We start from the raw sequence: 230,686 nt of genomic DNA on the forward strand, positions 1-230,686 counted from the left end.
CATAGACTCCTTCAAATTGCTTGAGCTCAGATGAAGTATATACTGTTTTTTGGGGTTTAACAGGAAGGATCTGCTGATCCGCAAGAAAGAAATCAACAAGTTGGTAAGCGATCAATAAGCCTTGAAAATCTTGTTGATTGATTAGCGTAACAACAGAAAAATTTTTAGAAGGAACATGTAGAATATAAGTACGATAACCAACGGTACCCCCACCATGAAATACAATATCCAAGCCTTTATATTTTTCAGTTTGCAACCCCAAGCCATATTCTATGCTTCTGCCTGAACTTAGCACAGTATTCTTTTGCATCTTATTATAAAGCTCATGGCTTCCCTGTATTGGATTTTGGAAATTGCAGGCCCATTTGCACAGATCATCCAACGTAGTATATATATTGGATGAACCAACCACCATTTGCCCGATAGGAAACTTTAAAAAATGGTTATCTTTTTGTTGATAGGATTCTGCTTTATTTGGAATAATTTTATCCGGATTGTCTATTGCCATAGTATTTTTCATTTGCAAAGGGTCAAAAATGTATTCCTTTACTATTTGACTGAAATCTTTTTTATAAATTCTATGAAGAATTTCTGCGAGCAATGTAAAGCCTGTATTATTATACTGATATTGCTCTCCGGGTGGAAAGTTTATACTTTTAATTCCTAGAAGGGTATGTACTCCTTCATTATTGGTCACTTTAAATTCATCTCCAAAACCCTGTAATTTTTTAATTTCAGTAAAATTGGGTAATCCATGGGTATGATTTGCCAACTGCCGAACGGTGATTTTATAGGGTAAATGACTTAGTTCCGGCAGATAAATTCTAATATCATCCTCTAATGATAACTTTCCCTCTTGCTCTGCTAAAAGAGTCATAAATCCTGTAAACTGCTTAGAAACCGATGCTATATTAAAAGCCGTAGAATCTGTTATTGGCGTTTTATCCTCGAGATTAGCTAACCCATGGGTTTTCTTATAGATTACTTTTCCGTCTTTTATGATGGCAACAGCCATGCCTGGAGCATTTTCCTGTTTATAAACATTCAATAATGAATCTGTTCTCCTGATTGGTTTTTTTTGATTGAATTGACCGGAACATACCTCAAAACTCAATACGAAAAAAAGGAATAATGCCCATTTGATTTGTAGCTTCATTTGTTTTAATTTTTAAATGATGAAACAAATCTGGAACTTTGTACTTGCATAAACGTCCGAGTTTCAAAAATCGGACTGATTTTGAATAATAAAAACAGTTCGACTTTAAATCGGACACCGCCTAATCGACTGATTAGGTGTAATATATTAACATTACATTGGTTTCCTTTTTAAATGTAGTATAACATGAAGATTTTGAGTTGAAGCCCACTTTGTACACTACTTCTAGTACTGTTAATTGAGCCTGCTCCTTTAGAGGAGTTTTAGCATTATTAATTCTAAACTCATTAATAAAGTCGAAAAAATGTTTTCCAGTGTATTGATTGTCAAGAGGATGATTACTGGAATAATTTTCTAAAATTCCTTAACACAATAAATACAACAATGATGTAATAGTAAAGCGTCGTGTGTAACAGACGCTGGCCGACTTCCCTGTAAGAATATATCTTTATTGGTGAGAAAGTATATTAATCAGTTTACCGAAAGAATCTTTTACAAAAAAATTGACTTTTGAGAGATCATCGGTTTTTATATTGGCTACGATTCTCTTTACCATTTTGATCTTTATTAATAAAAAAGCCCCATGAAAATACTTAAATTTTCCCAGAGCTTTATCAATCTTGATTGTTAATTTATATTTTAAAGTGATGAAGCAGCTTCTAAAATCAATTGTGTAACTTCATCAGGATGAGAAGCTAAAGAAGCATGCCCTGCCTCCAATGTAATTATTTTTTTAGGCTGAAGACGCTCTGCCATTTCTTTTTCTGTTTCAGCCGGAATCATACGGTCGTTGGATGAAATCTGGTACCAGCTTGGTTTTGTTTTCCATGCCGGTTCTCCTGCAACATCTCCAAAACACTGCCCATGGATAGCTTTTTGAGACAATGACATTACCAATGCTTTTTCATCATCCAGATCCTGACAGAATGCAGATTGAAATTCATCATATTTAATCCATAAAAAGCCTTTATTATCTGGATAAATGCTCGCTCCGCCCGGAGATTCTCTTCTTCCTAAAAGAGACCCCAAACTATCGCCGGCATCCGGTGCAAAGGCCGCAATATAGACCAATCCAACCACTTTATCATGGTTTCCAGCTCCTGAAATTACAGCTCCACCATAAGAGTGTCCTACTAAAAGAACTTTCCCTTCCTGAGCATCAATAAGATCTTTTGTTTTGTCAATATCGTTCTGTAATGAAGTAAGAGGGTTCTGAACACTTCTCACTTTATATCCTGCTTTTACCAGAGAAGGAATAATGTATTGCCAGTGAGATCCGTCTCCCCAAGCTCCGTGTACCAAAATAATGGTTAAATCTTTTTGTTCCATAATGATAAGTATTAAAATTTGATAATGGTAAATCTATCAACTAAAATATCATCAGACGTTAACTTAAGTTAATTTACGATCCTGCTCCGGATTCTACTCAATGACTGCTCTGTCACTCCCAGATAACTGGCAATGTGTTTCTGTGCTATTTTCTGAAAAAGAAGAGGTTGTTTTTTTAAAAGGTTCAAATACCTGTTTTCCGGGGAAAGGCATAACAAGTCATCAATTCTTTTTTTGGCATCCAGATAAATTTTCTCACTCATTACCCTTCCAAATTTCTGCCAATACGCTTCTTTCTGATAGAGTGCCTGCAGATGTTCTTTACTTAATAATAAGATCTCACAATTTTCCAGTGCCTGAATATTCATATTGGATACGGTATCACAAAGTATGCTTTCGTAATCGGTAAAAAATTCATTTTCAAAATAGAATCCAAAGTTGATCTCCCTCCCTTGATCATTAATATAAAAGCATCTGATTGTCCCTTTTTTGATAAACCCCAGATACCTGCATTTGTCACCCTGCTTCAAAAAGAAATCTGATTTTAAAAGCTGCGTATCATTAAGAAGGGCATAAAATTCCTCAAAATGCGCCTCATCTACCTGAAAGAGTTCACCATATTTTTCATAAAGTTTTGTCATCATATATTGTGTATTTTGGATTAAAAAAAGCCTTGCAAATCAATTTCACAAGGCTTTTTTACAAAAATTATTTCTACTAATTGTTTAATGCTGCAAGGGCTGCATCGTAATTAGGCTCGTCAGCAATTTCTGAAACCTGCTCAGTGTAAATCACTTTATTGTTTTCATCTGTAACAATTACAGCACGGCTTAACAGGCCTTTCAATGGAGAATCTGTAATGGTTACTTCATAATCGTCTCCAAAGCTGCTTCTGAAATCTGAAAGGGTTTCAACATTATTCAATCCTTCTGCTGCACAGAATCTTCCTAATGCAAAAGGAAGGTCTTTAGAAACGTTGATCACAACAGTGTTTTCAAGTTTTGAAGCTTCTTCATTAAATTTTCTGCTTGAAGCAGCACAAGTAGGAGTATCAATACTTGGGAAAATATTAAATACTTTTTTCTTTCCTTCAAAAGTTTCAAGAGTTTTTACATTTAACCCGGAATCAACCAGTGCAAAATCTTTAACTGATGTTCCTACTGATGGTAATGTTCCTATTGTGTGTACTTCGTTTCCTTTTAAAGTGATTGTCGTTGACATAATATTTATTTTTTTAGTTTTTCAAATTTAATCAAAAAAGAATTTTTCTTTGTGCAATCTAAGGTTAAATTAATCTTAAAGTGAAAATAAAAATATTTTAGTCTGTCCATCAGTTTTTTAAGCAATTTCCAACCTGACATGAACTCCAAAAAACTTTAAAATTGAGTTTAATGTCAATTTTAACGAACTTGAGAATATACAATTGTTCAGATATAAAAAATGAAAAGAAGCTTTTTGCTTCTTTTTTTATTTAAAATCCCCTAAAAAAACAATCATATTTAGTAAATTTGTGGGACTTTAATTTCAAATAATAAATAACAGTATAATGTCAGAAAAATCAAAAATTTACTACACCTTAACGGATGAAGCACCAATGCTGGCTACTCACTCGTTTTTACCTATTGTAAAAGCTTTCACTAAATCAGCAAATATAGAGATTGCTGTTCCGGATATTTCCCTGGCAGGCAGAATCTTAGCTAACTTTCCTGAATTTTTAAAGGATGACCAGAAAATTGGTGATGCTTTGGCGGAATTAGGAGAATTAGCTACTCAACCGGATGCAAACATTATCAAATTACCTAATATTTCTGCTTCTGTTCCTCAATTAGACTCAGCTATTGCTGAATTACAAGGAAAAGGTTTCGCAGTACCAAACTATCCTGCAGAGCCTAAAAATGATGATGAAAAAGCAATTAAGGCTAAATATGCAAAGGTTTTAGGAAGTGCTGTAAACCCTGTATTAAGAGAAGGAAACTCTGACAGACGTGCTCCAAAAGCTGTTAAAAACTATGCAAAAGCTAATCCTCACAGAATGGGTGACTGGGCTTCTGACAGCAAAACTGACGTAGCTCACATGAACAATGGTGATTTCTACGGAACAGAAAATTCTACAACCTTAGAAAACGCTACAAAATATAGAATCGTATTCAAAGGAAATGAAGGGGAAACAGTATTGAAAGACTTCGCAGGTCTTCAGGCTGGTGAAGTGATTGATTCTTCTGTAATGAACGTTAATGCTTTGAAAGTGTTCGTGCAGGAAGCTATTGAAGAGGCTAAGAAAAGAAATGTACTTCTTTCGGCTCACCTTAAGGCTACGATGATGAAAATCTCTGACCCTATTATTTTCGGGGCTATCGTAGAAACTTTCTTCAAAGAGGTATTCTCTAAATATGCTGAGACTTTCAAGTCTTTAGATATTAACCCAAATAACGGTCTTGCTGATCTTTTTGAAAAAATCAAAGGAAATGCTCAGGAAGCTGATATCAGAGCTGACATTGAAAAAGCTTTGGCTGAAGGACCAAGAGTGGCAATGGTAAATTCTGATAAAGGAATTACGAACTTCCACGTACCTTCTGATATTATTGTTGATGCATCTATGGCTGCTCTTGTAAGAGGCGGAGGTAAAATGTGGAACAAAGAAGGAAACGAAGAAGATACTGTTTGTATCATTCCGGACCGTTCTTATGCAGGTTTTTATCAGTCTGTAATTGATGATATGAAAGCGCATGGAAAATTAGACCCTACAACGATGGGATCTGTTCCAAATGTTGGTTTAATGGCTCAGAAAGCTGAAGAATATGGTTCTCACGATAAAACTTTCCAATTGTCTGCTGACGGAACTGTAGAAGTTCAGGATGAGGCTGGAAATGTTCTTCTTTCTCAGAAGGTAGAAAATGGTGATATCTTCAGAATGTGCCAGACTAAAGATGCTCCTATCCAGGATTGGGTAAAACTAGCTGTAAACAGAGCAAGACTTTCCGATACTCCAGCTATTTTCTGGTTAGACAAAGGAAGAGCTCACGACAGAGAAATCATCAAAAAAGTAGAAAAATATCTTGCTGATCACGATACAACAGGGCTTGACATCAGAATTCTTGATGTAAAAGATGCCATGACTGAAACGCTTAAGAGAGCTAGAGAAGGAAAAGATACTATTTCTGTTTCAGGAAACGTATTAAGAGATTACTTAACTGACCTTTTCCCAATTCTTGAACTGGGTACTTCTGCAAAAATGCTTTCTATTGTTCCATTAATGAATGGTGGTGGTTTATTTGAAACAGGTGCCGGCGGTTCTGCTCCAAAACACATTGAGCAGTTCCTTGAAGAAGGATACTTAAGATGGGATTCTCTAGGTGAATTCTTAGCACTACAAGCTTCTTTAGAGCATTTAGCACAAACTCAGGGGAATACAAAATCTCAGGTGTTGGCAGATGCATTGGATGAAGCTAACGCTAAATTCTTAGCTACAGATAAGTCTCCTGCAAGAAAAGTAGGTCAGATTGACAACAGAGGTTCTCACTTCTATTTAGCAATGTATTGGGCTGAAGCTTTAGCTAACCAAACTGCAGATGCTGAATTGGCGGCAAAGTTTGCTCCAATTGCTGATGCAATGAAAGAAAATGAAGAAGTAATTAATGCTGAATTAATCGGTGCTCAAGGTAAGCCTCAAAACATTGACGGTTATTACAAAACGGATACGTATAAAACTTACGCAGCCATGAGACCAAGCACTGTTTTAAATGAAATTATTGACGCAATCTAATTTTTAAAGATTCAGTTAATCATACAAAAACCTCGCAAATTGCGAGGTTTTTGATTTCAGCAGTATATCTCCTTCTTTTTTGTGATTTTTCCTATATTTACTAAAATCAAACTTAATTATTATGAAAAACTCACTTCTTCTTTTATTAACTGCCCTATTCCTTGTATCCTGTAAACAAAATACAAATAAGAACCAAGGTGGAATAACAGAAACCACCCCAGAAAAAGAAAATACTGTCAATTTTGATTGGTTAACCGGAAAGTGGAAAAGATCAAACGAAAAAGCCGGAAAAGAAACTTTTGAAAACTGGAACAAAATAAGTCCGACAGAATATTTGGGAATTGGATTTACCCTACAAAAAGGAGACACCATCAGCAAGGAAAACATGAAGCTTGTTAATACCAGTGGACAATGGAGTCTATTGGTTAAAACCCCGAAAGAAAAACAGTTCATTAAATTCAAAGTAACTGAATTAAAAAATAATGAATTTGTATGCGTCAATGATTCTTTGGATTTTCCAAAACGAATTCAATATTCATCAGAAGGTAAAAAATTAAAAGCTATGATTTCTAATGAAAAAATGAAGATTCCTTTTGAATTTGAAAAAGCTGAATAACATTAATAAAAGCTCCTTTTAAGGGGCTTTTTTGTTGAATAAAACGTCAGCTAACAGGTTATTTAAATACAATTCATCAATACACAGATCACATTATCAATATCCCATATAAATATTAAAAATAAAACAATATTCATTTCGATTTCCCTGTTTTTTCAATATGTTTGTAAAAAACATACTGTCTTAATGAAAAAAATCTACATCCTTATCCTTTCTCTATCAACCATCGCTTTTACCAATGCTCAGGAAAATGAAAATCATATTGATGAAGTGAACATCCATGCAAGATCAAAAGTTATTAAAGAGCGGGAAGAGTTTAAAAAACACGCACAATCCACAGAAATTGTTTCCGAGTATGAAATCAACCGTAATAATCCTGCCTTTATAGAACAAAGCCTTAATACCATGGCTGGTGTTCAGGTAGAAAAAAGAACACAGCTGGGCGGTCAGAGAATTATTGTACGAGGCTATGGCAATGATCAAAAATTCAATAACTGGGGCATCAAAATGTACCTCAATAATATTCCGCTTACCGGTGCCGATGGTGTTACCGTTCTGGATGATGTCAATTTCGGACTAGTGAACCGTATAGAAGTAATAAAAGGCCCAGCGGCAACCTTATATGGCGGAGGTTCCGGAGGAGCAGTAAGATTGTATATACTGCCGGAAAGCAAAAAAGGAAATTCTGTTTCGGAACAGTTTATGACCGGTTCTTTCGGATTATTTCAAAGTTCCACTTCTGCTACAAGCGTGGGAGATAATCATTCCATTACAGCCAATTATGGGCATATAGGAAGTGATGGCTATCGTCCTCATGGGAAAAGCATTAAAAATTTTTATAATATTAATGGTGAGTTCAAGCTTAATGCCAATCAGAAAATAACGATGTTGGCTTCTCATGGCAATTCACTGGAGCAGGTTTCCGGCCAGATTTCCTACGACGACTATTATAATGGAATTGATAACGGGAATTTTGCCTACATCAGACGTGGTGCAAAAACAAAATTCGTTACTTCAAGGGTGGGAATCGGTCATATATGGAAGATTACACCTAATTTCAAGAATAATACAACCGTTTTCTATACCGGTACAACAGGTGAAAGAATTGCTGCCGGAGCGAATGAGACGTCCTCATTTTCTAATTATGGATTAAGATCCGTATTTGAATTGAATAAAGATTGGGAACATTTTAAAAGCCAGACAGAATTTGGAATTGAAGTTCAGCAATCTCAGTCTACTATTACCAATTATCGTTATAAAAGTGTGAAAATTACAGAAGAGCCTGTATTGAGGCCTCTTTACGATGGTTCATACTTTAACAATACAAACAATCAGTCCAACTATTTTGCCGTTGAAAAAATCACTTATAAGCCTTGGGATTTAATGTTTCTTGCAGGAGTCAGTATCAACCAGCTCAGTTATAAAAGGAAGGATCTCTTAGCATTTCCGGGCTTGTTTATTGTTAATGGTAAAGATCTTTACAATAAAGATTTGTCGTTTGATAAAAAATTCAATGCAGTGGCAAGTCCTCATTTTGCTTTACAGAAAACATGGAACAACCAGATTTTCAATCTTAGTTATAGCGAAGGCTACAACGCTCCTACTTCTGTTACAGCTTTTATCACCGGTCTGAATGTGACGAACGATAATCTTGTTGCAGAAAAAGCCAGAATGTGGGATTTCAGTATCCAGGGATTGATAGATGATACTTCCATAGATTATCAATTCTCATTATTCAGCATCAATATTAAAGATAAGCTTACTCAGCTAGGCGGAAGAATGCCTAATACAGAACAAACTCCTTATACCTACTGGGCGAATACCGGGGAGCAAAAAAACAAAGGACTGGAAATGAGCATAGGCTACTCTTATCAACCTAAAAACCTGTTTATTTCCAGAATTCAGCCTTTTGTAAGCTATACCTATAATGACTTTAAATATTCTACTTATTTTAAAGAAAATGGCGATAAAGCCAATGTAGTGGGGATTCCTAAAACCAAAGTATCGGTAGGACTGGATTTCGATACTAAAATCGGATTGTACTGGCAGAATACCTATAATTATATGGGAAGTGTTTATACTGATTTCGCCAATACTAATAAGGTGAAAAGTTTTGGGCTTTTAAATTCCAAAATTGGGTATAAACACAGCTTCAACCATTGGGATCTAGATGTATTTGTGGCAGGGAATAATCTTACCAGCCAGATCAATTATACTTTCCTTTTTTACGGAAACAGTATTAATGATTCTGATAAGGATAACCAATATAATAATGCAGCCATTTATACGGATGTGAATCCGGGGTCGAATAAAGCTTATTTCTTTACAGGATTTAATCTGAAGTATAATTTTTAGATTCTTGGATAAGCTGTTTTAACACCTACTTCCTCTGTCTCTTTTTATATACTTTTACAATAGGTTTTGGCTAAAGCCAGATGAATGATTTTTTATAATGAGAGCGGGCTAAAACCCGCTCCTATTGAATATTTTAACACCGTATGGTACTTCAACGAAGCATAAGAAGACAAAGTATATGCGAATAAATAGAGGTCCGGTACAGGCATTATTACTCTCTAATTTCTGCAATACTTTCCCTGATCCCTAAACAATATATTACCTGCTACCTGTCTTCCACAATCACTCTCCTGTGTTCCCGCCCCCAATTGATCATTTCCTGAATGATATTGCCAAAGGTCCGGCAATATTCGGTGGGCACATATTCTATCAAAACAGGGGTTTCCGGATAAACATTTCTTTTTACGAGTTTATTCAGTTCCATATCCTTCAGTTCCTTTGAAAGCATTCTTGTGGTAATTCCGGGAATACTTCTTTCAATTTCTCTAAAGCGTCTGTTTCCGTTACAAATAGAATTGATAACCGGAATCCGCCACTTCCCGCCTATAAAATAGAGGGTATCCTGTAAGGCTCTTAGTTCTTCTGTCTGATCTCTTTCCATATGGCAAAGTTAAGTGATATCACTGATGATACCGATATACTCTGTGATACTGGTTACAAAAGTATATCAATTTGAAATAACTTTGTCAAAAATTTAAAAGAAATGAAAAAATTCAGTAACAAATTAGCTATCGTAACGGGTGGAAACAGCGGAATCGGGTATGCTGCCGCCAAAGAACTTATTAAAGAAGGAGCTACCGTAATCATCACAGGAAGAAGAAAGGAAGCTGTTGAAAAGGCTGCTCAGGAATTGGGTGCTATTCCTTTCATCGCAGACCAGTCTAACATTGATGACATTGACCTTCTAAAGGCTGAAGTGGAAGACAAATTCGGGAAAGCAGATATCCTGTTCATTAACGCAGGTATTACAGGCAGTCTGACTCTTATTGAAAATATGGATGCTGAAAACTTTGACCAGGTCATGAACACTAATTTCAGAGGTGCTTATTTTACCTTAAGCAAATTCATTCCGGTTTTGAATGATGGAGCTTCTGTGATTATTCTTTCTTCTATTGTTGCTTCTACCTACAAACCTAACAGTTCCGTATACCAAGCCAGTAAAGCAGCTTTGAATTCAATTGCGAAAACAGCAGCCGCTGAATTGGCACCAAGAAAAATCAGGGTGAATATGATAAGCCCCGGCCCTATACAAACAGAAATCATGAGCAAGGCCGGATTGGATGAAGAAACACTAAAAGGTCTCAACAGTCATCTTATCAATCAGATTCCACTGAAGAAAATGGGTACCGCTGAAGAGGTAGCACAATTGGTAACCTACCTATCTGACAATAGTGCTTCCGGATTTATCACAGGTACTGAAATCATTATAGACGGCGGCATTACTTTATAAACGTTACCTAATACATCCCGGAAAGATAATTTTCGGGATTTTTTAAAACTTTCACCTCGTAAAATTCATTATTTACCCGTTCTTTTGTCCGGTTCAGCCTTTTTCTAATTTCAGAGCCACTTCTGCTCACTTACTTTTGGATCATAAAACAGAAAATAATACTCATTATGAATACCGTAAAGAAAAAAAGAAATCCTATTGCGATTGCATTTCTAGTGATTTTAGGAATATTCGGAGGATTACAGCTATTCAGCCAGCCTCTCGAAGGAAAACCGGTTACAGGAAAAATTGAAGCTCCCAAAGAAGTCATTTCCATTCTTGAAAACTCATGCTTTAGCTGCCATTCTAATCAACAGGACCTTAATTGGTATGATAAAATAGCTCCTATTTCATGGGCTGTCAATAAAGATGTGAAAAGAGCAAGAGAAGTCCTTAATTTTTCAGAATGGGAGAAACTTTCTCCAGCCGAGCACAAAGGAAAAATGTATGCTATTCTGAATATGATGCAAAGCGGAAAAATGCCTCTCCATGAATATACGCTCCTGCATCCTTCTGCTAAGATTACCAAAAAGGATATTGAAACCATAAAAAAATATACCCTTTCTCTATCTGCAGCCAGTATTCCTGTAAAAAATAAGGAAATAAATCCCATAATACCTCAAACAATCATCACTTCTGACAATAAAACGCCTGTCTCACCTAACGGAGTTCAATATACTGATGATTTCAAAAACTGGAAAGTTATCAGCATGAGTACTCTTTTCGACAACTCTATCCGGGTTATTTATGGAAACGACATTGCTGTGAAAGCCATTGAAACAGAAAATTTTCATCCATGGCCGGATGGCAGTATTGTAGTAAAATCTGTATGGAAGCAACAGGAACTTCCTAATGGAGAAATCAGAGCAGGAGAATTCATCAATGCACAGTTTATGGTAAAAGATGCCGGAAAATATACAGATACTGAAGGCTGGGGATTTGCAAAATTTTCAGGGAAGGACCTTCACCCTACCGGCAAGAGTGAATCATTTGCTAAAGAATCCTGCATTGCGTGCCACAGACAATTGGCAGAAAAAACGGGCTATCTTTTTGATGTTCCGATGAAAGTAAACACCCAAAGACTTATTCAAAATTTACAGAAAAAATGAGAAATACAATATTGATCCTACTGGTAAGTTTTATATCACTTACTTCGTGCAACAAAAAAAATGACGAAACCAATAACGATTTGATAAGAGTAGTTTTTGATCCGGGACATCTTCAGTTTATTTCTACATCTTTAAACCCTAAGAACAAAACCATGTCTGCATTATACGGCAATGAAAAAGCTCTAGAATCTTTATCAAAAGAAAGTAATACACCGGATGCAGGATCTTTAATGAAGCTGGTTACATGGCGTTATCATGATAATCCACAATATATTGGAGGGACAATTACAGGTGAATTGGTAAGTATTGAAACCGTTCAAACGGCTACTACAGGAAATATTTCTTATGGAATACAAAATACTTCGGCAAAGAGCATTCCTTTCAATAAAGAAGAAAGAATACATTATTTTATGAGCTATCGCCCGGTAAGCAGACCTTAATACAAAAGACATATAATCATTTTGCCAATAAAAAACATTAATTTAACCTTTTCAAATCTACTGTCCTGATGCAGCAGCAAAAAATAAGAATCTCACCAGCCATTATCTGGATAAGTTCCATTTTTCTTGGGATTTTATCATCTATACCTCAACTCGCTTCCCATGAGTTCAACTGGAAAGAAGCTATCGTGAACTCAGCTATCACCGCTGCATTCTCAGTGATTATGTGGTATATCAATATCTATATGTTGAATCGAACAGGTAAACGGAGACAGCATATTTCCTATTCAAGACTATTGACTGTTCTGGCATTTGGAATGGTTATTATGTTTGGATTAGCATGGGTTCAGCAGCTAATCCTTTCGCATATCAATTTTGGTCCTGTGATGCTGATGATAGAGGTACGCGGAATTCTTATCAATCTGGTTTGTTATATGTTTTTAACGCTTCTACAGAATAATTATACCGGCCAGCAGGTAGAATTGGAACTGGAAAAAGTAAAAAGCGACAATCTTGGTGCTCAATACGAATTGCTGAAACAACAAATCAACCCACATTTCCTTTTCAACAGCCTGAATACGTTGAAATCTATGGCTGAAACCCATGACGAGGAAACTGTTGATTTCATTGTAAAGCTTTCTGATTTTTACCGCTTCACTCTTGAAAGCAGGAAATTGGACCTCATCAGCACCCAGGAAGAAATGAAAATAGTAGATGCCTATCTTTTCCTCCAAAAAGCACGTTTTGGCAATGGCATAGCATTTACTCAAGAACTTGATAAAGAAATACTTCAAACTTTAGTTCCACCATTTACCCTTCAGCTTTTGGTTGAAAACTGCATCAAACATAATATCGTTTCACAAAGTAAACCTCTTCACATTACAATATATAATACTGAAAGTCATATTATTATTGAAAACCCTGTTCAACGTAAACTTAGCAGAGAAGATTCCCTGGGAGTAGGTCTTGACAACATTAAAATGCGTTACAGGCACCTACTGGAGCAGGATATTATTATTTATTCAGACGAAAAAACATTTCAGATAAAACTACCATTGATCCATGAATATCATCATCATTGAAGACGAGTTCAGGGCGGCAAAGTCCCTGCAGAATTTAATATCAGACCTCAAACCGGACTCAAAGATACTGGGGGTTTATGACAGTATTGAGGGCAGTGTGGAAGTATTATCAAACGGCATAAAGCCAGACCTTATCTTTATGGATATCCAACTTTCAGATGGGCTTTCCTTTGAAATCTTCAATGCTGTGGAAATTACATGCCCTGTGATTTTCTGTACAGCCTTTGACCAATACATGCTGGATGCTTTTAAAAGTAAAGGGGTTGATTATATATTGAAACCATTTTCCAGAGAAGATATTGCAGAAGCATTGAAAAAGGTTGATGATTTAAAGAATTTCTTTCAGAAAAATGAACTTCCTGACCTAAACGCACTTTTACAGAGAATCAACCAGCCACAAGGAAAAACCAGCTTCCTGGTATTCAAAAATCAGAAATATACTACTGTACTTACTGAAGATATCGCCTACTTTTATATTCATAATGAGATTACGCACCTTGTAACATTTTCTAAAGAACAGTTTCCGCTTACCCAGCCACTTGGACAGATTGCAGAGCAGGTATTTGACAAGCAATTCTTCAGGGTTAACAGGCAATACCTTGTCAATTTTAAAGCAATTAAGGAAATGGAACATTATTTCCAGCGTAAAATTCTGGTAAAACTTACTGTTGAAACTCCTGAAAAGCTTTTAATCAATAAAGAAAAAACGCATAGCTTTTTCACCTGGCTGGAGGATAGATAATCCCTTTTCATTATTAAAAATCAATCATTGCAACTTTTACAACAAGGTTGCAATTTTTATTTTCCAGCTTATACACAAATATTCTTCTTTTCATTTTCCGGGTTCACCCCTCAATTTGTCTGATTCGGCTATTTTGATATTTCTTTGAGCCTCAGCAGTATCTACTTTTGAATCAAATTAAAAGATATGATACTAAAAAATGTAATTACAACCGGGGTTTTAACCTTATCATTATTTTCTGCTTTTGCCTTCGTACAAAAAGATGGGAAAGAAGAGGTAAAACAGAATCCAGCAACAGAGGGTAATGGCTTCGCCGTTTTAGAACTTTTTACATCAGAGGGCTGCTCAAGCTGTCCACCTGCCGATGAACTGATGGGAAAGATTGAAAAAGAGTATAAAAATAAAAACGTTTATATCTTATCCTATCACGTTGACTATTGGAACCGCTTAGGATGGAAAGACCGATTCAGTTCTGCAGAAAATTCTCAACGCCAGCAGCTATACAGCCGTCTTCTTAATTCTCAGGTTTATACTCCCCAATTAGTTGTTAATGGTAAAACTGAGTTTGTGGGATCTGATGAAAATACACTCAGTAAAGCGCTTCAAACAGCATTATCAGGTTCTCAAAATACAAACATCAGTCTTTCTGCAAAGGTGACTCAACATGAAATTCACGTACAGTATGATGCTACTGCCATAACTGCTAAAGACAGGCTTTTGGTAAGCTTGGTTGAGAAACAATCCTCTACGCATGTGGGTAAGGGTGAAAATGAAGGCCGTCATTTACAACATTGGCAAATCGTGCATCAACAGAACTCAATAGCCTTAAATACACAACAAAAAGGAGTGACTGCATTTCAAGTTCCTCAGTTATTTTCTGCGGAAAACTGGGAAGTGATAGCATTCATCCAGAATTCAAAAACAGGAGAGATTTCCGGGACAGCAAAAATTCAATTTTAATTCAGTGCAATAATATTTAAAACAATACAACAATGAAAACAAGAACAACAAAAATCATTTATTGGTCAGGAGTCATTTTTATGTCATTATGGTTTGGGGCCAGTGGCTTCTTTGAACTTACTAAAAACCCAATAGTATGGGATATTACCCGCCAATTAGGCTATCCGCCACATTTCATTTATATTTTAGGTGTATTTAAACTATCAGGTGTTGTAGTTCTTCTGCTTCCCAATAAGTTATTAAAGCTTAAAGAATGGGTTTTCGCAGGAATGTTCTTTGACATCATCTTTGCCTTTTTCTCCAAAATTGCAGTGCTTGGTTTTCCTGCAACAATAGATGCTATCATAGCTTTCTCTGTTCTTACCGTCACGTATCTCATGTTCAAAAAATTATATTCTTCAGAACAGATAGTGGATAGGCTTTAAGCTTTGGCTAAAACCGGATACATGAATTATAATAATAAGAGCGGGCACCCATCAGGATAACCGCCCGCTCCTACTCAATATCTTAAATGTTTTTCTAATTGGTAAAACTCTCAGGAATCCATTCAAATCCCGGAGCCTTTATTTTGGTAAAGCCCAGTCCTGGCCATGGCAAATGAGAAGCAAATGCTCTGATTCCTGTATCTGCCAACTGCCTAAGAAATTTCTTTCTTGAAGCGGTTGCAATATCCAGATCTGTATCTCCTGAAAAGCCCCAATCAGGATGGGGGAAAAGAATTATATCTGAGTGAATAAGGTCAGCCACATACATCAGTTTTTCATTCCCTGATAATATTGTAGTAACAGTTAAACCGGGCGTATGTCCGGGAGCTATTTGAAAATTGAAATGATTATACAACGTCTTGTTTAAATCATAAAATTTCAACTTTGGCTGGATCACTTTCAATATATTCTGAAGAGCCGGAATGATCTGGTTTAGCATTTCCGGATGTTCTTTCAAAGCACTGTTATTAAAATCTTTAATAGAGGCATTCATCCAAAAATCGTGTTCTATTTTTGAAATAAAAATGGCAGCATTGGGGAAAACAAGCTTATTCTGTTTATCTACTACTCCACCCATATGATCGGGATGAGCATGAGAAAGGAAAATATCAGTAACATCGTTAGCTGAGAATCCTGTTTTCTGAAGACTTTTTAATAAAAACCCAGTTCTTTCATCAGCAAATATTCCCATCCCTGTATCCATCAGGATCAGTTTTTCTTTTGTTTTAACAAGCAGGATATTAACTGCCATATCAATATAGTTATCAGCCCTGAAGTTGTCTTTAAGGATTGTTTTCAATTCAGAAATATTTCCTCTTGGCGAAAATGAATTCAGGTTTTCTTCATGGATGTATCCGTCTGTCAAGATAAACAGCTCTAATTCTCCAAGTTTAATCTTTTTAAAACCGGAAAGATCATCTCCTGCTTTTTCCGGGATGATCTTTGTCCCTGCCCATACACTTGAAAAAGGAACAAGACTTAATGTTCCTGCCAGCAATCCGCTTTTCAATAATTCTCTTCTATTCATAATTTATGATGGTGTTTCTGCATGTATTATAACTAAAATAACATCTCCTGAGATGGAAATGTTTTAGACTCATAATTGCAATATATTTTATAGAAAAAACTGAGCTTCTGAAATTCAGAAACCCAGTTTAAGATAGTGTTTAGTTGTTAACAAGCTTCATTGAGCCTTCATTGTATCTTTCTCCTACATTCGGATATTTTTTTAGAATAGCATCAATGGTATCCAGATCTGATTGAGACAACTCAATATTGGCTGCAGCCACATTTTCTTCCAGATATTTAATACGTTTGGTTCCCGGAATTGGGATGATATCGTCACCTTGGTTCAAAACCCATGCTAAGGCCAATTGAGTTCCTTTTACTCCTTTGGAAGCAGCAAACTCATTGATTTCATTGGCTAATTTCGTATTATTTTCAAGGTATTCCTGCTGATAACGCGGCAATGATTTTCTGAAATCGTCATCCCCCAGATTCTGAACCTCATTAATGTTAGCAAAAAGACCTCTTGCCAGAGGTGAATAAGGAACTAACGAAATCCCTAATTCTCTGATCGTAGGCAGGATCTCATTTTCAACATCTTTGGTCAGGATAGAGTATTCTGACTGTAAAGCAGCTATCGGATGGATTTTATTCGCTTTTCTGATAGATTCTGCCGAAGCTTCAGACAATCCGATATATTTTACTTTACCGGCTTTAACCAATTCTGCCATAGCTCCCACGGTTTCTTCTACAGGAACGTTGGGGTCTACCCTGTGTGCATAATACAAATCTATGGTATCAATTTTTAACCTTTGAAGACTTAAATCTACAGCCTTTCTGATCCATTCTGGAGAACCATCGAAATAAGTTCCGGGAGCCCCACTATGACTTGCTTTTCCACCTTCAAATCTGAAACCGAACTTAGTTGCAATGAAAATTTTATCCCTGTTGGGTACTAAAACTTTAGAGATTAGTTTCTCATTTGCTCCGTCAGCATACATATCTGCTGTATCCCAGAAGTTAACGCCTAAATCTAATGCTTTGTGCAAAGTATTGATGCTTTCCTGCTCATCTGACGGCCCATAAGCAAAACTCATTCCCATGCAGCCTAATCCAATAGCAGAAAGCTGTTCACCGGTGTTTCCTAATTTTTTAAATTTCATGATGGTATTTATTTTAATTTTCTACAGGACAAAATTAGAGCATGAAACAGCCACCGTTGATATAGAATTCAAACTAAGAATTATAAAAATCAAACAAGGCTCAATCTTAAGGCATTCGGGGTTATTCCAGTCTGTTTTTTAAAATAGTTGGTAAAATAAGCAGGTTCTTCAAAACCCAATCCATAGGCAATTTCAGAAACATTCCAATCTGTATGGGTCAGCAAAGCATTCGCTTCCTGTATCACTCTTGCTGTAATCTGCTGGCTCGTCGTTTTCCCTGTAATTTCTTTTACAGAACGGTTTAAAGAATTAACATGAATAGAAAGACTCTGTGCATAATCATTAGGAGACTTCAGCTTCAAAAAAGCTTCAGGGCTATCAATCGGAAACTGTCTTTCCAGCAGTTCCATAAATAAGGACGCTACTTTTTGGGATGCATTCTGATAAGGTTCAAAGGTTTCTGCCGGATGCATTCTCATGGTTTCATGGATCATCAGATGGAGATAAGCTCTCAGTATATCATATTTGTGAACATAATCTGATTCAATTTCCTTCATCATTTTGGTATACAAATCAGAAAGTACCTCCTGTTGCTTCTCTTCCACAAAGAAAACCGGGGTTCCACCAATTTTAAACAATGGTGAATCCTGAAGATTCCCCAAACGGCTTCCATTCTGTAAAAAGGATTCTGTGAACAGACAGAACCACCCCTTCTGATCATCATCATCAGCTTCCCAGGAATAAGGAACAATAGGATTGGAAAACAATAATGCAGGACGATCTACATAGATCCATTTATCAGCATAATGAAGCTTTCCTTTTCCTATAATCAGTGAAATTTTATAATAATCTCTTCTGCTATATGGCGATAACAAAGAACAGTGATCTCGTGAAAACACATTAAAATGACCCATTTTGTTGGGTCCTAAACATAGAGATCCCAATCCGGGAGCATTTCGTTCGTAAAAACCTTCTATTGATTCATTGGATTCCATAGATCAAAGTTATAAAATTCAAACAGATTAATGGATATAATTTTGAAGGTAATTAATAAGCTGGAAGTGGGAAGCTGGAGGTGGGAAGTACTTTTCTCCTGCTGATGCTATTGAAGTTTTATACGATTCTTAGCAGAATGGTAAATGAATGTAGAGTCTTTTGAGTAGGCTAAAGCTCATTCCTATTGATGTTGATATACCTGGGAATGGATAGATGTTTAATAACTATATTATTCATAATAAAAAATGGCCAGCAATAATGCCAGCCATTTCAATAGTGAATATGTATAATAGTTGATAATGGTTAATCCCAGTCATCATTTCCATGGTGTCCATGGCGGTGTTTATTTTGTTTTTTGTAATATTTTGATCTCTCTTTATAGTATTTTTCCTGCTCTTTACGGTATTTTTTATAATCATTTTTTCTTCCGTAAATAATGACAGGATTCTGCCCTCTGTAATATCTCTTTTTAAAAACAATATATTTTTCTCTTCCAAGAATTCTTTCCAGTTCTGAATAACGGTCTCCATTCCATCTTCCCGGCTCTACCACATATACTCTATTCCATGAATCGTAATCACGATACCTGTCATTCAATGCATATACCTGATTGGCTTGTGTAGTAGAAAGCAATAGATCTGCAACTACCGACTGCCAGTTAATGTCCGAAATACTTCTTCTGTAATCATTATAATAATCTGATTGGGCATAGCTTAGACTAAATGTCCCAATCAACAATGCTGTTAACAATAACTTTTTCATTTCACTCCTCTTTTAAATTAAACATCAAGAGACAGTCAATTAAAGTGCCAATTATTAACTCTAATTCCCAATGTTTGTTAACAGAAATCATAAATAACTGATTATCTTTTAAATAATTTCATTATTTTAATAAATTTCGTGATTTCAGATTCTTGAAACATTGGGGTTTTATAGTTATATATAGTATTAAACAGAGATACTATCTAGCACTCCGGAATTTGGGTTTGAAGTTTGTGATCGTGATATTATTTCAGCTTCAAACCATGAATAAGATGGGAGATTTAGGTTTTGGCTAAAGCCATTGGAATTGGGTTATTTTATGTATTGAGAGGGATAAGCGCGGCCCTATTGACATGGAAATTACGGGGATACCTGACGTTTATGAAAAGGCTGGGCTAAAGCCCACCCCTATTGATGTTGATTTCCGTGTGGATATACATATGGGGATTTGCTGTTTAACGGCAAGATCTTTTATCTTTTATCTTTTATCTTTTATCTTTTATCTTTTATCTTTTATCTAATCTTCTTATAAAATTCGTTAAGATTCTCAGAAACTATTTTTTTTTGTTAATTAATTTTGTAATTTTAAGGAAGAGAATGCTTTTGGGAGTTCTCAACATTATTATTTTATCAACCAAATCTCAATAATTATGGAAAATATAAAATTTAGGGTATCTCCATATCAGGATGAACTGCAGTTGTTTATTGATGAGGAAAAAGCAGGCTATATGTCTATAGAGGTTGACGGAAGACTTCTTATTGTGTATTATACCAAGCTTGATGAGGAACGTGAAGGTAAAGGCTATGCTAAACTATTGCTGGATGAATTGGTTCGCTATGCAGAAGAAAAAGATTTGCTTGTAGACCCGGAATGTGATTTTGTACGTCAACAGTTTGAAAATCATCCCAGAAGATATAAAGATATCTGGCATGCTTAATCATTCTTCCCACCAGCTTGTAAACTGCTGATCATTACGGTTCAGATCTACCACCTCTCCGATCATCGGAGTAAGGATATTTAATCCATTTTCTTCCCCTAAACTTGTTATTTTTTGTAAAGGTTCATTCCAGGGGTGAAGTGCCAGCGCAAACTTTGCAGCATGCACCGGGATAATATGTCTGACATCTATATCTATTGCTGCCTGAATAACATCTTCAGGTAAGGTATGGATATATCGCCATGCATCACCGTATTGACCATTCTCAAGAACGGCATAATCAAAAGGTCCATATTTTTCTCCTATCATTTTAAAATGGGAATCATACCCACTATCACCGCCAAGAAATATTTTTTTGGTAGGAGTTTCTAATACATATGAAGTCCAAAGAGTATCGTTCTGCTTTATTCTTCTGCCCGAAAAATGCCTTGCCGGTGTAAAAGCCAGTTTTATGTTGTTTTTTAATTCAACTTCACTTCCCCATTCTTCTTCAATAAGCTGTGATTCTGCATATCCCCATCGCTCCAGATGTGCTCCTGCCCCTAATGGAACTACAGCCATCCCGGTACGGTCCTTAATTGATTTAACTGTAGGGTAATCCAGATGATCAAAATGATCGTGGGTAATCACAAGGTAATCCAAATCCGGAATATCTTCAGGTTTGAAAATATCAGAACCTTTGAAGGCTTTATTAAAATATTTGAAAGGTGAGCCATATAGGCTTAGTACAGGATCAATCAAAAATGAAACACCATCGGTCTGTATATAATAAGATGAGTGTCCCAACCAGACGAAAACATCCATATTTTTATCCAGGTTCTTCAGATTTGTATGTATGGAACGAATTTCTTTTAAAGGTTTCAGCAAAGGATGCTTTTTTCCTAAAAGGAAATCATAGGTTACTGCAGTCATTTTGTACCCTTCAGCAATGGAAGGTGTATGGCTGATATTCTGAAATTGTTTATTTCTGTAGAATTTGGACTGCCTGATCCGGTCTAAGCGTTTTCCTTTCGGCACAGCTCCAAATGCGGCTCCATTAATTACTATAAAATAGGTTGCAGTCAAAAGAATCACAACCGCAAGAATCCAATATATCATTTGAAAAAAATAAACATCAAAGGTACCTACTTTTGTTCTTACATGAAAACAAGATGCATTTGAGTGCAATTTTTTAACTAAATTTATCATGTATTTCAGAAAATTTATTATTCATTTAAGTGATGGTTAATTTTAAACTTTCTATTTTAGCGGCTTAAAAAAACTCAAAGATCTATTGAAAAATTACTCGGTAATATTTATTCTGGCCATGTTTTCCTCATGTGCATCTATTAAAAGGCACAATGAACAGCGGGCTTCATGTATTCTCCCGGAACAGCTTAAGGAGGATGTAGATTTTGCCTACTCAAAACTTCAACAGATGCACCCACAGCTGTATTGGTATATTCCCAAGCAGGAATTGGACCATAAGATTGACAGCCTTAAGCAAACCCTTAATGAGCCACTCACTCCCCTTCAATTTTATTTTAAACTTCAGCCTGTGATTGCAGGAATCCGGGAGGGACATCTTTCATTAAGAATCCCAAGAAAAAAATTCACTAAAAAGGAAATCAAAAAGCTGGACCAAAAAAAAGGATTATTCAGCAGATTCGGGTATTATATTTCTGGTGATCAGATGTATATTACAGAAAACAGAGATACTATTGACAATATTCAACCGGGAACTGAAATTCTTTCTATCAACAATATTCCGGTTTCAGACTATATCAAAAAATACAGAAGCCTGATTAGCAGTGATGGATATAACACTACTTTTCAACCTTATTTTTTAAAAGATTTATTCTTCGGTTATTATACAGCAGAAAATGGACTTTCAGATAAAGCAACCATTGAAACCCTTTATAAAGGTGAAAAACATACTTATACTTTAAGCAGAGAATCAAAATCAGATCATGATCTCGAAAAGGATAAGGAAATGAATAAACGTACCCAGGACAAAAAGCTGAACGATTATGTAGCAGCCAGCAATTCTTATAACCGCAGTTTTAAATTTCTTGATAAAGACAGCAGCATTGCTTATATAAAAGTAAAAAGCTTTTCCCGTGAATATTCGGAGGAATTTTACAAAAAGACATTTTCCAAGATTAAAAATGCAAAGTCAGATTACCTCATCATAGATGTACGTAATAACTATGGCGGTTCACTTTATGAGATTAATAATCTGTATTCTTATCTTACAGACAAGCCCTTCACTCTGATAAAGCCTTCACAGGTCACTTCAAGAGACATTCCGCTAAGAACCAATTATTTCAGAAAAAGTACTCCGTTGGAGTATGCGATTAAGAGTATTTCTTATCCGAGTTACTTTTTCGCCCAGGCTTTCAGTACTTATAAAAAAGATGGAAAGATTTTCTATAAAATGAAAGCAGACAAACCTACAAAGCCTAATAAGGGAGCTTTTCATGGTAAAGTCTTCGTTCTGATTAACGGAGGAAGCTTCTCTGCCTCTTCTATTATTACAGCAAAGCTTAAGAATGATAAAAGAGCAACTCTTGTAGGTGAAGAAACCGGTGGTGCCAATGACGGAACTGTAGCCGGCTTTTATTCTTATCAGAAACTCCCGAATTCTGAAATCAGACTTCCTATCGGATTGCTTCTGGTACAGCCGAATATTGATTTTTCAGATACAAAAAAAGGAGTTATTCCAGATGTGGAGATCAAAGAAAGTATGCAGGATATTATTGATAAAAAGGATCCGCAGCTGGATTGGATAAGAAGCGAAATCGGAAAAGAAAAGACGGGTAAAGACTAACTATTAATTGGAAAAGAGGCTGAGAAATGGAAGCGGGAAGATTCAATATTTGTTTCAAAATATAATAGATACATATAAAAAACTGTTTCGGCGGGCTTTCAGCCCGCCGAAACAGTTTTACTTTTTGAATTCCTGTAAAAGAGACTCAATGTGATTTATATATCTTCCGTAATATCGGTGAAACCAAAATTTCCCGCATAGAAAGAGTAAGAACATTCCAATGATCAGCGAACCGATAAGGATAACAGCGATCTTAACTTCTCCCATAGGTTGTGGCCAGGGGATGAATTCCAGTACAATCAGGATTTCACAGACTATAAAAGGAGCAAAACTTATGTAATAAGACAGATAATACTGCTTATTCAGATTCAACTGCGTTACAAGTTCTCTCAGGGAGTCACTGGTCTTCAGTTCTGTATTGCTGATATCATGGTATAATTTAAAAAACTTACTGTAAAAGAAAACAGTCACCAGAAGCATTGAGGCAATCAAAACTGTAATATACAATTGGAGTTTAAACGGTTTACAGACTGAGCAAACCATGAATGCAAAAATGAAAATTCCTACGATCCACCAGAATTCCATGCGCATATTTTTGCGTACTTTTTCGATAGGAAGATTTATTTTATTGCGTTGTTCTATATTAATTTCCGGAGTTTCGTTTTCAATATCTTCATTCCAGGTATTTTTCAATTCATCTATATTCATCGGATTCAGGTTTAAAGTTGGTTAGTGGTATGTTGGTTCAAGATATCTTTTAATTTATTTTTAGCCCGATTCATTTTCACTCTTACATTGCCTTCAGATATTCCCATCTGCCCGGCAATCTGTTTTCCTGAAAAATCTTCCAGATAATAGAAAATAAAGGCCTTATCAATAGAATTGAGCAGATGAATGGCTTTATACATTTCTGCCATCCGTTCTTCTTTGCCATCATCATACTCTTCCTGAGCAATGGCATGAATAGAGAAATCTTCATTTCCTATGAAGCTTCTTCTTTTTTGATTTTTGAGGAAGATGATGGCTGTATTTAAAGCAATCCTATACAACCAGGTTGAAAATTCGCTTTCCCCCCTGAAGTTTGGATATGCCTTCCATAGCTGAAAGGTAATTTCCTGAAAAAGATCATCACAGTCATCTTTTTCAGACATATACATTTTGGAAATCTTAAAAATGATTCCCTTATGCTTTTCAATCTTATGGATAAACTCTTGCTCTACTGAGGTCATAGCTTGTTACTCTATAGAGTTAGTTATTATTAAAAAAAATTGTTACAGAAAATTAATTAAAATAAATAAAAAACCCGACAGAAAAATACTGCCAGGCCCCTCATCGTGTGTTTTTTGGTTTCTACTATTTTTAGGATAGTACTTTATTCGAAATAATTGTAGGTGTTTCTAATTCTAATGAATGATTTGCACAGTTAGTAGAGAAAAAACGAAAATGTTACATAAAATAATACCCTGATATTTTTTCATATCAAGGTATTTATATCAATATTTAGTTACGTTTTATTTGAAATCTAAAAAGTCGTCTTTTTCAAGATAGTGATTCAGGGCAGTGATAAGCTGAAAAGAATTAATATCAGCATACTGCCGGAAAGCAAGATCCACTACATCCTGAATATTTTCATCAGAACACATATAGCTAAGTTTATTATGGTATACAAAATCAGGTAAGATTTCGTTATCATTCTCTCCAATATCTAAGGGATCACCGATGAAAACTTTCATTTCCGGTTCAAATTCATCTTTTGATGAATAGACTGCGTAATTGTATTCCGGATCATAAGATTCTTTTCTGTCCTGTTTATTCTTCACAAGTTCCAGAAATTCTTCTATACAATACACCTGATTTTTAATCTCATTCATCTGATATTCTTTTAACCGCTCAATTTTTTAAAGGTAGAAATTTTATGGAATAAAAACAGATTCTAGTTCAGTTTATTTAAAGCTCTTTGTAATGATACGATATCAAGGATATTAAGTTTGGCACCTGCTAGGATGATGATCAGCAGAACAAGTGTCAGAAATAAAATAATAAAGATATAAACCGATACATACCATATAACAGTATTCAGTATATTACCTTGGATCCCGAATTTATTCATAAAATACTTCTGAGACCTTTCAAACCATGTTTTCTTTTTCTCTGTTCGTGGTTTTACGTCCACTCCATTAAGTTCATCTACCCAATACACCACATCATCAATATATCTTCCGTACATATAATAGATCCAATATTTAATGATAAAGCATACTAAGAGTAAAGTAATGAGGAAGCTTATTCCGAAAATAGCCAGATTATATTCCACATCAAAATGGAAATTGATCTTAATTAGAGATAAAAGAAAGGCAAGCGGGATATAAGAAATATAATATGAAATGTAGATTTCCTTCGATATTAAAAGCTGGGCTTTAAGATTAAACAGGTCATAATTGGTATTAATGCTGTTCTTTTGAAGAAGTTTATACAGTGTAAGAAAACGGGAATAAAAATAGATCATAAAAGCAATCGTCAGGATGGTGACAAATGTTGATATGATTCTTACATTGGGATCTGTGGAAGCAAATGGAAAACTGGTTAAAAGCAATGGTAAAGTAACAACCATCAGCCAAAATTCAGTTTTCATATTGATTTTCAGCATCTGGAGCGGAGAATGAATCTCGCGTTGCTTTTCCAGGGAAATTTCAGGGGGTTCCTGTCCTGTATCTTTATTCCAAAGTTCTCTAAAATTTTCTAAGTCCATTCATTTATGTTTTAATTTGAACCTGTTCTCTGCCTGGCAATGATCTCCTTTAATTTTTCTTTTGCTCTTTTAAGCTTCACCCTTGCATTCACTTCTGTAATCCCTAATTGATAAGCAATTTCTCTACCGGGGTAATCTTCCAGAAAGAAAAATATCAGTGCTTTATCAATAGGACTCAGCTTATGGATTGCTTCATACATCAATTTCATATTCTGATCATCGGTATCATTATAAGGCTCCTGCTGGGCACTCAGGCCGCCAATATCCTGATTGTGTATAAAACTACGTTTTTTTTCACTCCGCAGAAAAACTATTGCTGTGTTAAGCGCAGTTCTGTATAGCCATGTTGAGAAATCACTCCGCCGCTGAAAATCACCATATGATTTCCACGCCTGATAAATGATCTCCTGATAGAGGTCATTCTGATCGTCCTTGTTATCCATATACATTTTAGAGATCTTGAAAATAACACCTTTGTGCTTTTCAATTTTCTCTAAAAATTCTTGTTCCGATGAAGACATGATTTACACACTAATCCTAGAGGCAATATTTTATAAAACATCACCCAATTACAACACAAACCTTAAAAATTCAGCCATTAAGTTAAAAAATCCTTAATAAATTTCATTATTTATTAAGGATTTTTATTTTATGTTAAATACAATTGGGATTGAAACTAGAAAATATAGTCTGTACTTAAAAAGTTGGAATCATGTTCCCTTACAATCGTATTCAGTAATGTTTTATTGGAATCTGTAAGCTTTGCAGCCACCAGCGAACGTATCGAAAATGAACGCAGGGCATCAAAAACGGAAAGCGTACCTTCTGCACTGTCTTTTCTTCCGGTAAAAGGAAATACATCCGGACCACGCTGTGCCTGACAATTGATATTGACACGGCTTACAAGGTTTACAAAAGGATCAATCAGCTTTGCAACTTCCTGTGGGTCTTCACTGAAAATACTAACCTGCATTCCATGAGAGGCATTCACCTGATAGTCTATCGGCTCTTCAATATCTTCAAACGGAACAACAGGAATTACCGGACCGAACTGTTCTTCATGATAGAGCTTCATCTCACTGTTTACAGGATAAACAACTGCCGGAAAGACGAAAGACTCTTCTGTATAGCCACCACCTTTATTTAAAACGGCTGCACCTTTCAATACAGCATCTTCAATACATTCCTTCAGATAAGGTGGTTTATTAACTTCCGGAAGAGGAGTTACTTTCACCTCTTTTTCCCATGGTAAACCGGCTTTCAGAGCTGAAACGGCTTCACTTAGCTTCATGGTAAATTCTGCAGCAATTTCTTTCTGAACAAAAATCAGTTTTAAGGCTGTACAGCGTTGTCCGTTAAATGAAAGTGCTCCCAGAATACATTCACTTACTGCTACATCAAGGTTGGCATTTTTGGTAACAATCGCTGCATTTTTAGCATCAAGACTCAGAATGGCTCTTAAACGATTCACCTTCGGATGTAATTTCTTCAATCCATTGGCAACTTTACTTGAACCGATAAAAGCAAGTACATTTACTTTACCACTTTCCATGATTGGAGTTATGATTTCAGAACCTTTTCCATATAAAGTATTCACTGTTCCTTTCGGGAAAGCTTCTTTAAAGGCATTCAATAAAGGATAATGAGCCAGTACTCCATGTTTAGGTAGCTTGAATAAGATTGTATTTCCCATAATCAATGCAGGAATCAGTGTAGTAAAGATCTCGTTCAAAGGATAATTGAATGGCCCCATACTTAAAACTACTCCCAATGGTGCTCTTCTGATCTGCGCAATTGTACCTTCTGCTTCCTGAAAGCGGGAAGACTCTCTATCCAGGTCTTTTAAAGCATCAATAGTCTGATTGATATAATCTACCGTACGGTCAAATTCTTTGGTAGAATCGGCCAGTGTTTTCCCGATTTCCCACATTAGCAGCTTAATGATCAGATCACGCTGCTGGATCATGAGATAGACAAATTTCTGCATACACTTGATACGTCCTTCCACGGACATTGTAGGCCACTCTCCCAGCCCGTTATCATATGCCTTTACACAGGTATTCAGAACTTCCATGGCTTCTTCAGGACCAATATCCGGGATGCTTCCCAGAAGTTTTCTCTCTAATCCGTTTTCAGTAGGAATACAAACCGGGGAATAAATATTCTGGGTTTCACCTTTCCATTCTACCAGTTCACCATTCAGAAGATAGACTTTCTGATGGATCTCGGGGACTTTATATTCTTCGGGGATTTCGTTTTCGTTTTTAAAAATATCTTGAAATGACACATTGTTTGCTGAACTCATATTGTTAGTATTTAATAATTTGAATCTGAATTTTGTAGAATAAAGGTAGACGTAAAAATTGATTTTCAGAATAACGAATCAATAGATTTGCTCTATTTAAGAGCTATTTGAATGAAAATTAACTCAGCCAACTGAAAAAAACAATATTTTTGTTAAAAAAAATTTTCAATGTTTTCAAAAATAGTTTTCAGTACGTTATTTCTCTTTTCAGCGCTTAGTTTCGCTCAAAAAAATAAGTCCATCAATACGGTTTTGTTAAAAGGGACCCCAGTACGTACTTATTCCAAATTACCGGATGTAAACAAACCGGCTCCGAAATTTACTCTTACGGATGTGAATATGAATGATCAAAGTTTAGATGCTTACAAAGGCAGATATGTCATCCTGAATATCTTTCCGAGTGTAGATACAGGGGTTTGTTCGGCTTCTGTACATCATTTCAATGAAGAGGCAGGGAACCTTCCCAATACGGTAGTGCTTTGTATTTCTAAAGATTTACCTTTTGCTCAGAAAAGATTCTGTGGTGCTGAAGGAATCAACAATGTGGTGATGCTTTCTGATTTCCGTTCTGATTTCGGATGGAATTATGGGGTAGAAATGGTAGAATCATCTATGAAAGGGCTTCTCAGCAGAGCTGTTGTTGTGATTGATCCTTCGGGAACCATTATTTATGAAGAACAGGTACCGGATATTTCTCAGGAACCTAATTATGCTGCGGCTATTCAGGCTGTGAAATAATAGGTATTGACTTTAAAATATAAATAAATGCTCGAGCGATCTTCGATTGCCCGAGCATTTATTTAATCCCATCATGCAATACAGATATGCCTCATACTTTCATATGATAATCAATGTATTAATTCAATAGATTTTTCATTTGATTCCTTTAAATAAGCTGCAACAAATTTTACTGATGCTTCAGAATCTAAGTTATCAAAATGCAATACTCTACAATTCTTAGGTTCATAAAATACATCGCCTTCTTTTAAAACCCTAGCTTCTTCTCCATCAATCTGAAATAGAATTTTTCCTGAAATAACAATTCCGATTACCGGACAAGGGTGATAATGTACAGGGGCCTTTTGGCTGGCAGCAAAAATAATTTCCTGCATTTCCACTTTATGCAGATATTGATCAATAATGACACTTTGCAGATCTCTTCTTTTTATTTTATTTTCCTGTGCGTTACATTCTGAAAAAGAGGTGATCACAAATAAAAAAATGACAGTCATAATTATTCTATTTTTCATTATTATTGAGTAGTAAGTGTTACAAAATATCGATCTTCTGCACTATGGCTTTTGGGAGCTAAAGCTAAAATTTGAAGGACTTCCGTTCCTGTATTTGTAATCTGATGTACTGTATAGGGCGTTATAGAAAAAACATCTCCCTTTCCTACATTTTGAGTGCACGGGTTCATCACTTTTCCATTTTTGAATTTTGCTGTGATTACTGTGCCTACCCCTTTCAGAATATAATATATCTCTATTTTTTCTTTATGATAATGTGCCGGTAGTGTTCTATTTGGATGGAGTTCTATCATAAAAAAAGCATTATCATCATCCCCTGTAAGGAAAACAACTTTTTGATTCATCGCCTGGTCTTCAGTACTGTTTTTCAACAGTTGTTCTGCATTGACAATCTCTACCATTTTATATGTGATTAAAATTTTGGAGTTCACCATTACCGAATGACCAGTTCTCTTTAGAATTTTCTAATAAAGTAATGATGATGTTTTGTGGATTTATGTTCGTAGAGCCCGAAATTCCTAAAACAATATTTTTATAAAGTTTTTGTTTTTGTTCCCTGGTTCTACCCATAGCAGCAATGATTTGAATAAATAAAATTCCCTGGTCGTGCTTCATTCCCAAATATTGGTCCGGAAAAAAGAGTTGAGACGGGTTTACCTGCTCAATGATATGAAAATAATCATCTGCTGGAATAGTAAAATCTTCAATTAACGTAGCATGAACCGCCTGAGAAATCTTGTGGCATTCTTCTGCTGAATAGTTTTCTGATAAAGTAATTCTGATTAAAGGCATTGTTATTCTGTTGTTTTTGTTACAATGCAAAAATCAGCAAGAAAAACTATTTATTATCTTGATGTAGGTCAAGACTTTTAATTCTTGATAAAGTTTCGGGGCGAATTTTAAGATATGATGCTATAAGATGCTGAGGAAAGTCCTGTTCTATACAAGACCTATTCTGTATGAATGTCAAATAACGTTCTTTTGCTTTTAATTTAATCAATGACGTTTCTTTAAAGCATTTATTAATAAACAATTCATCTGCAATTTCTTTAAAGATCAAAGTCCATTCCTGATATTGTATCAATTCCTTATAGGTTTTTTTTTCGATTGCATAAATCTCAGCATCCGAATAGGCTTTTATATAAGCAGGTGATGGAATTTCATTTAAAAAACTTCTATATGACGTTATAATAGACTGCTTATTATACAATTCATTGACGAGCATATTAGCATCCGAATCTTCAAAATAAGAATACAGCGTACCACTTTTCACGATGCCTACATAATTACAAATATCATTTTCTTTTACAAAATAATTATTCCGTTGTACAGTAATGATCTGACTGATACCGATTATTTTTTCTAAAGATTCAGATGAAAGCATAGTTTATAAATCTAGGGTACAATTTATCTAAAAAATTAAATGTATCATAGAATTAAATATTATTATTTTCTTCTCTTTATTTCTTTTTGGTAGTAATGACTACAACTCCATTTTTCGCATTTTTACCATAGCGTTTTACGGCTTCTGCAGGCAAAAAACTGTTGACACTCTCAATCCTATCAGGTTTTAAAGATCCTAACTCATCTATAGAAATTTCTTTATTATTAAGCAAGATCAATGGCTTTTCTGTTGGTATGGATGCAGGTGCTCCAATTCTGAAAGATCTACTTTTTACAGTATCATTAATCCTGGGGTTAGTCATATTAAGTCCCCGTACCGGTTCTGAAATCTTTAGTTCATCTGATTTTATTTCCTGAGCATTTAGCTGGGTCAGCATTCCACCTACAGTCAATAATCCCAATGCTAGCTTACTTATTATTGAGAGATACAAATTCCTATCCAGCTGATCTTCTCTGAATCTACCACATATATTTTCATTTGAATCAAAACTATCAGATAGTTCTTCATCTGAAAAACCGGTAAAATCGTGAACAGTTTTAGAACAGACAGAACAAAATTTTCCTTTTTCATCAGAAGTCATGTTATCCCAGTTTTCATGACAGGGTTTTGGGATGGTAATTTTCATAGTATTCTTTTACCTATAAAGATGCTCTGGTGAAGAAAAAGGTTGGAAAGGGTTTTGAATTTTATAGTTGATCTGAATTTAATATTCATATACATCAATTAATTCAATATTTCTTGGAATTTTAAGAGAATCTAGTTTTCTTATATATTCATGAAAGGGTAAATTTTTCAACACATAATTTTTACCTGTATCCAGAATCCAGAAGTCTTTATCTAAGGTTTTCTGATGATTTAAACTATCATTATATGGTTTGTTTTTTACTTCCTCTCTTTCAGCAACAATAAAATTTTTATAGGTATTCATTTTAAGAATTTTGGATGGTATTATAGCCGTTTCATCATCCCAACCTCCATCAGGAACTATAAAAATATCTATTGAAGAATTTCTGTAAAGTTTATAACCTCCTGGCAGATCTTTGGAAAAGTCCTGTATTCCTGAACCAAAAACAGGTAGAAGCGGAATTCGAATATTAGAACATCTTCCCAGCCCAACGAATATAATAATTAACACAATTCCCAGAGAGAGCAAACCTATTTTTAAAAACCTATTCACTTTTTTGATATTTTATTTTAACATTAAAGCGATTTTATTCCTAAAAACAAAGATGATAAAACCTGCCAATAAAAATGCAGCTACAGACACAATAGTTTCCATTAAATGAAACACTTGCGGCTCTCGGGTATGATATTTTATTTCATTAACAATCGTTCTTATGGATTCACTATTTTTTAGAGTTAAAAGCTTTATCCTTTCATCTAAAACAGAATTGTTAAATCCATACTCCTCAGCCAATTGATAATCTTCCTTAGCTTCTGCTTTTTGGTTCATCAAAAGAGCAATATTTCCCAGATCAAATAAAAGTTGTGCTACAATTCTGTCCTTAGGTTTTACAAACGATATTCTTTCGTTTAACTGATAATACAACTGCATTTTTAGATCCTGAAGTTCGTTCTTTCTTAGATTAGATTGAGGTAATTTTTCATTCCCAAAATCACGTCCAATCAAATTTTTTGATGAAATATACTCCTCTCCTTTAATTTTAGCTTTTAAAATATTTACATGAATCCATTCTGAGGAAGAATGAGATTTAGGATTTATCTGTAATGCTTTTTCAATCCATTGTAGGGCTTCTGTATTATTTCCAGACAATTCATACGCCGTTCCTATATTGGATGCTGTAGAATATCTTCCAGGTTCTATATATTCTATCTTTTTATAAAGTGCAATAGCTTCCTTATATCTTCCTAAAATAATTAAGACAAAACCCTTGTCAGACAGATAGTCAAGATTCTTGGTTTTGTTATACCCTTTTTCTAAGGTAACCAAGAATGCTTCTAACCGCTTCTTGCCACCAAACTCATGTCCATGAGGCACTTCTCCTTCATAATCCGTATACAGAATTCCTCTGTTGCTCAAAACCATTTCCTCGCCATTAAGACAGGCAGAAATTGGAATTGAAAATAAAAAGATGAAAATGAAGATAAAAAAGTATTTGTTCATGGTTAATCTTATCATTATTGGATTTAAAAGTAAATAAACTTTGTGATACAAGACAATATAGTTAGAATTTTAGCTATTATTATTCTATTTTTCAAATAAAATTTTAATCTTGTGAAATATTAGAAATAAATGGGATTTGAATATAAATTAAAAGCTAAGTTTACAGATAAGCAAACTACTGAAATTCAGAATTTACTGAAAAGCTCTGTGCTTTTTGAGAAAAAATATGAATATGCCCATCAGCTGTTCTGGGATTTCAGGTATATGGAAAACACCGGGAAAATCCCTAATATCAGTATTATTTTTGAGGAAGATGGTATCTATATTTGCCAGTACGGCTCTTCTTATGTGTGGAAAAATCTTGATGAACTTAAAAACTATATAGAGAAAGAACAGATTAAATATCAAATCATTGACTATCAAGATTGAAAACATAGTTACATAAAAAACCTGCCTCACAGCAGGTTTCTATTTTTTAAACTTCATTATTAAGAGCCCTTCGTAAGATGAAAATATCGAGGATCAGGATATTGAAATTCATAATCCAGCTCTGAAATTAATTTTGAAGGTGATATTGTTCTGCCTTGAGTGGTACGTTCACCTGAATACGGCAGGTCTTTCTGGGCGTTGATGATCTCTTCTTTATTAGGATGCACAGGTGCCACCACATTATAAACTTTGGACCTGGCCTGATTCTTCAACATTTTCTCAACGACTGAACAAATATCAGCATAATGAATATGGTTAACCAGCAGATCCAGATTGGATATATTATAATTCTTTAGCAGTCTCTGATCTCCCATTAATCCTGCCAATCTCAAAACATTGACTTCAGGAAATCTGTTTTTTATAATACTCTCGCTTGGAACATCATCTGCAAGCCGTTCATATTCTGTAAACTCTTTTTCAGTATCAGGATATACTCCCGTAGAGCTCATCAGATAAAGCTGACCTTTATAATCTCCAAGAAATGCGAGTAAATTCTTAGCTCTTTCATGCAAAGGGATTTCAGCGCCTCTTATTCCTGAAAACGGAACCGTAATAATCACAGCATCCAACTGTGGAGCTATTTCCCATTCCTGCATTGTTTCAGATATATCGTCATCCGGAAAGCTAACCTGAGTGATCTGGTATCCTTTAGCGGATAAATCTTTTATTTTAGATTCTGAAGTGGTGGTTGCAAAAATCTCATATTGATCTGATAACTTCTCTGCTATATGAGTGCCCAACCAGCCACAACCTATAATTCCAATTTTTTTCATTTTTTAATTTATGAATCTATTTGTTAAAAAACAAATCTTTGTCTACGAATCCATCAACACTTCTCCATCTTTCAGAATAAGATAATTCTGTCCTATTTCTTTAGAAGTTTTTTGCAAATCTTCCTGATCAAATAATTGAGGAATATAAAATTTCTCATGGGTAAATAATCCATAATGTATAGGAACCAGCTTTTTAGCATGTAAAAGATGGGCCGCAGCAAAAGCCTCTTTCAAATTAAGAGAAACCGGAACCGGACTGTATTCCAATCCTATCATTTCAAAATTCACAACAACACCATTGGATGGCAAAAACGCATAGTCTATATTTTCATTCTCCCTTCCCAACTTCCAGAACTGATTATGCCAGATGGTATCTCCACCATGAAAAATCTTCGAGTGCAGATCTTCCACAATCCATGAAGTCTGGATTTCTCCTACTCCATCCATTGCAAATACAGGTTTAAAGATAATATTGTTTTCGGTAAAAACTTCATTAAGATTCAGTACAACCATTTCAACATCACCCATAATCTTTCTGACAACTGATTCTAGCCCTGAATACACAATCAATTTTCCATTCTTTTTCAGACATTTTTCCACAACACTTTTATCAAAATGATCCAGATGCATATGGGTAAATAAGATATAATCTGCCTCTACCTTATCTGTAAACTTAATCACTTCATCTACAGCTTCCCCTAAAACAGGTTTGTAATAAGAAAAATCTTCTGCTGCATCTATTAAGATGGTTTTACCATTTGAAATAAGCTTTATTCCTGCCCAGTTTAATTTCTGTATTTCCATATTCTTTTTTCAACAAAGGAAAAGACTTATAGAAGGTCAAACAATAAACAAAAGATAATTAATTGAAGCTGGGAGATGGAAAAATGGAGGATGGAAGTTAATTATCGTCCTGTAATTTCTGATAGTTTTTTGAATCGAGGAACAGCGTATATCTTTGTTTTTATTCATTAAAAGACAAAATCAAAGGAAATAAAGATGCCAGCCAAGCCAGTACTGAAATTAATGGTTGAGGCATACTTTATCAAATCAATTAAAAATCGATGAGCTCTTTGCTCACTTAAAATAATGTGTATTTAAAATTGAAACTTTGCGTTTATAAAAAATAGGATAATAGCTCTTATGAAAAGTATGGGATCATTTATTATTACCTTGATCACTTCCAGCTCCCATCTTCAAGCTTCCAGTCTTTAACTAATCCTCTTTCTGATTCGGCTCAGAGAAATTGGAGTAATCCCAATATAGGAAGCCAGGTATTTCAAAGGAATATTCTGAATATAATGAGGTTTATTTTCCAGCAGGTATTCGTAAAGATCCTGTGGTGTATTTTTTAGTAACAGCATCTCGCGCTTCATGGCAGCGTTCAGTTTTCTGCTCAAGTAGTAATTCTGCACAAAACGGCATTCAGGATTTACGGCGAACATTTCCTTTACTTCATCTAAAGTAATCTCCCAGGCAAGACCGCTGCTGAGAGATTCATAAATCCCTTCAGAACCTTTATTCCCAACTGTAAAAATATCGCCAGGAAAATAGAATTCTGCACAGACTTCAGTATCTATATCTGATGTACTGTTGATATAGTATTTACGGACAAGCCCATCTTCAACAAGATAGGCTTTATTGTCCGAGAATATATTTTTCTTTGAAAACTCAACCTCAGCAAACTTTTCCCAAACAGGATCATCATCCTCTATATTGAGGTGTGAAAACAGTTTTTTATTGATATTTGTCAAGGCTTAGCAGTTTATAAAATTTTTGTTTTTACCTGAAATGAAGTTTCAAAATTATCCATTTAATACATCTCTCAGATAAAAATTTAAAAAACTTAAAATAATCAAATCGTGATTGAAATCCTCATCAATCTCCAGTACATACTTCAATTTAAGAAGGGTTTGCTTATAACTTAAAGCTAAGACTAATTTATCTTGGCTGTCATACAACAATAACTCTTTGTGAAGCCAACTTTTAAATTGGTAGGTATAAATTTCTGTACTATTCCCATAATAAAAGAGTCGGTTTTTGGAAGAGTCGATTATTAAAACCACCTTTCCGGATTCATCCAAAACCCTAATATCCTTCCATAAAAATCCTGTACCTTCAATTTTGTAGATTTCGCTCCCTATTTTTATTCGTTCATTGAGGCCATTAATGACTCCAAATAAAAGTTCACCGACATGCTCTTCTCTCTCATTGAGTACTTGAATTGAAAAATTCCCTTCTTTTGTTGTAAAGAGTTTCATGCCTGTAAACTAAGAATTACAGTAAATTTTCGTCTACAAGATTCGGAAGGGTTACCTTTAAATTAGGTTCAGCTTCCATCGCTCTTTTAATAGCAAAAATAGCCCCCTCATTTCTTGCCCAGCTTCTTCTTGAGATCCCATTGTTCACGTCCCAGAAAAGCATAGACTTTAATCTTCTGTCGGCATCATCACTTCCATCCAATAGCATTCCGAAGCCTCCGTTGATTACTTCTCCCCAGCCTACTCCACCACCATTGTGAATAGAAACCCAGGTTGCCCCACGGAAACTGTCACCAATCACATTGTGAATCGCCATATCTGCAGTAAATCTTGATCCGTCATAAATATTGGAAGTCTCTCTGTAAGGAGAATCTGTTCCTGAAACATCATGATGGTCTCTACCCAATACTACAGGTCCGATCTCACCGTTTTTAATAGCTTTGTTAAAGGCTTCAGCAATCTTCATCCTTCCTTCTGCATCTGCGTACAGGATTCTCGCCTGAGAACCTACTACCAGCTTATTTTCCTGTGCTCCTTTGATCCACTGGATATTGTCCTTCATCTGCTGCTGAATTTCTTCAGGGGAATTTTTAATCATTTCTTCCAATACGGCACATGCAATCTCATCAGTTTTCTGTAAATCTTCCGGTTTTCCACTTGCACATACCCAACGGAATGGCCCAAAACCGTAGTCGAAGCACATAGGTCCCATAATATCCTGAACATAACTTGGATATTTGAATTCTCTTCCTAATGTAGGATTGTCTGCCATTACATCAGCTCCGGCTCTCGAAGCTTCCAGTAAGAAAGCATTTCCGTAATCGAAGAAATAAGTTCCTTTTTCTGTATGTTTATTGATGGCTGCCGCGTGTCTTCTTAATGTTTCCTGAACTTTTTCTTTGAATAATTCAGGATCTTCAGCCATCATGGCATTAGATTCTTCAAAGCTTTGTCCTACCGGATAATATCCACCCGCCCAAGGGTTATGAAGTGAAGTCTGGTCTGAACCAATATCAATTCTTAAATCTGCCTTGTCAAATTTTTCCCAAACATCTACAATATTTCCAAGATAAGCTAAAGAAACAGTTTCTTTATTTTGCTGTGCCTCTCTTACTCTTTTCACCAATCCATCCAGGTCTTCATAAATTTCATTCACCCACTTCTGATCATGACGGATTTTAGTAATCTTTGGATTTACTTCTGCACATACGGTAACACAACCCGCAATATTTCCTGCTTTTGGCTGAGCTCCACTCATTCCTCCCAATCCTGAAGTAACAAACAGACCCCCTTTTGGATCTTTATTGATCTTTCTGAAAGCATTTAAAGCTGTAATAGTTGTTCCGTGAACGATTCCCTGAGGACCGATATACATATAACTTCCCGCTGTCATTTGCCCATACTGTGTCACACCAAGAGCATTGAATTTCTCCCAATCATCCGGTTTGGAATAATTTGGAATCATCATCCCGTTCGTTACCACGACTCTTGGTGCATCTTTGTGAGATGGGAACAATCCCATCGGATGTCCTGAATACATTACCAAAGTCTGCTCATTGGTCATTTCAGACAGATATTTCATGGTCAGCAGATACTGTGCCCAGTTGGAGAAAACAGCTCCGTTTCCACCATAAGTAATCAGTTCATGAGGATGCTGAGCAACGGCATAATCCAAATTGTTCTGGATCATCAGCATAATGGCTTTTGCCTGCTCAGATTTTCCCGGATAATCTTCAATAGATCTGGCTTTCATCTCATAATCCGGACGGAAACGGTACATATAAATTCTTCCGTAGTCCTCCAGTTCCTGCTTAAATTCAGGAATTAATTCTGCATGAAACTTCGGATCGAAATAACGCAAAGCATTTTTCAATGCCAGTTTTTTTTCTTCTTCTCCTAGAATTTCTTTACGCTTTGGAGCATGGTTGATATTCGTTTCGTATGGTTTTGGTTGTGGCAGCTGATTCGGAATCCCCTGCTGTATCTGTTCTTGAAATGTCATATTGCTATTTAAAGTTCTATGTTTAAACAATGTTTTAAGTTTTAAAGATATTCAAATTATGAAATATAGGCAACAAAAGACAGGAAAAGGAAAGCCTAAAACAATGATTAGGCAAAAAAGCTGATTATCAATCCTATGAAAATATATTCAACACCATATTTTAAATACTATATTTGAAAAGAAGCACTCACATTCCCCTCCTCCGGAAGGGCGGCTTTCAAAATTCTCTGAATTTTGAAAGCCGGGGTGGTTAAAAAACACACAAATGAAAGAAATACTAACCTCTATCAATGGTACTCCCATTCGTAAGAACTTTGTAGTAAATCTACCCTACAATTCCAGATTAAAACCACTACTGAAAGAAAAACGTAAAGCCAGAATATTGGGTGAGGTCATTTTCTGGAAAAAAGTTCGGACAAAAAACTTTTATGAAATTGATTTCGACAGACAAAGGATTATCGGGAACTATATTGTTGATTTCTATGTGAAATCTTTAGGATTAATTATTGAGATTGATGGTTCAAGTCACGATGAAAAACAAGTCTATGATGGTATTAGACAGGAATATCTGGAATCTTTAGGGCTGTTATTTTTTAGAGTTAGCGATTTTGATGTGAGAAATAATCTTGGGTGGGTAATGAAAGAATTGGAGGATTTTATTGTTGCTCATTATGGAACCACCCCGTCTTCAAAAATTTAATAATTTTTGAATCCACCCCTCCGGAGGAGAGAAATTTCTTCTTACAAGATTAGGTTGTCCTTTCAAAAACAAAAAACCTCACTGAAAATCAGCAAGGTTATTATTATAAGTAAATTTTCTAAGTTAAAACATCATCGTTCTCTTCTTCATGATCATCCTCATTATCACTGAGGCTCCAATAGTTATTTTCTTCATCTTCCTCTCCTATTTCTTCCATTTTATCATCGTCTTCGGCACCTGGAATATCAAGGCCTTTATCTATCTTGTCTTCATCTATATCTTCATCAAATATAGGATTTCCGTCTCCATCCAGCGAAACATGTTTTTCTCTTTTGAATATATCTTCGTTGGGATCATAATCCATACGTTCCAACCTTTTGTTCTGTTCATTAATATTGTTTTCCGGTGCCATAATATTTAGATTTTTAAGGTTTATATATTCAGAACAAAAATAATTCCAAGTTATGATAAATGATGGGAATATACTTCAGGATTGGCACAATTCGGCATCTTCTCACCTTTTGAAAAGGCAATAAGATTTCCGGCAGCTAGTCGGGCCATTCCGTTTCTTGCTTCAATGGTTGCTGAGCCGATATGAGGTAACACACAAACATTGGACAATTCTAAGATAGGATTGTCTGAAGACATAGGTTCCGGGTTGGTTACATCAAGGCCGGCTCCCCAGATTTTCCCTTCAGTTAATGCTTTATATAAATCCTGTTCCTGATGAAACCCACCTCTCGCTGTATTGATAAAAATAGCGTTGGATTTCATTTTTCCAAATACCCCATTATTGAAAAGTTCTTTATGTTCAGCAGTAAAATTAGCATGAATACTTAATACATCAGAATCTGTAACCAGTTCATCAAATGAGACATACTTCGCATCCAACTCTCTTTCAGCTTCTTCATTATGACGGCGATTGTGATAAATGATCTTCATATCAAAAGCTTTTTTGCATTTTTCAGCCATTTGAAAACCGATTCTTCCCAATCCAAAAACACCTAATGTTTTGCCATAAAGTTCCTGTCCCAAAGCATGCAAAGGATCAAAAGCTCCCCAATTTCCTTCTTTCACTTTTTGAAAATTATAGCTCGCCCGTCTGGCTACCGACTGCATCAGTAAAAAAGCTACGTCAGAAGTTGCTCTGCTTAATACATCCGGAGTATTCCCAATCGGAATATTCCTGAGACTGGCTTCCTTTATATCAACATGATCAAACCCTACGGAATATAAAGCAATGGCTTTGATATCAGGACAGGCATCAAAAAAGGCTTTATCATATTTAAAATCACCACCAATATTAAGAATTACATCCGTATTCCGGCAATACTGTACCCATTCGTCATAAGTAAGATTTTCATTTTCAGGAAATATGATCTCCAGTCCTGCTTCCTGCAACATATTGATTCCAATTTCAGGAATTCTTTTATTGATAAAAACTTTCATTATTATTTTATTGGATTTAAATAAAAAACCTCACTCGCAAAAAGTAAGGTTATTGAACTTTAATATTAAAAATTATTTCTTTTCATCAGAATGGTTCTTTTCCCAAGCCTCAGAAGCTATTTCCTGAATTTCTTCCCAAACTTCTTTAGCCGATTTCTGTGCTTGTGTCATAAATCCTTGTTTTGTGGCCTCCTGATTCTTGCTTTTCATATCGTGAATGTAATCTTTCGCCTGCTGGGAATAGCTTTCTACACTATATCCGGAATTGTTGTGCAGGTTCTTCTGAACATTACTAAAATCATGTGACGCCTTGAATCTGTTCGTATCCATAATCATAAGATTTTAAGTGGTTGAGTTTTTAAAGAAGTCCAATTTCCATTCCGAACTGAACCAAAATTTTATAAAAAAACACAAAAAACTTTAAATTATGCCAACGATAAAGCTTCAAAATGGCACTACATGGAAATTCATATAAGAATTTAATTTATAGCCGTGAATAAACGAATTTTTTAGGAATGCATTTGGATTAAACATTTTTTTTTTGCATTCGTGGCAAAATCAAAGAACTGGTGTTTGAGACCAGCACGCCTACCAGTTCCGTTGTTCAGCGATTATTTAAATTTAGAACTTAATCTTAATTTTATTGATTCGTGTTGCCCAGCATCGGAACAAATTTATAAGCTCCAAACTCTTCTTTTTCAAATTCCGTAGGGCCTACTTTGGTGAATCTGTATAAAACCTGTTCATCCGTTGGACCTAATGGAATGACCATTTTGCCACCTACCTTTAATTGTTTTAACAATTCTGTAGGTAAAGTTCCGGCTCCACAGGTAACAATAATTTTATCAAAAGGAGCAAAAGTTGGCAGCCCGGCAAAACCATCTCCAAAACTTTGAAACTTTGGATAAAGGTGAAGCTCTCTCAATTTATTTTTAGAAAAATCAAATAGATCTTTTTGTCTTTCTACAGTGTATACATGAGCTTTCATTGCCAGTAAAACAGCTGTCTGATATCCACATCCTGTCCCGATTTCCAATACTTTCTCTCCTGCTCTCACCTGTAGCAGTTCAGACTGCTCTGCAACCGTTGAAGGATGCGAAATGGTTTGATGGGCCAGAATAGGGAAAGCCCTGTCTTCATAAGCGAAGTCTTCAAAAATACTTTCAATGAAAAGATGTCTCGGAACGTCATTCATTGCTGAAAGTACATTCTCATCCGAAATCCCGATTCTGTATCTGAGATATTCTACTAAATTCTTTCTTTTTCCTTTATGTACAAACGAATCCTGCATCTGACAAAAGTAAGAAATTAGATTTTAGATTTCAGGAGTCTGCAAAAAAGTTTTATCCACAAAAAACAATTTCTGCCTTCCTGAATATAACTTCTTTCTTATCTTTACAAAAATTTAATAGAGCTATGTTAAAAGCAGGTTTGGTAGGTGCCGGACATCTGGGAAAGATCCATTTAAAACTTCTTAATCAGTCAGACAGATATGAATTCGTTGGTTTCCACGATAAAGATGTTGAAAACGGAAAAAAATTAGAAGCCGAATTAGGATATAAATATTTTGAAAACTTTGATGAATTGCTTGAGCAGATTGATATGCTGGATATTGTTACTCCAACAGTCTATCATTATGATTATGCTTTAAAAGCTATAGAAAAGGGGCTTCATTTCTTTATTGAAAAACCGGTAACCCAAACGCTGGAGCAGGCAGAAGAAATTCTTCGTTTATGCCAGGAAAATGGCATTAAAGCACAGGTAGGACATGTTGAAAGATACAACCCAGCCTTCATTGCCACCAAAGAATACATCAACAACCCGATGTTCATTGAGATTCACCGATTAGCTGAATTCAATCCTCGTGGTACGGATGTTTCTGTAGTACTGGATCTTATGATTCATGATCTGGATATTCTGTTAAGCATGGCTAAGTCTAAAGTAAAAAACATCCACGCAAGCGGTGTCTGTGTAGTGAGTAAAACTCCGGATATTGCCAATGCAAGAATAGAATTTGAAAATGGATGTGTTGCCAACCTTACGACTTCAAGAATTTCTATGAAAGCCATGAGAAAAAGCAGATTCTTCCAGAAAGACGCATATATTTCTGTAGATTTTCTTGAGAAAAAAGCAGAAGTGATCAGAATGAAAGATGCCCCTGAACAGCCTACCCCATTTGATATGATCATTGAAAATGCAGAAGGAGAAAAAAATCAGATCCTGTTTGAATACCCTAATATTCAGCCTAACAATGCAATTCTTGATGAATTAAACTCTTTTGCTGATGCCATTACCGGTGATAAAAATGTAGAGGTTTCTCTTGAAGATGGAACTGAGGCACTGAAGGTAGCTTTGGAAATCATGAGCCTAATCAGCCAAAAATAAAAATATGCTGTGTTATCAGCAACAATAGTTATCATGCTATCTTAATAATCCTTTATCCTGATTATTAAGGTAGCATTTTTAATATAGTACAGTTGTAATTCTTAAATAAAATTCTCATTAAAAATTACAGATTTACCAATAAAAAGACTCCTTCAAAGCAAAAAAACAATATATTTGAAAAACAATTCAATAAAGTATTGAAATATTTTGATTTATATATAAGGATCTATGGCAAAGCAAATGAAGTAAGTAACTGCTTATTTTATAATGCCATTCATGATTGATTCTAATATTATTCCTCCATTATTTTAAAACCATCAAAACAACTATGAAAAGAGCCATTCTATTATCCGCTTTATTATTGTCTCAATTTGGGACATCTCAATTATTAAAGACTTCAGGACAAAAAATCATTAATGATAAAGGTGAAAATATCCAATTGAAAGGCCTCGGCTTAGGCGGATGGATGCTACAGGAAGGTTATATGCTGAAAACAGCTGATTTTGCTGGTCCTCAATATAAGATTAAGGAAAAAATAGCCGAATTGATTGGTGAGGATGGAATGCATGAATTTTATAAAGCTTATCTGAAGAATGGTATTACCAGACAGGACATTGATTTTTTAGCAAAAGCGGGCTTCAATTCTATTAGGCTTCCTATGCACTACAACCTGTATACTCTTCCTATAGAAAAGGAATCGGTAAAAGGCAAGGACACATGGCTGGAAGAAGGTTTTAAGATGACCGATGATTTGCTTAAATGGTGTAAAGACAACAAAATCTATCTGATCCTTGATCTTCATGCTGCTCCCGGCGGACAGGGAAATGATGCCAACATCTCAGATAACGATAAGACTAAGCCATCACTTTGGGAAAGTGAAGAAAATCAAAGAAAAACCATTGCGCTCTGGAAAAAACTGGCAGATCGCTATAAGAATGAACCATGGATCGGTGGATATGATATTATTAATGAGCCTAATATCAATTTCACCGGAAAAAACCCCAATGGTATTGATGAAATGTCGAATGCCCCTCTTTGGAAATTACAAAAAGAGATCACCAGCGCCATCCGGGAAGTGGATCAGAAGCATATTATCTTTATTGAAGGAAATGGATGGGGTAATAATTACAATGGCTTACTGCCAATCTGGGATCAGAACATGGCTTTCAGTTTCCATAAATACTGGAATGATAACGATGATAAAACCATACAGTTTGCCTTGGATTTAAGGGAGAAACATAATATACCGATCTGGCTTGGAGAAACCGGTGAAAATTCTAATGTATGGTTCACAGAACTGATTCAGTTATTGGATAAGCATAATATCGGATATGCTTTCTGGCCTATGAAAAAAATTGACAACATTGCCGGAATTACCAATGTAAAAACAACTCCTGAGTATGAAAAGCTTTTGAACTACTGGAAGAACGGCGGCGAAAAACCTTCCAAAGAATATGCAAAGAAAGCATTGATGCATATTGCAGACAACTACAAATTCAGCAATACTGAAGTAAAAAATGATGTTATTGATGCCATGTTCAGACAGGTGACCGATGATTCTACAAAACCGTTTAAAAATCATCAGATACCTGGAAGAATATTTGCATCAGAGTATGATCTGGGGAGGTTGGGTTCTGCTTATCTGGATAAAGATTTTATTAACCTTTGGGTAAGTGATCCTGCTAAAAGATCCGAATGGAATTCCGGCCAGCAAATGAGAAATGATGGTGTAGACATCTACTCCTGCACTGATACAATTACCAATCAATATTATGTAGGAAAAACGGAGGCTGGAGAATGGCTGCAATATACTGTAAGCTCAAAAGCAGATAAAAACTATACGTTTGAGATCAGATATTCAAGTATAAATCCTTCAAAAATAAGATTTGAGAATAATTCAGGAAAATTATTATCCACCATCTCATTACCGGCTACAGGAAAAAATGAAGACTGGAATACTGTTTCTGCAAAAAATATCAAGCTTCAGAAAGGGGAAAACAAAATCAGGGTCATCTTTGAAAATGATGGTGTGAACCTGAATTATTTTGAAATAAAGTAAAATGAAGGTTGGGAAGATGGAAGCTTGGAGTTAATTATCTCACTAATACCTTTCAACGGCCTGTTTAAAAATCTTTTTTTCTTCTGAGCCTATCGATAATTATCTTAAATTGCATATCCCTTTTAGCCTTTAAAAGGGATTTCTTTTTATCCTTAATCACTATGAAAAAAATAACATTCTTTCTCCTTTTAACTTCCGCATTTGTTTCTGCACAAAAATCTACATTAGAACAAAAAATAAACTCAATTACAAAGGGCAAGCAAGCTACAGTAGGAGTTTCAGTTTTAGGATTTGATAATAATTTTAAATACAGCCAAAACGGAGAGAAAAGACTTGCTATGATGAGTGTTTTCAAGTTCCATATTGCCTGTGCAGCATTAGATCTTGTGGACCAGGGGAAACTTTCATTGGATCAAAAGATTTTCATTAAAAAATCTGATCTCTATGAAAATACATGGTCTCCCTATCGTGTAAAGCATCCTGAAGGAAATAGGGAAGCTACTTTAAACGAAATCATTGACTATACAGTGGCTTTGAGTGATAATAATCTCTGTGATCTGTTGATTGGCCTTACAGGTGGTACACAAGCTGTTCAGAAATTCATGAATTCTAAGGGTATCAAAGATTTTCAGATTAAATACAGTGAACATGGTATGGCTCTTAACGGCTGGGATTCTCTCTATGAAAATTACACTACCACTAGTTCTACTGTAGATCTTTTGAAAAAATTCTATGATGGAAAACTGCTTTCCAAAAAATCTACGGATTACCTGATGCAGATTATGCTGGGAACCAAAACCGGAGCCAATAAAATTGTTGAACAGCTGCCAAAAGGAACACCAGCAGCTCATAAAACAGGGGCTTCCGGCAGAAAGGATGATACACTTACTATTGCAGAAAACGATATGGGAATCATCACTCTTCCCAGCGGAAAACACTATGCAATTGCCGTATTTGTAAGCAATTCCAAAGAATCTGAAACCGAAAACTGCAAAATAATCTCAGACATTTCAAAAGTGGTCTGGGATAATTTTAATAAATAAAATATTAAGCTTAATTTTAGGGCAGAGAATCACATCGATTCCTGAATTCATTACTATGAAAAAAATACTATTAGCAGCGTCTTTATTTTGCTTCACTTTCTTCTTGTCACAGAAGAATCAAAACTATTTAAAGATCCGCTATGGAAGTGTATGCTGTGGTCCGGCTTCAGAGAAACCTGTCATCAGCTACCTTAAAGAGTTTAAAAGAAAAAACCAGATAAGAAGCCTGGAAATCCTTATAGAAAAGGGCGTAGGCAGAGAAGGTGAATATCAGTTATATGTAGGAACCGATTTTCTTACCGTTAATCAGAGAAAACGCCTTGTACGGGGGCTTACTGCTGCTGTTTCTAATCAAAACAACAATAAAAAACAGGCAAACACCGGAAATGTTGGTTTTGATTCCACTGATATCGCTCATCAGGAGGATCTTATGAATGCAAGAAATTTAACTATCTATAAAAAATAAAGGAAAAATGATCAAAAACATTGTAGTTATCGGAGCAGGAACCATGGGAAATGGTATTGCACACACTTTCGCACAAAGCGGATTTAAAGTAAATCTTGTGGATGTATCCCAGGATGCTTTAGACAGAGGATTGAAAACCATTACTACGAACCTTGACAGAATCATTGCAAAGGGGAACCTTACGGAAGAGCAAAAAGCTGAAACTTTAGGTAATATTACGACTTTCACAGCACTTAATGATGCTGTAGGAGCGGCTGATCTTATCGTAGAAGCGGCTACTGAAAATCTTGATCTTAAATTAAAGATCTTCGGACAGATGGATGAATTGGCACCTACAGACTGTATCCTTGCAACCAATACGTCTTCTATTTCTATTACAAAAATTGCTGCGGCTACAAAAAGAGCAGATAAAGTGATCGGAATGCACTTCATGAATCCGGTACCAATTATGAAGCTGGTAGAAATCATCAAAGGATATTCTACATCTAAAGAAACGTTCTCTGCTATTTACGAAATGAGTAAAACACTAGGAAAGGTTCCTGTAGAAGTGAACGACTATCCTGGTTTTGTGGCTAACAGAATCTTAATGCCAATGATCAACGAATCTATCGAAACTCTTTACAATGGTGTTGCCGGTGTAGAGGAAATAGACACAGTAATGAAGCTGGGTATGGCTCACCCGATGGGACCGCTTCAACTGGCAGACTTCATTGGTCTTGATGTATGTCTTGCTATCCTGAATGTAATGTATGATGGATTCAAGAATCCAAAATATGCTCCGAATCCATTGCTTGTAAACATGGTCACAGCTGGAAAACTGGGTGTAAAATCAGGAGAAGGCTTCTATGATTATTCTGAAAGTAAAAAAGCTGAAAAAGTTTCAAAAATGTTTTTGAACTCATTTTAAGTCAATAATTTTATTTATCTTTGAGAAAGTTAAAACATTAAAAAAATGAAATTACCAAAGTTTTTATTAGCAGATAATTCGGAATTTCCAGAAGATCTATTCGTAGTCCACACAGAATATCCAAGATTTATCCTAAACGTTGAGGAAGAGGAAGTTGAGTGGTTAGACGATCTTGAAGGAGACGACGAAGAGACTATGGCAGACGAAGCTACGAAAGTGGTAGAAGCAGCATTTAAATGGTGCGATGAAGAGTTGGCTAAGTACGACGAAGAAGAGGAAGATTAATTACATCCAAATCATAAAAAAGGAACTCAAATTGAGTTCCTTTTTCTTTTTATTCTGATTTATTGAATTTCAATAATAAAAGATTGTCTTTATAAAGCTCCAGAGTGGTTCCGGAAATTACATATTTGTTAGCTTTCCCCATCATATCCATGAAGTTCTGCTCTACTCCAATATTGTTACACATCATTTTTGTAGATCCCATTTGCCCTGCTGAAAATCCTCCTGTAGAAGGATCTATGGTAGCGGTTCCGAAATAGTTGTTACAACCTGCATTTCCATTAATTTTTTCACCTTCAATGTTCAATGTCGGGACTTTGCCTTTTACATTATCTGCCAACGTCCATTTTGTACTGGCAAGAGCTGGCTGGGCTTTTCCTACTTTAGAAGCAGACGGACTTGTCATGGATCCACATGAAGCCAATACTGCTGCTGTACATATACTTAAAAAAAGATTTTTCATTTTTTACTTTTTTAATTAACCCAAATTTACGGATTTTATATTATTTAAACGGGCTGCGATAAATTTTTATTCTTTAACAGTTGATATTTTTACTTTATTTTAAATGTAAATTACTGATCTTACCGGCTCTTCTTTAGATATTAATTTCACAAATGTTACACCTACCTCTCAGTGCGAGCTAAGCAATATCAACATTGAAATACTGCCTTACAGGTTGGAAACGCTAAGACGCAATGTTTTTGAAAATCTGCTGTTTTTAAGGTGCAAGGATTTTATCTCCGATAAAATTGTATGCTTCTTCTAATGCCATGAATGCACGAATAATCTATCAGCAGATAAAGCCTATGTGTCCTTAGTTTGTAAAAAGAAATTAAGTTTACAAACTAAAGGACACATAGAATATTATTTCATAATCTACCTAGAAATAATTTAAAAACAAAAAACGGACTTTAAAAGCCCGTTTCATAATATTTCTGTAATCTTTAAATTAAGATCTTAATTCTGCATTGAATTCTTTCTGGAAAGCTTTAATTAAAGAATCCATTACTTCTGTGATTTCTTTTTCTTCCAGTGTTTTTTCTTCATTTAACAGCTCGAAGCTCATGGCATAAGACTTTTTACCTTCCGGAAGATTTTTACCTTCATACACATCAAATAAATTAATATTCTTGATGAATGGAGATTTATTTTTCTTCGCTATCTGGTAAAGCTCCTGATAGTTAACAGTCTTATCAATCAATAAAGCTAAGTCTCTTCTGATCTTGTTGAATTTCGGAATGTCTTTAAACTTCAATTCGTTTTTAGAACGTAATTCCTGAGCCAATTCAAGCTCTATTTCAGCATAGAAGCAATCCTGATCGATATCAAAATCCTTCAATAACGCCGGAGCTACTTTACCGATTCTTACTAAAACTTTACCATCTGCTTCATAAGCTAATGCATCAGAGAATCTTTCGTCAGATAAAGCTACTTCTTTATAACTTACGGCTAATCTTTCCAATAAAACTTTTACATAAGCCTTAAGGTTGTAGAAGCTTACTGCAGATTTAGGCTGCAGCCAGTTTTCAGCTACATCTCTTCCGGAAACAATAATCGCTAATTGTTTTCTTTCTTCGTACTTCTCTCTTTTGTGGTAGATCTTTCCTAATTCAAAGAATTTGATATCCTCATTCTTTCTGTTGATGTTGTAAACAGTATTCTGAAGAAGTCCTTCTAATAGAGATTTTCTCATGAAGGCAAGATCACCGCTTAAAGGATTCAATAGTTTTACGGCATCAGTTTCGTCTTTTACAGAAGTTAATGAATTGTTCATTACTTCATTGAAACCAAGGCTCTGTAAAGTTTTTGCCCAACTGTTTTCCAGTTCATCCTGATCATTTGCGCTTAACTTCACTGGGGTAAATGAAATCTTTTGTGGAGCATCGATCTTATTGTATCCGTAGATTCTTAAAATCTCTTCAATAACGTCGATTTCTCTTGTTACATCTGCTCTGTAAGCAGGAACAGAGATTTCAAAACCGTTAGGAATTTCGTTTAAAACCTGAATTTCCAATGCTTTAAGAATTTCTTTTACTTTTTCTCTGTGAATTTTTGTTCCTAAAATCTGTTCAATTTTAGAGAATCTCAGGATCACATAGTTATCTTCTATTTTCTTAGGATATTCTTCTAAAAGCTCACCCACCAGTTTTCCTTCTGCAATTTCCTGAATCAGTTTAATGGCGTGAGTAATTGCTGTTCTTGTAAGGTTCGGGTCTACTCCTCTTTCGAATCTGAAAGAAGCGTCTGTATTTAAACTGTGAAGTTTCGCACCTTTTCTTACGGCAATCGGATTGAAGTAAGCGCTTTCAAGGAATATTGTTTTTGTAGTTTCAGATACTCCTGAATTTTCACCACCAAAAACTCCGGCAATACACATTGGGCTATCCTGACCATCTTTAATCATGATCTCAGTACCGTTCAGTGTTCTTTCTACTCCATCCAGTGTAGTGAATTTTGTCCCCGGCTTTACCACACCCACTTTCACTTTTTTGTCTGCTATTTTATCAGCATCAAATGCGTGAAGCGGCTGCCCGTATCCATGAAGAATATAATTTGTAACATCTACAACATTATTAATCGGGCTTAAGCCGATTGCTTTCAATCTGTCTTTTAACCAACTTGGAGATTCTGTAACTTTTACATTCTCAATTACAGCGCCAATATATCTTGGACAAAGCTCTGCATCTTCAATTTCCAGTTTGAAATCGTGAGTTCCTTCATTATTTAAAACTTCGGAAGCCACTTTATTAAATTGCGACTTTTGCTGATTGGTAGAAAGAAATGCATGCAGATCTCTTGCCACACCATAGTGAGACATTGCATCTGTTCTATTTGGTGTTAAACCAATTTCAAGAACCTCATCATTGGTCAATTCAAAATAGTCTGCAAAGTTTTTTCCTACTTCATACTTGGTTTCATCTAAAACCATGATTCCCCCGTGATCTTCGCTTAAACCAAGCTCATCTTCTGCACAGATCATTCCCTGAGAAACTTCGCCTCTGATTTTTGCTTCTTTAATTTCAAAAAAGTTTCCGGTCTTATCATAGATTTTGGTTCCGACAACGGCTACAGGAACAGTTTGTCCTGCCTCTACATTAGGAGCTCCGCAAACGATATTCAATATTTTTCCGTTTCCTACGTCTACTGTTGTCTTCTTCAGTTTGTCGGCATTAGGATGTTTCTCGCAAGTTAAAACTTTACCTACAACAATTCCTTCCAGGCTGCCTTTCACACTTTCAAATTTATCTATCCCTTCAACCTCAAGACCTATATCTGTAAGGAATTCACCGATTCTTTCAGTTTTTAATTCCGTTTTTACAAAGTCCTTCAGCCAGTTGTTTGATATTTTCATTTGCTTATCTATCTACTTGTTTAATTCGTCAAACGAAACATCAGGTTCCATCTGCACTATTTTTGAAACTTTTTTTGAAATTCCGCTCAATTATCGAGTCGGTTTTTCGCGGTACAAATGTCGTGTTTTTTTGAGAAATACAGAAATTTAGAACCAACTTTAAGAGAAATAATTTTAATAGATTTCTTCCGGGAAGGCTGAGCAGATCACTCTGTGCTGTACTTTCAATCTAATTTCTGGTAAGCCATTAAAAATTGGTTAGAATGGCTTTACCAATTTCTTTACACTATCTGAAAATAAAACCAATCCACCTGCCATCATAATAATATCTTTCAAAACAAGACGTCCTGCTCCTGAAAGATATGGAAATCCATATTGAATCGTCGGGCCATCTCCACCAAGATCAGGAACATACACTTCTGGAGTGGTCAAGAGAAAAGATAAGGTAACCAGAGACATAAAAAAGGTCAAAGCCGCACCTACAGCACCTATTTTAGGAAACCAAATTCCCAGAAACACTACAATTCCTATGATCACAATCATCGTTCCCAGCCCATAGGAAAAGGTATAGGTCCCATTCTGTGTGTGCCAGTTAATATTCTTCTGTACAACTTTTCCTTCCGGATTTTTATATATCGTGTATTCAGAAACAAGCTTTTTATCCTTATTCAGGACTTTGTTTCCTGCATTTTTATAGAAAAAACTCATCAGCGGACTATTGGCAACAAAGGGAACAATTCCATCAGCTTCATATTGAAATGCTTTAAGCCCGCCAATCCAGACCATGACAATACATATTGATATTCTCAGAAAATTGAAGAAATAATCATCTAACTTTAATAAACGGCTGTATAAGCTACTGTTTTGCATAAGATTTACTTTTTTAACAAAGATATTCACATGCTTACAGCCCAAACATAGACATTTCAGGACATTACATGGACATTTTTGCCACCACAGAAATGCCTACTTTTTCCCGATATTGTTTGGGAGAACAGCCCATAGCTTTTTTGAAATACCTGCTGAAGTAGAATTCATCATCAAATCCCAGCTCTGAAGCAATCTCTTTTATGGAGCGGTATGTCAAATGAAGAAGCTTTTTGGATTCCAGAATAATTCTCTCATTAATCAGCTGAGTAGGTGTTTTGGAAAACTCTTTTTTGACCACTTTACTTAAGGTATTGTTGGTAATATTGAGTTGATCGCTATAAAATGAAAGTTCTTTTTCGTTTTTAAAGTTAATTTCAAGCAGCTTCTGAAATTCTACAGCGTTTTTATTCGGCAGTTTTTCATTGATTACTGAAGTGTTTTCAATCCCACTTTTCTGTTTGCTGCAAATGGCAAGAATCAGCTGGATATATGTTTTAATAATAGATTGTGAAAACTGATGATTTTCTGTTTCTTCCTTTTTTATATGATTAAAAAGCTCCAGAATGTATTCATAGTTTTCTTTTGAGAGTTCTATGCCGGGATTCAGATAAATGTTATTGAAAAGTAGTCCGTTGCAGGCTACTTCTTCTTTATGATACTCTATGCAATAAAAATCTCCATGAAATAGAAGAACATCAATATTCTCATCCGTCTCTGAAACCAGTTTCAACTTTTGATAGGGTGAAAGAAATAAGATATTATATCCTTTGTAAGAATAATTGATATCATCTACAGAAAAAACACCGGAACCCTTCCATAAAACAACACTGTAGTTTTCAGTGGTAAAATGGGAAGGAAAATCTGAAATTCGGTAAGACAGTATTTTAATTTCCATGATGAGCGTTATTGTGCATTACAAAGAACGTTATAATTTTACTTATATATATTCTTTTAATGCGGCGTACGCAAGGATTTTACAATTACACCGTATTATTTTTTTAAGATCGTAATGGCACTTCACTCAGCTAAGGCTAATCTACTGATTCTAAACATTCATTTAACCTATCATGCATCATCTCTGCTGAATGAAATGCTCTTGCGAACGAAAATATACAGCCTTTAATCCTTTTTTGCGAACTTAGCGTTTAAACAATCTATATTACTTGATTTTTAACGCAAGGAACGCAATGGTTTTATAATGATAATGTATAATTTAAGGGCGCAAAGGCGTTTCACTTAGCTAGCAGCATCCTGAATCCATCTTTGATGTAACTTAACTTTCCATAAAATCTTCATATTTCTTAACGGTTCAATATTTTGACTATAAAAAACAAAAAAAGCTGGATTACTCCAGCTTTTTGTATTTGTTATTTTAATCTTACAACCCGATTACCGGCATTGATAACATTAAGATATTTTCGTTTTCTTCAAGACCATCAAGTGGTTCAATGATTCCCGGTCTGTTAGGCTGAGACATTTTCATTGTAATATCGTCAGAACCTAAGATCGTCAACATTTCCGTTAAGAACTTAGAGCTGAATCCGATATTGATATCTTCTCCATTATAATCACAAGGAATCTGCATGTCTGCTTTATTTGCATATTCAGTATCTTCTGCATGAAGGTGAAGAATATTTCCTGAAAGTTTGAATCTTACCTGGTTGGTAGATTTATTAGACATGATAGACGCTCTCTTGATTGCTCCTAATAAAAGATTTCTGTTGATTGTCAGTACATTCGGGTTTTCTTTAGGGATTACCGCTGTATAGTTTGGATATTTACCATCGATCAGTCTACAGATCCAGATATGTTTATCAAAGGTAAATTTAGCCATGTTCTCATTGAAGTCGATTTTTACGTCTTCATTAGAACTTGCCAGAATATTTTTGAAAATATTCAATGGTTTTTTAGGCATGATAAACTCCATTGGCTCAGCATTCATCAGGTCTGACCTTTTGTAAACAACAAGTCTGTGAGAGTCTGTAGAAACGAAATTGGTTTCGTTTTCTGTAAACTGGAATAATACTCCCGTCATTACCGGACGAAGTGAATCGTTACTGGTGGCAAATAATGTATTGGTTAAAGCTTCGGACAAAACTCCAGCCGGCATTACAACACTTTGAGAAGCGTCGAATTCTGGCAATTCGGGATAGTCATCGGCATTATCTAATGCTACTGCGAAATTATCTTTTTCATCTAAAATCTCAAGCTGGCTTCCAGTTCCTTCCGCATTGTCCTTTACAACAAATGTTAAAGGCTGTTCTCCATATGTCTTGATAAAATCCTGAAAAATTTTAGCAGGAACAGCAAATTTACCTGAATCATCAGACTTTACTTCCAGAGAAGTTACAAGAGTTGTCTCGCCGTCAGATGCTGTAATGGTAACATTATTTCCGTCTAATTCAAAAAGATAGTTTTCTAAAATCGGTCTCGATTGAGAGCTTGATATTACGCCACTTACAGTTTGCAACGCCTTCTGCAGTTCACCACTTGAAATAATAAATTTCATAGATTTATAAAATAAGTTTCTACAAATATAATAAATACATACAACAAAGAAAAGAATATTCCCGACGAGTTTTTAACAAAGATCGTCAATGGGGTTTCAGATCCGATATTACGTTCTGGTTTCCATAGCGGTATATTTTGTATCAAAATATTGACTGCTGAATATATTGTAATCTTAGTTTTCCAAATATAACAGATTAACTGCAACAATCAAAATACAAAAGCTATCTTTGTTCAAAAAAGTAAAGGAACATGCAAAAACCTCCTCTTCATAAAAGTTTTCTGAATGCTTTCCGGGGTGTTTTTATGATGATCAAAACGGAAAGAAATTTTCAGATTGAGCTTGTGGCTTTTTTCATTAACCTGTTCCTTATTTTCTACCTAAAGCTCACTTTTACTGATGCAGCTTTGGTTCTTATGGCTTCTGCAACAGTTTTAAGTGCTGAAATTTTCAATACAGCGATTGAAAAACTATGTGATATTATTCAACCGGATTTTGATAAAAGAATTGGCTTTATTAAGGATATTGCAGCCGGAGCGGTTATTCTAGTAGCCATTGCTTCTGCTATTATTGGGGTTCTTGTATATTGGAAGTATATTGTTTGACCACCCCGTCAAATCTTTGATTTGACACCCCTCCGGAGGAGGGGAATATTGCGTATTCAATTCAATTCATGCAAGTTAGGAGACTTCATCTTTTTTTGATTTCTATTTCACAGCAATCAAAATATCGACTTCTGCATCGGAAGGGTTCTGCGCTTTTTCTCCATACATTTCAAAATCTGCCGTAAAAGTTCTTCCCAGATCCATATCCCAGATTTTAAACCATTCATTAATCACCAACCCTTCTGCCAGATTTCCTTTTGGGGAAAATTTCACATAATCTCCGCCATCAAAAGACTTTCCGACCATTCCCTCCGGAATATGATCAAGGCTTTCTACTTTGCATCCTAACAGCGTAGTATAAGGCTTTGTATGGTCTTTTTCATACTCTGTATAAATGGAATAAATGATGTTATCTATTTTATTAGGGATATTGTTCAACACGTTTTCTTTCATAAATTGTTCCCATAATACAGGAATATCTTTTGCAGCCTGTTCATTCTCATTGGTTGTTCTTACTTCAATTCCGATCACCTTAAAAGGTTCGATTTTCACGTTGTCCATTTTTTAATTTTTTGTTGTAGTCCAAAGATAGAAAAGAGTTGTGACAACTGTTTGTCAGGAGAGAATTTTGGAATGAATAATGCCGAGAATAGTGAATGAAATGATATTTTATGTTTTGGCTCAAGCCAATGGATAGGTCTTTAAAATATAAAACGGGCTTTAGCCCGTTTTATATTGATGTTGATATTCGACTATTTATTACCTTTTTTTGTTGCTAACCAAACAGTAAATCTCTGCATCTTATCTTTCGGATGATACAGCAACATACAAAAGGTATTACAGATATTTTTCAATGATTGGAATTGCTATTTCGGCCATCATTCCATAGCCTTTCTCATTGGGGTGGACCCCATCTGCGGAAAGCAGAACTTCTTTATCCTCAAACAAAGCTGAATGAAAATCAATATAGGTCAAGGAATATTCTTTTGCAATATTTTTAAGGATCCCGTTGTAAGTGATCACTTCCTCGTTTGATCTGAGTTTCCCTGAACCAACCACTACTCCATCTATATTTTTAGATATAGGAAGAATGCTTACCAAATAAATGTCATTAGAAAACTCCTGGGCATGCTGAACCGCTGTGATGATATTATATTTAAATTTTTCAGGATTCACGATCTGCATTCCTTCTTTAATAGCAAGATCATTCGCTCCATAACTGATGAAAACCAGATTTCCATCGGCAGAATTTCTTGCCCTTAATTCTACAGGCATTCGCTTCAATAACCCTTCTGTGGTTTCGCCACCGATTCCTAAATTGAATAAAATCAGTTCATCCCCATTCCCTTCGTGGAATTTCTGCAGGGCATATCTTTTTAAAATATCTACCCAACCGCCAAAAACGCCATCATATTCTCCATACGTTATACTGTCTCCAAAGAACAGACCATACACTATTTTCTTCATTCAATTAATTCTTTTGCTTTTTGATTGTTGCTTTTACAGTAAAGCTTTTCAATTATTCTTCAAAGTAAGATAAAAATCTGCGAAATCCACTTAATCTGTGAGATTTTTTAAATGTAAAATTGTAGTAAGAAAATTTTGAATCATTAAGGATCTTTAAGGAATTAAGAAAAGGGATTTAAATATATTTTTAACGCAAAGGTTTTATTCTTATAGTATATATTTTAGGAAGCAAAGATGCAATCAACAAGTTGATTCGATGAAGCGAGGTGGCAAGCTTTGAAAATAATACGTGTCATTAATATCTAAAATTCCCACTCATTGCTTATTGCTTATTGCTTATTGCTTATTGCTTATTGCTTATTGCTTATTAATCTAACGTCAAAGTGATATTTGTATGTGATTCGATAATTTCTATCAGAATACCAAACAATGTCTGCCCTTTTCCTTCCAGTAAATCATTTAATTTTTGTTGGGCTAATTCAATATTAAAAGGTTTTCCATGTCGGATCTTGTTTTTGTAGAACTCCTGAGTGGCTTTAAGCCCTAAATCTTCTTTTGATTTTTGTGATTCTTTCCAGATAATTTCAATTTCTTCTTTATTTTCAAAGATTCCGAAACCACCATAGAGAATATCATCAAAGCCATCTAAGGTTCCGACTTTCCAATCTGTGTCTTTCATTAAAACATTGGAAACTTCTTCGTAAAAACCTTCTAAAGATGAAAAATGATCACCATGGATGACAATCATTTTTCCTGTATTGTTATTTGAGGTATTCAATTTCATTTTTAATGATATATGATGATTCCTAAAATGTGATAGCCTTTTCTATTACAATAGATTTCACTTAAAAAGATGGATCAGGTAAGCCAATAAAATCAAAGTATATTTGTAGGTAACAACTCCTAAAAATAAACAAATTAAACTTTTAACGTAATTTAAAAAGACCTTTTCTCCAAAAAACTGTCCTATTGCACATACAAAGTAAATCTGAAGCAAAAACACCCCAATTTGGGTGATCATCAACAAGCCAGTAAGCTTTGTGAGCAATAGAAAGAATAGAAGTGAAATAAAAAAAACGCCAAAAATATAGGACAGTAATACGAAGATTTCAAATAAGTTATATCCCTTTTTGTAAAAGAATATTTTTGTCCACAAAGCCATAAAAAATCCAATAATCAAAGCAGAATATGCAAGATGAGAATCTATCCAGCTATTGATAGCTTCGGTATTTATATTATTTTCCCATTGTTTCGTTTCCTCAAATCCTTTTATATTAAATATGAGAACGTCAATATGCAATAAATGAATAATGAAAGTATAAAGAACTGCTGCAAAAACTAAAAACACGATTGGTTTTACATATTTTTCACGGTTTTCTCTAAGATATTCTCTTACGGCTTTTCCCGGGCGTATCAAAACTTCTTTAAAAGTAAAAGGAAAGCCTTTATCAAAATGTAAAAGGTGCTGTATCTCGTGCGAGATGTAATGGGCGTCTATTCTTTTGATTTCTTTTTGGGGCTCAGAAGAATGTTCTTCGTTCATCGGTTATCGTTTTGTTTTTTCTAATTGTAATGGTACAAAAATATAAACTTATTGATTAAATAGTAAAAAAAAACCTCATAGATATTGAAATTCTATGAGGTTGATTTTTTATTTGAAGTACTCTACACCGTTTTTGAATATGTTGTGATAATTCGCGGTTGGTATATTTCTCATGAGACCTTCCGTAAATCTTTCCGGATGTCCCATTCTTCCGTAGATCTTTCCACATGGGCTGGTAACACCTTCAATTCCAAACAATGAATTGTTAGGGTTAAATGGCATTCCGTGGGCAATGTTTCCATCGAAATCGATGTACTGTGTTGCAATCTGTCCGTTTTCATATAACTTCTTGATCTCTTCTTCTGAGGCCATGAAGCGTCCTTCACCGTGAGAAATAGGAATGGTGAAGGTCTGACCTTTCATTCCTTTTAACCATGGGCTTTCATCGTTCACTACTTTTACAGTCACCATCTGCGAGATGTGTCTTCTGATCGCATTGTGAGCCAATGTTGGAGAGTTTTCATCTAAATCTTTAATTCTTCCGTAAGGTAATAATCCAGATTTGACCAAAGCCTGGAACCCGTTACAGATTCCAATAATCATCCCGTCTCTGTCTAGTAATTCGTGAACTGCATTTCTCATCTTCTCGTTCTTTAAAACGTTGACAATGAATTTTGCAGAACCATCCGGCTCATCACCTGCAGAGAAACCTCCTGAGAAGGCTAAGATTTGAGAAGTTTTTATTTCTTCTACCCATGCATCAATACTTTCATCCAATAATTGGTGGCTGATATTGATCAAAGGTAAGCTGCTTACTACAGCTCCTTCTTTCTGGAATGCGTTTAAGGTATCATACTCACAGTTTGTTCCCGGGAACACCGGAGCAAATACTTTAGGCTGTGCAATTCCGTGTTTTTTGATAATAATATTTCTTGGGTTGATTGAGTTTGATTTTTCATCAATTTCAACCGTAATCTTTTCTTTTTCTGTTGTTGGGAAAAGGTTTTCGAATGTACCAGTAAAACTGGATTCGAGATTTGAAATTTGAAATTTGAAATTATTGATAATCAAAATTTCATCTGAAATCACTTTTCCAATCAATTGAAGATTTGCAGAGTTTAGTTCTTCTTTAGCTTCGATGATTAAGCTACCGATGTTTTTAGCTAATAAAGTATTTTCATCAGCGTTGATTTCAGCTCCCAATCTGTTTCCGAAACTCATTTTTGCTAATGCGACTGCTACTCCACCATCTTTCACTGTTTTTACAGAAACAATTTTTCCGGACTTGATGTTTTCGAAAATGAATTCATAAACGTCTTTTAAAGCATCATAATTTGGAAGATCGTTTTCCTGAGCAGTATGATTGAATAAATATACTTTGTTTCCTGCTGTTTTAAATTCAGGAGAAATGATGTTTTGCTTTTCTCCGTTTGCACATGCGAAAGAAATCAATGTTGGAGGTACATTCAGGTCCTGATAGGTTCCACTCATGGAATCTTTACCACCAATTGCTGCCAATCCAAGGTTGATCTGTGCGTCATAAGCACCAAGAAGTGAAGCTAAAGGTTTACCCCATTTTTCAGGAGCCTGACCTAGTTTTTCGAAATATTCCTGGAAGCTTAATCTGATGTTTTTATAATCACCTCCCATCGCTACAATCTTGGCCACACTTTCTACTACGGCATAAGATGATCCCAGTAATGAGTTTTGTTTTGAGATTTCAGCATCGAACCCCCAGCTTGCCAGGGAAACGGTTTTGATATCTTTAGCTCCTAAAATAGGGAGTGTCTGAACACTTCCTTCCATTAGGGTTTGTTGGTATTTTCCACCTAAAGGCATGGCAACTGTTGTTCCTCCTACTGAAGAGTCGAACATTTCCAATAATCCTTTTTGGGAAGCTACGTTTTTATCTTTTAAAGTATTCAGGAAGTTTTCTTCGTTGAATGCTTTGGTTTCTGTCTTTACTTCTTCAAGATGGCTGATTTTCACCTCCTGAGATTTTGAACATCCGTTGGTATCAAGGAATGCTCTTGAAAGATCTACAATTTTGTCTCCTTTCCAGAACATCTGCATTCTTCCTGAATCTGTTACTTTTGCTACTTCTACCGCTACAATGTTTTCAGCTTCACAGAATTTGATGAATTTTTCTTTATCTTTTGGATCTACCACAACGGCCATTCTTTCCTGAGATTCAGAGATGGCTAATTCTGTTCCGTTTAATCCTTCATATTTTAATGGTAATACATCAAGGTTTACTTCTAAAGAGTCTGCAATTTCACCAATCGCTACAGAAACTCCTCCTGCACCGAAATCGTTTGATTTCTTGATTAATCTTGTCAGTTCAGGATTTCTGAATAATCTCTGGATTTTACGCTCTTCTACGGCATTTCCTTTCTGAACTTCAGAACTCATAGTATGGATAGAAGTCTCATCCTGTTCTTTTGAACTTCCGCTTGCTCCGCCTACTCCATCACGACCTGTAGCACCTCCTAAAATAATGATAGAATCACCATTCGCAGGTTTTTCACGTCTTACCCAGTCTACAGGAACGGCTCCGGTAACAAAACCTACTTCCATTCTTTTGGCTTTGTATCCTTCATCATAGATTTCAGACACCATCGTAGTTGCAAGACCAATCTGGTTTCCATAAGATGAATATCCGTTAGCAGCTTGCTTGGTAATCGTTTTTTGAGGTAATTTTCCTGGTAATGTTTTGTCTACCGATTCTAAAACATCTGCAGCTCCCGTTAATCTCATTGCCTGGAATACGAAAGATCTTCCTGATAAAGGGTCTCTGATCGCTCCTCCTAAACAAGTGGATGCTCCTCCGAAAGGCTCAATTTCTGTTGGGTGGTTGTGTGTTTCGTTTTTGAATAATAAATACCAAGGTTCTTTTTTCCCATCGTATTCTGCTTCAATTTGGATAGTACAGGCATTGATCTCATCAGAGATAACAAGGTTGTCAAGGTTGCCTGTTTTATGGAAATATTTACCACAAACTGTTCCTAAATCCATTAAAGAAATAGGCTTCAGCTCACGGCCTAAGAATTTTCTTTTTTCGATATAATCATTGAAAATAGTTTCCAATGTATGTTTGAATTTCCCTTCAAACTGAATATCTGATAATTCTGTTTCGAAAGTCGTGTGACGACAGTGATCGCTCCAGTATGTGTCCAATACTTTCAGTTCTGTTTCTGTAGGGTTTCTTTCTTCTGTTTTAAAATATTCCTGAATAAACTTCAGGTCATCTAATCCTAATGCAAAACCGTGATTGTTATAGAAGTTTTCAAGTTCAGCATCGTTAAAATTGATGAAATTTTCGTGGATTAATACTTTTGAAGGTGTTTCATCAGCAGGAATATCCAACACAGAAAGGTCTTTTTCCTGAGATTCTACTTTATTGATCAAAAGGTCTTTGATTTTCACCAAATCAGCTTCTGAAACTCCTACAAATTCGATCAGCTTTCCACTTCTTACTTTTGATTTTTCATTTTCTGTCAATAAAGCAATACACTGTTGTGCAGAATCTGCTCTCTGATCATACTGACCAGGCAGGAATTCCATTCCGAAGTGGATGCTTGTTGCAGGGTTTTCTGTATGTAAAATATCAGTAACAGGGTCTACAAAAGTATTGTTTACTACTTTTTCGAATTCCCCGTCATTCAGGTTAAAAATATCGTACACATTGTATACTTTCACACTTTGAATTGCCGGAACAACTGCTTTTACTTCATCAAAAATTTTTGGACTTTCAACATCGAAAATTCCTCTTTTTTCTACGAAAATTCTTTTGTTATTAGACATTAGATGTCAGATTTTAATATTAGATTTATTTTTCTTTTACTTTTCTGGGTTTCGGAGAATCCATATCAGATTGTGGCTTATTATCCTTTCTGTATTAATCCTACTTTAAGCGTTATCATCCGCTCTATATTATTGAGTACAAATTTACTCTTTTTACTTTCTTTTTCCTCTATCTTTTTCTTATAATACCAATGTCAGATTATGATCTTTGGTACCATCGTTATTGGATGCATTTTTAGAGGCTCCTATCCATTCTTCTTTATTCAATACCAATTTAAAAGAATAGGGCTTCCCTTTTTCAAAATGGGATACAGGAACCTCCAATTCATAAAGGTTTTTATCCTTTTTTATCATCTGATATTCTTTATTTTCAGGATCCCAATTATTGAAACTTCCTGTTACAGCAACAGTATTGATAAGGTTTCCGTTCAGGTTTTTCGGGTGTGTGTAAGAAAAAACGATTTTATCTCCCTTTACGGAATATCCATATACCTGTTTTTTATCTGAGGTTGAAATAAGATCGGCTACTAAACTATCCGTTCCATTATAAAGTGCAGTAAATGTTTCAGGTCCATTGATGTTCACTATTATACAGATTCCGATATTCAGTTCAGGAAATACCGTAAACAAGGTATTTATTCCATAAGATCCACCATGTTTGAATCCTCTTTTACCATGTTCAGTAATCCAATATTTATCCCAAAAATATCCATACCAGCCTTCTTTGCTGTTGTTAATGTTCCTTTGGGACTCCTGTACTATTTTATCTTGTGGATTCAGTTCTTTTTTTAAAAACTTCATCATATCTCCCATTGTAGATTCGGTTTTCGATCCACCTGAACCCCATAAAAGGCTTTGTGAAACGGGCATCAGACGATAATTTTCATGATATCCATTGGCCTGAGCTTCATCTTTACCAAGTTCCAGTTTGGTATGGTTCATTCCAGCTTTTGAAAATATATTTTCTTTCAAAAGCGTTTCATAGCTTTTTCCGTAAATATTTTCAAGCATGAGACCAGTCAACTCAAGGCTTAAATTGCTGTATTTATATTCTTTACCTAGCTCCATATTTAATGTAACAGTGGCCAGATCTTTTTTAAAGTCTTCTTTTGTATAGCCTTTATTGAGCTTCTCGTAAAGAAAAGCGGTCTCATCGTTCATGTTTTTCCTTAATTCATCATCAATAGGAAGATTTCTTGGAAGCGCTGTTTCGTAAGAAATTAAGTTGCGAACTTTTATAGGAACTCCATTATATTCTAAGTTAGGATAAGATCCTTTGAGGTATTTACGTACATCATCATCAAGGCTTATTTTCCCTTCCAGCACTGCCTGAGCTAATAACTGACCTGTAAAAAGCTTGGTAACGGAAGCGATGGAGAAATATGTATTATCATCTGCTTTATTTCCTTTTCCTTTGTCTATTTCGCCAAAGTGCTTGGTGTAGACTTTTCCGTCTTTAATAATTCCAACGGAAACGGAATATGCTTTAGATTCTACTGCAACTTTTTGAGCTGCTGCATCTATCATGGAATAAACTGTTTTATCTGTTTGTGCATAGTTCTTCACAAATGTCAAAGCAACAATACATAAGAATATATTTTTTCTCATTAAGTTTAATTCTGGTTATTTTTGAATTTATTTGGGTTATCAGGATGTTCTTTTTGAAATTTTGTTGCTTCTTCTATTTCTTTTCTCAGCCATTCTTCAAAAGGAACTCCTTTCTCATTATAGGCTGTTATGGCATAAAATGTTTTCCCATCTTCTGAAACCAGAAATTTAAAACGATAAAGCATTCCTAAATCGTACTTCGTATAATCATATGTATTGACCTGATAATAAGGAAAGTTTTCTTTGGGTCTTTCTACAATTTCAAAAAAAAGTTTTTTTTCTTTTTCAGGGATTTTATTGTACTGATTTACATAATAAAGATCTGATAACAGTTTATTCTGCTTTTCAAAAAACTGAAGAATATTTTTTTCTTTTTCATTGTATTGGAAAGGATACGGATAGTATTTTCCGACAATCTTCACATCATTCTGAGAATATTTTGTAAGAGGCTGAACGGTTTCTCCTTTGATATTCATCATTCCCCATTTTTCACCCGGCACTTTTACATAGCCATCATCATCGTTCCTTTTACATCCGTCACAAAATGAGGTGTATCCATAATTGAAAGAGGCAACAAAGTCATGTTTAGGCTCAATAACCGTTTTTCCGTTTCTATCTGCAAAACCTATCTTTCCATTTTTAACGAAACGTCTTAGCCCTTCTACAAAATAATCGGGTCCGTTGTCATATAGAAGTGGAGTGTACAGAAAGTTTCCTTTTCTGTCATAGACATATCCCCAGGTATTTTTCTGAGATTTCTCACCTTTTTTCTCGCCATCAAAAAGAATGGTTTCTCCTTCTACCAGATCACCGTCTTTAAGGTCGGAGTAGATTTTAAACTGTGCAGGAATAACAACTTCCCCTTTTTGATTTTTTACCCCTACTAAATTGTCTTTGGCTTTAAAATATTTTAAAACTTCTTTCTCCTGAGAAAAAGCAAGTACGGGAATCACTGTAATGAATAAAAGGATTCTGTTCATGGTTGGGTTTAAAATAAAAAATGCAGCCCAAAAGGCTGCATATTGTTTTATACTTTAAGATCAGCTTCTAATCCTATAAGGTCTTTATTTTGGTCTATAATCGGCTGCACTTCATTCTTGACAAATTCTTCTGTCTGAATCGGCGCGAACCCAATAAAGTTCTTAGGATCTAAAACTTCTTTTAATTTTGATTTATCTAGCTTTAAAGAATCATCGTTTAAGATTCTTTCGATCAGGTCATTTTCTTTTCCTTCTTCTTTCACTTTCTTGGAAGCTTCCATAGAGTGAACTCTGATTACTTCGTGAATTTCCTGACGGTCACCACCCGCTTTCACTTCTTCCATGATGATATATTCTGTGGCCATGAAAGGAAGTTCTTCTTCGATGTGTTTGTTGATTCTGTTCGGATATACTACGATTCCGTTCATGATGTTGTTCCAGATCAATAGGATCGCATCTACCGCAAGGAATGCCTGAGGAATTGTTAATCTCTTGTTTGCAGAGTCATCTAATGTTCTTTCAAACCATTGTGTAGAAGCTACCATTGCAGAACTTGTCGTTAGAGACATTACGTATTTTGCCAATGCCCCGATTCTTTCACTTCTCATTGGGTTACGCTTATAAGCCATTGCTGATGAACCGATCTGGTTTTTTTCGAATGGTTCTTCAATTTCCTTAAGGTTTTGAAGTAAACGTAAATCGTTGGTGAATTTATGTGCAGATTGAGCGATATTTCCTAATAAAGCTACTACTTTAGCGTCAATCTTTCTATCATAAGTCTGTCCTGAAACTCCGAATACTTTTTCGAATCCGAATCTTTTTGACAGTTCTTTATCTAAATGTTTTACTTTTGAATAATCTCCGTTGAACAGTTCAAGGAAACTTGCAGCCGTTCCTGTAGTTCCTTTAACTCCTCTGAAACGTAGGGTTTCAAGGAAGAAGTCTAATTCTTCGATATCAAGAACCAAACTCTGTAACCAAAGGGTGGCTCTTTTCCCAACTGTTGTTAACTGAGCCGGTTGGAAGTGTGTGAATCCTAATGTTGGAAGGTCTTTGTACTGAATCGCAAAGTCTGCTAAGTTTTTCATTACATTAACCAACTTTTTCTTCAGGATTAAAAGTCCGTCACGGATCTGAATTAAGTCTGTATTGTCTCCTACAAAAGCTGAAGTAGCTCCCAAGTGAATAATTCCTTTTGCTGAAGGCGCTACATCCCCATACGTGTGAACGTGAGCCATTACATCATGACGGAATTTCTTTTCGTATTCTGCTGCTTTATCGAAATCGATATTTTCAGCATTAGCTTTTAATTCAGCGATCTGCTCGTCTGTAATTTCAAGGCCTAAGTCTTTTTCGATCTCTGCTAAAGCGATCCAAAGCTTTCTCCAGGTACGAAATTTGTTATTGTGTGAGAAATTAAACAACATTTCTTCACTGGAATAGCGCTCTTCCAATGGATTTTTGTAGGAATTCATTCGTTCTTTTACTTTTTTAGATGTACAAAAATACGGTTTTTCAGTGAGAGATGAAAATGTTGGTTTTATGATTTTTGTGGTGGTTGGGTAAAGCAAAATTTTGGATGGATTTTATCAGTTTAAGGTCAAACACCTTATATATCAAGCTATTTTATTTTCAAAATTTTCCCATAAGTTGTAATTTTATTTAAACTTTTTTATAAATTCGTAACAAGCGGACCTCGAAAAGCTTACAGAGTAGAGTAACCAAAACCAAATTAAACGTATGAAAAATCTCAAAAAACTAACAAAATCTGATTTAAAAACGATCTCAGGAGGATGGGTTCCACAACCTGGACAAAGCTGTCCGAGCGGAACATGTCAATATCGCGAAAATGGTGCCTGTAGGACATATGATCCTGAAAAGTGTATTTAAATATAAGCCTGACTGAAGTCAGGTTTTATTTTTAGTAAAAGGTCATACACTGATCCAGACTCTAAAAATAGAAGAAACCAAACTTACTTTTACATTTCCAAAATAATAAGGCCATTGCAAATACAATAATTTCTATATTATTTGGAGGCACGAGCTAGAAGCTCACGCCAGCGGGGGGGATAAGTAAAAAACCTTTGCAAGAGCAAAGGTTCTTTTATTTTGATTGCTCAAAGTCAGGAGACTTTGCGCAGCTGGGGCGGGTTTTTGTTTATTGTTTTATCCATTCTTCTCCTTGCCACATTAGAGTTTTTTTATCCTTTACATAGATGTAACTATGGTAATATGGCTCAAACTCGTAAAAACATTGATTGAAGTTAGGAAGACTAATCGTAAAATAATTATTTTTCTCTACATCCAAAGGAAAATCTTGAAGAATCTCATATCTTAAACGATTATAATAGCGGGTTTGCCCGCTTGGTTTAAAAACTAAATCTAAATTCACTTGGTTTTTCACTCCGATTAAAGAATAGTCTTTTTTTGAGATTACAATTTTATTATTCGTTGTTTCTATTTGTTTAGAACTTTTATAATTGAATAAAATACTAAACTCAGGCGTTGGTATTGACGTTTCAAAATCTTTATGAAGATTTATATTAATATACACACTATCTTTTGAAAATTTGGTTTCTTGTTTCAAGTCATACTTGTAACCATCTTCTTTTGAATAGTAATTTTCGCTTGTTAAATCCACTACATCTGTACTTATTTGCTTCCATTGACCTTTAGACAAAATATCACACTGGTCTAAAGCTAAATCTCCCAAATTTTTGGAATTATACAAGATATACAAGCTGTTATCTTTGAGTTCTATTTTATCGGTTCGTCCTTTTTTTACGTATGTACCGATTAAAAATTCATTTTTAAATTCTTGCGTTTTACAACTTTGAGCAATAAAAACACTCATAAAGCTTAAAATAAAAATTCTCATTCTATTTCTTTTTAGGGTCTTCTAATCCTTGGTATGTAACACCATTTCCAATCTGCATTAGAGTTGTAGGATTAATATCGTTTAAAGAACTTGCAGGAAGAGGATAACTTCCTGTATCATATGAATAACCAACTTTATATGCTTCCACTTCTAAAGCTTTTCCTTTTGCATAATCTTGCTTATCTTTAGTTATAGCGGGATTTAGCATTTGACCACTTTTGTTAAATCTCAAACCACCAGCTTCATATCCTTGCCCGACATGACGAGTTTCGTGTAAATGTAGCGCAGTATTAGAGCCTTCAATATTTATTCTTTCTTTGCCATCTTTATCCGTGGTTTTTACAACTCCGTGATTGCCATTATTTTGACTTGGGCCTGTTAAATAAAATACTTCTTTAGCATCAGCAATAGTCTGGATATCTTTAAGGGATTGGTTCATATTTCCAATCATTGCTGTATTTTCTGCCATTTGTGCATTAAGTTTAGCCAATTTTTTTTCGCTCAAACCTCCTTTATCAATTTTGGTTTGAATATCAGCATTACTTTTATTAAGACTCTCAATTCTATTATTAACATTTTTCGTTAACCTCTCTTGGTCTTTCGGGTCTCCCCAAGTTCTTCCATCAGGGTCAATAAATCTTATAGGATTATCTGCTGCGTAAACATATGGTGTCCACCTTCTTGTTTTCTCCGCCAGCGGATCAACAACTCCCCATCTTCCCAAATCCGGCATATACATCCTCGCTCCATAATCATACATTCCTGTCTCCTGCAGCTCCTTCCCGTTGTACTTATAATTATAACTAGGATTACCTCCTAATATATTATACCCTTCATGTTTCAACCCAAAAGGATAATAATTATTCTCCTCAAGAACTTCTATTCCCGTACCATTTTTGAAATAACTCAATCGTACATTTCCTAAATGATCTGCGTAATTGTAAATATACTTATTATTTTCAAAATTAAAATAACCTTCTGAAGTAGGAACAAATTTCAAGCTTGCTTCTGTATATTGGAAACCATCCAGATAATCTGTAGCTAAGCCAGCAGTTCCTGATTTTTTAACCTTTGTTCCATCCGCTCTGTAGATATAATAAGTTGTTTTTGAATCTTGGGTAACCTGTTGAGGCAAATTCAAGTAATTATATTTGATGGATGAGATTTTTTTATCCGGATGAGCGGTCATATTACCATTGGCATCATAATCTATAGGATTACCACCGGTAGGATATCCCGAAAAATTCCCGGATGCGTCTGATACAGAAGCTAATCTATTGCCATTGTATGTATAATACAATTGATCTATCTGTATAGGATTATTACCATCTGATTGCCCATATCGGTCTAACCGGCTAATATTACCATTAAGATCATATTGCAGCCATTCGTTATAAGCACTTGTAATTTCTACTGTTGAACCTGGTTTACTATAAACAGCATGAAACATTCTGTTTAAGCTGTCATAATTATAATTGTACCTTCTATAGATACCATCTGTAGAGGTTTTCCAGTCGATCTCTGCAATGTTACCATTGAACCTGCCTATTGTTAATTCTGAATATTCCGGATTGTTATACTTCATTTTATATCCGAATAAATCTCCATTAAGATTCGAAGGGTCATTGATCTGGGTCATCCAGCCTCTGACATTATATTTATAATCAACTTGTTGAAGCGAAGAACCTACAGAAACTCCACCCACCTTTTTAGATTCAAGCTGGGAAAGTTCATTGTATGTATTCTGGGTAAGGATTTCCACAGGATTGGAATTCACCTGATGTTTGTGGACCAGCAGCCTGTTCTGGTGATCATACTCAAAGTTTTCTGTGATCACTGTTTCTGTATCGGTTGCCAGTCTTTTATGTCTGGTAACAACATTGTGAGCTACTCCGGCAAAATCCAGCCTGGATTCTGTTTGGGTATAACCCCCTAAATGATTGATAGAATGAGTTCCAATAGCTCTTGCTTTGGTGTCATAATAGGTGTAGTTTTTGGTCCAACTGTCATTTTCTATATTCTTTACCAGACTCATCACAGGAAGCCCTTTGGTACTTCTTCCTTCTGAAGATATTGTCTCAGTTAAGGTAGGTACTCCCTGAATGGTGGAAGGAAATGGCGGATTAAAGTCATATACTGGATAAGTATCATAGTAATTGACACTTAGAATACTTTCTGTATCCACCATGAAATAATTATTGACATAATAAATCGTCATCCCATTTCTGATAAATCCCTGGGCACTGCGAGGTTCGGTAATGACCAGGTCTTTAATAAGATCCTGTAATACTGCTCTTTTGGCTGTTGATACCAGTACTCCTGTATAGATCGCTCTTCCCAAAATATCATACTTAGTGAGAAGCCATTTACCTTTGGATCCCATTACAGCGTCCTGTGTCAAAATCAACCTGTCTGCTTTATCATACACCATCAATTCCCAGCCTTTGCCGGGTAATTTCTTTTCAACCAGACGGTTTCTGCCATCATAGCGGTATTGGTAGCAGAGATCATTCAGTAATGTTTCATTTATTGGTTTATTAACAGCGTTGGGGGAAATAACAAAAGCCAACTGGTCATATTCATTATACACATAATAAGTGTCTAAATACTCGGTAGTAATTTTTCTTACCAGTAAGGTCTGACCTTTTCCATTCTTAAACTCCACGGTTTTATTCCCGTCTTCATCAGTTACTACATTTTTATACAATGTTCCGGGAGGATACACAAGAGCCGGAGATAGACTGAGTTCACTTTTGGTAGCTCCATTCTCCCATGTTGTTTTCGTGGTATATTGATATACTTCATTCAGAATATTGGCTTCATATACAAATCCTACAGGTTTATTGGCCCAGTCGTTACCGGGCTGAATCTGTTGCATAATTCTGTCCAAAGGTGATTTTTCCAACATCTTTTCCGAATAGATCTTTTCTGATCCATAAATCCCAGGTTGGGTTGCATTGGATAAAGGATTGGCAATAATGGCACCATTCTGAGTTCCTGATTGTGGGACAGGAAGATAATCTTTTGTCTGTCTTCCAAACTGATCATATTCGATGTGAGTGACTACATCTCTTCCCAATGGGGAAGCTTTTACATTCACAACTTGTTTAGGTCTTCCCAAGCCATCGAAATATCCTACTGTTTCAGAAGATTTTGTAGGAACAGATCCATTATAATCCAGATAGGTTTTGGTCTGTATGTAATTCTCCGTATTAGGGAGCGGGGTAAGCTGGGCATGCACTGAATGGGTAATCAGCAGCATGCTTATGGGGATTATTATTTTTTTCATCGGTTTTAGTTTTTATAGTTGTATTTCATTTCCTTCAGGATCTTTCCGTTAGCATCAACTACTTTTTCAAGTCTATTGGCAGAATCATAAAGGTAAGTTTCTCTTATTCCGGATGGCGGGGTAATGCTTCTTACTCCAATTAATGGATCATAGCTGTAAGTCGTCACCTGATGCCCGGGTAAATTGGCTCTGAAAGTTTGAAAGGCATTAAGTAGGTTATTCTCATCATTATTTGCTCCGGCTGCAGCATCCAGATCAGAGGCATTCACGATACTGTCTATAAAAGATTGCTGGATATCAGTTAACCGTATATTTTCAATCTTGGCAATAGGCTGAGTTTTATTATACCCCCAGATGATAACTGTTATAGCACCGTCTTTGGTGGTATACTGCAATAGATTTCCTTTGGTATCAAACCTCTCATACATTATTTCTGTTGAAGGTATATTATTCTGAAGTCCATAAGATATTACTGAGCTTGGCAGTAAATTAGCTGGATTATCGTACTTGATTTCGTTTCTTGAAATGATTTTTCCGGAATCGCTTGAATTCTGTTTATTGACAACAGTTGTCTCCAAAGGAATTCCCAGCATACTGGCACTGATCAGCTTCTGATTTCCTTTTTCTCTGGCATATAAATAAGACGTTTCCTTAATTCCTGCACCAGAGAATGAAGTAATACTTTTTGAAAGTTGCTGATCAGGATTATTATAAAGATAATCACTGCCTGTAGTTATTTTTTTATACAAAGAATCATCTGCAGTATTCAAAGGAACATCCTCCAGATATTCTTTGGAAATGCTTTTATTGAGAACAAAAGAATAAGAAGGAAGCCTATAGGCTGTGATGTACATATTATCAAGATAAGTCCCGACATTGGTTCCCGGTTGGATGAAAACAAGTGGAAAAAGCGTAACTCCCGTAACACTTGATATAACCCCTGTCAAATTCTTCCAGTACTCATTTCTCACCGCATTCTTCAAATAAAGCTGTCCATTCTTATTGTTGAATACCCTATGGGATAAGAGCTTTCCACTAAGATTCCCTAATGGAACATTCCAAAACAGTGAGTTCTCTGCAGATAAAGAGATCATACTAAGATCACTTAAGGAGTTGGTATGCATTCCATCCACCGTAGGAGTTCTAAAGGTATAGCTGTTATATTCAGGAGCTGGTATTGAAAATGCTTTTTCCTCACCTCCTTTTTCAAATTGATCCCCACCATAACTGATTGTTACATTAGGATATATCGGATCATACATACTATATAAAGCTCCGGCATTCTCTAAAGAATCAAAATTTACCATCGAAACCTGAGGTTCCGAATGAAAAATAGTCTCAAATAAACTACCCACCCTAGTATCACCAATCGGAGGAGCAGAATTGGGATCAGTAAAGGGAGCATAAGTTTTTTGATCAAATCTATAGGATCTGAATTCCGGTTTATATAGAGGTTGAATCTTAGTTATATTATTGATATCTTTATAAGAGCTATAGTAAAATCTTTTAATGTTTGTAGATCCGGTTTCGGAAATATCATATTGTTTCTTCAATCTGACATTCCCATTATCAATAATATTCCATCTATCCTTTGCATTATACCTGATGAGTGCTGTGGCTGAGCATTCTTTACAAAAATCATCCAATATTTTGAATTTCATCGTATATGTAGTACTATTTATAACTAAATTGTCGGTAAGCCCTATGTATTTATAATTCTTGGATAAAAATATTTGTTTTGTATATACCACTTGTCCTGTAGAATTTTCCACAAGAGTAAACAGAGCCTTTCCTTTTGTTCCCAAATTTATAGAATCGTTTGAATGTAGCTTTAGTTCTATCTGTATTTGACTGCCCGTAACTTGTGAAGCATCAAATATGCTTATCGCTTCATAGGACAAAGGAAGTCTTGCTTCTACCAGCTCATAATCAATCAATGTTTCATCATTAAAAATAGGTTGTGCATTACCTATAGCTACATAATGTTCTGCTTTTACATTTACCGACTCTCTTGCCTGTTCTGGTTCATATTCAAAAACTGTTCTTCCTTTAGTTGGATAAGTGATAGAAGTAAGTGTTCCTAACTTGGCATAGGAAAAGCGGGGTAATTTGTCTGCGTAATAAGAACCGCCATTATTAAACAAGCTATATGTATTTCCAAACAGATTCAGATTAGGCAGTGAGGTATTTCCATTATTGGTTCCATTGTAGTACCCCAGATAGTCAGTAGTTCTTGACAGTCTTGCAGGGAGACTAAGAGGATTATCATATTCAAATCTATGTTCCTGTACAAAAGTTTCCTGATTGTTTTTTATTACATATTCTTTCACTTTCTCAAGGAAAAAACGCTTTTTTTGACGATCACTTTCTGAATTGTTGATATAATCGAATACAATTTTTTTGACATTCGTTGTACCTGTAATACGGTTGGTAATAGTATTGGAACTGGTAACCGAAGACACCACAATATTTCCAATCTTTTGAAAAATTTCTGAAGGATCTGTTGAATAATTGATGGTAATTTTTTCGCTTCCCGTACTAATCTGGGTTAATATTTTAGGATCAGTTATGTTGAGCGTTCTAATTGATTGGCTGTAAGGAGTCAATAAAGGAGATGATGTAGTCCCGCTGCCAGCAGGCCCTTCATCCACTAGTCGTGTATCCAATGACTGCTGTTCGCTTATACCAAGTATGGTAGCATTAGATCTCATTTCAGAATATGAAAATTCAATTCTATTTCCTGCAGTATTCTCTATTTTGGTAAGAAAGAAACTAGTATCTCCACTTAATCCTCCATTGAGCCTTACCCAAGTCTTTTCAGTAGCTCCTGTACCTCCAAAGGTATATTTTGTTCCATCATAAGTAGTGATAATAAAAGAATGATTATCCTTGAATGCTCCTATCGTTTCAATTTTGAGATTGTTATCCTGTGTCAGAATAACCGGCTGGAAATTAGCATCTAGATAAAAACTTCCACTATAACCAGGAAAAGAGAAACTGAAAACATCAGGCTGGTGGTCATATTGTTCAGAAGACCCTTTAGTATAAGTTATCAGATCACCTTCACCTTGTGGACTGTACAGATGGGAGAGATCATTAAGACTTAATAAAAGTCTTTCATATCCAAATTCATCCGCCTTATCATAAATGGTTCTGTTAATAACTCCTCCTGCATCCAGAATCCAATTCATCCCCAGTGTATTGGGGGTATCGTTTACTTTTACTCCGGCTTTACCATATTTTAAAGATATTGTATGCTTTAATCCACTATCGGAGATCGTATGAATCGGAATATTGATATTGGGATTTCCTTTAAATTCGTTAGCTTCCAAATTACCAAATTGTGTTCTGAAAGAAGACTCAGGAGAAGGAGGGTCTATATTAGGAAGTTCTATTCCAGATCCTGAGCCAGGATTTCCCTTTGCTACTTCCTGAGCAGAGTAAAAATGAGCAGACAAGATAGCTGCACAAATGATAGCTTTCTTCATGATTAATGTTTTTTATTTTTTGATCAGCTTTGCATTTGCTGTTTTATTAGTATCAGTTTTTATGGTAACCAGATAAGCTCCCTGTACCAAAGCCTGGGTATTAATCTTAGTCACATTGTTCTTTGTTTTCAAGCTTTGAAGCTGTCTTCCACTCATATCATACAGCATAATATCAGCCTCTTTAAAATCAAAGCCGATTTCTATATAAGCATAATCAGATACAGGATTGGGATAGATCTTGATATCATATTTTTCAATCAGATCATTGACCTGTTTATCGCCAAGCTTTACAATCTTCCAGTTTTCTTTACCCAATTCTTTGGCACTGGTTCCTGCCAGAATAATAGAACCATCTCTGTTGAGTTTCAAATCTGAAAGTCTCTCTTCTTTCTGTCTGGATTCTCCGCTTACATGCTTTCGCCACTGCTCATTTCCATTACCATCCAGGTAGATCATCCAGAAGGTCTCATCATCTTTTTCTATTCTTCCTTCTGCCTGGGTGTAACCGCCTAACAGAATTCCTTTCGAGGATTTGTCGTCTCCTGAATGGATCACACTGGCTCCCATCAGAATATCACGGTTTTTGAAATTGTAGGATTTCTGCCACTGTTCATCACCTCTTTCATTTAAAGAAATCAGCCACAGATCGGTTCCTTCTTCAATTCCAACAGTCTTGTTTCCTGATCTTTCGGATCTGGATTCCCCACCGATAATATAACCATTTGAGGTTAAAGACAGGGTTCTGATATGGTCATCTCCTTTACCACCAAAGTTCTTTTCCCATTCTACTTTTCCGTTTTTATCCAGCTTGATAATCCAGTAATCTCCTTCACCAAAGTTGCTGCTGGCTTTTGGCGTCTGGCTAATGGCTGTTGAACTGACAGATCTTTCATCTGAAGATTTACTTTCAGGATTTCTTACCCCGAAATTCTTCACCTCGGAACTCCTTGAATAAATTCCCAATAAGGCGCCACCATCTTTTGTAGGAATCATTTTCTCTACTTCATCCAAACCTTTTCCGCCTACTATCAATTGGGAAACTTCTTTTCCGTCTTTATCGAGTCTGGTGATCCAGACATCTTTGGAGCCATACCCTTGGGAAGAGTTTTGTACATTCCCGGCTACAAAAAAGCCTAAATCTGTAGTCTGGATAACGGATTTGGCTTCTTCATCGGAAGCAGTACCCAGAGTTTTCTGCCATAATTCATCTCCGGATTCACTGATCCGGATCAGCCAGATATCTGAACCTCCTTTGGAATCTTCTTTCTTATCCAGTCCTTTTCCGGAGTATGAGGTTCCTGCTAAAAGAAATCCTCCCTCCTGAGTGCTTACAGTGGCTGACAAGTAATCATGGTTATTTCCTGAGAAATACTTTTCCCAGGCTTCATCTCCCTGTTGATTGAGTTTAACCAGATGGAAATCATAGCCGTTGTTTTGCTTGCTTCCCTGTTGAGCTTTATCGCTTTGTATAGAGCTTCCTGTGATAAGATACTGCTGATCAATAGTGGTGGTCACCTGGCTAAGGAAATCCTGGGTAGAGGACTTGATATCTTTCTGCCAGAGAACATTCTGGGCAGATATGCCAAGAATTGTGCATACAGTACATGCACTGAGATAAATCTTTTTCATTCTCGTGTTGTTTTGAGTTTATTGATTAGTTTTCAAATTTTTGCAAATGTAACTTTTTTAATATAACAATATCACGTTGGTATGATTTAATATAAATTTTCAATATCAGATTCATTATCATACTCTATTCTAATTATACAAATCTACCACAGCACAACGACAGAACCTGTCGTGTTATTTTGAGATTATTTTCAATGTAAGACAGCTTAACGAAAATGCTTGGGAACCGTCTTACAGGATAACAAAATATTTTTTTAACTTATGAGGTATAAATGGTACTGTATTGAAAAGTAATATCATTCTTTACTCATAAAAATAGCCCCGATAGAAACGGTTACCCCGCAACACAGGTTAGAAAGGTGTAGGAATTGAGCGTTGGAGCGCTATGGCGTGAGGAGTATGAGTGGATAGCGGGATTAAGCTCCTAAAAAAAGAAGAAGACATTTAAAGTCTAATATATATTCATAAAAAAACCACCCTTTACGAGTGGCTTAGATTTTTTGAAATTTTGATCTTATTGATAAATGACTACGTCGTCCTTTTTAATCTGGTAGCCTGCTTTCTTATAAGGAACTAAAACATAGGTTTCTTTAATATAACTTCCGCTTTTCCAGATTTTTCCTTTGCCTTCTCTATCAAGGATGATACTTTTTGCATTTCCTTCCGGAATAAAAATTTCTGCCTTCTTCATGTCTTTACTAAAAATAACTGCCGTCATTGTGGAATAACTTTTATCTGTAGCTACTTCCTTTAATTTGATTTTCTGTTCGAAAACCCTTATACAGTTATTTCTGATTTGCGAATAAGTATATCCTGCTGAGCCTATACATCCGTGAACATCTCTGTCACCTCCCAAAGCCGGAGTTTTTTGTTGAGCGAAAACTAAAGATCCCAGGAACATCATGCTAAATAAAATTGGTTTTTTCATATTTAAATTATTAATGTTTTCAGTTTGGTAAAGTATTTTGGAAATAAAGATACTAATTCATTCTTAGTTACAAAAAACATTATTGTTATAAACAATGTATAAGTTCTATTTTATGTGAATTAATTCTACAAAAAAGTCACTCCTTCGAGTGACTTCATTTTTCCTTAAAAATGTGATTTTATTGATAGATTACTACATTATCCTTTTTAAGCTGGTAACCGCTTTTTTTGTAGGGAGTTAACACATAACCATCTTTTTTCCAAACTTTTGCTTTTCCTGTTCTGTTAAGAATTATGCTTCCTAGTTCAACATCTTTTACAAAAATTTCAGCTTTCTTCATGTCTTTACTGAAAATAACTGCTGCGATATAATCTCCTTTTGTAGCAACCTCTTTTAATTTGATCTTTTCTTCAAAGGTTCTTACACAGTTTTTCTTAATCTGGGAATATGTATATCCTGCTGAACCTATACATCCGTGAGCATCTTTATCGCCACCTAATACCGGCGTTTGCTGTGCAAATGCTATAGTACCCAGGAACATTGCGCTCAATAAAATTGTTTTTTTCATGTCGTTTGTATTATATATGATAACTACGCAGGATATTAATAAAAATCATGCCAAAAAAATATAAAACACATTGTTGTGAAAAAAAATATCTCTTTTTACTTTGTCCAATTGATCTTTGAATGCTTCACCTCATCAGAACTTGTTCCCATCATAATATCAAATTCGCCTGATTCCCAGTCATATTTTAAATCTCCATTATAGAATTTCAGGTTTTCCGGCGTAATCGTAAAGGTTACTTTTTTAGATTCTCCTTTTTTCAAAAATATTTTCTGGAACCCTTTCAGTTCTTTTACGGGTCTTGTAATACTTCCCACCATATCTCTGATATACAACTGTACCACTTCCGCACCGTCATAGTTTCCAGAATTGGTTACGGTAACGGACGCCTGAATCTCCTGGTTTCCTTTTGGATTGGTATTGGATATGCTGATATCTGAATAGTTGAATTTCGTATAGCTCAATCCGTAACCAAATGAATATAATGGCGTATTGCACTCATCCATATAATTGGAACGGAATCTCTGGTATTCACATTTATCCGTAAGTTTCTGATCTAATGGTCTGCCTGTATTTTTAGCATTATAATAAATAGGGACCTGTCCCAGGCTTCTCGGGAACGTCATCGGAAGTTTTCCTGATGGGTTTACTTTTCCGAAAAGTACATCTGCCATGGCATTTCCTGCTTCTGAACCTGGGAACCATGCATTAAGAATGGCATCGGGAGTGTCTTTTACATTCGTTAATGCTAATGGACGACCTGTGAAAAGGATCATTGCAATTGGTTTTCCGGTCTTTTTCAGTTCATTTAACAGGTCAACCTGTGATTGAGGAATCGTAATTTCGGATCTTGATGAAGATTCTCCACTCATTTCTGCAGATTCTCCGATCGCCAGAACTATAACGTCAGCTTTACTGGCAATATCAACGGCTTCTTTTAACAATTCTTCTTTTGAACGGTTATCTCTATCGGTTTTCTTTCCGTGAGCAGCATATATTTCTTCTAATTTGGCATCGTAATCGATATTAGCCCCTTTTGCTGAAAGGAATTTCACTTCTTTGCCGTAATTTGCCTGAAGCCCCTGCATTAAATTAACTGAAACACTGTGTTTTGTAGCAACACTCCAGGTTCCAGCCATGTTCATAGAGTTATTCACCAATGGTCCGATTACCGCAACAGTTCCTGATTTTTTTAAAGGCAATACCTGATTTTCATTTTTCAGTAAAACCATTGACTGAGCAGCAATGCTTCTTGCGATATTACGGTTTTCTAAATTATATACTTCTTTTGCCGCTAATTTGGCATCACCGTGTTTGTATGGATTATCAAAAAGACCTAAGTCATATTTTGCTTCAAGAATTCTTTTTGTGGCCATATCAATCTCAGCCTGGGTAACTTTTCCTTCGGATAATGATTTTTTTAAAGTGGTTAAAAAGCCTTCTCCTACCATATCCATATCAACCCCAGCTTTTAAAGCCAGTGCTGAAACCTGCTGAAGATCTCCCATTCCGTGATCAACCATTTCATTAATCCCGGTATAATCGGTTACTACAAATCCTTTGAATTTCCATTGGTTTCTCAATACTTCCGTCTGAAGCCATCTGCTTCCAGTAGCAGGAACGCCGTCCACTTCATTGAAAGATGCCATTACAGAAGCTACCCCAGCATCTACAGCAGCTTTGTAAGGTGGAAAATATTCATTGAACATTCTTACATGGCTCATATCAACCGTATTATAATCTCTACCGGACTCTCCTGCTCCGTATAATGCAAAATGCTTTACACATGCCAAAATATTTGTACCATTAGCCAAATCTTTACCCTGGTAACCATATACCATATTTTTTGAAATCTCACTTCCTAAATACGGATCTTCACCGGAACCCTCGGACACTCTTCCCCATCTTGGTTCACGGGAAATATCCACCATTGGCGAAAATGTCCAGTTGATTCCATCAGATGCAGCTTCTCTTGCAGCTACTTTAGCAGACTGCTGTACCAGATTCATATCCCATGAAGCGGCTAAACCTAATGGAATAGGGAAAGTAGTTTCATAGCCATGAATCACATCCATTCCAAAGATCATTGGAATTTTCAGGCGGCTTTTTTCAACGGCTACTTTCTGAACAGCTTTAATCTTGTCTGCTCCTTTTATATTAAATAATCCTCCTACTAGCCCCTGTTCTACTTTTTTTCCGATATCTGAACTCTGAGCCATTCCCGTAGTAAAATCTCCGGAGGTAGGAAGGTTCAGCTGACCGATTTTTTCATCTAAGGTCATTTTAGATAAAAGATTGTCTACAAAGGCTTTCTTCTTGGCCTGATATTGTGCAGTCTGATAGGACTGTACAGGCTTATCCACCATTTCCTGAGCGGAAAACACCGGCGAAAGGGCCAGGGTTGCAAGTACAATTAACTTTTTCATAAATCTATCTTCTTATTATTATTGTTTTGATTTCTATCTAGTCTTTTTCGTTTAACGAAACCTGTATTTCTATTTATTTTTCTTTTTAGACAGCATCCATTCATACAACTGTGGATTTGAATAGGCTGAATCCCATGAATTATGATTGTCATTCGGGAAAATCACCAGTTCTGCTGATGGATTTATAGGATGAAGTTTCTGATACAATTTAAAAGCATTTTCAGGTAATACAACATCATCCATCCCACCATGGAATATTTTCATATTCAAATCTTTAAATTGATCAATATTAGCCGTCATCATCTGGTCTGTAGGTGCACAAACTGAAGCTACTGCAGCAAACATTTCAGGATGCTCCATTGCTAGCTTCAAAGTTCCCCAACCTCCCATCGAAAGTCCTGTAAGATAAATTCTGGAGGCATCAATTTTATATTTTTTCTGGATATCCTTAATCAGGTGATATACTGTTACTGTATCCCACCAGCTATCTGCCGGACATTGCGGTGCCAGAATAGCCACCGGTTCTTTGATCAGGGCTTTATATGTGAATGGACTGTGAGCTTTTACCATTTCAAGATTATTCCCTCTTTCTCCCGAACCGTGAAGAAAAACAATCAGTGGAACATTCCCTTTTGCATTCTGGGGATAATCCAGGATATAAGAGATTTTTTCCGGTCTTTTGATCTCTTTGTTCAGTTCTGCTTTGATCTCCTGAGCATTAAGCTGTAAAGAAAGTGGCAATAATAAAAGGGGAATATGTTTTAATTTCATGATGCTTTTAGGTTTTGGCTAAAGCCTGTTTCTATTGAATGCATATAGCTTTTGCAGATTTTTTCTCTCGCAGATTTTACAGATTAAGCAGATTATTGTGTTTTATCTTTTTACAGTTCTCATCAATAGTTAACCACAAAAGTTTTATTCCAAACACCTTAGCTCTCTTAAGTTAATTTAAACAATACTGTATATAAGTCCTCTTAAGTTTTTGAAAATCTTTGATTTTCTACTTATATGTCCTTATGATACACAAGGTCTGTCACTTTAAATAACTTAAGTATTTTATCTTTTGAGGTTTATATAAAAATAAATAACTTTTTCATATAAAATCAGTGAGCTTTATTTTTAATTATTTTATTCCATATTTTGTGGATTGGAAGCTTAGTTTTTTCAATCCTTGCTGGATCTCAGGAGCATTCATAAATAGCTTCCAGAGAAATCCTGTTCTGTAATTTTCGATCATGGGTGCTATTGTCCCCTGATCAATGGCAAGGTATCTTGGCGTAAACCAATTGTTATAGTTGATGGAAGTTGCATCGTAAGGGCCTGCTGATCCAATGAATTCAGGCTTTTGAGTATAGATAAACCTCAGAAAATCCATGGATTCTTTTGGAGTGTACGGAAAACTGCTTAAAGCAGCTGTAGGGGTTATCACTCCATTGTCATTATTTGGCATATGAGCCGTATAGCCTGTGCTTCCATCCTCGTTTCTTGTATATCCGGCCGTCAGTCCCCAATAGTTTGGTCCGTAACCTTTCCATTGTTTTGGATTTTCAACACAGTATTTATAATCAATAAGGGTTTGATTTTTATTAATATCAAAATAGTTTTTCACCAATTTATCGGATAATCCTGTCGGATCAAGCCCGATGTATGAATATTGAGCCCAGAAAAGCGGCCCGCCATATTCTTCGGCATAGTTGTGTTTTACATACAGAGGCAATCCGTATTTTGTTTTGTCGGTAAGATAGGTCCCGTTTCGGGTCCATCCTTTATAATAAGTTTCAGCATCTATGGAATATGTAGGGGAAGATGCGGCAAGGATATAAGTAATGAGACATTCATTATAACCTTCAAGTGGGAAATTCATTTCCCATTGATATTCCGGTGACCAGTGCCAGTACAGTACTTTTTCACCTCCTTTGGTGTACCAGTTCCATTGAATTCCTTTCCAGAGTTCATCACATTTTGCAGCCAATTTTTTTTCTTCTGCATTTCCATTTTTAAAGTATTCACGAACCATCAGTATCCCTGAAGTAAGGAATGCTGTTTCTACAAGATCTCCTCCATTATCTTTCTTTCCAAAAGGAACCGTTTTTCCGGTCTCCCCATTGATCCAGTGTGGCCATGCCCCTTTATGACGATCTGCTTTTGCCAGAAAATTCATAATATGGGTTAATCTTTTCACAGCTTCTTTTCTTGGAACAAATCCTCTTTCCACTCCTACCAGTAAAGTTGCCAATCCAAATCCAGATCCTCCTGTTGTGATGACATGCTTGTCATTATCCGGATAGATATTGTCTTCGTGATAACGTTCTCTTCCCAGCATAGAATTGGGTTCCGCATAATCCCAGAAATACTTTAAAGCATCTTGCTGTACTCTATCCATCAGCTGTTCATCCGTAACAGTACTTTTAACTATATTACTTTTTGGTGGTTCCTGTTTTGAAACGTGAGCATTTTTGCAGGAATAAGCAAAGAATAAAGAAGTTACTGCAATTGATAATAGGGTCCTTTTCATTGGTATTGGTTTACTGGTTATAAAAGTAGAGGAGAATTTTCACTCTCCTCTAGTTTATGGTTATCTGTTAATATCCTGGATTTTGTGTAAATGCCCCAGCACTTTCAGTGATGGCATCAAATGGAATCGGGAATAATTCATTTTTTCCAGCTTTGAATCCATAAGAAGCAAGAACTGTAGGAGCCTGTCCTGTTCTTACAAGATCTACAAAGCGATCTCCTTCCATGGCTAGTTCTACCCTGCGCTCATTCCAGATTGCGGTTTTAAGGGCTATTTGTGTTGAAGCCGTAGTTCCTGCCAGCTTAGCTCTAGCTCTTACTCTATTCAGATTTGTAGTAGCTACAGAAGTATTTCCTAATTCATTAGCTGCTTCTGCATTGATCAGAAGAATTTCAGCAAATCTTAAAATTCTGATATTCTGAATAGATCCATATCCACAAGCACTTTTATTCAATGCTTTTGGTACATATACCTTTTGGTTATAAGTGGTTACTGATTGAGCATCCCCCATTGCAATTAAATCGCCTTCCGGAGTAATTTCCCCGTTTCTTAGGATAGTAAGTTCTTTTCTGATATCACCTGGTTCAAATGCATTTTCAAGAGCATTAGAAGGGGTAAAGAAGCCCCAGCCAAACTGATCTCTTACACCCTGAACTTCAGCATACTGACTTCCTTTTAATGGAGGGATACAGTCACAGTTTACTTCAAAAACAGATTCCTTTCCAAATTCACCTGAAGGTCTGAATACATGATTAAAATCCGGATCTAAATCATATCCCATTGCCATCACCTGATTAGAGGTATCATAGGCTTTCTGCCAGTCTTTTTTATAAAGATATACTTTTGAAAGCAATCCTAATGCGGCTCCCTTTGTTACCCTCCCTAAATCTGAAGCAGGGTAAGTCTGAGGAAGAATTTCTGCCGCACTGGTAAGATCAGAAATAATAAAATTGTACACTTCTTCTACTGAGTTTCTCGGAACTTTATAATTGGCCTGAAGGCCGTCAAAAATAGGCACTCCACCATATATCCTTACTAAATTAAAATAAATATAGGCTCTCAGCATTTTTGCTTCTGCAACCAATCTTGTTTTCAGTGCTGAGTCCATTTCAATTTTCGGAACATTCGTGATCACCTGATTACAGCTATTTAGTCCTTGCCATTGTCCGATCCAGTATCCTCTTACACCCTCATCACTTACAGTATAGGTGAAGTTATCATAAACATTGATAAAAGAAGCATCTCCGGGATTGGAACCTTTAACAACATCATCTGCAGGCACTCCAAAAACAAATTGGTAGGGAAAAGCTGAATTATCATAACTTCTCAGAAAACTATAGATAGCATTCGTTGCCAGCATTGCATCCTCCTGTGTCTTGAAAAATGATGCAGCTTCCGTATACCCTTCCTGTTTTATATCTAAATAATCATTGCAACTTGCTGCAAGTGATAATAATGCGATTGATAAAAATATCTTTTTCATAACTCTTTCTTATTAAAATGTTAAATTAAGACCCAAAGTATAAATGGCTGAAATTGGATAAATATTATTATCCACTCCCATTTGTACCCTGTCGGTATTTAAAACTTCAGGTGAGAACCCATTATATTTGAAACTTGTCCATGGATTCTGTGCACTTACATATAATCTTAGCTTTGTAATCGACATCGATTTTGTAAATGATTGAGGTAAATTATATCCCACCTGAATATTTCTGATTCTTATGTAGCTTCCATCTTCTACATAAAAACTGTTGGGTAAAATAATAGCCTGGTTATTGGTTGCCATTGAATAGGTATTGGATGTTCCTTCACCATGCCATCTGTTATTGTAAAAATCCAGATCCCAGCTTTCATTTCCATAGCGCTGCTCTCTGTTGAAATTGTAAATTTTATTTCCGAACACCCCTTGAAAATCAATAGCAAAATCAAAGTCATATACATTCATATTCACACCAAATCCATAAGTTCCTTTTGGAATAGGGCTTCCTAAAAATGTCTTATCTCTAACATCGATCACTCCGTTTCCATCCAAATCTTCAAATCTAAACCCTCCGGCCTGTGCACCATTTTGAACCGCCGATGCATCTACTTCTGCCTTATTCTGAAAAATACCTGCCACCTGGTAACCATAATATGAACCTACAGCCTGTCCTTCCTGAAGTCTTATGATGGAATTACCATATAAACTGGCCCCTGCATTTAAGTATGAATCATTTAAAACAGAGGTAATCTTATTTTTTAAAGTGGTTAAGTTTCCATATACACCGATTTTTATATGATCATTAATCTTAGTATCGTAATTAACCGAAAATTCAAATCCTTTATTATTAAAAGAGTACGCATTCGTAATATAATTATTCCAGTTAGAAGCACCGGAAACCATTCCCTGAACAATACCATACACTACATCTTTGGTATCTTTATCAAAATAAGTAGCATCTATTTTCAGTTTATTATTGAACATGGCCATTTCCAATCCGAAATCTTTACCTGTTGTTGTTTCCCAGCCAATATTCGGGTCTATAACTTTGTCTATTGTTTCTGCAGGATATCCGGAATCTCCATAATAAGCTCCTCCCTCCAGTTTAGTAGTATTTAGAGTGTAAGCTCTCTGTACATCCGGATTACCCAGCTTCCCCCAGCTTGCTCTTAATTTTAAAAGATTAACAACATTCTGCTCACTCATAAAGTTTTCTCTGGAAATTACCCATCCTGCACTTACAGCAGGAAATACACGAGATCTGTCATTCGCAGAATACTTAGAAGTTCCATCTCTACGAACCGATGCATTCACTAAGTATTTCCCATCATAATCATAATTAAGCCTTCCGAAAAAGGATTCAATTCTGTCCTGATAAGGAATAACATTTCTTTCTTTTTCATCGAAACTTGTTTTATAAATATCCGTTCCTTTAGAAATATCCAGAGAAGCATTTGTTCCGTTATAATTAACGTTTAAAGCTTCTGCATAGGCCTGAGAATAGGAGTTTCTGGTTCTGGAGAAACCTGCCAGTAATTCTACATTATGTTTTCCAAAATCTTTTTTCCAGCTTAATGTGTTATCCCAGATATAATTTCTGGTTCTCGAATCTCTTGTTATTAATTTATTTGGTTTCTGATCGGCAACAGGAACGTAACCGAATGTTGGGGTATATTCGTATTTATTCGAATTAATATTATCAGAACTATAACTGATTCGTAAAGTAAAATCTTTTAAAAATTTATATTCTCCCCAGATATTATTCAGCAGTCTTTCTTCTCTTGTCTGAGATCTGAATAAATCCATTTTTGCTCTGGAGTTAGGGACTTTTGCTAATGTAAAATATTGGTAATCCCCTGTAGCCGGATTAATTGGAGCATAAACTGGAGGAGATGAATAAGCGTCCAGCAAAGTATTATTTACATGATCTGTACGCATTTTTGAAAAAGTGAAATTATTACCTATGGTTATATTATCTGTAATTTTATAACTCAAATTCACTTTGGTTGTAAATCTATTAAAACCACTGCCTGAATTAATACCTTGTCCTGCTGCCAAATTTCCTTCATCCTGAAGATTTCCGGCACTTACATAATAGTTCAGCTTTCCAAGGTTTCCTGAAGCCGAAATATCATTCGAGTTAATGATACTTGTTCTCAAAATCTCTTTGAACCAATCTGTATCTGCAGGATAAGATGATCTGTCTAAAAATACAGGGTCTTTTACTTTATCATTGATTAGTTTCTCATTATACAGCTGTAGATACTGATCTGAATTAACCATTTTAGGAACGTTCGTTACCGTTTTAATTCCTAGATACGAGTTAAAATTAAAAACTGGTTTTTTACCTCTTCCGGTTTTGGTTTTAATGATCACAGCACCATTGGATGCTCTGGCCCCATAAATTGCCAAACTGGAAGGATCCTTCAGCACACTCATAGATTCAATATCCTGAGGGCTTAGGAATGAGATATCATCTGTAATCATTCCATCAACAATAAAAACAGTTTTCCCAGTTAATGAACTAATTCCTCTGATGTCCACTCTGGGAGAACCTCCCGGTGCTCCGGAGTTTAAAACCTGTACACCTGCTACCCTTCCCTGTATAGAACTAATTGGGTTGGCATTCGGTTTATTCGCTAAATCTTTAGCAGAAACGATTCCGATACTACCGGTCACATTCTCTTTTTTCTGCGATCCATATCCGATCAGAACCACCTCGTCGATCTTCTGCTCTTTGGCAGCAGTATCTTTAGGCTGAGTCTGAGCATTGACATTCATACCAAAGTATAGAACAGCAATGAGACATGAATATTTTACATTACGTTGTTTCATATAGTTTCAATTTTATTCGTACAATCAGATTTTCAACAATGTCTCATTTCGAAGCATTCAATTTCTCAAAAGAAGACATTAGTCAAAAATATAAAAAAAACCGAACTATGTTAAGATATCTTAAAAATTTAAAAACAATTGTATTTTTTTACGTAAAAACATAAATATGATTATATTTTGTGAATTTAAATATAAAATAAACACTAATTTAATATCACATCACTAATAACAAAATCATGATTTCAACTCAAAAAATCACCAAATAATTCACTAATCATTAATATTTTGTTAAATACAAAATAGTATTTACCTTTGGTGCAGTTTTTGAAAAAAGCAATAAAAAGATCAATGAAAAAATATATCGTTGCAGCCGCTCTTATCATAGGAACCGGTGCTGTTATTACCACCTCTGTACAATCCTGTACAACATTGGCCACATCTGATATGGGGCTTTCTATTATTAAAAGAATGCTACTCAATGGCATTGATAAGGGAATGGGTATTTATACCAACAAAGAAGCCTTCTTACAGAATAATATGGTAGACAAGGCTCTTCCTAAAGAACTTAGAGAGATCAACTCCATGCTGGAAAAGATAGCGCCATCACTAGTTGCTAAAGAGAGAGATTATATTGCGCAGGCAGCAGCCTATACCGTAAATACTTCAAGGCCCATTCTGCAGGGTGCTGTAAACAGCTTAAACGCGCAGGATGTAACGCGAATCATTGAAGGAACTACTGCAACACAGATCCTTAAGGAAAAAACTTCACAACAGCTTATTGCTGCCATCGCTCCAAAGGTGGATGAAAAGCTTAATGAATATGGCATTGTAAAAACCATCAATACATCTTTAGCGGGAAGTAACTTCCTCGGAAGTCTTCTGGGAGGAAATAAGAATACCGTAAATTCAGGTGGATTAAGCCAGCTTGCTTCTGAACAGTTGGTAGCAGGACTCTTTAATATTATTGAAGATTACGAGCACCAGAACTCCAAGTCACTGCTGGGACCATTTGGAAAATAGAAAAAAATTCGTTATATTTATATATTATATTAGAATTGCAGATGGATATATTACAAGGAAATCAACACGCAAATCCTGAAGACTTTTATAAATCTTTAAAGGAAAAACTGGAAGGTCATCATGATTTTCCTGAGGATTATTTATTTAAATTTATTATTCCTACAGACCAATCAAAACTCACAGAAATTTACAAAGTATTTGATGGTATCAAATTTACATTGGGAAATCGCGAAAGCAAAAATGGAAAATACACAGCCTGCAACATTAATGCATTTGTTTTAGATGCAGATCAGGTAGTGAAAATTTATAAAGAAGTAGCAAAAATAGAAGGCGTTATTCTATTGTAAAAAAGAAACCGTTTCATAATTAAATGAAACGGTTTTTTTTTAGCTCTATTCATTAAAAACTATTCTTATTTTTTAATATTTTAATCTATTAAAATAAAGTGAATTAAGGGTAAGAATTAATTCTGAGTCAAAAACCATCATTGACTGTCTCTTATTTTTTGACCTTCACCCTCACTCAAAATGTATAATCATTTTTTTAATAATAAAAACCGCCTCTATTGAGACGGTTTTATCAGCTTAATACTTTGCTGTATTTATTATTATTTCTTAACGAACTTAATGCTTTCTGAAACTTTAGCATTATTAATCGTAATCACGTAAACTCCTTTCACAAGATCAGCTACATGAATCTGATTATCACTAATTTTTCCTTTTTTAACAACTTGTCCTACAGTATTATGAATTTCAAATTGAGATTCTCCGGAAAGTCCTGTAACATTCAGAATATCATTAACCGGGTTAGGGTATACTCCAAAAGTATTTTTCTTATTTACTTCTGTAGTTGATAAAGATTCTCTTGTAGTAAAGGCTTTAGTTTCATAAGAGAATTCACCATTCGTTTCAAATATAGTCTGTCCTGTCCCTGAAGAACCTACAGTTAGTTTTGCATATCCACTTGCACCATTAGCCAATTGTCCAGTTAAACCATCCCCAAAATCATCAGATATTGTAAACACATAGCAATCTGTAGGTAAATCCCATACCTGAGTGATAAGAGCCGGATCTGGATCACCATCTTCGGTATTACCATATCTTCCGGATTTTACAATCTGTCCACTACTGTTTTTAAGATTCCATCTTGTCTCCTGTCCCCATCTGTCTCTCTGTAATTTGAAGGTAACCGTAGTTGTTCCAAAATACTGAGGTGCTACAGGTTTCACATAGTCACCAGATGTAGTATTATTAGTACTTCTCTGATCCGTTGTTCCGTTTACAGAAGCAATAGAGAAGGAAACTCCTGAAGATGCTATAGATGCGTCAACAGGAATATTTATCACACTTGATTTATCCTGAGTAAGATTTCCTGTCCAGTTAAATGTCTGAGCAGTACCTCCACTCATGGTGTAAGTAATAACAGCCGATGTCAGATTAGCGGTACCTCTGTTTGTAATAAGCAGACGCAATGATCCTTGCCCACAATTAACAACTCCTATGGAACATCCGCCATCATATTTTATTTCAGCATCATTTGGAAATAAAGGAATAGCCTGATCTTTAGTAGAAGCTTTCAGCTCCATTCTTCTTGGAGAATTATCCATCACCGTTCTGATCCTTGTTTTCTGATCATTAGTATAGATATTCATACAGGTATCATTGGTATAGTCCATATAATTCTGAACCATTTCAAAAACGTTCGGATCATTACAACTCTGTATAGAAGCATTACATTGATAATTTGCAGTATGTGCAGTAGGGGTATCTGCGCAGTAATCATTACCACATGCAGAGTCTCCCCAGATATGTCTTAATCCCAGGAAGTGGCCTACTTCATGAGTCATCGTTCTTCCTCTGTCATAACCAGCCTGCATAATGAATGTACCGTCATTATAATCCATACTACCGAAAGTAGAATATCCGGCAACAACTCCATCCGTAGCTGCAAGACCCATGTTAGGATTCAGACCCGGAAGTGTAGAATTAGAAGGAAACTGGGCATATCCCAATAAACCGTTATCTGCAAAGTCCACACTCCACATGTTCATATATTTGGTTGGATCCCAAATTGTTTTAGTCTTTACAATACTGTCAAGATAATTTGTATACCCTTGGCTTTCATCACCTCTTCCCCAGTAATCTCTACAAAGATTTACTCTATCAATTCCATTGGTAGGATTTCCGTTAGGATCTACTTTTGCAAGTACAAATTCTATTTCAGTATCTGCACCAATTGGGTTGTTATTAAAACCAGGAGTGTTAACTTTTTTTCTGAAGTCGTTAGTCATCACAGTAAGCTGTGACATTACCTGAGTGTCAGAAATATTTGGAGCTACTCCTACATTCTGACCACTGTGGATAACGTGTACTACCACCGGAATTGTAATTACATTTCCAATCTGAGACTTGTCTGCTTTTGCCTTTTCAATCAAAGGAGCAATCCATGCTTCAAACTTCTCTGATGATAATCTGTCTGGAAACTTCTTCTGCAAGTTGTCTTCATATTCAACAGTCCCACATTTTTCCATTCCTTTAGGATCAAGTTCTCTTTTTTCCCACACTTTTTTTGATGGCTTTCCACCATCTCTCTTCTGTGCATTTGAAAATCCAACGCCCATAAAAAACAATACGGCTAAAGAGGATTTAAAAATAGTAGATTTTCTCATTAATATATTTTTTATATTTTAGCAAATATATAAAATTAAATTACTTAACAATTTAACTATTCAATAAAATATTAAATAAAATAAAAATAACACAATGAAGGTATTTTTAACATTAATGAGTATTATTTTAATTACATCAACAATATGTTGCGCTAATCAAAATAAAAAAGATAATAATGAAATAAAAACAACAAAAAACGATAAACAAAAAAAAATTGAAAAAATACAGCTAACAGAGATGACAAGGGGAATCCATCGAAATTCTATTTTTACACCAACCTTTAAAATCACTGTTTTAAATGGCGATTCCACAAAATATACAACAAATCCTTCCGAATGGGATAATATCTCCAGACAGGCAGAAGCTCTTGATCTCTCCAAAATATCAGAACTTCAGTCTCCTACTACAGGCAGATATTCTGATCAGGCCTTATCCGCAACTTTTCTCATTACTTCTGGAGGAACAACCTACACTTCCGCAACATTTGACGCCGGCAACCCTCCAAAAGAACTGGAAGCGTTATACTACACTATCCGGCAACCAAAAGGAAAAAAGAAAAAAACACCTTAAACCCATTTAAGTTTCCGGCGGTTATTCCAAAAGAAAAGTATAAAATAAAAAGAGTCCGTTTTAGCTTGTAAAACGGACTCTTTTATATATATAATCAATTATTATTTTTCAATAAAGAACTTCACATTATCAATAGGCCTTCCCAACATGGCTACCGAACCTTTTACCAAAATCGGTCTCTGGATCAGTGAAGGGTTTTCAGACAGAATTTTTATCCATTCTTCTTCAGAATAATTTTTGTCTGCATAGTTATCAGTATACAGTTTATCTGTCTTCCTAATGATATGAAAAACGCTCTGATTAAGCTTCTTCAATACGGTTTTAATCTCCAGAATACTCAAGGGATCTTCAATAATATTGATAATCTCAAAAGGTACTCCGTTTTCATCAAGATACTCTAATACTGCATTTGATTTTGAACAGCTTCCGTTATGTAAAACCTTAACTAACATTTCTAATGATTTTAAAAAATTAAACTCTCCTGTAACAAATTTAACAAGAATTCAGTGGATGTTATCTTAATGTTCTGATAAAAGTTTGTTAAAACAATCCGTTCAATTCTGTTTCAATTTTTTCCAGGATCAATCCGAAATCTTCCGGCTTTTCAACGAAATCCAAATCATCCACTTCAATAATCAAAAGTTTACCTTCTGTATAGTTGGAAATCCATTTTTCATATTTCTGATTCAGTTTTGATAGATATTCAATACTGATAGATGCTTCATATTCACGTCCTCTTTTGTAGATTTTCTTTACCAGATTCGGAACGTCTGATTTCAGATAAATTAAAAGATCCGGCGCCGAAACAAAAGATTTCATCAGATCAAAAACAGATGAATAATTATTGAAATCCCTGTCTGAAAGAAGATTCATATCGTTCAGATTCTCCGCAAAGATATGGGCATCTTCATAGATCGTACGATCCTGAATAATATTTTTCCCACTTTCTCTGATCTCTTTTACCTGACGGAATCTGCTTCCCAGAAAATATACCTGCAATGCAAAGCTCCATTTACTCATATCCGAATAAAAATCCTCCAGATAAGGATTGTGATCTACGTCTTCAAACTGTGCGTCCCATCCGTAATGCTTGGAAAGCATCGTGGTTAAAGTTGTTTTTCCTGCTCCGATGTTTCCTGTAACTGCAATATGCATATTCTTTTTCCTTGTATTAACTGATTAATTGATAAGCTTTTCTACACCTGCAGCCTGCACTTCGGAAGTGTTTTCAATCAACTGTTCCAATGTATTGTCAGAAGATTTCTTTTCTGCTTCTCCATCGGGCTTTTCTTCAGTATTTTCTACAGGTTTCCCGGTAGATTTCTCTATGATCTGAAGCTCAGCTTCCTGTTGTTTCTGCTGTCTGGCTTTCTTTACTTTTTCAAGGCTGTAAAGATAAAGCTTGTTCCCCTTGATTTCAAAATAAGAAAGGATGTTTTTATCCACAATTTGTGCATCGGGATCTTCAAAAATGACACTCATCCCTTTCTCAGGAACATATTTTAGAATTGAATTATTAGTAACAACCAGAATATTATCATTCTCTCTTCTGAATCTTTTTCCGTTATCCACCGGAGCTTCAAAGAGTTTTTCAAACTTTACGCTATAAATTCTGAGATGTTTTTTAGTAAGAATATAAACTTTACCTTCATATACCAACATATCCATCAAATCCTCGAAACTGATATCAAAAGGAAATGCGTTGATGGTGGTATCATTTCTGAAATTATACTGTATTAGTCTCTTTGTACTGTCATCCAATAGCCATAACTGCTGTAGATCTTCAGCATAAGCCATTTTGATAAAACCAAATTTCTGTTTGAAATCAATACGCTGGATTTCATTCATATTCTGGTCTACAAATTTCATTTCCTGGGCATTCTCCGAAAACAAAGATAAAGTCAGAGGATTTTGTACCGACTGTACCTTATAAGGAACTGTAAGCATCATTTTCCCAATCTGCTTCCCCAAAGAATCGTACTTGGTAAAGCTGAAATCCTTGTTTTTATAGATGTACAGATTTCCGTAGTCATCGGCCAGCATATCTTTGGCTTCCTTCAGCTTCAAGGTATCCAAAGGAAGAACGTTCTGTGCCGCAGAGGTACAGAAAATGAAAATGCATATCAGATAGATTAATCTCAAAATTCTTTTACTAAGATAGCGCTCCTTTCGGAACGCTACCAATTTACATACTTTATTTTATTCGGATAGAAATTGTTATCAATTTTTCTTATTTAATAACAACTTCATAAATTTTCGGCCAGTTCTTTCCTGTGACTAGCATATTTTCTCCTTTGAAGGCAATTCCGTTCAATACGTCATCACTTCCTTTGGTGTTTTGCTTTGCAATTTCGGTAAAATCAAATGTACCTACTACTTCTCCGGTAGCAGGATTGATTTTCAGGATGATTGGTTTTTGCCATACATTAGCATAAAGGAATCCGTTGTGATATTCCAGTTCATTCAACTGATCATATGCCTGTGAACTTCCTGCCACAGCAATATATTTAATCAGTTTTGAAGGATCATTCGGATCAAGGAAATATAAAAGTTTACTTCCGTCTGATGCAATCAGGCTTTTCCCGTCATACGTTAATCCCCAGCCTTCACCCAATACATTTGGATACGCAAATTCTGAAAGTAATTTCAGAGAGCTTTTATCATAAATATAGCCTTTCTTACTTTGCCATGTCAGCTGATACACTTTATCTCCCACAATGGTACTTCCCTCTGAGAAATCTTCCGGAGCCTGCTTAGTAGAAGCAAGTGGTGTAGTTGTTCCTAATGTATATTTAAGAATTTGTGAAGATCCGTTCTGACCGTCACTTTCATAAATGGTATTTCCTTCAGCCTGGAATCCCTGTACAAAGTTTTTAGGATCATGAGGATATTCTGCTACAATCTGGTAAGCAATATTTTTTTCAGGACTTTTTGCAAACACATTGATGGTTGCATCCTGGTTCAATGTTTCTCCGCCTTTGGTTTTGATGTTAAAAGTAACAGCGTTATCGCCTAATGTAAAAAACTTAGGGTCGATAGTTAAGTCTGTAGTTTCTTTATCTCCAAAGCTGATGCTTACACTTTCTGCATTTTCTGTCACTTCTTTTGGAAGCTGTAACTTATCACCGAAATGATATCCCTTTGCTTCCATAGAATTATTGTATGTATTTAATGTGTTAAGAATCTCCTTATCCTTATTACAAGATGCCAGTAGTAAGATTGCTGCGAAACCCGCTATTATATTTTTTTTCATTGACTTTCTAAATATTTCCCCAAAAATAGCAAATTTTATTCCGTATTGCCAATATTATCCACAGGTTCGCCAAATTGTAGGATATATCCGTTGTTATCATATACTGCGAATTCTCTCATCCCCCATTCAAACGTTTCAATTTCATAACAGATTCGGGCCTTTGTTTTAAGGTTTTCCCATAATTCATCCACTTTATTTACATTAAAATAAAATGATCCGGTAAAACCGACTGTGACCGGGTTTTCATGTTTGTTGGGCAAAGCAAGCATGATATACACATCGTCTTTCTGAAGCGAAGCCCAATGCCACTCATCGTTTCTGTCTAATAGCTCAAAACCGAGAATATGAATATAAAACCCTATGCTTTCCTCTAAATTTTCAGTCCAAAGCATAGGACGAAGTCCGGTAAATCTGCTCATGATTTTTTATATTTCAAATGTTTCTCTGTGAATTTTCATATTGAGAGAAACCCAGATTTCATCATCAATTTTAGCTTCATTTCTAATATCCGGATCAATGGTAAATCCTACTTTTTTATAGCATTCAATCGCTCCGGTATTCCAGTCGTATACATTCAGTTCTGCCAGCTCTCTGTTTAAATGGCTGAATCCGTATTTCAAAAGTTCCTGCATTACCTTTTTACCATAGCCTTTTCCACGGTTATTCTCGTCCCAGATCAGGATTCTTCCCAGCAAAAAAGTCTTTTCTTTTAAAAATATCTGAGCATGACCTATTGTATTCTGATGCTTCACATCCACTACTTTGAATAAGGTTCGGTTTTCATCAGACAAATCCATTTCAAGCTGACCTTCAGTCAAAGGAAAACGATACATAGGTCCTGCAAACTGGAGTAGAGATCTTTTATCTTTAATTTTTGAAATTAATACTGGCGCATCAACAATACTGAATGGCTGTAATTCTATCATGTTTTATTTTTCTAAATATTCTTTTAAACTCTGACCTAAAATAGCATTCCAGCCTCCGGTAAAATTCTTTCTTGAAAAGCCTTCTCCAAGGTCTTTGAAGTTTTCAATTCCCTCATGGGTTAATGTAACCAGAGTTCCATTATCTTCGGATTGCAGCTCCCATATTACTGTTGTTTTCTGATCTGAGAAATCAGGATAAGCCCAGGTATGTTTTAATTTTTTATGGGAAATAATTTCCAGAATTTCGCCCTGATGATGGTATTTATTTTCACCTCCCGGTTCGTAGAAATTAAACACATTTCCTAATTCCGGTTCAAAATCCTGAATATCAAAATACCAGGATTTCATTTCATTCTTATCCGTCAATGCTGTCCAAACTTTTTCGATTGGAACATTGATCTTGTACTGAACGGTGATTGGTGTGTTCATATTACTAAAATTTAACTCAATTATTTTAACCACAAAAGTCACAAAAGAATCTTAACACTTAAGTTATTTTAAAGTTAATATTCTTGCCATTGAAAAGAACACTGAAATTTCAGAAATCTGTGAATTTTCACTTTGTGAACCTTATGCAAGTTAACCTTAATTTTAAACCTAGCTTAAATCCTTTTGTGACTTTTGTGGTTTTATATTTACTTTATCGTAAATATTTTATATTATCAGTGGGAAAATCCGGTAATCTTTGCTTCGTCAAAATCCAGCTGCATTTCAATGGTTCTCATCACATGATCATCGAATATTTTTTCTTTTTTCATTCTATGCAACTCATTTCTCTGGGCCTGAATAACCTAACGCAATACATCTTTATTCTCATTGATTGCAGTTACATAATCTCCGGTAGAAGCCATACACTGAGCTTTATCAGCCATCAGCATCATTTCATTTTCCAGTTTATGCTTTTGATGACGAACAAGGCTGTTGGTTACTGCCAGTTCAGAAAAGTCATTATCAAGTTTATGTAAAGCGGTTTCTTTAAGTTTTTTCATCAGGATTACCTCCTGTTTTTCTTCCGGTAATTCACTTCCTGCATCCTGTATATTCAATAATTTCAGGATTGGACTAAGCAATAATCCCTGGCCAACCAACGTAATTAATATGATAACAAAGGTTACGAATAAAATAATGTTTCGATGTGGAAAAGCTTCTCCATTAGGTAAAAATGCAGGGATAGACAATGCAGCGGCTAATGAAACAACTCCCCTCATTGCTGCAAAACTGATGATAAAGGGTTCACGCCAATCGGGTTTCGGAACTTTTAACCTTAATTCTTTGGAGCAGACTCTTGGGAAATACATAAGTGCATAGCTATAGATAATTCTAGTTCCGATTATGGCACCACCGATCACTACACTGTAGAAAATCCCTTCTGAAACAGTATAATCTGTTAATCCTTCTACAACAATAGGCAGTTCAAGGCCGATCAGGATAAAAATAATGGTATTCATCAAAAATATTAAAACACTCCATACATTTCCGGACTGAATTCTTGAGGTATGACTTAGGTAACAGTGTGAATTATAAGACATCAATAGTCCGCCGGCAACAACGGCCAATACTCCTGAAAAATGAAAGTGCTCTGCTCCCACATACATGATGTAAGGAACAATAAGCGTGATAACAGTATCAATATTGGAATTTGTAGGAATAATTCTCAACAATGCTCCAAACAGAAAACCTATTGCAACACCCATTGCAATTCCCCCAATGGCCATAGTAAAGAAATCCTGAACAGCATCTCTCCAGATAAACTGCCCTGAAATGACGGCTGCAAGGGCAAATTTAAATACAATTAAACTGGATGCATCATTGATCAGGCTTTCTCCTTCCAGAATACTGGTAATTTTTTTTGGAATCTTCATATGCTTCAATACTGAAGTTGCGGCTACAGCATCCGGTGGAGAATTTACTCCTCCCAACAGGAAGCCCATCGCTATGGTAAGTCCCGGAATAATTGAAGATGAAAGATAAGCAACAACAACTGACGTTAAAAACACCAATCCGAATGCCATGGAAAAGATCTGTTTTTTCCATTTATGAAAATCCTGCCATGAAGTAAACCATGCGGCTTCAAATAAAATAGGAGGAAGAAAAATAAGGAATACAAGATCAGGTTCTATTTCTATCCGGGGCATTCCCGGAACAAAACTGATGAGTAATCCCGCAATCACAAGAAAAATAGGATATGCTACTTTCAGTTTTTGTCCTATCATTACCAATATCATTACAGACAGTAAGACTACAATAGATATTATAACATAGCTGTGAATCATTTTGAGTTAGTTTTTTTAAGTATTATTTTTTGTTAAGAAATGCTTCTTTATTTAAACCTAATGGATTTTTTAAATTTATCCGTTTGATTTTTTCCTCACGCAGATTTTCCAGATAATGCGGATTTCCTAATCTTTTTAAAGTACAATATTATTTTTCGGAGTGATCGCAGGCGGAAGATCAGTTTCGTCCAGCATATCTCTCATATCGATTTCTATAGTACGGCTGATCTGGGTAATGGGAACATCATTGGCACTTCCTTCAAAAGGATTTACTGATGCCTCTCCTACACTATCCAATGTATGGAAACACCATGTTACCAGTAATGAGAAAGGAATATTGAACCAAATTGTCCATCCTTCCACCATAGAGTTTTCTCCCAGTTTATCAAATTCTTTTAGTAATCCGAAAGGAACAAATACAATGAACAACAACAAAAGATAGGTTGTGATAGAAGAAAAATTTCTTGGATAGGGAAAGTTCTTGATTCTTTCTGCTTTTCCCTGACTATCTGTAAATTTCACCAATTGCTGGTTGATCTGTGTCCATTGGAAATCATTGATTTCTCCTTTTTCATAAGCTTCAGACAATTCTTTACTTTGACCGGCCATCAATTGTGTTGCCCTGTTTTTCTTACTCAGGATATATTGAAGTTCTGTTTCTGAAAGGTATTTCTTCAGTTCATCATCCAGTTTTGAAAGCCGTTCCGGGATATCATATTTTTTAGCATATTCATCAAACTGTGCTGATCCTGTATTCTCCCAAATCCTTGGCTCTCTAAGCTGGAATCTTAGCGCCGTCAGCCATGCATAGTGACGCAGGAACATCGTTTTTACTTTACCTGAATCTTTTGAAATAAGAGCATCCCTTAAGATATACCCAAAGCTTCTGCTATCATTAATAATAGCTCCGTAAATCTGTCTTGCCTCCCAAAGCCTGCTGTAACTGGCGTTATTTTTGAACCCAACGATAAAGGCAACTGCTGTTCCCATGATTGCAATGGGTTGCCAGGGCACAGAAAGAAATTTCCAACCTAAGAAATAAAGAATCGTAGGAATGGCAGCCAATACAATTAAGGCATAAATACTGCGTCGTGTCCAACTGATGAACTCACGCGCTCCAAATCTTTTTCCTGAATGCATTATGTGTTATTTTTGTGTGTTAATTATTTAATAGTTTTCATCAGCGCATCCAGCAGAAAGGTCAGAATCAGTTTTTGGTAAATGGGATATTGTTATAAAAACCAATCTGGATCTGTCCTCTGTTTCTGTTTTCCTGAATCTGATTCATATATCCGGCTTCAATCCGCATATTTTTATTAATGACGTATCCTAAAGCTCCATAGACTCTGTTTCTATCAAAAACCGGGCTGTTGAAATGCAGGAAAATTTCATTATATACGGATGCGTATAATGTTTTCGGCAGCATTTCCTTTTGAGTGATCGGAATATTGAATCCTAGCATATAACGGAATCTCATTCTAAAATCGTCTTCCAGAAAACGTTCTTCCAAACGGTAGCGGTGCTGAAGGTTAAAACGTCCAAACTTCTGTTTGGTAATGTACTGCTGGAAGATTCTGTGTTCTATATTTTCTTTTTTATCTCCGTTTACATATGGCTGGCTAAGTATGAATCCATATCCCAATAACACGTTATTATTGTTTTCGGTGAGATCATACCCAATTCCGGTACGGATCAGAAGCTGCTCCAGATCACCAACGGCATCAAAGTTTCTGTATTGTACCTCATTGTGCCAGTTCAGTTTTTTGCTGATTTTATTATTTCCAAAATACATATACCATGCACCCAGATCACTTTTCTGTGCAAATGTAAAAACAGATCCCAAACCCAATACCGTGAATGCCAACTTCGTAAAAACCTTTCTCATGTTTGTCAATTACTATTATCTATCGTTTTAACAAAATTAATATTTTAAATCAATAATAGCAAGCGATATTTTATGATTGATTCCATCGAATTTGTATATTGGGTAGCATTCAATCTGGCTCCTATCAAATTTATCTAGTCTTAATCAGGAATCTGTTCCACCAGAACTTCTTTTCGGTCTTTATCAAAATAAGTACAGGTCATTGCTCCCAGATTTATTACCCAGCCTTCGATTCCATTTTCTGCACAGTCCTTACAGAATGTCATGTAATCTGTGCCTCCCTGCTGGTGAAGTTTTAATCTTATTTTAAAATTTTCAAGATTCATTTTTTCAGAAACAATAAGTTTCTCATACTTAGCTCCTGTATGGACAGATTGATTATGACTATCAGAATATTCTGTGTTTCCATCATCAACATAGGCTGTATAGTGAGAGACACCTAGATTTTTAATAGCTTTTATATAGTGTGGGAAATCGGCTCCACTTTTTACTTTTTTATGCTCCGCTTTAATCTCTTCAATGGTAAATTTCATCATGTTATTTTAATTAATTATTATTATACTTATTCAAATTTAAAAATTTTCGGGATGCAAATATAACATCAAATAAAAAACCGGCAGTATGACTGCCGGTAACTTATAACTATATTTCATATACAAAATATGAATCTTACGGATGTTGCTGCATTTTGGCAGGATCATCGTAATTAACCATCCAGTTGATCCCGAATTTATCGGTAAACATTCCAAAGTAAGCTCCCCAGAAAGTATCAGCCAACGGCATTGTTACCTGCCCATCTGCAGAAAGGCCATTGAATAATTTCTCTGCTTCTTCTTTGGATTCTGCATTAATAGAAATAGAGTAATTGTTTCCTTCTTTAAAGTTGGATCCCCATTCTCCGCCTGTATCACTACCCATTAATACCGTTTCTTTGGAAATAGGAAGGGTAACGTGCATGACTTTGTTTTTATCTTCTTCCGGAAGCTCTTTTCCTTCCATTGGAGGCATTTCTCCAAAAGTTCCGATATAAGGATATTCTCCTCCGAAAACCGACTTATAGAAATCGAATGCTTCTCTGCAGTTTCCATTAAATGTTAAATAAACGTTTACTGTTGCCATGATTGTTTTTTAGTTAAGTTTTAATTTGTTTTGAAGTTTATCTATGCTGATCGATCAGGATCATATTTCCATCCGGATCTTTCAGGTACATATGTTCAGGGCCTGAAGTAGTTTCATCAGCTTCTTTATCAATTTCTACTCCATTTTCCTTCAAACGCTTCTGGATTTCACGTACATCGTCAAAGGATTCAAGATTTTGGGCATTTTCATCCCATCCCGGATTGAAAGTAAGCATATTCCCATCAAACATTGCCTGGAACAGCCCAATCAAAGTGGATCCGTTTTTCATGATCAGATAATTTTGCTCTGTAGCTCCTGCCATAGTTGTGAAGCCCAGCTTTTCATAGAAATTTTTGGACTTCTGAAGGTCTTTTACACTTAGACTGATTGAAAATGCTCCTAGTTTCATATTTTTAAGATTGATTGTGGACTAAGCCTTTTAGAAATTATATTTATATGATTAAAGACAAATTTGCTTTACTGATTTTTTAAACGGGTTTTAAACTCCAGACTTCCGTCATAGCTTTTCCAGTCACCAATCAGTTCAATATACTGCCCTTCTACTTTTTCAGTTTTTCTATTCCATTTAAAGTTGTAAACGAATCGGCCTTTAAAGGTTCCTGAATGTTTTCCTTTATTCTCTTCAGACAATTCATATTCACCAAACACAGTTCCTTGTTTCTTGGCATCCTTATATTTTAAAATGGTAATTTTTCCTTCAAATTTTGCATAATTGGTGTCCACAAGAGAATATCCTGAAACAAAATATTCCTGGTCATTTTTTTTATTCTGTTCAGCAGTATTGATTTTAAGTTTCAGTTCCTGTCCCTTATTTCCAATAGTCCCGATATAAGGTTTACTGTTATTCAGCCATGTATTTGAAATATCCGGCATCTGTGCCAACACAAAATTGGCAGCCAGGATGAAAAGCAATAAAAGTTTTTTCATACAGTGATTTTTTAGACTCCGAATTGTGACAGGTGATGGTTCAGATGTTTTGCAAACATATTATTCCATTCCTGTGCATTTAATTTTCCAAAAGAAAAAGACTCTTTACCATCAAAAGCATCTGCTCCCAATTGCTGGGTCTTCTGAATAAAACCGATCAGTCTAATTTTCTCTTCATCGAAGTTCTTTCTTCCCGTAACCAAAAACTGAGGAGCTGTGGGGGAATCCCTTGGGTATGCTTTTTCACCTACTACTTTAGGCTTAACAAAAGTCTTTAAAATAAACTTCGCAATAGCGCCCGGCTTTTTATGTTTTTCAGGCTCATATATCATTTCATAGGTTACACTACAATGCGCCAACATCTGATCCACCGTCATTTTTCCCCATAATCCATGAGTATCTTCTACCAGTCTGTTTATTCTATCAATATAGTTTTGAGCATCTTTTGCGTCAAATACATTTTCCATATACGATCTGTTTTTACTACAGACAAATATATCAGTTTTTTTGTTTGATTTTTATTGTGGGAAGAATTTTTGTTGTGAGTTTTGGGATGTGGCTTTCTAAGTTTGAGCATCTGAAAATTCCAGTGTATTATACATTTTCGCCTTCCGAGGCTTCTTCCGCTTCAATTTCCTGCGGAACCGGTTTTTTGAATATAAACCAAAGTTTGATCTTTAAAGCAATCCATCCTATAATAGCATAAACCACTAAGAGAATACTTAAGTGCTCCAGATATGGGAAAGTAAGCTCTACAGATCCTTTCTGAATCAGCAGAATTTTAAATGCCTGTAAAAAAGGAGTGAGCGGAATAATATTCGCAATAAACTGTACAAAGGCAGGCATTGCATTTAAAGGCCATGTAAAACCACTGATAATAAATGCCGGTGAAGCAATAACCATAAGAATCTGTGTAGCTTTCAAAGCGTCCGGGATCAATATACTAATAAACACACCAAGGAAAGAAACCGAGCCTACAAAAACAGCTGTCAGAAGAATAAAATTAAATATACCTTCCGGCATCGGTACTTTGAAAATCATGTGCATCAGATAATAGACACTCACGATAAGAATGGAAAATACCCAAATCGGAATAACCTTAATCAACATCGTAGGAAATGCCCATTTTTTCATTTTCGCATACTCTTTTACGAAAGATCCTCTCTGGAATTCTGCTGCAAAACTTACTGCCATTGCCAACAGAATTACCTGCTGCAATACTACCGCCAACATAGCCGGCCACATAAAGATAAGGTAGTTACTGGTTGTATTGAAAAGAGTGATATAGTTTGTTTTAAAAGGCTCATATTGTGTAACGGCCTTTGCTGCAGGCATTCCTGCTTTCTGTAAAGCCTTGATGGATGCTCCGGCAGAGAATGTTCCTATAGTAAGCTGGAGTGCTTTGGAAGCAAAGTTTGCTGTCAAAACGTTTCCGGTATTTACATATACGTTCAGTTCAGGGTATTTTTTCTGAAGCATATCTCCTTCAAAACGGGAAGGGATAATAACAACTGCCGCCGCCTCATGACGGATCACCTCATCTTTTATACTCAAAGGTTCCTGCAGGTATTTTATGACTTTGATACTTTTATTATCATCCAGCATTTCGGTTAACTGACTGGACAATGGCGTATTGTCTCTGTCAACAACCAATACAGGTGTATTTTCAACTTTTCCGCTTTGATAGACAAACCCCAGCAAGGTTGCATAAAAAACCGGTGCCAAAAAGAACACAGTCCTTAAGGTAGAATTGCTGATAAAAAGTTTGAACTCACGTTTTAAAAGACGGAAAAATTCTTTCATCTGTATATTTTAAAATTGTAAATAACCTGACGGAGCCTTTTTACAGGAGGAACATCCGTCATATTTTATTTCGTATTATTTAAGGATCACATTGGCATTCACCAGGAGCCCTTTTGCTTTATTCATATCTGTGGGTTTCACCTTGATCTCATAGACCGCATCCTGCAACTGGTAATCCGGATAAGCAGTAGTGATATCTGCATATCTTGTAAGCTGTTTGATATAAACAACTGTTCCTGCCAGATTTTCTTTATTGTAAACAACCTGCATAGTAACGTTCTGCCCTTTTTTGTATTTTGAAATGGCACTTTCAGGAACGGTGAATCTGAAATAAGTACTTTCAGGAATATATCCGTTGAACAAAGCAAATCCGGCTGTTGCCAATTCTCCGGTATTTAAACTGATGGTTTCAATTTCCATATCGTTGGTTGCAATAACGTATCTTTCAGAATAAGCTACATTGGCTTCCTGTAAAGCTCCTTTAGCCTGGGAAGCCTGCCCTGCCGCCATCTCTACTTTTTCGAAACGCGTTCCTCTGTTCACATCATCCAGTTCTGCTATTACAGCATCATACTGTGCTTTTGCCCCCTGAAGCTTTGCATAAATTTCATCATGTGCCTGCGGAGACATCAGGCTGTCCCGGAACATATTATTGGCTCTTCTGTAGGATTTCTGTGCAAATTCATATTGCTCCTTTAATCCTTTATACTTTGCCTGAAGCTGTCTCAGCTGATCCGGTGTTGCTCCGTTTTTTGCCATCTGCTCCTGAGCGGTTGCAGCATTCACGGCTCCCTGCGCCTGTGCTATTTTTGCAGAAACCTCGGGAACATCAAGCTGGGCCAGGGTATCTCCTTTTTTTACAGACTGTCCTTCAGAGACATATATTTTTAAGATTCTTCCGGTAACCTTCGGAGCAAAAGAGATCACATCCTTTTTGGTTTTTCCTTCAGGTTCTTTTATCTTTTCGTTCTTTTTATCGCAACTTCCCAATAAAAACAGAGAAGCAATGAGTATAGATATATTTTTATGCATCATTTTAATTTTTAAGGGATTAAATAAAATCTGGTGATATCCAGTTCCTGAGTAGACCTCATCAGTTCTATTCCTGCTCTTCTCTGGTTGAAAATTGCATTCTGATATTCAAGTTCTACTGCTTCAAGGTCATTTTCCGCATCGATAAGCTGTGATGATTTGCTCATCCCATATCTGAATTCTTTTTCAGCCTGTACCAATGCATTTTTAGCCAATTCTTTTTCTTTAGCCTTTAAAGTGATCTGAGCAGAAGCAATATCATAATTGGTCTGGTTATTGGCCAGATTCAGGGTTAGCTTTTTCAGGGCATCTTCTTTTTGATTCTGCAATACTTCTTTACCAACTTTTGCTGTTTCTTCAGCATGCTTTCCTTCTTTTCCGTCAAAAATTTCCCATTTAAATCCAACACCAGCTGTAATCAACGGAAAAACATTGATATTGTTTGGGCTCCAGTCCAGTTTTTTCCCTTCATATCCTAATAATGGAACGGCAGGAACTACATTTTCAGAACTTTTGATACGGTTTCCGTATAACCCGATGTAATAAGCTGAGGCCATCAACTGAACTTTTGGAATCATCCAGGTCTTTTCAGCTTTTATTTTATAATCTGCAGCACTGATCCCATGCTCAAGGGCACGAACTTCAGCTCTCTGCTCTATTCCTTTTTCTGCAGCAAGAAGCTCTACAGGAGATAGTACGGGGTCTATCATTCTTAAACGTTCCCTGTCGATTCCTGTTAAAATATAAAGTTGGGTAAGAAGCAATTCCTTTTTCCCTTCATATTCTACCATCTTTGCATTTAAAGTAGCCTGAGCCAGTTCAATTTTTTTGTGATCGTAAGGAGTGATCAAACCATAGCCTAAAGCTTTGTCTGCTGTTTTTTTGTTGATGTCCAGTCTTTTTTTACTTTCGTCCAATACCTTTTTAGACTGATGGATCAATGCCAGCTGGTCATAGGCTTTGGAAATAGTGGCAACCACTTCATCTTTTGTTTTTTCCAGCAGTACTTCTTCAGATTTCTTCTTCTCTTCCACTGCTTTTTTCAGATATTTCACCTTTCCTCCAGAGTATAGCAGCATCTTGGCATCTGCCTTGGCAACGCCTGAAAACCCTGATACATTGAAATTATTGTTGAAAGTACCTTCCGGAATATTGATGAAGGGAGCGAGATTAATTTCCGGTGACGTAAGTCTTGCTGTTCCGTTAAGATAACCTGCTTTACCACTTAATTCCAGAGTAGGAAGAAAGATATCTTTTAATTTATGTTCATCAAGATCGGTAAGCTTGTTTTGGGTAATCTGCATTTTCAGATTCGAGTCCCGAACCATAGCACTATCCAGAAGTTCTTTAAAATCCGGCGCAGACTGTGCCCAGCCAAAAGCAGGAAAAGCAAAAAAACTAAACGTAAAAATCAATAAATTGTTTTTCATGGTTTATGTTTATAACAAATATAATGCAAAAATTGTTAAAATACTCAAAGATAATTTAACAAAACCCTGAATTTAAAATAAGTTTAAAATCTGTTTAAGTATAAAAGTCTTTGAAATAAAGTCTTATCAAAACCGTTTAAATGTTAATTAAAAACTAAAAAATCTTGAAAAAAATCTTAACTCCACTTTTAGTAATGTCCTTTCATTTCATTTCCTCTCAGGAAACAAAGGCTTGCAAGTGTGTTCAATTTGAAAAATTAAAAGACAGCCTTTCTCAGTCACATCCATTTTTTCAGCCTGTTACGGAAGAAGATGCTCTCATCCCACCCTTCACCTATATTTCAGTAAAATATATCAAGGCAGCTGCTAAATCAGAAAATATTATTGATCCTGTTTACCAGCGAATAAAGGATCTCCAATTGGACAGTATTGATGCCTTGTATGCCATCATGCAGGAAGAGTTTTCTAAAAAGGTAAATGATATTCCTATCCCACTTATTATTAAGAAGGAAAAATTTAAAGGGACAATTGCTATTTTATATACCACTGATTCTTTTTTATCCAAAAATTATTATATAAAGATATCCAAAGACAATGGCAAAACCTGGCAGAATTATTTTACGGGATTAGTTGCCAATCATTATTATTTCTTAAAATCCAATTCCAAGTACCCATTATGGAAAGACGAAAGTCATATTCAGATTGAAGCAGATATAACCCGAATGACTAAACATCTGGTTTACGGAGAAACTCCTAAATATACTGTTGTAAAAAACAATGCTTTACTCACTCTTGATCTTGCTGAGATTTTAAAAGACTCTGATGGAGATGGCATTAATGATATTGAAGAAACCCAAAAGCTTTTCACTAATCCTTATTCAAAAGATACGGATGGAGATGGCATCAGTGATGCAGAAGACAACAATCCCAAGTATACAACTGCTGAAAATGATTTCACTAAACTTTTGAAAGGAATTATATATGGTAACTATGATTTTGTGAAAAGTAACGACCCTTCCCATGAAGAATTTTTCATTCCTTTAGCCACCTTTGATGAAGATCTGAAAACCCAGAGGAATGAGCTTCCAAAAAGAGAAAAAGAATTTCTATATTCTTTGGATTATAAAGTTATTGTGACTGATAATGATAATCTGAAAAGGCTCGAGCCTATTGATGAAAAAATCCTTTTTTTAACCCCGAAAGAATTTGCTGAGTATCAAAAAACCAGCTATATGTATCACTTTAATCCTTACTATAGCAAAGTCTTTCCCTGTGATGAAGAGAGAGACACCTACATTTTTATGATTGAGGGGAGTATGACTGGCACCACTTATCTTATCAAAAGAACTCCTGGTGGCTGGAATATAGAAACGTTCAACGTTTGGATGGCATAATCTTTTTAAAATTCCTGACCTGGCTTAAAGCAAAATTTTCATTCTCTTAATTCTCCTTAATAGCCCAAAATAAAGATAATATACTCTCTCTAAAAAGCGAAAACTCCCCACATCACTGTGAGGAGTTTTCTGTTTATAATAAGCTTGCAAATTTTACTTCTGAACTGCTTTTTTCATAGTGTTATCAGGTCTTAAGACTCTGTAGCGAACTTCTATGTCTTTCGGTACATAAAATACCAATGGCAGTTTACTGTTGTATCTTACAATTTCCGGCTTAAGGGTAACAAACTTTTTAGTCATTTTCTGTCCCGGGCAAGCCATTAATGTTCCTGCCGTTTCCCCTTTGGATTCTACTTCATAATAGTTGTATCCCCATCCCTGAAGATCCTGGCTTTTCATTTCTCCCATTAAAGAGTAATTGTTGCAGTCTAACATTTTTTCAGCACCAACAAAAACTTCTACTTTTAAATCGCTTTCATTCTTTGCAACAGGAAGCTGAATATATACTTGTTTGTATCCTTCTTTAGCTTTTGGGAACATTTCAATCTGTAGTTTTTCAAACTTTTCAGCTTTCTTTTGAGCGAAAGCACTTACCCCAGCCATCAATACCAATCCAGTAATTAAAGTTTTTGAAAATTTCATTTTATTTGGTTTTAAATTTTACGTATTTCCTAATAGCCAAAAATCATTCCAAAATCTGAACACCGGTTCCTTTTGTATGGGCATTCATCTGTGGGGCATAGTAATTCTGCATAGTGGTAATACCATTTGAGAACTTTCCGGATGCATTAGCAACTACATCGTATTCAAACACATATTTGCCTTTTGGCATATATTGAATATAGAAATTTGTGGAGGCATCTTTAGGAGATTGATAATATCCTAAATTATTTTTCCACTGATATCCTGATATTGCATTAACCGGTTCAAATCCTGCAGCACGCATATCTTTAATATGAATAAACTCCATCGCTCTGTCTGTATTCAGGATCATTCTTACGGTTACTTTGTCTCCTACTTTTAATGGAGTTTCCGCTGAAATTTTCTGAAGTTCTTCCCCGTTTACTGTTTTCACTTTTTTATAAAGCTCTTTGGTTACGGAGATATAATTCTCGGATGATTTGATTTTATCCAGATCTTCATAGTACTGCCAGAACAATCCACCCTGAACAATTCCTGGCCCCGGTTTGGTAACAGTCACCGTTCCCAGGTTTTTATCTACAGCCTCTGTTTTCACTGTTGATTTCACATATCCTGTTGCCTGAGTCTGAGGAACGATTTCTTTTCCACCCCAAACAATAGTTGCTTTATCACTTTCAGCACCCGTCCATGATTTTCCTGAATTTAAGATTGTAAAGATCACTTCGGCCGTACCTCTTGAACTTCCCCATGAGTTTACTTCTTTTTGGGTTACCAGCCAGATCTTCATGTCTTCTATAAAATTGGTATCATTAGCTTTTAATGTATTGAAAGCTTCCAAAGCCCCTGCATGGTTCACTACTTTAGAACTGAACCAGCCCCAGTCATTCAGATTCTGTTTCCAGTATACTCCCTGAGTTTTGGTATCTGTAGAAGTTTCTTTAAGGTAATTCATCAGTTTATCAGAAACATCTTTTACTCCATAATCATTCATGAGTAAAGCGGCACGGTGAAGTCCGAAGAAGGTAAAATCAGTGATTTTTGCCGTTTTTGCTTTTTGTTTTATCAATACTTTCAAGTTTGCCCCTTTTCCTTTTAAAGGATATTGTTTTTCCCAGTAGTTTCTGGTATCAAGATAATCAAGAATCCAATTGCTCCAAACATTTTCTTTTTTAGGATCAGCATATTTACTGATCTCATTGTCTACATACTGAATCAGTTTTGACACTAAAGTATTCTGCCCTGAACTCTGATAGTCTTTGGCGTTATCTTTTAACCATAGATTAAGTTTTCCTAGATTCTTAAGAATATATAATGACGTACTGTAAGAACTTGGATATCCCGCATACCAGGAGAATCCACCATCAGGATTTTGCAGCTTACTGAAATCATCCCAATCCTGGTTAATTGAATTCCTCATCGTATTCGTATCAAACAGAAGGGCCAGCTTTTGCATCTGTTCATTTTCATTCTTACTTTCCAGCACCCAAGGGGTTTCTTCCAACAATAACTGTTTCAGCTCCTGATTTTTTTCAAGATTTGAATTAAGTATTCCTTTATTCTGATATTCATCAAAAACCGTCTTCATTTTAGGATTAGCCTTAAATACCTCTGAAGCCAGTATATCTGCAAACCACTTATTGAAAACAACATCAGCCGAACTGTTCTGATCATCTTTAAGGCTTGGAAGTGCAAACATAATCTCCCAGATAGGATTGGTTGTAAGTTCCAGTGTATTCGAAACATTGGACGCTGTTGTAGATGTATTATTTTTAAGATTATCCAGCACAAAAGTCTTCGTTTCTCCTTCTTTCACGAAAACCGGTACAGCATCAGTCACCAGCATTCTGTTTGGCAAGACTGCTACAGCCTGTTGCTCTCCGTCAGAATAAGCTCCAGCTTTTGCTACTACTTTCAAAATAATAGATGAAACATTATTCGGAACCTTTAATTTCCATGTTAATGCTCCGTTTCCGTTTTCATTTAAATCAAAATTCTGTGTTCCTGAGGTGATTCCGAATTGAGACGATATATTTTCATTGGTAAATGCGTCTAAGATCTGTAATTCGGCAGAACCGTTCATTTTCTTATTGGTAAGGTTAGATAGTTTTGACTGTAAGTTCAATTCATCCCCTTCTCTTAAAAATCTCGGATAATTTGGAGTCACAGAGAATTCTTTCTGTGTTACCACTTCTTTCTCCAATGTAGCAGCTCTTGCATCTTTTGTATGAGCTAGGAACATCAGTTTCCACTTCGTTAAAGCTTCCGGAGATGTAAATTCAAAGTTTACATTTCCTTCCGCATCGGTTTTCAGATCCGGATAGAAGAATGCTGTTTCATTTAAATTCTGACGTACAGGAACCTTATCTAGATTTTCTTCAGCAGATCCTCCAGGAGGAGGCGTTTCTGCCTTCGGAGCCGTTACAGGTTCAGGAAGAACATTCTGTACAACCTCTATTTTATCTTCGACAGACGCAGCTCTCGCAGTTTTAAATCTGGCCCCTGCAATGGGTGATGGTGGTCGTGGTGAATACGATGGTGCTTTAACGCCCTCTTGATTTTGAATACTGGCAATCTCGCCTTGCAAAACATATGAAAAGTCACCATCAAACCAATTAAACTCAGGAACCGTTATCCCCTTTTCATTGAAATATCTCAATCGTTTCTGATAGTTTTTCTCCAACAGATATTCTCTGATATCATAGGAGCTGATCATATTGAACGGTCTATACAGTTTACTCCAGCCAAAATTATTCACGGCAAACTGGTCTAAAGACATATCATACATATTTGCCAGTACCTCTGCATTTACCTTTTCTTTATCATTTCCGGTAACTTTTACAGTCCATTTTTCTTTAGCATTCGGTTCTAGCTTATCTCTGAAAGTGACCGTTTCAATCTTTAAAGGTTTCTCAGTGTCTTTTATTTTCAAAACTGCGGCTTCTGTTTTTACATTATTAAATGCGACCAACTGGAACTGAAGATTAAGTTCAGAAACACTCTTATCTTTTGGAATATCTGCCGTATACTCTAATATTCCTTTGTTAAACTGGTAGGTTTCCGTAAGTGTTTTACCTGATCCATCCTGAACAAATACATTGACCAGAGCATCCGGAATTGCAGAATACACATATACTTTTGCTTTTTCTCCTCTTGAAAGCTCATCTTTCGGTGCAATAACCGTTAAAAATGTCTTCTGAACCGGTTTCAGGGAATTTTTATCCCAAACACTGAAATATTGAGAAGCCTTTATCGTGTCTTTTCCTTCAATATTGAAAAGCTCCAGCTGATAATCTCCAGCTTCAAGTTTTCCAAGATCCAGATCTGATCCAGTTTGTGTACCAGAAGAAGGCTGCTGCTGTCTTTCAACGACTACTTTTTCTGTTTTCCAGTTTTTGATGTCATCATTTTTGTCAAATCTATCGTGCGGGAACTTACCTATAAATTCTTCTTTTGAATATTTTGGAAGATCCTGAACTTCTGATGTAAAATTATCTCTGAAAATTCTATCCGGAGCAGCCAGTTTTGACAACTTTACCTGATACGATTTTTTAAGAACCTGCTCATTATAATTCTTCGTCTCTACCTTTAGCTTGGTATTTTCATCACTGAATATATTCTTAATGTCATCAGCCTTGATGTAATGGGAAACTGAAGCAACCTTAAGATTTGTATCCGCAGATTGGGTTTCTCCATTAATGTCAGTGACAGAAGCATTGATTTGATAGTTATCAATCTGTATTCCTTCCAGTTTTTCATCTTTTTTAAGATCCAGACGAATAACAAATTCTCCTTTTTCATTGGTTTTAGCTTCTCCAAGAACTGAGTTTTCATTATCATTATCTCTTGGATACCACCAGAAATATCTCCATCGGATATTCTGTTTTTTGATCTCATAATGTACGGTTGTATTGCTTAAAGCGACTCCGGAGAACATCATTGCTTTCCCTTTCAGCTCTATGGTCTGACCGTACTTATATTCATCTTTTACCGGTTCAAAACTCACTTCAAACTTGGGTCTCTTATATTCTTCTACTCTGATATCTTTATATCCCTGACTATTTCCATCTGTTCTCAGATAGAAAACACCATTCAGCCTTCCTTTTGGTAACATAAAACTTCCGTGATAGGAGCCGAACTCATTTGTGGTAAGGCTTTGGGAAGTAACTTCCTGGCTGTTGGCATCCAAAAGCGTAATCTTTTGATTCAATCCCGAAACTACGGTTTCAATTTCATTATTTAACCGGGTATTGACTACTTTGAAATACACAGTCTGTCCTGGTCTGTAGATCGCTCTGTCTGTAAAGATCTGTGCTTTGGAACGGGTTTCAACGTTAGGATTATAATTTTCATTGCCTGAATTCCCGTAAACCTGCATGATCTGGAAATCGTTGGTTTTAGGCTGCTGAATCAGGAACGTTCTGTAATATTCCTTGTTGGCAGTGACTGGGAACTGAAAAACTCCTTTATCACTTGTTTTTCCTTCAATTTTATTAATGGAATTATTATTCACAAACTCATAAAACCTAAGGTTCTCGTTAGAAATAGCTTTTCCGTTTTCACTACTCACTAATCTAAGGTCGTTGGAAAGCGTGTTTTTGGAAGATTTAGACTGATAGATGATCTTATTACCGGAAACCAGAAAATAAAAATTCCTTTCAGGATCGTTATCTTTTGAATTGGTTCCTGCGACTGCATACTCTACCACATACACTCCTGAAGGAAGCGGTTTAATTTCCAGTGAAGTTTTATGAAGCTGATAATCTTTAGGATCTGAAAGCTGATAAGTTTCCTTTCTTACCAGGTTCTTTTTAATGTTTCCAAAATAATTATTGGCATAAGGATTCTGCGCATATTTTATGAATGGCAGAAAATCTTCTTTTACCGCATAAATGTTTAAAGAAAATTCTGAGATATTCTGATATTCTGCAACAAAATGAATTGGCAGATTATTCTGGGTCTGCTTCTCATATTTGATACTCAATACCGGATTAATAATCTGATTTTCCTTGTTTTTAATGTTTTCGATGAAAGGGGATTTCGGATATTCACTTTTGGCCTGTGCTGCAACAGCAATAGCTTCTTTGGCTTTCTTTTTCATGATAAGTTCATCCATAATCTCGCCCATGATGACTACTTTGTAATCACCTTGCACATCGGATTTGGTAAGCGCCTGAAGCTGTTCAAGCTTATCTTTACATTGGTTGAAATTACAATTATTCACCAATTTTTCCTTCATAAAATACAGCTTAGGATTCCCGTTATTCTGTGCAATCAATTCATCAAAAACAGCATTAATTGTGGTCCTGTTCTCTGCAAGCTCATTTTTTGTGAAAATATTATTTTCTGATAAAAACCCGACTTTCTTAAGGGCATACCATTCATACAAACTTGGGAAATAGGCAAGGTCTTTCGTTTCTGAAAACAGTGTTTTATACTTTTCCAGTGAAGTCTTCTTCATGTCCTGTTTCTGCTGATCAAGCTCCTGATAACTTTTGGTTAAATAGTTCTTAAAGTCAAGTTTTGTCCAGGTCTCAATCTGTGCAAGATTCTGCGTATTGATATTGGTCCTTCCATTGATCTCCCAATAATTCTGATTGTAATAATCCAGAAAGAATCCGCTCAAAAGGACATTATATACCAGTTTCTCCTCTCCTTTCAGCTTTCCTTCTGATTCCTGGAGTTTTTTAAAGAATTTTGACGCAGCATCGTTCTGATCATCGTCTACAGTCTGATTTACAATACTGAACTCTGCTTTAAGGGAACGGATCAGCTGAATGGTATTATTTTCTTTCATAGCTTTGTTTTCCAGGTCTAAAATAATGGGAAGATTAGATTTATAAGCTCCTTTCTGACTGTTCTCTGCTATTTTTTTCCACTGGTCATCATAATATTTCTGTGCGAAAACCGGGGAAAAGCCCAATGATAACAGCGAAAGCATAAATATCTTGGAAAATCTTTTCATATGTATTAATTTTGATAAATGAACATTATAAAAATACTGAAAAAAACTGTCATAGACAGCCAAATATATGTCTCTTTAATGGGAACTCTTTTTGCAGTATTTTTCATGAAAGAGCAAAACACATTCCGTTTCCCTACTATTCTGCTGATTTTTATAACGTATTTCAGTGGTTATCTTTATACGAAGTACCAGTATACCAAACATTTTTTCAAAATTCTGGTTTTAAATGCCATTGCAGGGATCTTCTGCGCATTCCTAATCATTCATAATCATAATGAAATAAGACTGATGAAGTGGTTTATTATTGTGATATTGGGATTACTGTATAACAGTTTTTTTCTGGATGTTTATATCCGGAAAATTCCTTTGTTGAAAGTATTTTATGTAGGACTGGTCTGGGCATTGGTTAACTGCTGGCTTACACTCCCTGAATTCAGTATCCCTATTTTTCTGATTAGTTTTTTTTATATCACGGCATTGGTACTTCCTTTTGACATCCGTGATATGAACAGTGATACGGTAAAAACCTTCCCCATGCTGATTGGCGTTCAGAATACAAAGTATATTGCCTATACAATGGTTTTCATAAGCAGTATCATTGGAATTTTTTATCTGAAACCTCTTTATGCTGTCGCCTTTTTTCTATCCAGTATCATTACTTATATTCTTATTTATTTCGCTGAAAACAAAAGAGATGACACTTATTTTTCATTCGGAGTGGAAACTTGTTCGGCACTTCCTTTTTTATTTTTACTAATAATGGAGTATTTTTGACGAATGATTATCAAGAAGCTTTCACTATACAACTTCAAAAACCATTCTGAGAAAAAGTTTGAATTTTCCCCACAGATCAACTGTTTTGTGGGTAATAACGGTGTGGGAAAAACAAATATCCTCGATGCCCTTCATTATTTATCAGTTGGGAAAAGCTTTTTGGGAAATACGGATCTCAACAACATCAAAAAAGAGGAAGATTTTTTCACCCTTGATGCTGAGATCCAGAATGAAGACAGTGAAGATATCATTAGAATCACTCAGCCTAAGGAAGCTAAGAAGGTGATTAAAAAGAATGATAAAAGCTATGACAGGCTTGCCGATCATATCGGATATCTCCCAAGTGTTATGATTTCACCTTATGATTCCAACCTTATTTCTGATTCCGGAGAAAGCAGAAGAAAGTTTCTGGATGCTATGATCTCCCAAACAGATTCTGAATATCTTTTTGACCTGATCCAGTATCAGAAAACAATACAGCAAAGAAATGCTTTACTGAAATACTTTGCTAAAAACAGGACCTGGGATAAAGATTCACTGGAAATTTATGATGAACCGATCACCAGATCCGGAACCAAAATCTTCAATAAAAGAAAAGTGTTTGTTGAACAATTAAATCCTATTGTTCAGAATTTTTATCAGATTATTTCGGGTGGAAAAGAAACGGTTTCTGTCATCTACGAATCTCACTTATTGGAAAATACCTTTGAAGTACTTTTAAAAGAAAGCCTTGAAAAGGACCGCATGTTGACTTATACTTCAAAAGGAATACACAAAGATGATCTTCTCTTTGAAATGGATCATATTTTAATTAAAAAAATAGGTTCACAGGGACAACAAAAATCTTTCCTGATTTCTTTAAAGCTTGCTCAGATGAGCCTTGTCAAAGAACTTACCAAAAAAACGCCTATTCTTTTGTTAGATGATATCTTTGATAAGCTTGATGATACCAGAGTTGCACAATTGATTGAGCTTGTTAATAAAGAAAGCTTTGGCCAGATTTTTATTACAGATACACATAGAGAAAGAACTGAAAGTGTGGTAAAGAAAATTAATGAGGAAAGCATCATCTTTGAGATATAATTAATCTCTTATTTTCTTTAATTTACCCAAATATGTCTAACTTGTAGTATACTTTTTTACAATTATTATGGAAACATTACACACAGTTACTACTCAGTATGGAGACGTTAGTGGCATTAAAACAGAGAAAGGCATCCTAACATTTAAAGGCATTCCGTATGCAGCCCCACCTATTGGAGCAAACCGTTTTCAACCTCCTACTCCTCCTATACCTTGGACCGGAATAAAAAATGCAACAGAATATGGGCCTACTCCACCTCAGTTAACACCTAATACTGGACCATTTGCTGAATTATTACCTAATGTTGTAATTCCAGGGGACGATTATTTGAACCTTAACATCTGGACTTCAGATACTGCTGAAAAAAAACCGGTTATGGTTTTTATTTATGGAGGAGCTTTTGTTCTTGGATCAGGAGCTGTCCCAGGTTATGATGGCAGTAGTTTTGCACGGGATGGTGTTGTTTTAGTTACCATCAACTACAGAATAGGTATTGAAGGATTTTTATGGTTTGGAGATGGGATACCCAATCTTGGTATACTGGACCAAATTGCCGCTCTAAAGTGGGTTCGGGACAATATTGCCAACTTTGGCGGCGATCCTGATAATGTTACTATTTTTGGTGAATCTGCTGGTGGAATGAGCGTCTGTACACTACTTGCTATAAAAGAAGCGCAGGGTTTATTTCGACGGGCAATTGCTGAATCAGGAGCAGGACACTCTGTAATTAGCCCTTCATCCGCAAAGCTTATTGGTACAAGACTAGCAGAAATACTTGGCGTTGCACCAACACGAGAAGCCATTGGAGAAGTAAGTCTTGAAAAGGTCTTTGCAGCACAGGGACAATTAGGATCCGAAATTATGGCAAAACCTTCAATGGAGTTATGGGGTGAAGCGGCATTCAACTTAATGCCTTTTGAACCGGTAATTGATGGCCATTTATTAACCGCCTCCCCAATAGAATGCATTGCCAATGGGTCCGGTAAAGAGGTAGATATCCTTATTGGTACCAACAGCCAGGAATTTAGATTATTTCTTGTTCCTGATGGTATCCTACCAAAAATTACAGATTCCGCTTTGGATACTGCCGCTGCTGCCTATGGATTATCCGCAGAAGCTATTCAAACCTACCGGACTAATCGCCCCGACAGTTCTCCTGGTGATACACTAAGCGCTATTATTACAGATTGGTTTTACCGTATTCCTGCATTGCGGATTGCGGAAAAACATAGCAATACCCATGTATATGAATTTTCATGGGGCTCCCCTGCATGCGACAATTTACTTGGTGCCTGTCATGGTATTGAACTTGCCTTTGTATTTGACAATCTAAGCAATCCTGGTTTTTCCAATATGCTAGGCAATCATCCTCCACAGCAATTAGCTGACACGGTTCATAAAGCATGGGTGGATTTTGCGACGAATGGCAATCCTGGCTGGGATACTTATCATACTGATAACCGTGTATCTATGCGTTTTGATGTTGTATCACAAACTACTGTTGACGACAGAGCTGATGAGCGTTCTGCATGGGATGGAATCAGGTAACATATTGATATTAAGAATAAAATTGAGTATTTGTTGAGAATAAATATAATATTTTAAAACACCATTTATAAGATTGATGGGTTGTACTGACAACCGAACCCCTACCAATGAAGAAGAATAAAAAACGTGAATTTCAGTCATCAGAACTTGTAAAATCTTTTGCGAGGATCTATGGCTTTGAGGATAAACTTGTGGCTTTTGATATTAAAGATTTTCTTGAAGATTATCTTGACCAGAGTCTTTTTAATGAAATCAGAAGTGTGAATATTGAAAAGAAATGCATCATTATTAAAATTGATTCTCCCTTATTAAAAAATGATTTTAAAATGCGGAAAAGCTTTTATCTGAAGAAGTTTCAGGATAAGTTCGGGGCAGATAAATTTGATGATCTGCAGATATTATAAAAATTACGCAAGGTAATTCAATGATAATTGATATATTTAGAATCTAAATTTAAAATCAAATAACCATGAAAAAAGTACTTACATCAAAGAAATTATCAAGAGAATCATTAAAAAAGGTTCAAGGTGCAGGACAAATGATATGTTGTGCAGTATTGTGCTCAGACCCTACAGTGTGTGCCGTTTGGACACAATTACCAGCACTGTGCCCTGAATCATCTGATTGCAGCGCATAATCATCAACACCATATTAGAAAAAAGCTACCCAATGGTAGCTTTTTTATTTTCTATTAATGTTCTTCCGATTTATTAGAAATCGTACTGCTCATCAGATCATCTGCTTTTTTATCCAATCCTGAACGTAATGGCAGGAAGAATTTCAGCGGATGTTTTACAAAATACCTAAAAATTTCTTTATAGATCTCACTTACCTGTCCGAAGTTCATCTTTCTTGATCTAAATGCCAGGAACATGGATAAACTGAAACTTACCAGGAAGTTGAAGAACCCTAATAGAAATACGGTAAAAAAAGACATCCAAAACGTATAGGAATCTACTGAGAAATCTTTCCCGTACAATCCCAACGCAAAGTTTCCGGCAGCAAACGTAATGTGTCTGATATCAAGATCCAATCCGAAAAACATTCCTACAGGTGCCGTAGCTCCAAGGAACACCCCGAACCAGAAATTGGAAATGATTCCCTGCTAGTTTTTAGCATAATATTTTGATAACCCCTTCGCAAATTTTTTACCGAAAAAGCTTCTGATAGAAAGGTTTTTGGAAATTCTCTCCCGCCTATTTTCCAAATTGACGGTATATATTTTTGGCTAAAGCCAATGGATTATTTTTATTATTTAGGCGGACTAAAGTCCGCCTGCTATTGAACACATTCTACAAATCACACATAATTTGTATTGATTAAAAGATGTTTATAATTACTCCGTTTCAAAAAATAAAAATTAGCACAAAGCTGATTAATCGCCCTACTTTATTTTGAGGAAGTAAGGTTGTGCGATTATATTGCTGATGAAGTATAGGGTTACATATATTTCATTCGGGTTTTAATGCTTTTATTGCTTCATCCAGATCATAAAACAGCTTTGAACCCTTTACATTTCATGCTTTAAAAGTAGTATTTCTACTTTACTAGGCGGCTCAATCCTAAAATTAGAAGATATATCAATACAATCTGTTTAAATTTTTATTTTTCTTAAAAACAAAATAGAGAATGCTAAATAATGTAAATTTATCCGGATGATATTTCATGGTTCAATCCTATAAACAGCATATTGACGAATTAAACAGGAGTATCAAAACTAAAGCAACAACAGTAAAAACAAACCATGAACTTCGAAGATATTAAACAACAGATCCTTGATGCAGAGAAACTGCATATAAAAAAATTCAAAGAATCATTACAACAGGCTGGGTTACCTCATTTATTAGAGTATTGCTTCCCCCGTTTTCATGTTAATCACAGGAAGAAAATGTATACTTATTCCGTAGAACTCCTTTTTGATACAGAATATAATGAATATCTGTATTGGGAAGGCAAAAACTTAATTAGTGTAGATCGGGAGACAGGAGAAAAAGGGATTGTGATTAACAACTCCTATAAAGCAACCTTAATATATCAGTCAGATTCGGTGTTGCTGACTCTGGAAGATCCTGTGATTGTAACAGATCTGCCGGCTGAAGAAATCAGAAATATTTTAAAAACTGAGAAATTAGTACCCCAAGAGTATTTCAATCCGCTTTATTATACTGAAGAACCTATACCTGCTCAAAAATATCCTATGCCGGATAAAATATTAAATCCTATAAAGATATTTATTCAAGATCAGGAAATTCATTCCGGTAATATCTTATACGATGAGTTTTATTACAAAAAATATTCTGAAGATAAAGAAATACATCAATTTGAACTCAACATTGAATTGAATGATTTTAATGAAAGAATACAGCCTAAATATACAGAGCTGCTGAATGAATTAATCGCAGATGATCTGCTTGTGAGCGAGAATTATGCCCTGGAATTATTTGAAAACCTTACAGAATACCCTTCCTATGAAGATATCCTGAATGATACCCAACTGGATATGAAAGAAAAAATAAACTTTCTGGATCCCTTTTTTATATCCCAGATTCTGAACGAATATCTTTGGAAAAGTAGTACAGACAGCTGGTCCTGGGTCATAAGGGAGGTCTTTTATTTTAATAAAAACGAAGATAAAATTATCATTAAAGGCAATGCCCAGAAATTAGACTGACTTTATTATATGAGTGTAAGTAACTACGAATTGAATAATTTGGATCTGGATTATAATGGCTATACCCAAATGGCATTTGAAGCACGTGTATTCAATCATTGGCAACGAGTATTATTATATTGGATGAATGGAGAAGGTATCGGTTCGGCAGAAACAGAAGCTTTTAAAACCGAAATGCCAAAAATATTTCCAGATTGGACTTGGGAGAATTTTATTGCCAAATTTGAGAGTTTACGTCTTTCTAATAAAAACAAATAACCTTTCAAAAAATAACAAAGCGGAATTTCTAATTGAAGTTCCGCTTTGTTATTTTTAAATTAAATGTGATTAATGTTCTTCTGATTTTTCCGATTTATGAGAAATCGTACTGCTCATCAAATCATCTGCTCTTTTATCTAACCCCGAACTTAATGGCAGGAAGAATTTTAGCGGGTGTTTTACGAAATATTTGAAAATTTCCTTATAGATTTCACTTACCTGTCCAAAGTTCATTTTTCTTGATCTAAATGCCAGAAACATGGATAAACTGAAACTCACCAGGAAGTTAAAGAATCCTATTAAAAATACAGTAAAAAAGGACATCCAGAATGTGTACGAGTCTACAGAGAAATCTTTTCCGTAAAGCCCTAATGCAAAGTTTCCGGCAGCAAAAGTAATGTGTCTGATATCAAGGTCAAGTCCAAAGAATAGGCCTACAGGAGCCGTAGCTCCAAGGAAAACCCCGAACCAGAAATTGGAAACAATTCCCGGCCAGTTTTTAGCATAATATTTAGATAATCCTTTCGCAAATTTTTTACCGAAAAAGCTTCTGATAGAAAGATTTTTAGCAATTCTTTCCGGAATCTGGTAGAATACAGAGTTGTTTCCGATATTCCCTGAAATAATTCCTGAAATGAAAAGATAAAAACCTGCAATACTTGCGTGAAGAATCGCTTTGGATTTAAAAGGGTCAAGGTCTTTTAATAATTTATCTGACCGGTCAACAGCGAGATTTTGAGAGAAAAACACATCCAATCCATAAATAATGGCCAGCGCTACCGGAAACGCCAGTAAAACGTTTCCTACAAAGGCAATAAACTGACTTCGGAATAATTTCGATACTAAATGGGCAAATTCGGTATTGTTTCTTTGGCTATTTCCCTCTTCAGATAATACTTTGGTCATCGTGGCAGCAGTCATAGCCGGCTGTTTTGTTGCCAGTGTGAATCCCATAAGATAAATCATGATGAATCCCATCGCATAGTTCATTGAGTATAGGAATGCATGGGAGAAATCACTTCCGGGAATGTATCCGTACAGCATTTTCAGAACACAGAGTGCTCCAACAATAATTCCCCCTCCACTCGCCTTGTAGAACATGGTCATATATTCTTTTCTGGTAGAAGTAATATAGTGAGTTCCTGCTTCTGCCGTATGATTGGTGATAAGGTGAGAAATCAGTCTTGTACTGTCGTTGATAAGATCCGCAATATTATTCTTGTGAGATTTATAGTTTAAGATATTAAAAACCAATTGCTTTGACTTTAACAAAACATCTTCATCATTGTCTATTACCAACAGCTGTACGATCTCATAAATTCTTTCGGTTTGCTGGCGGATCTTTAGCAATGACTGATTGATCTTCCCTGAAATACCATATTTGGCAGAATTTTTAAAGGCTATATTCACAAACTCCTGACATTGCTCTGCATAGATCTTGATCTGCTTATACCTGCTGTCTTTGGAATGCAGTTGTAACTCAGGATCCTTAACAAGGTCATCTGCCAATGCTTCCAATTCATTCTGAAGAGCCAAAAACGGATTATCCAGGTTTCTGTACTGGGGAGCCATTCTTACCACTTCCACTTCCATCGCCATTCCTGTCACCCTCCATGAAAGAATATTCATAGAGAAAATCAGTTCTTTTTTTACATTAGGCTTAATGATAAAATCTGAAGCACCCATAAGATTCAGGAATTCATCAATCTCATTTTCGGGAAGGTTGTGCAGGTATGCTAAATCTTTTTTAGGTCTGAGACTTACATTGTCAATCATATACCACACTGTCTTTTCATTTTCTACAGGTGGCAGAACCTTATTCAGGATTCTTTTTTTAAGTTCCGGAAAGAAGGCATTTTCAGAAAGAATATTGGCTTCCGTCAAAGACAGATTGAATGGTCTTCCTTTAAAAATATTGTGAATATAGTGCTTAAAGTTTTCCGCAAAATTCGGATTGTTTCTGAGAAAATTAAGCACATCTGTAAAGTCTGCCCTTTTTACACTCTCTAACAGCTCTGCAAAGGGTTCCAAAGAAAGGGTTTCGTTCTTAAAAGAAAAGTATTTTTTAAGAACTGACTCAAAATTTGTGCTGGAATTAAAAAATTTCATTAGTACAAAGATACTATTTCAAACTCACATTCCTCATCTGTCTCATAATCCAATTATGTTTCTTTCTTAAATAAGGGGATGGATTCTTTGGATCATATTTCTTTGGATTCGGCAGTACAGCAGCAATCCAGGCTGCATCTGAAGCACTTAGATCCTTGGATGCTTTACCGAAATAATATTGAGCAGCTGCTTCTACACCAAATACTCCCTGCCCCATTTCAATGGAATTCAGGTATCTTTCAAGTATGATATCTTTACTCCATACTTTCTCAATAATAAAAGTATAGACAGCTTCTAACCCTTTTCTTACCCAGCTTCTGCCCTGCCAAAGAAAAACATTCTTTGCGGTCTGCTGGGAAATGGTACTTCCCCCTCTTATTTTTTTCCCCTGTTCATTATGCTTCATTGCCTTTTCGATGGCTGTATAATCGAAGCCGTTATGATCGAAAAATTTCTGATCTTCAGAAGCGATCACTGCCTTTTTCACATTACTTCCCATTTCATCATAGGAAATATAGTCTCTGTGTAATTTTCCGTACTCAAAAAGACCTCCGATCTGGGTAAGGGTAATGGGTGGATTGAAAAATCGTCCCCAAATGATGAAAACTACGTTCAATACAAGAACGATGAAAATAAACTGTTTAATTCTTTTCCACATAACTTTATAAAAAGGAAAGGCAAAAATAAGCAAAAATAGTCCGAGTTACTGCAATTCTTTCATATAAGTAAGCTGATAGTCCGGCAATAGTTCAGGATGGAATATTTTAATATAATCTTTAAGGATTAAATCGGCCCTTACCACACCACTTTCAAAGAAGTCATTGGCCTTCTGTCTCTCTTTTCCCGCCATTGTATAGAGCTTTCCTTTATTGAAAACATCCAGTTTTCCATAGAAAGGGTTCACTCCCAACATTTCTTTTTTGGAGGTATGATTTCCTGCATTTACCCAGTATTGAACACCTCCAGCTTTGGCATACACTTCCTCAAAGCTCATCGTTAATGCCTTTTCATCTTTATTATCTTTCATGATATAAGTAGCATTAGCATCAGCGATATAGTGAGCTACAGAAGTATTTCCCCCCGGAAGATACCATACATCCCCATACATTTCATTGGCAAGGACAACAGGTTTCTCTTTTGCAGTCAGGGCAAGTTTCTTCAGATCATTGTAGTTTTTCTCCACTTCCTGATACTTAGCTTCAGCTTCTTTTTCCTTTGCGAAAAGTTCTCCAAACAGTTTAATGTAAGCCGTTTTTTCCAATGGCTGCTGTTCCATATATTCATCCAGAAATATGACCTGAATTCCATTGTTTTTCAAAAGTTGGTAAGCATTATCAAAACTTGCAATATAATTGGTGAAGATTGCATCCGGTTTCATGGAAATAATTTTCTCTACATCATACTTCTGATCACTTCCCACATTCTGAATCTTTCCTTCTTTAATCAGATTCTGGATCTTTTCTGAATAGATATACTCCGGACTTGATACACCAATGATTAAATTTTCTGCTCCAAGCTCTGAAATATACCCTGCCATACTTGCATTAAGAAGGATGATTTTCTTAAAAGGGGTTTGATTTTTTTTGAAATTATAGGTAAAATTTCCCGATTTAAGCTCCAGGTTTCCGTCTTGCTCTTTATATTGGGTACGATTTGAGATATTCGTCCAATCCGAGGACGAAATTTTTGATTCTCTTTTACAGGCAATTAGCGAGAATACCGTGAATAAAAGTAAAATTTTCTGTTTCATGTTTCAAAGAACGGAAAAAAGTGGTATATTTGCAACCGTTAAACAACAAGATAACAAACGGCCTCGTGGCGCAACTGAATAGCGCATCTGATTACGGCTCAGAAGGTTACAGGTTTGAATCCTGTCGAGGTCACTTAAGGAGACAACTATTTGATAGTTGTCTCTCTTTTTTTACGCATAAAAGTCTCTATATCAAACTTTTACAGCCTGACATTTTATGGTTTGAATTTTTTGATGTGAAATCCCTAGTCCATCTGAAACAGACAGTCTAAAAGTGCTCTGTCAGAGATTTCATCGGTATTGAAGCATAGTTTGAAATCCCATTAAGGTTCTAGTATTTTTTTCTCTTTCGGTTTATCATAATTTTTTGATACTAAATATAGTAATTCCAATATAATTTTAGCTTCCTTCTCATTTACCTGAACTCCATTCTTGGCCAGAATAATAATTGCTTGTTCTACTGAAACATTCCTATCAATGAAATTCATTTTTCTTATTAGGTTTTCGGTTAATTTTTTTTAATAATATTTTTGAAAATGCTTGATTCAAGTCCAAAGAGAGATCTCCTGTTTTATAATCAATATCAACTGGTGGAATAAGACTCACAAGACTTTTTTTATCTGAGATGTCAAACTCGGAAAATTTTTGAAAAACTTCGACTAATTCTTTATCTTTTATTTGGTCCTTTTTATCAATAGCTTTTAATTTAAGAAAAATATCACGCGCTTCCTTCTTAAGATGCCTAATGTTAACTTGATTCTCTTTTTTTAATTCATTGTAATCATCAATTTTTAATACTCCTGCTAAAAACAACTTTCTGCCTTGAGAAAGAACTTGCCCCTCTTCTTTTATTTTTCTCTCAATTAAATTTTGATTGTACAAATAACTTGCTTTCAGTGTCTTTATATTCTGGTCTTGTAAAATACATTTAAATAAGTCAATTGTATTATTTGATAGTATTAATTGCTGAAGCTTATTTTGATAACAATCATTCAGAAAAACTGCGTTTATCCTTGTCCTACAGCGATCATGACAATGATAATATGGGTATTTTTTTGAACTTCCTTGTGCAATACTTCCAGTGAGTTTTCGATCACAAGCAGGACAAATCAAAAAACCTCTAAGAAAAAACATTGCTTTTAAATCATCCCTTTTAGCTGTAGTTTTTCTTTTTGTATTAATGACAGACTGAACCTGATAAAATAACGATTCAGATATTAAAGGTTCATGCAAACCTTTTATCATTTGTTCTTCATTAGATTTAAGTTTGACTGATATAAGCCCACAATAAACTGGATTCCGTAAAATTCTGAAAAAGTGTGACCGTGAGCATATCAATCCTTTCTCATTAGCCATTCTCATGATTTCAGAAATCTTATGATCGTTCTGGGCAACTTGATGAAAAGACCACTTTATAATATCCGCTTCAGGTTCTTTAGGAGCAATAGTTTTTTTGCCATCCATTAATGTCAAATTAATAAATCCGATAGGTGCTTTATTAGGATACCTACCCATCAACTTCGCTCGACGAATTCCATTTGCAGTATTTTGAGCCCTTCTGGTATTTTCCGCCTCTGGAACAGCTAAGTATACAGCCAACATAACCGTGCTTTCCGGCACAGAGAAATCAATTGGTTGATCAATAGCCATCGCTATCGTTTTATATTTTCGAAGCTTTCCAATCATTTCGTAAGCATATTCAACATTCCGGCTAAATCGGTCCCACTTGATAAATAATATGTTCTTATCTTCTCCTGATGATTTCTTTTTAATTTCTGAAAATAATTCTTTCCACTCTGGCCGGTTGAAATTTTTGGCAGAATAGTCTTCGCGATAGATTCCTTTGACTTCGATATTGTTATATTTACAATATTTCAATAATCTATCCTCTTGCTCAGGCAGAGAGTAACCTTTTCTTTTTTGTTCATCTGTACTTACGCGGACATATAAATAGGCTGACTTCATATAATTAATGCATTTATTTGATTTACAAATTAATATTTTTAAGTATATGAAATGATAAACAAAAAACAATTTATGCTGTATCAATTAAAAAGGGAAATTCAGTAGAAAAATTGGTATAATTTGGAATTTGGTTACACATTAACAGTAAATCCTAATCATGCAAAGCTGGATCCTAAAGTGAGACAGGTAATATTTCACTTTTTTATAATCTCTGAAACTGTCAACCGAATATTATTCAGCTCTTCATGCAATTCTCAAGATCCGTTCTCCATTAAGGTTTTCGTTATTTAAATGGTAATGAGCATTAATTAGTATTGATTTTAATTGACATTAAACTATCTTTTTATAGTGTTCTTTTAATTTCTTCAAATTCTAGAGATGTTGATCTAAATTCATTTAGTAAAAGTGCTTTATTTACACCAACTAGTTTATTATCTTTCAATATCAAGGACTTTCTATGGTGTCTAAAAATTTTAATTGCAGTATTCCTAGACAACCCGATATTCTGCAAAGCTATCACCTGTGGTATTTGTGTTCCATATTCCAAGAGTGTTGCCCAATTATCTCCGGCTTTGCTCTCTCCTATAATAGCCACCAAAATTTGATAGTAATGATTGAAATACTTTTCTAGAATATAGCGAAGAACATATTCAATGTCATCGATAAGCTTCTCAATTAGAGCATTTATATGCCTTCTATTTGTCTTATCAAATACTTCATACACTCTAAAATCAACTTCTACCTGATATCCATTATCATGATTGTAGTCGATAGATTGACTTATTATCTGGCTTAAAGAAAACCCCTGGACCCATTGGTTCATCAGCACTGCGTAGTATTTTAAACTGTTTACATTTGCGAGCTTCTTTTCTGTTTTATCCCACGAATATAATCTGTGAAAATCGATCAATACTTTAAGGATACTCTCATATTTTATAGCTCCACTGTTAGGTAATATACTTTTTTTTGATTTTGATACAGCTTTGTAAATTCTTTCCTGAATCTCAAAATTGATAGTTTGATTGAACTTCAAGATCGACTTTGGAATCTCAAAATTAATAATCCCTTGCTTCGCCAAATCGATGAGCTTTTGCTTATTATCTTCAATTAACTTATCAATTATTGGACTTTTATAATTAGCTGTAGTTTCTAAAGTGTCAACTTTAATTATATTCGCAATATATTTTAATATTTCTTTCTCTACTTCAGAACCAGATTTTATCTCTTCATTTTTAAGTGCCTTTTCGATTTTTTTAAGATTATGATCAATCTTAGTCAGAATGGTAGGCTGCAGTTTAATATCCTTTCTTATCAAAACATCCTTGTCAACCCATTTAAAATCCTCATACTGAACACAGAAAATATTTCCCACTAACTCTCTTGTCAATCTTCCTGCCCTTCCAGAAAGATTCCAAAAATCAATTGGTGACAAAGTTGTTTTCGAACCACTTCTATTATCTATAATAAAAATATTCTGTGTAGGCATATTAACTCCTTCCAGTAATGTTGAAGTACAAAATACATAACGGATCTCTTCCTTTTGGTATAAATCTTCGATCAAATTTCTTATCAACTGGGGCAATTTTCCATAGTGATATGCCACTCCTTTTTCTATAAAATCAACTAAATAATATTCTGGATGGATGTATTCTTTAATATTTTTTATTGCCTGCTCAACAAGTTCACTCTGCTCAATTCTTGGAAGTAACTTTGAAAGCTCAATTGCTTTATTCACCGTATTCCTCTTGGAATAACAATAGATGAGATTATTTTTATCAGCTCCAATAAACTTGATAAATTTTGTAATTGAATAATCCTTGCTATCATCAAGTATGTCCTGCAACTTTAAAACTGAATTATTGGAATAAGACTCAACCTCTTTAGTCTCAAGGTTAACAAAATAAATATTTTGAGATACGGGAGACTCTCCTGTTCTAAATGAATTTTGTATATCCCTATTGAACAGTCTCAAAAATATTTCAGGGTTGGAAACATTTGGGGAAGAAAAATACAATTTAACATTCCCATACATTTTCTGAACTTTTTCAATAGCCGAATAAGTCGTAACACTACGGGCATCTTTATCATTTGCTAATTTGTGTGCTTCATCAATAAATAAAAAGCCTATTGGAGGATTTGTATCTTGTGACAAATAGCTAAGAAGCCGTTCTGGGGTTAAAACAAAAATATAATTGTATTTTTCTTCAGTTAAAATATCAGATACATTTGAATTAATAAAGATTTTATATTTATAAGTGTCCAGAAGCTCATGAAGTTCATTTTTTAAATCAGAAAAAAATTGATTGATAAGAGCTCTGGTGGGTACAATGATTACGATATTTTCTGGTGGACTGTTCTTTATCACCTTTTTGATAAAAGATTTGATGATAAAAGACTTGCCCATGGAAGTCGGTCCGGAAAAACTAAACTCGGTACTTTTGGACAGCTTATTAAATAACTCAAATTGCGTGTCTGTAAAAATCATTCCGTTTCCATCTGGAGCCTGCTGTATCAATCGTTTAGATTCGGTTTCAATTTCCCTAAAAATTGGGAGAAGTGCAATATTTTTGTTTTTATTTTCCAAATAATTAATCGCCGGAAAATTACCTAGTTTACTAAATATAGCTTTTGATACTGTTCTGTACACTTCGTTATCTTTGTAATCTTGATTCAGAGAGGCAACAATTTGATAAGATCTATTTCTCGCTTCAGAATTTTTAGAGTTGGATAAAATGTCTGCAAAACGCAAAGTGTCCCTCAACTCTTTTGTTGTAAATTGAACCCTGTTTGATTTTTTGAACAGGTTTTGCGCAGTTATCAAAGAACATTTATTAAACAAAGCATTGAAGTATTCATCTCGCAAAATATCCTCAGTCAGTTTATCGATAATTTTCATCACTCAACTATTTTTTCAATGATATGTTTTCTTTTATTTTGAAGGTCTGAGAAAGGAATGACATAGATATAAAACTGATACCCTGTATAGTCGCTTTTCTTTAGCTGATGATTTAACGAATTCTTCGCTTTAAGTACTTCTTTCTTGATCTTCTCTCTTATATTTTTGCGGAAGTCTGAATTACTAAGTTTGCTTTCATCATCTGTAATGGGAATATCAAAGCCCAAAAATATTCCGAAGGAATAATCCAGATATGTATCATCCTCCTTTGCACTCGGAATTATGATCCTTTTTAGCATTTCATAAGTTGTCTGATCATAAGCCTCTTTAACGAGTTCACTATTGATTAGGTCAATTTCAAACTCCAACTTTGATGTGGATTTTAGAAATTTGCTAATTGACCTCAAAGCCTCGTATACACCTTTACTGATATCAGAGTTAAGTTTTGATTCACCAAGAACGATTTGATAGTCTGTATCTGAGAGCTTTAAAAGGTGTACACCATCAGCTCCCTTGACATAATCATTGGAATTGGTTTTTAATTCCAATTTGGTAAGGATTTTTGGAGCATTTAAATGAGATTCAAGTAAACAGTATAATAAAATTTCGCCAAGTTCACCCTCGTTATCAGCATGATGTTTCAGTTTAGCTTTTGCCTTTTTTACAAGATCATTGAATTTATCTGCTTGTTTTAACTCATCAACTTGCTTACGAGAGAGAGAGCAAAATAACAAAGTTTGTTTCCAAGTTCATTTATAAGCTCGTCATAGCTAAATGCGTTATTTTTGACCTTTAAAGTAAAAAGATTTAATGTATTATTATTTTCAAGCGCTTCTGTAAATCGTCAGCAAAAAGTGTACTGATTTAGGCTCTAACTTAAGGAGTGTTTCATAAGAGATTAATTTTTAAATTTGATATTATGAACACCAGGAAAAAACCAACTCCTGAAACCTACATTAAAGAGATCAGGAGAAAAACCAGAAGAATCTTCACTGCCGAGCAAAAGATCCTCATTGTAATGGAAGCCCTTCGTGCAGAAACTTCTGTAGCAGAGCTCTGCCGTAAGCATGGCATTCAGGAATCCACATTTTACAAATGGAACAAAGAATTTCTTGAGGCCGGTAAGAAACGTCTTTCTGGTGATGTAGTTCGTGAGGCTACTTCTGATGAAGTCAGCCAGCTTCGAGAAGAAAACAAGAAGCTAAAAGAAATGGTTGCAGATCTCGTTTTACGGTATGATATTGTAAAAAAAAGCTTGGACATGCTGGACCAACCCAGAAATATAGAAGATATATGAGGTTATCCGCCGGTGAAAAATTAGAGCTCATAGAACTCGTTACGCGCAGTGAAATAGGTGTTAATAAGACTTTGAGGGAACTCGGCATCCATAAGAGCACCTTTTACAATTGGTACAATCTGTATCTGAAAAAAGGATATGAAGGATTTTTTTCCTCCCCTTCTTTTAACAGAAAACAATGGAACAGCATTCCTGAGAAACAAAAAAACCTTGTGGTCGAGATCGCATTGGAGCATCCCGGACTTTCCAGCCGAGAACTGGCTTACAAAATTACCGATGAGCAGGGTATTTTTATTTCAGAATCAAGTGTGTACAGAATTTTGAAAAAGCGGGGTCTGATTACCGCTCCTTCTCATATCCTGCTCTCAGCTGCTGATGAATTTAAAGATAAAACCAATTTTGTACATGAGATGTGGCAAACAGATTTCACTTATTTTAAGATTATCGGTTGGGGCTGGTACTATCTAAGTACCGTTCTGGATGATTACAGCCGTTATATTGTTCATTGGGAGCTCTGTAGAAACATGAAAGTGAATGATGTAAAAAGAACGGTAGATTCAGCTGTAATAAAGTCAGGGCTTAAAAAAGGACAGGTTCCTAAACTTTTATCTGATAATGGCTCCTGCTACGTAGCTTCTGAATTGAAAGAGTATCTGCAGAAAAAGTATCAAATCAATCAACTTCATGGAAAACCTGCTCATCCGCAGACCCAGGGAAAGATCGAGCGGTACCACAGAACGATGAAAAATGTGGTAAAACTTCATTTTTATTACAGCCCTGAAGAATTGGAAAAAGCACTGGAGGAATTTGTAAACCGTTATAATAATCAGCGGTATCATGAGTCTCTGCAAAATCTAACTCCTGCTGATGTATATTTTGGAAGAAGCGATGAAATACTCCGGGAGCGCAGGAAAATAAAAGAGAAAACACTGCAACTCAGAAAACGGAATTACTTTAAAGAAAAAGTAAAACGCTAAAAAAGTTGTTCTGGAAAATTTTTGAGCCTCAAAGCTCAGAAAAATTTTATGGAAATCAACTTTTATTATAACTTTAAACTAACAAACACTCCCTAAGAGAAAGTCCATTTTCTTTTGAAGACATACATAAACAGTATAATAAAATTTCGCCAAGTTCACCCTCGTTATCAGCATGATGTTTCAGTTTAGCTTTTGCCTTTTTTACAAGATCATTGAATTTATCTGCTTGTTTTAACTCATCAACTTGCTTACGAGAGAGAGAGCAAAATAACAAAGTTTGTTTCCAAGTTCATTTATAAGCTCGTCATAGCTAAATGCGTTATTTTTGACCTTTAAAGTAAAAAGATTTAATGTATTATTATTTTCAAGCGCTTCATTGCACAAGTCATTATAAAATAAATCTAAAAAATCATCTTTAATATTCTTCTCAATCATTAACAGTTATATGGTATTAGTATGCACTAAGTTAATAAATTAGTACTTACAGTTGATCCTTTATTTAATTTTCGTGCTAAAAATAAACTAAATTTCTATCGAATAACTACTGTTTCCCATAATAGAATCCATAAAGCTTCACTCAAATCTATAATGCAACAGAAAGAAGTAACTAAACATAAGTTATAAGAGAAAACAATTTTAAAAAACTTAGATTTTCAAAATAAAAAAATAAAGTAATCACTACCCGAATACTTACAACAACTTTATAAAGCCCGTAATGAAATCTTACGGATTCCCTTTTCTGACATTTAGATTAAATTCTTATCTTGGATAATTCGAAACATAAAATTCCAATTTAAAAAAGTCAATTCCCTAGTAATGAAAATAAATCCCAACAGCTCTATAAGAAGCGGATATAAATATGAAGATTTATTTACCTTAAAATTATGTGTAGATTGGTTATTAGACCCAAAACTATACGAAAGTATTCGGATTCAGTATAAGCCGGAAGATATTGAAATTATGCATTTTGCGATTGATGACATTGTTGCACAAAGGAAAGACGGAGGAATCGAATACTACCAAATCAAGCATAAACAGAACCCAGAAACTGATTTGTGGGATTTTAACCAATTATTTAATAAAGGGCTATCCAAATGGATGAAATCATACTTCGCACTAAAAGAACCAAATATTTTTTGTAGTCTTATAACTAATGGAAATATTGCCCCTGAAATTGAACAATGCCTGCAAAATGGATATTTGAATCCTTATAAAATTTTAGATGTCAATCCAGAATTTCTTGACAATCTGAAATCAATTTATGATCTAAACTTAATTAATATATTCTTTAGAGTGTTTTGCTTTCAATTTAATCAACCAAATAAAAAAGATCTGGAAGAAACTCTTCGAGAAATTTTATACAAACAATTAAAGGTTACTAAAGCCGGAGTTGATAGTCTTCTGCTTTTTATAGCGAATGAAGGAGCTGAAAAGCATCCGAAAACATTTACTTTAAGTGATATAAGATTACATCTATCGTGGGATAATCCCAGACCCTTAAATCAAAACTTTGAAATTCCTACAGACTTTGAGTTCTTCAACAAAAATACTCATCAAGATATTCTAAAGGACCTAACCAGTATAGACGGTGGGATTAAGGTATTTATAGGAAAACCTGGTAGTGGAAAAAGCACTTACTTATCTAAATTATATACATTACTTAAGAAAGAGAATACACTTGTATTTCGTCACCATTATCACTTAAACCCGAAGGACAATTCATATGCTGATCGATTAAACTCGGAACGTGTAATTGAAGGCTTAAAAGCTGAATTTAAAAAACAGAAAAATACCGTAATTAAATCGTTAGGTGAACAAAATACTGCGTTTACTCAACTAAAGGAGTTTATAGACCAAATTGCAGATTACTGCAGAAATGAAAATAAATCATTTATTCTAATTATTGATGGATTAGATCATGTAATTCGAGAAGGAAATAGCCAAAGTCAACTTATAGAATTTCTAAATGAAGTTCTATATCCTCAAAAGGGGTATTGGTTAATTTTAGGAACACAAGAAATGGCGACAAACTGTTTTCCTAATATTATTAATCAATATTCACCTCGTAAGCAATGGATTGAAATCAAAGGACTAAAAAGAGAGAGTATAAAAAAGATAGCTATTAAAGCTTTTCCTAAAGACCACAAAGCATATGGTACTCATTTTGAGACAATCATTTCAAAATTATCACAGATTACTAAAGGTAACCCTCTACACCTAAGGTATGTTTTGACCGAAATAAAAAATTTAAAGAAAGGTATTTCGGAATTCGATTTAGACCGTATCCCTCATTATAATACTGAAATTGAAGATTATTATAAGAGCCTATGGCAACAGCTTTCTTCGTTAGCAAAGACTATTTCATTTGCGTTAACAAGCCTAGATTTTAAGTTGCAAGAAGAACAACTAATTTCTCTAGCATCTAATTTTTGTCAATACCCTTATGAGATTACAGACAGTTTTGCCCAAATTCGTCATTTATTCCGATTTGAGCTATCTGGCATATCAGTTTATCACAATAGTTTCCTTGTATTCATTCATAAGCAACCAGAGCTCAATGAACAAAAAATATTATTATATAGAATTCTACAAAATTGGTTAAAAGAAAAGTCCCAATATCCACTTTGCTGGTCTGAACTGCCAAAAGTCGAATACTATTTAGGAAATCCAGATATGTTATTGTCTATTGATAACTCTTGGATTGTCAACCAATATCTTGACTGTCATAGTGAAACTATTATTGAAAATATTTTGTATTTAGCAACAAAAGCTGCTTTTGAAACAAATCAATTGGATAAACTTATATACTTCTCAATTGTTGAAAATCTATTTAGTAATAGATACTATAATTTGGATAAAACACTTGGTAATATATGGGCCATATCTTTTAAAACAAATAGAACCATTAATCTACAATATCCTGATTTTAGTATTTTAACACATTATCAACTAGCAGAGATTGTCATTGCGCTCAAGAATAAAGGAGTAACAAGTGTTATTCCTGAAGAAGCTATAGATCGAATTAATGAATTATTTATTGAAGCTAATCACGAAATTAATGAAATCGCAAAGTCCTGGATTCAAATAGTTATCAATTATGATATTCCAACTAAAAGAATTTTCAAATTTATCAAACAATTCCGAGGCGATAAGCATGCAGCGCACTTTTTTAAATTTTACTTAGAAAAGCTATTTGAACAACTTCAACAACCAATTAGTCATGTTGAGGAAATTTTGAAAACTCAATTACTTGAAGAAGAAAGGGAGGCATTATCTGAGGTACTAATAGCTTATGATTTACAGAATGTAACTGCAACATGGGCACATCATATTGATACTCTGCTTCCAAAAGAAACACTCTTACAATTATTCTACAAGAGCCTTTTTGGTTACACAAATGGTAACATGGTTGAACTAATACCTTTAGACTCTTTTCCCATAAAAGTGCAATATCACTCTAGTGAATCAGAACCAATATTAGACTTACTCAAACATAATTTATTAGGAGCTTTTATTAATGCCTATATGGATTTAGGTGAGTTGCCCAATATAGAAATTATGGATAATGATCCAAACAAAATCTGGGTATCTGAAATGTATATTGCCATTTTAAGTGTTGCAAAATTATTATCTGATAAGGCAAAGAATAAGAGCATTATAGATATTCAACATATTTTAAGTCCTATTGAAGAATTAGATATATTGAAATTTCCCAAAAATTATGATATCTACGAATATAGAAGAATTGGGATACCGTATATCATAGATTTTGTTCTTTGGATGTCTTATATAATTAATAAAAAGAATAACCATAATCATGAATTACAATATCAAGAATTAAATTACTTGAAAAATAATAAATGGTACAATAAAGCATCCCTGTTTACCCTTATTAATTCTAAACGGATAAAACCGAACAAAATTGCAGTTCAGCAATTTATTACAACTGAATTACAACAAATACAAAATGAAATTATTCCATTTACTGAAAAATGCGACTATATAACAGATTTAGCAATTTTAGCAACTACATCTGACAATAACGAATTAATAAGACCACTTCTTGAGAGAGCCACAGCTAATATTCTGGCCTATTCACACCATAAATATATGCTTCTTCATGATATTTTGGAAAGTATCGAAGTTTGTATTAATGCAGCATCAAATAAAAGTAAAGACTTTTTATTAAAAATTTTTCCGTACATACACCACATTGAAAAGTTAACAGACGGAGATGAAACCAGGCATTTCATAACTGTATTTTGTAAACTCTTAGCCAAAGTGGATCCTAAAATGCTTTACAACATTTATATGTACAATCTTTCTATCAGAGAATATGATAGAGTAGAAAGTACTTTTGATGATATATTACATACGTTGAATTTTGATGATCCCGTTTCTAAAGCCATTGTTAAGACCGCAGTCAATAACTTGGAAACCTTGAATGAATTGCAGAAAAGTGATCCATCAATAAAAGACATAATAAATAATTTGACAAGTAAGTTTGGAATAAATACAGCTACTCATAAACAATTAAAACAAGAGAAACTTGTAAGTAAAACAAACAAGGACCACAGTCATATTAAGCCAGAGGAGCTTAAAGAATATCTTGTAGTAAAAATGAATTTCATCAATGGTCGTATTACATATTCTGAGTCATCATTTCTGAATAGTTGGCTTAACACTAGATTAACAGCCTTTCCACAGGAAGAATATCAAATAATAAAAGTGTTAAGGGAAATATTTAACAATAGATTTTCAAATATATCTGCCGAATTATTGGACGCTATCTATCCTATTGCTTACAAATATGATAAAGAATTTGCATTCAACTGTATATGTTGGGCACAGTCTAATGGCAGTGGATGGTCTCCTACCTATATGCGTCGTATGAAAGAATCTCAAAAAAGATGGAAAAATGTATTAAAAGACTATCCGGGGCGAGAACAGGAGTTTTATTCCGAAAGTGTAAAAAATACAGGCTTACATTATGGCAAAGAAAAAAATTATAATGTTCCCATTCCCAAAAGTACACAATTTTATGTTGACTGTGGGGATATTTCAAAAGCTGAGAATATAACAAATTCTTACCTCAATCTTTTACCTGAAATATTTCCAAACGTAGAATTACCCGTCCCAGACTTTTTCCTCAGTCCAGCAGAGATAACGCCTTTTGAAATTTTGTTATCTCGCCTAATGTGGATTAATCCAGTTACCAAGGCTAGCGCAGCTGAAGCAATAGCAGATATATTGGAAAATGATTTTGATGGGCAATATCATGAGATATTTTTCGACTATCTTTTAGTACAATCTCTTGAAAATAGAGCTTGTGAAGGATTATTAATCCTAATTAAGTCCTTACAAAACATAAACTCTCTCACATTTAAATTTTTAAATCAAAATATATTAAACAATTTACTTTCTGTGCGATGTCTAGCAACAGATTTACTCATGCAAAACATTGCTGAAACCTTAAAATTAAAACTAAATATTACTAATCCATTATATTTTTACACTACTTCAGCAAAAACAGAACTAAATAGAGAAGACTTCCAGCACCTTGTAGGGCGAAATCTTCCTTTATGTTATATAGATTATCTAGATTCTCTTCAACAAAAGGCTGGAAATTTTATTAATGTATGGAACGTTTGGTGTACTTCCTATGAAGAATATTGCCAAGACTTTGATTTAACATATGATAAAAGCAAAGATGAAGATTACTCGAACAGTCAGTATAATATCATTACTGGTAGAACAACTGTGTTTGGAGACATTTTAAAATCGACATTTATGAAATTGGTTGATTTTCTCTATAATTATAACTTGATTGATTCCAATGATCTATGGCATTACACTATCAAAAATTTACCGATTGATTATTCCTTGTGGAAAATAAAATTTACACAATGTCCATCTTGGTGGCCTCAATTAAGAATTAAAGATTTTAGAACAATTGACGATATTGATGATTATAAAACAATTTTAATAGAATTTCTACAGAAAGATAATGATTCTATTCCGCTTTTTTTTAATGGTAATTTTTCACATGGTGACAATCATTATGATTCAAATGTATATTGCCAACTAAAAGCCTTTGCCTTTGCAACTCCCAAAACCAATTCATTGCAAATGGAGGCAGAGCAATTATACAAACATATAACAATGAGTGGTTTTTGGTATCCTGCTAATGCACATTTTCATAATTACGGAACCTTAGATGGAAAATTGAGATTTCATCAAAATAACCAATCAAATCAATATGTATCACTGATTAGCGAAATAAGGACATTAGCTAATAATATGTGGCAATACTATCGAATGAAAGATAATATAGTATTGCTATCTCCTATTTTCGATCAAGAAACACGGCTTGATTACAGCTCAGGTATACTTACATTTACAAAGGACCAAAATGAGATAGCATCATTTAACGATTTTCTAGTAAATTTTAAAGATGCTAGCCGCTATGGTACACCAACTCCTTATAATAGTTATTTAATTATAGATCGAAAATATTTAAGGAGTTTCTTGAAAAAGAAAAACTTAACTCTATCATTTGTTATAAAACAAAAAATTAATGTTAAAGACCGCATGAATAGAGATGATTTGTACAATTCAACAAATTCTTATAAAATTATACATTTGAATGACTTTTAAAATTTGATAAGTCTCTTGGAAGAATAGTTGTATTTCGATACTTTCTTCTTGAGAAATAGTCTCAACAATAAAAATATTAGCTAGTTAGAAAATGAGAGACTTTATTTAGATATATTATAAAATAAAATCCATGACAAAAGAAGAATTAAATGAAGAGCTTGACTCGGAAGACTACAAAATTGAATTAGACAAGCTCTGCATAATGCGAAGTTCAGTAATACAATGCTTAATGTTCTGCTATCTCAATTCTGTCAGAGATGGAATAAGTCAGGAAAAAAATTTTTTCTTAAGAATGATTGACGATATCTCTCAAAGCATTGTTTCCATCAGTTCTTTGGCAAAAGATGGGATCTCAAATACCTGTTTAAGAGAGTTAAGATACTTAATTGAAGTTGCTATTAAAAGTTGTTTCATTGTGAAAAACTCTAATAAAGATACATTTGTTGAACAGGTTAAAGAATATGAAAAATTATTAAACTCCTCCAATATTAATCAAATAAATACATTAGAATTTCACTATCTTGATGATTTTAGTGAAGATTTCAAAACGGAAACTAAGAAGCTTTACGGATTTTTATCAAAATACACTCATGCGAGTTCTCATCAGTTAATGGAAAGATTGAGCAGAAATAGTATTGGCAGAACTATTGGATTTGAAGGTACTCAAGAGCTGAAAGAACTAAATGACATTATAGAAAAAGCTTATTCAGTTGTGGTTGTATTAATTTTTCATTCGGTGGCACAGTATGTTCCAGGAGATTTTTTGGTGGAAAGAAATGGAAGAACGATTGATTGGTACTTTACAAAATCCAAATATGTTTCATTAATTGACGAGAAGTTTGATTATAAACATGAAAGACAACAAATCCTTAAAGAATTGGCTGATGAGCGGAAAAGAAGAATTGCATTTTGAAATAATCTGTAAATGCTTTTTTAATAGCTAATTTTAAAACAAAAAGTATCTACAAAATACCTAATTCAATTAAAATGTCTTTTTTAACTTTACTAAATGGTCGTTTGCTAAAGTCAGCCTCTTTAGAATAGGTACCAAATACAATTCGATAAATGTCGTCATAATCAAAATCCAATTTTTCATATTTTCCCACTAATTCAATTAGATATCTTTGTGAGAAACGATGACGAATATCAAACATATCTTTTAATTCTTCGGAGTGCGCACTAAAGATTTCGTTCAACCTAAATATTTCGCAAGAGTTTTCTATCCTTTGATTTAAAATTGCATCAGTACTGGTCGGCATTAATTTAACTCCAAGATGAGCAGAGCCTCCTAATATTGCACTAACGGTATATGGCAAATATTGATATTTATAGTCAGAAATAACATCATCAACATAGGGATGAATATTTTCTGATAACTTAAACTTAGCTGTGTGTTTTAAAGTACTGTTACAAGTTTTACAACTCGGAATTAGATTATAAACAGACAAGGCAAGTAGCGGATAATCATCTTGATCAAAAAAATGATCGAATTCGGGTCTTATGAATTTATCATCCTTTCCCGAACCCTTATCTACTGTCAGCGTATAATTTCTATTGCAATAAAGGCAGGTACGAATTTGAAGTTTAGCAGCTAAAGCATAAGCATCATATCTATTATTTCCTTTAGCCGTAAAATATTTATAGTTAAAGATTTTTTTTATTTTAGGCTTCAGCGAATTTTTATATGCTCTGTGCCCTAAAAGCAAATCATTTATATTTTTTAGATCTTCTGGCTTAGAGACAAGTATATCTTCAAGTTTGCTTTCAATAAAATCTTTCAACAATCTGTTCAAATTACTTTCTCTTATCTTACGTAATAAATAAGGTTTTAAACTATCACGATGCTCTTGGATAATGTCGGCTCTTGAAGACAAATCAAAATATATCATACACTTACATTTTATTCAACCTATTTTGGATTTCTTCCAACTCAATTTGTAATAGTTTTTTTGCTAGATCAGTTTTCATTTTTTCAGAATACATCTGAGCAAGCTTACGTTGAATAATTGGCTCATCTATTTTCTCAATAAGAATTCTATGAAGCTCTTGGTCAGCCTTATCATTCTCATCTCTAAGCCAATCGATGGTTTTATTTATTTTACTGTCTGAAAATTCTCCAATCAGACCATCACTAATAAAGAATGAATCCGCAAATAAATCAGAAACATTAGCCCCAAACGTTCTCTTTTTACTTGTAGATATTATTGTTTTCTGATCTTCTGCTTTATCCAAAAAAATCACATTTTCAAATAATACATCCGAAAGTGTTAAGGGATCGTGAGTTGAAAAAATTATTTGTAAAGATGGAGCATCCTTTCCCGTACTTTCCCAATTTTTCAGTGCTGCATTATATTTTAATGGTTTTAATTCTGAAAATAAAATGGGTAACACAGTTGTGATAGCTAGAACAAATTTTTTCTTCCACAATGGATGATATCCTAATTCAGGCTCATCTAAAAGTAGCACTAAATGTTCTTTACAAATTTGCTTATGTCGTTTATTTTCTATCACATAAGAATAAAATGAAGAAAATAGGTCTAAAAGTACTTTTTCGCCGTTTGATAATTTTTTATCCGGACTAAAATCAAACAAAACAGCCTCATTCCCACGATTATAACGGCTAAGAATAGTGATTATTTCTTTATAAAGCTCATTAAAATCGGAAAATGTCTTATATTCTTTTTCAAAATCAAATGATATTGATTCCCCTTCTGTGTATAGAGCAGTCATAAAAGAATAAAACTTTTTTATTTTCGTAAAATCTTCTACATTTTTGATAATCCCCCTTTTTACTGGTGCAAATTCAACACTTCCAAAACTATGAAACTTATCCTCCTTAATAATTTTGATTATTTCATCACTATTTTGTAAAGAGACTCTACCAAAGTTACTTATGAAAATATCATGTAGTAAATCACTCTTTTGAATAATATACTGCGTCAAAAGCTGATCTAAACGTTGTTCGAAATTCTCTGCTTTTAAAAAATCATCAAAATTGTAGGGTGCTCCCAAACCATTTTGTACAAAAACAGCCCCCGCCTGCAAATAGCTCAAGATAAGGACTTCAACATCTTTAATTATATTCTTCTGATCATGGATTTTATTGAATTGATCCTGTGGTAGATACTCTGGGATGTCCCAAATCTGTTTTAGTTTTTCTGTAAAGCTATCTGCTTTTAGATATCTTAAATAGTCTTTATACTCATTAATAACATCTTCTTTTCTTCTTGTAATAGTTTCCTCCGGAATGGTTTCAAGCGTTTGTATTGTACGGTTTAACTCATGAACCAGAGTATCTCCTCTATTAGGATTTCCAAAATTTGATAAAACATAAGTTTCCATAAAGTAATCTTTAGTAAAATTATGTGCGCTCAGCGTTAGAACTTTATAATTAGGAAAATCTGGATAAGACTCAATAATTTTTGGTATCAGGCTACTTCCCATCAATAACCCTTGCTGGTGTAAGGATTTCAAGTAATATTGCTGAAGTGAAGAATCAAATTTAGATGATGGATTCACTGGAGATCTTGCTGATTTCAGTTCAAAATCTATTATAGGAGAATAATATAGTATATTTAAAAAGTCCCAATTTGTTACAACTTCAATATTTTCTGGTGCAACGATTTCTTTTTTTGTCTGATTAATAATTTTTGTGATTACTCTACCATTGATAATTCCCTCCCATACAAACAATGATCCTTGCGACAATTGATCAATTGGATAATTGAATTGTCTCATAATCGAACTTTTCCCAGCTCCGTTTTTTCCAACAATTGCTGATACTAAATCAATGTCTTTGCCATAAAAATTTTGAATAAAACTTACATTTTGTCGTATTTCTGATAAAATAATTGAATTCTCATCCTCTAAAAAAATGTAGTCATTATAACCACCTAGCTGCAATAAGGTGCCTATTTCAGTATGGTCGAAAAGGTGTTCGAGAGATTTTTTCGGAATATAAACTGTTGTAATCATAGAGTATTTATAACCTTAAAAAAGATATGAGAGACAATTTGAAGGTTGGTTATCTTTTTTTCAAATTTACAAATATTCCACTCATTTCGAATAGCCAAATTTGAAATCAAGATACAATTTAGGGTAAATATTGATAAAAAAAATTAATATGTATTTTATTTGCCTTTACGGTTTTCCTTACAATAGAGAAAAGACCGTTTTGTATATTTGAATTCTCACATAAAAATTAATTAAACACACAAGATATGGATCATACATGGTTTGAAATGCAAGATCTAAGAAAAAGAAAATTGGATAATTCCGTATGGGTATCACTAAGAGCTCAAAAATCTGTTCAAAACAATATCGCCTATGGAAAAAATGGCTACAAAGAAGATTTTACGGGTCATGGAACACTAATGATCCCCGTAGATCAAAGAGAAAGTGCTGAACAGTTATCATGGAGTGATTTGGGAATAGGTCATTCAGCAGGATTAAATTTTGTATATGAAAATTATTCACAGTCTGATTTATATGTGGGTGAGAATGTAGAGGGTATTCATTTAGTATTAGACCAGACTTTCGACAATAATTGCGATAATCATGAGTGGCACTTGCATCAGGACCTAGTAATAAATTTGGGTTTAAAAAGAGAGGGTGATGTTTGGATCTGCCCTAGACAGGGTTATACCGAAGTGGTAAAACTAGAAAGAAATGAAGAGGGTGAACCTGTCAATCTGCAAATAAAGAATCAATTTTTAAAAGATTACTTGGCTGCAAGGAATTCTGGCTTATATGTCACCTCCTTTTTCAGCAGGGATGCAATATTGGAAACTAAACCCCAACTACCGTGGGATCAAGATTCTGAACAATCTAAAAATGGTAAAGATATCTGGGAATTTAACATCTTAGAAATACATGAAGGAGGATTTGCATTTGGAGAAAAAATTGCCATATCTCATGCTAGCAGAACAGATATTGATGAAAATGATGATGTCCCAGATATGACAGCATTTCCTACGGACGAAAATGTAAAATCGGAATATTATGAAAAAAGTTTTGCAGGAAAAAAATTATACCGTCTGATAGCTGAACTATGGAAATATGAATGGATCAATCCAGCTGCCACCAGCCCAATTACTTTAGGACATGAGGACAATATAGATTTTTACTATATAGTTGACGTTATCGGTAATAAAGAGACCGGTAATCAATTAAAAAAAGGCGGAAAGTGGTTATGGTTCAAACCTGAATTAGCCTCACATATATTATCGATACGTGGGAGTTCTTTAGATTGGTATACAAGGGACACAGGAAAACTTTCCTGTTCACCGTCTTGGAATATACACTTTGGTGTCAATGAGATAGGTTTAATTACTGTTTATGCAAAAGACATCGGGAAGCTACCGTCTTGGCAGCAACAGATTTGGTCAGCGCACAACGTTGCTCCTGAAGGTGGAATTGGCAAAGAGTTGTACGCCTCGCAAGTGAAAGCAGAGCCCGCAAGCACACATGCACCAGAACGATTTCTAAAAAGAGTAATTAATGAAATAAATGAAGCATTTGAAAAACAGTTTAATATAAAGTTTTTTAGAGGACATCACTCTGTCGAAGAAATTATAGCTACAATAAATAGATTCCGAGCAGTTGACGACAAACGGCTGTTCTCTCTGGCGAAGGATATTGCTAGAATTATAATCGATGATATTGATATAGAATCCCTTCAAAAAATAGCTATTCCCCCAAAGGGTACTAAATGGGGTTCATTAAAAACTCTTGAAAATCTGCTAGCAGTAAAAATTCCAAAAGAAAAAGCAAGAGAAATTACCGCGCCTCTTGTTGGAGTCTATGAACTGAGACATGGAGATGCTCATTTACCAAGTAGTGAGATCAATAATGCCTTTGATTTAATTTCAGTTGATAGGACTTCGCCTTCTGTGATCCAGGGTTATCAAATACTCTTCGCTTGTGTAAATAATTTACATATTATCTTAAACATAATCCAAAACTGGATAGATATTGAAGTTGAAAAATAATAGAGTTAACAATATTTTAATGTACCAATTAAGTAGCTTCGAAACATAGCAGAGATCAAACCAAAACAAAAAAACATAACAATCAATCACATACATTCAAAACCTTTTCTAAATCCTCAAAAAATTGGTTCGATTTTCCTACAAGCAAGTCATATTGTCCATTTTATGTATTATTTAATCTCTTTAACCGGAGCTGAAAATATAGATATTAATTTCCCGGCACTCCCCACAGGTAGCATTTAAAAAGAGAGAAGAAAAATATGGCTTTACCAAGTCTTAATTTCATGTTATAAAACTGTTATCCATTCATATTCAACGACATTTTAAAAGTTAATTCAGTGATTTAAGAATATACAAATCCTGCAAATTGACTATTTGCAGTTTTTTTGTATACCGATTTCGTAATGATTTATTCTGGAAATCACTAATGCGTAAGAAAGTTCAACAATACTTTTTCTTACTTAGCAAGACAAAAAACTGAAAATAATAACCGAATCGAACCACTAAAATTTTAAACTTAAATATTTTTATATTATGGACATTAACACTATCGTGACAGCCGCAGGAACACTAGTAACAGTAATTCTTACATCTTTGGCAGCACCCTACATTTTAAATTTTCATCTGAAAAGGAAGTTCCAAAAGCTACAGTACATGATCGATGCTTACCCCTTGTTACAAAATCTCCAAACTGACTTTAAGGATAAATTTATCGAGCCAGCCATACAAGAAAATATATTCTTTATAATTTCAGGATTCAGGACAAATTACAAAAGTATTCCTGCCTATAACGAGCTTAAAGATAAACTCGGAAACAATTTCGACTGGCCAATTATAAAAAGTGCAAAAGCACATCTGTCATTTAATGAATTAGGCAAACTCTATGTTAATCTTACTAAGACAACAATATATTTCAAAAAATTTTCGCTCTGTTTTGCAGTACTTTTAGCATTGCTTGGTTTTTCGATCTTGGTTTTCTGTAATTATGCCGAACTGAATATGTTTTCAAAATATCTAGTTCTCTATATTTTAGCCGGTATGGCTTTCCTTCTGGCCTATTTCGTGCTAGGAAGCATAACTTCAATCTTAGATGCAGGCGTTATCTCAAAAAGATTGCAAAATGTTGAGAATGCCAACAACAATAACAACAACAACAACAACAACAACAACAACAACAACAACAACAACATGTAAATTCAGAAACCAAAATTGATCTAGATTTTATCATCCTGAAAGTGAATCACAATATTCCAACTCTTTTCTCATCTAATATTTTGATCACCAACCGATATTTTATCAATCGTCAAGATATAAAACAATTATTCCAGCAAATCAAACTGACTTATAAGACAAAATCTTCCGGAAATGTGTTTGAAGAGCATCTTTTTAAATTTATACGTAAAGACAATATTTATATACTACTTATTTTCAACTACATAACTCTAAAACATTTTCTATATCAGCAAAAAAAGAGTTTGGATAGGGATCAGCCATTTTGGCAAATTGTAACCATAAACTCCTGTCACTCTTGCCAGTTCGGTATTTACAGGCAGCTTCAACACGTAGCCCCACAGGTTCTTGTCATTCAGCTCACCCATCAGCGAAATCAGTCCCCAGTTGCTTTTACCCGGTTTTGTGGTTACAATAGAGATGGATAATTCGTTATAAAAATCATTATCGCAGTAATGGTAAGCGTAAGATGTAATAGCTATCAGCCCTTTTCCGGGCGTATAGGAAATCGGTGTTACCAAGCCCTTAACTTTTTCCGGAATCAGCTCTTCTATTTTTGCAATATCTGCCGTGTAAATAGCTGTAATGCTGCTGTTACTGTAATAGAAGTTCGGCGAGTATGTGGTAAAGCCCACTTCTTTTTTCTGTTTTTGAATGGTTTTGAACCAGCTAAGATCAATGTCGGGTCTTTCCTTTGCAACGATATCCATAGGCGAATTGGAATGAAATCTGTCGAACAAACCGCCTTTCAGTACGGGCATCTTCTGACCTGCCAGTTCAATGAGCGTATCCTTTTCAGTAGGATTGTTGGTTATCGGTTGTACACTTTCCTTATTCGAAGCTGCATTAACGATAGCCTTACTTAAGAAAAAGCCAGGGGCAAAAAGCAGGATTATAGCGATAATTACTACAATTGCCAGGATTTTTAATTTTTTCATTTTAAACTGTTTTTAATGTTGATAATTATTTATGATATTAGATTGTGCAATTTGTTTGTCAAGTTCGTGGATCACGACTTTTGCCATTTTCTTTGAACTGAATGGGTTTTGCCCGGTAATCAGATTACCGTCCACCACAACTTTGGAAGTGATCGGAATAAGCGCGTTTCTGTAATCTGAACCTCTGTCTTTCAAGCCCGCTTCAAGATTAAAGGGAACTTCTTATTCCCACTTGCATATATATTGATATTGGTGACAATAATTAATATTTTGATAAGACTCATTGTACAGGTATTTTTATACAACAAAGGTCCAAAACATACGATAAGTTAAAGTAGCCCAAATAAGGAAAGTTGTAACAGAATCTCTGTTTTACTGATTTAGTTCAAATTGGAGACTCAATAAAAAGATGGATGATAATAATTACCATCCATCTTTTCAATATGTATTGATATTAATTGTATTCTTTACATTAGAATACATTTTCATTAATTAAATGAGGCTCTGAATTCCAGTGGAGAAAAAGTTGTACGGTTTTTGAACAGGCGGTGAAATGATTGCGGATGCTCAAAACCTAATTGATAAGCAATTTCTGATACTGACAAATAAACTGAGGGTATCCCATTGATAACTAAATTATCATTTTTAAAATAATCATCCAGTAAGTTTTCAAACTTTGTAAATACATCACTATTCGAATTTTTTCTCGTTAAAAACTGACGGTTATAGAAACGGTTACAAGATTTTAGCCGCAGCACAAGATTTGTTGACAATAAGCAAGATTTATAAATATTGATAGAAAGATACATGGCAAATCTTTGGGCAGGCACATTGATGATTATACATTCTTTTCTTATCAATCCAGTGAAGCGTTACATTTGTCTGAGAGAGAGAAAGGAAAATTGTTTTGGACTGCTTCGACAAGATCAGTTATGAACTTGAACGTGGGGTGGACAAGCATAGCAAAATGCTGATTGTTGACAATATCGAATTGTTCTTAAACTATTGCATGCGTTTTTATGACCGTCAATTCATTTCAAGAAATGAGGCCAATACTGGTTATTAGCTAAGTTTGAAAGACCGCTAAGTGAGTATTTCCAATCGGATAAATCACAAACGATAGGTCTGCCGTTGTTGCTTGGTGTGCTGAACAGTTCCATCTTTCCAGTATAATTTTAGCTTCTTTCTCATTTACCTGAAGACAAATTAATTACTATCATACGACAAATAATTGATGAAGATAAAAGATTGAAATGTATTCCTTTGAACTGAGAATAAATGAATATACTTTTAAATTAATATTTGATTAAGTGCACTTTTATAACATCCTAAAATAAATTCAGTATAATATAACTGCGAATCTAATGCCTGAGTCTTATTATGAAGCTCTATCCGTTTAGAAAGAACAATCTCGCCTTTATAGCTGAATGAGCAGAATGAATACACTTTAAACCCTGAATTTCTTACAGATGCAGCATATCCCGTAGATGCAATTCCCCAATCTGTTCCAAATGATTCAGCGACCTTTACAGCCATTGTATCTGCCATTTTTTGGGTTTCAAAACCATTTTCCTGAGCTTCAATTCGATTGATATCTAAAAAGTTAACTTTTTCAGGCAATGTAAAAGTGGTTATTCCTCCTTTGTAAAACAGCTTTGCATTAGGCATCTGGGAAAAAGCAAGCTGTATTAATCCCGAGGTTACACTTTCTGCTATAGAAACCGTTTCATTCATTGTAATGAGTGAAGTACTGATATAATCAAGTAAACTTTGCTGAAATTTCATGGCATCAAATATTTAATGTTGATCTAAAAACTTTTTACGCTTCTGAAATCAATGCTCAGATAACGTCATAATCATTCATTGTTGTTGCAAAATAATGCTCAACTACTTCCCTGGCATTGCTGCACATTGCCAAAATATCCTCTCTGGTCGTATCTTCAAAAATAAAATCATCATGAACCTCAATAATGAACTCGGTCACTTTTTCGGTGTTCATCAGGTCATAAACCATTAAATCATTTAAATTATCTAATCTACATTCTTCCTTAAAAAAAGGAAGCTTCCGGGAAATGGAATTCTTAAACTGAAAAAGATGTATTGTTTTCATGATTTCCGATATTGGGTTAATTGTAAGAACAGCCTGTTTGGTGAGTAAAAAGGATTGTATGAGCCTATCTTTTTGTGGGTTCAGTTGATATAATTTATTCTACATGACCCTACCACATCACATAAACATGGATAAAAAGGACAGAAACCAGAGGGTTCCTATCCTTAACTAATTAAAACCTTCTAAAAACAGATCTACTATTTTATTGGGATTTTAATATGCTCATCATTCAAGTTGAGAATCCTTAAGCCTATTAATTTTTTATCATGGTGTATATTGGCTTTCCAGTCTTTCTTTACTACTACAATGTTTTAAAATACCGGCGACCAGCATTTTGTACAATGAATAATTTCAACTGTTCACTATATATTCCAGTCTAAAATTGCACTACCTTATGGTAATATAAACTTTAATGGATTTGATAAATTCCTGATTATTATACTACAAATATGGTTGTTTCAATATCTGCCCAGCTATATATATCCGGAATAATCTTACATATATCACACCTTTTATAGGTCTTCCAAATTTCCAAGACGTCTTTGTTTCAACTGTTTATAAAATGAAGGGGAAAGCCCTGTGATCTTTTTAAACTGGTTAGAGAGATGGGCCACACTGCTGTAATTGAGTTTATAAGAGATTTCTGTAAGATTGAGTTCATCATACAACAGGAGTTCTTTTACTTTTTCTACTTTATTAATGATGATAAAATGCTGGAGTGTCATTCCTTTCACTTCTGAAAAGGTATTGGCCAGATAGGTATAATCATATCCTAATTTTTCACTTATATAATCTGAGAAATTTTCTTTTGGAAGTTCATCTGAATAATGAATCATTTCTATGACTACATTTTTTATTTTTTCTATCAGGATACTTTTTTTATTATCTAATACTTCGAGTCCTGTTTTAAGTAAATTTTCTTTCAGAAGTTGTCTTAGTTCAACGCTGATATCATCCAATAATTCTACAGTTCCCAAATCTACAATAGCGTTTTTAATGCCCAGCCTTTCCAGTTCCTGATGGACAACCATTTTGCAGCGCAAGCTTACCATGTATTTTATATACAACTTCATCTCCCTTACTGTTTATAACTGTCAATTATTTCATTAACAGATATTTACCCAAAGTTAGTCTATTAAATCGGAAATATCTATGATTTATACAACAAATTGAGAGACAATTGCAAAGCTTTCCTTTTTTAATGATTGAAATTTACAGGTAATAAAAAATATTTCACAATGTCAAAAGAAAAAGACGGAAAAAAGAAATCAGATAAAACTCCACCCGCAAAATCCGCAAAAGAGAAACGGGAAGATAAGATGAATAAACGAAGAACCAGGGAAAATGAAGCCCAAAATACCGGCAACTAAATGGTATCCCTGAAAAAAGAAGGAATTATACTCAGAAAAACGACATTAGAATTTGAGAGTGAGGGTGTTTTAAACCCCGCAGTTATTCAGGATAACGGAAAAATACATTTATTCTACAGGGCTCTTGCAAAGAATAATTTCTCCAGTATCGGATACTGTATACTGTCAGATCATAAGACTATAGAAACCCGATTAAGCAATCAGGTTATCATCCCCGAGTCTGAATATGAAAAACATGGTGTTGAAGATCCAAGGATCGTAAAAATCGATCATTTGTTTTACCTTACTTATACCAGTTATGACGGGATTAACGCATTGGGAACGCTTGCTGTATCTGAGGATCTTATATCATGGCAAAAACTGGGAATCGTTGTCCCGAAAATTCCATACAAAAAGTTTAAGCTTTTAGCAGAAGCTCAAGGTGAAATAGGAGAAAAATACAGACGCTTCAATAAACTCCAACCTACTCATAAAAAGGATAAAGAGGTCTTCCTATGGGATAAAAATCTAATATTTTTTCCAAGAAGAATTAACGGTAAGCTTTATTTTCTTCATCGCATAAGACCCGATATCCAAATTGCAAGTATAGAAAATATAGAAGATATGAATCCTGATTTCTGGGAAGATTATTTCCTGCACTTTAAAGAACATATTGTATTGTCTCCCCAATACGAGCATGAAGTAAGCTATATTGGCGGAGGGTGTCCCCCTATAGAAACCGAACATGGATGGCTTTTGATATACCATGGCGTACATGATACCATTGAAGGATATGTTTACAGCGCATGTGCTGCTTTACTGGATCTCGATAATCCTGAAAAAGAAATTTCAAGACTTCCTTATCCTCTTTTCAAGCCCGAAGAAGAATGGGAACTGAAGGGAGAAGTGAACAATGTTTGCTTCCCTACAGGAGCCATCGCAGAAGAAAATACACTCCATATTTATTACGGGGCTGCAGATAAAAGAATAGCTGTTGCTTCTTTAAGCATCCCGGAATTACTGAAGGAATTACTACAGTACACATCATAATTGACTATTCTATACAGAATGTCAGACTTTAAAATAGATATCAACATGAATAAAAATATAAAATCAGACGTGGAGGAAAAGACAAAAAGACGATCTGTACAAAGTAAAAAAAGCACAATTAATCATAAGCCTGTGATTATCTTTATAAGTACTTTTCCTCCTAAGGTGTGCGGTATCGCAACATATTGTCAGGATCTGATAAAATCTCTTCAGCTCAAATTCAAAGAATCATTTACCATCATCGTCTGCCCAATGGAAACTGAAGATGAAAGCTATCAATACGAAGAAAATCTTCAATATCGACTTAATACATCCGATGCTATTTCTTATTTGGAACTGGCTGATAAAATCAACAAAAATGACAATATTCAACTGGTTATGCTCCAGCATGAGTTTGGATTTTTCACTGAAGCTAAAAACGGGTTACTGCTTTTTCTTCAAAATATACAAAAAGATATCATCATTACTTTTCACACCGTTCTGCCGAAACCTGATAAGGAATTAAAAGAAAAGGTACAAGAGATCAGCAATTTCGTAAAATCTATTATTGTGATGACCGGTATTTCTGCGGATATCCTTACCAATGATTATGATATTCCATCTGATAAAATTAAAGTGATACCCCACGGTACTCATTTACTGCCATTTATCGATAAAATTTCACTGAAAGCGAAATACGGATTTAAAGATAAAAAAGTTCTTTCAACATTTGGTTTGCTGGGTTCAGGGAAAAATATTGAAACTACTTTAGAAGCTCTGCCTGAAATTATTTCCCAAAATCCCGATGTAATGTTTCTCATTATTGGAAAAACGCATCCCGGTATCATTAAGTATGAAGGGGAAAAATATCGTGATTTCTTGCAGGACACTGTTAAGAGACTCCATTTGGAAAAACATACTTTCTTTATCAACCAATACCTTCCTTTGGATGAGTTGTTAGATTATCTTCAGCTTACCAATATCTATCTTTTCACTTCAAAAGACAGAAACCAGGCGGTAAGTGGGACCTTTTCCTATGCCATCAGTTGTGGCTGCCCTATTGTTTCCACTCCTATTCCCCACGCTCTGGAAGTACTCAATCAAGACCTGGGAATTATTATTGATTTTGAAGCTCCGAAACAACTTGCTGCTGCCGTCAATACATTACTGAAAAATGAAACTGCACAGGAAAAATTACGATCAAATAGTCTGGAAAAGATGGCTCCCACAGCCTGGGAGAATTCTTCTATTTCACATGCCCTATTATTTCAACAACACAGCAAAGACAAAATGACATTACACTATACATTTCCCATTATCAATCTAAGCCATATCAAAAATATGACAACGGATTTTGGGATGATCCAGTTTTCTAAAATCAATAAACCTGATATCAATTCCGGATATACTTTGGACGATAATGCCCGTGCTATGATTGTAGCCTGCAGACATTATGAACTAAGCAAAGATGAATCTGACCTTGATTTAATATCAACCTATCTGAATCTGATTAAGTTTTGCCAGAAGCCAGATGGAAGCTTCCTCAATTATATAAATCAACATAAGGAATTTGCACAGCAGAATTATGAGACCAATCTTGAAGATTCCAATGGAAGGGCTATCTGGGCACTGGGATATCTTCTTTCAATAAAAACAATCTTACCTCAACAGTTTTCTGATGAAGCAGAGTATATTATTGAAAAAAGTCTTTCATCTATTGAGAACATTCATTCTACCCGGGCAATGGCTTTTATCATAAAGGGATTACATTATCAAAACTCTGAAAATAATATTCCATTATTGAAAAAGCTGGCTAACAGACTGGTAAAAATGTATCAACATGAAAAACATAAAGACTGGCATTGGTTTGAAAGCTATCTTACGTACGGAAACAGCGCACTCCCTGAAGCTTTATTGTGTGCATGGATTACAACCCAGGACGAAATGTATAAACAGGTTGCCAATGAATCATTCAAGTTTTTGCTTTCTAAAATATTTAGTAAGGGAGGCATCAAAGTAATATCCAACAAAGGATGGCTGCAGAAAGAAACGGCTAAAAGTCCTCAATCAATTGGTGGTGAACAGCCTATTGACGTTGCTTATACCATACTGGCCTTATCTACATTCTACAAGGTTTTTAAGGATGAAAAATATTTGCAGATGATGATGAATGCTTTTAGTTGGTTTTTAGGGAAAAATCATTTACATCAGATTATTTATAACCCTGCAACGGGTGGATGTTATGACGGACTTGAAGAGAAAAATGTTAATCTCAATCAGGGAGCAGAATCCACGGTAAGTTACCTCATGGCAAGACTCTGTTTTCCAAAATAACAACCTTTAATGATTGGCTGATTTAATTTGAGTTTTTTAAACAACCTGTTTATGGTACTATTGTAATGAAAAGGTAAATTAAAAAAATAGCAATCAGTACAATTCCCTGCATAATATTGGTTCTGCCCGTTGCCAGTGAAACAGTAATAATAAAAAGCGATAGTCCCAAAAGTATTGTTGATTTGATATCTATTCCCAATGTCATTCGTATACCAGTCATTACAGATATAATGGCAATGGCAGGAATACTCAGTCCTATACTTGCTAAAGCAGAACCAAAAGCCAGATTTAATGAGGTTTGAATTTCATCACTTTTTGCTGCCCTGAACGCTGCCAACCCTTCCGGAAGAAGAACAATACCGGCAATAATGATACCTACAAGAGACCTTGGAGCGCCAACCGAAACAACGATATGTTCAACATCCTTTGAAAGAAGCTTTGCCAGTAAAACAACTATTCCCAGGGATAATATTAACAATATACAGCTGATAAACAATTGTTTTCGGGAAATCATCTCATGACTATTTTGTACAGGCTGATTTTTGGATAGTTTGTTTTGCGGAGAAATGAAAAAGCTTCGGTGTCTGAACGTTTGGATCATGGTAAATCCGAGATAAAGTCCCAAAGAAATCAAGGCGATAAAAAGCAATTGGAAGGACGTATATTCACCTCCGAGATGACTTACCGTATAATTGGGTAGAATAAGCACAAAAATGATAACGGAGGTAAGGGTAATGAGTGCGGTACTTACCCCTTGTAATGTAAAGCTTTGTTCTCTATATCTTAAAGAGCCTATTATAATGCAGCTTCCAATGATTCCGGTAAGGATTATCATCACTGCTGCAAAAACCGTATCTCTGGCAAGGGTAATGGTTTCTAAACCTTTTGCTCCCATCATGATGGAAATAATAAGTCCTACTTCTATGACCGTAATGGCAAATGCCAGAAGCAAGGTTCCGAATGGCTCCCCCAAACGATGGGCAATGACTTCGGAATGATACACTGCAGCCAAAACACTTCCTATCAAAAATAAAGTAAGAATCACAGAGTAATATCCTGAAGAAAAAACAGAATTTCCAACATAAGAGAGCCACGCCAGGATAGGAACCAAAAACGTCCACATCCATAAATATTTTTTTATATTCATAAAAGCATTAATAATTTTTACAATTGAATTGTCCTTTGGATGAAATCGACAGTTTTTATTAATGATTTGAAGACTGAGAGATAACAATATACCGGAAATATTACAAAATGAAAAGAAGAGAATAGGTAGGAACCGAGAGTCCGGATAGCCAGTTCAATGTAGTTATTCAGCAAGGTACGAATAATCAATCACTTATTTGGAATTATATAGTAGTATTTGAAGTTTATAATTTTCCAAAGGTTCAATAACTTCCACCAAGTCATCAAACTGAACAACTGTATTTCAGCTGCTCAAAACAAGCTGGTATTTTGTAAAAGTGTGATATGTGCAACATAAAAGAAACAATCTGTAATACAATAGATGATTAAACATCCAACTTTGTACTGTAGCAATGAAGTTACACTAAAATCCACCTTATGGACACAAACCACAACAAAGGCGACAAATTTTTCAAAACTCCCGGAGACTGGATTGAACAGTCAAAACAATTGAAAGAAAAGTTCTCAACATTAACGGATTACGATCTGAAGTTTGAAGAAGGTAAAGAAAAGGAAATGCTTGAAAGAATCGGAAACAGATTAAGAAAAAACCGTGAAGAAGTTCTCAATATTATCAAAGAAATCAATCTTTCATAAATTGTTTTCAAGGACAGTTAAAGGCTATGATGAACAATATTTATCAAAAGGCTTAGCTGGAAAAAGGGATGGGATATTAGACAGTTCTATCCCTTTTATTTACATACGATAGCTTCTGCTCTTTCATCCGTAAACAAGCTGTAATGAATCATCAAGAACTTGAGAAATCAAAAGTATATAGCACCAGCAATATAGTTGAATATATTTCGAACTCCGTAGTCAGTAAGACCATCCTGAAAAAACTAACTGGCAATATCAGTGCTTTATCATTTAATGAAAAAGAAGGATTACCCGAAAAAATTTCTCCTTTTGATACTTTTGCACAAATTATTGAAGGTAAAGCAGAAATTATGATAGACGGAGCTACTTATTTCATAGAAGAAGGTGAATGCATCATTATTCCCGCCCATAAGTCTCATTCGATAAAAGGAAATAAACGGTTTAAGATGATAGTAACAATAATAAAAAGCGGCTATGAATAATCTAAATACCATATCTGTTTTAACAAAAAAGATATTTAAAAAAACAGTTGAAATCCAAAAAGAATTTCCTGAACTCTATGAACTTCTAGATGAAACTCCACTATTTTTTTCTGAGAAAGAGAAAAATATCACGATCAAAGATTTAAGACAATATCTTATTTCCCTTATCATACAGCAAAAGTCCTTTGAAAAAGGGACTGTCAAGAAAAGTGATTTGCAATAAAATTCTAATGAAAAAGCCAGATAAACATCCAAAACTCCAAAACAGATTTGCCCTTAGAAATAAAAATAATATTTCAAGAAAAGCCTGTTATTACCAGTTTATCTCTCTGTTCTATCTAAGAAATACCAACATCACCTTAGAAAGAGATGCTAAAGAAATTCTTAGAATGTTAAAACAACTACAGCAGCTTATTAACAGATCAAGATTGGTATTTAGCACATACTGCAGCTTAAGCCAGCATAATCTGTGGCAGTCTGTTTTAGAAGACCTGAGCGAAAACATAAAGAATATTAGAATACAGTTTGAATATATACTGGAAAATATTATTAAAAAAAATAAAATCAATTCACCCATATTTTGGCAGCAAAACAAAGTCTATACAGATGAAATGGAGGTACTCCATAAAAAGCTCATTCTATTGACTATTCAGATTTTACCGGAAGACGAAAGATTATCATGGAATGTACATATTTGTACCTTTTATGATGAAATTTTTTCTTTACTTACTCCACTCATCAGGATCTGCAGGCTTGAATTGGACTTTATAGAGAAATATTTGCCTAAAATCTTCAACCAAACTGCTATGGATATTATTAAAGATATGCCAAAAAGTTACACATTACAGGAAGCAAAGGAATATGAACATGAATACTTAAAAGTGTTAACTAACTACAGTCATGAATTCTACAGAAAAAATAATTTTTGGAACAGCTTATTATATATACTTTCAGGCGGCATGTACCCATTACCATCAGAACGTACCTTATTCAAAAGATGGATCAGCAGAAAAATAAAAGGTAAGCTTTCTTAATGAACATCAACCTAAATTTTTTATCTTATAAATATTTTTGCAATGAAAACAATGCACCTCTTTCGGTTTAACGATTCTATTTTCCGTAAAATTCCTTTCTTCAAAGAAGAACATAGGTTGAAATCCGATGTAACGGAAATTGATCTGATGAATATTGAAATAGTAACCGAATATATCGTGAAAACCCATGATGACTTTAGTTTCGACGATACATCAGGAAATGATCTTTTATCAATGTGCAAAAAAGCTCAAAAAACAATTGAACATTACTTTGTGATAAGACTGGATCATTATGATTTTATATGAAAAAGTTATTTAATCAAATATTAAAATTGATTTTCATTTTTACGTTTCTCACCTCAGCAATTTATTTCCAGAAATGAGGGATCAGTGATAATAGCAATTAGCCATGAGCAATGGTTGATTTAAAGGGGCCTTCTTTTTTCCCTTTTCCCTTATTAATATGGATCCACTGACCATCTAAAGTCTCTTCTGCAAACACTCCTGTTGATTTGCTTCTGATCTATGGTGTGCCGGTCAGAAAACCCGATCATTTGACCTTCCAAAGCTTTATATTCTGTAAAATTATTGATGATCATCATCCTATCTATTGTCTTTGTTTTTATAGTAAGCTGACTGGAATTCTTTCTTGAAAAAACCTCTCACGTTATGTGAGAGGCAAATGAACATTATGAAAATAAAAAGTAATCTAATGTTCTTTCAAACAATATATCCAGATACCAATGGTTTTTGGATTTCAATTGTAAAAAATATAAAAATATGATACTGAAATTGAAAATAATATTTATTTCAAACAGATGATATTAAAACTTAATTACGCCAATTTTACATTAACTGCATTTAAGCCTTTATCACTCTTTTGTACATCGAAAACGACTTTATCATTCTCATGGATTGCTCTAGTGTCTAATCCTGAAGAATGTACAAATATATCCTTACTCCCGTCTGTAGGAGAAATAAATCCGAAGCCTTTTGCTTCATTGAAAAATTTTACTGTGCCTTCTTGCATTGTAATTATTATTAAAAAATTATTTATTATTTTCTGTAAACTCTACAGATTTTGTAAGCAAATTCACTTTTTAGAATTTGAGTTGGTGTATTATAGGATGAGCTGAAATATTTCTTCTCCTCATCATTTTTATTTGCATAACTTATTATAAATTAATTATTTATAATTCATAAGCCTGCAATAACATATCATTCCAGGATGAAAAAACTTGTAGGCCATTTCACATTAGAAACCCGATTGATAATTGGGCGGCTGAAAAAGCAAAGACTGAAAGAAAAATTGTGAGTTTAAACTATTACAGAATAGCAAAGGCAGAAACCTGTTTTATAAATGCTTTGCAAATGTACCATAAAATAATTGGGTAACAGTCAATTTAATTAACTGATTATCAAAAATATATTCATAGCTTACGCACATAAACTGAATTGTTTGCCTGTGCGGATGATTTTAAATTTTACCCCCATGCAAACGTCATCTCCCATAACTCATCCTCATCCCCAAACTTCAGACCTGCATTCAGCTCCGCAAGTGAGGATTGCTTATTTTATTATGATACATCATAAACCTGATGCATTTAAAGAAATGTTTCAGAAGATTTACACTAGGGATCAATTTTATCTTATTCATATTGACCGCAAAGCCAAAGCAGAATTAACGGAAGAGATACAATTGTATATAATACACTTTCCCAATGTATATATTTTAGAAAGCATGAATATTGTATCCGGAGGATTTAGTATGATTCAGGCAGAACTTAATGCGATGGAATATCTTTTGAATGTAAGCCCTGACTGGGATTATTTTATCAACCTAAGCGGTGAAGACTCCTCCCTTAAGTCACAAAATATTATACGTAAATTTCTTACCGATAATAATGGACGAAATTATCTTTTTTATTATGACCAGAAGTTTTATAGGCCTGATACACTTCAAAGGATACAAAATCATTTTACGGAGCTGACTCATAAAATATCTTCATTTATTTATAAAAGAGAGTTTATGAAAGAAGTTATACCTTATATTGGTGGGAAATGGTTTATCCTTACAAGAGAAACCTGCATATTTTTGACTAATAACAAAAGGGTAATGGATTTTGAAGACTATTACCTGCATACGCTTTTACCAGCGGAATCATTTTTCCAGACAGTACTTCTCAACACAGTCTTTAATGATATTATTGTGAATGATGATAAAAGAGCAGTCATTGAAAAAACTTTTTTTAGTAAAGACCAGTATGCGGACAGCTTCATCGAAACTCTAAAATCCTCTAATCGCCTTTTCATCAGAAAAATAAATGATAAAACAAATAAAAGTATTCTAAAATATATTAATGATACTTATCTTCTTCCTTTACCTGAAATTGATGAAGTTGAAAGAGAGCTTAAGAGAAATGATCACGACGACAAATGGTCATAAGAGAGCTTTGTACACGTATAAAATAAACTAGGAACCGTACACAAGATATTTTCACATGAATGATTAAAATAAAAATTTATGCTGATAAAAGAGGAGCTTTTGATGAACTGCGGAGCTAACATTGTAAATTTTATAAAGGGGGCAGTAGGTATTTAAAGAAAATAATGACGTACTCTCCTATTTTCAAATTTCGACACGAAGTGTGAAGATTGTCAGTGAGAAAAAAGGCGGATCGTGAATTTATTCATACTATTTCCAATGAGTTCACCCAGTCTCTGCTTTGGAGATTTGTAGACTGATGCTGAAGGTATCCTGTCTTTATTGTACCAACCTTCAATATAACTAAATGTCGCCAATTTAGCCTCTTTTCTGCTTTTGAATTTATAATGATTAAGCTTTTCAGCTTTTAGGTTCCTGAAAAAGCTTTCCATAAGCCCATTACCCAGCATTTCCTTTTCTACTCATACTTTGATTTACTGATAGACAGATCGTTGCAAGCTCATCTTTAAAAGATTGGCCAGCATATTGGAACCGCGATCCGAATAGAAAATCAGACCGTCCTGTGGTATTCTGTTTCTAACAGCTATTTTTGTCAAAATCATAATGATCATTTACATAAATCAACTGGTTTAAGGCTAAATCTTTATCACTACTTATTCACATTATTCCATTTTTAATCTTTAGTTTTTTTTCATTTTTTTGTCGAAAAGCAAAATATATAATAATTACACTAATAAACATTAAAATGGATGCTAGAAAAAAAGGCGCTCCTGAAAATTGAAATGGTGCTTTATCATGAGTGAAATAATAGAATAAGTTTGTCATAATTGGGGGGCCAAAAATAGAGGTAGCACTCACTAAACTTGATAATGCTCCCTGCAGTTCACCCTGTTCATTTGCAGGAACATTTTTACTGATTATTGATTGAAGTGCGGGCCCGCAGATTCCACCTAAGGAATAGGGAACGAGAAAAACAAACATCATCCATCCCTGATTAGTAAATGCAAAGAGCATTAAACCTAATGCATAAAATAGCAACCCAAAATATACACTTTTATATTCTCCTAATTTTGGAGTTGTCCACCTAATTAGAAGTCCTTGTACTAAGCCAAGCAATAGACCAAGCAAACCAAGCGATAGACCTACAGTTCTTTCCGTCCAATTAAATTTATACATAGTAAAAAAATGCCAATTGCTTTGTACAGCGTAGAGGGCAACATAGACCAGAATTAAAGCGATGACGAGATTTGATATTTTTGACTGTTTTCTCAAAAAATTAACTGTTCCAATAGGGTTTGCACGTTTCCAGTTAAATGCTCGACGTTTATCTTTTTCTAAACTTTCCGGTAGTATAAGCAAGCCGTAAAGAAAATTCACCATGCATAATATAGCGGCGAAATAAAAGGGAACTCTTGCCCCATAATGTCCAAGTAAACCACCTATTACCGGACCTATAATAAACCCTAATCCAAAAGCTGCGCCGATTAAGCCGAAATTTTTAGCTCTATCTTCATCGGTGGATATGTCAGCTATATATGCACTAGCTGTTGAAATACTAGCCCCAGTAAGACCGGCAATGATTCTTCCAAAAAACAACCAATAAATAGAAGGCGCTAGTGCTAATAGTACATAATCAATAGCAAATCCAAAAAGAGAAATTAAAATAATTGGGCGTCTTCCATAGTGATCACTAAGATTACCCACTATAGGTGCAAATATAAATTGCGTAATAGCATAAGCGAAGCCAAGCCAGCCTCCATATTTTGCAGCTTCACTAAGGTCACTATGGATAAGTTCTCCAATGAGTTTAGGAACCACGGGAAGTATAATTCCCCAACCTGTAATATCAATCAACAACGTGATAAATATAAATCCAATAGCTGCTTTTTTACCTGTTTTTTTCATGTTGTAAAATTAAATAGAGATAAAAAGCAGGCATTAACAATTTAATGGTGTTTACATACAATCTGAAAGCTAATACTATTCAGCGACCTGTAAATAGTGAGACATAAAAGAATATAAATTATTATTCGTTTCTATAGGTTTTTGGCGACACTCCCACTATTCTTTTAAAGTATCTGCAAAAGACACTTGTTTCTTCGAAATGAAGCTCATTGCTAATTTCTTTAATTGATAAATTAGAAGATTTCAATAGTGTTTTAGCATGTAGAATTGTGATATGATCAATCCACTGTAATACAGATTTTCCAGTTTTCTGCTTCAGGAAAGTAGAAAGATATTGTGGTGTTAAATGTAGCTTTTCAGCATAAAACACAACGCTTCTTTGTTGGTTAGCATGCTTTGAAATTAGCAGATAAAAATCATCTATAATCTCATGTGTGCGGTTTTTCACCAAGCTTTTGTTATTCGGTAAACAAGAATATACTTCAGAAATCATATTCATTAGAACCATAACAAGATGTCGAAGCATTTCCGTTTTATTATGGCTAGGTTTTTTATTGTAGAAGTTCTGTATAAGCGTCAATAATTCATTTTGCAACTTTATTTCTTCAGGCTGAAGTCTGATAATTGGCTGCCATCTAATTTGGTTGTTCATTATAAACTCACGTAAAATTGGAAATGCTGTAATAAAATCTGAGGAAAGACCAATTGTTACAATTTGGGCATCTTCACTCAATGATTCCGTGTCGATCATCAATTGCGGCTGTAAAATAGCAATATCACCTGCGTTTATTTCATATTCTAAAAAATGAATCCGTACTTTCATGGATCCTTGTATCAAGAATCCTAGCAATAAACCATCAAATAGCCGGCTATGAATTGTATATTTCTTTTTTGGATCATTTTGTTGATTGAGAATAACTATTCCTTCCGTCTTTTTTGAAGAATCAAGATTGTACAGTTTATAGACATTATCCAAAGTTATTAATAGAGCCATGTGCAAATATCTAAAAAAATGAAATCATATATTAAGTTAATAAGGTGCTAAATCAGCAGTACGGGATAATTTATCTTATTATCAGCAACATAAATCCAAAATACTTTCTATATCAGTAAAAAAAGAGTTTGAATAACATCCTGTCAAGTCACTTAAGGAGACAACTAATAAATAGTTGTCTCTTTTTTTTATTCACAAATATCTCTTTGTCAAACTTTTACAATCTGACATTTTGTGTTCGACATTTTAAACATAAAATGCTTAGTCTGTTTGAAACAAACAGTCTGAAAGTGGCACAATAGGCTTATAATCTACAATCATTAAGTGTTCGAAATCTCCTTAGGGTTAGAGCTTTTTTTCTCTTTTGACTTATTGTAGTTTGCTGCCACTAAGTATAACAATTCTAATATGTTCTTAGCCTCCTTCTCATTTACCTGAACACCATTCTTGGCCAGAATAATAATCGCTTGTTCTACTGAAACATTTCTATCAATGAAGTTCATTTTTCATATTAGTTTTTCGGTTACCTTTTTTTGATAATATTTTTGAGAGTGCTTGATTTAAATCTAAAGAAAGACCTCCTGTTTTATAATCAATATTAACCGGAGGAATCAGATTCACAAGATGAGTTTTATCTGAAGTATCAAACTGTGTAAACTTTTGGAAAACATCAACGAGTGTTTTATCTTCCATTTGACTCATCTTATCAATTATTCTCAATTTAAGAATAACTTCACGCTCTTCTTTTTCCAGGTTTTTTGTGTTGACTTGACTTTCTTTTTTTAATTCATTATAATCATCAATCTTTAATATACCTGCTATGAACAATTTTCTACCTCGGGAAAGCGTTAATTTTTCCTCTTTTATTTTCCTACCTAACAACTGTTGAGCGTACAAATAACTTGCCTTCTGAGTTCTAATATTATGATCTTCTAAAATGTTCTTAAATAATTCGATTGAACTATTTGATAATACCAATTTTTGAAGCTTATTTTGATAGCAATTATTAAGTAAAATTGCATCAATCCTGGTTCTGCAACCGTCGTGGCAATGGTAGTAGGGATATCTTTTCCGCTTACCTTTTGAAAAACTCCCAGTAAGTTTTCGACCACAAACAGGACAGATCAAAAAACCTCTAAGGAAAAAGATTTCTTTTAGATCATCTCTATTAGAAGTAATTTTTCTCTTTGTATTAATTATAGATTGAACCTGATAAAACAATGATTCAGAAATCAAAGGTTCGTGTAAACCTTGAATCATTTGCTCTTCTTTAGCATCTAATTTAATCGTTATAAGTCCACAATAAAGAGGATTACGCAACATCCTGAAAAAGTATGATCGTGAACATATCAATCCTTTCTCATTAGCTATTTTTCTAATCTCAGATATTCTATGATTATTCTGGGCAGCTTGATGAAATACCCATTTTATAATTTCAGCTTCTGGTTCTTTAGGTACAATTGCTTTTTTGCCATCCAGTAAGGTCACATTCATAAAACCCATAGGTGCTTTATTAGGATATCTGCCCAACAACTTTGCACGCCGCATACCATTTGAGGTATTTTGAGCTCTCCTGGTATTTTCTGCTTCGGGAACGGCTAAATACACAGCCAACATAACGGTACTTTCAGGTACAGAAAAATCTATGGGCTGCTCAATAGCCATTGCGATTGCTTTATATTTCCGAAGCTTCCCAATCATTTCATATGCACACTCTACATTACGACTGAATCGATCCCATTTTAAAAATAATATGTTTTTATCCCCTTCTCCTGATTTCTTTTTGACTTCGGAGAATAATTCTTTCCACTCTGGCCGATTAAAATTTTTAGCAGAGTAATCTTCCCGATAAATTCCTTTAACTTCAATATTGTTGTATTTACAATACTTTAGTAATCGATTCTCCTGTTCCGGCAGAGAGTAACCTTTTCTTTTTTGTTCGTCTGTACTTACACGGACGTATAAATAGGCTGTTTTCATTCATTTATTATTTATCTTAATTAAATTTAAAGTCAGAAAAATTACTTTTAATGGATTAATTTGAAATAAAAACTTATTAGCAATTATGTAGCATTACTAAATGCCAATTGCATTTAGTAAATAATATATTTAAATACTAATTACAAATAAAACAGTGCAACTATGGTTAAATATAGAAACAAATCAACTATCTATAAGCAAATTTAAGCTGGTGTAAACAAATTAGAAGAATTCAAATATTTTATTGTAATTACGTATATTAGCTTAACTAATAATCTGTAATGTCTTTCTATTTAATTAAATCTCATCGTTCTGAGATTCTGAAAAAAGTGGCTTCCGAGCACAAAGAACTTAATGACAGTAGGCTCTCCTGGCTAAACAAATACCTGAATATCCTATCTCAGAGAGATAAATACTGGCTTGTATTCATAATTGTAGTGGCATTACTATTAATATTGACCATTGTTCAGTTTGATGCATTCACCTATATAGTTCTTCAGAAAAAGTCGGCAGAAATACTGATTGATCAGCGTACTTCAAACGTTGCGACCATTATCAGTATGACATTGGCAGTAATCGGTCTGCTATTAAGCAATCTTGCAGTGAAGGATAACCAGACTTATAAACTACTGTTTGTCAATTCAAAACTTTACCTAATAATCTATTATACGCTGAGCGTCATTTTCTGTTTAATTATCATCTCGACTTTAAGAGATACTGTCGAACCTCCATTTTATCAAAGGTTAGTAGTAGCTGGAACCTATCTGGCATTATTCATCCTCATTGGAATTGGATATCTTTTTAGAACCATTATCAATTTTACCAATGCAGGGAAGATCCAAAGTACGCTAAGTGAACAGTTGATGATAGAAGCCAAACAGAATCTACGGATAGTACTAATATCTAAATACAGTCAGGTACAATTTCAGCAATTTTTAGCGGATAATGGGATTCAATCATTGGAAAATTCATTTATAAATGACAGACAAATCTCCGGTGCAACAGGATTAACTAGTGAATTACTGATATACGATATTAACTTTAAAAAACTTAAATTAAAATTAGATGGTAGATCTGATTTTTCCAAGCCACATTATTACAGCCGAAAACTGCATATTAATATGATCACAAAAGACTATAATAATTTTATTTGGCCTGTGATGAATGAGACAGTGACAGACCGTATGGATTTTACCGAGTGCTTCACACTTAAGAAAACTTCTTCCGTAATGGCAAAGTCAGATGAATACAAAATCTATTTTGATAATAAACTGAAGGAATATGCTGCGGAAGGAAAGCAAAACAAGGTCGATGAGATTCTTTCAATTTATGCTGATCTATATATTCTAAACATGAAATACGATTAACATGAAAGAACTGGATATTACGGAAGGACTCTCCTACAGCGTATGGTCATCCCTTCACAAGGCTGTCAACAGCAATAGTGCTGAAACAATTGATTCTTTCATAACCTTTTTCAGAAAGGTTTTGAGTGCAAGTATTTCGTACAGAAAATTTGACCCCTTTAAGGAATTTATAGGTTTTCCGGTAAGGCTTTATGTGGAGATTAGTCTACGTAATGGCAGTGATGGTAACACTGGTAAAAATTTAGTAGAGATTCCAGAAATAATGTCACTGCACCTTAAGGAAATTATAATGATGCTGGATTACGGCAAGAAGTATTCGGGACAACAACCTATGCCTCTGGACTTTTACTATAATGCATTTAGTACGTTTAATGATCTTCTTTATCATCAGACAAGATTCCAAGATTGGAATCTATTGGAAGGATCTCTGAACAGACTCGGTCAGTTGAATGCCTTACTTTTCAGCAGTGGGACGAGTAAAACGCTTCAGCTTCGTAGGTTGCTGGCAAATCGTAAAGCTGGTGACGAAGCTGAAATCAACCGCCTAAATAAAGAAATAGATTATCAAAGCCAGCTGGATTCATTCAGAAGGCAGACACTGACGGCTATAAAATATTGGCTCTTCTTTTTAGCAGACAATAATATATTGAATGACGAGCATCTTAACACACTGATTGCTGCCGTAAATAAGGGTTTGATTACTGACTGGGAAAAAGAAATAGAGGATATCCTATTTTTTCGCACAGAGGATGTTCGAAGATATATGGGCTGGGAAAATTGGGATTTTATGCAGCGACCTGAATCTGAAATGTACAGTCCACCGATCGCAGCGGAATGGATGACTTTTGGTTTTGTGCTAGACAGATTGCAAACAAGAAATTTTTCCTTCATTACTTCATTAGTTAATTCGAAATTAAGAAGGACGATCCCCTATTTCTATGAAGAGGTGCAAAAAAATATTCAATTCATAAAGAGAGATTTAAAAAAATGGGAAAGGATATTGAGGGTTAAGAGTATTGACGACTTGGATAGTATTGCGGAAAAATTACTATCCTCTATCTCACTGGCAACCAGAAACGTTGTTGGTGAGAAAGAAAAGAGCATTGCTTCAACTCCTCTAGATTCTTTAAAGGTCGACTGGTTCAAGATGGAGATAACATCTGCTTGGAAGGGGCAAACCCGTATAAGGAAAATTTTCGATTATTTTAAAAATAAAGAAAATGTTACAGATCAAAACATTCTTCTTAAAAGAGTTGGTACCAATAACTTTTTGGAAAAGGGAAAGGTTCACTTTATTGAAGGGGATTACAATATGACTATATACGGTCTGAATGATTTTGGCGCTATGATAGGAAGGTGGGAAAATAATCTTTTCATGGATGTCATAGAAAAGTCGGAACCAACCGTCGTTGTTGCAAAAACCTTGATTAGTGTTTTAGATGAGGCATTCAGAGTTTTAAAGAAAAATGATGTGATTCCCACTGCTATTATACTAGAACCTGAATTTCTTTATAAAGATGAAAAGTTGATCCAGTCCAGCAGATATACCAGCACATATAAATCAGAATATAACCCAGATAACATAGACTTCTTTGTAATAGGAGAATTTGATGGAATACCACTATTCTCTTTCTACAGTCAGGAACTGAAAGATAAAGTTATCATTAGTAATTTCGAGGATTCTTTTTTGATGCGATATAAGACTAATGAGAAATGGATGAAAAATGAACTGGCAATATCTGTTCAAGAGGTTTCTGATGAAATTGCTAATAAAAAATACAATGATAATCCTGAAAAATGGCGATCGACTGCTGATGGAAGCTACATTTCTGAAGAGGATGCGAAGATAATTATTAAAAATTCAGTAATTATTGATGTTGAAACAATTATTGATTATGAAGTGAAAGATATAAGCCAATTTGTTGTTGGTATCATCACAGAATCTTCTTTGGAATAGTACAATTTTACTATTAAATCTGTAATTTTAGGATTATATATTAGCATACATCTATGAGCTTTACAGTGATTCCGAACTTCGATGATATATTTCCTGGTGAAATAAAAGAAGATGCTTTATCATATCTTCTTAAAATTCCAAAAGAACTTATGCTTAAGAGCATTGGTTTTTGTAATACCTATCCCCTGCCAAATTATCAAAATTTTTTCAGTAAAAAAGAAGTAGCGAAAAACGTTTTTGTAAGAGTAGAAACTTTCAAAAAAGGCCTTAATAAAGACAAAAAAATTGAAATTATAACGCCTGAATCATATCTCAGATTATCTGAAATAGTTCTTTCAAATATAGCTCAATTTACGCAAGACGGAGACAAAGAATCTGACCCAGAATTAAATCTATTTAAAGCTTTTTTAGTTCTGAATTCTAGGATTGGCGCATATAATCATAAATTTGATAAAGAACAAAGTAAAGAATCACTGATAGATTTTATGATTTTACAGGGATTTCAACTTAATGAAATTGGATCGTTTGGAGATATTCATTCTTTTGTAAAGCTTGTTTATGCCACAATTTATAAAGTAGAATCCTTGTTGAAATTTCTTTCCCACAAAGGTTTTGACCAAATTAAAAGTAGGTTTATAGAATCTTTCGGAGTAGATAGTGAAAAAGATTTTATTTTCAATATGAAATTTTTATTCGGAAGTTTACTTATTGCAAAAGCTAATAACCAATTTATTTTTGCGATACCAAGTGAAACTTCTATTAATTTTTTGAAGAATATAGCCGCAACAGCTATTACAGCTGATGAAGATTTTACGGAGTTAAAAAAAACACCAATATATTTTTTAGATAAAAACAGGTTTTCCGTCGTCAATTTTTACTTTGCAGTTGATTTATTTTACCGAAGTGCAAAATTCAGATTAAAAACAATATTTGAAAAAAGTGATAGTGAAATTGATAATTTTTTAAGTTATTATAGCAAAGAGTTCTCAGAAAACTTTCTAATGAAAAACTTACTTGACCAGATTTTCAGTAAAAAATTCTATAAAAAAAAGACTGAATATGAAGTGGAAGAGAAAAATGAGCCTGACTATTATGTCAACTATAATAATACGTTACTTCTTTTTGAAAATAAGGATGTTTTGATTAATAAAACAATTAAGGCCGCCAATGATATTGAAACGATAGAATCTTTTTTTAAAGAGAGGTTTCTACAGAGTAAAAAAAAGGGCGTTGGCATTAAGCAGTTGGTAAATTCGATTGAGTTTATTTGCAATAAAACCTTCAAGTTTGACGAAACTATCCAATATAATCACAGATTAGAAATTTTTCCAATATTGCTGGTTCACGACAGAGTTTATGAGGGGACGGGAATCAATTATAAGCTTAATAATTGGTTCAAAGAAGAGTTAATTGTAAAAAAAATAAAAAGTAATGATAAAATTAAGATTCATTCATTAACGCTGATAAATATTGATACTTTAATTCTCTGGGAGAAAAGCATTAAAGATAATTTTAATCTTTTTAAGTCCCAACTGACTAGTCACAGCCAGCATTTAGATGAAAAATTTAGAAAAAGTCTTATTGACCCTAAACACTTTATGGACTATTTACAAAGAATATTAAGACCAATATCTGACCGAAAAGTTCCATTTAAATTAGATTACCACGATTTTATAAAACAATTTGTAGATCTAAATAATAAATAGCAAGTGCTTACAGTTGTACGAACATGAAAAAGAATGGTTTTTTTATGACCATTTGTTTGGGACTAGACAATTTATATAAGCAAAAGAAATGATGTTTAACAAAACATATATCGGCAACTAACCAGATATAATAGCAAAGACAATGATAACAAATGATAAACTTGGAAAAATATATAAACTGTAATAAGCTTAAACCAGAAGAATTTGAAGAGCTTTGCTTCCAACTAATTCTTAAAAGTGATTTTGTTAGGATTACTTGGAGAAGAGGTGGGCCTGATAATGGGCGTGACATTGAAGCTTACTATAAAACTCATAATAATATTATAAGTGAACAGTATGAAAAATATTTTTTTGAATGCAAAAATATGAAAAAGGTATTCCTCCTTCAGAGCTGAATTCTAAGATAGCTTGGGCAGACGCAGAAAGACCTAAGCATCTTGTCATTTTTGTATCAAGCTATTTAACAAATAACGCAAGAGAATGGATAGAAAAAATAAAAAGAGATAAGTACTACTCTATTCATGTTCTAGAAGAAAAAGAAATCATCAGTTTATTATTAAAACATGAAGATTTAATATCAAAGTATTTTATAGCAGATAAAAATAAAAAGCTACTTACGGAAACAATCGAAAAATGGCTGATTTATAATCTAATTCCTGATTTCTACACCTATTATTATTTACTAGAAAATCTAGATAAAAGTTCATTAACAACCAAAGAAGTTGTTTTTCTTTACATATTATACTTCACACATTATTCTAAATTAGAAGAGTTAGACAATAAAGAATATCACGGTATTGATATAAATTCTGATATATCGGAGCTGAACCAAATTCTAGTAGAAAATTTTAATTCTAAGGATTTCGTTTTAAGGGACGTAGTGAGAGTTGAAACACTTTCAAGCGAAGGATTATTATGTATGGATGAAGAAATGATCGATGAATATAATTACGACTTTATTGCAACTGAATTGATTCTATATAGTGGGTTAAGGGGTGATGAAAATTCGACATTTAAAATGGCAAACTATATGTTCAGAAGAATTTCTGACAATGAATTTATCGAAATTCTGCTCCACCAAAACTCTTCTTTAGGATACAAAATACATTACGGAAACAACTATACATTTAGCACCTATAAAAATGCTGTCAATTTCTTAGATTTTTCTGAATCGGTCATTTCTGAAATACTTGAATTGAGCATTCCTATGAAAAAAATAAAATTAATTAAGTAATATGAAAAATAGTATTAACTCTTTGTGGGGAACTGAACTAAAAGAATCGGGATATTCTAAAATTACGGTTGGTCATTTTGAAAAAAAATATAAAAACTATATTTTCTGCATCGACGATGAACTAGCTGATCATGTATTATTTCGCATTCTTCTCATAAATTCATTAGGTCAAACAAAATGCCTCCTTGATAGAACTATTCCAAATCGATCCTCAATTAGCTCTTTCGAAATCCACAATATTGTTAGAGAAATAGAAAAGGAGTTTGCTCAGGGAATTACAATATCGTAGAATAATTGCTGCAATAATGATATTTTATGCAGTTTTAAATTTAATGAGATAATTTTTAAAAGCGAACATATAAAAATGATAAAAGTTGAAGCTACAAAAGATTATAAATTTCTTTCCAAAATGGAAAGAGATATTACAGCAGAACTAAAAAAACGCTTGGAACAAGTTCTTGCAGATTATTCTATTATCAAAGGAGAAGCAGTAACCGTCCAATCTCTTCACGGAGTAATAAGTCTTAACAAATCGCAGAATCTCGATTTGGTGCATGGAAAATGGTTAACCTATGATGACTATATTGCAGCATGGCTTATGGGATTAAAGGATTCAATATTAAGCAGGGAAAGCCCCTCAATGATTCAGCAAATATTTAAAATTAGAACTATTAGGGAGTATATTCTTCTTTTTTTAGAACGTGATTTTTACAAACATTATAAAATCAGAATTAAAGATAAACCTCAAGAAAATCTATGGTCTATATGGTTTGGTGCCAAGAATTTGTTTTGGGGTATGCTCATTGTACCAAGATTTATAGACGGAGCCTGGCAAAATAAACCAAGCCATGTACGAAAAGTTAACTTTGATTACTGGACTATTGGTCATATCATACACACTGGCTTTATAGATCCTGAAAATAACACTGTTGTCAACTTTAAAGATCTAAACGATCTACTCACATTCTACCAGTCTATCTTAAAACGGGTTTCAAATTCTCTTTATGAAAAGCAGATATATGATTTTTACATAGAATATTTAAAAAATTCTGATGATCCATTCTCTGAACCATTCCTTATTCCTGAATTTAGATATGATGGACTGAAGCAGCAACATAAATATCGTTTAGATTTTACGATTTTGAATTGTTACACTGGAGAGCGTATTGGTTTTGAATTAAGCCCACAATCAACACATATGGCAGTCGCTGGAATCAGAGCAAAAACTCAGTTGGAAATGAACAAAGACTTAGCGCTAAAATGGAAACGTGAGATGCAGAAAAGAAATGAATATTTTCAACAGTTCGGTATAACCATCATTACATTTACAGATGATGATCTTAAGGATATGCACAACTGCTTTAAGGCAATGCAATATTATCTTACGAAAAGAAAATCTGAGCGTAAAAGCGTTGAAAATTTAATTGAAGAAATTATTACTTTACCATAATGATTTTATCGTCTGTAATAGAATAGACACATGCAGACGCTTTTGATACCACCATTAACTGTAATAATTCCGTGTTTTTACTGAACGATTTATATAAAATCTAAATGATATTTACGTTTACGGTTAACCGTAAAATTTAATCCTTTTTACACAGTAAATTTAGACATTATAATCAACCTACTATGATAATAGAAAAACAATTCGACTTGAGAGAAATTTTAATAAAAACAAATTATCAACTCGTTATACATAAAGAAAAAGATTTCAAAAATCTACCTGTAGCTTATGGCTCAGGTTTTTTCCTGAACTATCAGGAGAATCTATTTTTTTTAACCGCAGATCACAATATCCATTATAATGATCATCAAGAAAATGAAAGACTTGGGGTTGATAACTATGTCGGAATTCTCAACAATATAAGTCACCCAGAAGAACTTTCTACTGTTATAACCCCTGTTGGTGGTTTTTACTTTATGGAAAAGTTTGATATCTCTGAACCAGATCTCGGTTATGAATTGTTTGATGTCGCGATAAGTATGATCGACAGAAGAAAATTTGAAGCTCCTTTCTTAACAGACGAAAAATTAGTGGAAGAAACTGGTGAAATTATTGTTTCACCTAAAGAACCTAAATATGAGTTTTTAGAAGAACATATTGCAGAACCGAACGAAGAACATAGCTATTATGTTTATGGCAAGATAAAACCTGAGATTAAAGGGATTATTCTTCATCGCGTGGGAACGTTTAAGTCAAACCTTAAATTTATCCGTAAAGCTGGACAATATTTACTTTTACAAACTAAAGATATTATTACGCATTCCGATGATTGGGCTGGATTAAGTGGATCAGCGGTCATTAATCAAGAAGGAAAATGTATAGGCGTACTTTGCTCTGTAATTGAGAATACCAAATCTATTTTTGTTAAACCTTTTGAAAAGATATTGCCGCTACTTCAGATGATACCGCTGCAAGAAAAAATATTAAGGGATCGAAAGTCAAAAGATGACAATGAACCACAATAAGAATTAGTTGAATAATATATTGAAAGGTTGTATATAAATAAACAATTATTATGAAATATGAAAAAAGAATTTGCTGCTTTATTGACATTTTAGGATTTAGGCAACATATTAGAGAAACTGTTACTGAAAATGGAGAAGATCACGAAGACAAAATACAATCGATCATAAATATTTTTGAGTTATCGAAAAATATGGTTGATGATTCAGGATTTTCAAAAACAAAGGTGGTTACCTATTTTTCCGATTCTATCGTTATATCATATGAATATACCGAAAACAGTCAATTATATCATACATTAATCGATCTGCTATACCTGTCATTTGAGCTCGCCAACCAAGGTTTTCTCGTAAGAGGTGGAGTTACAATAGGTAGGTTGGTGCACACGAAAGATGTGATTTTTGGCCCTGCAATGGTAGAAGCTTATGATCTTGAGTCTAAAAAAGCTATTTTCCCTAGAATAATTATACAAAAGGATGTAGTAGACAACGGGGTTAAATATCGACAGGAAAACCATTCGGCAAGTGATGAGCTTGGATATATTGAGGACATTATTACAATGGATGAAGATGGACACTACTACATTGATTACATTGCAAAAGCAGACTCAGAATTCAATGATCCTGAATATGATCTCTTTCCTTACTTAGAAAGATTAAAAGAGTTTTTTATAAATTTTGATGGAATGAATGATGATGTTCAGAAAAAACTACGTTGGTTAAAACAAAAAATAAATGATCATATTGCTCTTATCCATCTTAACATAGAGCAAAATGATTTTGATTTAGAACTTAGAGACTATTACCGTATGTTAAAACCATTAGATATAAATTAAGAAATACGAGTTACTAATCGTTAAGGTCTGTGATACTTTAATGATTTTTTTTAAATAACTCTATTAACTCCAAAAAAGTTTGTAATTTATCATTATCTACTTTAAAAATATGAGCAGGAAAGAACTAACGCGTAATAATCATTATGTACCTCAATGGTATCAGAGAGGTTTTTCAACTAATTCTAACCAGCTCCATTATCTTGATTTATCACCCAAGGAAAAGTTGCTGCCAGATGGCAGGGTCATAAAACTTAAAGAAAGAAAGCTGTTGCCATTTTCACAGTGTTTTTTTGAGTACGATTTATATACAACCTTTTTCGGGCCAATAATTAGTGACATCATTGAGCGCGAATTGTTTGGAAAAATTGATGATTTTGGATCGCGTGCAGTACGAGCTTTCATTGATGGCACAGAAAGCGATCGACATTTTCGCTTCCAAGACTTATTTAGATATATTGACGCGCAAAAATCACGAACGCCGAAAGGATTACTTTGGTTAAAGAATAAATATAGTCATCTTAATCAAACACAACTTATGATGGAGATGGAAGCTATTCAGGACATGCACACGACAATATGGTATGAAAGTGTGAAGGAAATTGTTTCAGCTGAAAATTCTGTCATAAAATTTTTGGCTACGGATCATCCCGTTACAACTTATAATTATGCATGCCCAATTAGTAATCAAAAAGGTCAAGATCCAATTGAGCCGTCAATCGCTTTAAAGGCTTCGCAAACAATTTTTCCTTTAAACAAAAACTACTGCCTAATATTAACGAACTACGAATATGCAGAGCAGCCAGAACTCAACGACCCTTTGCAGAAAAGAACAAATGCACGTCATTTCGGTGAAACGATGGTCCGGACTAATGCTTTTATTAGAAATCGAAAATTGAATGACCACCAGGTTCAAGAAATAAATTTTATATTGAAAAAAAGTGCGCGTCGGTATATTGCAGCAGCAGAAAAAGAATGGCTATATCCTGAAAACGACACGACCATCTCTTGGGAAAGTGTTCAACGTACTTTATTGCCTCCGGAAGAAGAAATATTTGAGTTTGGTGGTGAAATGTTTGCAGGTTATAGTGATGGAAGAACCTACAGACAAGATGCCTTTGGAAGAACTGTGGATGAACATGAATTTTTAAAAAAGCCAGTACTTGACGAGGAACCGCAACCCGATGATTTTTGCCCATGTGGGTTAGGCAAAAGTTACACGGATTGTTGCAGAGATAAGCCCGAATCACTAAGACCTTCTTGGAGCATTCGAAGTATAAGAGAGCGTAACTTGATTTTCTATAATGGAATAGTTGATATTTTAGGATTATCACGAGGAAAGGATTGGGAAGATATTCGCCGAGAACTTAATGATCAGCAAGTAAAGGATATACATACTTTATTTGAAATAGTATGGCCTGTACATACCGACATTTTCAAACTACTTCCTAAGCCAGATGGAAAACTTCGAGCAGTCTATACAGGTATTATAGATTGGCAAATAATTTCTACATTTTCTACTACTGCAGCACTATATTTTGACCAGCTGATTGTTCATAACCCTTTCAATCATCCAACCGGAATGAACCCTCAATATAGCCCAGTTGCCAATCCTTCAATTTATAAACAACAAACATTAAAAAACGTAGCACTTTTTCTTGAGATTTTTCCGTTAGTTGATTCCGGAAGAATAATATTGCTTCCAGATCTTGGTATTTTTAGCAGACATTTACAATCTCAGGTAGTAGAAATGGCAAGAAATCGTCACAGCGGAGGAATAAGTATTGATGATGATGAATATAAAATTTTTAGAAAGCTCACTGACGATGATCTGCAGAGAGCCATTTGGCAAATGTCTGAAGAACAGCAAAAGCAACAAATCAGATCTGCTTTTCCTAATGCAGGGGAAAACTATGTGAATGAAGTTTTCGAATATTCTCAACAGAGAAGAAATGAGGATCCCCTAGCATTGCTGCAAGATGATTTACTCAATGGGAGCGGCCAACTAAGGCAGTTGAGTATGGGACCTAATTTTGAAATAACACTATTATTAGCACAGGCAACTGGCGCTATTATTTTTACTAATAATCTCACAAGATGGAAGGAAATACTAAATGCTCAACAAACTTCTGAATTGGGCAAAACTACACAATGGTCCCAACTTGTTGATGTAATACAAGGGTCGGCATTTCCATTTACTTTTAATCCTGAGACAGCAATAGCACTGGATGAAGCCGATAAATTGAAGAAAATGCGCGAATTGTGGCAAAAAATTTATTCTACAATTGGCTCAACCAAGGCAGAAAACATTACCGAATCGTGCGAAAATATTACAAAACAACTTATAGAGGCAATTGTTGAAACTAAGAAGGAGATATTGCAAATTTCTAATTCTGAAAGTATTGAAGATTCTGAAATTTCGAATTTTGACGCTAAATTTAATATAATTATTCCTTACGGAGGTATACAAGATAATAATGTTCTAAGATTGTTATTAACAAGCGGCGCGGATCACTATCTTAAAAGTAGTTCTATTGCTATTTTTGCACAACCCATAATTAAAAAATAATTTATAAAAAATAATATCTTAATAAACATTAGGTTACTAAACACTTTAATGTACCAAGCTTCGTCATTATTACAATCCTATTAATTATAACAAATTAAATATACAGTATATTTTTTTTCCCGTTTAAGATTGTCGGTCAAGTTTTATTATTTGCAGAATAACAATTAGCATTCGCAAGGAAATGAGTAATATTCGAATTAATTGACAGATTAAATCTTAATAAAAACTACCGTACAACAGTTCTATAAAAATAATTTAATACTATTTAGAAAAAAGTACTTAATTATTTTTAAAAATTGTGGTAATTTATTTCGACTAGAGCTTAAAATGGATGATGCGAATTTCGTAAATTAGACGATATATACCTAAGATATGGCCAACGAAAAACCAAATTTAAAAATTCAGATACCAAACCAAGGTTGGAAGCAATTTCTTACAGCAAGAGATGAAATGCTTTCAAATTATGATAAAGCACGAACGCATAGTAATAAAAGACCCGTTAAAACAGGTCACGGTGTTGTTGCTGAAGCCGAATTTAGAAAATGGCTTCTCAATTTTTTGCCGAAACGTTATGGTGTTACGTCAGGATACATAATTTCTCAGGGAATTCCACATTCAGAAAATTTTGTTCACTATGACGTAATTATCTATGACCAATTGGAATCTCCGATTCTGTGTGTCGACCATAGCGCAGACTCTTCAGAGCAAGGAAGATCTCTCGCAATTCCCGTTGAATATGTTAAGGGGGTAATTGAGGTAAAATCAGCTTTCAATAAAAAGTCAGCAAAAAAGGCCGTTGAACAGCTGTCCAAACTTAATCCTCTCCTCACTAAAATCGATTCGACTAATCAACCGCTAAAATTATATCTGCCAGCAAATTTCTTTTGTGCTACGGTCTTTTTTGAGCTTAGGGAAAAAGATGATAAGGAATTTTCTGCATTAGACGAGCTGATAGAAGCTGTATCTTTAAGAGGGTTTTATGGAGGTTTTATTTTACGTACTGAAACTCTTGGTAAATATTACAGCGGCAAGCTTTATCTGTTAAACGAAAGAGTAAATATTGCTCCAAACAATCAATCATTATCCTTCGCAGCTACATCTAAATGCATAGAATTGGCAGACAACACTTATTACAGGCTGAGGTTGGACCATTTTGAATCTTATTTTTCCGAGTTTGCATTCGACATACTAGCCTTGCTGAAAGGAAATTATAATCCCAATGTATTATCAAGCCTATACGGAATGGGCTCAACCCAATGGGAAGCAGGAAATGCTATAGATAAAAGATACGCTAATCCTGATGATGTTAAGAGGTTTAATGAAGGAACAGATAAATATTTGAAAAATCTTATGAGTGGTTCATAGATTTCATTTAATAATAACATCAAAATAATTTTACATAATGCGACAGCTACAAGAAGACATTTTTTGTTGTATTTGCCATTTCTTATTCTCTTTTTTACGAGCAACCACATATTTTCTGCACATAAACTACATGTAGTTATAACACAAAACTAAAACACAGAAGTGCGAAAATACCTAAAATTCAAAATTAAAATCCTTTGTCAAATCTCTCAAATAGAGTAACTGTACTTCAGTAATTATCAGTTTGTTTGACATTGGAGCTCAAATGTCCCCAGTAACTGTTAGACACTTGGATATCAATCAGCTTCATTTTCTGTATGGGGAATTTTATTGAACATTAAGCATGGTTGTTTATCCAGCTTGGAAATGTTCGGAGTGAAAGCTTACTACTATATTATCGGCATGAAGAGGCCAATTGTGGAAATAAAAAATTGAATTGCGCAGATAGGCTGCGCAGGGTCAGTTTTATTTTGTACCTACTTATGAAAAAAAGTCTAAATTAGCTTATCATGGAAGAAATTAAAGATATTAGAGAAGACCATTATCAGGAATCGATAAATATTGCGTGGGAAGCATATCATGCGAACAATATAGATGACGTCGAATCTGCATGCCTGAAAATGATTGAAGACTATCCAGAGAAAGCCAATTGTCACTATTTATTGGGGCTAGTGTATCATAGTAGAAAAAATTTTCAAAAAGCTGCTGATGAATTTCTAATTTCTATCCAAAACGATAAGGCTGGCAAGAACAATGGGTACGCCTATTATTGGTTAGGTCTGTCCTATGCCGAACGTTCATGGTCTAAATCAGATGATGGTGCCGTTTATATTTACAACAAAGCACAATCAGAGGCCTATCATAAATTGGCTAGTGAATCGTTGCACTTTCCACCCCATGCACTCCTTTATTTTAAATATAGTGTAAAAGGACAGGATAAAATTGAACTGCTGGAAAAAGGAATTACTCATTACCCTGAAATGGCTGATTTTTATGTGTTACTTGCAGATCATTATAAAAGTCAGGGAATGTCAACTTTGCAACTTGGATCATTGAATCGTGCAGTTGAAAAGGGAATTGAATCTGCCTCTGTACAGTTCAATTTAGGTCAGTACTATCTTGCCGGAGGAAATTGTGATCTATCAGCAATCCACTTTGCCCAAGCTTTAAAATTAAATAATAATACTAATTGTAACTCTGACATCAATTATTTTCAGGGACGGTGTGCTGAGCAACTCGGTGATAAAATTTCTGCAGAACAGTTTTATCTCGCCGCATATGATCAGGAAATAAATTCTCAAGACTGCCTTTTTGGTTTCTTTGGTTTGTTTACCTTGTATTTTGATTTAGATTATCGTCAGAAAATTGATGAGTTGATTCTCAACCTCAACATTAATCACGATTTACTCTGTGACGGAGGCCGGGTATCGGGTGGCCCGGTATTTCTTGCTGAACACGCAATAGATCACATTGAGATTTCGAACTTTGAGCAAATTATGGTCAAGCTTGGAAAGCTAAAGTTAGACCGTGCGAAACCTTTATTAAATGGTAAAATTTGGCTATTGCGTTTTTTCGTTGCTGGCCAGCTTGGCAAATATCAGGAGCAGTATAAGGCTGTTAAAAATGCGATGAAATCTCTTAATCATTATCACTATGATTTCCTTTATTCATTATATACAGATGTTTTATATCAAATCATTTCCTATAAGGCGGAAACCGTGATCGAACGAAATAAACTCTTCGATAACATTATTTCGGATTTGGGATATTGGAATGGATTGTCAGAGCAAGTTGCCTATTACGCTAATGATCTGTTTAAACTTTTCTTCGACGATCAGAGCTATCAAAAGATAATAGATCTTTCATCATTCTTTTCAAAAGACCAGTTGTCGGAAAACGATTGCCTTTTCAGGCTTGCTTATGCCTACGCTGAGCTGGATCAGAATACAAAAGCCGAGGAAATGTACCAACATTACCTCCTAAAAAGTGGGGATAATACAGCCGTACTAAATAACCTTGGTAATCTATTCGATTTAAGGGGTGATTATACTGGCGCAATTGCGCTTTACAAGCGTGGACTACTCATTGACAGTGAGCATGAGAACCTAAATTCTAACTTGAAAACTACCACGAAAAAATTATCGCTGGCCAATGAAAAGGCAGCACGGGAAGTAAGTTTACAGCAGGAATACCAGTCGGCCGTTAACTTATTAAAAAACGAGAATGACTTTGTTCTTGACAAGCTGGCTCAATTTATTGACAGAATCAAAAATGATGTTGCTTTTGACAACTGGAAAGTTCCGATACCACGATATAATTTTCAAAAATACTTAGCAGTCAACAAACAAGTAGCAGATTCCCTGTTGACACAATGGCTGAAAAAACAATATTTGGTGGACACCAAAGAGCGGGATGATTATAATGTGATTATTTATTCAATCAATCCGTATCTGAGAGAAGAGATAAACCGAATTCAAAAACACAAAATTCCGCAGAGATGGGTGGACGGATTTGTGGGGTTATCAGCAGATACACTCGAAGCAAAAGGCTACTTCACATTGTTGGCACGTGCCGAAGCCTTAACTGATAAATACAAAGCCTTATTTGAACGTGACCTCGATGAATTGTTTTTTAATTATCTTTTAGGCCATCAAAAAGCTACAATTGTTTTATCTGGATCGTTAGTTGAACTGGCCTTAATATTTCATTGTGAAATCAAGGGGATAGCAACGATATCGGTTCAAGATGGTACAAAAAAGAAAAACAAGGCGCTTTATTCTACCGTCCTCAATGAGTTGATCAGCTTTGCTGAGGATCAAAAATTCTTTGGTCAGGACTTTACACATTTAAGTAACCTCTCAAGAATCTACAGAAATTTCGTTCATCCTGGTAAAGAACTAAAGGATAGAATAGACAGCCATAAGGCAGATCTTTGTTTTATAAGCACAATCGAAATTCTTAAAAGAATTTTATAGAATCGGGTAATGGTACAGATGTGGAGTTTTTAATTGAATTCACTGATTTCCTACAATTGCTGTTTGATACCCTACATCGTGAAGTGATTCTGAAAAGAAAACTTTTGTAGAGTCGATTCCTTCTGCCAATTGTTTTTGTCCATTCTGATGACTGTACAGACCTGTCATCAAAGCAGCACGACTAGGCGTACATAAAGAATTTTCAACAAAAGCTTTTTCAAAGATAACTCCTTCTTTTGCCAGTCTATCAATATTAGGAGTCGGAGCCAGCTTCGAAAGTTTACTTCCGTAAACACTAATGGTTTGGTACGAATGATCATCGGTCATAATGCAGATGATATTCGGTTTTTTCTGAGCATAAGAAAATTGGAACGCTGCAGCCAAAGTCAATATTAAAAATTTAGTTTTTTCCATAATTAAACTTTTATTTTTTTTAATTAATAAAATTCAACCGCAAACGATGAAAATATTCTCATGTTTACGGCTAAATTTCTTTCAATTACTTTTTATATTTCTCTGTTCTTGCATCTTTAATCACGCCAGACCAGTTCATTTCGTATCCGAAATCGTAGTTGTGACCTTCGGAATCTTTGTGCGTTTCCATATCGTAAGGCACGTCTTCTTTCTGCTTTTCAACAGTCGCCATATTTGCAGGCATCTGAAGCGGAAGCAATCCTGAAGGTTCGTATTTTCCGGTTACAATGTCTACAACTGCCTCATGATTGTAAACAGAGAAAGTTTGGTCAATTATAACCAAATTTTTGAACTAATAATATTTCTTTTTAGCAAGAATGATTTAATTGTTAATCAAAAAGATCATTCTTGCAAGTTTCAAAAGAGTATTAATTACACATATCAATAAATAATTATGTAAATTTGGTTAAACTCATAATCAACAATAGTGAAACAATTACCTACACGTCCGGAGGCCCATGTCAAAGATACAAGAGGATTAAAAAGATTGTTAAATTTTTTCAGAGACGAATGGATTATTAGAGAAATTAAACCAGACTATGGTATTGATTTTGAAATTGAACCTTTTAAAAATTCAAAACCTTTAAATAAAATTGTAAAAATTCAATTAAAAAATCATGAAACTTTTAATGATTTTTCAGAGGCAATAAATATTTTATCAATGAAGGTTTCCACCTTAAATTATCTATACGAAACTGACAATACCTATCTTATCACTTTAACAAATGATAATATGTTTTGTTCGCAGATTAAATCTCTTTATAATACATTTACCATTAACCAGGAAAAAAAGAATTGTTCAATACCTTTAGTTTACAGAAGACCATTTAGGAGTCAACAATATTCTAAATGGGTGAAATATCCAAAATTTCGGATTATATTCAATTTGTTAGGTAACGAGTTAGCGCATTTTGAATTGGACAAAACGAAAGATTCATTCGAAAATTATTATTCTTTAACGATCAAAGATAATGAGGAAAAGTATTTTTTTGAACGTGAAGATCTGGCAAATTTCGGTTACTATTATTCGACATTAAAAAAAGGACAAAAGAAAGCTAAAATAAAACTTTTAGAAAAGCTTTCGGAAGCAAATTCATTGCAGAGAAGAGGTGTTATAGAAGGACTTGCTTATCTCAATTATAAAGATGATGTAACTGAACAAATAGCTTTAGAAATGATTGCTTCGGACAATACTCAAGATATTTTAGTAGGTCTAATGCATTTATCAATACCTGGCGAAAATAAACATTTAGATATTTATTTAAATGCGATCTACGGTTACTTCAATAACCGAAAATGCATATTATTTGATGAGGAAATCCACGGAATTGAGCTAACCTCAATTGAGGCATTATATAATATTTCCACAGCTGAATCGCTTGGCTTGATCGTTGAAATGTTTTGTAGTGATATTTTCAAACCCACTGAAGTATCTCTTATTTACTCATTATTATCTAACTCGCCAGTCTCAATTAAAGAAGTAATTATTGAGCTAATTAACAAACAAAAAAATTCTGATTATCAAATCTCTGATTATAATAGATTAATGACAGAATATTATGAGTTTAATATAAAAACTAAAAATTAATTTTCTAAAAAAATGAGTCTATTTTTTTACTCAGTCGAAATGTAAGATTAATTTTTTTTTCAGTGGTATTAATGATTTAGAAATACGATGTTCCCAATTTCTTGAGAATTACCTTTTATTATGAATAAAAAACCATTATAAGAGGTATGCATTATTTGTTCTAAAAAATAAGAAAGCTTTATTTTCAATTATGAGCTTTGATTAGACGATGAATATAGATTTAGATTGGAAATAATGATAAGAGAGATGATGTATATATTATATTTTTGTAGAAACATTCTTTCATTTATCTTTATAAAGATTTTCAGCAGAAATAAAATTATACAGAAAACATATCACATCAATTTTTATTGTAAAAACTGTTTAAGAATAAAAGACTAATAATTATGAAACATTTTGTATTTGATCCATTTGCAAATGGTTCGTTAACTGTGACATTTAATTGTGATAACTGTGGGACTGCAATAGTAAGTGATGAAATCGTTATTCCTACTCCTGATTATACAGCTGATTCAGCAGTCAAAAGTCAAACGCAGGAGGAAGGTTTTGCGGTTTGTGATCATTGTCACAAACAATTTGATATTGATGTGTTTTCAACTTACGCTGGTGGTGATGGAAGCATCAGTGATCTTTCCGAAGATTATGTAATTAAGGTTGATGAGTATCCAGAACCTTTTTACGAGGAACAATATGAAGCTATTTCCAGCAATACTCATTTTTTGCAGACATTCAGAAATGCAATTGAGAATCTTAAAGAACTCAATAGTATACAAATTGAAAAAACTACTGTAGATAGAATTTTAAGACAACAAATCTTTGTCGGTGTTATTGCTGCTATGGAAACCTATTTATCAGATGCTTTTATAAATACAACTCTAAAATCTGAAGAATATACAAAAAATTTCGTCAGTACATTTCATGATTTTAAGGGAAGAACTATTCCGTTAAATGAACTTTACGATTATCATGAAAAAATTAAAACGATATGTAAGCAGGCGATGATTGATGTAATATATCATAATCTGCCAAAAATTAAAGGCATGTATAAAGATACTTTGGGAATTGTAATTGGAGATATCGCAATAGCGCAAAAAGCGGTCAACATACGACACCATCTCGTACACAGAAACGGAAAAGACAAAAAAGGAGATGAAGTCATCATTACCAAAATAAGTGTAGAAAAGTTAATTGTTGACATTAGTTCTTTTATAGAATCGATTGATGAAAAAATTGAAGCTCTAAATGAAGGTTTACCTTGGTAACAGTTTGTTAGTTATTAAAGAATTTCATCTCTTCAAAATATATCTTCCTAATAACATAAAACCGTTTGGCAACAATATAATTTAATGTACCAAGTTTCATCTTTACATAAACCCTGCTAACTACTCACGATTTAAATATCTTGCTTAAAATATTTATGAAAAAAGAGAAATCAATCGAAGTCAAATGAAGTCAAACAATTCCAATTTCGATTTTTTCAAATATTTAAAATCATCTTGCAAAAAAATCACAACTATGAAAAAGTAAATTTTAAATTAGGAATTGCTAATTCCTGTTTAATTTTACTCAAACGAATTAAATCATCTATAAAAGAGTTTGAAGATACGCTCGTCAAGGTCACAAACAGCCAAATGGCGCCAACTAAAGACAGTTGGCGCCATTTTTTTATTTTTTCACTTCAGCAATCGCAGCCTGAATTCCACCACCTGCAACTTCAAAGAATGAAGGTCCAGCCAGCAAATATACTTTTTCTAATTTCTTAGTTTTAGACAAATTATGTTCTCTCAAATAAATTTCAGAGCGGTTGGCTAAGACAATTCCTTTCACAACATTCCCTGCTACTAAGGCGGTTGGAGAATCTATTCCCGCATCTTTTAAATCACTTGCGAAAGCGAAGTTTTTCACGCCTAATCTCATTGCTTCACGGGCTGCAACCTCTCCTACAGAAGCCATTAATTCAGGAGTAAATTTGTTTCTATCGCCCAAACCAATTAATAATAATTTTTTGGCAGACATAGTACCTTTTTTTGGAGAAATCAATAATGTTTCCAAAGAATGACCTTTGAACTGACCAGATTGTCTAATTTTTGTGAATTCTCCTTTCAAAGCGTCGTCTAAATGAACTAGTCCATTCAAATTTGCAGGTAAAGCTTCCGCACTATGAATATCGTTATCTGTATATTCGAAAACACAGGCAACTTGTAACTGAGCGTCTGCAGAAGAAGGTCCCTGAACCAATCCAATCATTGAAATTCCATCAACAGAACCCCAATTTTTTGATGTTCCAACTGTAGCCAGAGTTTTAGAAGAATTAGCTGTTGCTGTTTGAGAAAAAGTTAAAGTTGAAAAAACTAATCCTGCAATTACTAATGATTTGCTTAGTGTATTTTTCATAATATTTTTTTGTTTTAAAAATTTAATGTTTAATTGTTGTTTTAATGTTTGTCAAAGGTAGTTTTAGAAATAAATTTCAACGTTGATGTGAGATAATTAATGATATTTAATTTATTAAAATTTGAATACGATTCTAGAATTAATAAAAAGTCCATCTTTGTCATTTTCGATAATATCATCTACAAAATCTCCGGTTTTGAAATATTGAATTCCTGTATTGAAAGTGAAAAATTTATTGATTTTATAATTGAAACTTCCTAAAAATGCAGTTCCAATATATCGCTTTTTAGAATTCATTGAAGTTAAATTTAAAGAACCGCTCGGTCTGTAAACGCCATCCTGTAAAGAATATCTCCAGTTGAAAACCACATCTGCCTGAACAGTCATTTTGCTGTTTAAATCTATAGTCGCATAAGGATGAATGTCAATTAAATTCACAGGTCCGATTTGCGGATTGAATCCAAAATAACCACCTTTCGGATACAATGGATTGAAAGTCCCTAATTTCCCATCACCTTTATTTTTGTCTCCGGAAATGTAATCGTTGCGAAGATTAATCGTCGGTTTTCCTTTCACATTTTCGAATAGATAACCGACATCTGCAGAAGCTGTCCACGCACTTATTTTACTACTATTGAAGTTTCCAAATTGGTAAGCCGCTTCAAAGTTGTAAATAAAACCGCCGCCATATCTGTAAAATCTTCCACCCAAAGTATGTCTTGTTTCATCTCCTATTCCGTCTTCAAAACGTGATTCTTTTCTGTGAATTCCTAAATAATAGAATTCTAAATTTCCACTTTTCGGAAGAATTAAAGTGTTATAACTACCCCAAAGATTAATCGATTTTGAGAATTTATTGTCAAATGAGCCTGTATTGATTTCGCTTGCCATCATTATAAAAGCATCCGATTTGAAATTTCCTCTTTGATACATCAATTTCAATCCATCGAAATAAAGTCTCAAGTTAGGACCTTCACGAACCGAAATCAATCTTCCGCTTCCGTAATCCAACTCTTGTCTTCCAGCACGAACCGTCAGTTTTTCTTTTTCATTTTTAATTGCATCTACATCTAAGAAAAGGTTTTGAACATTCAGATGGTCTTCATCAATTGGTCTTGGCCCATTTTTTCTTCCGTTTTCCCACGCGCTTCTTAATTGTCCGAAAACTCTTACTCTTAAACCTAAATGCAAATCTGCGTGAACTGTATATCTCTGGATAAAAAACGGATTGCTTCCAATTCCCAGTCTTCCCCAGTCTTCATTATTAAATTCTACAAACTCAGCTCTCGCTTCTCCGCCCAACGATAAATATTTATCATTGCTTTTCTCAGAAAGCGGAATATATTTCAAAGAATTATAAAATGTTTTTGTTGAATCTTGATAAGCTGCATAATTTTCATCAAACCTCATTAGTTTAAATTGTGCGGAAACTATTATCGGCAGGACAAACTGAACAATCAATAAAATCTTAACTAGCTTTTTCATTTTAATTTTTTCTTAAATAATTATCGATTGAATATTTCCCAGAACCTACAAAAAGCAGAAACAAATAACATAAACTGTACATAAATGGCGTGTCTTTTATCAGCAAAGTATCGTTCCAGTGAAGGATAAAATATCCTGTCAAAGTTACCGCCAATATTGGTAGAACTGCGATTCTCGTAAACAATCCGAAGATGACAAACACCGGAAGAACCAAGTTGGCCGCGTCTGCAAAAAGGCTATTGAATACCTCCGGAAAGTTTAAAGGATTTGGAACTTTTTCTGCTTCTGAAACACCAACTCCTAGTTTTTTTAATCCGTGAGCAATGATGAGTTCTAGTGATAATGCAATTCTGAAAATAAATAATGCGATGTGAATTAATTTGCCTTCGAGATTGGTTTGGGTAATGATTTGAATGAACTTTTTCATTGTTTTAAGTCTGAGTTTTAGATGATGATTTAGGATAAATTTGTTGAGGCATATTTGTAAACCACCCGGTCAAAAATTCTTTGAATTTTCGCCACCTCTCCAGTGGAGGAGAATTTTTCGCGAAATTATTTTGTTTGGTAACCTCCGTAATATTTTACAGGAGACCATTCAGGAAGTACAGGAAGTGAAGCTGGAGAAACTGATTTGAAAGTTTCGTCTCCATACACTACTTTTCCGTCAACGATAGTTAGTTTTGAAGTGATATCTTTGATTTCTTCTTCACTAACATTAAAGTAATCCCTGTCCAAAATCGTAAGGTCTGCGAAATATCCTTTTTTGATTTTTCCTTTTTCATAATCCTTTATCAATTCATATCCTCCAAAAGTGGAAATTGATAAAGCTGTTTTTCTATCTAGGACATTTTCTTTTGCCATCATCTGAGTTCCACCCAAAGTTTTACCTGAAGTTATCCAATACAACGCTACCCACGGATTATAACTTGCGACTCTCGTTCCGTCTGTTCCCAATCCTACAGGAATTCCCATTTCCAACATTTTCTTAACAGGCGGAGATGCCAAAGCTGCTTTTTTCCCGTAACGGTGGATAAAACTTTCCCCTTGATAAGCCATTCTGTGTTGCACTGCAATTCCACCGTTTAAAGCTTTGATGCGTTTCATATTGTCTTCAGAAACCGTTTCTGCATGGTCAAAAAACCAAACCAATCCGTTCAAAGGTGTTTCTTCATTCACCTCTTCAATGACGTTTAAGAATCTTGTAATACTCTCATTATAAGTTGCATGAATTCTGAAAGGCCATCTTTTTTTAACCAAAAGACTTACAACTTCTTTCATACTTTTCTCCATTGTTGCAGGCAATTCAGGTCTTGGGAAAAGAAAGTTCTCAAAATCAGCACCGTCTGAAACTAAGTTTTCTCCACCTCCATTCACGTGATAATCAATTTCATTATGATCATTATGTCCGTGGTCATCGATATCTACCATTCCTGTCCATTTTGTGTAATCCGATAATTCAGAACCTTTCTTTTGAGCAAACAAATAATAAGGCAGCCTCACGGTAATTTTTCCCTGTTTGTCTAAAGCTTCCGTCGTTCCGTAATCGTCAGGAAAATTCTGAAAACCACCACCTGCATCCATTACCGCAGTCACACCAAGACGATTTAGTTCAGTCATATATTGCAATGTGGAATTTTCTTTTTCTGCTTCGGTCAACTCAGGTAATTTAGCTAAAGTTGAATACAAAATGAATGCATTCGGTTCTGCAACCAGCAAACCTGTCGGATCGCCGTTGTTGTCTTTTTCGATTAAACCTTGCGCCGGATTTGGCGTATCACCGTTGATATTTAATTCTTTTAAACCAGATTTATTCAACCACGCTTTTCCATAAAGATACATCACGAAAGCAGGAACGTCGCCAGTAGCTTCATTGATTTCTGCTAAAGTCGGCAGTCTTTTTTCTTCAAACTGATATTCGTTCCAACCACCAATTACTCTTACCCATTGACCTTTTGGTGTTCTTTGAGCCTGCTCTTTCAGCATTTCCAAAGCTCTTTTCAACGTTTTCACACCGTCCCAACGAAGTTCTGTATTGTAAAATCGTCCACTACGAATTACGTGTAAGTGACTGTCAAATAATCCTGGAATCACCCTGTTTCCTTTAGCATCAATGATTTTTGTTTTGGAATCTTTCAGTTTCAACATCTGAGCAGTTGTTCCCGTTTGGAAAATTCTATTGTTTTTGATGGCAACCGCTTGAACTTCCGGATTTTTATCATCCATCGTTGTGATTTTTGCGTTGGTTACAATTAAATCTGCTTTTTGAGCATTGAGCAATCCTGCACCTAAGACGATTGAGAATAGAATTTTATGTAGTGGTTTCATAATTTACTTTTTTAATGGTTTGAAGAAAAAAGGCAGGTCGGTTTTCAACCTGCCGTTATTGAAATTGATTAATGTTTAAGCATATCCTGAGCATACTGAATTCCCAATCCGTAAGCACCACCATATTTTTTCATTAAATCATTCACTGGTTTGTAAGTCTCTTTTCTAGACCAATCTCTCTGTAATTCAAGAACATACTGAACAGATGTAATCGGACGCGCACCAGCCTGAACCATTCTTGTAACCGCCTGGTCGTGAGCATCTTTTGAAATATCTCCCGAAGCATCTGTGATAATATAAACCTCGTAACCCTCATCAATTGCCGATAAAGCCGGCCCTACAATACAAACGCTCGTCCACAAACCTGCAAGAACTAGTTTCTTTTTATTTTTTCCTGTAATCGCTTTGTGAGCATTCACGTCTTCCCAAGTATTCATCGTTGTTCTGTCTACATATCCACTTGTTGATTCAGGATAAACAGCTGAAATTTCCGGGAAAACGGGTCCTGCGAAAGATTTTTCAGCTACTGTTGTCACTACTGTTGGAACATTAAATATTTTTGAACCACCTGCAACCAAAGCCACATTATTTCTCAATTCTTCCATACTGATGTTTTTTGTTGCGAATGCCATTTGCCCTTCGTGGTCAATTAAAACCAAAGCGTGGTTAGTAGGGTTTAACATTGTAGTTCCTGCTTTTTGAGCGAATCCCGATACTGATAATACTACTGTTGCGAATGTTAAGATTAACTTTTTCATAATGTTTAATTTTTAAATGTTGTTTTGTTATAATGTTAGATTGATTTTCAAAATCAATTTTAGTATTTGTTTTATTTTGATATGACAAATTTAGAGCGATTTTATCCCCTACACATTTAACTAGTTTAATAAAATACATTTAAAAAAAAGTTTTATTATTTTTATTTATGAAAAAAAATAATGTTATTAAAACAGAATAAACAAAACTTAATTTAAAATATAACTTATTAATAATTAATATTTTAAATTTAAAAATTACGTAACTGAAATTTAAATCAAGCCAAAAAAAATAGACTTAGATAATAAAATCCAAGCCTATTTAATTATATTATTTCACCCTTAAAAAAGCAACTGTTTAATTTTTTCAATTACATTATCATCGGAACTTCCATCAACAAAATCTCTGTATTTTCAGAAGTTGATTTGATGTTCAAATCGGAAATATCCCAAACACCAAAACCGTCTCTTTTGTCCAATTTCTGACCTTCAATTTCGGCACTTCCTTTTAAAATAAATGCATAAACTCCGTTTCCTTTTTTGTTGATTTTGTAGTTGGTGTCAACATTATTTTCAAAATTCCCTAAATTGAACCAAGCATCCTGATGAATCCAAACACCTTCATCATTTGCATTTGGAGACAGAATCTGTTGGAATTGGTTTTGACCTTTTGTTTTGTCTAAAGTAATCTGGTCATATCTCGGCGTCACATTTCTTTTGTTTGGATAGACCCAGATTTGAAGAAATTCTACCAAGCTGTCATTATTTTTATTGAATTCGCTATGCATAATTCCGGTTCCTGCACTCATCACCTGAATATCGCCACTTCTGATAATTGCTGAATTCCCCATACTGTCTTTATGCTCTAAATCACCTTCTAAAGGAATACTGATGATTTCCATATTATCGTGAGGATGCGTTCCGAAACCCCTTCCAGCTTCAACTTTATCATCATTCAAAACTCTTAAAACACCGAAATGCATTCTCTCCGGATTATGATAATTGGCAAAACTGAACGTGTGATTACTTTCTAACCACCCGTGATTGGCCTTTCCTCTTGAATCAGCTTGATGAAAAACAGAATTGTCTTTAATTTTAGAATCTGTATTGGGTAAATGATTGTAACCAATTGGCTCCAAAGGTTCAATTTCGTCAATTTCATTTTTCATTGTATTCCCAAGAGAAGCCGATGCAACAAACATTCCTGTTCCCAATAACCCTTTCTTTAAAAAATCTTTTCTGTCCATATCCGATGTTGTTTTTGTATGTATTAATGAGACAAATTTAGGCTGATGAAAAATCCTGCGCATTGAACTAGTTTAATAAATCAGCATTTTTGAAAAACTTAATAATAAACTTATACGGTTGCAATAATTTTAATTTCAACGAGTTGTCCTGGTAGAGCAAGTCCGCTCACGCCAATCATCGAGCTGGCAACCAATTTCGGATTTGAATAAAAATCTGTTTTGAAATTTTTTCTTGCTTCAAACGCAGTGGTCATATCCATTGCATAAATTACTTCTTCTACTACATTATCCATTGTCAGCTCAAATCTTGATAATAGTTCTTTGATATTAGCATAAGATTGTATCATTTGAGCTTCCATTCCTTCCGCCAATTCACCTTTCTCATTGTGACCTAATTGCCCGGAAATCCAAACCGTATTTCCTTTTTTTACCGCCTGTGCGTAACCGTAGACATCTTCCCAAGGCATTCCGAAGCCTTCTGCTGTTTTGTTTTCCTGTGACATTTTTTTATTGTTTAAATTAATAAAGCAAAAGTATGGCAACGAAAAATCTAAAAAATTGAACTAGTTTAATAAATCACTTTTGAACAAAAAAAATGTCAAATACTTTCATATTTGACATTTATACAAATTTAAACGTATTGTATTATTTCTCTTTATTCGCCAATCGCTTTCTAATTGTACTCACAAACTCTTTAGAAACACCCAAATACGAAGCAATGTAATACTGCGCAACTCTCTGTGGAATCGTAGGATACACTCGGATAAACTCCAAATAACGTTCAGAAGCCGGTTGGGAAATTGTATTGATTAAACGGTTTTGTAGGGTCACCACGTATTTCTGCATCATCAGTCGGAACGCTCTTTCAAACTTTGGAACTTTCTGCAACAGCTCTTCTTTTGTTTCCGGCGTCAACATATAAATTTCAGAATCTTCCAAAGTTTCAATAAAAATACGAGACGGAATTTGATTATTAAATGAAGCAATATCCGTAATCCACCAATCTTCCACGGCAAAAAGAATCGTCACTTCAAAACCATTTTCATCAAGATAGTACGCACGAATACAACCTTCTTTTATAAAGCCTTCAAACTGACAAATCTCTCCTTCCCGAAGTAAAATTGTTTTCTTAGGAAACTTTTGAAGCGTTAATAAATCTTCATAAATTTTTTCTTCTTCTGGCGTCAAAGTGACAAATCGAGAGAGATTTTTGATGATATTCTGAAACATAAATAAATGATTATGGTTGCAAATTAGGAAAAAGTGTGTAAACTTCGTTCTTTAGCAGTCCACTTCCTCCGCCATAATGGTCAATTACTTTGACCTCTTTATCAAGATTTAGACAAAACCTCTTAATTTCATTTTCAAATTCTTCCTTCAAACCGGAACTCAGCAAAACGATATCTACCTGGTTTTCTTTAATATAATCATAACAAACCGTTTCATCACTTTGGATTTCTGCTTTCCAACCATCATTATTTTCGATGATTCTTTTTAAGGTATTAAGAATTTCCTGATTTTTTCCAATGACTAAAAAATTTAAGTTTTCCATTTAATTTTATTTATATTTAGAAGTAATTCCCGCTATCCACTATATCTTTTTTCCAGCCGCAATTCCTTCCGCAAAAAAAGGATGCCGTTTCTATCGGGGCTAGGAAGTCGGTTTTCATTACAAATGTTTGTTTCCCGTAATTTTCAGTTCATTCAAATCCAAATGAGATTCTACCTTTCGGATTTCATCTTCACTGAAGAATTTTTCACGTTTCATTTTGAACAGTTCTTTTCTTTGCAATGCAAAAATATCGAGCATCATATTGTTGTAATCACTCACATCATTCCGCCTGTTGGTACACATTTCCAGAGAACTCAGATAGCCTTGCTGCAGAGCGACATCATTATCCAGATTATCTCTGAAATTTTCAACCAAAGAATTTTCCCTTAAAAGCGGTTCGTACTTTTCATTCACTCTTTCCAAAGCCAAATTATCCAGTCTGATTTGGATTTTCGCCTGCTGTTCGTGAGAGGGTAAAATATCGTCAATTTCACCAATATTCGTCAGTTTAATAATTAAAGGAAGTGTTAAACCCTGAAAAACCAGCGTCACAAAAATTACTACAAACGTAATCAGAATAATCAAATTCCGCATCGGGAATTGCTCCTGCTCATTCATCATCACTGGAATCGACAATGCGGTTGCCAAAGAAACCACGCCGCGCATTCCTGCCCAACCGATAATCAACGGATTTTTCCATCCCGGACTTGGGTCTTTTCTCACTTTCTTACTCAACCATCTTGGAATATGCGCAACCGGATAAATCCACAGCAAACGAACAACAATAACTATTAAACTGATAATCAAACCATATTCAATGCCTTCCATCACTGTATTTTCGCCCAAACCATTGATGATATCGGGCAATTCCAATCCTATTAAAATGAAAACCAAGGCATTCATAACGAAAACCAATGTGCTCCAAACGCTCGTCATATTAATTCTCGTCATTCCCGTTTTGAAAATCTCATGCGAACGGAATGACATAAAAAGACCGCCGCTCACCACCGCCATCACACCGGAATAATGAAAATGCTCGGCGCTCAGAAACAAAATATAGGGTGTCATCACCGTTAATGCTGCATCGATGGAAGGCGTTGTTGGTAAAAATCTATGAATAAAATAAATAATGTGCGCACCCACAATTCCTATAACGATTCCCATTCCAGCGACCAGAAAAAACTGTCCTGTAGCTTCTTCCATAGAAAACATTCCGGTCATTACGGCTGCTAAAGCAAATCTGAAAACGATTAGGGATGATGCATCGTTGATTAAACTTTCGCCTTCCAACATTGCGATGGTACGTTTTGGGACTTTTAGACCTTTCAAAACAGTTGTTGCTGCAATGGCATCAGGTGGCGAAACAATTCCACCTAACAAAAACCCCATCGCCAAAGTGAATCCGGGAATCAAAGCCTGTGATGCAAAAGCTACAACAATCGACGTTAGAAAAACCAATCCAAAAGCCATTAAACCAATTGTTCTTTTCCATTTCCAGAAGTCGTTCCACGAAGTGTACCACGCGGCTTCATACAGTAATGGCGGAAGGAAAATCAGGAAAATAATTTCCGGATCGAGCTGTAAAATCGGAACTCCCGGAATAAAACTGATTCCCAATCCTGCCAAAACAAGGAAAATAGGATACGCAATTTTAATACGCTGAGCCAGCATTACGAGCATCATTACGACCAGTAAAAGACCCAAAATAAGGAGTATATCTTCGTGCATAATTTTTTAATTTGAGGTTTGAGGTTTGAGGTTTGAGGTTTGAGGTTTGAGGTTTGAGGTTGAAAGTTATAATGATATCAACATTTATCAAAAATATCTTTTATCTTTTATCTTTTATCTTTTATCTTTTATCTTTTATCTTTTATAAATGAATAAAAAGTGACGTTCTTTCCTTTTTTTCGAGATTTTTGGTTTTGTGACCTTTTCCCGAAATATCTTCCACTAAAAGGATTTCTCCAGTTTGAAACTGTCTTATTTCACCTAATGAAGTTTCGATTTCCACACCTCCATCCAAAAGTACAATGTATTGTTTTTGCGGCGCCTGATGAAAATCAAAATCGTAATCAGCAGAGACTTTTCTGAATTGTAATTTTTTGACATTAATATCTTCTGATAAAAATCCAATTTCGCCTTGATTGATTAAAAGGATTTCGTTGTCTTCAAAATGAGATTCTCCGTTTTCGTCATTAAAAATTCTTGTGATTTTCATAAATCTTTATTTTAATTTGCCACAAATTCACGAATAGAATTTAATCATTCGTGCATTCGTGGTAATTTTAATTATTTAAAAACAATAGAATTCGCCAATTCAATTTCTTCCTGATTAATCGAATGTCCGAAATTAGCATAAACTTTCTCGGTAACATCAGCATTCATTTCTTTCAAAATATTAGCTGTCGCATACACTCTTTCAACCGGAACGTGGAAATCGGGATTGCTCGTTCCCAAGAAAATCGGGGTCTGAGCAAAATCTCCTTTGTAGTTTTCACGGTTGATTTTTTCACCAATCACTCCACCGATAATTGCTACTGCGCCACCAAATTCCTGAGCATTTTGTGCTAAAAATTCCAAAGTCAAACACGCTCCTTGCGAAAATCCGAAAAAGTAAATATTTTCAGTTTTGATTCCTGTATCCAAAGCAGTCTGAACTGTTTTCCCTACAGTCTCGATGGCTGACGACAGCCAAGGTTCGTTTTGCTCTGCTGGTGCAATGAATGAAAAAGGATACCAGGCTCCATTGGTTGCTTGCGGCGCCAATAAAGCGTAATCTTCCACATTCAAATGTTGAGATAAACTTAAAATATCCTGCGCACTTCCGCCTCTTCCGTGAATCATTATTAAAACTCTTTCAGCTTCATTCAACGATTTCCCTCCTGTTTTTATATCTAAAATATGACTCATTTTTATCTGTATTTTTCTGTTGGATAATTGATTTTTGGCAACACATCAATCAAATATTCTCTTTTTTCCTCAAACTGTTCAGGTAACATCAAATCTTCTCCCAAAGAAGCCAATTCCTCATCGACATCGAAGCCCGGACCTGAAGTTGCTATTTCAAATAAAACACCGCCTGGCTCTTTGAAATATACAGAAGTAAAATATTTTCTGTCTTTCACTTCGGTATGCTCTAAACCGAATTTATTTAATTTTTCAATCATTTCAAGTTGAGTTTCCGCATTCGGAGTTGCAAAAGCGATGTGATGTACCGTTCCTCTTCCTGCCAAACCTTTTAGAGCAGTTGGCGTGCAAAGCAAATCCACATATTTTCCAGGTTTATCTTCTGTTCCAAATCTGAATCGGTCTGAACTTTCTGCAATTAATTGATGGTCCATCTGAGTAGTCAACAAAGCTGCGGTTCTTTCGTAAGCATCCAGCCAAATTTCAACGTGGTGAATTCCTTTGATAGCAAAATCTTTTGGAATAAATCCATTATCGTAACCTTTTCTATCATCCTTCTCATTGAAAACCAATTCCAAACCCAATCCGTCAAAATCTTCCAGATAAATAAAAACTTCACCCGAAAATCTTTGCTGAGCCTGTTTGAAAGGAATATTAAATTGTTCCAAACGATTCGTCCAATAATCCAGAGCATCCATCGAAACCGAGAAAGCAGTTGTATTCAACATTCCTTTTCCGTGTCGCCCATTGACCAAACCTTTTCCATACGGGAAAGTTGTCATAATCGTTCCCGGCGTTCCAAATTCGTCCCCGAAATAAAAATGATACACATCGGAATAATCAAAATTGACGGTCTTTTTCACTAACCGAAGTCCTAAAATTCCGGTGTAAAAATCGATATTTTCCTGAGAGTCGCCTGTGATGGCTGTTACGTGGTGAAGTCCTGTTATTAATGACATTTTGGTTGTTGGTATTTGGTTGATTGTTGATTGTTTTTAGTGTTTTTATTTTGGTTTAATTTGAAAATTTATGCCTCTTCCTTGAACCAAACGTCGTTATATTCTTCAGGATTTCTCTTGAACTGCGCGTGAACATACGGACAAAGGGGAACGATTTTCAAATCGTTTTCTCTGGCGTAAGAAACCAATTGATTTAATAATAATTTAGCAAAACCATTTCCTGCATATTCGTCGTCCACTTCCGTATGATAAACGGTTAGCTTATCTTTAATCACCGAAATATCCATTTTTCCTGCCTTTTTATCGTCTGAGAAAAGCTGAATCTCGCCTTTCACATTTCCTAAAACTACTTTTGTTGTTTCCATAATAATATTTTTTGCTTATTGCTAAGTTATGAAGGTTAAAAAAATTGAGTGATGACCTATGATAATTTCGGTAAAGTCTGCTCAATTCTTTCACGTAAAGCTTCGTGTTGTTTTGGAAGTTTTAAGTTGGTTCCCAATTCGTTTAAAGACTCATCCACAGTGAATCCCGGATTATCCGTTGCAATTTCAAATAAAACACCGCCTGGTTCACGGAAGTATAATGAGTAGAAATAATCTCTGTCGATTTTCGGAGTGATATTCAATCCTGCAGACATTACTTTTTCACGGAATTCCATTAAAACATTGTCATCTTTCACTCGGAAAGCTACGTGATGATTGGTTCCTGCAGCATTTCTACCAGCTTGAATTTTATCGTTTTCAATAATGTCAACAAGATTAGCTGTTTCAATCGCATCGGTTGCAAATCTATATCTTTCGCCTTCCTGTTTCTGCAAATCGTATCCGAAAATATCGGTTAAAACTTTGATGGTCGGGTCAGCTTTTTTCAATGTTAAAGTAATGTTGTGGAAACCTTTCAAAGCATTTTCGTCTTTAATATCATCGGTTGTCCAAACTTTTCTGTCGTTTGGTATTGAAGATTCGATGAATTGCAATTGTAATCCATCTGGGTCTTGAAATGAAATCAGTTTTTCACCAAAAATTTCACCTTCCTGAAAATTCACATTGAATTGTTGAAATCTGTTTTTCCAGAATTCCAAACTACTCTTCGGAACTGAATATCCAATGTGCGTTACCAAACCAGAACCATTGGTTCCTTTACCAATTCCTTCCCAAGGAAAGAACGTTAAAATTGTTCCCGGCGTTCCTTCTTCGTTTCCGAAATAAAAATGATAAGTTCCGGGATCATCAAAGTTGACGGTTTTCTTCACTAATCTCACGCCTAAAACCTGAGTATAAAAAGCTAAATTTCTTTTTGCGTTGTCTGCAATCGCTGTGATATGATGTAGTCCTAATATTCTATTTTCCATTTTGTTGATTGTTTAATTTTGATATGACAAATTTATGGAGGTTAGAAATCCTTTACATTTAACTAGTTTAATAAATTACATTTTGGATAATTTTTCTATTCAATATAAAATCTCATTAAAAATTGAATTCAACGACTCATTTTGCCCGTTCATCGAAAAACCTCTCAATTCCAAAACATTTCGTCCGAATTTTACATCACTAAAAGAGAACAACTTAAATCTTACTATTATGAAAACAAAAATCGGAATCACAGAACAAAACACACGAGCGGTAGCAGACCAATTGGCAAAACTTTTAGCAGATGAAACGTTATTGTACATCAAAACAAGAAACGCTCATTGGAACGTAACCGGAGATAATTTCCACGCCAACCATATTTTCTTCGAAGAGCAATACAAACAATTGGACGAATTAATTGACAGCGTTGCCGAAAGAATGAGAAAAATTGGACATTACGCTCCTGCAACCATGAAAATGTATTTGGAACTGACCCATCTTACCGAATACAGCGACAGAACCAATGATGGTTTGGGTTATATGAAAGATTTATTGGCGGACCACGAAAACATTATCGAATTTCTAAGAGGAAACATCACTCCTTTTGCAGAGGAATTCAAAGATTTTGGAACCAGCGATTTTATCACAGGATTGATGGAAACGCACGAAGAAATGGCTTGGATGATTCGTTCATATTTCAGATAATTGGGAAAACAAGAAAGGAATAATTATATTTGTATCAACCATAAATAACTATTCCTATGAAAGCTTTAATCGTTGATGACAATGATATTGCAAGAACGACTCTTGCTCATTTAGCAAAACAAGTTCCGAATCTCATCATTGAAAAAGAATATTCCAATGCGATTGAAGCTTACAATCATCTGCAGACCAATCACGTCGATTTAATTTTCCTCGATATTGAAATGCCGGAAATGACCGGAATCGAACTCACGAAAAACCTTATCGGAAAAGATACAATTATCATTTTCACCTCATCCAACAGAGAATATGCACTCGAAGCTTTCGAACTCAATATTGCAGATTATATCTTAAAACCTGTAATGCCTGCGAGATTTTTACAAGCTGTAAGTAGAGCTCAGGCAATTATCGACAGCCGTAAAGAAAATGTAGAAGTCATAAAAGATGAATTTCTTTTCGTAAGAGATTCCAATATCACAAGGCGTTTGAAGCTGGATGATATTTTTTATGCAGAAGCAATGGGCGATTATGTTAAGTTCTACACGAGAGAAAAAATGTTTGCCATTCACGGCAAAATGAAAACCGCTGAAGAACGCCTTCCAAAAGACAATTTCATCAGAGTTCATCGCTCTTTCATTGTTTCTGTCAGTAAGATTGACACTTTACAAGATGGCGGAATTATGATAAACGGAAAATTCATTCCCGTTGCAGATGCTTACAGAAAAGCTCTTAATACGAGGATGAATGTTTTCTAAATACGGTGTTTGGCCTATCTGATTTTTCATCCATTTTTATAATTAATTATGAAAAAAACATCCTCAGTAATGGGTAACAAACGATTCAGTTATTTTATAATCCTTACGTTTATCGCAGGAACATTATTGTTGATTGCGGTTCAGATTAATTCGACTCAAAATACCAAAGAGCTGATTCAGAACAACAACACTTTACTTAATGAACTCCGTTCCAGCAATCATTTGCGCGAAATTGATCGAGATATTTTAGGTGTAGAAAGCCGAATCAGAGCTTCCATCGCTACCAATGACATCACTCATCTCCACGGAATAGACCAGAAAATTGACGAAGTGGAAAATTTTCTCGACTCCCTTTCAAAAGACAATAATGATGCCCAAGAACAAAAACTGATTCACAGACTCAGCGTTTTAGCTTTGGAGAAAAAACTCGTAAAAGAAAAACTTCTGTTGCGTCACTCTACCATTGGAGATATGGATGACCAAACTTCGATTGCCAACCCAAGAGCGAGAAAAATTTCGAATGAAATTACCAATATCACAGCAAAAATCTATGCAAAACGTCGTTTGGACATGGTCAACCTCAGCAAACAAAGTGAGGAAATGGGACAGAAAGCAAGATTTTATGATATTTCTTTGTTAGGATTGTTGATTTTGAGTGGCGGATTTGTTGGGTTTCACATCCTTCGTCAGTTCAAAAGACAACGTTCCCTTATTGAAGAACTGAATATTGCTGAACAAAAAGCATCAGTCGCCGCACAAACCAAAGAGAATTTCCTCGCCAATATGAGCCACGAAATCAGAACCCCTTTGAGCGGAATTTTAGGTTTTACTAATCTTTTACAGAAAAGAGATTTAGACAAAACTTCGGAAGAATTCGTGTCTTCCATTCAGCGTTCTGGAGAGAATCTTATGGCAATTATCAATGATATTTTAGACTTATCAAAAATTGAGGCTGGAATGATGAGAATCACTTCTGGAACTTTTAGCATTAATGGTCTGGTTAATTCTGTGGAGACATTTTTTGTGGAAAGAGCCAAAGAAAAAGGATTAAAAATTTCGAGTAAAATTGATGTTTCAATTCCGGATACTTTAAATGGCGATGCTACGAGATTAACTCAAATTTTGGTCAATCTCATCGGAAACGCCATCAAATTTACACATCAGGGAAATATCAGTATTGAAATTTACAACAAACAACAAACTGAAAAAGAAGTTGTTCTCGGTTTTAAAATCTCAGATACGGGAATTGGAATTGATAAAGATAAATTAAAGGAAGTTTTTGAAAGATTCAATCAAGGCGAAGATTCTACCACCAGAAATTATGGTGGAACAGGACTCGGTTTATCGATTGTAAAAAGCTTAATTCAATTGCAAAATGGCGACATCGAGGTCACGAGCGAACAGGGAAAAGGAACTACTTTTCACTTTTTTATTCCTTATCAGATTTCAGAAGAACAGTTGAATGTTAATCCAAAAGTCGACACTCAATATTTTAAAGATAATTCTAATGCACCTCTGAAGGTTTTAGTTGTTGATGACAATGAAGTTAACCAAAGTCTGATGAAGCATCTTCTTTCTCAGTGGAACATCGATTTTGACATTGCAACCAACGGTTTAGAAGCGGTTGAATATCTGACAAACAACGATTGCGATTTGGTTTTAATGGATATTCAAATGCCACAAATGGACGGTTATGTGGCAACACAAAAAATCCGTGAAGAACTTAAACTGAATCTTCCCATCATCGCAATGACCGCTCACGCTTTGGCGGGCGAACGTGAAAGATGTATGAGCCGTGGAATGAACGAATATATTTCAAAACCTATCAAAGAGGAAGAATTATTCAAATTAATTTCAAATTTTGGGTTGAATGAAGCTGAAAAAACGGAAACGAAAACCAAAGAAATTGCGCCTGTTTACGAATTCATTGAACTTTCTTATATAAAATCCATAAGCGATGGTGACCAGGATTTTGAGAGAACCGTGACGCAACAATTTTTAGATAAAGTCCCGACTCATCTTCAGGAAATGAAATCAGCTTATGAAAATAAAGATTTCAAACTGTTAAAATTGAGAGCGCACGATTTGAAATCGAGCGTGGCAATAATGGGATTACTTCCTTTGCTGGAAGAAAATCTCAACATTTTGGAATTAACCAACGAAGAAAATTCAACATCGAAACAGGCTTTGGAAGAAATAAAAGATATTCTACTGAAAGCTTTTCTCGAAACCAAATTATTTTTACAGAATATTAAATCTTAAAACAATGAACTTATTTAGTCCCATAAAACTTCGCAGTCTTGAACTTAAAAACAGGATTGTGTTATCCCCTATGCAGCAATACAGCTCAAAAAACGGAATACCAAGCAATTGGCACCTTGTTCATCTCGGAAGCAGAGCCGTAGGTGGTGCCGGACTGATAATGACGGAATGTACCGCAGTTTCCGAGGAAGGATTAGCGACTTTGAGCGATGTAGGAATCTGGAATAATGAGCAGAAAAATGCGTGGAAAAACATTGTCGATTTTGTGCACGAACAAGACGCAAAAATCGGAATTCAGTTGTGGCATGCAGGCGGAAAAGGCAGCCTGAAACATCCCAACGAAAGAATGAAACCTCTTTCTGACGATGAAGGTGGCTGGACGGTAAAATCTTCTTCCCCAACAGAAATGAACGGCGTAATTCCTCAGGAATTAACTGTGGATGAAATTCAGGAACTTAAAGAGAAATTTGTGAATGCTGCAATTCGGGCTGTAGAGGCAGGCTTTGACACCATAGAACTACACGCCGGTCACGGTTATCTTTTTCACCAGTTCTACTCCGCTGTTATCAATAAAAGAAATGACGAATATGGTGGAAGTCTGGAAAACAGAATCCGTTTTCTTGTAGAAACCGTAGGCAAAGTAAGAAGAGAAATTCCGGACGGAATGCCATTACTCGTAAGAATTTCAGCAGTTGATTATCTGGAAATACCCGACGCGTGGACTTTGGATGACAGCCTGGTTTTAGCGAAAATATTAAAAGAAAATGGCGTAGACCTCATCACCGCTTCGGGCGGGGGATTTGCCAACGTGAGCAAAGACCGTGTTTTCCCAAATTACCAGGTACCATTTGCGTCCACCATCAAGCATCAGACGGTGATTGCAACCGGTGCGGTTGGGATGATTACCGAGGCTGTTCAGGCGAATGACATTATTGTGAATGATGATGCCGACTTGGTTTTCATCGCCAGAGAACATTTGCGTGACCCCTATTTTGCATTGCATTCTGCCATCGAACTGGAATTGGATACAGAAATTCCTTGGCAATACAAACGAGCCTTTTAAATTTATAAAAAAACGAATGTTATGGAAAGACAAGGCGCATCAGTTGTAATTACCCATCATATTTTGGATGGAAAACAACAAGAATACGAACAATGGCTTAGTGAAATGTTCCTTTGACCAAACATTCCGAAGGTTTTATCGACCATCAGATTGTACGCCCGATTCCGAATTTGACTTTTGTTTATACTGTAATTATCCGTTTTGATACGATTGAAAATTTAAAAAAATGGATGGAATCTGACAACCGAAAAAAAATGATTGAAAAAGTGAGTCCGTTGTTCCGAAAAAATGATAATTACAAAATAAAATCCGGTCTCGATTTCCTTTTTGAATCTAAAAGTGAAACTAAAGTTCCCGTTCGTTGGAAACAATATTTAGCGACTTGGTCAGCGATTTATCCTCTGTCATTATTGATTCCGTTGGTACTTCTACCCTTTTTAAGGTTATTAAAAATACCTACGAATCATTATTTTGATGGACTAATTATTTCTGGCGGAATTGTTTTCCTGATGGTTTATGTCGTGATGCCGAATTACACGAAGCTGATTCGGAAATGGCTTTATAAATAACTAGAGATTAACTAAAATCAATTTAAAATCATTGGGGTTTTCCAGTGATTTTTTTATGTATCTTGTCATTCTGAAAGAATCCTGATTGCCTAGATTCCTATCGAAATAACAAACTGTATGTTCTGTTTTTCGCAAACCAAGATTACTTTGCAGTTTGTTTAAAACAACCTTGTTTGTAACCAAATGACATTTACTTTTCACTTCAACAATGCAATTTGAAGCGAAATATCACCTCTTTAATCTTCCTCCTATTCTCTCTCCTCTTTTACCAACTATTCCTTTCAAATTCCCACCGACTCATTTTGCCCATTCATCGAAAGCTGTCTAAAAAAAAGCATTATCCTGTGTAGTTTTACAATAGAAATTAAGAACAAGAAACAAATTAATCATCACTAAAAAATAATATTATGAACACCGAGAATTTAAGCTTCAAATACGAATTAGAGAAAAAAGAACCACGCACAAACGATGGCGGAATCACGAGAGGCGCTTCTGTAAAAGATTTTCCAGCATCAATCGGAATCGCAGGCGTTTCTATGAGATTGCAGCCAGGAAGTATGAGAGAATTACACTGGCACGCCAACGCTGCGGAATGGGCTTACGTAATATCCGGAACGGTTCGTACTACGATTATTCATCCTGATGGACATAGTTATACAGACAATTTTGAGCCGGGTGATGTTTGGTATTTTCCAAAAGGGTACGGTCACTCGATTCAGGCGACGGGAACGGAAGAATGTCATTTTATTTTAATATTTGATAATGGTAATTTTTCTGAAGACCACACGTTCAGCGTGACGGATTTTATTTCTTCAGTTCCACCTGAAATTGTCGCTCAGAATTTAAATTTAACTTTAGAGCAAGTGGCAGCGTTACCTCAGAAAGAAGCCTATTTCGCAGCAGGAATTGTTCCAGATGAAATGTCTTTCGTAGCTGAAGCCCGTCCGAATGAATCTGATATAGAACTGACAAGTTTCCATCGTTATCCTTTGCATTCTCAACAGCCGAGAATTGTTCCCGGTGGTGGCTTGCAAAGATTGGTTACCAGCAAAGAATTTCCGATTAGCAGTACAATGTCTGGTTCTATTTTGGAATTGCAGCCGGGAGCCTTGAGAGAAATGCATTGGCATCCGAATGCAGATGAATGGCAATATTTTATTTCAGGGCAAGCGGAAATGTCGGTTTTCCTTGCAGAATCTACCTGTATTACAGAGCAGTTCAGTGCAGGAGATGTAGGTTATGTACCAATGGGAGCCGGACATTACATCAAAAATACGGGCGATACGGTTTGTAAAGTCCTGATTGGATTCAACAGCGGACATTACGAATCGATTGATTTGAGCGAATGGCTTTCCGGAAATCCGAAAGATGTAGTGGTTACCAATTTTGGCTTGAAAGAAGGTGAAATTGAGAAATTTCCGACTGAGAAAGTATTCATTCAACCTGAAAAGTAACCGTTTTGATTGCGGAAACAAAGTCTCTTTTATTATCTAATCAAATCAGAATACAAGAGAGACTGGCGATATTCTTAGCGTTCATCGCAGGATATACAGACGCCGTTGGTTTGATAAAATGGAAAACCTACGTTTCCTTTATGAGTGGCAATACCACTTCACTCGGAGCAGCATTTTCCAACGGTAAAACAGAAGTCATCAGTACTTCGATTACGGTCATTGCTTTCTTTCTTTTAGGAATTTATGCAGGAACTTGCCTATCATTGTGGAAGCGGATTAAGAACCAAATATTAACTTTTTATCTCGTTTCCGGAATTCTGATTTTCTATACAATAATTGCGCATTTTTATGATATTAATAATTTATCATCTATTGCAATTGTGGGATTTTCAATGGGAATGATGAATACAATTGTAACGTCTGTCGGAAATCAAAAAGTAAATACCGATTTTGTGACAGGAACTTTGAACAGCTTGGCAAGAAACACCGCAATGCTGAGTATTACTAAAGATCAAGCAGAAAAAGAAGAATATAAATCTAACTCGATTCATCTTTTGCTATTGTGGATTGGCTTTTTATCTGGCGCGTTTACTGCTCTTTTCCTACTCGATTATTTAGGGAAATGGATATTTATACTACCTGCTTTATCATTAATAATTTGCGGAATATTAATTTCAAAATTAAACTGTAAAAACTACTATAATGCTACAAAAAAATGACGTTGCCCCCGATTTTACATTGTTTGCAACACCCGACCAGAAAATTACTTTATCAGAATTCAAAGGGAAAAATGTGATTCTCGCTTTTTATCCCGCAGACTGGAGTCCGGTTTGCAGTGACCAGATGGCTTTGTACAATGAGACTTTGAAGTTTTTCCACAAATATGACGCAGAACTTTTTGGAATTTCTGTGGACAGCAAATGGTGTCATCTTGCCTTTTCTCAAAACAGAAATCTACATTTTCCTTTGCTCGCAGATTTTGAAGCGAAAGGAGAAACAGCAAAACAATACGGCGTTTATGATGACGAAGAAGGCGAATGCAAAAGAGCATTGTTCGTTATCAACAAAAAAGGAATCATCGAATGGAGTTACTTATCTCCTACCGCCATCAATCCGGGAGCAGACGGAATATTAGAAGCTTTGGAAACACTTAACACCAAATAAATTATGTCACTTAAACCATCGGTCGGCAAAACTGACCACGCCCAAGGTAACTTGAATTCAGATTTAGAAATTGTAGAATACGGGGATTACCAATGTCCATATTGTGGAGCCGCTTATCCGGTTTTGAAAGAATTAATGAAGGAATTTGGAAGTCGGGTAAAATTTGTTTTCAGGAATTTTCCACTTTCCGAGATGCATCAATATGCAAGAATTGCAGCGATTGCGGCTGAAGCAGCGAATTTGCAGGGGAAATTCTGGGAAATGCACGATGCAATTTATGAAAATCAAAGAGAGTTGAACGAAAACTTCCTAATGACATTGGCAGAACAATTGAAACTGAATATTCCTCAATTTGAAAAGGATTTGGAGAGTTTGAAACTGGCGGAAAAAATAGATGCCGATTTTGAGAGCGGGATTATGAGTGGTGTGAACGGAACGCCTTCTTTCTTCGTTAATGGGAAAAAATTTGATGGCGGAGCCGAAGATTTACTTGAGTTGGTAAGGGAAAATGAAGCTTAACTATATATTTTGCCTTTTCAACGATAGTTTGAACCTAAACGATGAATAGAAAAACAAAACCCGCAATAATCATTGTAGCTTAACATCAGTTAAGATATCAAAATAAAAAATATTCAGCCAAATGGATGATATTAAACTAGATTAATTTCTCAGAAGTAAAACCGCCATACATTTGCTAAAGAAATAAGACAACAAAAAATAAACAATCAATAAATTATAAACATTTAAAAAAATTAACTTATGAGCACACTAAAATTAAAAGACGGAACAGAGATTTTTTACAAAGACCAAGGCGAAGGACCAACTTTGATGTTTCACCACGGATGGCCATTATCTTCAGACGATTGGGATGCACAGGTGATTTTCTTTCTTCAAAGAGGTTTCAGAGTTGTTACTCACGATAGAAGAGGTCACGGTCGTTCCAGCCAGAATATTTACAATCACACAATTGAGCAATATGCTTCTGATGCGGCAGAATTGGTAGAATTTCTTGATTTGAAAGATGTAGTTCACATCGGTCACTCAACTGGTGGTGGCGAAGTAATCCGTTATGTGGCAAAATATGCAAATGGGAGAGCAAAAAAAGCAGTTTTAATAAGTGCAGTTCCGCCGATTATGGTGGCAAGTGATGAGAATCCTGACGGCGTTCCAATGTCAGTGTTTGATGGCATCAGAGACCAGACTTTAAATAACAGAAACCAATTTTTTATTGATTTGACTTTCCCTTTCTATGGTTACAACAGAGAAAGTGCCAATGTGAAAGAAGGCGTGCAAAGAAACTGGTGGAGACAAGGAATGATGGGCGGAATCGTTGCTCATTATGACGGAATCAAAGCGTTTTCTGAAACGGACCAAAGAGAAGACCTAAAAGCAACTGAAATCCCTGTTTTAGTTCTTCACGGGGAAGATGACCAGATTGTACCTTATCAAAATGCAGCTTTGAAATCAATCAAATTGTTGAAAAACGGAACTTTGAAAACGTATCCAGGTTTCCCTCACGGAATGCCGACAACTCATGCAGATGTTATTAATAAGGATTTGTTGGAGTTTATTGAGGGTTAAATCTAGAAATATATAAGACAAAAAGGTAAATCATAATGATTTATCTTTTTTTTTGCAATTGAATAAAAGAAATATTATTCTTCAATATCCTCAATATTTTTTTCTAATTATCTGGTTTTTTTTGCTGTGAAAGAATCTACAAATTGAAATAATTTTTAGAAATTCTACAGCAAATATTTCGATTTTTTTTTGGTCTCGTGTAATTGACAAATACTGCCAAATAAAGATTTAAAATGTGGGAAAAACAAAAAAAGAAATCTCAAAATAATTTCCTATATTTTTGATACCACCAATTTCAAAAATCTGCAAATCTGAAGTAAAGCCGATCTGTAAAGCTTTAGCCAAAGATTCTTTGCTGCACCAGAATAAAACATGTTGATTTGCATTAAGCTCAGAGGCCAGTTTTTTCTCTGTATCTTTTGCAGAAATAAGATCCAGCCAGTTTTTTGAATGATGATTAAATTCCACATCAATTCCGGCAAGAATCCTTTCATCAAAAGCAAAACCCGCGGATATATTTTTACTGTGAGATACACTAATCTTTACATGAGACGGTATCACCGTTTTTACAATCGGCTGGAAAAAAATTCCTGAGTCAATTAAAATTTCGGTGGGTGGGAGATTCAACAGAGCTGAAAGAGACTTCTTCGCACTGTACTTCCCATGCAAATAAGAAAATTGTCTGCTTTGAAATGAATAAGAATTAAAAACCATTTCTTCCTCCATATGCAAAAAATCTTTCCTGATCTCGCGAAGCCGTTCAAAAGGACAATCCGAAATCGTGATGATTCCATTGTACAACTTGTTTTTGCTTTTTATGGAGAGAGAAATGGTTTTATTTAAAATATTTTTAGTGATGATTAACAATTAATTCGTAGTGACAAGAGCTGTCTTCCTGAAGTTGCAGCACCTTCATTTCAAATGAAACATCCAGCTTCATGCCGTCGCAGATTCCCCGAATAAAGTCTTTTATAACAGGCCATTCAAGGGATTCAGAAATATGAAACTGCTGAGTTGCTTTATGATAACGGTCTATACCTTTTACCTGTAAGTGCAGTTGATTTTTATTTAATACATCAACTTCAAAATTATACTCGGGGCTAGAAGTAAAAACCGTCGCCAATAAAATTTTCGTCATATCCGGAATACTTGACGTAAGATTTGGGTGGATATTCAAATTGCGCAAGGCCGTCTTTGTTCCCAAGTCATAAAAAAAGGCCTCAGAAAGCTTACGAATCGCCTCTTCACCAAAAAGTTCACCCGTCTGTTTCAGCATTCCAGCATAGAAAGCGCCTGTAATATCCGAAAGACGCTGCACTAAAAGTGGAAAAGTGGGCGGAAAAAAATCTGTGATAAATTCTTCCTTATTCATATCCTGAAGATAAACATCATTTTTCCTGAACTCTGATAATACCAGATAAGTGTCCGGCAACTGTTTTTCTGTTGTATTCATTATAAAGATTTTAAAATTAATTTTGAAAGCATTTCGGGATGATCATTGATAAAAAAATGACCGCCCTCCAGGTGATGAAATTCTATATCTCCATAAGAATAACTTCTCCATTCCTCAATTTTGTGAGCATAGGTTTCCTTTGTGCCCATAATCGCTGTAATCGGTGTTTTGATACGGCTTCCGCTGTAATTGCTAACAGAATCAAGCAGTTTAAAATCAGCCCTTAAAATAGGTTCGGCATATTCGAAAAAGGTATGGTTATCGATGAATGTCTGCGGCATCCCGCCCATAGCGATCAATCTTTCAGCAAATTCTTTTTGAGGAAGCTGATGAAGCACTTTGAGGGCATCTGTATTGATGATCGTAGGTCTGGGAACCCCGCTCACGATCAGTCTAGCCGGCTTTTTCCCCGTTTTTTCAAGGCGGTACGTCACCCAATGTCCTAAAATGGCACCCAAACTGTGTCCGTAAATAACGTCATACTCAGGATCTATTTCTGTGCTGATCTGCTGGTAAATATCGCCCATCGCATCGTAAAAAGAATCGAGAAGTGATTCTTTGTGACGCTTTCCTCTGCCTGGTAATTCTAACGGAACCCATTCAAAATCGTCAAGATACGGCTGTAAAAACTGATAAGAATACCGATTTCCACCTGCAAATGGCAGTAAAAACAGACGTCGTTTCTTTTGAATCCCGTTTTGCTTAATAATATTTTTATCATTAACCGTTTTAATTTCTGTGACCATTTTGGTTAAAAACTGTCCTCCGATTTCTTCAAAATGAGTAACTCCTTTATTCAGCAGATATAAAACGGTATCCGTCCAAAGTACAGAATGACTGATCTGATCGCTCAAGACATTCCTGGCATTTTTTTCATCATAAGGGGTGGCATTCTTATTTGAAATCACGGGAATCTGCATTGGAGAAAACTCAAACTGATCGAGAAAAGAACGGAACAACTGAGATGCACTGTTCATATACCGTGAGTGAAAAGCAGCGCTTACATTTAGCGGAACTATTTTAATTCCTTCATTTTCAAAGTCTTTTAAAACCTCAGAAATGTCATCCACCGGACCAGAAAGTACAGTTTGTGAAGGTGTGTTATAATTCGCAATATCTATTTTTTCATGATTTGCTTTTTGAAGGATTTTTTTAATTGTTTCAATATCACAACCTAAAACCACAGCCATCCCGCCATTTTTAGCAGCAGCCATCAGTTCACCCCTTTTTTTTACTAATTTTAATCCGGTTTCAAAATCAAAAACTCCTGAAGCCTGCAACGCGTTATATTCTCCTAAGCTATGCCCAATCAAAAAATCGGGAGCAGAATTATTTTTTAAAAACTCCTGGTATCCGAAAGAATTCACCACATACAATGCAGGCTGGGTAAATTCGGTATTGTTTAATTTTTTTTCAGGATCTTCCAGACATAATTTTTTAATATCATATACAAGGATTGCCGATGCCCTCGCTGTTTCAGAAGGATATTGATCAAAAAGCTCTTTTCCCATTCCCTTATATTGAGAGCCTTGTCCGGGAAACATTAATGTTTTCATTCTAAATTCAAAATTTAATTAACGGCCTTGTTCATCATCATCTCTTTTTCCACGAATGCAGCCAGAGATTCTATGGTGGTATAATCATATAAAACATGAAAATCCATTCTAATATCCAACTGTTTATTTATACTTCGGATGAGCTCCCAACCGGAAACTGAATCCAGTCCAAACTCGAAGAAATCACTTTTTATATTCATTGTTTCGACAGGTTTTTTAACAATATCTGCGACAATTTTCTGAATCCTGTTTTCTATATTCTGAGATTCTTTTTCAGGAGCCCGAAGTGTTGATTTCACTTCATTTTTTAAGTCAGGAATCCAGAATCTCTTTCTTTCAAAAGGATAGGTCGGAAGTTTTATTCTGTCCGGTTTTGAGTCTCCATACAATAAATCCCAAGGAATATCCGCACCAACGCACCATAAATTAAGTAATGATCTGAAATTCGATTCCGCAATCATTCTGATTTTTTCATTCTCATCAACCGCTTCATTCAATATCTTCAACGAAGCTTTTCCCTGAAGAATATTTCCGCTAAATGCAGGCTCTTCCCCTTCCAGATAAGCATTGATCTGATATAAAAGGTCATTTAAATCTTCCGCAATCCATCCTACTCTTTCCTCCAGAAAATCTCTTCCCGACTGCAACGTCAATGCAATAGAATGAATATTTAATGAAGAATTCGAAACAATCTTTTCCTTTAAAAGCTTTGCATATTCTGTCAGTCGCTCTTTATTTTTTGCTGTTAAAAGGATAACCGCCGAACCTGTATGATCTATTTTTTGATGCGTATTGTGATATTCCTGCACAATGAGATGCGCATTTGCTCCACCAAAACCAAAACTGCTGATTCCCGCCATTTTAGCATGATCCGAATTCCAAGGAATCGTCTCAGAAAGCAGATAAAAATGACTGCCTTCTGTCTGCAGATATGGATTGGGGTTGATGAGCTGCGGATTTCCCGGTAAAGTTTTATGTTTAAATGCCATCAGCACTTTGATAAGACCTGCCACTCCGGAAGCCGATTCCGTATGTCCTATATTGGCTTTAACACTTCCGACAGCACATCCTGAAGGGATTATTTTCTTATCATTTTCTTTATATAGAGTTTCAAAAGCCATCTTTAACCCTTCAATTTCGATAGGATCCCCAAGAGCAGTTCCTGTTCCGTGCGCTTCGATATAACTAATCCTTGATGGATCAATGTTAAATTTTCTATAGGCTTCTATCAGCAGATCTCGCTGAGATTTAGGATTTGGAGCAGTTAAAGAATTCGCTTTTCCTCCGTGATTTTCTGCACCTCCACGAATTAATCCGTAAATAAAATCTCCGTCCTGTTTTGCTTTTTTGAAGGACTTCAGAATTACAATTCCCACACCCTCCGAGCGGACATATCCGTTGGCTCTGTCATCAAAAGATCTGCATCGTCCGTCCTGGCTCAACATTCCTGCATTATTGATCATCAAAGTAGTGTCAGAAATCAGCACTGTATTTACACCTCCGGCAATGGCATGATCACATTTTCCGTTTCTGATTTTCTCCGCTGCTCTGTGAATGGCAATCAAAGAACTTGAACAGGCCGTTTTCACCGGAACACTCGGACCATTAATATCCAGAAGAAAAGAAATTCTGTTCGCCAGCATGGCATCCGAATTACCAATTCCGGCATGAGGCTGTCGTCCCAATTCCGGATTTCGACGCAGCATAACGGCATAATCATTATTCATCACACCGATAAATACCCCTGTATTTGACCCTTTTAACGATGAAGGAGTAATATTCGCGTCTTCCAAAGCTGTGTACACTGTTTCGATAGTAATCCTTTGCTGAGGATCCATCAACGTTGCTTCATTAGGAGTAATTCCAAAATACTCGGCATCGAACTGATCAACGTCATTAATAAAACCACCCCATTTTACCTGTGTTTTTCTAATATTTTCGGCCGAATTTCCGTAATACTCTTTCCAGTTCCATCTTTCTTCAGGAATTTCTGTGATGGCATCTTCGTTATTTTTCAGCAGATTCCAAAATTCATCTACATTCTCTGCTCCGGGAAAACGTCCGGCGATTCCCACGATGGCTACACTGTTTTCTAATTCTTCATCTGTATCAATTTCATTCTCTGAATTCTCTTCTGACAAAGAATCAATTTCATTAAAATCAACTGTATCAGCTCTAAAATCAGCAGATTCAATTTTGAGATCCTGATCAGTATTTTTACGATGCTTTATTACTAATTTTTCCTGATGATTTTCCCATAAAAAGTCGACAAGATCATTGATGGTTGGGTAATTGTAAAATATACTTGGTGGTTCATTGATGTCATAAAAAGTATTTAATTCATTAGAAAATCTCACCAATAAATAAGAAGAAAAACCATAGCTGCGTAATTCCGCATCGGTGCTGAGCTCTTCTTTATCATAATCCAAAATTTCGGCAATAAGATTGAGAATATACTCTCCCGCTTCTTTTTTTGCCAAAACAGGCAGAGCACCATTACTGGGTTTATCTGCGGAGGAAGTTTCCTGCTGCATCTTTTCGCCTTCGGGTAAAAATTCTTTATTTCCATAGACCACAACTGCCTGATCAACCTTATGATGCAGCATTGCTTCCATCGCTGCAATTCCTTCCGAGGTCGGCATCGGAAGCATTCCCCATTTTTTCTCCAGAATATTTGCGGTATTCTGATCTATGTGCATTCCGCCATCTTCCCACAAAGGCCAGTTGATGCTTCTGCAAACCCCTTTTCTTAATCCATTCTGCTCCATTTTGTTCCTGTGAGCCGCAAAATTATCCATCCACGCATTAGCGGAAGCATAATCTGCCTGACCAATATTCCCTGCCACTGAAGCAATGGATGAACAAAGAATAAAGGAATCGAGATTTTCATTCTTTGTTTCCTCATCGAGATGAGTGAGACCGTGTACCTTTGGAGCAAACACTTTCTTAATTTCTTCCTCCGTTTTTCCTGCAATGTAACTATCATGAATAACCCCCGCCCCATGAATAATTCCCGTTATTTTTCCAAAACGAAACTTAATCTTCTGGATTAATCCGGCGACATTCTCACGACTGGCAATATCGCATGATACATAATGAATATTTGATTTTGTTATGGTAACTTCATTTTCAGGTTTTCTCCCGACAATAATAATTTCGGTATCCTTGGTTTCGGCAAGATACTCTGAGAATATTTTACCCAATCCGCCTGCGCCACCCGTTATCACATATACACCGCCAACTTTGGCAATGGGTGGAAGCATCTTATCCGTAGAAAAAGGAACCAGTTTTTTGATCAGCCTTTCGTTTCCTGTGATCTTTATTTCAACCTCATCATTCAACGTTTCTTTCTTTATAGATTCGACGATATCATAAGAACGGCTTTCGGAAAGCAGACCATCTACACTTAGTAAAGACCCTGACATATAAGGATTTTCTAAGCGAAGTGTTTTTAATAATCCTGATAAATAACCATATTTATGCTCATCTTTATTATCATATAAAAACAAAATCCTGCCTTTTCTTATCGTTTTTAATTTGTTTAAAATCGCAATAAAGAGTTCTTCTTTTTCCTGATTGGGAAGAACTGTAACTATTGAATTCAAATTTGTTTCAAGTAAATTGACGAAATTTTGCGAAATAGAATCTAACACAAATAGGTGCTGAAAGTCCTTCTTTTCAGCCGTATTGTTCTGAGGAGAGCTTTTCTGCCATGAATAATCATAAATTCGGGTGTATATATTGTCTTGTGCTTTCACGTTTTTTTCTTTTTTAATTAATGGATTAACCATCAGTTCGATCAATTCTATAAGAACATTTCCGGAAGGGTCTGTAATGGTGATATCAAATGAGTAAACCTCATCATGCGTGGGATTTCTTCGCACATAACTCCAGATTTTATCGGGTAATGTGTTATAGATATTGATATATTTCACCCCTGCCGGAACCAGCAATGTCTCCATTTTATCAATTAATAATGTTCCGATCGTTGCCTGAAGAGCGCTGTCCACCAAGGGAGGAGCAATGATAAAATCCTGCCCTGCGTCCAGTGAAATTTCTGCCAGCGCAACCCCTTTATCATAATAAATTTTCTGTATTCCCTGATAACCTGATCCGTACTGCAAACCATTTTCGTGAAGTATCTCGTAGTATTCTTTACCAGTCTTATGAAATCTAAGATTTGAAATAATTTTTGAAATATTTTGGGAAAGAGGCTGAGATATTTCGTGAGTAAAATTCACCGCTCCTTTTGAATATAAATCTGTATTTGATTTTACCCTATATTCTCCTGAATTTTTATCAATCTGTAGGTGCAATACCTGTTCTTCCCCTTTTGAAAACAAGGGCGAAATCCAACTGCAGTTTTTGAGCTGAATATTTTTTTGCTGATTGCTGTTTCGTACTGCAGCGAAAACCACTTCCAGATAAGCGGCTCCGGGAAACAAAACTTTACCATCCACTTTATGGTCTTCTAAATATTTTTCATCTCCTTTAAACTTAAATTCAAAATCAATCAATGCTTCTGTAGAATAATCCTGTCCTAAAATCGGATGAGAAAAGGACTGAACAGTTTCTTTCATCTTTTTTTCAGCTGAAAACCAATGTCTTTTTCTGTTGAACGGGTATGTCGGAAGCTGTATTTTGTGAGGAATTTCGTCTTTATAAAGCTTTAACCAATCGATTTTTGTCCCATTCACCCAAGATTGAGCCAATTTTTTTAACTCAGAAATATTTAAATCTGAAAATAAAAGATCTGCTGTATGAAATTCATTAATGGAACTCGTCTCTTGTGACGGATTGACAATATGATCATTCATTTCATTCCTTAGAAAACATTCTAACTGCCGTTTCAATTCATGATTATTTTCCGCAAGAAACGCTGCTTTTTCATGCATAGGCTCCCTTCCAACCTGCAATGTATAAGCGATGCTAAGAAAATCGGTATCCGGATGATGATTCAAATAATGGATAAGATCCTTGGCTTTTTGTTGTAACCTGTCTTTATTCTGAGCAGATAGCGGGATCATCATTTTTCCTGTATAAGCCCGTTGTGACGTTTCTTTTTTACGATATTCCTCCAATATAATGTGAGCATTTACACCACTAAAACCAAAACTGCTGATTCCGGCAATTCTAGGACGGCTATCTGAAGTTGTCCAAATTTCTGTTTCTTTTTGCAGATGAAAAGGGCTTCCTTCGAGTCTCAAATAAGGATTAGGTTTTGAAAGCAAAGGATTTCCCGGCAGAACTTTATGCTTCATCGCCAATAAAACCTTGATGATTCCTGCCATTCCTGATGCAGATTCCATATGTCCTATATTTGCTTTAACGCTTCCTATGCTGCACGTTTTTTCTGAAATATTTAAACCTCTTTCTTTGTACAACCTGTCGAATGCCATTTTTAATCCTTCTGTTTCGATGGGATCGCCCAGAGAGGTTCCTGTTCCATGGGTTTCGATGTAAGAAACAGAAGAAGGATCAACTCCGGCTGATTGATAGGCTTCAAATAAAAGCTCCGCCTGAGCCAAAGGATTTGGAGATGTTAAAGTATTAGCTCTCCCACCGTGATTTTCAGCAGTTCCACAGATGATTGCATAAATATGATCTCCGTCTCTCTCTGCGTCCTTCAGATTCTTTAAAATCACGACTCCCACGCCTTCCGAACGAACATATCCATTGGCTGATGCGTCAAATGGTTTACAGTTACCATCTTCACTTAACATATTCGCATTGCTAATATATAAGCTGGTTTCTGGAGACAATATTGCATTTACCCCTCCTGCAATCGCCATTTTACAACGCCCCGAATGAATATGTTCAACTGCCCTGTGAATGGCGATCAACGAACTGGAACACGCTGTATCAATAGGTTCGCTGGGACCATGAAGATCCAGAAGGTAAGAAATTCGGTTCGCCAAGATAGAATGAACTGTACCACTCGGAATTAATCCCTGAAGATAAAGGTCTTCATTTTCCTGTAGTAACATTTCGTAATCATTCGTCCATGTTCCGACAAAAACACCTGTATCGCTCCCTTTTAAGTCAGAGTATGCAATTCCTCCATCTTCTAAAGCTGTGTAGACTGCTTCCATAAAAATTCTCTGTTGAGGATCCATCAAAGCCGCTTCGGCAGGAGATATTCCAAAGAATAATGCATCAAATTTGTCGATATCCGAGATAAAGCCGCCCCATTTTGCTTTTGTTTTAGAAGAATCTATAGCTGGATCTCCATAAAATGATCTCCAATCCCATCTGTCGGCGGGAATTTCAGAAATCATGTTTTCATTATCATACAGTTTCTGCCAGAAATCATCCAGATTATCACAGCCTGGGAAACGTCCTGAGATCCCGACGATTGCTACAGTATTATCATCCTCACCACCGAAATCGGCAGATATTTCAGGTGTTTCAAGATTTTTATTTTCGGGAATTTGTATTTCTGAATGATGATGGTCTTTATTCTTAGCATATTTTTTCTCAAGTTGATCAGCGTGATTCTCTTCAAGGAAATCCACCAATTCATTAATACTTGAATAGCTGTAAAACAACGCCGGTGTAAGATGAATATCATAATATGCATTAAGATCGCTGGAAAGCTTTACCAACGTCGCGGAATCAAAACCATAGCTCATAAAATCCTGATCTGCCTGAATGGTCGAAATATCAAACTTTACAATATCCGCGGCAAAAACTCTTATCTGTTGGGTAACAAGTTCTCTTGTATTTTTATTTTCGGGAATGATTTGTCTTTCCTGTCCGTTCGAAAAATTATTTTTAACTGAATTGACAGGTTTTTCCGAAATTATCTGCTGAACTTTAGCAAAAACAACACCTTCCAATTCACATATCATATTTCCTTCATGACCGATTAATCTGATGGTAAAATTTTCTAATTTCTCACTGGAATTTTGACTTTCAACTTTAATATGACAGTAAAAATTTTCTGGAATCTCATCGTAGAAAATGGCTTTTTCCAATCGGAAAGGAAGAATCAGCTCATCACCACCATTATGTAAAAACAATCCGACACAGCATTGCAATGCAGAATCCAGCGCTCCAATTGTCCAGCGTATTTCTTTTGATTTTGCTAAATTGATAACAGCCAGCGCCTCTGTATTGTTCAGATATAATTTATTAATACCCTGAAATCCTTTGCCATAGTTTAAGCCTATTTCTTTAAACTTTTCATAGCATTTCTCTCCTTCCCAATATTCATTAAAATTGTTTTGCAAAGAAATAATATCTGTAAACTTTGGATGATGTATCGTTGTTCCTAATTTACCTGTGGATTTCAATTTACCTTCGCCATCACCCGATTCAATTTCATACAGAATCCTGTCTTCCTTTTCTTTTACATTAATAACAACCTCAGCTATGGTATTTTTTGTTATTTCTAAAGGATTGATCCAAGTAATCTGATGGACTTCGGTAATTTTTTTACCCTGACTCAATTCAGCTGCCGCTCTTGCCAATTCAAGATAAGCTACTCCCGGAAAAACAACATGTTCACCGACTTTATGACCAGAAATTGAGGATTCCTTGTCATTTAATATGCTTTTAAACTGTTGCTGCGAAAAATCTGAAGTATTGCGATGCACCAGAGGATGAAGTTTTCTTTCATTGATGATATTTTCTTTCGTATACCAATATGATTTTCTTTCAAAACAATATCCCGGCAGACTGATTTTTGAGCATTGCTCCGGCGCGTATAATGCCTTCCAATCGATGGAATGACCATTCATCCATGCTTTTCCAAGAACTTTCCAATTTTTATTTTCTATTGCACGAACAATTTTATCAGGATCAATCGGCTCTTCTGTATTATCATTATAAAAAACAGGTTGTCCGAGTTTCTGTCTTAAATCTTCAAGATTCTCAGCGATAATAAATTGCTTTTTCTCCATCGTCTTTCTGCCCAACTGTAAAGTATAAGCCAGATCATACAGATCGGTTTCCGGATTTTGCTCCAGGTGTAATCTCAATTTTTCACAATAATCAAGCAGCTGTTTTTCTGTTTTAGCAGACAATGGAATAAGAGCAGCTCCTCTATTTTCATACTTTTTTTCAACTTTTTTATATTCCTCTACAATGGTCACGACATTTGTTCCGCTGAAACCAAAACCACTCACCGTTGCCCTTCTCGGATCATCTGTTTTTTGCTTCCAGAATTCCAATGATTTCTGTATTTTAAACGGGCTGTTTTCCACATCGATCAGCGCATTGGGATTTTCAAAATTTAGGCTTGGAAAAAGTGATTTATTTTTAATAGTTAAAATCATTTTAATAACCCCAGAAACTCCCGCAGCCATTACAGAATGTCCCATATTGGTCTTCACACTTCCCAGACTGCAAAAATTCTTTTCTGCCGTAAAATTTTTAAAGGCAGCATCCAAAGCTCCAAATTCTATGGGATCTCCGAGACGTGTTCCGGTTCCGTGAGCTTCCACACACCCGATAGATTCAGGATTAATTTTAAATTTCTGAAAGGCTTCTGTTAATAAATTTTGCTGAGCCTTCCCATTAGGAGCCGTAATCCCGTTGGTACTGCCATCCTGATTGGTATATGTCCCCCTGATAACGGCATGAATCTGATCGGCATCTTTTTCGGCATCTTCGAGACGTTTTAAAATCAAAACTCCGACCGCCTCACCGGGTACAAAACCATTCGCTCTGGAGTCAAAAGCATAACACTTTCCTTCAGGAGACAGCATTTGTGCTCTTGATGCTTTTCTGTAAAAATGATGTCTGGTTTCAATCCATGCACCACCTGCAATGGCAACGCTGCTCTCTCCGCTCATTAAACTGTTACAGGCGAGATGAATAGCCGTAAGCGAACTCGAACAAGCCGTATCCACCGCGATCGCAGGCCCTTTGGTATCCAAAAAATAGGACATTCTTGCCGCAAAAACAGCCGGATCATTTCCCCACCATGAGGATGCTTCCTCCGCCTCAGTTCCTATATAATCGCTAAGTCCCGACGTCGCAAAAACGCCACAGCGAAGCGTCTTTAAAACATCCGGATCAATACCTGCATCTTCCAGCGCTTTCCAGGTTTCTTCCAGAAATAATCTCTGCTGAGGATCCATCACCTCAGCATCGCGTCCTGAAATACGAAAAAATGCAGGATCAAATTGATCGATATTCTCTAAAAAAGAGCCCCATTTTGAATATGATTTTTGGGCATCATTTCTGTCCGTTGTATAATATTCATCAATACTCCATCTGTTTTCCGGTACTGCCCTGATAAGACTTTTACCGTTTTTCAGCACCTCAAAAAATTCATCTACAGAATTGGCTGATCCAAATTTTCCACTCATACCGATTACAGCAATGAGGTCTTTATTATGATCCGGTTCGGTTTTTAAAGGAGTGCTGAATTCAGAAACAAATTCATCCGTTTTTTCTTTCTTAAGGATATATTTTTCTACAATAAGATCGGCAAGCGCTGATATATTGGGATAACTGAAAAGTTCGATCGCCTTTAGATCAATATTAAGGTTATCGTTTATCTGCTTAACATACGCCTGTACGGCAGATCCGCGAAGTCCATATTCAAGGAAAGGCAGCTCTGTAATGATATTTGACGAAGATATCTTTAAAATACCTGCCACCGTTTTTGATAAAAAATCGATCATGCTTTTTTTATCAGAAAGTCTATCATTCAGGATTAAATCAGCATCGTTTTTCTGAATGATACCGTTTACATTAAAATTAGTAGAATTCATTTTGCATTAAATATTTTGTCAAGAATTAAAAAAAAGGAAGCCTTGCCCCGACTGTAGAATCAGAGAAAAAGCATCGTAAAGAGATTAAAATTTATTATGAAATTTTAGGATAGACTCATGCTAAACAGCATTTTGGTAGTCTATTCCTTAGAAAATTGATTTCAGTCATAGTATATTTTTGATTGTATTAAATTTTAGTTTAAATCAATGATGATTAACGAAGATTATTTATGTGTTAACCAGTGATAATTTGTCGAAATATTGCTTCATAAACTGAGCAAAATGATCTGCCGTTCCTTCCAGTAAAGTGGTTGCCACATCCGCTACTTTTCTATTCCGCCAGTGTTCTAGTGCCGTGCCTTTCACCCAATGGTTAAAGCTTCCTAACGCCGGGCCGCAGTGGATCTGAAAATTCGCGATATGATTTTCTTCTCCCGCTAACGCCACTTTTGAGCTCAATCCAAAATACCATTTGAAAATCATTGCCATTTTATATTTTGGATCATTCTCCGCTTTCAGGATATTATTTTCCGAATGGTATTTTTTACATTCTTCAAAAACTTCCTGAAAGGTTTTTCCGAAGAATTTTTTCTCGATCATACTTCTCTCAGCGATATCTAATTCATCTAAAGAATTGTAGCGGCTATAGATATCAAAGAGCCTATTTGCCCTCATTGGAAAAAATGTATCTTTTTTCACCACCTGTACTTTTGCTCCCAGTTCAAACATATCTCCCGCGGGAGCATACGCCGTGTCGTGTATCGTTATTTTTTCCAACAGATCTTTCACCGTGTCGCTGGTTCCTGCTTCCACTGTGCATTGGTTGATGGAGCCCGTCACAATATAGTCGGCTCCCAATATAAATGCGGCTACGGCAGATTCCGGATTTCCTATGCCTCCGGTGGCGCCAATATGTATGGTTTCCGGATAATTATATTTTTCACAAAATTCATCTCGTAATTTGATAACAGCAGGTAATAAAATTGATAAAATCCCACGGTCGGTATGTCCTCCCGAATCAGCTTCCACACAAATATCACTGGCTACGGGAATATATTTTGCATATTCCATTTCTTCTTTTGATATTTCATCTTTCCTGTACAGATCCATCACGATATTTTCGGGTGCAGGTTTCATAAATTGTATGGCGATTTCCGGAATAGAAACTTTTGCCTGGATATTATTTTCAGCAATAATTGTATGGTCTGTCTTTTTTAATCCTTTAAGCCTGAATTTTACCAACTGTGGCGTAACACTCATATAAGCGGCTGCTTCGATATTTTTAACTCCGTATTTCAGGCAGAGATCTATCATTTCTTTTTCCCGGTCGGAATTATAAATATTATAAACGATGTTGACTCCAAAAGGCAAATTTGCTCCCAATTCCTGCTGAATTCTGATGATTTCCTCCTCCACTTTTTGTAAAGGCAAACCACCACTACCTAGATAGCTCATCATCGAATTTTTACCTAAAGCAATCACCAAATCTGACGAAGAAACCCCTTTGTACATTCCGCCAGCTGCATAGGAAGATGTTGTATGATATCTTTTTTGGTAACTTTTTGATCCCAAATCAGAAATACTCACTTTTGGTGTAATATGATCTGAAAAATCCTGTTCCGGAAATGCTTTTATATCCTGCACGATGTGGTCATCATCAGAAACAATTTCCCTGAATTCATTCACCCCGGATTGCTTTAAATATTCTACACTCTCATGCCGTAAAACAGGGTTGATAAGTTGTAAAATCAGATTTTTTTTGACGGTATTATTTTGATATGGTCTTGCATCAATCCCAGCGATTACAGGGATCTGAAGATCATTGAATGTGTACTTATTGATATATTCTGAAAACTCATTGATGGCTCCTTTCATATACCTTGAATGAAAAGCACCATCAGAATGATCCATTAAATATTCAGCTCCGGAATTTTCGAATACCGTTTTCATTTTCAAAATATCAGCTGATTTTCCCGATATGCTGAATTCTTTGGCTGAATGATGCGCCGAAATATCAATTGTATGGCAATGATGGCTTTTTAACAGCAATTGAATTTCATCTGCCGTTACATTCTTCACAACCGCCATTTTTCCCTCTTTGAATTTTGATACAATATGAGCTCTCTGATTTACGATTTTAAGCCCTGTCGGAAAATCAAAAACTCCTGAAGCGAGCAAAGCATTGTATTCTCCGACTCCGTACCCTGATAAAAAATCGGGTTTTGGACTTTCTGTATTTAAATAAATAAGCGCATTAATGACAAAAATAATCGGTTCACTATACTTTATCTGGCGTAAAAGATGATCTTGGGTTATTGATTTTTTTAAGGAGAAACCTGTAATTTCATCCGCTATTGTAATGAATTCTTTATAATCATTAAATAATGCTTCAACAGCTTTTATCTTTGTTATTTTCCCGGGAAAATAGTGTACAATCATGTTTAATTCTTTTTTAGAATTGGCAGGAAATTATATAAAATACCCTATAAATAAGATGAAAATATCAACAAATAATTCACATTAAAAGGAATTTTAAAAATCAAAGATAATTATTTATTTAAAACATATTTGTAGAGTTTTCTCTACAAAATTAAATTTAACAAAACAATAATGTAAAAATAATACACTTCAAATAATAACAATTGAAACACATCTCATTTTTACATTAATGTGAATTGCAAGTGAAAATAAAGTTAGAAGCTGGAGGCTGGAAGTCTTCTTTGTTAAGGTTCAAACAAAAAAAAGAGTCCGTTTCACTCATCTGGTAAAAACGGACTTCTTTATGCTTTTATCTGGCTTTATGCTAAAATGTCCTCGAATGTTGGATATTCAACCAAACCTCAGCTGCAAGATAAATTTTCTTTTGTTGGGAAATTGTGTTATTGTGTTCTTAGAATCTGATGATTAAGGGGCTATTTTGGTATAAACCATTGATGTTTTACCATTACCATTATTAATGATTGTAGCGTCTCTATTCAGTGCTCTGACTCCCAAATAATAAGTAGTAGGCGCCGAAACAGTAACAATTAATGTACCCGTGCCTGTACCTCCGTCAAGAGTGGTGGTTGCATTATATATTAACAGTTCTGTATCAGGAATTATCCCAGCAGCCGTTTGATCTGTACTGATAAAAGCCGTTGCAAATCCTTGTGCAGCAAGAGGAGCTGGTCCTGTAGCTGCCAATTGACCTCTCACAGAATAGATCAGTTGATAAGTACCTGATGAAGGCAGCGTCACACTTAATATATTATAATTTGGTGTAGTCGTAGGTACAGCTGTAGTTGCAGCGGTGGCCACCACTCTTCCATAGATTGGTGTAAAGGATGACCCCTGAACCGTGATCACATCACCTGTTGAACTTACTCCCAGAGTGGCACCACTCGTAATAGGTGTTGCAGATGAAAGATTGGTAAACCTTAATCCTGAAGCATTGGCAGTTCCTGAATTCAATTCTAATTTATTATTCGGAGTTATGGTTCCTATACCTACACTTCCTGTGCTGGTAACCGCTACATCGTTAAGAGATTGTGCTAAAGTTGGAGCGCCCGTTACTGCATTATCTTTCGCACCATCGATATGAAAAGCCTGTCTTGGGTTCTCTGTTCCGACACCAATCTGAGAATATAAGACCGATGGCATACACAACGAAGCAAATAGTAAAAAAAAAAATTTCATAATATTATTTAAAAGGTTAAATACGAGTTATTTGTTAGAATTCGCTTCAAACATATTTCATAAATATTAATTATATTTTAATTAAAATAAATTAAATTATATAAACAGTTATTACATTTGACTTTCCTTACAACAAATTTACTCTACAAAACAGAAATTAATACTTGAAAATTTCCCATATTTCTCTATAACGATGTAGAGATTTCTCTACAAAAAACCTTTTATAACAATCGTACGTCCTGTATTAGATATTTAAAGAGGATCTTTACTCAGCATGGTAACAGACATTTGCTGTCCACAATTTGAGCAAGCGATCATCGTACCATTAGGACTGAATTGGTAGGTTTTCCCAGCCACTAATCGCATCGCGTGAGATCCTATGATTCTATAATTAGATGCGTCCCCGGAAACTACTTCCGCAACATTACCGTCTGTAACGTTTGTTAAGGTAAAAAGTGTAGCGGTAGAGCCACCTCCTCCGGCATTCACACGAAAAGTAACCAGATAAATTCCAGTTTCCTGTACCTGAAACTGATTGGCTGCTGGCGTGTTCAGATTTAATCCAAAAGAATAGAGAATTCCTGTCAGTGGCATTGGCGCATTAGCTGCCACAGGCGTATTGGTTGCACGGTTTATGCTTAAACCCATAAAAGTATTGGAGGTATTCTGCCATGTTCCAACTACGTCTTCATCTGAAGTAAGAACTTTTCCTTTTCCCTGAGTTCCGTCTGTAATTTTAATGGCACCCGCGGTACTCCCATTGGCGATATCAAGTTTCGCAGCCGGACTTATGGTACCTATTCCCATATTTCCTGTGGCGGTTACCACCAAGTCATTATTTGCCTGTGCCGCAGAGTGTGCTCCGGATGCAGGATTGTCTTTCCCGCCATCTATATAAAACTGTTGTCTGGGATTACCTGTGCCTATACCTACCTGAGAATATACTGTAACTGAAGTGAGAAATAGCAAACAAGTGAGTGTTTTTATCAAATTATGAATTTTAATTTATTTGGATAATGTATACGTAGATCTTTACTATTTTAAGTTTAACATTACTTAATCAAAAAGCATGGTCTTTGTCTGATCTTAGATTTTTATCATAAAGAATTTGCTTTGAATAAATTGATTCAGGCGTTATCTTACTTTGCAAATATATTTTAGTAATTTCTAATAAATATTGAAAGAACTACCACATTTCTCCATTTTTAAATAGAAATTTTTCTACAAATATCAAAAAAAATAGAGGAATATTTAAATAAAAAAAACATTCGTTGTTGTGCTAAGAATCTTTAGTAGAAGAATTAATATATTCAATAATTAATGAATTAATTTAACTTTAATTGATTTTTAAATTGATTTTTAAATTGATTTTTTTATACTTTTGCCTTGAATAAAGGGATAAATCAATTATTTATGCCAAAAAAAAACTAAGATTGTACTTCGCCAGTAATACCGTTTATTGTATACATATAACCAATAAAGTATTGAAAATCAATCTATTAAGATTGTTTTTTTTCCTGATATTATCCAATACTCCACTTTTTTCCCAGTCTTCCAGTTTTAAATGGTATAATATGGATAATGGTCTGCCACAAAATAGTGTGAAAGACATTATCAAAGATAAGTATGGATATCTCTGGCTTTCTACAGAAGATGGTATTGTACGGTATGACGGCGTAAAATTTGAACATTTTAATAATTTTCCACTGCCGAATCTAAATTTTGAATATTTCAGAGGAGATATCTCAAAAGACAGTATTGCTATTTTTGGTTCGAATCCTACGCATCCTGTGATTATTAAAAATCGAAAACCCGTATTCTATATGGGCAAAGGTATTGAACCTCTCATGATCTCCCATAACAACTCATTGTATGTAAAAATCAACAAAAATCTTTTTTTTGAAGGAGGCCCTTCTTATTTTCAGACTTTTGCTTTAAATTTCAAAAATTCACGCTATTATTTTAATCAAAAGGATGTTTTTTATAATAATAAATCTGCGTCACTTGATATGCCGTCAGGTTTCAACAGCCTGAAAAGTCTCCCATACATTTTTGCAGATCATGAACATGTATTTATTATTGATAAAAAAAGAAACAAAATCATCACCATTTATCATGGAGAAGTTTCTGAAACAGTCACAGAAGACCTTATATTATACGACAAAGACACTAAAATTTACTGGCAACAACTGAGTAATCAGACTTTTTTGATAAATAAAAATAATATATACCGGGTTTATCATAAAAATAATAAGATTGATGTTGAATTTCTTACCCGATACGAAACTTTTGACACCGATCAAATCCAAGCTATGTTCTACGATGAGCAATACAAAAAGCTTTATCTCGGCAGTTCTACAAAAGGGTTTAATATTTTGCCTATCAATGGTTTCTATACATCAAAAAATACCATTGAATATGCAGATAATGTTTTCTATTCTACGCTTCCATACGGCAAAAACAGCGTGATAACTCCAGCCGGTACTGTATACACCCGAAACGGATTGATAGAAAATAAACATTTTGAAAAAATACCTTATAAAATGTTTTTGCTTTATGATGACCAACTGAATATATTTTACAAGAAATATTCAACTATTATAAAGCGTTCTAAAAAAAGTGGCTACAAAGAGTATGATTCTATTCCGTCAAAAAGATATCTGAAGGCTGTCAATTCATTTGATAAAAAAATAGTAGTCACATATAATGAGGCCGGGGGAAAAAACTTCTTTACGACTTTTGATGAAAACGGCAAAAAAGAATCGGAGGTAACACTTCATACTCAGGTAGCTCCTGAATTTATTGGAAAATTTGATCCTGCTTTTTATTTACTTCAAAATGGTACGGATTTGCTATGGTTTTCTATAAAAAAGCAAGCCGTTACCTTTAGTATAAAGCTTAATATCGGTTTAAAACAGATCCAGAAAATACAAAATGATGTTTATCTTTTAACAACATTTAAAAATGGACTGTATATTCTCAAGAATAAAAAATTACTGAAGCTTCCTTTAGATCCGGAAAAAAAATTGGCAACAGCCCATATTTTTTTAGAAGACTCCAAAGGCAATTTTTGGATTTCTTCCAACGACGGTCTTTATAAAGTCCGGAAAAAACATATTTTAGATTTTATAGAAAACAAACGTAAAAATGTATTCTACTATCGCTATACCAAAGAAGATGGCCTGGTAAATAATGAATTTAACGGAACCTGTTTTAAACCGGGAAACAAATTAGAAAACGGAGAATTTGTTTTTTCCTCTATGGAGGGACTGGTATTTTTCAAACCTGACGAGATACAGTCGGTTTATCCAAATTCAGAAGACCTTTATCTGGAAAGAGCAAAAACGGAAAATAAAATCGTGAGTTTCAAGAATAAGTTAGTTTTACCTGCGGATTATAAAAATGCAGAGATTCTTTTAGACATTCCTTATTATGGCAACCTAGAAAATATTAATCTTGAATATACAATTGATGATAAAAATAGCCAATGGAAAAGGGTAACGAATAAAGCCATTAACCTAGTGGGGCTTTCTTACGGAAAACATGACATCACCGTCAGAATGTTGGTTTCCCCGGATGGTAATTTCACCTATAAAAAAATAAGTGTTGAAGTTGAGCCCCAATTTTATCAAACCATCTGGTTCAGGATCTTATCTGTTTCTTCTCTTTTACTACTAATTTTGGTCATTGTACACTCAAGAACGAGGTTTCTGAAATCTAAAAATATAGTACTTAAGAAAACGGTTATTAAAAAGGCAAAAGAACTGGATGAAAGTCTGAAAAATCTGCAGGAAAATCAACAAAAGCTCTCCAACCAATCTGAGTATGAGAAGAAAATTATTGAAAACATTATTCATGATATCACAACGCCCGTACGATTTATTGCATTGATATCCCAGCAATTGACAGATGCTACCGATCCGGAAACACAGAAAGAATATTTTGAAAGTCTACACGCCTCCTCTGAGCAATTGCATAAATATACCCTGAATCTGAAGGATTATACCCAAATGTACAAGGAAGATACATACTACGAAGACGAATATTACTCTCTTGCGGAGATCATTAATGAAAAAAGGCTTTTGTTTCATAAAATCGCTTTACATAACAACACCATTATCACCAACGAAACAGACAACGATATTAAAATAAATATCAAAAAAAGCGTGATGAACATGATCCTGCACAATCTTATAGACAATTCTGTGAAAAACACATTTGACGGATTTATAACGATTTCAGGAACGCTTCATTCAAATAAAGAAATTATAATCAATATAAAAGATACCGGAAATGGCATGCAAAGCAAAGACATCGAATATTATAATAATCTTTTCAGCATTCACGGAAAAATATCTGATTCAAAATTTAAAAGCAGCCTGGGTTTATATTTGATTTCACAAGTTTCAAAAAAGATCAATATGAATATCACCTTTACGAAAAATAAACCACAGGGAACGAGTGTAGAATTAATCATAAAACCTTAAAAATTCTAATGGTTAAAAAAATAATAATTGCCGATGATCACCCCATCGTAAGAACGGGTACAAAACTAATTCTGCAGTCGAATTATAAGGAGTTGACGATAGATCAGGCCTCCAATTATACTCATCTCATCAATCAACTTCATAAAAATGAATATGATTTGGTTTTGCTGGACATTAATATGCCCGGAAGCATCAAAAGAATGATGATTACCGAGATAAAAGAAATTCAAAAAGACATCAAAATTATGGTTTACACCGCTTATGATCAGGATATTGCCATGCAATATATTTCGAACGGTGCAGATGGCTATCTTAACAAAAGCTCCTCAGAAAAAAACATCATTAATTCCATAAAGCATATTTTTGAATTTGGATATTTTTATCCTTCAGAGATTGTAAAAAAACTAGCTGAAAACCCCAATCTTATCGAAAAATTGTCAAAAAGAGAGGTTCAGATATTTAAACTCATGGCAGAAGGCTACGGTAATCTTGAAATTATGAATCAACTTAAACTTCAATCCTCAACAGTAAGTACGCACAAAAAAAGAATTTTTGAAAAACTTAACATTGACAATATTTCTGATTTGATAAAAGTATATGAAAAGCTGCATTAGAAATACATATTTAAAATAAATTTTTCAGGATGAAATAATCAAAACATCAACAGAAAGATTGTAGCTGTTTTTTAGAAAATGTTAAAATATTTTGAATGTTCTAGATTTGATGATTTATAAATAAAAGCTGCTAGTTTAAGGTTTTTAAGTTTTTCTTTATAAAAAATGGTGCTTATTGTTTTTAAAAAAGTTCAATAATTCAAGAATTTAAAGAACAATGACAAATTATAAAAAGAGAATCTTTTTTATGCAAAACAAACAAGATCAACTAAAGGTTAACGTTAGTAAGTTTACCTGCTTTTATTTTTGAATTTAAACTACAATAAAGCTTATATTATTTAGCTTAAAAGAAATTATTTGATAAAAATGAGTTTTTATAACTCGTGCTTAATCTGGCTCAAACGAACCAAATCATCGATAAAAGTGTTTGAAGATACGCTTGTCGAGGTCACCAAAAGCCAAAAGGCGCCAACTAAAAACAGTTGGCGCCATTTTTTTATTTTTAGAGTATCAACCAGTAGCTTCTTTGAGGGTTTAAGATCTGACACTAAAACATAATCGTTATAAATTCATTTTCATTAGATTCAGTTCAAAATTCACTTAAAAAATGTAGAAATATCTTAATAAAAATAACACCATTGCAATTGCGGTAGTGCTATTTTTTGTCTACTGACACGAGCTACATATTCTGGATCCTATATTCATTAATAGACCAAGCCTATATTGTTTTATTCTTTATAAAATTGCATCACTTGAAAAGCACTCAATTTAGTTCCTTAACAGAAATTTTGGATACAATAATTTCCTACAACTTAGTTGAAATTCATGAAATTACAAGATAAGAAATTCAATTAAATACCACCCGAAAATTTAGTAACCATTCCATAATACATTACTTTAAAATTAAGTATTACTACTGAATTATTTTTAAAAAAATAATATTAATATTGTCTTTATGACAAACATAAAAAGCTATATGGTATAAAATTGAATTTGTAAAACAATGTAATATTTTTTTTAATAATCACCTAGTATACCTAAAGAATGTTATTGCAATTTTAAAAATATAATCAACTCAAAAAAACTAATACCATGAAATTCAAATTCAAAAAATTGATGCTTTTGAGCATAACGACAGGTACTATTTTCAGCCTTATTTCTTGTAAAAAATCTATAGAATCTATAGAGATGAATAAAAATGATAAGGAATCTCTAGACCATTTTGAGAAAAAGTATTTTTCCAACTACAACAAATCATTCATCACAGATACGGATGACGATAATCTATGGAAAAATGATACTCTAGTTGTAACCAAAGAAGATTCTGCAAGAGCATTTCACACCTGGTCTTGGCAAAAGTATTTGCATTTAACACAGAATATTAAAGATTCAAAAAATCAAAAAACTCTAGATGGCTTGCCATTGTTCTTGGATGATTCAAAAAATATTTTTCAAATTACTGAATACGGAGAACCTGTACATCATGAGAATAAATCACCTTTAAAATTATTTGCATTTCATCAGGCAGGCAGTGACCATCCTATATTAAAATCAAATACAGACTTTGCTGGAATTTCTGAAGAGTATACTGTTTTTTATTCGATACATATGAATAAAATTATGCATGATCAGATGGTTAAAGCGACAGATTCTGCTATAGAAAAAGTAAAAAAAGGGATTAAAAATATAAGTGATTCAACAGAGGTCTATAACAATTCTTCATTAGAACTAAAGGCTGCCTGGGTAGATCTTAATGCGATTCCCAAGGATAAGCAGAAAAATTACTTGATTGTACATAATGTACCACAAATAAAAAAAGATTATTTAAACAAAATAGATTATTTCACCAGAAAAAATGATTATACTAATGTTAATCTAATAATTAATAATCCTCTAAACTATCAAAACATACCCGCTGTTGCTCTTATTGGTTTACATATCGTTGGCAAAGTACAAGGATTCCCAGAAATGCTTTGGGCAACTTTTGAAGGTCAGGATTTAGCACCGGATAATCTAAATAATTTAACTGATTTGAATTCAAAACAAAGACATGGATTCAAACCAAACACAAGTAACAGTCAGCCAATTGCTAACACAGAAACCGATTTTTTATTCTTTAAAAAAGGTGAACTTGTTGCAAAAGACTCCCTGAATGCTATTAAGTTTGATACCTTAACTAAAAAAGGTAAAATAGCTGATAAGGCCTATCGCAAATATCCATTGGGTATATCACAAAAAAAGTATGATCATCCAAACAATTCTGAATATAAAAGACATGCTGATCTTGCTAATGAATTAAATAAAAAAGCACTTACAAAAAGTGAAATTAAGCAATATTATAACGGTAATATCTGGCTAGCAATGCTTAATAGCAAAGAGCCTAGAAATATAGATGTTTATCAACAATTTAATAAGGGAAATTTAAAATTGGCAGGAAGTCCAAATGCGACAAATATTACAATGGAAACGTATCATCAAAATACCACCTGCTTCTCTTGTCACGGAATAACAAATTTTTCATTAGATCCTAAAAAAGATATTCAATACAAAACCTTACTAAATGTTAGTCATATATATGGAGCTTATTTTGCCGAAGCCTATAGAAAAAAAGATAAATCAAAAAATAATATACTGTTAAATATCAACAATATAACATCTTTTAATGAATTTATCAAAACACAAAACGAACAAAAATTAGAAGCAACTTTTAAATAAAAAAATAAGTCTCCTGTTGTTATTTGAAACAGCAGGAGATTTTTTCAAACTAGAAATCATCAATACCCCACATATATACAACACTCTTTTTGGCTCCAAACCAAAAACTATTTTATTCTGTAAAGCTTCGGAAGAAGTATTATCATATTTTAAATAATAAAGTACAGATAAAGGCTTTATCATAAGAGCTGGTAGTCATAACCACAAATCATACTGCATACAAGATGATAAATACGTTACTGATATTTCGGGATTAAAA

197 protein-coding genes, 1 tRNA gene and 2 pseudogenes (1 of these 200 cut by a window edge) are annotated in these 230,686 nt (G+C 34.8%); 75 read left to right on the forward strand and 125 right to left on the reverse strand.

The window, feature by feature from the left end:
• From M2372_RS00805 to tpx (M2372_RS00825), 5 genes are all read right to left on the reverse strand, one after another.
• A protein-coding gene (locus M2372_RS00805; protein ID WP_123318770.1) for a serine hydrolase crosses the window boundary here: on the reverse strand, nucleotides 1-1,156 show its 5' portion. It extends 497 nt beyond the left edge of the window; the window shows 1,156 of its 1,653 coding nt (coding positions 1-1,156); its start codon is at nucleotides 1,154-1,156; the stop codon falls past the left edge of the window.
• Between the two features lie 133 nt (nucleotides 1,157-1,289).
• Nucleotides 1,290-1,517, reverse strand: a complete 228-nt coding sequence (locus tag M2372_RS00810; RefSeq protein ID WP_123318769.1) for a helix-turn-helix domain-containing protein — start codon at nucleotides 1,515-1,517, stop codon at nucleotides 1,290-1,292.
• Nucleotides 1,518-1,795: 278 nt separating this feature from the next.
• Nucleotides 1,796-2,485 carry an alpha/beta hydrolase gene (locus M2372_RS00815; RefSeq protein ID WP_123318768.1) on the reverse strand — a complete coding sequence of 230 codons (690 nt, stop codon included), beginning with the start codon at nucleotides 2,483-2,485 and terminating at the stop codon, nucleotides 1,796-1,798.
• A 68-nt stretch (nucleotides 2,486-2,553) separates the two neighbouring features.
• Nucleotides 2,554-3,129, reverse strand: coding sequence for a Crp/Fnr family transcriptional regulator (locus tag M2372_RS00820; protein ID WP_228455661.1), 576 nt, complete (start codon nucleotides 3,127-3,129; stop codon nucleotides 2,554-2,556).
• Between the two features lie 73 nt (nucleotides 3,130-3,202).
• Nucleotides 3,203-3,706, reverse strand: a complete 504-nt coding sequence (gene tpx, locus M2372_RS00825; protein WP_123318766.1) for a thiol peroxidase — start codon at nucleotides 3,704-3,706, stop codon at nucleotides 3,203-3,205.
• A 325-nt stretch (nucleotides 3,707-4,031) separates the two neighbouring features.
• Here tpx (M2372_RS00825) and M2372_RS00830 point away from each other — a divergent pair, with 325 nt between their 5' ends.
• The 3 genes from M2372_RS00830 (at nucleotide 4,032) to M2372_RS00840 (ending at nucleotide 9,219) form a co-directional block, all read left to right on the forward strand.
• Complete coding sequence (locus M2372_RS00830; RefSeq protein ID WP_123318765.1) at nucleotides 4,032-6,248, forward strand: NADP-dependent isocitrate dehydrogenase; 2,217 nt, start codon at nucleotides 4,032-4,034, stop codon at nucleotides 6,246-6,248.
• 121 nt (nucleotides 6,249-6,369) lie between these two features.
• Complete coding sequence (locus tag M2372_RS00835) at nucleotides 6,370-6,864, forward strand: DUF6265 family protein (protein WP_228455660.1); 495 nt, start codon at nucleotides 6,370-6,372, stop codon at nucleotides 6,862-6,864.
• A 186-nt stretch (nucleotides 6,865-7,050) separates the two neighbouring features.
• The gene (locus M2372_RS00840) at nucleotides 7,051-9,219 is read left to right on the forward strand and encodes a TonB-dependent receptor (protein WP_123318764.1); all 2,169 of its coding nucleotides are present in this window, start codon (nucleotides 7,051-7,053) and stop codon (nucleotides 9,217-9,219) included.
• Between the two features lie 265 nt (nucleotides 9,220-9,484).
• On the opposite strand, the gene M2372_RS00845 is transcribed toward M2372_RS00840, so the two are convergent.
• Complete coding sequence (locus M2372_RS00845; RefSeq protein ID WP_123318763.1) at nucleotides 9,485-9,820, reverse strand: helix-turn-helix domain-containing protein; 336 nt, start codon at nucleotides 9,818-9,820, stop codon at nucleotides 9,485-9,487.
• Nucleotides 9,821-9,922: 102 nt separating this feature from the next.
• Between M2372_RS00845 and M2372_RS00850 the strand changes: the two genes are divergently transcribed.
• The 7 genes from M2372_RS00850 (at nucleotide 9,923) to M2372_RS00880 (ending at nucleotide 15,466) form a co-directional block, all read left to right on the forward strand.
• A complete protein-coding gene (locus M2372_RS00850) occupies nucleotides 9,923-10,669 on the forward strand; it encodes an SDR family oxidoreductase (protein ID WP_185018734.1) in 747 nt (248 codons plus the stop codon).
• A gap of 167 nt (nucleotides 10,670-10,836) precedes the next feature.
• Nucleotides 10,837-11,817, forward strand: coding sequence for a heme-binding domain-containing protein (locus tag M2372_RS00855; protein WP_123318762.1), 981 nt, complete (start codon nucleotides 10,837-10,839; stop codon nucleotides 11,815-11,817).
• A complete protein-coding gene (locus M2372_RS00860) occupies nucleotides 11,814-12,257 on the forward strand; it encodes a hypothetical protein (RefSeq protein WP_123318761.1) in 444 nt (147 codons plus the stop codon). Before M2372_RS00855 ends, M2372_RS00860 begins: the two co-directional genes overlap by 4 nt.
• A 68-nt stretch (nucleotides 12,258-12,325) precedes the next feature.
• Nucleotides 12,326-13,339 carry a sensor histidine kinase gene (locus M2372_RS00865; protein ID WP_123318760.1) on the forward strand — a complete coding sequence of 338 codons (1,014 nt, stop codon included), beginning with the start codon at nucleotides 12,326-12,328 and terminating at the stop codon, nucleotides 13,337-13,339.
• Entirely contained in the window at nucleotides 13,320-14,081 is a 762-nt protein-coding gene (locus tag M2372_RS00870) for a LytTR family DNA-binding domain-containing protein (protein ID WP_123318759.1), read from the forward strand. The genes M2372_RS00865 and M2372_RS00870 overlap by 20 nt, the downstream gene beginning before the upstream one ends.
• A gap of 186 nt (nucleotides 14,082-14,267) precedes the next feature.
• Nucleotides 14,268-15,041: a thioredoxin family protein gene (locus tag M2372_RS00875; RefSeq protein ID WP_123318758.1), complete on the forward strand. Its 774-nt coding sequence runs from the start codon at nucleotides 14,268-14,270 to the stop codon at nucleotides 15,039-15,041.
• Nucleotides 15,042-15,073: 32 nt separating this feature from the next.
• Nucleotides 15,074-15,466 carry a DoxX family protein gene (locus M2372_RS00880; protein WP_123318757.1) on the forward strand — a complete coding sequence of 131 codons (393 nt, stop codon included), beginning with the start codon at nucleotides 15,074-15,076 and terminating at the stop codon, nucleotides 15,464-15,466.
• Between the two features lie 94 nt (nucleotides 15,467-15,560).
• On the opposite strand, the gene M2372_RS00885 is transcribed toward M2372_RS00880, so the two are convergent.
• The 4 genes from M2372_RS00885 to M2372_RS00900 all read right to left on the reverse strand — a co-directional run bounded on the left by M2372_RS00885 (nucleotide 15,561) and on the right by M2372_RS00900 (nucleotide 19,452).
• A complete protein-coding gene (locus tag M2372_RS00885) occupies nucleotides 15,561-16,553 on the reverse strand; it encodes an MBL fold metallo-hydrolase (RefSeq protein WP_123318756.1) in 993 nt (330 codons plus the stop codon).
• 139 nt (nucleotides 16,554-16,692) lie between these two features.
• Nucleotides 16,693-17,694, reverse strand: coding sequence for an aldo/keto reductase (locus M2372_RS00890; RefSeq protein ID WP_115972159.1), 1,002 nt, complete (start codon nucleotides 17,692-17,694; stop codon nucleotides 16,693-16,695).
• A gap of 89 nt (nucleotides 17,695-17,783) precedes the next feature.
• A complete protein-coding gene (locus M2372_RS00895; RefSeq protein WP_123318755.1) occupies nucleotides 17,784-18,689 on the reverse strand; it encodes an AraC family transcriptional regulator in 906 nt (301 codons plus the stop codon).
• A gap of 304 nt (nucleotides 18,690-18,993) precedes the next feature.
• Nucleotides 18,994-19,452, reverse strand: coding sequence for a hypothetical protein (locus M2372_RS00900; RefSeq protein WP_123318754.1), 459 nt, complete (start codon nucleotides 19,450-19,452; stop codon nucleotides 18,994-18,996).
• A 650-nt stretch (nucleotides 19,453-20,102) separates the two neighbouring features.
• Here M2372_RS00900 and M2372_RS00905 point away from each other — a divergent pair.
• On the forward strand, nucleotides 20,103-20,390 hold the full coding sequence (locus M2372_RS00905; RefSeq protein WP_115972156.1) for a GNAT family N-acetyltransferase: 288 nt from the start codon (nucleotides 20,103-20,105) through the stop codon (nucleotides 20,388-20,390).
• On the opposite strand, the gene M2372_RS00910 is transcribed toward M2372_RS00905, so the two are convergent.
• The gene (locus M2372_RS00910; RefSeq protein ID WP_123319098.1) at nucleotides 20,391-21,488 is read right to left on the reverse strand and encodes an MBL fold metallo-hydrolase; all 1,098 of its coding nucleotides are present in this window, start codon (nucleotides 21,486-21,488) and stop codon (nucleotides 20,391-20,393) included.
• Nucleotides 21,489-21,663: 175 nt separating this feature from the next.
• Here M2372_RS00910 and M2372_RS00915 point away from each other — a divergent pair, with 175 nt between their 5' ends.
• Entirely contained in the window at nucleotides 21,664-23,199 is a 1,536-nt protein-coding gene (locus tag M2372_RS00915) for a S41 family peptidase (protein ID WP_123318753.1), read from the forward strand.
• Between the two features lie 117 nt (nucleotides 23,200-23,316).
• Here the strand turns inward: M2372_RS00915 and M2372_RS00920 are convergent, their stop codons facing one another.
• From M2372_RS00920 to M2372_RS00945, 6 genes are all read right to left on the reverse strand, one after another.
• Nucleotides 23,317-23,907, reverse strand: coding sequence for a hypothetical protein (locus M2372_RS00920; RefSeq protein WP_115972154.1), 591 nt, complete (start codon nucleotides 23,905-23,907; stop codon nucleotides 23,317-23,319).
• Nucleotides 23,908-23,918: 11 nt separating this feature from the next.
• A complete protein-coding gene (locus M2372_RS00925; RefSeq protein WP_123318752.1) occupies nucleotides 23,919-24,428 on the reverse strand; it encodes an RNA polymerase sigma factor in 510 nt (169 codons plus the stop codon).
• A 282-nt stretch (nucleotides 24,429-24,710) separates the two neighbouring features.
• Entirely contained in the window at nucleotides 24,711-25,070 is a 360-nt protein-coding gene (locus M2372_RS00930) for a hypothetical protein (protein ID WP_123318751.1), read from the reverse strand.
• A gap of 62 nt (nucleotides 25,071-25,132) precedes the next feature.
• Nucleotides 25,133-25,948: a hypothetical protein gene (locus M2372_RS00935; RefSeq protein WP_123318750.1), complete on the reverse strand. Its 816-nt coding sequence runs from the start codon at nucleotides 25,946-25,948 to the stop codon at nucleotides 25,133-25,135.
• Between the two features lie 11 nt (nucleotides 25,949-25,959).
• Entirely contained in the window at nucleotides 25,960-26,469 is a 510-nt protein-coding gene (locus M2372_RS00940; RefSeq protein WP_115972150.1) for an RNA polymerase sigma factor, read from the reverse strand.
• 155 nt (nucleotides 26,470-26,624) lie between these two features.
• Nucleotides 26,625-28,253, reverse strand: coding sequence for an NADP-dependent glyceraldehyde-3-phosphate dehydrogenase (locus M2372_RS00945; protein ID WP_123318749.1), 1,629 nt, complete (start codon nucleotides 28,251-28,253; stop codon nucleotides 26,625-26,627).
• Nucleotides 28,254-28,493: 240 nt separating this feature from the next.
• Here M2372_RS00945 and tpx (M2372_RS00950) point away from each other — a divergent pair, with 240 nt between their 5' ends.
• Nucleotides 28,494-28,991, forward strand: a complete 498-nt coding sequence (gene tpx, locus M2372_RS00950; RefSeq protein WP_409013127.1) for a thiol peroxidase — start codon at nucleotides 28,494-28,496, stop codon at nucleotides 28,989-28,991.
• Between the two features lie 110 nt (nucleotides 28,992-29,101).
• Here tpx (M2372_RS00950) and M2372_RS00955 read toward each other — a convergent pair whose 3' ends face one another.
• The 7 genes from M2372_RS00955 to M2372_RS00985 form a co-directional block, all read right to left on the reverse strand.
• Entirely contained in the window at nucleotides 29,102-29,485 is a 384-nt protein-coding gene (locus tag M2372_RS00955; protein WP_185018732.1) for a cupin domain-containing protein, read from the reverse strand.
• 20 nt (nucleotides 29,486-29,505) lie between these two features.
• The gene (locus tag M2372_RS00960; protein WP_185018730.1) at nucleotides 29,506-29,904 is read right to left on the reverse strand and encodes a cupin domain-containing protein; all 399 of its coding nucleotides are present in this window, start codon (nucleotides 29,902-29,904) and stop codon (nucleotides 29,506-29,508) included.
• A gap of 1 nt (nucleotide 29,905) precedes the next feature.
• Nucleotides 29,906-30,295 (reverse strand): tautomerase family protein, encoded by a 390-nt coding sequence (locus M2372_RS00965; protein WP_123318745.1) that lies wholly within the window; start codon nucleotides 30,293-30,295, stop codon nucleotides 29,906-29,908.
• Between the two features lie 46 nt (nucleotides 30,296-30,341).
• Complete coding sequence (locus M2372_RS00970; RefSeq protein WP_123318744.1) at nucleotides 30,342-30,887, reverse strand: Crp/Fnr family transcriptional regulator; 546 nt, start codon at nucleotides 30,885-30,887, stop codon at nucleotides 30,342-30,344.
• Nucleotides 30,888-30,963: 76 nt separating this feature from the next.
• Nucleotides 30,964-31,533 (reverse strand): hypothetical protein, encoded by a 570-nt coding sequence (locus M2372_RS00975; RefSeq protein ID WP_123318743.1) that lies wholly within the window; start codon nucleotides 31,531-31,533, stop codon nucleotides 30,964-30,966.
• A 78-nt stretch (nucleotides 31,534-31,611) separates the two neighbouring features.
• Nucleotides 31,612-32,085, reverse strand: coding sequence for a DUF3997 domain-containing protein (locus tag M2372_RS00980; protein ID WP_185018728.1), 474 nt, complete (start codon nucleotides 32,083-32,085; stop codon nucleotides 31,612-31,614).
• Nucleotides 32,086-32,097: 12 nt separating this feature from the next.
• On the reverse strand, nucleotides 32,098-33,033 hold the full coding sequence (locus tag M2372_RS00985; RefSeq protein WP_185018726.1) for a tetratricopeptide repeat protein: 936 nt from the start codon (nucleotides 33,031-33,033) through the stop codon (nucleotides 32,098-32,100).
• A 129-nt stretch (nucleotides 33,034-33,162) separates the two neighbouring features.
• Between M2372_RS00985 and M2372_RS00990 the strand changes: the two genes are divergently transcribed.
• Nucleotides 33,163-33,462: a hypothetical protein gene (locus M2372_RS00990; protein ID WP_123318740.1), complete on the forward strand. Its 300-nt coding sequence runs from the start codon at nucleotides 33,163-33,165 to the stop codon at nucleotides 33,460-33,462.
• A gap of 59 nt (nucleotides 33,463-33,521) precedes the next feature.
• On the opposite strand, the gene M2372_RS00995 is transcribed toward M2372_RS00990, so the two are convergent.
• The 5 genes from M2372_RS00995 to M2372_RS01015 all read right to left on the reverse strand — a co-directional run bounded on the left by M2372_RS00995 (nucleotide 33,522) and on the right by M2372_RS01015 (nucleotide 38,558).
• Nucleotides 33,522-34,295, reverse strand: a complete 774-nt coding sequence (locus M2372_RS00995) for a hypothetical protein (protein ID WP_123318739.1) — start codon at nucleotides 34,293-34,295, stop codon at nucleotides 33,522-33,524.
• 42 nt (nucleotides 34,296-34,337) lie between these two features.
• Entirely contained in the window at nucleotides 34,338-35,099 is a 762-nt protein-coding gene (locus M2372_RS01000; RefSeq protein WP_123318738.1) for an MBL fold metallo-hydrolase, read from the reverse strand.
• Between the two features lie 407 nt (nucleotides 35,100-35,506).
• Entirely contained in the window at nucleotides 35,507-36,049 is a 543-nt protein-coding gene (locus tag M2372_RS01005; RefSeq protein WP_123318737.1) for a Crp/Fnr family transcriptional regulator, read from the reverse strand.
• Nucleotides 36,050-36,100: 51 nt separating this feature from the next.
• Nucleotides 36,101-36,556, reverse strand: a complete 456-nt coding sequence (locus M2372_RS01010) for a hypothetical protein (RefSeq protein ID WP_115972141.1) — start codon at nucleotides 36,554-36,556, stop codon at nucleotides 36,101-36,103.
• Between the two features lie 16 nt (nucleotides 36,557-36,572).
• On the reverse strand, nucleotides 36,573-38,558 hold the full coding sequence (locus tag M2372_RS01015) for a urocanate hydratase (RefSeq protein WP_123318736.1): 1,986 nt from the start codon (nucleotides 38,556-38,558) through the stop codon (nucleotides 36,573-36,575).
• A 265-nt stretch (nucleotides 38,559-38,823) separates the two neighbouring features.
• On the opposite strand from M2372_RS01015, the gene M2372_RS01020 reads away from it, so the two are divergent.
• Nucleotides 38,824-39,258: an endonuclease domain-containing protein gene (locus tag M2372_RS01020; RefSeq protein WP_123318735.1), complete on the forward strand. Its 435-nt coding sequence runs from the start codon at nucleotides 38,824-38,826 to the stop codon at nucleotides 39,256-39,258.
• Between the two features lie 118 nt (nucleotides 39,259-39,376).
• Here M2372_RS01020 and M2372_RS01025 read toward each other — a convergent pair whose 3' ends face one another.
• From M2372_RS01025 to M2372_RS01040, 4 genes are all read right to left on the reverse strand, one after another.
• Complete coding sequence (locus M2372_RS01025) at nucleotides 39,377-39,670, reverse strand: hypothetical protein (RefSeq protein WP_123318734.1); 294 nt, start codon at nucleotides 39,668-39,670, stop codon at nucleotides 39,377-39,379.
• A gap of 50 nt (nucleotides 39,671-39,720) precedes the next feature.
• Nucleotides 39,721-40,707, reverse strand: coding sequence for a D-glycerate dehydrogenase (locus M2372_RS01030; RefSeq protein WP_123318733.1), 987 nt, complete (start codon nucleotides 40,705-40,707; stop codon nucleotides 39,721-39,723).
• 72 nt (nucleotides 40,708-40,779) lie between these two features.
• Nucleotides 40,780-41,037: a prevent-host-death protein gene (locus M2372_RS01035; protein WP_123319097.1), complete on the reverse strand. Its 258-nt coding sequence runs from the start codon at nucleotides 41,035-41,037 to the stop codon at nucleotides 40,780-40,782.
• Between the two features lie 310 nt (nucleotides 41,038-41,347).
• Nucleotides 41,348-41,998: a protein-L-isoaspartate(D-aspartate) O-methyltransferase gene (locus M2372_RS01040; RefSeq protein WP_123318732.1), complete on the reverse strand. Its 651-nt coding sequence runs from the start codon at nucleotides 41,996-41,998 to the stop codon at nucleotides 41,348-41,350.
• Nucleotides 41,999-42,123: 125 nt separating this feature from the next.
• Between M2372_RS01040 and M2372_RS01045 the strand changes: the two genes are divergently transcribed.
• From M2372_RS01045 to M2372_RS01070, 6 genes are all read left to right on the forward strand, one after another.
• Nucleotides 42,124-43,092, forward strand: coding sequence for a Gfo/Idh/MocA family protein (locus M2372_RS01045; RefSeq protein ID WP_115972135.1), 969 nt, complete (start codon nucleotides 42,124-42,126; stop codon nucleotides 43,090-43,092).
• A gap of 328 nt (nucleotides 43,093-43,420) precedes the next feature.
• Nucleotides 43,421-45,151: a cellulase family glycosylhydrolase gene (locus tag M2372_RS01050; protein WP_123318731.1), complete on the forward strand. Its 1,731-nt coding sequence runs from the start codon at nucleotides 43,421-43,423 to the stop codon at nucleotides 45,149-45,151.
• A 161-nt stretch (nucleotides 45,152-45,312) separates the two neighbouring features.
• Nucleotides 45,313-46,194, forward strand: a complete 882-nt coding sequence (bla-A, locus tag M2372_RS01055; protein WP_123318730.1) for a CGA/CIA family class A beta-lactamase — start codon at nucleotides 45,313-45,315, stop codon at nucleotides 46,192-46,194.
• Between the two features lie 55 nt (nucleotides 46,195-46,249).
• A complete protein-coding gene (locus tag M2372_RS01060; RefSeq protein ID WP_115972132.1) occupies nucleotides 46,250-46,660 on the forward strand; it encodes a hypothetical protein in 411 nt (136 codons plus the stop codon).
• Between the two features lie 10 nt (nucleotides 46,661-46,670).
• Entirely contained in the window at nucleotides 46,671-47,567 is an 897-nt protein-coding gene (locus M2372_RS01065; RefSeq protein ID WP_185018765.1) for a 3-hydroxybutyryl-CoA dehydrogenase, read from the forward strand.
• A gap of 45 nt (nucleotides 47,568-47,612) precedes the next feature.
• Complete coding sequence (locus M2372_RS01070) at nucleotides 47,613-47,852, forward strand: hypothetical protein (protein ID WP_002977986.1); 240 nt, start codon at nucleotides 47,613-47,615, stop codon at nucleotides 47,850-47,852.
• 49 nt (nucleotides 47,853-47,901) lie between these two features.
• On the opposite strand, the gene M2372_RS01075 is transcribed toward M2372_RS01070, so the two are convergent.
• From M2372_RS01075 to dnaN, 5 genes are all read right to left on the reverse strand, one after another.
• Nucleotides 47,902-48,312 (reverse strand): META domain-containing protein, encoded by a 411-nt coding sequence (locus tag M2372_RS01075; protein ID WP_123318728.1) that lies wholly within the window; start codon nucleotides 48,310-48,312, stop codon nucleotides 47,902-47,904.
• Nucleotides 48,313-48,799: 487 nt separating this feature from the next.
• Nucleotides 48,800-51,202 carry a phenylalanine--tRNA ligase subunit beta gene (pheT, locus tag M2372_RS01080; RefSeq protein ID WP_123318727.1) on the reverse strand — a complete coding sequence of 801 codons (2,403 nt, stop codon included), beginning with the start codon at nucleotides 51,200-51,202 and terminating at the stop codon, nucleotides 48,800-48,802.
• Between the two features lie 258 nt (nucleotides 51,203-51,460).
• A complete protein-coding gene (locus M2372_RS01085; protein ID WP_123318726.1) occupies nucleotides 51,461-52,072 on the reverse strand; it encodes a DUF417 family protein in 612 nt (203 codons plus the stop codon).
• Nucleotides 52,073-52,136: 64 nt separating this feature from the next.
• A complete protein-coding gene (locus M2372_RS01090; protein WP_123318725.1) occupies nucleotides 52,137-52,967 on the reverse strand; it encodes a helix-turn-helix domain-containing protein in 831 nt (276 codons plus the stop codon).
• Nucleotides 52,968-53,450: 483 nt separating this feature from the next.
• Complete coding sequence (gene dnaN, locus M2372_RS01095; RefSeq protein ID WP_115972126.1) at nucleotides 53,451-54,581, reverse strand: DNA polymerase III subunit beta; 1,131 nt, start codon at nucleotides 54,579-54,581, stop codon at nucleotides 53,451-53,453.
• Nucleotides 54,582-54,832: 251 nt separating this feature from the next.
• Here dnaN and M2372_RS01100 point away from each other — a divergent pair, with 251 nt between their 5' ends.
• Nucleotides 54,833-55,186, forward strand: coding sequence for a diacylglycerol kinase family protein (locus tag M2372_RS01100; protein ID WP_123318724.1), 354 nt, complete (start codon nucleotides 54,833-54,835; stop codon nucleotides 55,184-55,186).
• Nucleotides 55,187-55,288: 102 nt separating this feature from the next.
• Here the strand turns inward: M2372_RS01100 and M2372_RS01105 are convergent, their stop codons facing one another.
• The 8 genes from M2372_RS01105 to purB form a co-directional block, all read right to left on the reverse strand.
• Nucleotides 55,289-55,747 (reverse strand): GyrI-like domain-containing protein, encoded by a 459-nt coding sequence (locus tag M2372_RS01105; RefSeq protein ID WP_123318723.1) that lies wholly within the window; start codon nucleotides 55,745-55,747, stop codon nucleotides 55,289-55,291.
• A gap of 276 nt (nucleotides 55,748-56,023) precedes the next feature.
• Nucleotides 56,024-56,653, reverse strand: a complete 630-nt coding sequence (locus M2372_RS01110) for an SGNH/GDSL hydrolase family protein (protein ID WP_123318722.1) — start codon at nucleotides 56,651-56,653, stop codon at nucleotides 56,024-56,026.
• Between the two features lie 367 nt (nucleotides 56,654-57,020).
• Nucleotides 57,021-57,437: a ribonuclease inhibitor gene (locus M2372_RS01115; RefSeq protein WP_115972122.1), complete on the reverse strand. Its 417-nt coding sequence runs from the start codon at nucleotides 57,435-57,437 to the stop codon at nucleotides 57,021-57,023.
• Nucleotides 57,438-57,494: 57 nt separating this feature from the next.
• Nucleotides 57,495-58,196: a DUF3667 domain-containing protein gene (locus M2372_RS01120; protein ID WP_123318721.1), complete on the reverse strand. Its 702-nt coding sequence runs from the start codon at nucleotides 58,194-58,196 to the stop codon at nucleotides 57,495-57,497.
• Between the two features lie 108 nt (nucleotides 58,197-58,304).
• Complete coding sequence (locus tag M2372_RS01125) at nucleotides 58,305-62,000, reverse strand: phosphoribosylformylglycinamidine synthase (protein WP_123318720.1); 3,696 nt, start codon at nucleotides 61,998-62,000, stop codon at nucleotides 58,305-58,307.
• A gap of 180 nt (nucleotides 62,001-62,180) precedes the next feature.
• Complete coding sequence (locus tag M2372_RS01130) at nucleotides 62,181-63,608, reverse strand: serine hydrolase (protein ID WP_123318719.1); 1,428 nt, start codon at nucleotides 63,606-63,608, stop codon at nucleotides 62,181-62,183.
• A gap of 5 nt (nucleotides 63,609-63,613) precedes the next feature.
• Nucleotides 63,614-64,588, reverse strand: a complete 975-nt coding sequence (locus M2372_RS01135) for a WG repeat-containing protein (RefSeq protein WP_123318718.1) — start codon at nucleotides 64,586-64,588, stop codon at nucleotides 63,614-63,616.
• Nucleotides 64,589-64,635: 47 nt separating this feature from the next.
• Entirely contained in the window at nucleotides 64,636-66,063 is a 1,428-nt protein-coding gene (gene purB / locus M2372_RS01140; RefSeq protein WP_047096071.1) for an adenylosuccinate lyase, read from the reverse strand.
• A gap of 265 nt (nucleotides 66,064-66,328) precedes the next feature.
• On the opposite strand from purB, the gene M2372_RS01145 reads away from it, so the two are divergent.
• Entirely contained in the window at nucleotides 66,329-66,478 is a 150-nt protein-coding gene (locus tag M2372_RS01145; RefSeq protein ID WP_123947379.1) for a bacteriocin-like protein, read from the forward strand.
• 268 nt (nucleotides 66,479-66,746) lie between these two features.
• On the opposite strand, the gene M2372_RS01150 is transcribed toward M2372_RS01145, so the two are convergent.
• The 11 genes from M2372_RS01150 to M2372_RS01200 all read right to left on the reverse strand — a co-directional run bounded on the left by M2372_RS01150 (nucleotide 66,747) and on the right by M2372_RS01200 (nucleotide 86,624).
• Complete coding sequence (locus M2372_RS01150) at nucleotides 66,747-67,466, reverse strand: hypothetical protein (protein WP_148060734.1); 720 nt, start codon at nucleotides 67,464-67,466, stop codon at nucleotides 66,747-66,749.
• A gap of 1 nt (nucleotide 67,467) precedes the next feature.
• Entirely contained in the window at nucleotides 67,468-70,755 is a 3,288-nt protein-coding gene (locus M2372_RS01155) for a DUF6443 domain-containing protein (protein WP_123318716.1), read from the reverse strand.
• A 5-nt stretch (nucleotides 70,756-70,760) separates the two neighbouring features.
• A complete protein-coding gene (locus tag M2372_RS01160) occupies nucleotides 70,761-74,243 on the reverse strand; it encodes an RHS repeat domain-containing protein (protein WP_123318715.1) in 3,483 nt (1,160 codons plus the stop codon).
• A 12-nt stretch (nucleotides 74,244-74,255) separates the two neighbouring features.
• Nucleotides 74,256-75,872, reverse strand: coding sequence for a T9SS type A sorting domain-containing protein (locus M2372_RS01165; protein ID WP_123318714.1), 1,617 nt, complete (start codon nucleotides 75,870-75,872; stop codon nucleotides 74,256-74,258).
• Nucleotides 75,873-76,386: 514 nt separating this feature from the next.
• Nucleotides 76,387-76,800 carry a hypothetical protein gene (locus M2372_RS01170; protein WP_123318713.1) on the reverse strand — a complete coding sequence of 138 codons (414 nt, stop codon included), beginning with the start codon at nucleotides 76,798-76,800 and terminating at the stop codon, nucleotides 76,387-76,389.
• A gap of 178 nt (nucleotides 76,801-76,978) precedes the next feature.
• A complete protein-coding gene (locus M2372_RS01175) occupies nucleotides 76,979-77,368 on the reverse strand; it encodes a hypothetical protein (RefSeq protein ID WP_123318712.1) in 390 nt (129 codons plus the stop codon).
• Nucleotides 77,369-77,463: 95 nt separating this feature from the next.
• Nucleotides 77,464-79,791 carry a beta-glucosidase BglX gene (bglX, locus tag M2372_RS01180; RefSeq protein ID WP_123318711.1) on the reverse strand — a complete coding sequence of 776 codons (2,328 nt, stop codon included), beginning with the start codon at nucleotides 79,789-79,791 and terminating at the stop codon, nucleotides 77,464-77,466.
• 69 nt (nucleotides 79,792-79,860) lie between these two features.
• Nucleotides 79,861-80,562 carry a prolyl oligopeptidase family serine peptidase gene (locus M2372_RS01185; RefSeq protein ID WP_123318710.1) on the reverse strand — a complete coding sequence of 234 codons (702 nt, stop codon included), beginning with the start codon at nucleotides 80,560-80,562 and terminating at the stop codon, nucleotides 79,861-79,863.
• A 352-nt stretch (nucleotides 80,563-80,914) separates the two neighbouring features.
• Nucleotides 80,915-82,306: a glucoamylase family protein gene (locus M2372_RS01190; RefSeq protein ID WP_123318709.1), complete on the reverse strand. Its 1,392-nt coding sequence runs from the start codon at nucleotides 82,304-82,306 to the stop codon at nucleotides 80,915-80,917.
• 67 nt (nucleotides 82,307-82,373) lie between these two features.
• A complete protein-coding gene (locus tag M2372_RS01195; RefSeq protein WP_123318708.1) occupies nucleotides 82,374-83,789 on the reverse strand; it encodes a RagB/SusD family nutrient uptake outer membrane protein in 1,416 nt (471 codons plus the stop codon).
• Nucleotides 83,790-83,801: 12 nt separating this feature from the next.
• The gene (locus M2372_RS01200; protein ID WP_123318707.1) at nucleotides 83,802-86,624 is read right to left on the reverse strand and encodes a SusC/RagA family TonB-linked outer membrane protein; all 2,823 of its coding nucleotides are present in this window, start codon (nucleotides 86,622-86,624) and stop codon (nucleotides 83,802-83,804) included.
• A 348-nt stretch (nucleotides 86,625-86,972) separates the two neighbouring features.
• On the opposite strand from M2372_RS01200, the gene M2372_RS01205 reads away from it, so the two are divergent.
• Together M2372_RS01205 and M2372_RS01210 are read left to right on the forward strand one after the other, a co-directional pair.
• The gene (locus M2372_RS01205; RefSeq protein WP_115971284.1) at nucleotides 86,973-87,644 is read left to right on the forward strand and encodes a DUF4197 family protein; all 672 of its coding nucleotides are present in this window, start codon (nucleotides 86,973-86,975) and stop codon (nucleotides 87,642-87,644) included.
• Nucleotides 87,645-87,685: 41 nt separating this feature from the next.
• Nucleotides 87,686-87,991: a DUF493 family protein gene (locus M2372_RS01210; RefSeq protein ID WP_115971285.1), complete on the forward strand. Its 306-nt coding sequence runs from the start codon at nucleotides 87,686-87,688 to the stop codon at nucleotides 87,989-87,991.
• Between the two features lie 260 nt (nucleotides 87,992-88,251).
• On the opposite strand, the gene M2372_RS01215 is transcribed toward M2372_RS01210, so the two are convergent.
• Complete coding sequence (locus M2372_RS01215; protein WP_123318706.1) at nucleotides 88,252-90,312, reverse strand: M43 family zinc metalloprotease; 2,061 nt, start codon at nucleotides 90,310-90,312, stop codon at nucleotides 88,252-88,254.
• A 238-nt stretch (nucleotides 90,313-90,550) separates the two neighbouring features.
• On the opposite strand from M2372_RS01215, the gene M2372_RS01220 reads away from it, so the two are divergent.
• A complete protein-coding gene (locus M2372_RS01220) occupies nucleotides 90,551-90,883 on the forward strand; it encodes a hypothetical protein (protein WP_148060733.1) in 333 nt (110 codons plus the stop codon).
• 101 nt (nucleotides 90,884-90,984) lie between these two features.
• Here the strand turns inward: M2372_RS01220 and M2372_RS01225 are convergent, their stop codons facing one another.
• The 18 genes from M2372_RS01225 to M2372_RS01310 form a co-directional block, all read right to left on the reverse strand.
• A complete protein-coding gene (locus tag M2372_RS01225; RefSeq protein ID WP_115971289.1) occupies nucleotides 90,985-91,335 on the reverse strand; it encodes an ArsC/Spx/MgsR family protein in 351 nt (116 codons plus the stop codon).
• A gap of 88 nt (nucleotides 91,336-91,423) precedes the next feature.
• Nucleotides 91,424-92,038 carry a deoxynucleoside kinase gene (locus M2372_RS01230; protein WP_115971290.1) on the reverse strand — a complete coding sequence of 205 codons (615 nt, stop codon included), beginning with the start codon at nucleotides 92,036-92,038 and terminating at the stop codon, nucleotides 91,424-91,426.
• Nucleotides 92,039-92,062: 24 nt separating this feature from the next.
• Nucleotides 92,063-93,025 (reverse strand): hypothetical protein, encoded by a 963-nt coding sequence (locus tag M2372_RS01235; protein WP_123318704.1) that lies wholly within the window; start codon nucleotides 93,023-93,025, stop codon nucleotides 92,063-92,065.
• Between the two features lie 88 nt (nucleotides 93,026-93,113).
• Nucleotides 93,114-94,136, reverse strand: a complete 1,023-nt coding sequence (locus M2372_RS01240; RefSeq protein ID WP_123318703.1) for a glutaminyl-peptide cyclotransferase — start codon at nucleotides 94,134-94,136, stop codon at nucleotides 93,114-93,116.
• 35 nt (nucleotides 94,137-94,171) lie between these two features.
• Nucleotides 94,172-94,555: a VOC family protein gene (locus M2372_RS01245; protein WP_123318702.1), complete on the reverse strand. Its 384-nt coding sequence runs from the start codon at nucleotides 94,553-94,555 to the stop codon at nucleotides 94,172-94,174.
• A gap of 6 nt (nucleotides 94,556-94,561) precedes the next feature.
• A complete protein-coding gene (locus tag M2372_RS01250) occupies nucleotides 94,562-95,062 on the reverse strand; it encodes a GNAT family N-acetyltransferase (protein ID WP_123318701.1) in 501 nt (166 codons plus the stop codon).
• Between the two features lie 3 nt (nucleotides 95,063-95,065).
• The gene (locus M2372_RS01255; RefSeq protein ID WP_123318700.1) at nucleotides 95,066-95,491 is read right to left on the reverse strand and encodes an SRPBCC domain-containing protein; all 426 of its coding nucleotides are present in this window, start codon (nucleotides 95,489-95,491) and stop codon (nucleotides 95,066-95,068) included.
• A 362-nt stretch (nucleotides 95,492-95,853) separates the two neighbouring features.
• A complete protein-coding gene (locus M2372_RS01260) occupies nucleotides 95,854-97,335 on the reverse strand; it encodes a Na+/H+ antiporter (RefSeq protein WP_228455659.1) in 1,482 nt (493 codons plus the stop codon).
• 135 nt (nucleotides 97,336-97,470) lie between these two features.
• Nucleotides 97,471-98,475, reverse strand: coding sequence for a bestrophin family protein (locus M2372_RS01265; protein WP_115971297.1), 1,005 nt, complete (start codon nucleotides 98,473-98,475; stop codon nucleotides 97,471-97,473).
• A gap of 67 nt (nucleotides 98,476-98,542) precedes the next feature.
• Nucleotides 98,543-99,220, reverse strand: a complete 678-nt coding sequence (locus tag M2372_RS01270; RefSeq protein ID WP_123318699.1) for a DUF2490 domain-containing protein — start codon at nucleotides 99,218-99,220, stop codon at nucleotides 98,543-98,545.
• A gap of 140 nt (nucleotides 99,221-99,360) precedes the next feature.
• Complete coding sequence (locus M2372_RS01275; RefSeq protein WP_228438683.1) at nucleotides 99,361-99,756, reverse strand: DUF1398 domain-containing protein; 396 nt, start codon at nucleotides 99,754-99,756, stop codon at nucleotides 99,361-99,363.
• A 133-nt stretch (nucleotides 99,757-99,889) separates the two neighbouring features.
• The gene (locus M2372_RS01280) at nucleotides 99,890-100,339 is read right to left on the reverse strand and encodes a VOC family protein (RefSeq protein ID WP_123318698.1); all 450 of its coding nucleotides are present in this window, start codon (nucleotides 100,337-100,339) and stop codon (nucleotides 99,890-99,892) included.
• A 37-nt stretch (nucleotides 100,340-100,376) separates the two neighbouring features.
• Nucleotides 100,377-100,748: a VOC family protein gene (locus tag M2372_RS01285; protein WP_123318697.1), complete on the reverse strand. Its 372-nt coding sequence runs from the start codon at nucleotides 100,746-100,748 to the stop codon at nucleotides 100,377-100,379.
• A gap of 68 nt (nucleotides 100,749-100,816) precedes the next feature.
• On the reverse strand, nucleotides 100,817-101,287 hold the full coding sequence (locus M2372_RS01290) for a hypothetical protein (protein ID WP_123318696.1): 471 nt from the start codon (nucleotides 101,285-101,287) through the stop codon (nucleotides 100,817-100,819).
• An 11-nt stretch (nucleotides 101,288-101,298) separates the two neighbouring features.
• Nucleotides 101,299-101,754 carry a DUF1569 domain-containing protein gene (locus tag M2372_RS01295; protein WP_115971302.1) on the reverse strand — a complete coding sequence of 152 codons (456 nt, stop codon included), beginning with the start codon at nucleotides 101,752-101,754 and terminating at the stop codon, nucleotides 101,299-101,301.
• Between the two features lie 127 nt (nucleotides 101,755-101,881).
• Nucleotides 101,882-103,090 carry an ABC transporter permease gene (locus M2372_RS01300; protein ID WP_115971303.1) on the reverse strand — a complete coding sequence of 403 codons (1,209 nt, stop codon included), beginning with the start codon at nucleotides 103,088-103,090 and terminating at the stop codon, nucleotides 101,882-101,884.
• A 75-nt stretch (nucleotides 103,091-103,165) separates the two neighbouring features.
• Nucleotides 103,166-104,122 carry an HlyD family secretion protein gene (locus M2372_RS01305; RefSeq protein WP_115971411.1) on the reverse strand — a complete coding sequence of 319 codons (957 nt, stop codon included), beginning with the start codon at nucleotides 104,120-104,122 and terminating at the stop codon, nucleotides 103,166-103,168.
• Nucleotides 104,123-104,133: 11 nt separating this feature from the next.
• A complete protein-coding gene (locus M2372_RS01310; RefSeq protein WP_123318695.1) occupies nucleotides 104,134-105,552 on the reverse strand; it encodes a TolC family protein in 1,419 nt (472 codons plus the stop codon).
• A gap of 164 nt (nucleotides 105,553-105,716) precedes the next feature.
• Here M2372_RS01310 and M2372_RS01315 point away from each other — a divergent pair, with 164 nt between their 5' ends.
• Nucleotides 105,717-106,946, forward strand: coding sequence for a hypothetical protein (locus M2372_RS01315; protein WP_148060732.1), 1,230 nt, complete (start codon nucleotides 105,717-105,719; stop codon nucleotides 106,944-106,946).
• Nucleotides 106,947-107,099: 153 nt separating this feature from the next.
• Here the strand turns inward: M2372_RS01315 and eco are convergent, their stop codons facing one another.
• Both eco and M2372_RS01325 read right to left on the reverse strand, forming a co-directional pair.
• On the reverse strand, nucleotides 107,100-107,588 hold the full coding sequence (gene eco / locus M2372_RS01320; protein ID WP_115971305.1) for a serine protease inhibitor ecotin: 489 nt from the start codon (nucleotides 107,586-107,588) through the stop codon (nucleotides 107,100-107,102).
• A 43-nt stretch (nucleotides 107,589-107,631) separates the two neighbouring features.
• Complete coding sequence (locus M2372_RS01325; protein ID WP_123318693.1) at nucleotides 107,632-113,550, reverse strand: alpha-2-macroglobulin; 5,919 nt, start codon at nucleotides 113,548-113,550, stop codon at nucleotides 107,632-107,634.
• Between the two features lie 18 nt (nucleotides 113,551-113,568).
• Here M2372_RS01325 and M2372_RS01330 point away from each other — a divergent pair, with 18 nt between their 5' ends.
• The 5 genes from M2372_RS01330 (at nucleotide 113,569) to M2372_RS01350 (ending at nucleotide 117,593) form a co-directional block, all read left to right on the forward strand.
• On the forward strand, nucleotides 113,569-114,324 hold the full coding sequence (locus M2372_RS01330) for a hypothetical protein (RefSeq protein WP_115971307.1): 756 nt from the start codon (nucleotides 113,569-113,571) through the stop codon (nucleotides 114,322-114,324).
• A gap of 3 nt (nucleotides 114,325-114,327) precedes the next feature.
• Nucleotides 114,328-115,407: a DNA replication/repair protein RecF gene (recF, locus tag M2372_RS01335; RefSeq protein ID WP_123318692.1), complete on the forward strand. Its 1,080-nt coding sequence runs from the start codon at nucleotides 114,328-114,330 to the stop codon at nucleotides 115,405-115,407.
• Nucleotides 115,408-115,474: 67 nt separating this feature from the next.
• Nucleotides 115,475-116,956, forward strand: coding sequence for a carboxylesterase/lipase family protein (locus M2372_RS01340; protein ID WP_123318691.1), 1,482 nt, complete (start codon nucleotides 115,475-115,477; stop codon nucleotides 116,954-116,956).
• A gap of 107 nt (nucleotides 116,957-117,063) precedes the next feature.
• Nucleotides 117,064-117,360 carry a hypothetical protein gene (locus M2372_RS01345; RefSeq protein WP_123318690.1) on the forward strand — a complete coding sequence of 99 codons (297 nt, stop codon included), beginning with the start codon at nucleotides 117,064-117,066 and terminating at the stop codon, nucleotides 117,358-117,360.
• A gap of 65 nt (nucleotides 117,361-117,425) precedes the next feature.
• Nucleotides 117,426-117,593 (forward strand): bacteriocin-like protein, encoded by a 168-nt coding sequence (locus M2372_RS01350; RefSeq protein ID WP_185018724.1) that lies wholly within the window; start codon nucleotides 117,426-117,428, stop codon nucleotides 117,591-117,593.
• A gap of 54 nt (nucleotides 117,594-117,647) precedes the next feature.
• Here M2372_RS01350 and M2372_RS01355 read toward each other — a convergent pair.
• Nucleotides 117,648-118,148 (reverse strand): annotated as a pseudogene (locus tag M2372_RS01355) (recombinase); the annotation flags it as partial.
• Nucleotides 118,149-118,700: 552 nt separating this feature from the next.
• Between M2372_RS01355 and M2372_RS01360 the strand changes: the two are divergent.
• On the forward strand, nucleotides 118,701-119,627 hold the full coding sequence (locus M2372_RS01360) for a hypothetical protein (protein ID WP_123318689.1): 927 nt from the start codon (nucleotides 118,701-118,703) through the stop codon (nucleotides 119,625-119,627).
• Between the two features lie 9 nt (nucleotides 119,628-119,636).
• Nucleotides 119,637-119,885 (forward strand): hypothetical protein, encoded by a 249-nt coding sequence (locus M2372_RS01365; RefSeq protein ID WP_123318688.1) that lies wholly within the window; start codon nucleotides 119,637-119,639, stop codon nucleotides 119,883-119,885.
• A gap of 69 nt (nucleotides 119,886-119,954) precedes the next feature.
• Here the strand turns inward: M2372_RS01365 and M2372_RS01370 are convergent, their stop codons facing one another.
• Genes M2372_RS01370 through M2372_RS01380 form a run of 3 tightly spaced genes read right to left on the reverse strand, consistent with a single transcriptional unit; the run spans nucleotide 119,955 to nucleotide 123,744 of the window.
• Complete coding sequence (locus tag M2372_RS01370; RefSeq protein ID WP_123318687.1) at nucleotides 119,955-121,994, reverse strand: recombinase; 2,040 nt, start codon at nucleotides 121,992-121,994, stop codon at nucleotides 119,955-119,957.
• Between the two features lie 13 nt (nucleotides 121,995-122,007).
• The gene (mtgA, locus tag M2372_RS01375; protein WP_115971315.1) at nucleotides 122,008-122,652 is read right to left on the reverse strand and encodes a monofunctional biosynthetic peptidoglycan transglycosylase; all 645 of its coding nucleotides are present in this window, start codon (nucleotides 122,650-122,652) and stop codon (nucleotides 122,008-122,010) included.
• 45 nt (nucleotides 122,653-122,697) lie between these two features.
• A complete protein-coding gene (locus tag M2372_RS01380) occupies nucleotides 122,698-123,744 on the reverse strand; it encodes an ABC transporter substrate-binding protein (protein ID WP_228455658.1) in 1,047 nt (348 codons plus the stop codon).
• 59 nt (nucleotides 123,745-123,803) lie between these two features.
• On the opposite strand from M2372_RS01380, the gene M2372_RS01385 reads away from it, so the two are divergent.
• A tRNA-Arg gene (locus M2372_RS01385) sits at nucleotides 123,804-123,877 on the forward strand.
• A 190-nt stretch (nucleotides 123,878-124,067) separates the two neighbouring features.
• Here the strand turns inward: M2372_RS01385 and M2372_RS01390 are convergent.
• From M2372_RS01390 to M2372_RS01405, 4 genes are all read right to left on the reverse strand, one after another.
• Nucleotides 124,068-124,232 carry a PTS sugar transporter subunit IIBC gene (locus M2372_RS01390; RefSeq protein ID WP_115971406.1) on the reverse strand — a complete coding sequence of 55 codons (165 nt, stop codon included), beginning with the start codon at nucleotides 124,230-124,232 and terminating at the stop codon, nucleotides 124,068-124,070.
• Nucleotides 124,219-125,709, reverse strand: coding sequence for a recombinase family protein (locus tag M2372_RS01395; protein WP_123318686.1), 1,491 nt, complete (start codon nucleotides 125,707-125,709; stop codon nucleotides 124,219-124,221). Before M2372_RS01395 ends, M2372_RS01390 begins: the two co-directional genes overlap by 14 nt.
• 343 nt (nucleotides 125,710-126,052) lie before the next feature.
• The gene (locus M2372_RS01400) at nucleotides 126,053-128,605 is read right to left on the reverse strand and encodes a DEAD/DEAH box helicase (RefSeq protein WP_115971408.1); all 2,553 of its coding nucleotides are present in this window, start codon (nucleotides 128,603-128,605) and stop codon (nucleotides 126,053-126,055) included.
• On the reverse strand, nucleotides 128,605-129,339 hold the full coding sequence (locus M2372_RS01405) for a DUF1837 domain-containing protein (RefSeq protein ID WP_228455657.1): 735 nt from the start codon (nucleotides 129,337-129,339) through the stop codon (nucleotides 128,605-128,607). The genes M2372_RS01400 and M2372_RS01405 overlap by 1 nt, the downstream gene beginning before the upstream one ends.
• A gap of 185 nt (nucleotides 129,340-129,524) precedes the next feature.
• Here M2372_RS01405 and M2372_RS01410 point away from each other — a divergent pair.
• A pseudogene (locus M2372_RS01410) lies at nucleotides 129,525-130,879 on the forward strand (IS3 family transposase).
• A 73-nt stretch (nucleotides 130,880-130,952) separates the two neighbouring features.
• On the opposite strand, the gene M2372_RS25570 reads toward M2372_RS01410, so the two are convergent.
• Nucleotides 130,953-131,153 (reverse strand): Hachiman antiphage defense system protein HamA, encoded by a 201-nt coding sequence (locus M2372_RS25570; RefSeq protein ID WP_123318685.1) that lies wholly within the window; start codon nucleotides 131,151-131,153, stop codon nucleotides 130,953-130,955.
• A gap of 542 nt (nucleotides 131,154-131,695) precedes the next feature.
• On the opposite strand from M2372_RS25570, the gene M2372_RS01415 reads away from it, so the two are divergent.
• Together M2372_RS01415 and M2372_RS01420 are read left to right on the forward strand one after the other, a co-directional pair.
• Nucleotides 131,696-137,536, forward strand: a complete 5,841-nt coding sequence (locus M2372_RS01415; RefSeq protein ID WP_123318684.1) for an ATP-binding protein — start codon at nucleotides 131,696-131,698, stop codon at nucleotides 137,534-137,536.
• 130 nt (nucleotides 137,537-137,666) lie between these two features.
• Nucleotides 137,667-138,449: a hypothetical protein gene (locus M2372_RS01420; RefSeq protein ID WP_148060731.1), complete on the forward strand. Its 783-nt coding sequence runs from the start codon at nucleotides 137,667-137,669 to the stop codon at nucleotides 138,447-138,449.
• Nucleotides 138,450-138,498: 49 nt separating this feature from the next.
• Here the strand turns inward: M2372_RS01420 and M2372_RS01425 are convergent, their stop codons facing one another.
• A complete protein-coding gene (locus M2372_RS01425) occupies nucleotides 138,499-139,425 on the reverse strand; it encodes a hypothetical protein (protein ID WP_123318682.1) in 927 nt (308 codons plus the stop codon).
• Nucleotides 139,426-139,429: 4 nt separating this feature from the next.
• Nucleotides 139,430-141,511, reverse strand: coding sequence for an ABC transporter ATP-binding protein (locus M2372_RS01430; protein ID WP_123318681.1), 2,082 nt, complete (start codon nucleotides 141,509-141,511; stop codon nucleotides 139,430-139,432).
• Between the two features lie 245 nt (nucleotides 141,512-141,756).
• Between M2372_RS01430 and M2372_RS01435 the strand changes: the two genes are divergently transcribed.
• Nucleotides 141,757-143,526, forward strand: a complete 1,770-nt coding sequence (locus M2372_RS01435; protein WP_123318680.1) for a hypothetical protein — start codon at nucleotides 141,757-141,759, stop codon at nucleotides 143,524-143,526.
• A gap of 534 nt (nucleotides 143,527-144,060) precedes the next feature.
• On the forward strand, nucleotides 144,061-144,720 hold the full coding sequence (locus M2372_RS01440) for a hypothetical protein (RefSeq protein ID WP_123318679.1): 660 nt from the start codon (nucleotides 144,061-144,063) through the stop codon (nucleotides 144,718-144,720).
• 260 nt (nucleotides 144,721-144,980) lie between these two features.
• Here the strand turns inward: M2372_RS01440 and M2372_RS01445 are convergent, their stop codons facing one another.
• From M2372_RS01445 to M2372_RS01470, 6 genes are all read right to left on the reverse strand, one after another.
• Nucleotides 144,981-145,694 carry a hypothetical protein gene (locus M2372_RS01445; RefSeq protein WP_228455656.1) on the reverse strand — a complete coding sequence of 238 codons (714 nt, stop codon included), beginning with the start codon at nucleotides 145,692-145,694 and terminating at the stop codon, nucleotides 144,981-144,983.
• A gap of 12 nt (nucleotides 145,695-145,706) precedes the next feature.
• Entirely contained in the window at nucleotides 145,707-145,889 is a 183-nt protein-coding gene (locus tag M2372_RS01450) for a hypothetical protein (protein ID WP_228455655.1), read from the reverse strand.
• 293 nt (nucleotides 145,890-146,182) lie between these two features.
• Nucleotides 146,183-146,503, reverse strand: coding sequence for an AraC family transcriptional regulator (locus M2372_RS01455; protein WP_123318678.1), 321 nt, complete (start codon nucleotides 146,501-146,503; stop codon nucleotides 146,183-146,185).
• A gap of 481 nt (nucleotides 146,504-146,984) precedes the next feature.
• A complete protein-coding gene (locus M2372_RS01460; protein ID WP_123318677.1) occupies nucleotides 146,985-147,479 on the reverse strand; it encodes a CinA family protein in 495 nt (164 codons plus the stop codon).
• Nucleotides 147,480-147,534: 55 nt separating this feature from the next.
• A complete protein-coding gene (locus M2372_RS01465; RefSeq protein ID WP_123318676.1) occupies nucleotides 147,535-147,804 on the reverse strand; it encodes a heme oxygenase in 270 nt (89 codons plus the stop codon).
• Between the two features lie 512 nt (nucleotides 147,805-148,316).
• A complete protein-coding gene (locus M2372_RS01470) occupies nucleotides 148,317-148,877 on the reverse strand; it encodes an AraC family transcriptional regulator (protein ID WP_228455654.1) in 561 nt (186 codons plus the stop codon).
• 165 nt (nucleotides 148,878-149,042) lie between these two features.
• Between M2372_RS01470 and M2372_RS01475 the strand changes: the two genes are divergently transcribed.
• The 3 genes from M2372_RS01475 to M2372_RS01485 are packed head-to-tail and all read left to right on the forward strand — an operon-like array spanning nucleotide 149,043 to nucleotide 152,516.
• Nucleotides 149,043-149,174 (forward strand): hypothetical protein, encoded by a 132-nt coding sequence (locus M2372_RS01475; RefSeq protein WP_259080542.1) that lies wholly within the window; start codon nucleotides 149,043-149,045, stop codon nucleotides 149,172-149,174.
• Nucleotides 149,175-150,203 (forward strand): pesticidal protein Cry7Aa, encoded by a 1,029-nt coding sequence (locus tag M2372_RS01480; protein WP_123318674.1) that lies wholly within the window; start codon nucleotides 149,175-149,177, stop codon nucleotides 150,201-150,203.
• Between the two features lie 45 nt (nucleotides 150,204-150,248).
• On the forward strand, nucleotides 150,249-152,516 hold the full coding sequence (locus M2372_RS01485) for a glycosyltransferase (RefSeq protein WP_228455653.1): 2,268 nt from the start codon (nucleotides 150,249-150,251) through the stop codon (nucleotides 152,514-152,516).
• 49 nt (nucleotides 152,517-152,565) lie between these two features.
• Here the strand turns inward: M2372_RS01485 and M2372_RS01490 are convergent, their stop codons facing one another.
• The gene (locus M2372_RS01490; protein ID WP_123318672.1) at nucleotides 152,566-153,663 is read right to left on the reverse strand and encodes a calcium:proton antiporter; all 1,098 of its coding nucleotides are present in this window, start codon (nucleotides 153,661-153,663) and stop codon (nucleotides 152,566-152,568) included.
• A 416-nt stretch (nucleotides 153,664-154,079) separates the two neighbouring features.
• Here M2372_RS01490 and M2372_RS01495 point away from each other — a divergent pair, with 416 nt between their 5' ends.
• The 5 genes from M2372_RS01495 (at nucleotide 154,080) to M2372_RS01515 (ending at nucleotide 156,120) form a co-directional block, all read left to right on the forward strand.
• A complete protein-coding gene (locus tag M2372_RS01495; protein ID WP_123318671.1) occupies nucleotides 154,080-154,298 on the forward strand; it encodes a hypothetical protein in 219 nt (72 codons plus the stop codon).
• A 143-nt stretch (nucleotides 154,299-154,441) separates the two neighbouring features.
• Nucleotides 154,442-154,780, forward strand: coding sequence for a cupin domain-containing protein (locus M2372_RS01500; RefSeq protein WP_123318670.1), 339 nt, complete (start codon nucleotides 154,442-154,444; stop codon nucleotides 154,778-154,780).
• Nucleotides 154,773-155,003: a hypothetical protein gene (locus tag M2372_RS01505; protein WP_123318669.1), complete on the forward strand. Its 231-nt coding sequence runs from the start codon at nucleotides 154,773-154,775 to the stop codon at nucleotides 155,001-155,003. Before M2372_RS01500 ends, M2372_RS01505 begins: the two co-directional genes overlap by 8 nt.
• Nucleotides 155,004-155,010: 7 nt before the next feature.
• The gene (locus M2372_RS01510) at nucleotides 155,011-155,814 is read left to right on the forward strand and encodes a hypothetical protein (protein WP_123318668.1); all 804 of its coding nucleotides are present in this window, start codon (nucleotides 155,011-155,013) and stop codon (nucleotides 155,812-155,814) included.
• Between the two features lie 42 nt (nucleotides 155,815-155,856).
• Nucleotides 155,857-156,120 (forward strand): heme oxygenase, encoded by a 264-nt coding sequence (locus tag M2372_RS01515; protein ID WP_123318667.1) that lies wholly within the window; start codon nucleotides 155,857-155,859, stop codon nucleotides 156,118-156,120.
• Between the two features lie 529 nt (nucleotides 156,121-156,649).
• Here the strand turns inward: M2372_RS01515 and M2372_RS01520 are convergent.
• On the reverse strand, nucleotides 156,650-156,844 hold the full coding sequence (locus tag M2372_RS01520) for a cold-shock protein (protein WP_123318666.1): 195 nt from the start codon (nucleotides 156,842-156,844) through the stop codon (nucleotides 156,650-156,652).
• A gap of 462 nt (nucleotides 156,845-157,306) precedes the next feature.
• Between M2372_RS01520 and M2372_RS01525 the strand changes: the two genes are divergently transcribed.
• Nucleotides 157,307-158,260: a beta-1,6-N-acetylglucosaminyltransferase gene (locus tag M2372_RS01525; RefSeq protein WP_185018722.1), complete on the forward strand. Its 954-nt coding sequence runs from the start codon at nucleotides 157,307-157,309 to the stop codon at nucleotides 158,258-158,260.
• A gap of 212 nt (nucleotides 158,261-158,472) precedes the next feature.
• Here M2372_RS01525 and M2372_RS01530 read toward each other — a convergent pair whose 3' ends face one another.
• From M2372_RS01530 to M2372_RS01545, 4 genes are all read right to left on the reverse strand, one after another.
• The gene (locus tag M2372_RS01530; protein ID WP_185018719.1) at nucleotides 158,473-158,691 is read right to left on the reverse strand and encodes an IS3 family transposase; all 219 of its coding nucleotides are present in this window, start codon (nucleotides 158,689-158,691) and stop codon (nucleotides 158,473-158,475) included.
• Between the two features lie 226 nt (nucleotides 158,692-158,917).
• Nucleotides 158,918-160,165, reverse strand: a complete 1,248-nt coding sequence (locus M2372_RS01535) for a TCR/Tet family MFS transporter (RefSeq protein WP_123318664.1) — start codon at nucleotides 160,163-160,165, stop codon at nucleotides 158,918-158,920.
• Between the two features lie 121 nt (nucleotides 160,166-160,286).
• The gene (locus M2372_RS01540) at nucleotides 160,287-161,159 is read right to left on the reverse strand and encodes an AraC family transcriptional regulator (protein ID WP_123318663.1); all 873 of its coding nucleotides are present in this window, start codon (nucleotides 161,157-161,159) and stop codon (nucleotides 160,287-160,289) included.
• A 489-nt stretch (nucleotides 161,160-161,648) separates the two neighbouring features.
• Entirely contained in the window at nucleotides 161,649-163,139 is a 1,491-nt protein-coding gene (locus M2372_RS01545) for a recombinase family protein (protein WP_123318661.1), read from the reverse strand.
• A gap of 281 nt (nucleotides 163,140-163,420) precedes the next feature.
• Between M2372_RS01545 and M2372_RS01550 the strand changes: the two genes are divergently transcribed.
• The 11 genes from M2372_RS01550 to M2372_RS01595 all read left to right on the forward strand — a co-directional run bounded on the left by M2372_RS01550 (nucleotide 163,421) and on the right by M2372_RS01595 (nucleotide 179,614).
• Nucleotides 163,421-164,506 (forward strand): hypothetical protein, encoded by a 1,086-nt coding sequence (locus tag M2372_RS01550; RefSeq protein WP_123318660.1) that lies wholly within the window; start codon nucleotides 163,421-163,423, stop codon nucleotides 164,504-164,506.
• Nucleotide 164,507: 1 nt separating this feature from the next.
• The gene (locus M2372_RS01555) at nucleotides 164,508-166,463 is read left to right on the forward strand and encodes a hypothetical protein (protein ID WP_123318659.1); all 1,956 of its coding nucleotides are present in this window, start codon (nucleotides 164,508-164,510) and stop codon (nucleotides 166,461-166,463) included.
• A 53-nt stretch (nucleotides 166,464-166,516) separates the two neighbouring features.
• Nucleotides 166,517-168,169 (forward strand): hypothetical protein, encoded by a 1,653-nt coding sequence (locus tag M2372_RS01560; RefSeq protein ID WP_123318658.1) that lies wholly within the window; start codon nucleotides 166,517-166,519, stop codon nucleotides 168,167-168,169.
• 152 nt (nucleotides 168,170-168,321) lie between these two features.
• Nucleotides 168,322-168,564, forward strand: coding sequence for a restriction endonuclease (locus M2372_RS25575; RefSeq protein WP_123318657.1), 243 nt, complete (start codon nucleotides 168,322-168,324; stop codon nucleotides 168,562-168,564).
• A complete protein-coding gene (locus tag M2372_RS01565) occupies nucleotides 168,525-169,403 on the forward strand; it encodes a hypothetical protein (RefSeq protein ID WP_123318656.1) in 879 nt (292 codons plus the stop codon). The genes M2372_RS25575 and M2372_RS01565 overlap by 40 nt, the downstream gene beginning before the upstream one ends.
• 364 nt (nucleotides 169,404-169,767) lie before the next feature.
• Complete coding sequence (locus M2372_RS01570) at nucleotides 169,768-170,853, forward strand: topoisomerase II (RefSeq protein WP_123318654.1); 1,086 nt, start codon at nucleotides 169,768-169,770, stop codon at nucleotides 170,851-170,853.
• Nucleotides 170,854-171,035: 182 nt separating this feature from the next.
• Nucleotides 171,036-171,875, forward strand: a complete 840-nt coding sequence (locus tag M2372_RS01575; protein WP_123318653.1) for a hypothetical protein — start codon at nucleotides 171,036-171,038, stop codon at nucleotides 171,873-171,875.
• 50 nt (nucleotides 171,876-171,925) lie between these two features.
• Nucleotides 171,926-172,708, forward strand: a complete 783-nt coding sequence (locus M2372_RS01580; RefSeq protein WP_123318652.1) for a hypothetical protein — start codon at nucleotides 171,926-171,928, stop codon at nucleotides 172,706-172,708.
• 109 nt (nucleotides 172,709-172,817) lie between these two features.
• Nucleotides 172,818-175,274 carry a DUF4238 domain-containing protein gene (locus tag M2372_RS01585; protein WP_123318651.1) on the forward strand — a complete coding sequence of 819 codons (2,457 nt, stop codon included), beginning with the start codon at nucleotides 172,818-172,820 and terminating at the stop codon, nucleotides 175,272-175,274.
• Nucleotides 175,275-175,646: 372 nt separating this feature from the next.
• Nucleotides 175,647-176,639 carry a DUF6602 domain-containing protein gene (locus M2372_RS01590; protein ID WP_123318650.1) on the forward strand — a complete coding sequence of 331 codons (993 nt, stop codon included), beginning with the start codon at nucleotides 175,647-175,649 and terminating at the stop codon, nucleotides 176,637-176,639.
• Nucleotides 176,640-177,148: 509 nt separating this feature from the next.
• On the forward strand, nucleotides 177,149-179,614 hold the full coding sequence (locus M2372_RS01595) for a tetratricopeptide repeat protein (protein WP_123318649.1): 2,466 nt from the start codon (nucleotides 177,149-177,151) through the stop codon (nucleotides 179,612-179,614).
• A 39-nt stretch (nucleotides 179,615-179,653) separates the two neighbouring features.
• Here the strand turns inward: M2372_RS01595 and M2372_RS01600 are convergent, their stop codons facing one another.
• Nucleotides 179,654-180,028 (reverse strand): sulfatase, encoded by a 375-nt coding sequence (locus tag M2372_RS01600; protein ID WP_123318648.1) that lies wholly within the window; start codon nucleotides 180,026-180,028, stop codon nucleotides 179,654-179,656.
• A gap of 85 nt (nucleotides 180,029-180,113) precedes the next feature.
• The gene (locus M2372_RS01605) at nucleotides 180,114-180,371 is read right to left on the reverse strand and encodes a hypothetical protein (RefSeq protein ID WP_228455652.1); all 258 of its coding nucleotides are present in this window, start codon (nucleotides 180,369-180,371) and stop codon (nucleotides 180,114-180,116) included.
• Nucleotides 180,372-180,515: 144 nt separating this feature from the next.
• On the opposite strand from M2372_RS01605, the gene M2372_RS01610 reads away from it, so the two are divergent.
• Nucleotides 180,516-181,676: a DUF4365 domain-containing protein gene (locus M2372_RS01610; protein ID WP_185018715.1), complete on the forward strand. Its 1,161-nt coding sequence runs from the start codon at nucleotides 180,516-180,518 to the stop codon at nucleotides 181,674-181,676.
• A gap of 386 nt (nucleotides 181,677-182,062) precedes the next feature.
• Entirely contained in the window at nucleotides 182,063-182,938 is an 876-nt protein-coding gene (locus M2372_RS01615; protein ID WP_123318646.1) for a HEPN domain-containing protein, read from the forward strand.
• Nucleotides 182,939-183,341: 403 nt separating this feature from the next.
• On the opposite strand, the gene M2372_RS01620 is transcribed toward M2372_RS01615, so the two are convergent.
• From M2372_RS01620 to M2372_RS01690, 15 genes are all read right to left on the reverse strand, one after another.
• Nucleotides 183,342-184,070 carry a M17 family peptidase N-terminal domain-containing protein gene (locus M2372_RS01620; protein WP_123318645.1) on the reverse strand — a complete coding sequence of 243 codons (729 nt, stop codon included), beginning with the start codon at nucleotides 184,068-184,070 and terminating at the stop codon, nucleotides 183,342-183,344.
• A 114-nt stretch (nucleotides 184,071-184,184) separates the two neighbouring features.
• Nucleotides 184,185-185,555: an alginate export family protein gene (locus tag M2372_RS01625; RefSeq protein WP_123318644.1), complete on the reverse strand. Its 1,371-nt coding sequence runs from the start codon at nucleotides 185,553-185,555 to the stop codon at nucleotides 184,185-184,187.
• A 1-nt stretch (nucleotide 185,556) separates the two neighbouring features.
• The gene (locus M2372_RS01630) at nucleotides 185,557-185,982 is read right to left on the reverse strand and encodes a DoxX family protein (protein WP_123318643.1); all 426 of its coding nucleotides are present in this window, start codon (nucleotides 185,980-185,982) and stop codon (nucleotides 185,557-185,559) included.
• 125 nt (nucleotides 185,983-186,107) lie between these two features.
• On the reverse strand, nucleotides 186,108-187,880 hold the full coding sequence (locus M2372_RS01635) for an amidohydrolase (RefSeq protein WP_123318642.1): 1,773 nt from the start codon (nucleotides 187,878-187,880) through the stop codon (nucleotides 186,108-186,110).
• A gap of 68 nt (nucleotides 187,881-187,948) precedes the next feature.
• The gene (locus tag M2372_RS01640; RefSeq protein WP_123318641.1) at nucleotides 187,949-188,638 is read right to left on the reverse strand and encodes a hydrolase; all 690 of its coding nucleotides are present in this window, start codon (nucleotides 188,636-188,638) and stop codon (nucleotides 187,949-187,951) included.
• 368 nt (nucleotides 188,639-189,006) lie between these two features.
• A complete protein-coding gene (locus tag M2372_RS01645; protein WP_123318640.1) occupies nucleotides 189,007-189,882 on the reverse strand; it encodes a pirin family protein in 876 nt (291 codons plus the stop codon).
• A gap of 110 nt (nucleotides 189,883-189,992) precedes the next feature.
• The gene (locus tag M2372_RS01650; RefSeq protein WP_123318639.1) at nucleotides 189,993-190,385 is read right to left on the reverse strand and encodes a Rid family hydrolase; all 393 of its coding nucleotides are present in this window, start codon (nucleotides 190,383-190,385) and stop codon (nucleotides 189,993-189,995) included.
• A 142-nt stretch (nucleotides 190,386-190,527) separates the two neighbouring features.
• On the reverse strand, nucleotides 190,528-191,112 hold the full coding sequence (locus tag M2372_RS01655) for a Crp/Fnr family transcriptional regulator (protein WP_123318638.1): 585 nt from the start codon (nucleotides 191,110-191,112) through the stop codon (nucleotides 190,528-190,530).
• Between the two features lie 10 nt (nucleotides 191,113-191,122).
• Nucleotides 191,123-191,434 carry a hypothetical protein gene (locus tag M2372_RS01660; protein ID WP_123318637.1) on the reverse strand — a complete coding sequence of 104 codons (312 nt, stop codon included), beginning with the start codon at nucleotides 191,432-191,434 and terminating at the stop codon, nucleotides 191,123-191,125.
• Between the two features lie 117 nt (nucleotides 191,435-191,551).
• On the reverse strand, nucleotides 191,552-193,162 hold the full coding sequence (locus tag M2372_RS01665; protein ID WP_123318636.1) for a Na+/H+ antiporter: 1,611 nt from the start codon (nucleotides 193,160-193,162) through the stop codon (nucleotides 191,552-191,554).
• Nucleotides 193,163-193,304: 142 nt separating this feature from the next.
• Complete coding sequence (locus M2372_RS01670; protein ID WP_123318635.1) at nucleotides 193,305-193,652, reverse strand: hypothetical protein; 348 nt, start codon at nucleotides 193,650-193,652, stop codon at nucleotides 193,305-193,307.
• 71 nt (nucleotides 193,653-193,723) lie between these two features.
• The gene (locus M2372_RS01675) at nucleotides 193,724-194,344 is read right to left on the reverse strand and encodes an alpha/beta hydrolase (protein ID WP_123318634.1); all 621 of its coding nucleotides are present in this window, start codon (nucleotides 194,342-194,344) and stop codon (nucleotides 193,724-193,726) included.
• A gap of 2 nt (nucleotides 194,345-194,346) precedes the next feature.
• Nucleotides 194,347-195,300, reverse strand: a complete 954-nt coding sequence (locus tag M2372_RS01680; RefSeq protein WP_123318633.1) for a ring-cleaving dioxygenase — start codon at nucleotides 195,298-195,300, stop codon at nucleotides 194,347-194,349.
• Nucleotides 195,301-195,368: 68 nt separating this feature from the next.
• The gene (locus M2372_RS01685) at nucleotides 195,369-195,665 is read right to left on the reverse strand and encodes a GNAT family N-acetyltransferase (protein WP_123318632.1); all 297 of its coding nucleotides are present in this window, start codon (nucleotides 195,663-195,665) and stop codon (nucleotides 195,369-195,371) included.
• Nucleotides 195,666-195,721: 56 nt separating this feature from the next.
• Nucleotides 195,722-196,654, reverse strand: coding sequence for a ring-cleaving dioxygenase (locus M2372_RS01690; protein WP_123318631.1), 933 nt, complete (start codon nucleotides 196,652-196,654; stop codon nucleotides 195,722-195,724).
• Nucleotides 196,655-196,883: 229 nt separating this feature from the next.
• Here M2372_RS01690 and M2372_RS01695 point away from each other — a divergent pair, with 229 nt between their 5' ends.
• The 10 genes from M2372_RS01695 to M2372_RS01740 all read left to right on the forward strand — a co-directional run bounded on the left by M2372_RS01695 (nucleotide 196,884) and on the right by M2372_RS01740 (nucleotide 206,202).
• Nucleotides 196,884-197,357 (forward strand): Dps family protein, encoded by a 474-nt coding sequence (locus M2372_RS01695; protein WP_123319095.1) that lies wholly within the window; start codon nucleotides 196,884-196,886, stop codon nucleotides 197,355-197,357.
• Between the two features lie 56 nt (nucleotides 197,358-197,413).
• Nucleotides 197,414-198,109 carry a LytTR family DNA-binding domain-containing protein gene (locus M2372_RS01700; protein ID WP_123318630.1) on the forward strand — a complete coding sequence of 232 codons (696 nt, stop codon included), beginning with the start codon at nucleotides 197,414-197,416 and terminating at the stop codon, nucleotides 198,107-198,109.
• 48 nt (nucleotides 198,110-198,157) lie between these two features.
• Nucleotides 198,158-200,371 carry a hybrid sensor histidine kinase/response regulator gene (locus tag M2372_RS01705; protein ID WP_123318629.1) on the forward strand — a complete coding sequence of 738 codons (2,214 nt, stop codon included), beginning with the start codon at nucleotides 198,158-198,160 and terminating at the stop codon, nucleotides 200,369-200,371.
• Nucleotides 200,372-200,375: 4 nt separating this feature from the next.
• The gene (locus tag M2372_RS01710) at nucleotides 200,376-201,434 is read left to right on the forward strand and encodes an NADH:flavin oxidoreductase/NADH oxidase (RefSeq protein WP_123318628.1); all 1,059 of its coding nucleotides are present in this window, start codon (nucleotides 200,376-200,378) and stop codon (nucleotides 201,432-201,434) included.
• Nucleotides 201,435-201,547: 113 nt separating this feature from the next.
• On the forward strand, nucleotides 201,548-202,003 hold the full coding sequence (locus M2372_RS01715) for an antibiotic biosynthesis monooxygenase (protein ID WP_228455651.1): 456 nt from the start codon (nucleotides 201,548-201,550) through the stop codon (nucleotides 202,001-202,003).
• 407 nt (nucleotides 202,004-202,410) lie between these two features.
• Complete coding sequence (locus tag M2372_RS01720; protein WP_185018713.1) at nucleotides 202,411-203,457, forward strand: cupin domain-containing protein; 1,047 nt, start codon at nucleotides 202,411-202,413, stop codon at nucleotides 203,455-203,457.
• 5 nt (nucleotides 203,458-203,462) lie between these two features.
• A complete protein-coding gene (locus tag M2372_RS01725; protein ID WP_123318626.1) occupies nucleotides 203,463-204,176 on the forward strand; it encodes a YoaK family protein in 714 nt (237 codons plus the stop codon).
• Nucleotides 204,160-204,621, forward strand: coding sequence for a redoxin domain-containing protein (locus M2372_RS01730; RefSeq protein WP_123318625.1), 462 nt, complete (start codon nucleotides 204,160-204,162; stop codon nucleotides 204,619-204,621). The genes M2372_RS01725 and M2372_RS01730 overlap by 17 nt, the downstream gene beginning before the upstream one ends.
• A gap of 3 nt (nucleotides 204,622-204,624) precedes the next feature.
• Nucleotides 204,625-205,140 carry a DsbA family protein gene (locus M2372_RS01735; RefSeq protein ID WP_123318624.1) on the forward strand — a complete coding sequence of 172 codons (516 nt, stop codon included), beginning with the start codon at nucleotides 204,625-204,627 and terminating at the stop codon, nucleotides 205,138-205,140.
• 240 nt (nucleotides 205,141-205,380) lie between these two features.
• Nucleotides 205,381-206,202, forward strand: a complete 822-nt coding sequence (locus M2372_RS01740) for an alpha/beta fold hydrolase (protein ID WP_123318623.1) — start codon at nucleotides 205,381-205,383, stop codon at nucleotides 206,200-206,202.
• Between the two features lie 228 nt (nucleotides 206,203-206,430).
• On the opposite strand, the gene M2372_RS01745 is transcribed toward M2372_RS01740, so the two are convergent.
• From M2372_RS01745 to M2372_RS01775, 7 genes are all read right to left on the reverse strand, one after another.
• A complete protein-coding gene (locus tag M2372_RS01745) occupies nucleotides 206,431-207,003 on the reverse strand; it encodes a 4'-phosphopantetheinyl transferase superfamily protein (RefSeq protein WP_148060730.1) in 573 nt (190 codons plus the stop codon).
• Between the two features lie 49 nt (nucleotides 207,004-207,052).
• A complete protein-coding gene (locus M2372_RS01750) occupies nucleotides 207,053-207,655 on the reverse strand; it encodes a hypothetical protein (protein ID WP_123318621.1) in 603 nt (200 codons plus the stop codon).
• Nucleotides 207,655-209,211: an ACP S-malonyltransferase gene (gene fabD / locus M2372_RS01755; protein ID WP_185018711.1), complete on the reverse strand. Its 1,557-nt coding sequence runs from the start codon at nucleotides 209,209-209,211 to the stop codon at nucleotides 207,655-207,657. The genes M2372_RS01750 and fabD overlap by 1 nt, the downstream gene beginning before the upstream one ends.
• A gap of 14 nt (nucleotides 209,212-209,225) precedes the next feature.
• Nucleotides 209,226-218,936 (reverse strand): SDR family NAD(P)-dependent oxidoreductase, encoded by a 9,711-nt coding sequence (locus tag M2372_RS01760; protein ID WP_123318620.1) that lies wholly within the window; start codon nucleotides 218,934-218,936, stop codon nucleotides 209,226-209,228.
• A 228-nt stretch (nucleotides 218,937-219,164) separates the two neighbouring features.
• On the reverse strand, nucleotides 219,165-221,375 hold the full coding sequence (locus M2372_RS01765) for a PfaD family polyunsaturated fatty acid/polyketide biosynthesis protein (protein ID WP_123318619.1): 2,211 nt from the start codon (nucleotides 221,373-221,375) through the stop codon (nucleotides 219,165-219,167).
• A gap of 465 nt (nucleotides 221,376-221,840) precedes the next feature.
• On the reverse strand, nucleotides 221,841-222,611 hold the full coding sequence (locus M2372_RS01770) for a hypothetical protein (protein ID WP_148060729.1): 771 nt from the start codon (nucleotides 222,609-222,611) through the stop codon (nucleotides 221,841-221,843).
• A gap of 252 nt (nucleotides 222,612-222,863) precedes the next feature.
• Nucleotides 222,864-223,601 carry a hypothetical protein gene (locus tag M2372_RS01775; RefSeq protein ID WP_148060728.1) on the reverse strand — a complete coding sequence of 246 codons (738 nt, stop codon included), beginning with the start codon at nucleotides 223,599-223,601 and terminating at the stop codon, nucleotides 222,864-222,866.
• Between the two features lie 584 nt (nucleotides 223,602-224,185).
• Here M2372_RS01775 and M2372_RS01780 point away from each other — a divergent pair.
• The 3 genes from M2372_RS01780 to M2372_RS01790 all read left to right on the forward strand — a co-directional run bounded on the left by M2372_RS01780 (nucleotide 224,186) and on the right by M2372_RS01790 (nucleotide 230,427).
• Nucleotides 224,186-227,098, forward strand: coding sequence for a HAMP domain-containing sensor histidine kinase (locus M2372_RS01780; RefSeq protein WP_228455650.1), 2,913 nt, complete (start codon nucleotides 224,186-224,188; stop codon nucleotides 227,096-227,098).
• 8 nt (nucleotides 227,099-227,106) lie between these two features.
• Nucleotides 227,107-227,712, forward strand: a complete 606-nt coding sequence (locus M2372_RS01785) for a response regulator transcription factor (protein ID WP_123318616.1) — start codon at nucleotides 227,107-227,109, stop codon at nucleotides 227,710-227,712.
• A gap of 1,092 nt (nucleotides 227,713-228,804) precedes the next feature.
• Nucleotides 228,805-230,427 carry a hypothetical protein gene (locus tag M2372_RS01790; RefSeq protein WP_228455649.1) on the forward strand — a complete coding sequence of 541 codons (1,623 nt, stop codon included), beginning with the start codon at nucleotides 228,805-228,807 and terminating at the stop codon, nucleotides 230,425-230,427.
• The last annotated feature ends 259 nt before the right edge of the window (nucleotides 230,428-230,686 follow it).

This window comes from Chryseobacterium sp. BIGb0232, assembly GCF_024810195.1.
Taxonomy (GTDB): Bacteria; Bacteroidota; Bacteroidia; order Flavobacteriales; family Weeksellaceae; genus Chryseobacterium; species Chryseobacterium pennae.

Coding starts and splice junctions, on each gene's coding strand:
- M2372_RS00815 (WP_123318768.1), bottom strand. CDS start 2,485: ATGGAACAAAAAGATTTAACCATTATTTTGGTACACGGAGCTTGGGGA.
- M2372_RS00820 (WP_228455661.1), bottom strand. CDS start 3,129: ATGATGACAAAACTTTATGAAAAATATGGTGAACTCTTTCAGGTAGAT.
- tpx (WP_123318766.1), bottom strand. CDS start 3,706: ATGTCAACGACAATCACTTTAAAAGGAAACGAAGTACACACAATAGGA.
- M2372_RS00830 (WP_123318765.1), top strand. CDS start 4,032: ATGTCAGAAAAATCAAAAATTTACTACACCTTAACGGATGAAGCACCA.
- M2372_RS00835 (WP_228455660.1), top strand. CDS start 6,370: ATGAAAAACTCACTTCTTCTTTTATTAACTGCCCTATTCCTTGTATCC.
- M2372_RS00840 (WP_123318764.1), top strand. CDS start 7,051: ATGAAAAAAATCTACATCCTTATCCTTTCTCTATCAACCATCGCTTTT.
- M2372_RS00845 (WP_123318763.1), bottom strand. CDS start 9,820: ATGGAAAGAGATCAGACAGAAGAACTAAGAGCCTTACAGGATACCCTC.
- M2372_RS00850 (WP_185018734.1), top strand. CDS start 9,923: ATGAAAAAATTCAGTAACAAATTAGCTATCGTAACGGGTGGAAACAGC.
- M2372_RS00855 (WP_123318762.1), top strand. CDS start 10,837: ATGAATACCGTAAAGAAAAAAAGAAATCCTATTGCGATTGCATTTCTA.
- M2372_RS00860 (WP_123318761.1), top strand. CDS start 11,814: ATGAGAAATACAATATTGATCCTACTGGTAAGTTTTATATCACTTACT.
- M2372_RS00865 (WP_123318760.1), top strand. CDS start 12,326: ATGCAGCAGCAAAAAATAAGAATCTCACCAGCCATTATCTGGATAAGT.
- M2372_RS00870 (WP_123318759.1), top strand. CDS start 13,320: ATGAATATCATCATCATTGAAGACGAGTTCAGGGCGGCAAAGTCCCTG.
- M2372_RS00875 (WP_123318758.1), top strand. CDS start 14,268: ATGATACTAAAAAATGTAATTACAACCGGGGTTTTAACCTTATCATTA.
- M2372_RS00880 (WP_123318757.1), top strand. CDS start 15,074: ATGAAAACAAGAACAACAAAAATCATTTATTGGTCAGGAGTCATTTTT.
- M2372_RS00885 (WP_123318756.1), bottom strand. CDS start 16,553: ATGAATAGAAGAGAATTATTGAAAAGCGGATTGCTGGCAGGAACATTA.
- M2372_RS00890 (WP_115972159.1), bottom strand. CDS start 17,694: ATGAAATTTAAAAAATTAGGAAACACCGGTGAACAGCTTTCTGCTATT.
- M2372_RS00895 (WP_123318755.1), bottom strand. CDS start 18,689: ATGGAATCCAATGAATCAATAGAAGGTTTTTACGAACGAAATGCTCCC.
- M2372_RS00900 (WP_123318754.1), bottom strand. CDS start 19,452: ATGAAAAAGTTATTGTTAACAGCATTGTTGATTGGGACATTTAGTCTA.
- M2372_RS00905 (WP_115972156.1), top strand. CDS start 20,103: ATGGAAAATATAAAATTTAGGGTATCTCCATATCAGGATGAACTGCAG.
- M2372_RS00910 (WP_123319098.1), bottom strand. CDS start 21,488: ATGATATATTGGATTCTTGCGGTTGTGATTCTTTTGACTGCAACCTAT.
- M2372_RS00920 (WP_115972154.1), bottom strand. CDS start 23,907: ATGAATATAGATGAATTGAAAAATACCTGGAATGAAGATATTGAAAAC.
- M2372_RS00925 (WP_123318752.1), bottom strand. CDS start 24,428: ATGACCTCAGTAGAGCAAGAGTTTATCCATAAGATTGAAAAGCATAAG.
- M2372_RS00930 (WP_123318751.1), bottom strand. CDS start 25,070: ATGAATGAGATTAAAAATCAGGTGTATTGTATAGAAGAATTTCTGGAA.
- M2372_RS00935 (WP_123318750.1), bottom strand. CDS start 25,948: ATGGACTTAGAAAATTTTAGAGAACTTTGGAATAAAGATACAGGACAG.
- M2372_RS00940 (WP_115972150.1), bottom strand. CDS start 26,469: ATGTCTTCATCGGAACAAGAATTTTTAGAGAAAATTGAAAAGCACAAA.
- M2372_RS00945 (WP_123318749.1), bottom strand. CDS start 28,253: ATGAGTTCAGCAAACAATGTGTCATTTCAAGATATTTTTAAAAACGAA.
- M2372_RS00955 (WP_185018732.1), bottom strand. CDS start 29,485: ATGACTGTCATTTTTTTATTTGTGATCACCTCTTTTTCAGAATGTAAC.
- M2372_RS00960 (WP_185018730.1), bottom strand. CDS start 29,904: ATGGTAGAGATTGTCAATGCAGAACAACTGTTGAAAAACAGTACTGAA.
- M2372_RS00965 (WP_123318745.1), bottom strand. CDS start 30,295: ATGCCTTTAATCAGAATTACTTTATCAGAAAACTATTCAGCAGAAGAA.
- M2372_RS00970 (WP_123318744.1), bottom strand. CDS start 30,887: ATGCTTTCATCTGAATCTTTAGAAAAAATAATCGGTATCAGTCAGATC.
- M2372_RS00975 (WP_123318743.1), bottom strand. CDS start 31,533: ATGAAAATTACCATCCCAAAACCCTGTCATGAAAACTGGGATAACATG.
- M2372_RS00985 (WP_185018726.1), bottom strand. CDS start 33,033: ATGAACAAATACTTTTTTATCTTCATTTTCATCTTTTTATTTTCAATT.
- M2372_RS00990 (WP_123318740.1), top strand. CDS start 33,163: ATGGGATTTGAATATAAATTAAAAGCTAAGTTTACAGATAAGCAAACT.
- M2372_RS00995 (WP_123318739.1), bottom strand. CDS start 34,295: ATGAAAAAAATTGGAATTATAGGTTGTGGCTGGTTGGGCACTCATATA.
- M2372_RS01000 (WP_123318738.1), bottom strand. CDS start 35,099: ATGGAAATACAGAAATTAAACTGGGCAGGAATAAAGCTTATTTCAAAT.
- M2372_RS01010 (WP_115972141.1), bottom strand. CDS start 36,556: ATGAAACTCTTTACAACAAAAGAAGGGAATTTTTCAATTCAAGTACTC.
- M2372_RS01015 (WP_123318736.1), bottom strand. CDS start 38,558: ATGACATTTCAAGAACAGATACAGCAGGGGATTCCGAATCAGCTGCCA.
- M2372_RS01020 (WP_123318735.1), top strand. CDS start 38,824: ATGAAAGAAATACTAACCTCTATCAATGGTACTCCCATTCGTAAGAAC.
- M2372_RS01025 (WP_123318734.1), bottom strand. CDS start 39,670: ATGGCACCGGAAAACAATATTAATGAACAGAACAAAAGGTTGGAACGT.
- M2372_RS01030 (WP_123318733.1), bottom strand. CDS start 40,707: ATGAAAGTTTTTATCAATAAAAGAATTCCTGAAATTGGAATCAATATG.
- M2372_RS01035 (WP_123319097.1), bottom strand. CDS start 41,037: ATGGATACGAACAGATTCAAGGCGTCACATGATTTTAGTAATGTTCAG.
- M2372_RS01040 (WP_123318732.1), bottom strand. CDS start 41,998: ATGCAGGATTCGTTTGTACATAAAGGAAAAAGAAAGAATTTAGTAGAA.
- M2372_RS01045 (WP_115972135.1), top strand. CDS start 42,124: ATGTTAAAAGCAGGTTTGGTAGGTGCCGGACATCTGGGAAAGATCCAT.
- M2372_RS01050 (WP_123318731.1), top strand. CDS start 43,421: ATGAAAAGAGCCATTCTATTATCCGCTTTATTATTGTCTCAATTTGGG.
- bla-A (WP_123318730.1), top strand. CDS start 45,313: ATGAAAAAAATAACATTCTTTCTCCTTTTAACTTCCGCATTTGTTTCT.
- M2372_RS01060 (WP_115972132.1), top strand. CDS start 46,250: ATGAAAAAAATACTATTAGCAGCGTCTTTATTTTGCTTCACTTTCTTC.
- M2372_RS01070 (WP_002977986.1), top strand. CDS start 47,613: ATGAAATTACCAAAGTTTTTATTAGCAGATAATTCGGAATTTCCAGAA.
- M2372_RS01075 (WP_123318728.1), bottom strand. CDS start 48,312: ATGAAAAATCTTTTTTTAAGTATATGTACAGCAGCAGTATTGGCTTCA.
- pheT (WP_123318727.1), bottom strand. CDS start 51,202: ATGAAAATATCAAACAACTGGCTGAAGGACTTTGTAAAAACGGAATTA.
- M2372_RS01085 (WP_123318726.1), bottom strand. CDS start 52,072: ATGCAAAACAGTAGCTTATACAGCCGTTTATTAAAGTTAGATGATTAT.
- M2372_RS01090 (WP_123318725.1), bottom strand. CDS start 52,967: ATGGAAATTAAAATACTGTCTTACCGAATTTCAGATTTTCCTTCCCAT.
- dnaN (WP_115972126.1), bottom strand. CDS start 54,581: ATGAAATTTATTATTTCAAGTGGTGAACTGCAGAAGGCGTTGCAAACT.
- M2372_RS01100 (WP_123318724.1), top strand. CDS start 54,833: ATGCAAAAACCTCCTCTTCATAAAAGTTTTCTGAATGCTTTCCGGGGT.
- M2372_RS01105 (WP_123318723.1), bottom strand. CDS start 55,747: ATGGACAACGTGAAAATCGAACCTTTTAAGGTGATCGGAATTGAAGTA.
- M2372_RS01110 (WP_123318722.1), bottom strand. CDS start 56,653: ATGAAGAAAATAGTGTATGGTCTGTTCTTTGGAGACAGTATAACGTAT.
- M2372_RS01115 (WP_115972122.1), bottom strand. CDS start 57,437: ATGAAATTGAATACCTCAAATAACAATACAGGAAAAATGATTGTCATC.
- M2372_RS01120 (WP_123318721.1), bottom strand. CDS start 58,196: ATGAACGAAGAACATTCTTCTGAGCCCCAAAAAGAAATCAAAAGAATA.
- M2372_RS01125 (WP_123318720.1), bottom strand. CDS start 62,000: ATGTCTAATAACAAAAGAATTTTCGTAGAAAAAAGAGGAATTTTCGAT.
- M2372_RS01130 (WP_123318719.1), bottom strand. CDS start 63,608: ATGAGAAAAAATATATTCTTATGTATTGTTGCTTTGACATTTGTGAAG.
- M2372_RS01135 (WP_123318718.1), bottom strand. CDS start 64,588: ATGAACAGAATCCTTTTATTCATTACAGTGATTCCCGTACTTGCTTTT.
- purB (WP_047096071.1), bottom strand. CDS start 66,063: ATGAATTCCTACAAAAATCCATTGGAAGAGCGCTATTCCAGTGAAGAA.
- M2372_RS01145 (WP_123947379.1), top strand. CDS start 66,329: ATGAAAAATCTCAAAAAACTAACAAAATCTGATTTAAAAACGATCTCA.
- M2372_RS01150 (WP_148060734.1), bottom strand. CDS start 67,466: ATGAGAATTTTTATTTTAAGCTTTATGAGTGTTTTTATTGCTCAAAGT.
- M2372_RS01155 (WP_123318716.1), bottom strand. CDS start 70,755: ATGAAAAAAATAATAATCCCCATAAGCATGCTGCTGATTACCCATTCA.
- M2372_RS01160 (WP_123318715.1), bottom strand. CDS start 74,243: ATGAAGAAAGCTATCATTTGTGCAGCTATCTTGTCTGCTCATTTTTAC.
- M2372_RS01165 (WP_123318714.1), bottom strand. CDS start 75,872: ATGAAAAAGATTTATCTCAGTGCATGTACTGTATGCACAATTCTTGGC.
- M2372_RS01170 (WP_123318713.1), bottom strand. CDS start 76,800: ATGAAAAAACCAATTTTATTTAGCATGATGTTCCTGGGATCTTTAGTT.
- M2372_RS01175 (WP_123318712.1), bottom strand. CDS start 77,368: ATGAAAAAAACAATTTTATTGAGCGCAATGTTCCTGGGTACTATAGCA.
- bglX (WP_123318711.1), bottom strand. CDS start 79,791: ATGAAAAAGTTAATTGTACTTGCAACCCTGGCCCTTTCGCCGGTGTTT.
- M2372_RS01185 (WP_123318710.1), bottom strand. CDS start 80,562: ATGAAATTAAAACATATTCCCCTTTTATTATTGCCACTTTCTTTACAG.
- M2372_RS01190 (WP_123318709.1), bottom strand. CDS start 82,306: ATGAAAAGGACCCTATTATCAATTGCAGTAACTTCTTTATTCTTTGCT.
- M2372_RS01195 (WP_123318708.1), bottom strand. CDS start 83,789: ATGAAAAAGATATTTTTATCAATCGCATTATTATCACTTGCAGCAAGT.
- M2372_RS01200 (WP_123318707.1), bottom strand. CDS start 86,624: ATGAAACAACGTAATGTAAAATATTCATGTCTCATTGCTGTTCTATAC.
- M2372_RS01205 (WP_115971284.1), top strand. CDS start 86,973: ATGAAAAAATATATCGTTGCAGCCGCTCTTATCATAGGAACCGGTGCT.
- M2372_RS01210 (WP_115971285.1), top strand. CDS start 87,686: ATGGATATATTACAAGGAAATCAACACGCAAATCCTGAAGACTTTTAT.
- M2372_RS01215 (WP_123318706.1), bottom strand. CDS start 90,312: ATGAGAAAATCTACTATTTTTAAATCCTCTTTAGCCGTATTGTTTTTT.
- M2372_RS01220 (WP_148060733.1), top strand. CDS start 90,551: ATGACAAGGGGAATCCATCGAAATTCTATTTTTACACCAACCTTTAAA.
- M2372_RS01225 (WP_115971289.1), bottom strand. CDS start 91,335: ATGTTAGTTAAGGTTTTACATAACGGAAGCTGTTCAAAATCAAATGCA.
- M2372_RS01230 (WP_115971290.1), bottom strand. CDS start 92,038: ATGCATATTGCAGTTACAGGAAACATCGGAGCAGGAAAAACAACTTTA.
- M2372_RS01240 (WP_123318703.1), bottom strand. CDS start 94,136: ATGAAAAAAAATATAATAGCGGGTTTCGCAGCAATCTTACTACTGGCA.
- M2372_RS01245 (WP_123318702.1), bottom strand. CDS start 94,555: ATGAGCAGATTTACCGGACTTCGTCCTATGCTTTGGACTGAAAATTTA.
- M2372_RS01250 (WP_123318701.1), bottom strand. CDS start 95,062: ATGATAGAATTACAGCCATTCAGTATTGTTGATGCGCCAGTATTAATT.
- M2372_RS01255 (WP_123318700.1), bottom strand. CDS start 95,491: ATGAACACACCAATCACCGTTCAGTACAAGATCAATGTTCCAATCGAA.
- M2372_RS01260 (WP_228455659.1), bottom strand. CDS start 97,335: ATGATTCACAGCTATGTTATAATATCTATTGTAGTCTTACTGTCTGTA.
- M2372_RS01265 (WP_115971297.1), bottom strand. CDS start 98,475: ATGCATTCAGGAAAAAGATTTGGAGCGCGTGAGTTCATCAGTTGGACA.
- M2372_RS01270 (WP_123318699.1), bottom strand. CDS start 99,220: ATGAGAAAGGTTTTTACGAAGTTGGCATTCACGGTATTGGGTTTGGGA.
- M2372_RS01275 (WP_228438683.1), bottom strand. CDS start 99,756: ATGATGAAATTTACCATTGAAGAGATTAAAGCGGAGCATAAAAAAGTA.
- M2372_RS01280 (WP_123318698.1), bottom strand. CDS start 100,339: ATGGCAACAGTAAACGTTTATTTAACATTTAATGGAAACTGCAGAGAA.
- M2372_RS01285 (WP_123318697.1), bottom strand. CDS start 100,748: ATGAAACTAGGAGCATTTTCAATCAGTCTAAGTGTAAAAGACCTTCAG.
- M2372_RS01290 (WP_123318696.1), bottom strand. CDS start 101,287: ATGAAAAAACTTTTATTGCTTTTCATCCTGGCTGCCAATTTTGTGTTG.
- M2372_RS01295 (WP_115971302.1), bottom strand. CDS start 101,754: ATGGAAAATGTATTTGACGCAAAAGATGCTCAAAACTATATTGATAGA.
- M2372_RS01300 (WP_115971303.1), bottom strand. CDS start 103,090: ATGAAAGAATTTTTCCGTCTTTTAAAACGTGAGTTCAAACTTTTTATC.
- M2372_RS01305 (WP_115971411.1), bottom strand. CDS start 104,122: ATGCATAAAAATATATCTATACTCATTGCTTCTCTGTTTTTATTGGGA.
- M2372_RS01310 (WP_123318695.1), bottom strand. CDS start 105,552: ATGAAAAACAATTTATTGATTTTTACGTTTAGTTTTTTTGCTTTTCCT.
- eco (WP_115971305.1), bottom strand. CDS start 107,588: ATGAAATTTTCAAAAACTTTAATTACTGGATTGGTATTGATGGCTGGG.
- M2372_RS01325 (WP_123318693.1), bottom strand. CDS start 113,550: ATGAAAAGATTTTCCAAGATATTTATGCTTTCGCTGTTATCATTGGGC.
- M2372_RS01330 (WP_115971307.1), top strand. CDS start 113,569: ATGAACATTATAAAAATACTGAAAAAAACTGTCATAGACAGCCAAATA.
- recF (WP_123318692.1), top strand. CDS start 114,328: ATGATTATCAAGAAGCTTTCACTATACAACTTCAAAAACCATTCTGAG.
- M2372_RS01340 (WP_123318691.1), top strand. CDS start 115,475: ATGGAAACATTACACACAGTTACTACTCAGTATGGAGACGTTAGTGGC.
- M2372_RS01345 (WP_123318690.1), top strand. CDS start 117,064: ATGAAGAAGAATAAAAAACGTGAATTTCAGTCATCAGAACTTGTAAAA.
- M2372_RS01350 (WP_185018724.1), top strand. CDS start 117,426: ATGAAAAAAGTACTTACATCAAAGAAATTATCAAGAGAATCATTAAAA.
- M2372_RS01360 (WP_123318689.1), top strand. CDS start 118,701: ATGAACTTCGAAGATATTAAACAACAGATCCTTGATGCAGAGAAACTG.
- M2372_RS01365 (WP_123318688.1), top strand. CDS start 119,637: ATGAGTGTAAGTAACTACGAATTGAATAATTTGGATCTGGATTATAAT.
- M2372_RS01370 (WP_123318687.1), bottom strand. CDS start 121,994: ATGAAATTTTTTAATTCCAGCACAAATTTTGAGTCAGTTCTTAAAAAA.
- mtgA (WP_115971315.1), bottom strand. CDS start 122,652: ATGTGGAAAAGAATTAAACAGTTTATTTTCATCGTTCTTGTATTGAAC.
- M2372_RS01380 (WP_228455658.1), bottom strand. CDS start 123,744: ATGAAACAGAAAATTTTACTTTTATTCACGGTATTCTCGCTAATTGCC.
- M2372_RS01390 (WP_115971406.1), bottom strand. CDS start 124,232: ATGAATTTCATTGATAGGAATGTTTCAGTAGAACAAGCAATTATTATT.
- M2372_RS01395 (WP_123318686.1), bottom strand. CDS start 125,709: ATGAAGTCAGCCTATTTATATGTCCGCGTAAGTACAGATGAACAAAAA.
- M2372_RS01400 (WP_115971408.1), bottom strand. CDS start 128,605: ATGAAAATTATCGATAAACTGACTGAGGATATTTTGCGAGATGAATAC.
- M2372_RS01415 (WP_123318684.1), top strand. CDS start 131,696: ATGAAAATAAATCCCAACAGCTCTATAAGAAGCGGATATAAATATGAA.
- M2372_RS01420 (WP_148060731.1), top strand. CDS start 137,667: ATGACAAAAGAAGAATTAAATGAAGAGCTTGACTCGGAAGACTACAAA.
- M2372_RS01425 (WP_123318682.1), bottom strand. CDS start 139,425: ATGATATATTTTGATTTGTCTTCAAGAGCCGACATTATCCAAGAGCAT.
- M2372_RS01430 (WP_123318681.1), bottom strand. CDS start 141,511: ATGATTACAACAGTTTATATTCCGAAAAAATCTCTCGAACACCTTTTC.
- M2372_RS01435 (WP_123318680.1), top strand. CDS start 141,757: ATGGATCATACATGGTTTGAAATGCAAGATCTAAGAAAAAGAAAATTG.
- M2372_RS01440 (WP_123318679.1), top strand. CDS start 144,061: ATGGACATTAACACTATCGTGACAGCCGCAGGAACACTAGTAACAGTA.
- M2372_RS01445 (WP_228455656.1), bottom strand. CDS start 145,694: ATGAAAAAATTAAAAATCCTGGCAATTGTAGTAATTATCGCTATAATC.
- M2372_RS01455 (WP_123318678.1), bottom strand. CDS start 146,503: ATGTATCTTTCTATCAATATTTATAAATCTTGCTTATTGTCAACAAAT.
- M2372_RS01460 (WP_123318677.1), bottom strand. CDS start 147,479: ATGAAATTTCAGCAAAGTTTACTTGATTATATCAGTACTTCACTCATT.
- M2372_RS01465 (WP_123318676.1), bottom strand. CDS start 147,804: ATGAAAACAATACATCTTTTTCAGTTTAAGAATTCCATTTCCCGGAAG.
- M2372_RS01470 (WP_228455654.1), bottom strand. CDS start 148,877: ATGAAGTTGTATATAAAATACATGGTAAGCTTGCGCTGCAAAATGGTT.
- M2372_RS01475 (WP_259080542.1), top strand. CDS start 149,043: ATGTCAAAAGAAAAAGACGGAAAAAAGAAATCAGATAAAACTCCACCC.
- M2372_RS01480 (WP_123318674.1), top strand. CDS start 149,175: ATGGTATCCCTGAAAAAAGAAGGAATTATACTCAGAAAAACGACATTA.
- M2372_RS01485 (WP_228455653.1), top strand. CDS start 150,249: ATGAATAAAAATATAAAATCAGACGTGGAGGAAAAGACAAAAAGACGA.
- M2372_RS01490 (WP_123318672.1), bottom strand. CDS start 153,663: ATGAATATAAAAAAATATTTATGGATGTGGACGTTTTTGGTTCCTATC.
- M2372_RS01495 (WP_123318671.1), top strand. CDS start 154,080: ATGGACACAAACCACAACAAAGGCGACAAATTTTTCAAAACTCCCGGA.
- M2372_RS01500 (WP_123318670.1), top strand. CDS start 154,442: ATGAATCATCAAGAACTTGAGAAATCAAAAGTATATAGCACCAGCAAT.
- M2372_RS01505 (WP_123318669.1), top strand. CDS start 154,773: ATGAATAATCTAAATACCATATCTGTTTTAACAAAAAAGATATTTAAA.
- M2372_RS01510 (WP_123318668.1), top strand. CDS start 155,011: ATGAAAAAGCCAGATAAACATCCAAAACTCCAAAACAGATTTGCCCTT.
- M2372_RS01515 (WP_123318667.1), top strand. CDS start 155,857: ATGAAAACAATGCACCTCTTTCGGTTTAACGATTCTATTTTCCGTAAA.
- M2372_RS01520 (WP_123318666.1), bottom strand. CDS start 156,844: ATGCAAGAAGGCACAGTAAAATTTTTCAATGAAGCAAAAGGCTTCGGA.
- M2372_RS01525 (WP_185018722.1), top strand. CDS start 157,307: ATGCAAACGTCATCTCCCATAACTCATCCTCATCCCCAAACTTCAGAC.
- M2372_RS01530 (WP_185018719.1), bottom strand. CDS start 158,691: ATGGAAAGCTTTTTCAGGAACCTAAAAGCTGAAAAGCTTAATCATTAT.
- M2372_RS01535 (WP_123318664.1), bottom strand. CDS start 160,165: ATGAAAAAAACAGGTAAAAAAGCAGCTATTGGATTTATATTTATCACG.
- M2372_RS01540 (WP_123318663.1), bottom strand. CDS start 161,159: ATGGCTCTATTAATAACTTTGGATAATGTCTATAAACTGTACAATCTT.
- M2372_RS01545 (WP_123318661.1), bottom strand. CDS start 163,139: ATGAAAACAGCCTATTTATACGTCCGTGTAAGTACAGACGAACAAAAA.
- M2372_RS01550 (WP_123318660.1), top strand. CDS start 163,421: ATGTCTTTCTATTTAATTAAATCTCATCGTTCTGAGATTCTGAAAAAA.
- M2372_RS01555 (WP_123318659.1), top strand. CDS start 164,508: ATGAAAGAACTGGATATTACGGAAGGACTCTCCTACAGCGTATGGTCA.
- M2372_RS01560 (WP_123318658.1), top strand. CDS start 166,517: ATGAGCTTTACAGTGATTCCGAACTTCGATGATATATTTCCTGGTGAA.
- M2372_RS25575 (WP_123318657.1), top strand. CDS start 168,322: ATGATAAACTTGGAAAAATATATAAACTGTAATAAGCTTAAACCAGAA.
- M2372_RS01565 (WP_123318656.1), top strand. CDS start 168,525: ATGCAAAAATATGAAAAAGGTATTCCTCCTTCAGAGCTGAATTCTAAG.
- M2372_RS01570 (WP_123318654.1), top strand. CDS start 169,768: ATGATAAAAGTTGAAGCTACAAAAGATTATAAATTTCTTTCCAAAATG.
- M2372_RS01575 (WP_123318653.1), top strand. CDS start 171,036: ATGATAATAGAAAAACAATTCGACTTGAGAGAAATTTTAATAAAAACA.
- M2372_RS01580 (WP_123318652.1), top strand. CDS start 171,926: ATGAAATATGAAAAAAGAATTTGCTGCTTTATTGACATTTTAGGATTT.
- M2372_RS01585 (WP_123318651.1), top strand. CDS start 172,818: ATGAGCAGGAAAGAACTAACGCGTAATAATCATTATGTACCTCAATGG.
- M2372_RS01590 (WP_123318650.1), top strand. CDS start 175,647: ATGGCCAACGAAAAACCAAATTTAAAAATTCAGATACCAAACCAAGGT.
- M2372_RS01595 (WP_123318649.1), top strand. CDS start 177,149: ATGGAAGAAATTAAAGATATTAGAGAAGACCATTATCAGGAATCGATA.
- M2372_RS01600 (WP_123318648.1), bottom strand. CDS start 180,028: ATGGAAAAAACTAAATTTTTAATATTGACTTTGGCTGCAGCGTTCCAA.
- M2372_RS01615 (WP_123318646.1), top strand. CDS start 182,063: ATGAAACATTTTGTATTTGATCCATTTGCAAATGGTTCGTTAACTGTG.
- M2372_RS01620 (WP_123318645.1), bottom strand. CDS start 184,070: ATGAAAAATACACTAAGCAAATCATTAGTAATTGCAGGATTAGTTTTT.
- M2372_RS01625 (WP_123318644.1), bottom strand. CDS start 185,555: ATGAAAAAGCTAGTTAAGATTTTATTGATTGTTCAGTTTGTCCTGCCG.
- M2372_RS01630 (WP_123318643.1), bottom strand. CDS start 185,982: ATGAAAAAGTTCATTCAAATCATTACCCAAACCAATCTCGAAGGCAAA.
- M2372_RS01635 (WP_123318642.1), bottom strand. CDS start 187,880: ATGAAACCACTACATAAAATTCTATTCTCAATCGTCTTAGGTGCAGGA.
- M2372_RS01640 (WP_123318641.1), bottom strand. CDS start 188,638: ATGAAAAAGTTAATCTTAACATTCGCAACAGTAGTATTATCAGTATCG.
- M2372_RS01645 (WP_123318640.1), bottom strand. CDS start 189,882: ATGGACAGAAAAGATTTTTTAAAGAAAGGGTTATTGGGAACAGGAATG.
- M2372_RS01650 (WP_123318639.1), bottom strand. CDS start 190,385: ATGTCACAGGAAAACAAAACAGCAGAAGGCTTCGGAATGCCTTGGGAA.
- M2372_RS01655 (WP_123318638.1), bottom strand. CDS start 191,112: ATGTTTCAGAATATCATCAAAAATCTCTCTCGATTTGTCACTTTGACG.
- M2372_RS01660 (WP_123318637.1), bottom strand. CDS start 191,434: ATGGAAAACTTAAATTTTTTAGTCATTGGAAAAAATCAGGAAATTCTT.
- M2372_RS01665 (WP_123318636.1), bottom strand. CDS start 193,162: ATGCACGAAGATATACTCCTTATTTTGGGTCTTTTACTGGTCGTAATG.
- M2372_RS01670 (WP_123318635.1), bottom strand. CDS start 193,652: ATGAAAATCACAAGAATTTTTAATGACGAAAACGGAGAATCTCATTTT.
- M2372_RS01675 (WP_123318634.1), bottom strand. CDS start 194,344: ATGAGTCATATTTTAGATATAAAAACAGGAGGGAAATCGTTGAATGAA.
- M2372_RS01680 (WP_123318633.1), bottom strand. CDS start 195,300: ATGTCATTAATAACAGGACTTCACCACGTAACAGCCATCACAGGCGAC.
- M2372_RS01685 (WP_123318632.1), bottom strand. CDS start 195,665: ATGGAAACAACAAAAGTAGTTTTAGGAAATGTGAAAGGCGAGATTCAG.
- M2372_RS01690 (WP_123318631.1), bottom strand. CDS start 196,654: ATGGAAAATAGAATATTAGGACTACATCATATCACAGCGATTGCAGAC.
- M2372_RS01695 (WP_123319095.1), top strand. CDS start 196,884: ATGAAAACAAAAATCGGAATCACAGAACAAAACACACGAGCGGTAGCA.
- M2372_RS01700 (WP_123318630.1), top strand. CDS start 197,414: ATGAAAGCTTTAATCGTTGATGACAATGATATTGCAAGAACGACTCTT.
- M2372_RS01705 (WP_123318629.1), top strand. CDS start 198,158: ATGAAAAAAACATCCTCAGTAATGGGTAACAAACGATTCAGTTATTTT.
- M2372_RS01710 (WP_123318628.1), top strand. CDS start 200,376: ATGAACTTATTTAGTCCCATAAAACTTCGCAGTCTTGAACTTAAAAAC.
- M2372_RS01720 (WP_185018713.1), top strand. CDS start 202,411: ATGAACACCGAGAATTTAAGCTTCAAATACGAATTAGAGAAAAAAGAA.
- M2372_RS01730 (WP_123318625.1), top strand. CDS start 204,160: ATGCTACAAAAAAATGACGTTGCCCCCGATTTTACATTGTTTGCAACA.
- M2372_RS01735 (WP_123318624.1), top strand. CDS start 204,625: ATGTCACTTAAACCATCGGTCGGCAAAACTGACCACGCCCAAGGTAAC.
- M2372_RS01740 (WP_123318623.1), top strand. CDS start 205,381: ATGAGCACACTAAAATTAAAAGACGGAACAGAGATTTTTTACAAAGAC.
- M2372_RS01750 (WP_123318621.1), bottom strand. CDS start 207,655: ATGAATACAACAGAAAAACAGTTGCCGGACACTTATCTGGTATTATCA.
- fabD (WP_185018711.1), bottom strand. CDS start 209,211: ATGAAAACATTAATGTTTCCCGGACAAGGCTCTCAATATAAGGGAATG.
- M2372_RS01760 (WP_123318620.1), bottom strand. CDS start 218,936: ATGAATTCTACTAATTTTAATGTAAACGGTATCATTCAGAAAAACGAT.
- M2372_RS01765 (WP_123318619.1), bottom strand. CDS start 221,375: ATGATTGTACACTATTTTCCCGGGAAAATAACAAAGATAAAAGCTGTT.
- M2372_RS01770 (WP_148060729.1), bottom strand. CDS start 222,611: ATGAAATTTTTTTTTTTACTATTTGCTTCGTTGTGTATGCCATCGGTC.
- M2372_RS01780 (WP_228455650.1), top strand. CDS start 224,186: ATGGATAATGGTCTGCCACAAAATAGTGTGAAAGACATTATCAAAGAT.
- M2372_RS01785 (WP_123318616.1), top strand. CDS start 227,107: ATGGTTAAAAAAATAATAATTGCCGATGATCACCCCATCGTAAGAACG.
- M2372_RS01790 (WP_228455649.1), top strand. CDS start 228,805: ATGAAATTCAAATTCAAAAAATTGATGCTTTTGAGCATAACGACAGGT.